The 230,686-nt window shown below is 72.6% G+C and carries 199 protein-coding genes, 3 tRNA genes and 4 pseudogenes (1 of these 206 running past the window's edge); 143 read left to right on the forward strand and 63 right to left on the reverse strand.

What is annotated here, in order from left to right:
* Nucleotides 1-15 precede the first annotated feature (15 nt).
* Entirely contained in the window at nucleotides 16-942 is a 927-nt protein-coding gene (locus tag MILUP08_RS07695) for a 2-hydroxyacid dehydrogenase (protein WP_007456328.1), read from the forward strand.
* A 116-nt stretch (nucleotides 943-1,058) separates the two neighbouring features.
* Here the strand turns inward: MILUP08_RS07695 and MILUP08_RS07700 are convergent, their stop codons facing one another.
* Complete coding sequence (locus MILUP08_RS07700) at nucleotides 1,059-1,451, reverse strand: PH domain-containing protein (RefSeq protein ID WP_007456331.1); 393 nt, start codon at nucleotides 1,449-1,451, stop codon at nucleotides 1,059-1,061.
* 216 nt (nucleotides 1,452-1,667) lie between these two features.
* On the opposite strand from MILUP08_RS07700, the gene MILUP08_RS34410 reads away from it, so the two are divergent.
* Complete coding sequence (locus tag MILUP08_RS34410; protein WP_007456333.1) at nucleotides 1,668-4,121, forward strand: EAL domain-containing protein; 2,454 nt, start codon at nucleotides 1,668-1,670, stop codon at nucleotides 4,119-4,121.
* A gap of 15 nt (nucleotides 4,122-4,136) precedes the next feature.
* Here the strand turns inward: MILUP08_RS34410 and MILUP08_RS07710 are convergent, their stop codons facing one another.
* The gene (locus MILUP08_RS07710) at nucleotides 4,137-5,156 is read right to left on the reverse strand and encodes a LacI family DNA-binding transcriptional regulator (RefSeq protein WP_007456334.1); all 1,020 of its coding nucleotides are present in this window, start codon (nucleotides 5,154-5,156) and stop codon (nucleotides 4,137-4,139) included.
* 113 nt (nucleotides 5,157-5,269) lie between these two features.
* Between MILUP08_RS07710 and MILUP08_RS07715 the strand changes: the two genes are divergently transcribed.
* The 6 genes from MILUP08_RS07715 (at nucleotide 5,270) to MILUP08_RS07740 (ending at nucleotide 15,520) form a co-directional block, all read left to right on the forward strand.
* Complete coding sequence (locus MILUP08_RS07715; protein WP_007456336.1) at nucleotides 5,270-7,720, forward strand: glycoside hydrolase family 2 protein; 2,451 nt, start codon at nucleotides 5,270-5,272, stop codon at nucleotides 7,718-7,720.
* A 128-nt stretch (nucleotides 7,721-7,848) separates the two neighbouring features.
* Nucleotides 7,849-9,267: a tetratricopeptide repeat protein gene (locus tag MILUP08_RS07720; protein ID WP_237747042.1), complete on the forward strand. Its 1,419-nt coding sequence runs from the start codon at nucleotides 7,849-7,851 to the stop codon at nucleotides 9,265-9,267.
* A gap of 169 nt (nucleotides 9,268-9,436) precedes the next feature.
* Complete coding sequence (locus MILUP08_RS07725; protein ID WP_144056879.1) at nucleotides 9,437-10,843, forward strand: tetratricopeptide repeat protein; 1,407 nt, start codon at nucleotides 9,437-9,439, stop codon at nucleotides 10,841-10,843.
* 89 nt (nucleotides 10,844-10,932) lie between these two features.
* Entirely contained in the window at nucleotides 10,933-13,191 is a 2,259-nt protein-coding gene (locus MILUP08_RS07730) for a CHAT domain-containing protein (protein WP_039907447.1), read from the forward strand.
* A 17-nt stretch (nucleotides 13,192-13,208) separates the two neighbouring features.
* Nucleotides 13,209-14,378, forward strand: coding sequence for a tetratricopeptide repeat protein (locus MILUP08_RS07735; RefSeq protein WP_144056880.1), 1,170 nt, complete (start codon nucleotides 13,209-13,211; stop codon nucleotides 14,376-14,378).
* A 323-nt stretch (nucleotides 14,379-14,701) separates the two neighbouring features.
* The gene (locus MILUP08_RS07740) at nucleotides 14,702-15,520 is read left to right on the forward strand and encodes a DUF4352 domain-containing protein (RefSeq protein WP_007456346.1); all 819 of its coding nucleotides are present in this window, start codon (nucleotides 14,702-14,704) and stop codon (nucleotides 15,518-15,520) included.
* 249 nt (nucleotides 15,521-15,769) lie between these two features.
* On the opposite strand, the gene MILUP08_RS07745 is transcribed toward MILUP08_RS07740, so the two are convergent.
* Nucleotides 15,770-15,961 carry a DUF397 domain-containing protein gene (locus MILUP08_RS07745; RefSeq protein WP_007456348.1) on the reverse strand — a complete coding sequence of 64 codons (192 nt, stop codon included), beginning with the start codon at nucleotides 15,959-15,961 and terminating at the stop codon, nucleotides 15,770-15,772.
* A complete protein-coding gene (locus MILUP08_RS07750) occupies nucleotides 15,954-16,835 on the reverse strand; it encodes a helix-turn-helix domain-containing protein (protein WP_007456349.1) in 882 nt (293 codons plus the stop codon). The genes MILUP08_RS07745 and MILUP08_RS07750 overlap by 8 nt, the downstream gene beginning before the upstream one ends.
* A gap of 242 nt (nucleotides 16,836-17,077) precedes the next feature.
* Between MILUP08_RS07750 and MILUP08_RS07755 the strand changes: the two genes are divergently transcribed.
* A complete protein-coding gene (locus tag MILUP08_RS07755) occupies nucleotides 17,078-17,329 on the forward strand; it encodes a hypothetical protein (protein ID WP_007456351.1) in 252 nt (83 codons plus the stop codon).
* On the forward strand, nucleotides 17,320-19,353 hold the full coding sequence (locus MILUP08_RS07760) for a hypothetical protein (RefSeq protein ID WP_007456352.1): 2,034 nt from the start codon (nucleotides 17,320-17,322) through the stop codon (nucleotides 19,351-19,353). The genes MILUP08_RS07755 and MILUP08_RS07760 overlap by 10 nt, the downstream gene beginning before the upstream one ends.
* Nucleotides 19,354-19,383: 30 nt before the next feature.
* On the opposite strand, the gene MILUP08_RS07765 is transcribed toward MILUP08_RS07760, so the two are convergent.
* Together MILUP08_RS07765 and ilvD are read right to left on the reverse strand one after the other, a co-directional pair.
* On the reverse strand, nucleotides 19,384-20,127 hold the full coding sequence (locus tag MILUP08_RS07765) for a hypothetical protein (protein ID WP_007456355.1): 744 nt from the start codon (nucleotides 20,125-20,127) through the stop codon (nucleotides 19,384-19,386).
* 47 nt (nucleotides 20,128-20,174) lie between these two features.
* Nucleotides 20,175-22,022: a dihydroxy-acid dehydratase gene (gene ilvD, locus MILUP08_RS07770; protein WP_083915972.1), complete on the reverse strand. Its 1,848-nt coding sequence runs from the start codon at nucleotides 22,020-22,022 to the stop codon at nucleotides 20,175-20,177.
* A 189-nt stretch (nucleotides 22,023-22,211) separates the two neighbouring features.
* Between ilvD and MILUP08_RS07775 the strand changes: the two genes are divergently transcribed.
* The 5 genes from MILUP08_RS07775 (at nucleotide 22,212) to serA (ending at nucleotide 30,191) form a co-directional block, all read left to right on the forward strand.
* The gene (locus MILUP08_RS07775; RefSeq protein WP_377555678.1) at nucleotides 22,212-24,506 is read left to right on the forward strand and encodes a putative bifunctional diguanylate cyclase/phosphodiesterase; all 2,295 of its coding nucleotides are present in this window, start codon (nucleotides 22,212-22,214) and stop codon (nucleotides 24,504-24,506) included.
* 188 nt (nucleotides 24,507-24,694) lie between these two features.
* Entirely contained in the window at nucleotides 24,695-26,581 is a 1,887-nt protein-coding gene (locus tag MILUP08_RS07780) for an acetolactate synthase large subunit (RefSeq protein WP_039905585.1), read from the forward strand.
* Between the two features lie 58 nt (nucleotides 26,582-26,639).
* The gene (gene ilvN / locus MILUP08_RS07785; RefSeq protein WP_007456364.1) at nucleotides 26,640-27,155 is read left to right on the forward strand and encodes an acetolactate synthase small subunit; all 516 of its coding nucleotides are present in this window, start codon (nucleotides 26,640-26,642) and stop codon (nucleotides 27,153-27,155) included.
* Between the two features lie 56 nt (nucleotides 27,156-27,211).
* Nucleotides 27,212-28,225 (forward strand): ketol-acid reductoisomerase, encoded by a 1,014-nt coding sequence (gene ilvC / locus MILUP08_RS07790; RefSeq protein WP_007456366.1) that lies wholly within the window; start codon nucleotides 27,212-27,214, stop codon nucleotides 28,223-28,225.
* 367 nt (nucleotides 28,226-28,592) lie between these two features.
* Entirely contained in the window at nucleotides 28,593-30,191 is a 1,599-nt protein-coding gene (serA, locus tag MILUP08_RS07795) for a phosphoglycerate dehydrogenase (protein ID WP_007456368.1), read from the forward strand.
* 143 nt (nucleotides 30,192-30,334) lie between these two features.
* Here the strand turns inward: serA and MILUP08_RS07800 are convergent, their stop codons facing one another.
* Both MILUP08_RS07800 and MILUP08_RS07805 read right to left on the reverse strand, forming a co-directional pair.
* On the reverse strand, nucleotides 30,335-30,691 hold the full coding sequence (locus tag MILUP08_RS07800) for a hypothetical protein (protein WP_007456370.1): 357 nt from the start codon (nucleotides 30,689-30,691) through the stop codon (nucleotides 30,335-30,337).
* Nucleotides 30,692-31,073: 382 nt separating this feature from the next.
* Nucleotides 31,074-31,916, reverse strand: a complete 843-nt coding sequence (locus MILUP08_RS07805; protein ID WP_007456372.1) for an FAD:protein FMN transferase — start codon at nucleotides 31,914-31,916, stop codon at nucleotides 31,074-31,076.
* Nucleotides 31,917-32,140: 224 nt separating this feature from the next.
* Here MILUP08_RS07805 and MILUP08_RS07810 point away from each other — a divergent pair, with 224 nt between their 5' ends.
* Together MILUP08_RS07810 and MILUP08_RS07815 are read left to right on the forward strand one after the other, a co-directional pair.
* Entirely contained in the window at nucleotides 32,141-33,172 is a 1,032-nt protein-coding gene (locus tag MILUP08_RS07810) for a 3-isopropylmalate dehydrogenase (protein ID WP_007456374.1), read from the forward strand.
* A gap of 162 nt (nucleotides 33,173-33,334) precedes the next feature.
* A complete protein-coding gene (locus tag MILUP08_RS07815; protein ID WP_007456376.1) occupies nucleotides 33,335-34,432 on the forward strand; it encodes a branched-chain amino acid aminotransferase in 1,098 nt (365 codons plus the stop codon).
* 48 nt (nucleotides 34,433-34,480) lie between these two features.
* Here MILUP08_RS07815 and MILUP08_RS07820 read toward each other — a convergent pair whose 3' ends face one another.
* The 3 genes from MILUP08_RS07820 to ahpD all read right to left on the reverse strand — a co-directional run bounded on the left by MILUP08_RS07820 (nucleotide 34,481) and on the right by ahpD (nucleotide 36,414).
* On the reverse strand, nucleotides 34,481-35,227 hold the full coding sequence (locus MILUP08_RS07820; protein WP_051065902.1) for a tyrosine-protein phosphatase: 747 nt from the start codon (nucleotides 35,225-35,227) through the stop codon (nucleotides 34,481-34,483).
* A 57-nt stretch (nucleotides 35,228-35,284) separates the two neighbouring features.
* Nucleotides 35,285-35,743: a PRC-barrel domain-containing protein gene (locus MILUP08_RS07825; RefSeq protein WP_007456380.1), complete on the reverse strand. Its 459-nt coding sequence runs from the start codon at nucleotides 35,741-35,743 to the stop codon at nucleotides 35,285-35,287.
* A 140-nt stretch (nucleotides 35,744-35,883) separates the two neighbouring features.
* Nucleotides 35,884-36,414, reverse strand: coding sequence for an alkylhydroperoxidase, AhpD family (gene ahpD / locus MILUP08_RS07830; protein WP_007456382.1), 531 nt, complete (start codon nucleotides 36,412-36,414; stop codon nucleotides 35,884-35,886).
* 302 nt (nucleotides 36,415-36,716) lie between these two features.
* Between ahpD and cimA the strand changes: the two genes are divergently transcribed.
* Nucleotides 36,717-38,309, forward strand: coding sequence for a citramalate synthase (gene cimA / locus MILUP08_RS07835; protein ID WP_007456384.1), 1,593 nt, complete (start codon nucleotides 36,717-36,719; stop codon nucleotides 38,307-38,309).
* Nucleotides 38,310-38,384: 75 nt separating this feature from the next.
* On the opposite strand, the gene MILUP08_RS07840 is transcribed toward cimA, so the two are convergent.
* The gene (locus MILUP08_RS07840) at nucleotides 38,385-39,377 is read right to left on the reverse strand and encodes an endonuclease/exonuclease/phosphatase family protein (RefSeq protein WP_007456385.1); all 993 of its coding nucleotides are present in this window, start codon (nucleotides 39,375-39,377) and stop codon (nucleotides 38,385-38,387) included.
* A 338-nt stretch (nucleotides 39,378-39,715) separates the two neighbouring features.
* Here MILUP08_RS07840 and MILUP08_RS07845 point away from each other — a divergent pair, with 338 nt between their 5' ends.
* From MILUP08_RS07845 to MILUP08_RS07885, 9 genes are all read left to right on the forward strand, one after another.
* Nucleotides 39,716-40,225: a hypothetical protein gene (locus MILUP08_RS07845; RefSeq protein ID WP_007456386.1), complete on the forward strand. Its 510-nt coding sequence runs from the start codon at nucleotides 39,716-39,718 to the stop codon at nucleotides 40,223-40,225.
* A 255-nt stretch (nucleotides 40,226-40,480) separates the two neighbouring features.
* Nucleotides 40,481-41,530 carry an AAA family ATPase gene (locus tag MILUP08_RS07850; protein WP_007456387.1) on the forward strand — a complete coding sequence of 350 codons (1,050 nt, stop codon included), beginning with the start codon at nucleotides 40,481-40,483 and terminating at the stop codon, nucleotides 41,528-41,530.
* Nucleotides 41,527-42,564 carry a DUF58 domain-containing protein gene (locus MILUP08_RS07855; protein WP_007456388.1) on the forward strand — a complete coding sequence of 346 codons (1,038 nt, stop codon included), beginning with the start codon at nucleotides 41,527-41,529 and terminating at the stop codon, nucleotides 42,562-42,564. The genes MILUP08_RS07850 and MILUP08_RS07855 overlap by 4 nt, the downstream gene beginning before the upstream one ends.
* Nucleotides 42,561-43,520, forward strand: coding sequence for a VWA domain-containing protein (locus MILUP08_RS07860; RefSeq protein WP_007456389.1), 960 nt, complete (start codon nucleotides 42,561-42,563; stop codon nucleotides 43,518-43,520). Before MILUP08_RS07855 ends, MILUP08_RS07860 begins: the two co-directional genes overlap by 4 nt.
* Before the next feature lie 34 nt (nucleotides 43,521-43,554).
* Nucleotides 43,555-44,415: a S1C family serine protease gene (locus MILUP08_RS07865; protein ID WP_007456390.1), complete on the forward strand. Its 861-nt coding sequence runs from the start codon at nucleotides 43,555-43,557 to the stop codon at nucleotides 44,413-44,415.
* Between the two features lie 99 nt (nucleotides 44,416-44,514).
* Complete coding sequence (locus tag MILUP08_RS07870; protein ID WP_007456392.1) at nucleotides 44,515-44,811, forward strand: hypothetical protein; 297 nt, start codon at nucleotides 44,515-44,517, stop codon at nucleotides 44,809-44,811.
* Nucleotides 44,812-44,845: 34 nt separating this feature from the next.
* The gene (gene arfB / locus MILUP08_RS07875) at nucleotides 44,846-45,271 is read left to right on the forward strand and encodes an alternative ribosome rescue aminoacyl-tRNA hydrolase ArfB (protein ID WP_007456393.1); all 426 of its coding nucleotides are present in this window, start codon (nucleotides 44,846-44,848) and stop codon (nucleotides 45,269-45,271) included.
* 110 nt (nucleotides 45,272-45,381) lie between these two features.
* Nucleotides 45,382-46,380 carry an aldo/keto reductase gene (locus tag MILUP08_RS07880; RefSeq protein ID WP_007456395.1) on the forward strand — a complete coding sequence of 333 codons (999 nt, stop codon included), beginning with the start codon at nucleotides 45,382-45,384 and terminating at the stop codon, nucleotides 46,378-46,380.
* A 73-nt stretch (nucleotides 46,381-46,453) separates the two neighbouring features.
* Nucleotides 46,454-47,050 carry a TetR/AcrR family transcriptional regulator gene (locus tag MILUP08_RS07885; RefSeq protein WP_007456397.1) on the forward strand — a complete coding sequence of 199 codons (597 nt, stop codon included), beginning with the start codon at nucleotides 46,454-46,456 and terminating at the stop codon, nucleotides 47,048-47,050.
* A 37-nt stretch (nucleotides 47,051-47,087) separates the two neighbouring features.
* Here the strand turns inward: MILUP08_RS07885 and MILUP08_RS07890 are convergent, their stop codons facing one another.
* Together MILUP08_RS07890 and MILUP08_RS07895 are read right to left on the reverse strand one after the other, a co-directional pair.
* Nucleotides 47,088-47,954, reverse strand: coding sequence for a hypothetical protein (locus MILUP08_RS07890; protein WP_007456398.1), 867 nt, complete (start codon nucleotides 47,952-47,954; stop codon nucleotides 47,088-47,090).
* Between the two features lie 33 nt (nucleotides 47,955-47,987).
* Nucleotides 47,988-49,442 (reverse strand): hypothetical protein, encoded by a 1,455-nt coding sequence (locus MILUP08_RS07895; protein ID WP_039905596.1) that lies wholly within the window; start codon nucleotides 49,440-49,442, stop codon nucleotides 47,988-47,990.
* Between the two features lie 175 nt (nucleotides 49,443-49,617).
* On the opposite strand from MILUP08_RS07895, the gene MILUP08_RS07900 reads away from it, so the two are divergent.
* The 4 genes from MILUP08_RS07900 (at nucleotide 49,618) to MILUP08_RS07915 (ending at nucleotide 51,042) form a co-directional block, all read left to right on the forward strand.
* A complete protein-coding gene (locus MILUP08_RS07900) occupies nucleotides 49,618-50,421 on the forward strand; it encodes a fumarylacetoacetate hydrolase family protein (RefSeq protein ID WP_007456402.1) in 804 nt (267 codons plus the stop codon).
* 108 nt (nucleotides 50,422-50,529) lie between these two features.
* Nucleotides 50,530-50,601 (forward strand) — tRNA-Gln (locus tag MILUP08_RS07905).
* A gap of 134 nt (nucleotides 50,602-50,735) precedes the next feature.
* Nucleotides 50,736-50,808: transfer RNA gene (locus MILUP08_RS07910), tRNA-Glu, on the forward strand.
* Between the two features lie 161 nt (nucleotides 50,809-50,969).
* Nucleotides 50,970-51,042: transfer RNA gene (locus tag MILUP08_RS07915), tRNA-Glu, on the forward strand.
* A gap of 169 nt (nucleotides 51,043-51,211) precedes the next feature.
* Here the strand turns inward: MILUP08_RS07915 and MILUP08_RS07920 are convergent.
* Nucleotides 51,212-51,898 carry an IclR family transcriptional regulator gene (locus MILUP08_RS07920; protein WP_007456408.1) on the reverse strand — a complete coding sequence of 229 codons (687 nt, stop codon included), beginning with the start codon at nucleotides 51,896-51,898 and terminating at the stop codon, nucleotides 51,212-51,214.
* A gap of 49 nt (nucleotides 51,899-51,947) precedes the next feature.
* Between MILUP08_RS07920 and leuC the strand changes: the two genes are divergently transcribed.
* From leuC to MILUP08_RS07940, 4 genes are all read left to right on the forward strand, one after another.
* Nucleotides 51,948-53,393, forward strand: coding sequence for a 3-isopropylmalate dehydratase large subunit (gene leuC / locus MILUP08_RS07925; protein ID WP_007456409.1), 1,446 nt, complete (start codon nucleotides 51,948-51,950; stop codon nucleotides 53,391-53,393).
* Between the two features lie 15 nt (nucleotides 53,394-53,408).
* Nucleotides 53,409-53,996, forward strand: a complete 588-nt coding sequence (gene leuD / locus MILUP08_RS07930) for a 3-isopropylmalate dehydratase small subunit (RefSeq protein ID WP_007456411.1) — start codon at nucleotides 53,409-53,411, stop codon at nucleotides 53,994-53,996.
* Between the two features lie 172 nt (nucleotides 53,997-54,168).
* Complete coding sequence (locus MILUP08_RS07935) at nucleotides 54,169-54,834, forward strand: HU family DNA-binding protein (RefSeq protein ID WP_007456413.1); 666 nt, start codon at nucleotides 54,169-54,171, stop codon at nucleotides 54,832-54,834.
* A gap of 143 nt (nucleotides 54,835-54,977) precedes the next feature.
* Nucleotides 54,978-57,002, forward strand: a complete 2,025-nt coding sequence (locus tag MILUP08_RS07940) for an endonuclease/exonuclease/phosphatase family protein (protein WP_007456416.1) — start codon at nucleotides 54,978-54,980, stop codon at nucleotides 57,000-57,002.
* A gap of 96 nt (nucleotides 57,003-57,098) precedes the next feature.
* Here MILUP08_RS07940 and MILUP08_RS07945 read toward each other — a convergent pair whose 3' ends face one another.
* From MILUP08_RS07945 to cofC, 5 genes are all read right to left on the reverse strand, one after another.
* Entirely contained in the window at nucleotides 57,099-57,977 is an 879-nt protein-coding gene (locus MILUP08_RS07945; RefSeq protein WP_007456418.1) for an NUDIX hydrolase, read from the reverse strand.
* Nucleotides 57,965-59,485 (reverse strand): CYTH and CHAD domain-containing protein, encoded by a 1,521-nt coding sequence (locus tag MILUP08_RS07950; protein WP_007456421.1) that lies wholly within the window; start codon nucleotides 59,483-59,485, stop codon nucleotides 57,965-57,967. The genes MILUP08_RS07945 and MILUP08_RS07950 overlap by 13 nt, the downstream gene beginning before the upstream one ends.
* A 24-nt stretch (nucleotides 59,486-59,509) precedes the next feature.
* Nucleotides 59,510-61,867, reverse strand: coding sequence for an RNA degradosome polyphosphate kinase (locus MILUP08_RS07955; RefSeq protein ID WP_007456424.1), 2,358 nt, complete (start codon nucleotides 61,865-61,867; stop codon nucleotides 59,510-59,512).
* A 54-nt stretch (nucleotides 61,868-61,921) separates the two neighbouring features.
* Nucleotides 61,922-62,119, reverse strand: a complete 198-nt coding sequence (locus MILUP08_RS07960) for a cold-shock protein (protein ID WP_007456426.1) — start codon at nucleotides 62,117-62,119, stop codon at nucleotides 61,922-61,924.
* Between the two features lie 66 nt (nucleotides 62,120-62,185).
* The gene (gene cofC, locus MILUP08_RS07965) at nucleotides 62,186-62,824 is read right to left on the reverse strand and encodes a 2-phospho-L-lactate guanylyltransferase (RefSeq protein WP_007456429.1); all 639 of its coding nucleotides are present in this window, start codon (nucleotides 62,822-62,824) and stop codon (nucleotides 62,186-62,188) included.
* Between the two features lie 126 nt (nucleotides 62,825-62,950).
* Here cofC and MILUP08_RS07970 point away from each other — a divergent pair, with 126 nt between their 5' ends.
* From MILUP08_RS07970 to MILUP08_RS07990, 5 genes are all read left to right on the forward strand, one after another.
* Entirely contained in the window at nucleotides 62,951-63,685 is a 735-nt protein-coding gene (locus MILUP08_RS07970; RefSeq protein ID WP_007456431.1) for a lysophospholipid acyltransferase family protein, read from the forward strand.
* On the forward strand, nucleotides 63,682-64,689 hold the full coding sequence (locus MILUP08_RS07975; protein ID WP_007456432.1) for an NAD(P)H-dependent glycerol-3-phosphate dehydrogenase: 1,008 nt from the start codon (nucleotides 63,682-63,684) through the stop codon (nucleotides 64,687-64,689). The genes MILUP08_RS07970 and MILUP08_RS07975 overlap by 4 nt, the downstream gene beginning before the upstream one ends.
* A gap of 8 nt (nucleotides 64,690-64,697) precedes the next feature.
* Nucleotides 64,698-65,816, forward strand: coding sequence for a cystathionine gamma-lyase (locus tag MILUP08_RS07980; RefSeq protein WP_007456434.1), 1,119 nt, complete (start codon nucleotides 64,698-64,700; stop codon nucleotides 65,814-65,816).
* Nucleotides 65,817-65,823: 7 nt separating this feature from the next.
* The gene (locus MILUP08_RS07985) at nucleotides 65,824-66,603 is read left to right on the forward strand and encodes a putative protein N(5)-glutamine methyltransferase (protein WP_007456437.1); all 780 of its coding nucleotides are present in this window, start codon (nucleotides 65,824-65,826) and stop codon (nucleotides 66,601-66,603) included.
* A 359-nt stretch (nucleotides 66,604-66,962) separates the two neighbouring features.
* Entirely contained in the window at nucleotides 66,963-68,012 is a 1,050-nt protein-coding gene (locus MILUP08_RS07990; RefSeq protein WP_007456440.1) for an ROK family protein, read from the forward strand.
* Nucleotides 68,013-68,136: 124 nt separating this feature from the next.
* On the opposite strand, the gene MILUP08_RS07995 is transcribed toward MILUP08_RS07990, so the two are convergent.
* Nucleotides 68,137-68,337, reverse strand: coding sequence for a DUF397 domain-containing protein (locus tag MILUP08_RS07995; protein ID WP_007456443.1), 201 nt, complete (start codon nucleotides 68,335-68,337; stop codon nucleotides 68,137-68,139).
* A gap of 6 nt (nucleotides 68,338-68,343) precedes the next feature.
* Complete coding sequence (locus MILUP08_RS08000) at nucleotides 68,344-69,189, reverse strand: helix-turn-helix domain-containing protein (protein WP_007456445.1); 846 nt, start codon at nucleotides 69,187-69,189, stop codon at nucleotides 68,344-68,346.
* 274 nt (nucleotides 69,190-69,463) lie between these two features.
* Between MILUP08_RS08000 and MILUP08_RS08005 the strand changes: the two genes are divergently transcribed.
* Together MILUP08_RS08005 and MILUP08_RS08010 are read left to right on the forward strand one after the other, a co-directional pair.
* Complete coding sequence (locus MILUP08_RS08005) at nucleotides 69,464-69,682, forward strand: hypothetical protein (protein WP_007456449.1); 219 nt, start codon at nucleotides 69,464-69,466, stop codon at nucleotides 69,680-69,682.
* A gap of 171 nt (nucleotides 69,683-69,853) precedes the next feature.
* A complete protein-coding gene (locus MILUP08_RS08010; RefSeq protein ID WP_039905606.1) occupies nucleotides 69,854-70,954 on the forward strand; it encodes a D-alanine--D-alanine ligase family protein in 1,101 nt (366 codons plus the stop codon).
* Between the two features lie 78 nt (nucleotides 70,955-71,032).
* Here MILUP08_RS08010 and MILUP08_RS08015 read toward each other — a convergent pair whose 3' ends face one another.
* Both MILUP08_RS08015 and MILUP08_RS08020 read right to left on the reverse strand, forming a co-directional pair.
* Nucleotides 71,033-71,746: a DUF3515 family protein gene (locus MILUP08_RS08015; RefSeq protein ID WP_007456452.1), complete on the reverse strand. Its 714-nt coding sequence runs from the start codon at nucleotides 71,744-71,746 to the stop codon at nucleotides 71,033-71,035.
* Nucleotides 71,747-71,980 carry an Lrp/AsnC ligand binding domain-containing protein gene (locus tag MILUP08_RS08020; protein ID WP_007456453.1) on the reverse strand — a complete coding sequence of 78 codons (234 nt, stop codon included), beginning with the start codon at nucleotides 71,978-71,980 and terminating at the stop codon, nucleotides 71,747-71,749.
* Between the two features lie 153 nt (nucleotides 71,981-72,133).
* Between MILUP08_RS08020 and MILUP08_RS08025 the strand changes: the two genes are divergently transcribed.
* On the forward strand, nucleotides 72,134-73,066 hold the full coding sequence (locus MILUP08_RS08025; protein ID WP_039907461.1) for a thiamine-phosphate kinase: 933 nt from the start codon (nucleotides 72,134-72,136) through the stop codon (nucleotides 73,064-73,066).
* A gap of 29 nt (nucleotides 73,067-73,095) precedes the next feature.
* Complete coding sequence (locus MILUP08_RS08030; protein ID WP_039905609.1) at nucleotides 73,096-73,557, forward strand: GNAT family N-acetyltransferase; 462 nt, start codon at nucleotides 73,096-73,098, stop codon at nucleotides 73,555-73,557.
* Nucleotides 73,558-73,651: 94 nt separating this feature from the next.
* Here the strand turns inward: MILUP08_RS08030 and rpmB are convergent, their stop codons facing one another.
* The gene (rpmB, locus tag MILUP08_RS08035; RefSeq protein ID WP_007456456.1) at nucleotides 73,652-73,843 is read right to left on the reverse strand and encodes a 50S ribosomal protein L28; all 192 of its coding nucleotides are present in this window, start codon (nucleotides 73,841-73,843) and stop codon (nucleotides 73,652-73,654) included.
* Nucleotides 73,844-74,118: 275 nt separating this feature from the next.
* Between rpmB and MILUP08_RS08040 the strand changes: the two genes are divergently transcribed.
* Both MILUP08_RS08040 and recG read left to right on the forward strand, forming a co-directional pair.
* Entirely contained in the window at nucleotides 74,119-75,732 is a 1,614-nt protein-coding gene (locus MILUP08_RS08040; protein WP_007456457.1) for a DAK2 domain-containing protein, read from the forward strand.
* Nucleotides 75,729-77,927: an ATP-dependent DNA helicase RecG gene (gene recG / locus MILUP08_RS08045; RefSeq protein WP_007456458.1), complete on the forward strand. Its 2,199-nt coding sequence runs from the start codon at nucleotides 75,729-75,731 to the stop codon at nucleotides 77,925-77,927. Before MILUP08_RS08040 ends, recG begins: the two co-directional genes overlap by 4 nt.
* Before the next feature lie 164 nt (nucleotides 77,928-78,091).
* Here recG and MILUP08_RS08050 read toward each other — a convergent pair whose 3' ends face one another.
* Nucleotides 78,092-79,618: a hypothetical protein gene (locus tag MILUP08_RS08050; protein ID WP_007456459.1), complete on the reverse strand. Its 1,527-nt coding sequence runs from the start codon at nucleotides 79,616-79,618 to the stop codon at nucleotides 78,092-78,094.
* Nucleotides 79,619-79,926: 308 nt separating this feature from the next.
* Between MILUP08_RS08050 and rsmD the strand changes: the two genes are divergently transcribed.
* The 10 genes and pseudogenes from rsmD (at nucleotide 79,927) to MILUP08_RS08100 (ending at nucleotide 89,584) form a co-directional block, all read left to right on the forward strand.
* Entirely contained in the window at nucleotides 79,927-80,490 is a 564-nt protein-coding gene (rsmD, locus tag MILUP08_RS08055; RefSeq protein ID WP_007456460.1) for a 16S rRNA (guanine(966)-N(2))-methyltransferase RsmD, read from the forward strand.
* A complete protein-coding gene (gene coaD, locus MILUP08_RS08060; RefSeq protein ID WP_039905612.1) occupies nucleotides 80,487-80,969 on the forward strand; it encodes a pantetheine-phosphate adenylyltransferase in 483 nt (160 codons plus the stop codon). The genes rsmD and coaD overlap by 4 nt, the downstream gene beginning before the upstream one ends.
* 218 nt (nucleotides 80,970-81,187) lie before the next feature.
* Nucleotides 81,188-81,685, forward strand: a complete 498-nt coding sequence (locus MILUP08_RS08065) for an SPFH domain-containing protein (protein WP_007456462.1) — start codon at nucleotides 81,188-81,190, stop codon at nucleotides 81,683-81,685.
* Between the two features lie 110 nt (nucleotides 81,686-81,795).
* The gene (locus tag MILUP08_RS08070) at nucleotides 81,796-82,359 is read left to right on the forward strand and encodes a YceD family protein (protein WP_007456463.1); all 564 of its coding nucleotides are present in this window, start codon (nucleotides 81,796-81,798) and stop codon (nucleotides 82,357-82,359) included.
* A 5-nt stretch (nucleotides 82,360-82,364) separates the two neighbouring features.
* On the forward strand, nucleotides 82,365-82,538 hold the full coding sequence (gene rpmF / locus MILUP08_RS08075) for a 50S ribosomal protein L32 (protein WP_030335284.1): 174 nt from the start codon (nucleotides 82,365-82,367) through the stop codon (nucleotides 82,536-82,538).
* Nucleotides 82,539-82,652: 114 nt separating this feature from the next.
* Complete coding sequence (locus tag MILUP08_RS08080) at nucleotides 82,653-83,639, forward strand: Fatty acid synthesis protein plsX (RefSeq protein WP_007456467.1); 987 nt, start codon at nucleotides 82,653-82,655, stop codon at nucleotides 83,637-83,639.
* A pseudogene (gene rnc / locus MILUP08_RS08085) lies at nucleotides 83,636-84,385 on the forward strand (ribonuclease III); the annotation flags it as partial. The gene MILUP08_RS08080 and the pseudogene rnc, both read left to right, overlap by 4 nt.
* 229 nt (nucleotides 84,386-84,614) lie before the next feature.
* Nucleotides 84,615-85,472, forward strand: a complete 858-nt coding sequence (gene mutM, locus MILUP08_RS08090) for a bifunctional DNA-formamidopyrimidine glycosylase/DNA-(apurinic or apyrimidinic site) lyase (RefSeq protein WP_039907465.1) — start codon at nucleotides 84,615-84,617, stop codon at nucleotides 85,470-85,472.
* 222 nt (nucleotides 85,473-85,694) lie between these two features.
* Nucleotides 85,695-87,914, forward strand: coding sequence for an MMPL family transporter (locus MILUP08_RS08095; protein ID WP_007456472.1), 2,220 nt, complete (start codon nucleotides 85,695-85,697; stop codon nucleotides 87,912-87,914).
* Between the two features lie 176 nt (nucleotides 87,915-88,090).
* A complete protein-coding gene (locus tag MILUP08_RS08100; RefSeq protein WP_007456474.1) occupies nucleotides 88,091-89,584 on the forward strand; it encodes an MFS transporter in 1,494 nt (497 codons plus the stop codon).
* Nucleotides 89,585-89,670: 86 nt separating this feature from the next.
* Here the strand turns inward: MILUP08_RS08100 and MILUP08_RS08105 are convergent, their stop codons facing one another.
* Nucleotides 89,671-90,513, reverse strand: a complete 843-nt coding sequence (locus MILUP08_RS08105; protein WP_007456476.1) for an endo alpha-1,4 polygalactosaminidase — start codon at nucleotides 90,511-90,513, stop codon at nucleotides 89,671-89,673.
* 116 nt (nucleotides 90,514-90,629) lie between these two features.
* Nucleotides 90,630-91,820, reverse strand: coding sequence for a CAP domain-containing protein (locus MILUP08_RS08110; RefSeq protein WP_007456478.1), 1,191 nt, complete (start codon nucleotides 91,818-91,820; stop codon nucleotides 90,630-90,632).
* A gap of 374 nt (nucleotides 91,821-92,194) precedes the next feature.
* Between MILUP08_RS08110 and MILUP08_RS08115 the strand changes: the two genes are divergently transcribed.
* The 3 genes from MILUP08_RS08115 to MILUP08_RS08125 all read left to right on the forward strand — a co-directional run bounded on the left by MILUP08_RS08115 (nucleotide 92,195) and on the right by MILUP08_RS08125 (nucleotide 96,973).
* Nucleotides 92,195-92,389: a hypothetical protein gene (locus tag MILUP08_RS08115; RefSeq protein ID WP_007456482.1), complete on the forward strand. Its 195-nt coding sequence runs from the start codon at nucleotides 92,195-92,197 to the stop codon at nucleotides 92,387-92,389.
* A 349-nt stretch (nucleotides 92,390-92,738) separates the two neighbouring features.
* The gene (gene smc, locus MILUP08_RS08120; protein WP_007456484.1) at nucleotides 92,739-96,353 is read left to right on the forward strand and encodes a chromosome segregation protein SMC; all 3,615 of its coding nucleotides are present in this window, start codon (nucleotides 92,739-92,741) and stop codon (nucleotides 96,351-96,353) included.
* A complete protein-coding gene (locus MILUP08_RS08125) occupies nucleotides 96,353-96,973 on the forward strand; it encodes an HAD family hydrolase (protein WP_007456486.1) in 621 nt (206 codons plus the stop codon). The genes smc and MILUP08_RS08125 overlap by 1 nt, the downstream gene beginning before the upstream one ends.
* A gap of 6 nt (nucleotides 96,974-96,979) precedes the next feature.
* Here the strand turns inward: MILUP08_RS08125 and MILUP08_RS08130 are convergent, their stop codons facing one another.
* From MILUP08_RS08130 to MILUP08_RS08150, 5 genes are all read right to left on the reverse strand, one after another.
* Complete coding sequence (locus MILUP08_RS08130; protein ID WP_007456488.1) at nucleotides 96,980-97,510, reverse strand: DinB family protein; 531 nt, start codon at nucleotides 97,508-97,510, stop codon at nucleotides 96,980-96,982.
* A 42-nt stretch (nucleotides 97,511-97,552) separates the two neighbouring features.
* A complete protein-coding gene (locus MILUP08_RS08135) occupies nucleotides 97,553-98,047 on the reverse strand; it encodes a universal stress protein (protein ID WP_007456491.1) in 495 nt (164 codons plus the stop codon).
* 9 nt (nucleotides 98,048-98,056) lie between these two features.
* Nucleotides 98,057-99,661, reverse strand: coding sequence for an MDR family MFS transporter (locus tag MILUP08_RS08140; protein WP_007456493.1), 1,605 nt, complete (start codon nucleotides 99,659-99,661; stop codon nucleotides 98,057-98,059).
* Between the two features lie 141 nt (nucleotides 99,662-99,802).
* The gene (locus MILUP08_RS08145; RefSeq protein ID WP_007456496.1) at nucleotides 99,803-100,243 is read right to left on the reverse strand and encodes a MarR family winged helix-turn-helix transcriptional regulator; all 441 of its coding nucleotides are present in this window, start codon (nucleotides 100,241-100,243) and stop codon (nucleotides 99,803-99,805) included.
* A 26-nt stretch (nucleotides 100,244-100,269) separates the two neighbouring features.
* Nucleotides 100,270-101,982, reverse strand: coding sequence for an alkaline phosphatase D family protein (locus tag MILUP08_RS08150; protein ID WP_007456498.1), 1,713 nt, complete (start codon nucleotides 101,980-101,982; stop codon nucleotides 100,270-100,272).
* 217 nt (nucleotides 101,983-102,199) lie between these two features.
* Between MILUP08_RS08150 and ftsY the strand changes: the two genes are divergently transcribed.
* The 10 genes and pseudogenes from ftsY (at nucleotide 102,200) to MILUP08_RS08200 (ending at nucleotide 114,039) form a co-directional block, all read left to right on the forward strand.
* Nucleotides 102,200-103,390: a signal recognition particle-docking protein FtsY gene (gene ftsY, locus MILUP08_RS08155; RefSeq protein WP_007456499.1), complete on the forward strand. Its 1,191-nt coding sequence runs from the start codon at nucleotides 102,200-102,202 to the stop codon at nucleotides 103,388-103,390.
* Nucleotides 103,391-103,396: 6 nt separating this feature from the next.
* Nucleotides 103,397-104,260: a phosphotransferase gene (locus MILUP08_RS08160; protein WP_007456502.1), complete on the forward strand. Its 864-nt coding sequence runs from the start codon at nucleotides 103,397-103,399 to the stop codon at nucleotides 104,258-104,260.
* Between the two features lie 275 nt (nucleotides 104,261-104,535).
* Nucleotides 104,536-105,948 (forward strand): ammonium transporter, encoded by a 1,413-nt coding sequence (locus tag MILUP08_RS08165; RefSeq protein ID WP_007456504.1) that lies wholly within the window; start codon nucleotides 104,536-104,538, stop codon nucleotides 105,946-105,948.
* A gap of 25 nt (nucleotides 105,949-105,973) precedes the next feature.
* Nucleotides 105,974-106,312, forward strand: a complete 339-nt coding sequence (locus MILUP08_RS08170) for a P-II family nitrogen regulator (RefSeq protein WP_007456507.1) — start codon at nucleotides 105,974-105,976, stop codon at nucleotides 106,310-106,312.
* A 16-nt stretch (nucleotides 106,313-106,328) separates the two neighbouring features.
* Nucleotides 106,329-108,604, forward strand: a pseudogene (locus MILUP08_RS08175) ([protein-PII] uridylyltransferase).
* A gap of 183 nt (nucleotides 108,605-108,787) precedes the next feature.
* On the forward strand, nucleotides 108,788-109,954 hold the full coding sequence (locus MILUP08_RS08180; protein WP_144056881.1) for a sensor histidine kinase: 1,167 nt from the start codon (nucleotides 108,788-108,790) through the stop codon (nucleotides 109,952-109,954).
* Nucleotides 109,951-110,607 (forward strand): response regulator transcription factor, encoded by a 657-nt coding sequence (locus tag MILUP08_RS08185; RefSeq protein WP_007456515.1) that lies wholly within the window; start codon nucleotides 109,951-109,953, stop codon nucleotides 110,605-110,607. The genes MILUP08_RS08180 and MILUP08_RS08185 overlap by 4 nt, the downstream gene beginning before the upstream one ends.
* A 126-nt stretch (nucleotides 110,608-110,733) precedes the next feature.
* On the forward strand, nucleotides 110,734-112,293 hold the full coding sequence (gene ffh / locus MILUP08_RS08190) for a signal recognition particle protein (RefSeq protein WP_007456516.1): 1,560 nt from the start codon (nucleotides 110,734-110,736) through the stop codon (nucleotides 112,291-112,293).
* A gap of 69 nt (nucleotides 112,294-112,362) precedes the next feature.
* Complete coding sequence (locus MILUP08_RS08195; RefSeq protein ID WP_007456518.1) at nucleotides 112,363-112,941, forward strand: Uma2 family endonuclease; 579 nt, start codon at nucleotides 112,363-112,365, stop codon at nucleotides 112,939-112,941.
* An 18-nt stretch (nucleotides 112,942-112,959) separates the two neighbouring features.
* Nucleotides 112,960-114,039, forward strand: a complete 1,080-nt coding sequence (locus MILUP08_RS08200; RefSeq protein ID WP_007456519.1) for an amidohydrolase family protein — start codon at nucleotides 112,960-112,962, stop codon at nucleotides 114,037-114,039.
* 31 nt (nucleotides 114,040-114,070) lie between these two features.
* Here the strand turns inward: MILUP08_RS08200 and MILUP08_RS08205 are convergent, their stop codons facing one another.
* Nucleotides 114,071-114,673: a TetR/AcrR family transcriptional regulator gene (locus tag MILUP08_RS08205; RefSeq protein WP_007456522.1), complete on the reverse strand. Its 603-nt coding sequence runs from the start codon at nucleotides 114,671-114,673 to the stop codon at nucleotides 114,071-114,073.
* 197 nt (nucleotides 114,674-114,870) lie between these two features.
* Between MILUP08_RS08205 and proS the strand changes: the two genes are divergently transcribed.
* The 18 genes from proS (at nucleotide 114,871) to MILUP08_RS08295 (ending at nucleotide 132,577) form a co-directional block, all read left to right on the forward strand.
* Nucleotides 114,871-116,277: a proline--tRNA ligase gene (gene proS, locus MILUP08_RS08210; RefSeq protein ID WP_007456524.1), complete on the forward strand. Its 1,407-nt coding sequence runs from the start codon at nucleotides 114,871-114,873 to the stop codon at nucleotides 116,275-116,277.
* A gap of 49 nt (nucleotides 116,278-116,326) precedes the next feature.
* Nucleotides 116,327-116,947 (forward strand): ribonuclease FAU-1 family protein, encoded by a 621-nt coding sequence (locus MILUP08_RS08215; protein WP_039907473.1) that lies wholly within the window; start codon nucleotides 116,327-116,329, stop codon nucleotides 116,945-116,947.
* Nucleotides 116,948-117,050: 103 nt separating this feature from the next.
* Nucleotides 117,051-117,629 carry a hypothetical protein gene (locus tag MILUP08_RS08220; protein ID WP_007456528.1) on the forward strand — a complete coding sequence of 193 codons (579 nt, stop codon included), beginning with the start codon at nucleotides 117,051-117,053 and terminating at the stop codon, nucleotides 117,627-117,629.
* 111 nt (nucleotides 117,630-117,740) lie between these two features.
* Nucleotides 117,741-121,505: a PKD domain-containing protein gene (locus MILUP08_RS08225; protein ID WP_007456530.1), complete on the forward strand. Its 3,765-nt coding sequence runs from the start codon at nucleotides 117,741-117,743 to the stop codon at nucleotides 121,503-121,505.
* Nucleotides 121,498-121,734: a hypothetical protein gene (locus MILUP08_RS08230; protein ID WP_237747043.1), complete on the forward strand. Its 237-nt coding sequence runs from the start codon at nucleotides 121,498-121,500 to the stop codon at nucleotides 121,732-121,734. Before MILUP08_RS08225 ends, MILUP08_RS08230 begins: the two co-directional genes overlap by 8 nt.
* 31 nt (nucleotides 121,735-121,765) lie before the next feature.
* Complete coding sequence (locus tag MILUP08_RS08235; RefSeq protein ID WP_007456534.1) at nucleotides 121,766-123,352, forward strand: hypothetical protein; 1,587 nt, start codon at nucleotides 121,766-121,768, stop codon at nucleotides 123,350-123,352.
* 2 nt (nucleotides 123,353-123,354) lie between these two features.
* On the forward strand, nucleotides 123,355-124,338 hold the full coding sequence (locus MILUP08_RS08240) for a polyprenyl synthetase family protein (protein WP_007456536.1): 984 nt from the start codon (nucleotides 123,355-123,357) through the stop codon (nucleotides 124,336-124,338).
* A gap of 1 nt (nucleotide 124,339) precedes the next feature.
* Nucleotides 124,340-126,436 carry a geranylgeranyl reductase family protein gene (locus MILUP08_RS33675; protein ID WP_007456538.1) on the forward strand — a complete coding sequence of 699 codons (2,097 nt, stop codon included), beginning with the start codon at nucleotides 124,340-124,342 and terminating at the stop codon, nucleotides 126,434-126,436.
* A 220-nt stretch (nucleotides 126,437-126,656) separates the two neighbouring features.
* Nucleotides 126,657-127,142, forward strand: a complete 486-nt coding sequence (rpsP, locus tag MILUP08_RS08250; RefSeq protein ID WP_007456541.1) for a 30S ribosomal protein S16 — start codon at nucleotides 126,657-126,659, stop codon at nucleotides 127,140-127,142.
* The gene (locus tag MILUP08_RS08255) at nucleotides 127,117-127,377 is read left to right on the forward strand and encodes an RNA-binding protein (protein WP_186718042.1); all 261 of its coding nucleotides are present in this window, start codon (nucleotides 127,117-127,119) and stop codon (nucleotides 127,375-127,377) included. The genes rpsP and MILUP08_RS08255 overlap by 26 nt, the downstream gene beginning before the upstream one ends.
* Nucleotides 127,377-127,931 carry a ribosome maturation factor RimM gene (gene rimM / locus MILUP08_RS08260; RefSeq protein WP_007456544.1) on the forward strand — a complete coding sequence of 185 codons (555 nt, stop codon included), beginning with the start codon at nucleotides 127,377-127,379 and terminating at the stop codon, nucleotides 127,929-127,931. The genes MILUP08_RS08255 and rimM overlap by 1 nt, the downstream gene beginning before the upstream one ends.
* An 11-nt stretch (nucleotides 127,932-127,942) precedes the next feature.
* Complete coding sequence (trmD, locus tag MILUP08_RS08265) at nucleotides 127,943-128,716, forward strand: tRNA (guanosine(37)-N1)-methyltransferase TrmD (protein WP_007456546.1); 774 nt, start codon at nucleotides 127,943-127,945, stop codon at nucleotides 128,714-128,716.
* A gap of 143 nt (nucleotides 128,717-128,859) precedes the next feature.
* Nucleotides 128,860-129,216 carry a 50S ribosomal protein L19 gene (gene rplS, locus MILUP08_RS08270; protein WP_007456548.1) on the forward strand — a complete coding sequence of 119 codons (357 nt, stop codon included), beginning with the start codon at nucleotides 128,860-128,862 and terminating at the stop codon, nucleotides 129,214-129,216.
* A 181-nt stretch (nucleotides 129,217-129,397) separates the two neighbouring features.
* Nucleotides 129,398-130,267, forward strand: coding sequence for a signal peptidase I (gene lepB, locus MILUP08_RS08275; protein WP_039905631.1), 870 nt, complete (start codon nucleotides 129,398-129,400; stop codon nucleotides 130,265-130,267).
* A gap of 10 nt (nucleotides 130,268-130,277) precedes the next feature.
* Nucleotides 130,278-130,913, forward strand: a complete 636-nt coding sequence (lepB, locus tag MILUP08_RS08280; RefSeq protein ID WP_007456552.1) for a signal peptidase I — start codon at nucleotides 130,278-130,280, stop codon at nucleotides 130,911-130,913.
* A 49-nt stretch (nucleotides 130,914-130,962) separates the two neighbouring features.
* Nucleotides 130,963-131,451 (forward strand): NUDIX hydrolase, encoded by a 489-nt coding sequence (locus MILUP08_RS08285; protein ID WP_083915974.1) that lies wholly within the window; start codon nucleotides 130,963-130,965, stop codon nucleotides 131,449-131,451.
* Nucleotides 131,445-132,257, forward strand: a complete 813-nt coding sequence (locus tag MILUP08_RS08290; RefSeq protein ID WP_007456554.1) for a ribonuclease HII — start codon at nucleotides 131,445-131,447, stop codon at nucleotides 132,255-132,257. Before MILUP08_RS08285 ends, MILUP08_RS08290 begins: the two co-directional genes overlap by 7 nt.
* A complete protein-coding gene (locus MILUP08_RS08295) occupies nucleotides 132,254-132,577 on the forward strand; it encodes a DUF2469 domain-containing protein (RefSeq protein ID WP_007075222.1) in 324 nt (107 codons plus the stop codon). The genes MILUP08_RS08290 and MILUP08_RS08295 overlap by 4 nt, the downstream gene beginning before the upstream one ends.
* Before the next feature lie 54 nt (nucleotides 132,578-132,631).
* On the opposite strand, the gene MILUP08_RS08300 is transcribed toward MILUP08_RS08295, so the two are convergent.
* The gene (locus MILUP08_RS08300) at nucleotides 132,632-133,759 is read right to left on the reverse strand and encodes a sulfite oxidase (protein WP_007456563.1); all 1,128 of its coding nucleotides are present in this window, start codon (nucleotides 133,757-133,759) and stop codon (nucleotides 132,632-132,634) included.
* Nucleotides 133,760-133,985: 226 nt separating this feature from the next.
* Between MILUP08_RS08300 and MILUP08_RS08305 the strand changes: the two genes are divergently transcribed.
* On the forward strand, nucleotides 133,986-134,711 hold the full coding sequence (locus MILUP08_RS08305; RefSeq protein ID WP_007456565.1) for a murein hydrolase activator EnvC family protein: 726 nt from the start codon (nucleotides 133,986-133,988) through the stop codon (nucleotides 134,709-134,711).
* On the opposite strand, the gene MILUP08_RS08310 is transcribed toward MILUP08_RS08305, so the two are convergent.
* From MILUP08_RS08310 to MILUP08_RS08320, 3 genes are all read right to left on the reverse strand, one after another.
* Nucleotides 134,632-135,813, reverse strand: coding sequence for an aminotransferase class V-fold PLP-dependent enzyme (locus tag MILUP08_RS08310; protein WP_007456567.1), 1,182 nt, complete (start codon nucleotides 135,811-135,813; stop codon nucleotides 134,632-134,634). The genes MILUP08_RS08305 and MILUP08_RS08310 overlap by 80 nt on opposite strands.
* Before the next feature lie 44 nt (nucleotides 135,814-135,857).
* On the reverse strand, nucleotides 135,858-136,907 hold the full coding sequence (locus tag MILUP08_RS08315; RefSeq protein ID WP_007456569.1) for a tyrosine recombinase XerC: 1,050 nt from the start codon (nucleotides 136,905-136,907) through the stop codon (nucleotides 135,858-135,860).
* A gap of 229 nt (nucleotides 136,908-137,136) precedes the next feature.
* Nucleotides 137,137-137,343: a helix-turn-helix transcriptional regulator gene (locus MILUP08_RS08320; protein WP_007456571.1), complete on the reverse strand. Its 207-nt coding sequence runs from the start codon at nucleotides 137,341-137,343 to the stop codon at nucleotides 137,137-137,139.
* A 151-nt stretch (nucleotides 137,344-137,494) separates the two neighbouring features.
* Here MILUP08_RS08320 and MILUP08_RS35170 point away from each other — a divergent pair, with 151 nt between their 5' ends.
* Together MILUP08_RS35170 and MILUP08_RS08325 are read left to right on the forward strand one after the other, a co-directional pair.
* Nucleotides 137,495-137,755, forward strand: a complete 261-nt coding sequence (locus MILUP08_RS35170; RefSeq protein ID WP_144056883.1) for a hypothetical protein — start codon at nucleotides 137,495-137,497, stop codon at nucleotides 137,753-137,755.
* The gene (locus tag MILUP08_RS08325) at nucleotides 137,752-138,066 is read left to right on the forward strand and encodes a hypothetical protein (protein ID WP_007456573.1); all 315 of its coding nucleotides are present in this window, start codon (nucleotides 137,752-137,754) and stop codon (nucleotides 138,064-138,066) included. Before MILUP08_RS35170 ends, MILUP08_RS08325 begins: the two co-directional genes overlap by 4 nt.
* Nucleotides 138,067-138,191: 125 nt before the next feature.
* On the opposite strand, the gene dprA is transcribed toward MILUP08_RS08325, so the two are convergent.
* From dprA to MILUP08_RS08340, 3 genes are read right to left on the reverse strand one after another with little or no spacing between them, the layout of a single operon-like run.
* A complete protein-coding gene (gene dprA / locus MILUP08_RS08330; protein ID WP_007456575.1) occupies nucleotides 138,192-139,379 on the reverse strand; it encodes a DNA-processing protein DprA in 1,188 nt (395 codons plus the stop codon).
* Entirely contained in the window at nucleotides 139,376-140,896 is a 1,521-nt protein-coding gene (locus MILUP08_RS08335; RefSeq protein ID WP_007456577.1) for a YifB family Mg chelatase-like AAA ATPase, read from the reverse strand. The genes dprA and MILUP08_RS08335 overlap by 4 nt, the downstream gene beginning before the upstream one ends.
* A 30-nt stretch (nucleotides 140,897-140,926) precedes the next feature.
* Nucleotides 140,927-141,286 (reverse strand): YraN family protein, encoded by a 360-nt coding sequence (locus tag MILUP08_RS08340; RefSeq protein ID WP_007456579.1) that lies wholly within the window; start codon nucleotides 141,284-141,286, stop codon nucleotides 140,927-140,929.
* Nucleotides 141,287-141,628: 342 nt separating this feature from the next.
* Between MILUP08_RS08340 and MILUP08_RS08345 the strand changes: the two genes are divergently transcribed.
* From MILUP08_RS08345 to frr, 5 genes are all read left to right on the forward strand, one after another.
* Complete coding sequence (locus MILUP08_RS08345; protein ID WP_007456580.1) at nucleotides 141,629-142,768, forward strand: hypothetical protein; 1,140 nt, start codon at nucleotides 141,629-141,631, stop codon at nucleotides 142,766-142,768.
* Nucleotides 142,769-143,214: 446 nt separating this feature from the next.
* Nucleotides 143,215-144,132, forward strand: coding sequence for a 30S ribosomal protein S2 (gene rpsB / locus MILUP08_RS08350; RefSeq protein WP_007456581.1), 918 nt, complete (start codon nucleotides 143,215-143,217; stop codon nucleotides 144,130-144,132).
* Nucleotides 144,133-144,266: 134 nt separating this feature from the next.
* On the forward strand, nucleotides 144,267-145,094 hold the full coding sequence (gene tsf / locus MILUP08_RS08355; RefSeq protein WP_007456582.1) for a translation elongation factor Ts: 828 nt from the start codon (nucleotides 144,267-144,269) through the stop codon (nucleotides 145,092-145,094).
* 160 nt (nucleotides 145,095-145,254) lie between these two features.
* Nucleotides 145,255-146,022: a UMP kinase gene (pyrH, locus tag MILUP08_RS08360; protein WP_007456583.1), complete on the forward strand. Its 768-nt coding sequence runs from the start codon at nucleotides 145,255-145,257 to the stop codon at nucleotides 146,020-146,022.
* A 71-nt stretch (nucleotides 146,023-146,093) separates the two neighbouring features.
* Nucleotides 146,094-146,651 (forward strand): ribosome recycling factor, encoded by a 558-nt coding sequence (gene frr, locus MILUP08_RS08365; RefSeq protein WP_007456584.1) that lies wholly within the window; start codon nucleotides 146,094-146,096, stop codon nucleotides 146,649-146,651.
* Nucleotides 146,652-146,733: 82 nt separating this feature from the next.
* Here the strand turns inward: frr and MILUP08_RS35175 are convergent, their stop codons facing one another.
* A complete protein-coding gene (locus MILUP08_RS35175; protein ID WP_144056884.1) occupies nucleotides 146,734-147,177 on the reverse strand; it encodes a hypothetical protein in 444 nt (147 codons plus the stop codon).
* A 445-nt stretch (nucleotides 147,178-147,622) separates the two neighbouring features.
* Here MILUP08_RS35175 and MILUP08_RS36585 point away from each other — a divergent pair, with 445 nt between their 5' ends.
* From MILUP08_RS36585 to MILUP08_RS08385, 3 genes are all read left to right on the forward strand, one after another.
* Nucleotides 147,623-149,218: a phosphatidate cytidylyltransferase gene (locus MILUP08_RS36585; protein WP_007456586.1), complete on the forward strand. Its 1,596-nt coding sequence runs from the start codon at nucleotides 147,623-147,625 to the stop codon at nucleotides 149,216-149,218.
* A 104-nt stretch (nucleotides 149,219-149,322) separates the two neighbouring features.
* Entirely contained in the window at nucleotides 149,323-150,480 is a 1,158-nt protein-coding gene (rlmN, locus tag MILUP08_RS08380) for a dual-specificity RNA methyltransferase RlmN (protein WP_007456589.1), read from the forward strand.
* A gap of 31 nt (nucleotides 150,481-150,511) precedes the next feature.
* Nucleotides 150,512-151,720: a DivIVA domain-containing protein gene (locus tag MILUP08_RS08385; protein WP_007456590.1), complete on the forward strand. Its 1,209-nt coding sequence runs from the start codon at nucleotides 150,512-150,514 to the stop codon at nucleotides 151,718-151,720.
* Nucleotides 151,721-151,808: 88 nt separating this feature from the next.
* Here the strand turns inward: MILUP08_RS08385 and MILUP08_RS08390 are convergent, their stop codons facing one another.
* A complete protein-coding gene (locus MILUP08_RS08390; RefSeq protein WP_007456591.1) occupies nucleotides 151,809-152,033 on the reverse strand; it encodes a DUF2631 domain-containing protein in 225 nt (74 codons plus the stop codon).
* A gap of 198 nt (nucleotides 152,034-152,231) precedes the next feature.
* Here MILUP08_RS08390 and MILUP08_RS08395 point away from each other — a divergent pair, with 198 nt between their 5' ends.
* From MILUP08_RS08395 to MILUP08_RS08405, 3 genes are all read left to right on the forward strand, one after another.
* Nucleotides 152,232-153,812: a Rieske 2Fe-2S domain-containing protein gene (locus MILUP08_RS08395; protein ID WP_007456593.1), complete on the forward strand. Its 1,581-nt coding sequence runs from the start codon at nucleotides 152,232-152,234 to the stop codon at nucleotides 153,810-153,812.
* Nucleotides 153,813-153,926: 114 nt separating this feature from the next.
* Nucleotides 153,927-154,616, forward strand: coding sequence for a TMEM175 family protein (locus MILUP08_RS08400; RefSeq protein ID WP_007456594.1), 690 nt, complete (start codon nucleotides 153,927-153,929; stop codon nucleotides 154,614-154,616).
* Nucleotides 154,617-154,848: 232 nt separating this feature from the next.
* Nucleotides 154,849-155,241: a hypothetical protein gene (locus MILUP08_RS08405; protein ID WP_007456596.1), complete on the forward strand. Its 393-nt coding sequence runs from the start codon at nucleotides 154,849-154,851 to the stop codon at nucleotides 155,239-155,241.
* 89 nt (nucleotides 155,242-155,330) lie between these two features.
* Here MILUP08_RS08405 and MILUP08_RS08410 read toward each other — a convergent pair whose 3' ends face one another.
* Together MILUP08_RS08410 and MILUP08_RS08415 are read right to left on the reverse strand one after the other, a co-directional pair.
* Nucleotides 155,331-156,926 carry a phytoene desaturase family protein gene (locus MILUP08_RS08410; RefSeq protein ID WP_007456598.1) on the reverse strand — a complete coding sequence of 532 codons (1,596 nt, stop codon included), beginning with the start codon at nucleotides 156,924-156,926 and terminating at the stop codon, nucleotides 155,331-155,333.
* 11 nt (nucleotides 156,927-156,937) lie between these two features.
* Nucleotides 156,938-157,777: a YhjD/YihY/BrkB family envelope integrity protein gene (locus tag MILUP08_RS08415; RefSeq protein ID WP_007456600.1), complete on the reverse strand. Its 840-nt coding sequence runs from the start codon at nucleotides 157,775-157,777 to the stop codon at nucleotides 156,938-156,940.
* A 51-nt stretch (nucleotides 157,778-157,828) separates the two neighbouring features.
* On the opposite strand from MILUP08_RS08415, the gene MILUP08_RS08420 reads away from it, so the two are divergent.
* From MILUP08_RS08420 to ispG, 5 genes are all read left to right on the forward strand, one after another.
* Nucleotides 157,829-158,380, forward strand: coding sequence for a GNAT family N-acetyltransferase (locus tag MILUP08_RS08420; RefSeq protein WP_007456602.1), 552 nt, complete (start codon nucleotides 157,829-157,831; stop codon nucleotides 158,378-158,380).
* A gap of 293 nt (nucleotides 158,381-158,673) precedes the next feature.
* The gene (locus MILUP08_RS08425) at nucleotides 158,674-162,642 is read left to right on the forward strand and encodes a CARDB domain-containing protein (RefSeq protein ID WP_007456604.1); all 3,969 of its coding nucleotides are present in this window, start codon (nucleotides 158,674-158,676) and stop codon (nucleotides 162,640-162,642) included.
* 315 nt (nucleotides 162,643-162,957) lie between these two features.
* A complete protein-coding gene (gene dxr / locus MILUP08_RS08430) occupies nucleotides 162,958-164,169 on the forward strand; it encodes a 1-deoxy-D-xylulose-5-phosphate reductoisomerase (protein ID WP_007456606.1) in 1,212 nt (403 codons plus the stop codon).
* Entirely contained in the window at nucleotides 164,169-165,419 is a 1,251-nt protein-coding gene (locus MILUP08_RS08435) for a M50 family metallopeptidase (protein WP_007456607.1), read from the forward strand. The genes dxr and MILUP08_RS08435 overlap by 1 nt, the downstream gene beginning before the upstream one ends.
* 9 nt (nucleotides 165,420-165,428) lie before the next feature.
* Nucleotides 165,429-166,601 (forward strand): flavodoxin-dependent (E)-4-hydroxy-3-methylbut-2-enyl-diphosphate synthase, encoded by a 1,173-nt coding sequence (ispG, locus tag MILUP08_RS08440; RefSeq protein ID WP_007456609.1) that lies wholly within the window; start codon nucleotides 165,429-165,431, stop codon nucleotides 166,599-166,601.
* A gap of 70 nt (nucleotides 166,602-166,671) precedes the next feature.
* On the opposite strand, the gene MILUP08_RS08445 is transcribed toward ispG, so the two are convergent.
* Complete coding sequence (locus tag MILUP08_RS08445) at nucleotides 166,672-167,262, reverse strand: PadR family transcriptional regulator (protein ID WP_007456611.1); 591 nt, start codon at nucleotides 167,260-167,262, stop codon at nucleotides 166,672-166,674.
* A 111-nt stretch (nucleotides 167,263-167,373) separates the two neighbouring features.
* On the opposite strand from MILUP08_RS08445, the gene MILUP08_RS08450 reads away from it, so the two are divergent.
* On the forward strand, nucleotides 167,374-168,597 hold the full coding sequence (locus tag MILUP08_RS08450) for an MFS transporter (RefSeq protein WP_007456613.1): 1,224 nt from the start codon (nucleotides 167,374-167,376) through the stop codon (nucleotides 168,595-168,597).
* Between the two features lie 57 nt (nucleotides 168,598-168,654).
* Nucleotides 168,655-169,494 (forward strand): GNAT family N-acetyltransferase, encoded by an 840-nt coding sequence (locus MILUP08_RS08455; RefSeq protein WP_007456615.1) that lies wholly within the window; start codon nucleotides 168,655-168,657, stop codon nucleotides 169,492-169,494.
* Nucleotides 169,495-169,680: 186 nt separating this feature from the next.
* Here MILUP08_RS08455 and MILUP08_RS08460 read toward each other — a convergent pair whose 3' ends face one another.
* Nucleotides 169,681-170,241: a hypothetical protein gene (locus MILUP08_RS08460; protein WP_007456619.1), complete on the reverse strand. Its 561-nt coding sequence runs from the start codon at nucleotides 170,239-170,241 to the stop codon at nucleotides 169,681-169,683.
* A gap of 754 nt (nucleotides 170,242-170,995) precedes the next feature.
* Between MILUP08_RS08460 and MILUP08_RS08465 the strand changes: the two genes are divergently transcribed.
* Nucleotides 170,996-174,640, forward strand: coding sequence for an ATP-binding cassette domain-containing protein (locus MILUP08_RS08465; RefSeq protein ID WP_007456622.1), 3,645 nt, complete (start codon nucleotides 170,996-170,998; stop codon nucleotides 174,638-174,640).
* 45 nt (nucleotides 174,641-174,685) lie between these two features.
* Here the strand turns inward: MILUP08_RS08465 and MILUP08_RS08470 are convergent, their stop codons facing one another.
* The 4 genes from MILUP08_RS08470 to MILUP08_RS08485 form a co-directional block, all read right to left on the reverse strand.
* On the reverse strand, nucleotides 174,686-175,753 hold the full coding sequence (locus MILUP08_RS08470; RefSeq protein WP_007456624.1) for an NADH:flavin oxidoreductase/NADH oxidase: 1,068 nt from the start codon (nucleotides 175,751-175,753) through the stop codon (nucleotides 174,686-174,688).
* A gap of 67 nt (nucleotides 175,754-175,820) precedes the next feature.
* On the reverse strand, nucleotides 175,821-177,113 hold the full coding sequence (locus tag MILUP08_RS08475) for a dicarboxylate/amino acid:cation symporter (RefSeq protein ID WP_039907479.1): 1,293 nt from the start codon (nucleotides 177,111-177,113) through the stop codon (nucleotides 175,821-175,823).
* A gap of 197 nt (nucleotides 177,114-177,310) precedes the next feature.
* Complete coding sequence (locus MILUP08_RS08480; protein ID WP_007456627.1) at nucleotides 177,311-177,979, reverse strand: DUF998 domain-containing protein; 669 nt, start codon at nucleotides 177,977-177,979, stop codon at nucleotides 177,311-177,313.
* A complete protein-coding gene (locus MILUP08_RS08485) occupies nucleotides 177,972-178,937 on the reverse strand; it encodes a glutathione S-transferase family protein (protein WP_007456629.1) in 966 nt (321 codons plus the stop codon). Before MILUP08_RS08485 ends, MILUP08_RS08480 begins: the two co-directional genes overlap by 8 nt.
* 108 nt (nucleotides 178,938-179,045) lie before the next feature.
* Between MILUP08_RS08485 and pcaF the strand changes: the two genes are divergently transcribed.
* The 11 genes from pcaF to MILUP08_RS08540 all read left to right on the forward strand — a co-directional run bounded on the left by pcaF (nucleotide 179,046) and on the right by MILUP08_RS08540 (nucleotide 194,728).
* On the forward strand, nucleotides 179,046-180,251 hold the full coding sequence (gene pcaF, locus MILUP08_RS08490) for a 3-oxoadipyl-CoA thiolase (RefSeq protein WP_007456631.1): 1,206 nt from the start codon (nucleotides 179,046-179,048) through the stop codon (nucleotides 180,249-180,251).
* 154 nt (nucleotides 180,252-180,405) lie between these two features.
* Nucleotides 180,406-181,218 (forward strand): SAM-dependent methyltransferase, encoded by an 813-nt coding sequence (locus MILUP08_RS08495; protein WP_007456633.1) that lies wholly within the window; start codon nucleotides 180,406-180,408, stop codon nucleotides 181,216-181,218.
* A gap of 5 nt (nucleotides 181,219-181,223) precedes the next feature.
* On the forward strand, nucleotides 181,224-183,386 hold the full coding sequence (locus MILUP08_RS08500) for a putative bifunctional diguanylate cyclase/phosphodiesterase (RefSeq protein ID WP_007456635.1): 2,163 nt from the start codon (nucleotides 181,224-181,226) through the stop codon (nucleotides 183,384-183,386).
* 97 nt (nucleotides 183,387-183,483) lie between these two features.
* A complete protein-coding gene (locus tag MILUP08_RS08505) occupies nucleotides 183,484-183,984 on the forward strand; it encodes a DUF456 domain-containing protein (RefSeq protein WP_007456637.1) in 501 nt (166 codons plus the stop codon).
* A 331-nt stretch (nucleotides 183,985-184,315) separates the two neighbouring features.
* Entirely contained in the window at nucleotides 184,316-185,902 is a 1,587-nt protein-coding gene (locus MILUP08_RS08510) for an amino acid permease (protein ID WP_007456639.1), read from the forward strand.
* A gap of 115 nt (nucleotides 185,903-186,017) precedes the next feature.
* Entirely contained in the window at nucleotides 186,018-187,382 is a 1,365-nt protein-coding gene (locus tag MILUP08_RS08515; protein WP_007456641.1) for a glutamine synthetase family protein, read from the forward strand.
* 18 nt (nucleotides 187,383-187,400) lie between these two features.
* Nucleotides 187,401-188,756 carry an aldehyde dehydrogenase family protein gene (locus MILUP08_RS08520; RefSeq protein WP_007456643.1) on the forward strand — a complete coding sequence of 452 codons (1,356 nt, stop codon included), beginning with the start codon at nucleotides 187,401-187,403 and terminating at the stop codon, nucleotides 188,754-188,756.
* A 5-nt stretch (nucleotides 188,757-188,761) separates the two neighbouring features.
* On the forward strand, nucleotides 188,762-189,529 hold the full coding sequence (locus MILUP08_RS08525) for a 3-oxoacyl-ACP reductase (RefSeq protein ID WP_007456645.1): 768 nt from the start codon (nucleotides 188,762-188,764) through the stop codon (nucleotides 189,527-189,529).
* Nucleotides 189,526-190,275, forward strand: a complete 750-nt coding sequence (locus MILUP08_RS08530; RefSeq protein ID WP_007456647.1) for a gamma-glutamyl-gamma-aminobutyrate hydrolase family protein — start codon at nucleotides 189,526-189,528, stop codon at nucleotides 190,273-190,275. Before MILUP08_RS08525 ends, MILUP08_RS08530 begins: the two co-directional genes overlap by 4 nt.
* 47 nt (nucleotides 190,276-190,322) lie before the next feature.
* The gene (locus tag MILUP08_RS08535; RefSeq protein WP_007456649.1) at nucleotides 190,323-190,874 is read left to right on the forward strand and encodes a pyridoxamine 5'-phosphate oxidase family protein; all 552 of its coding nucleotides are present in this window, start codon (nucleotides 190,323-190,325) and stop codon (nucleotides 190,872-190,874) included.
* A 194-nt stretch (nucleotides 190,875-191,068) separates the two neighbouring features.
* A complete protein-coding gene (locus tag MILUP08_RS08540; protein WP_007456651.1) occupies nucleotides 191,069-194,728 on the forward strand; it encodes a SpoIIE family protein phosphatase in 3,660 nt (1,219 codons plus the stop codon).
* Between the two features lie 59 nt (nucleotides 194,729-194,787).
* On the opposite strand, the gene MILUP08_RS08545 is transcribed toward MILUP08_RS08540, so the two are convergent.
* On the reverse strand, nucleotides 194,788-195,102 hold the full coding sequence (locus tag MILUP08_RS08545) for an STAS domain-containing protein (protein WP_007456656.1): 315 nt from the start codon (nucleotides 195,100-195,102) through the stop codon (nucleotides 194,788-194,790).
* Between the two features lie 94 nt (nucleotides 195,103-195,196).
* On the opposite strand from MILUP08_RS08545, the gene map reads away from it, so the two are divergent.
* Together map and MILUP08_RS08555 are read left to right on the forward strand one after the other, a co-directional pair.
* Nucleotides 195,197-196,054, forward strand: coding sequence for a type I methionyl aminopeptidase (map, locus tag MILUP08_RS08550; protein ID WP_007456658.1), 858 nt, complete (start codon nucleotides 195,197-195,199; stop codon nucleotides 196,052-196,054).
* Nucleotides 196,051-196,764 (forward strand): VIT1/CCC1 transporter family protein, encoded by a 714-nt coding sequence (locus tag MILUP08_RS08555; RefSeq protein ID WP_007456660.1) that lies wholly within the window; start codon nucleotides 196,051-196,053, stop codon nucleotides 196,762-196,764. Before map ends, MILUP08_RS08555 begins: the two co-directional genes overlap by 4 nt.
* 6 nt (nucleotides 196,765-196,770) lie before the next feature.
* Here the strand turns inward: MILUP08_RS08555 and MILUP08_RS08560 are convergent, their stop codons facing one another.
* The 7 genes from MILUP08_RS08560 to MILUP08_RS08590 form a co-directional block, all read right to left on the reverse strand.
* Nucleotides 196,771-197,508: a hypothetical protein gene (locus MILUP08_RS08560; RefSeq protein WP_007456662.1), complete on the reverse strand. Its 738-nt coding sequence runs from the start codon at nucleotides 197,506-197,508 to the stop codon at nucleotides 196,771-196,773.
* Between the two features lie 152 nt (nucleotides 197,509-197,660).
* On the reverse strand, nucleotides 197,661-198,161 hold the full coding sequence (locus MILUP08_RS08565; RefSeq protein ID WP_007456664.1) for a nitroreductase/quinone reductase family protein: 501 nt from the start codon (nucleotides 198,159-198,161) through the stop codon (nucleotides 197,661-197,663).
* 94 nt (nucleotides 198,162-198,255) lie between these two features.
* Complete coding sequence (locus MILUP08_RS08570; protein ID WP_039905653.1) at nucleotides 198,256-200,982, reverse strand: FtsX-like permease family protein; 2,727 nt, start codon at nucleotides 200,980-200,982, stop codon at nucleotides 198,256-198,258.
* Nucleotides 200,983-201,038: 56 nt separating this feature from the next.
* A complete protein-coding gene (locus MILUP08_RS08575) occupies nucleotides 201,039-201,773 on the reverse strand; it encodes an ABC transporter ATP-binding protein (protein WP_007456668.1) in 735 nt (244 codons plus the stop codon).
* Nucleotides 201,770-202,372: a PadR family transcriptional regulator gene (locus tag MILUP08_RS08580; RefSeq protein ID WP_007456670.1), complete on the reverse strand. Its 603-nt coding sequence runs from the start codon at nucleotides 202,370-202,372 to the stop codon at nucleotides 201,770-201,772. Before MILUP08_RS08580 ends, MILUP08_RS08575 begins: the two co-directional genes overlap by 4 nt.
* A gap of 52 nt (nucleotides 202,373-202,424) precedes the next feature.
* Nucleotides 202,425-202,862 carry a ferritin-like domain-containing protein gene (locus MILUP08_RS08585; protein WP_007456672.1) on the reverse strand — a complete coding sequence of 146 codons (438 nt, stop codon included), beginning with the start codon at nucleotides 202,860-202,862 and terminating at the stop codon, nucleotides 202,425-202,427.
* Nucleotides 202,859-203,386 (reverse strand): hypothetical protein, encoded by a 528-nt coding sequence (locus MILUP08_RS08590; RefSeq protein WP_007456674.1) that lies wholly within the window; start codon nucleotides 203,384-203,386, stop codon nucleotides 202,859-202,861. Before MILUP08_RS08590 ends, MILUP08_RS08585 begins: the two co-directional genes overlap by 4 nt.
* Nucleotides 203,387-203,540: 154 nt before the next feature.
* On the opposite strand from MILUP08_RS08590, the gene rimP reads away from it, so the two are divergent.
* The 10 genes and pseudogenes from rimP (at nucleotide 203,541) to MILUP08_RS08640 (ending at nucleotide 213,350) form a co-directional block, all read left to right on the forward strand.
* Entirely contained in the window at nucleotides 203,541-204,257 is a 717-nt protein-coding gene (gene rimP, locus MILUP08_RS08595) for a ribosome maturation factor RimP (protein ID WP_007456676.1), read from the forward strand.
* Nucleotides 204,254-205,297, forward strand: a complete 1,044-nt coding sequence (nusA, locus tag MILUP08_RS08600) for a transcription termination factor NusA (protein ID WP_007456678.1) — start codon at nucleotides 204,254-204,256, stop codon at nucleotides 205,295-205,297. The genes rimP and nusA overlap by 4 nt, the downstream gene beginning before the upstream one ends.
* Before the next feature lie 16 nt (nucleotides 205,298-205,313).
* The gene (locus MILUP08_RS34415; RefSeq protein ID WP_083915813.1) at nucleotides 205,314-205,646 is read left to right on the forward strand and encodes a YlxR family protein; all 333 of its coding nucleotides are present in this window, start codon (nucleotides 205,314-205,316) and stop codon (nucleotides 205,644-205,646) included.
* A gap of 93 nt (nucleotides 205,647-205,739) precedes the next feature.
* Nucleotides 205,740-208,756: pseudogene (infB, locus tag MILUP08_RS34420) on the forward strand (translation initiation factor IF-2).
* A gap of 90 nt (nucleotides 208,757-208,846) precedes the next feature.
* Nucleotides 208,847-209,143 (forward strand): DUF503 domain-containing protein, encoded by a 297-nt coding sequence (locus tag MILUP08_RS08615; protein WP_039905658.1) that lies wholly within the window; start codon nucleotides 208,847-208,849, stop codon nucleotides 209,141-209,143.
* Nucleotides 209,144-209,270: 127 nt separating this feature from the next.
* The gene (gene rbfA, locus MILUP08_RS08620) at nucleotides 209,271-209,771 is read left to right on the forward strand and encodes a 30S ribosome-binding factor RbfA (RefSeq protein WP_007456683.1); all 501 of its coding nucleotides are present in this window, start codon (nucleotides 209,271-209,273) and stop codon (nucleotides 209,769-209,771) included.
* Nucleotides 209,768-210,826 carry a DHH family phosphoesterase gene (locus tag MILUP08_RS08625; protein WP_007456684.1) on the forward strand — a complete coding sequence of 353 codons (1,059 nt, stop codon included), beginning with the start codon at nucleotides 209,768-209,770 and terminating at the stop codon, nucleotides 210,824-210,826. Before rbfA ends, MILUP08_RS08625 begins: the two co-directional genes overlap by 4 nt.
* Nucleotides 210,827-210,949: 123 nt before the next feature.
* Nucleotides 210,950-211,357 carry a hypothetical protein gene (locus tag MILUP08_RS08630; protein ID WP_007456685.1) on the forward strand — a complete coding sequence of 136 codons (408 nt, stop codon included), beginning with the start codon at nucleotides 210,950-210,952 and terminating at the stop codon, nucleotides 211,355-211,357.
* A complete protein-coding gene (locus MILUP08_RS08635; protein WP_193376611.1) occupies nucleotides 211,357-211,566 on the forward strand; it encodes a DUF6186 family protein in 210 nt (69 codons plus the stop codon). The genes MILUP08_RS08630 and MILUP08_RS08635 overlap by 1 nt, the downstream gene beginning before the upstream one ends.
* A gap of 459 nt (nucleotides 211,567-212,025) precedes the next feature.
* Nucleotides 212,026-213,350 (forward strand): annotated as a pseudogene (locus tag MILUP08_RS08640) (MATE family efflux transporter).
* Between the two features lie 14 nt (nucleotides 213,351-213,364).
* Here the strand turns inward: MILUP08_RS08640 and MILUP08_RS36590 are convergent.
* Complete coding sequence (locus tag MILUP08_RS36590; protein WP_007456693.1) at nucleotides 213,365-214,381, reverse strand: hypothetical protein; 1,017 nt, start codon at nucleotides 214,379-214,381, stop codon at nucleotides 213,365-213,367.
* Between the two features lie 193 nt (nucleotides 214,382-214,574).
* Here MILUP08_RS36590 and truB point away from each other — a divergent pair, with 193 nt between their 5' ends.
* The 6 genes from truB (at nucleotide 214,575) to dapB (ending at nucleotide 221,871) form a co-directional block, all read left to right on the forward strand.
* Nucleotides 214,575-215,459 (forward strand): tRNA pseudouridine(55) synthase TruB, encoded by an 885-nt coding sequence (truB, locus tag MILUP08_RS08650; RefSeq protein WP_007456695.1) that lies wholly within the window; start codon nucleotides 214,575-214,577, stop codon nucleotides 215,457-215,459.
* 78 nt (nucleotides 215,460-215,537) lie between these two features.
* Nucleotides 215,538-216,467: a bifunctional riboflavin kinase/FAD synthetase gene (locus tag MILUP08_RS08655; RefSeq protein ID WP_007456697.1), complete on the forward strand. Its 930-nt coding sequence runs from the start codon at nucleotides 215,538-215,540 to the stop codon at nucleotides 216,465-216,467.
* A 190-nt stretch (nucleotides 216,468-216,657) separates the two neighbouring features.
* A complete protein-coding gene (gene rpsO / locus MILUP08_RS08660) occupies nucleotides 216,658-216,927 on the forward strand; it encodes a 30S ribosomal protein S15 (protein ID WP_007456699.1) in 270 nt (89 codons plus the stop codon).
* 225 nt (nucleotides 216,928-217,152) lie between these two features.
* Nucleotides 217,153-219,549: a polyribonucleotide nucleotidyltransferase gene (locus tag MILUP08_RS08665; protein ID WP_007456701.1), complete on the forward strand. Its 2,397-nt coding sequence runs from the start codon at nucleotides 217,153-217,155 to the stop codon at nucleotides 219,547-219,549.
* Nucleotides 219,550-219,596: 47 nt separating this feature from the next.
* Nucleotides 219,597-221,021 carry a M16 family metallopeptidase gene (locus MILUP08_RS08670; RefSeq protein ID WP_007456703.1) on the forward strand — a complete coding sequence of 475 codons (1,425 nt, stop codon included), beginning with the start codon at nucleotides 219,597-219,599 and terminating at the stop codon, nucleotides 221,019-221,021.
* Between the two features lie 97 nt (nucleotides 221,022-221,118).
* The gene (gene dapB / locus MILUP08_RS08675) at nucleotides 221,119-221,871 is read left to right on the forward strand and encodes a 4-hydroxy-tetrahydrodipicolinate reductase (protein WP_007456705.1); all 753 of its coding nucleotides are present in this window, start codon (nucleotides 221,119-221,121) and stop codon (nucleotides 221,869-221,871) included.
* A gap of 76 nt (nucleotides 221,872-221,947) precedes the next feature.
* On the opposite strand, the gene MILUP08_RS08680 is transcribed toward dapB, so the two are convergent.
* Nucleotides 221,948-224,041 carry an amylo-alpha-1,6-glucosidase gene (locus MILUP08_RS08680; RefSeq protein WP_007456707.1) on the reverse strand — a complete coding sequence of 698 codons (2,094 nt, stop codon included), beginning with the start codon at nucleotides 224,039-224,041 and terminating at the stop codon, nucleotides 221,948-221,950.
* 144 nt (nucleotides 224,042-224,185) lie between these two features.
* Between MILUP08_RS08680 and MILUP08_RS08685 the strand changes: the two genes are divergently transcribed.
* From MILUP08_RS08685 to MILUP08_RS08700, 4 genes are all read left to right on the forward strand, one after another.
* A complete protein-coding gene (locus MILUP08_RS08685; RefSeq protein ID WP_007456708.1) occupies nucleotides 224,186-225,175 on the forward strand; it encodes a LacI family DNA-binding transcriptional regulator in 990 nt (329 codons plus the stop codon).
* A gap of 23 nt (nucleotides 225,176-225,198) precedes the next feature.
* On the forward strand, nucleotides 225,199-226,449 hold the full coding sequence (locus MILUP08_RS08690; RefSeq protein ID WP_007456710.1) for a sugar ABC transporter substrate-binding protein: 1,251 nt from the start codon (nucleotides 225,199-225,201) through the stop codon (nucleotides 226,447-226,449).
* A 73-nt stretch (nucleotides 226,450-226,522) separates the two neighbouring features.
* On the forward strand, nucleotides 226,523-227,644 hold the full coding sequence (locus tag MILUP08_RS08695; RefSeq protein ID WP_007456713.1) for a carbohydrate ABC transporter permease: 1,122 nt from the start codon (nucleotides 226,523-226,525) through the stop codon (nucleotides 227,642-227,644).
* 1 nt (nucleotide 227,645) lies between these two features.
* Complete coding sequence (locus MILUP08_RS08700; RefSeq protein ID WP_007456715.1) at nucleotides 227,646-228,533, forward strand: carbohydrate ABC transporter permease; 888 nt, start codon at nucleotides 227,646-227,648, stop codon at nucleotides 228,531-228,533.
* A 43-nt stretch (nucleotides 228,534-228,576) separates the two neighbouring features.
* On the opposite strand, the gene MILUP08_RS08705 is transcribed toward MILUP08_RS08700, so the two are convergent.
* Nucleotides 228,577-229,158 carry a GNAT family N-acetyltransferase gene (locus MILUP08_RS08705; RefSeq protein ID WP_007456717.1) on the reverse strand — a complete coding sequence of 194 codons (582 nt, stop codon included), beginning with the start codon at nucleotides 229,156-229,158 and terminating at the stop codon, nucleotides 228,577-228,579.
* A gap of 35 nt (nucleotides 229,159-229,193) precedes the next feature.
* Here MILUP08_RS08705 and MILUP08_RS08710 point away from each other — a divergent pair, with 35 nt between their 5' ends.
* Nucleotides 229,194-230,468 (forward strand): glycosyltransferase 87 family protein, encoded by a 1,275-nt coding sequence (locus tag MILUP08_RS08710; RefSeq protein ID WP_007456719.1) that lies wholly within the window; start codon nucleotides 229,194-229,196, stop codon nucleotides 230,466-230,468.
* Here MILUP08_RS08710 and MILUP08_RS08715 read toward each other — a convergent pair.
* Nucleotides 230,367-230,686, reverse strand: the 3' portion of a protein-coding gene (locus MILUP08_RS08715) for a GNAT family N-acetyltransferase (protein WP_007456721.1). The gene runs 232 nt beyond the window's last position; only the last 320 of its 552 coding nucleotides appear in the window; its start codon lies beyond the right edge, outside the window; the stop codon is at nucleotides 230,367-230,369. The genes MILUP08_RS08710 and MILUP08_RS08715 overlap by 102 nt on opposite strands.

Consider the following 230,686-nt stretch of genomic DNA (forward strand, 5'->3'; position numbering starts at 1 on the left):
CTATCGTCGGCGGACGTGAAGGTATGGATTCCGCATCAGGCCGGCCTGAACCTCGTCGGCGAGCTGCCCCCGGGCGTGACGGTGGAGGTCGCCGAGCACGCCGATCGGTTGCCGTCCTCCCCGGCCGATGTCCGCTTCTGGGTACCGCCGTTCCTGAGCGGGTCGGACGCGACCGCGCTGCTGGGCGAGCTGCCCGATCTGGAGGCGGTGCAGTTGCTCTCCGCCGGGGCGGACGCCTGGGTCGGCCGGATGCCGGACGGGGTCACGCTCTGCGACGCCCGGGGCGTGCACGACCCGTCCACCGCCGAGTGGGTTGTCACCGCGATCCTGGCCCAGCTACGGGCCTTCCCCGCCTTCGCCCGCGCGCAGGCTGAGCGGCGGTGGGCGTACGACGGCCACGCGCCGACCGACGAGCTGACCGGCAAGCGGGTGCTGATCGTCGGGGCCGGCTCGATCGGTACTGCGGTACGGGACCGGCTCGCGCCGTTCGAGGTGAGCTTCACCCTGGTCGCCCGGACGGCCCGGCCCAAGCAGGGGGTGCACGCCGTCGCGGAGCTGCCCCGACTGCTGCCCGACGCCGACGTGGTGGTGGTGCTGGTGCCGCTCACCGACCAGACCCGCGGCCTGATCGACGAGGACTTCCTGGCCGCGATGCCCGACGGGGCGCTGCTCGTCAACGCCGCCCGCGGTCCGGTGGCCCGCACCGAGGCGCTCGTCGCCGAACTGGCCACCGGCCGGATCTCGGCGGCGCTGGACGTCACCGACCCGGAGCCGCTTCCCGCCGACTCCCCGCTGTGGACGATGCCGAACGTGCTGCTCACCCCGCACGTGGCCGGGTCGGTGCGCGGGCTGCTGCCGCGGGCGTACCGGCTGGTCGGCGACCAGGTGCGGCGGTTCGCCGCCGGTGAGCCGCTGATCAACACGGTGGTCGACGGCTACTGACCGGGCTTCGCCGGTCCCGGGCCGGGTGTCGCCGGTCCCGCGCCGAGCCGCGCGGTCTAAGGCCGGAGCCGCGCGGTCCCCGGGCTGCGCGGTCCCCGGGCTGCGCGACTCCGGGCTTACGGGCCGGGGGTTTCGGCGGCCTCGTCCGGCAGCGTCTGGCCGGTGGCCGAGACCAGACGGGGCAGGTCGATGCCGCGTACCGCCGGAAGACCCACCTGCTGGCCGTCGTCGAGGCGGGCGACCGCCCGCCCGCGCGCGTCGGTGGTCAGCTCGACGACCCGGTCCCAGCCGATCCGACGTTGCCCGAACAGCGCCCGCAGGCGCAGCTCCCGGGGGTCGGCGTCGGTGCCGGCCCGCCAGGCCCACAGCCCGACGGCGAGGGGGACGAGCAGCACCGGCAGCAGGTACGCCCGGGCGTTGGCCAGCGGCAGGGCGCCGATGAAGGCGATGACGGCGGCGGCCAGGATGGCCTGGTTGTACCGGAAACGGACGGTGTCGGGCGTACTCACCCTGCGATGATCCCACCCCTGGTCGGAGAGGGTCGCGGCGGGCGGCGCGACGGGGCCCGGACGCCGTACAGTGATACGGGTCACTGCTTCGTGCAGGTGGCCGACGCGTAACCAATCTGGTCGCCGGTCGTTTCCCACTGTTGGGCAGTGGACCAGCAAACGTCTGCCGTCCCGCACCGCCGCACCGCCCCGTGCCCCCTCACGAAGGCGACCGCCGTGCTCCTCGCGTACCCGTTCCGTGTTCTCGTCCCCCGCCGGGCGGCCCCGGAGGTCGCCGTGTCCACGGCCGTGGCGCTGCTCGTCGTCGCCGGGGCCGCCGATCTGGTCCCGACCCCGGTGGTGATCGCGTTGTCCGGCGGCGCGGGCGCCACCCTCGCCGGCGTACGACTCTCCCGGCTGGCCAGCCGCCGCCCCAGCGATCCGGCGTCCACCGAGCCGTCGTGGCGGACGGCCGCCCTGCTGCTCGATGCGGCGGTGGTGGTGGCCGGCTGTGTCGCCGCCGCGCTGCCGCTCGTCGACGCCGGGCACCGCGCTGCCGCGCTGCTCGGTTCGCTGACCGTGGCGGTCCTGTCCGTTGTCGGGCTGCGCCGGCGTCCGGTCCGGCCGCCCCGGCCGGCGCGGTTGCGGGGGCTGGTCGAGGCGACCGGCCCGACCGTCGGTCTGACCCTCGCCGGCTGGTTGCTGCTTCCTTCCGACACCCTGCCCGCGCCGGCCCGGCTGGTCGCGGCGCTGGCACTCGGAGGGCTGGGCATGGCCGCGCTCAGCGTGTTCACCGGGGCCGTGCGGCGCTCGGGCGACGCGATCTGCCGGGGTGGCGTCCTGCTCACCCTGATCGGGCTGGCGCTGCTGACGATCCTGCCGCCCGCGCCGACGGGCCGGGTGGCGCTGCTGGCGGTGCCGCCGCTGGTGCTCGGGATGCTGCTGACCGCGCTCGGCGCGCTGTCGGCGGTGGCGACGGCCGGCGCACAGCCGGCGACCGGCACGCCCGCCGCGACCCCGCCCGCCGCGACCTGGCCACGGGTGGTGCTCCCGGCGTCGGTGCTGCTGCTCGCGGCGGGCCTGCACGTGGGATCCGGCCGCACTCCGGACCGGACGAGTGTGCTGCTCGCCCTGGCGGCGGTGCCGCCACTGGTCCTGCGGGAGCTGCTGCGCGGCGGCGACGCGGGCGTACCGGAGCGGCACGCCGCGCACCGCCGACGCGCCGATCGCGCGGTCCGGCGCCGGCGCGCGGCGCGACCACCGCGGTCCGACGCGACCTCCGTGTCGCCCCCATCGGGTCAGAGCCCGGACGCCGCGGCGTGGCCGCCCGGCGTCGGCGGGACCACCGCCCCCGGCGGTGACGGTCTCTGGTCTTCGGGTGTCGGCGCCCCGACCGGCGTCGACGCGGCGTGGCCCGATGCGGGCGTCGCCTGGTCGACGTTCGACCACCGGTCCGGTTCGGTCGGAGACCGGGCGGCGCTGCTGGACGCCCTCGCCGCCATCGGCGACGTGCCGGTGCCGGCCGGTGCGCTGCTGCTGGTGGAGCTGCACGGCGCGGACGGGCTCGGCCCGGTGGCGCGGGAGGACGTGCTGGCCGAGGCGGTCCTGCGGTCCCGCGCGATCGTCGGGTCCGACGACCTGGTGACCGGCTGCACCGGCACCGGCTTCGCGGTGGTCACCGGCGTCGGGCCGGTGCTGGCGTACGCGCTGGGCATCCGGCTGCTGACCGCGCTCACCTCGCCGTACGAGTTGGCCGGTTCGGTGCTGCGCGTTCAGGCGAGCATCGGGCTCGCCGAGGTCAGTGGCGCCGGGCCGGCCGACGTGCTCCGTCAGGCCGAGCTGGCCCGGCGACGGGCGGTGCAGCTGGGCCGGGACCGGGTCGAGTGGTACGACGCGTTCCTGGAGGAGCAGTTGGTGCGCCGGCTCGACCTGGAACGTGAGCTGCCCGGCGCGGTGGCGCGGGGCGAGCTGGACCTGGTCTACCAGCCGGTGCTCGACCTGACCGACCGGCAGCCGGTGGGCGCCGAGGCGCTGTTGCGCTGGCGCAGCCCGGTGCTCGGCACGGTGCTTCCGAGCGAGTTGCTGCCGGTCGCCGAGGATCTGGATCTGGTCGGCGAGTTCGAGTGGTGGGTGCTCGACCGGGCCTGCCGGCAGTTGGCCGCCTGGTCGGCGGGCCCGCGTGAGCTGTGGATGGCCGTCAACGTGACCGTCCGGGAGCTGACCACCCCCGACTTCGTGCAGCGCACCGCGGCGGTGCTGGCCGCGTACGGGGTGGCGCCGGAGCGGCTGGTGGTGGAGGTGGCCGAGCCGAGGATCGGCCCCGACCTGTCGACAGTCGTGGCTCGGCTGGCGGGGCTCCGGTCGCTGGGTGTCCGCACCGCGCTTGACGACTTCCGGGCCGAGCACGCGTCGCTGGCCCAGCTCCGCCGCCTGCCGATCGACCTGCTGAAGGTGGGCCCCGAGCTGGTGGGGGCGCAGCCGGCGGGGCAGCCGCCGCTTATCGACGTGGTGGTCAACGTGGGCGAGCGGTTGGGTGTGGAGATCGTCGCCGAGGAGCTGGAGTCACCGACCCAGGTCGAGGGTGCGCGTCGGGCCGGCTGCCGCTACGGGCAGGGCTTCGCGCTGGCCCGTCCGGCCACCGCCGAGCGGGTCGAGGCGTACTTCGAGGAGTTCCCCTCGGCGTCCCGCTGAGCGAACTGAACCGGTTCACTTGCCGCGCGGCGGTGCCGTGCTGCCGCGCGGGGTCAGTTGCGGGCTCTCGTCCTGCACGCGCGTCGCCGGCTGGCCCGCGATGACGGCGAGCAGGTGGCGGGCGGCGTGCGCGCCGTACGCGGGGATGTCGCGGCCCAGCGCCGTCAGGGGCGGGTGCACCAGCCGACACAGCGGCGAGTCGTCCCAGGCCACGATGGACAGGTCGTCCGGCACGGTGAGGCCCATCTCCTGGGCGACCGAGAGCCCGGCGACGGCCATCACGTCGTTGTCGTAGATGACAGCGGTGGGCCGCGTGGCGGAGCTGAGCAGTCGGCGGGTGGCCCGCCCACCCTCCTCGCCCGTGTAGTCGGAGAAGACGGTGACCGCGTCGGTCAGGCCGAGTCGCCGGCACACCGCCGCGAAGGCGTCGGTACGGATGGTGGTGTGGAGCAGGTCGGGCAGGCCGCCGACCCGGGCGATGCGACGGTGGCCCAGCGCCACCAGGTACTCCACCGCCTCGGTGAGCGCCGCCGTGTCGTCGGCCCAGAGGCTGGCCAGCTCGCCGGTGCCACCCGGCCCGCCGATCACCACGGCCGGCAGTTGGAGCTGTTGCAGGGCGGGGATGCGGCTGTCGTCGGTGCGCAGGTCGCAGACGAGCACCCCGTCGACCCGGCGCTCGCCCCACCAGCGCCGGTACACCGCGATCTCGGCGTCGTGGTCGGCCACCACCTGGAGGGTCAGCGCGTACGAGCGGGCCGAGAGTTCGGCCTCCACGCCACTGATCAGCGCCATGAAGAACGGCTCGACGCCAAGTGTCCGGGCGGGCCGGCACAGCGCCAGGCCGACCGCGCCGGCAGTGGCGGCGGAGAGCGCCCGCGCGGCGCTGCTCGGGCTGAACCCGATCTCGGTGGCGATGGCGAGGATGCGCTCCCGGGTGGCCGCGGAGACGCCGGGCTGCCCGTTCAGCGCGTACGACACGGCGCCCTTGGACACGCCCGCGCGACGGGCGACGTCCGCGATTGTCGGCCGCTTCACCGGCGTGCTCCTTGGTCTCTGGTGCCGTTGACAGCCCGGAATTCCGGACCGTACGGTGGCTCAGCTTATCCGGTTCAGTAGGCATCTTTCGATGCAGAAGGTGCGGTGACATCGTGAGCCGACAGGCACTCTACGACGGCTGGACCCTGCGGGCGACGCCCGGAGCGCAGGTGCCGGCGGAGGTCGCCGATCGGTCCGTGCCGGCGACCGTGCCCGGTTGCGTGCACACCGACCTGCTCGACGCCGGGCTGATCCCCGATCCCCACCTCGACGACAACGAGCTGTCCCTGGCCTGGATCGGGCGCACCGACTGGCACTACCGGACGACCTTCTCCGCCCCGGCCTGCGACCACGACCGGGTCGACCTGGTCTGCGCCGGCCTGGACACCGTCGCCACCATCACCGTCAACGGGGCCGAGGTCGGCCGTACCGAGAACATGCACCGCTCCTACCGCTTCGACGTCGGGGCGCTGCTGCGCGACGGCGACAACGACCTGGCCGTCGCGTTCGACTCCGCCTACCGCTACGCCGAGGCACAGCAGGCGCGGCTGGGCGACCGGCCGAACGCCTACCCGGAGCCGTTCCACTTCATCCGCAAGATGGCCTGCAACTTCGGCTGGGACTGGGGGCCCACGCTCGTCACCGCCGGCATCTGGCAGGACATCGGCCTGCACGCCTGGTCCACCGCCCGGCTGGCAGGCGTCCGCCCGCTGGTCACCATGGACGGTCGCGACGGCCGGGTCGAGGTGCACGTCGAGGTCGAGCGGGCCGCGGACGTCCCGCTCACCGTCCGCGCCACGGTCGCCGACGCCCACGCCGAGGTCGTCGTACCGGCCGGGCAGCGCACGGCCGTGCTGACCCTCACCGTCCGCGAGCCCGCGCTGTGGTGGCCCCGGGGGTACGGCGAACAGGCCCGCCACCTGCTGGACGTGACGCTGCACGCGCCGGACGGCGACACCCTGGACGGCTGGTCGCGGCGGATCGGCTTCCGCTCGGTACGACTGGACACCACACCCGACGCGCACGGCACCCCGTTCGTGCTGTCCGTCAACGACGTTCCGGTCTTCGTGCGGGGCGTCAACTGGATCCCCGACGACGTGTTCCCCACCCGGATCACCCGGGACCGCCTCGCCGGCCGGTTCGACCAGGCGATCGGGGCCAACGTCAACCTGCTCCGCGTCTGGGGCGGCGGCCGGTACGAGTCGGAGGACTTCTACGACCTCGCCGACGAACGCGGGCTGCTCGTCCAGCAGGACTTCCTCTTCGCCTGCGCCGCGTACCCGGAGGAGGAGCCGTTCGCCGGTGAGGTCGCCGCCGAGGCCGCCGAGCAGGTGACCCGGCTGACGCCCCACCCCTCGCTGGTGCTCTGGACCGGCAACAACGAGAACATCTGGGGCTGGCACGACTGGGACTGGCAGGAACCCCTCGCGGGCCGCACCTGGGGGCGCGGCTACTACCTCGACGTCCTGCCCCGCATCGTCGGCGAGCTGGACCCGACCCGCCCGTACTGGCCGGGCAGCCCCTGGTCGGGCACGGAGACGATCCACCCCAACGACCCGGCGCACGGCACCACCCACATCTGGGACGTGTGGAACACCGACGACTACACGAAGTACCGGGAGTACGTGCCGCGCTTCGTCGCCGAGTTCGGCTACCAGGCCCCACCGGCGTACGCCACCCTGCGCCGGTCGATCTCGGATGAGCCGCTGGCGCACGACTCACCCGGGATGGCGCACCACCAGAAGGCCGCCGGCGGAGACGCGAAGTTGCAGCGCGGCCTGGACGCGCACCTGCCCGCCCCGGTGGACTTCGACGACTGGCACTACCTCACCCAACTCAACCAGGCGCGGGCCATCCAACTGGGAGTCGAGCACTTCCGGTCGCACCGGGACGTCTGCGCCGGCACCATCGTGTGGCAGCTCAACGACTGCTGGCCGGTCACCTCCTGGTCGGCCGTCGACGGCGACGGCCGCCGCAAACCCCTGTGGTACGCGCTGCGCCACGCGTACGCCGATCGGCTGTTGACCGTGCAGCCCCGCGACGGCGGCCTGGCCCTCGTCGCGGTGAACGAGACCGGCGAGCCGTGGCAGGCGTCGGCCTCGGTGACCCGGCTGACCCTCGCCGGGGAGCCCCGGGCGAAGAACTCCCTCGACCTCGACGTCCCGGCGTACTCCTCCGTGACGCTGGCCCTGCCGGCGGACCTGGTGCGGCCGGACGACGCCCGGCGGGAGCTGCTGATCGCCGAGGCGGGGGAGACCGCCGAGCGGGTGCTGTGGTTCTTCGCCGAGGACCGGGACGTCGTCTGGCCGGCGGCGGCCTGGGACGCGACCGTCGAACCGGTCGACGGCGGTCAGCGGGTCCGGGTCACCGCCCGCACGGTGCTGCGCGACCTGACCCTCTTCCCGGACCGACTGGACGTTTCCGCCACAGTGGACGCGGCCCTGGTCACCCTGCTGCCCGACGAGTCGACCACGTTCACGGTGCGCGCGGCCGGGCCGCTGGACGAGGTGGCGCTCGTCGCCCGCCCGGTGCTGCGCTGCGTCAACGACGTCGACGCTTCTTGATCCACACGAGTTCGCCGATATCGCGGTGTCCGAGTCGAGCGGATACCGCGATATCACTGATCTCGTGTGGATCACCCCGGCGCGACACCTCGTGCGCTGGTGCGGGGGATGCGCAGGTTCGTTAGTTTGTGCTCGGCGGGGACGGTGCGGCCGAGGCAGGCAGGGGAGGTGCCGCTTTGACGATCGGCCCAGGCTTCGCGGCCGACAGCCGGCCGGCCGACGAGCCGAATCCCGTGGTTCGCCACAGGTCGTCGGCAAAGGTCGCCCAGTGGGTCGAGGTGCACCGGCTGGCGGTGGCGGGCCGGGAGACGGCGATCGCCCGTCATGTCGGTCGGCTGGTGGCGAGGGTGTGGCTCCCCAGGTCCCGGTACGCGGACGTCGCGGCTCTCGCGAATGCCACCCTGACGCTCGGCCCGGATGCCGGCGCCTTCTACGACCTGGGCTGGGTGCAAACGACCACCGGGCAGCCCTGGCAGGCCCTGGCCAGCTACGAGCAGGCTCTGGCCCTGTACCGCGAGGCCGGCAACCTGGGCAGCGAAGCAGCAACCCTGACCAACATCGGCGCGGTCTACGACAACCTCGGGGATCGCGAGCGGGCCCTGGCCCACTACCAGCAGGCCCTACCCGTCACCAGGGGAGTCGGCAACCGTTCCGGCGAAGCGACCACCCTCGTCAACATCGGCCTCGTCCACGACAACCGCGGGGATCGGGAGCGAGCCCTGGCCTATTACGAGCAGGCTCTGGCCATCACACGGGAAGTCGACGACCGTGCCGGCGAAGCGATCGCCCTCAACAACATGGGCGCTACGTACAACAGGCTCGGGGAGCGGGAGCGGGCCCTGGCCTATTACGAGCAGGCTCTGGCCATCACGCGGGAAGTCGGCGACCGTGCCGGCGAAGCGACAGTCCTCAACAACATCGGCCTCGTGTACGACAACGTCGGGGATCGGGAGCGGGCCCTGGCCTACTACGGGCAGGCTCTGCCCATCCGACGGGAAGTCGGTGACCGCGCTGGCGAGGCGGCAACCCTGACCAACCTCGGCGCGGCGTACGACAGGCTTGGTTATCGGAAGCGGGCGCTGGCCTACTACGAGCAGGCGTTACCCATCCAGCGGGAGGTCGGCGACCGTGCCAGCGAAGCGATCACCCTCAACAACATGGGCGCGGCGCATTTCGGGCTCGGGGATCCGGAACGGGCACGCGCCTACTTCGAGCAGGCGCTACCGGTCATCCGGGAGGTCGGCGACCGTTCCGGTGAAGCGACCACCCGGCACAACATCGGTGAGATCCGGCGTCAGCAGGGCGATTTCGCTGGTGCGAAGGACACCCTTGACGAGGTTCTGAAGGTCTTCCGGGCCATCGGTGACCGGGGATCAGAAGCAACTGCCTGCTCCACCATGGCGCTTGTGCTCGTCGACCTGGCGCGAGTCGACGAAGCCGTGAAGTTGCAACGCCGTGCGGTCGTCCTGGCGGAGCAGACGAACCATCCGAGGCTGGAACGGATGCGGGCGATTCTCGGCCAGCTCCAGCAGATGCGAAAGCGATAGTCGGCGTACTCAAGATCGCGCTTCATTCATGACGTGGTGCTCTCCCTGTACGGGGAGGCCACTACTTCCATGTTCGAAGTCGGATTCCAGACTTCAACAATCACCTGCCGCGTATCGCTGCGGTAGAGGTGTTGCAGGTCGACGGCGAGTGTGACGATCAATGGGTCGGATGGACAGCGAACCGAGGAAGAGGGGTGCCCCTCAGGTGACGGATGGTCCAGGCTCGACACCCGACAGCGGGTGGGCCGCGGAGCCGGTACCCACGGTTCGCGGCGGGTTGGCGGCGACGGTTGCCCAGTGGGTGGAGGTGCACCGATTGGCGGTGCTGGGCCGGGAGCCGACGATCGCCCGGGATGCCGGGGTCCGGGTGACGAGGATGTGGCTGCGGAGGTCCCGTTTCGCGGACGTCGCCGCCCTCTCGAACGCGACCCTGACCCTCGGCTTGGACGCTGACGCTCTCTATCACCTGGGTTGGGCTCAACTCTCCACAGGGCAACCGCGACAGGCTCTGGCCAACTACGAGCGGGCACTGAATCTGTACCGCGAGGCCGGCTACCGCTACAACGAAGCGGCAACCCTCAACAACATCGGTGGTGTGTACGACAACGTCGGGGACCGACAGCGGGCCCTGGCCTATTACATGGAGGCTCTGCCCGTCCTACGGGAGATCGGCGACCGCAAAGGTGAAGCGACCGCCCTCACCAACATCGGCACGGTGTACGGACAGCGGGGGGAGCGAAAGCAGGCCTTGGCCTGTTACGTGGAGGCCCTGACCATCCGGCAGGGGATCGACGACCGTGCCGGCGAGGCGACCACCGTCGCCAACATCGGCGCGCTGCACGAAGGGATCGGGGACCACGAGCGGGCCCTGGCCTCCTACGAGCAGGCTCTACCCATCTTCCGGGAGGTTGGTAACCGTGCTGGCGAGGCGACCGCCCTCAACAACATCGGTCTCGTGTACGACAGGCTCGGGGATCACGAGCGGGCCTTGGCCTACTACGCGGAGGCCCTACCCATTACCCGGGAGGTCGGCGACCGTGCTGTCGAGGCGGCCACCCTCACCAACATCGGCGCCCTCTACGGCACGCTCGGGGACCACAGGCGGGCCCTGGCCTCGTACGAGCAGGCTCTACCGATTACCCGGGAGGCCGGTAACCGTGCTGGCGAGGCGACCGCCCTCAACAACATCGGTCTCGTGTACGACAGGCTCGGAAATCATGAGCGGGCTCTGGCTCACCTCGCGGAGGCTCTAGCCATCGTCCGAGAGGTCGGCAACCGTGCTGGCGAAGCGACCACCCGGTACAACATCGGCGAGATCCAGCGTCGGCAGGGTGATTTCGCCGGTGCGAAGGACAGCCTTGATGGCGTTCTTAAAATCCTGCGCGCGATCGGTGACCCACGCATGGAAGTGAAGGTCAGCTCCACGATGGCGTTCGTGCTCCTCAGCATGTTGCGGGTGGACGAGGCCATCGAGTTCCAGCGCCGAGCGGTCGTCCTGGCCGAGCGGACAAGCCATCCTTCGCTGAACCAGATGCGGGCGATCCTTGACCAGCTACAGCGGATGAGAAGGAGATAGGCGGTGAGCACTGCCGTGCTCGAGGGAGATCTCTTCCCCGCAGGCCGAATCGCAGCAATGCCGAGGAAGGGCTTCCTGTGGTCAGCGAGATGAACACGTACGAGCTGGAGATCTTCGAGCAGACCTCCGACTACTCCGAGCTGCGTTTGTCCAGCGGAGAAGGCCGCCCGAAGACCCGTGGCGTGGACAAGGCTGCCATCGATCGCCTGATCGGTGTGGTGGAACGCCAGTACAGCCAGCACTCGGTCACTCAGCAGGTGTTCGGCTCACCGCAGCTACTCGGTCTCGGCACGGAACTGGCGGCCTTCCTCGACGGCGACGAACGGTGGCTGACTCCGATCCTGCACCACCCTCCCGGCACCACACTGCGCATCACTGTGGCGGGGCAGCTACGGCACCTGCCCTGGGAACTGCTCGCCTCCGACGGCGCGTACCTGACCGTCTCCGGTCATGCGCCGCTGCTGCCAGTGCGGGCCGTCGGCACGAACGCGGCCCTCAAGACCCCGGTCACACCAGGGAACCGGCCCCTGCGGGTGCTGTTCATGGCCACGTCGCCCGAGGGCGTCGAGCCCGTGCTCAGGTACGAGGCGGAGGAGGCGGCCATCCTGGATGCCACCGTGCGCACCGGCACCGAGCTGGTCGTCGAGGAGAGCGGCACCCTGGAAGGGCTCCGTTTCCTCAGTCGCGACCACGGCGCGGGATACTTCGACGTCCTGCACCTCAGCGGCCACGCCACCATCAGTGAGACCGGCCAACCCGTCTTCGTGGTGGAGGACGAGTTCGGCGGGCGGGTCGACGCCACGGCCGACCAGATCGCCCACGCACTGGCCGGGCACTGGCCCCGCTTGGTCTTCGTCTCCGGCTGCCTCACCGGGAGCGCCCCCGGCGGCGGCACCGTCCCCTCGATGAGCGAAAGCCTCGTCAGCGCCGGAGCCCCCGCGGTGCTGGGGTGGGCGCTGCCGGTCGGGGACCTTTCGGCGACCGATTTCGCCGCGGAGCTCTACCGGTCGCTGGCTGACGGGGTGCCCCTGGACCGGGCCGTCACCGAGGCCCGCCAGCACCTGTTCACGCAGAAGCGCGGCAACTGGCATCTGCTGCGCGTCTACGCAGACAGGTCTCCCCTGGCGCCCATGGTCACGCCGCTGCACACAAAGGGGCGCGCACGAATCCAGATCCGGCCCGCCGACCAGGAATTCCTGGACCCGCAGACCCAGCTCTCCCGGGTCGCCGCGCGTGCCGCCTTCGTCGGACGACGGCGCGTCATCCAGCGCTGCCTGCGTACCCTCAAAAAGCCTCAGGGCACGGACGGCGCGGCCGAGGCCCTGGTCCTGCAGGGCATGGGCGGTCTCGGCAAGAGCAGCCTCGCCTCCCGGCTGCTGGAACGCGTGCCCACGCACCAGCGTGCCGTCTGGTACGGCCGCGTCGACCTGACGAGCTTCCGGGAACTCGCCAGCAAGCTCTCGTTTCCCACCGTCGAGCAGCAGATCGAGGCGGACAAGCTGCTCGCGGACGACCGGGCGTCCCTCCTGGTCCGCCTACGCCACCTGCTCCGCGTCGACGGACCTCTCGGGCAGACGCCCTGCCTGTTCGTGTTCGACGACTTCGAGGTCGGCAACCTCGACGAACGCGGCGGCGGTCACGTGCTCTCCGCGGAGATGGCCGACATCCTTCCGGCACTGCTCAAGGCCATCCGCGAAACCGGGAGCCCCAGCCGGGTCGTCATCACCAGCCGCTACCGCTTCCCCGCCCCCGCCGGAACCACAGTCGTCGTCGAGTCACTCGAAACGCTCACCGACACCGAGCAGACCAAGAAACTCGCGAACCTGCCGAACCTGCGCCGCGGCTCCTCCATCGATCCCGACATCCGCACGCGCGCCATCCACGCCTCGGCCGGCAACCCGCGACTGCTCGACTGGCTCGACCTGATCGTCGCCCAACCCAGCCTCGACATCGACGGCCTCATCAGCGCCATCGAAGGGGAAGCCGACCGTTTCCGCCGGGAAACCGTCCTCGCGAAGAACCTCCTCGGCTCGCAGGCCCCCGAGCTGCAAAAGATGCTCGCGAAGGTCAACGTCATCGAACTGCCCGTCCCCGCCGAAACCGTCACGGCCGTCCACGACCACCCCGACGCCACCAGCCACATCGAGCGCGCCGTCCAGCTCGGCCTCATGGAAGAGGGTACGGACCCCGAAACGCGCCGGCCCCGCTACTACGTCTCCAACATCCTTCGTCCCCTGATTCGTCCTCTGCTCACCGACGACGAATACACCGAAGCCTGTGCCGCCGCCGCACGGAGCCTCTACAAACTCTGGGTCACCGACCCTGCGCCGCCCTTGCCCGCGTCATGACCACCCTGGCTCGTTGGGTGGAGGTGCACCGGCTGGCGGTGGCGGGCCGGGAGGCGGCGATCGCCCGAGACGTTGGTGATCGGGTGGCACGGGTGTGGCTACGCAGGTCGCGATTTGCGGATGTCGTGGCACTGTCGACTGCGACCCTGACTCTCGGCCCGGACGCTGGCGCCCTCTACGACCTTGGCCGGGCGCAATCCAACACCGGGCAGAACCAGCAGGCCCTGGCCAGCTATGAGCGGGCCCTGCACCTGTACCGGGAGTCCGGGCACCGGGGCAACGAGGCGGCCACCCTCAACAACATCGGCTTGGCGCAGAACAGGCTCGGGAATCTGGGGCAGGCCCTGGGTTACTACGAGCAAGCTTTGTCCATCGCAAGAGAGGTCGGCGATCGTGCTGGCGAAGCCATCACCCTCCACAACATCGGAGGCGTATACGACAGGCGTGGGGATCGGCGGCGAGCCCGGGACTACTACGGACAGGCGCTACTGATCCATCGGGAGGTCGGCGACCGTTTTGGGGAGGCGACGACCCTCATCAGCATCGGCTCCGTCGACGACAACCTCGGAGACCGCCAGCGGGCCCTGGACTACTACGGGCAGGCTCTACTCATCCAACGGGAGGTCGGCAACCGTGCCGGCGAAGCGGCGGCACTCACCAACATCGGCCTCGCACACAAGAGGCGTGGGGATCCGGAGCAGGCCCTGGACTACTACGGGCAGGCGCTACCCATCCAGCGAGAGGTCGGCGACCGTGCGGGCGAGGCGACGACCCTCAACAACATCGGCGCCGTGTACGGCGACCTCGGGGATCGGGAGCGGGCCTTGACCCACTACGAGCAGGCCCTACGCATCCGCCGAGACGTCGGCGACCGTGCGGGTGAGGCGGCCTCCCTCAACAACATCGGCCTCGCATACCACGGGCTTGGGGACCGGGGGCGGGCCCTGACCTACTACGAGCAGGCTCTCCCCCTTATCCGGGAGGTTGGCGACCGCGCCGGCGAAGCAGTCGCCCGGTACAACATGGGGATGCTCCGCTGGATGGAGGGAGATCTCGACCAAGCAATCGGCGAGCTCGAACTCGTCGTCGAACTCGGCCGTCAAGTCGGCGATCCAAACCTGGCAGCGGACACAGGCATGCTCGAACATCTACGCAATGAACGAGCGAAGGCGCGGAAAGCGACCTGATCGCCACCCCGCCCGATCACGCCGCGCGCTCAGCCGTGGCAAAAATGCCCCGCCGTTGTGGTGGCCGGTCCCGGGCCAGGCGAGAAGCTGGTTGACGGATATCTGACAACGAACGCATTGCAGGTCTCTGTGACTTTTGCCGACTGGGCTCAAAATCGTCTAAACGTGCGACTAGCGGCTCGTCGAATCGGGTGCTTGCTGGGCTGACTCGTCGTCCGACCCAGGCCGGGTGGAGGGCTATTTGTCACGGGCGCCTATGGCATCGTGCGAGACGCTTCCTTGTTTCGCTGCAACGCCGATCAAGATCCGGGAGACATCACTCGATGACGGCCCCTAACGAGCCCACCCAGTATCAGCCGATCGTCAGTCAGCCACTGATGCCACCAGGTGGTCACTTCTCGCAGCCGGATGCCGGGCAACTCCCACCCCCCAACACCGGCCAGCTTCCTCCGCCGATGCCCGGCGAGGTCTCATCATCGCTCGCCCCCAAGAAGCGTGCCTCATGGCTGCTGCCCACCCTCATCGGAGTCGGCGCGTTCGTAATGCTTTGCTGTGGCGGTGGGTTGGTGGTCGGCCTTACCGCCGATGACAAGAAGGCTGATGCCACCGCCGTCAGCAGCAGCGCTTCCGCCCAGCCGACTAGCGCCACCTCTGCGAGTGCATCAGCTCCGGCGGAGAAGGTGGCGGCTTCCAGCCCGGCCAAGACGACTACGGCTCCCGAGCCTACGAAGCCGAAGGTTCCCGGAATTGGCGACAAGGTGCGCGGCGGCGACTTCGAGTTCACCGTCAAAAGTGTGAAGTGTGGGATCTCCCAGGTGGGCAGTGAATTCCTCAACACCAAGGCGCAGGGCACGTTCTGTAGGGTCAGCGTTACTGTCAAGAACGTTACTAAAAAAGCGCATACCTTCCACGCCGATGGCAGCATTTCCGCTCAAGACGGTGCTGGTCGGGAGTACGAGGTCGACGGAGAGGCCGGGATCTACGGCAATAGTGATGGGCAGGGGTTCCTCGACGAAATCAATCCGGGCAACTCCGTGACCGCACACGTCTTCTTCGACGTGCCAAAGGGCACCAAGCTCAAGACGGTCACCCTTGATGCCGGGCTGTTCACCTTCGCCGAGGACGCCGTCGTCGCCCTGTGATCGTCGCCAAGCCTCCCGACACGTCGATGTAAAACAAGTGTCATGGTGCGCCCTCAGAGTTCACGCGTCCGCCGAAGTGCCGTCGCCTTCCTACCTTTAGTGACCAGCGAGGCCCCGGCGTATGCCGCGGGCCTCGCTGTGATGGCGGTCTTGGAGAAACGCACAACCTCGCGGAAGTCACGATCGGTCGGAGGAGTGACCCCGCTGAAGGCTTGCCAAGAGCATCCGGGTGCTCCGGGTGTGCATCGGTTAGCGGCGGTGCATCTTGCCCACGAAGGTGGCCCAGGCCGCTGGCATGAAGGTGAGGGTCGGTCCGTGCGGGTCCTTGCTGTCGCGGACGGCGACGATGCCGGGCAGATTGTCGGCGACCTCGACACACTCGCCGCCGTTGCTGCCGCTTCGGGTGCTCTTGCGCCAACGGGCGCCGCTCAGATCAACCATGATGGACCTCCCCGACGATCTTATTGATCAAGTGCCTTGATTGTCCTTCATCGAGAGCGAGCTGATCCAGGCTTGCCCACACCTTCTCGTAGGCTGCGAACTCCTCGGGCCGGTCGAGGTACAGAGCGCCCGTCCATGACTCGCTGTAGACCACCGGAGGCTCGGGGGTCGCGCGGTTGCCGAGCGGGAAGTTGAGCATCACGAAGGACCCCGCCTCAACACCACGATGAAGGCCCGCGGTGAGCGGCAGGATTCGGATGGAGTTGGTCGCTGTGGTTGCCAGTGCCAGCAAGTGATGAAGCTGATGCGCCATCGTTTCGGAGCTGCCGACTGTGCGCAACAAGGCGGCCTCGGAGAGAATGACGTCCAGCTTCGGGGGTGGTGGCAGACGACGGCGTAGCAGAGTTTGGCGTTGCAGTCGAACCTGCACAAGACGCTCGCGTTCCTCGTCGCTCACCTCCGTGCGGTGCTGATAGATCCCATGCGTGTAGCTCTGATGCTGTAGCAGACCGGGCACCATCGCTTCGTTGTAGAACCGGAGTCTCGACGCGGCGGATTCGAGGCCGACGTACAGCTCGAACCATTCGGGGACTGCGTCGCCGTACGCGTGCCACCAGCCCTTGGCCCTGGTCTCGCCGGCCAGGGAGGTCAGCGCCCGGGTCAGCTCGCCCGTCGCCCCGTACAGCTCGCACATCGCTCGGACGTCGACCCCGCGCACCGAGCCGAGCCCGCTCTCGATCCGCCACACCTTCTGCCGGCTGCACTCCAGCGCCTCGGCGACCGCGTCCAGGGTCGCCCCCGCCTCGGTGCGCAGGTCGCGTAGCGCCCGGCCGAGTTGCCGTCGGGGCACCGTCGAGCCCATGTCGTCGGCCACGCGGCTCTCCTTCCTGTTGGATTTTGCAACATCCCGACGGCCGTTCTGCAACAGGGGAATGTTGCCCACAAATAATGGAACAGGGTGAGTCGACAATCATTGCGATAGCGCCTCTGACCTTACAAGATAGGTCCGACAAAGGCGATGACGCGCAATTCCCGTCGGCCGCCGATTGTTCAACCAATCCGCCAGTGAGGAGAAGGCATGCGCGCGTTTCTTCGAGCCGAGCCGACGGTCGTCCGATGAGCCCTCGCTGGGTGGCGCACCTGCCGTTCACCGCCGCCGACCTGCCGGCCGCCCAGCACTTCGCCGGCACTCTGGCTCGCTCTCTGACCTTCCTGTCCGAGGTGGACGCGGGTGAGACCACCGTGTCCGCCGAGGACGCTCAGGGCGTACGCCATCGGGTCTTCTGCGACCTGCCGCTCGACGGCGGCCGGCGGTGCGTGCGGCGCGTCGAGCACGACGGCGACTGCACTGCCCGGCGGTGTCGGTGACCGCCGCGCCCGTCGTCACCTGCCCCGACTGCGACGGGATGACCTTCACGCTGGACCCGTGCCGGTGCACCACCTACGGCGACCGGTTCCTCGCCGACGCCGACGTCCCCGCGCCGCGTCGGGAGGCGTACCGGGAGTGCGAGCAGTGTCGGGGCGCGGGCCGCGTGGCGTACCCCTGTCATCGCTGCGCGCGGCGCGGCCGGCGGCGGGCGCAGCTCGTGGTCACCGTCGCCAACCTGGACACCGGCGCGGTCGCGTCCCACCAGGTCGTGCCCGGCGGCCTCGACCCCCACCGCGACCCGGCGGGTCGCTGGGTGGTCGACCTTGCTCCCCGGGTACGCGAACTCGCCGCCACCGTCGGCACGGTCATGGACGACACCGACGTGCCGTTGCTGTGGCTGGACCGGCAGTGGCGACCCGACCTGCCCGCAGCGTTGCGGCACGAGCTGGAGGCCCATGCGATCCTGCGCGCCGATCACGCTCCCTGGCGGCTGGTGCCGGGACGGTCGAGCGCCGCGCCCGCCGTCGACCCGGCCGCCCGGCTGGCCCGGCTCTGTGCGCTGGCCGACCTGCTGCTGCTCGACCTGGTCGTCGAGGCGCGCCGGCAGGGCGCGGGGTTCGGGTGGGCCGTCCGGTACGAGGTGCCGGGCTCGCCGGTGCCGCCCGGCTCGCCCGGCGGCTGGCAGGACCTGCCGGAAGCGCTGACCTGGACAGACGTTGGCGACGCGCTCACCGGTCTCGCCGAGCGTGGCCTGGCCGTTCCCGCCCGGCTGCTGCGCCCCGGCTCGCCGCGCCCGCCCGTCGCGCCGACTGTGGACGTCGACCAGCTCGAACGCCGCATCCTCGCCGACTCCGTCGACGCGACCCATGGCGACGAGCTTCCCGGCGCGCAAGCCCTCTGGCGCGACGGCCGCTGGTGGCACACCACGCTGCGCCCCGGCGTGCCGGTCGAGATCCTTGCCGAGCAGCCCACCGGGCAGGTGGTCCGCCGCGTACGGGTGCCACTGACCCGTGGCTACGAACCACCCGACCCGTGCTGGCTGGGCGCACCCGTCGACTGGCGGCCCTGCCCGGACTGCCGACCGCACGACCGACTACGGACCTGTGACTGCCGGCTCGGCGATCGGCCTGCCGAACCCGACTGCCCGCACTGCTGCGGCGCGGGCCTGCGCCCCTCGGCCCTGCGCTGCTTCACCTGCGGCGGCACCCACCGCCTGCACCAGACCCTGCTGGTCACCGTCACCGACCTGCGGCACCGAGTGCTGCACCTGACCTGGCGGGCCGGCACGCCCGAGGTCGCGCCACTGGTCGCCACCCAGCCCAACGGCCGGCCCGTCGTGCAGCTACCCGATCGCTACCGGCTCGGCTCCTGGTCCGCGGTCCTCGGCGCGCGACCCGAGGACCTCCGCGACGCCGACGGCGGGCTCGACGTCGACCGGGACCTGCGCGACGGGTACGTCACAGTGCCCTGGGCCGGCGCCGACCCGGTCGGAGAGCATGTGCGCAGCGCCGGACGGGGCACCGCCGCCGGCCGTCTGATCGTGGTGGCGGCGCCTCCCGACGCGCCGCCGCTGGCCGAGCTGCTGCGGCTCGCCCTCGGCCTCGACCTGGCCCTCGTGGTGGCCGTGCGCGACCTGCGGCACCACAGCTGTGACCCGTTGCTGGCCGACGGCCTGCGCTGGTCGGTCGAGGTGCAGCCGCGTGACGCTCCCGTGCGCCCCGACGATCTGCCCTACCGGCCGAGTCTGGCCGCCGCTCTGGCCTGGTGCCGGGAATGCCTGACCGACGCCGTCGCCGGGGCTGCCCCGACCGACCCGGCGGTCCCGATCCCGGTGCCCTGGTCCGGGCCGCGCGACCTTGTCGCCGACCCCCAGCCGGACCTGCTGCGGCTCGCCGCCCGGCACGCCGGACAGGCGGTCACCGTGCGCTTCACCCGCGCCGGCTGCGCCGTGCACCGACACGACGACGACGGCGTACGCCTCCTCGCCCACGCCACCGACCTGCGTCAGCTTCGGGTGCTGTGAGGCCTGAGGTGCGGCGGGGGTCGGCCGGTGTCAGCGCGGGCCGTGGCCGAACTGGCTGCTCAACGCCGTGCCGGCCGTGCAGGGCAGTTCCCCGGGGGCGAGCTGGATGTGCGACGGCCGCCAGGTCTGGGCGCCGGACGCGTCGACCCGGGCCAGGAGACAGTCGTACTGGGAGGCGCGCAGGGCCACCCCGACCGTGTCGCCCTCGGTGGAGAACTCCCGGCGTACCGCGGGATCCAGTCCGACCGCGTCGACGGCCTTGCGGATCCGGGCCTCGTCCGGGCCGGCGGCCCCCAGGGTCTCCTTCAGGCGTCCGTCCAGACCGTCCAGTGTGGGGTCCTTCTGGATCGGCAGTGGGTCGCCGGCCGGACAGTCGACGCCGTCGTCGCGGCTGTCCCGCTTGGGGCCGAGCTTGAATCGGAAGCAGACCACTTCGTCGCCCTTGTCCGCGTGGCCGTTGCCCCGGAAGCCCTGCCCGTGCCCGGTGACCCGGAGCACCAGGGTCACCCCGGTCTGCCAGTGCGTTTCGCCGGTGACGCTCAGCACGGCCACGTCGGGCTCCTGCGCCGCGGTCCGCGCGTAGTCGGCCGCCCGGTACAGATGGTCGCGCTCGAACCGCGCCTCGATCCGGTCGGCGGTCTCGGTCGCGTCGGCGACCGCGTCGTCGTGCCAGATGGCCTCGGGTGGACGCAGCGCCCACCAGAGCACGCCGGCCACCAGGAACGGGGCGAGCGCGACCGGGGCGACGACGGCGAGCAGGGTGCGGGGGCGCATCTCGGGGAGTATGCCGGGCGGCGGCGCGTGCCGCCGCCCGGTGACCGCTACTCCGGGACGCGGCGGTAGGCGCCGTCGCTGGCCGAGGTGGCCATCGAGGCGTACGCGCGAAGCGCCGCCGACACCGGCCGCTGCCTGTCGGTCGGGGTGTACGGCTTGTCGCGCTTCTCCTCGGCGACGCGTCGCGCCTCCAGCTCGTCCTCCGCCACGTTGAGGGAGATCGACCGGCCCGGGATGTCGATGACGACCTCGTCGCCCTCGCGGACCAGGGCGATCAGACCGCCGGAGGCGGCCTCGGGCGAGACGTGCCCGATGGACAGGCCGGACGTGCCGCCGGAGAAGCGGCCGTCGGTGAGCAGCGCGCAGGAGCGGCCCAGCCCTCGACCCTTGAGGAACGAGGTGGGGTAGAGCATCTCCTGCATGCCGGGGCCGCCCTTCGGGCCCTCGTAGCGGATCACCACGACGTCGCCGGCGACGACCTGCTTGGCGAGGATCGCGGTGACCGCGTCGTCCTGCGACTCGTACACCTTCGCCGGGCCGCGGAAGGTCAGGCAGTCGTCCGGCACGCCCGCGGTCTTCACGACGCAGCCGTCCGGCGCCAGGTTGCCGTGCAGGATGGCCAGACCGCCGTCGGCGGAGTACGCGTGCTCGCGGTCACGGATGCAGCCCTCGGCCGCGTCGGTGTCCAGGGACGACCAGCGGTTGGTGGTGGAGAACGGTTCGACGGTGCGCACCCCGCCGGGTGCGGCGTGGAACAGCTCGACAGCCGTCGGGGTCGGTGAGCCGCCGCGCACGTCCCAGTCGGTGAGCCACTGGGCCAGCGAGGGGGAGTGCACGGCGTGCACGTCGCGGTTGAGCTGCCCGGCCCGGTCCAGTTCGCCGAGGATCGCCGGGATTCCACCGGCCCGGTGCACGTCCTCCATGTGGTACTTCGGGGAGTTCGGGGCGACCTTGGCGAGGCACGGCACCCGCCGGGAGATGGCGTCGATCTCGGCGACGCCGAAGTCCAGCTCGGCCTCGCGGGCGGCGGCGAGCAGGTGCAGCACCGTGTTGGTGGAGCCGCCCATCGCCACATCCAGGGCGACAGCGTTCTCGAAGGCGGCCTTGGAGGCGACCGTACGGGGAAGCACGGAGTCGTCGTCGCCGTCGTACCACCGCTTGGAGATCTCCACGACGGTGCGGCCGGCCTCGACGAAGAGCGACCGGCGCGCGGCGTGGGTGGCGAGCGTCGAACCGTTGCCGGGCAGCGCGAGCCCGATCGCCTCGGTGAGGCAGTTCATCGAGTTGGCGGTGAACATCCCGGAGCAGGAGCCGCAGGTGGGGCAGGCGGAGCGTTCGATCTCGCCGAGCTGCTCGTCGGTGACCGCCTCGTTCGAGGAGGCGATCATCGCGTCGATCAGGTCGATCTTGCTGTGCACGACGCCCTCGATCGCCGTCGTCTTGCCGGCCTCCATCGGGCCGCCGGAGACGAAGACGGTCGGGATGTTGAGGCGCAGCGCGGCCAGCAGCATGCCCGGGGTGATCTTGTCGCAGTTCGAGATGCAGACCAGGGCGTCCGCGCAGTGCGCGTTGACCATGTACTCCACCGCGTCGGCGATCAACTCGCGGCTGGGCAGGGAGTAGAGCATGCCGCCGTGGCCCATCGCGATGCCGTCGTCGACCGCGATCGTGTTGAACTCCCGGCCGACACCGCCGGCCTCGGCCACCGCGTCGGCGACCAGACCGCCCATGTCCTTCAGGTGGACGTGACCCGGCACGAACTGGGTGAAACTGTTGGCGATGGCGACGATCGGCTTTCCGAAATCGTCGTCGGTCATCCCGGTGGCCCGCCAGAGGGCCCGGGCGCCGGCCATCGTCCGACCGTGTGTGGAAGTCCTCGATCGCAGCTCAGGCATGCGTACCAGCATGACACCGCCGGCGCGTCGGGCATCCGGAGTATCCGCCGTGTCCCAACAGATGCACATCCGGTCTCCCACGGCGTGCGCTCATCCGGCACTCTTGATGGCGTGCATCTCCCCCCGGGCCTGGTCGCCGTCGCGGCGCTGAGCGGCGTGGTCGCCGCCGCGGCGACCGTGCTGCTGACCATGGTCGCCCGGCGGCGCACCGGACCACGGCGGCCGGCGCACCTGCTGCTCGCGGGCGCCGCCGGGACGTCCCTGGCCAGTCTGCTGGTCGGGTTGGTGGCCGTGCTCGCGACGAGCGACCACTGGGTCCACGAGCAGGGTCAGCGCACCGGCTGGGCCACCGTGGCGGCGATCGGCACGGCGGTGAGCGGGCTGGCGTTCGCGGCCGGGCTGCTCCGGCTGCCGGGGGTCGCCGCCACCGCCGCGGGGACCGCCCGGCTCGCCCTGGACGGTCTGACCATGGCGGCGGCGCTGTGGTTCGTCGGCTGGGTGCTCTTCTCCGAGCCGACCCGGCTGCTCGGCGCCGCCACCCCGATGGCCTGCCCGGCGATCCTGGTGGCCACGGTGAGCGCGGCGCTCGGCGCCGGTCTCGCCGTGATCGTCGTCTTCCGGGCCGCCGCCCCGCGTCAGCGGCTGGCCGTGCTCGCGGCCGGGATCAGCGCGGTGAGCTGCGGCGGGCTGGGCCTCAGCGCGGGGCTCTGCCAGGCGGGGCCGACCATGGCGCTCGCCGGCGCCGCGGTGCTGGCCGCCGGCCTGCTGACCGTCGCGCTCGCCGTATACCAGGCCGACCGGCCCGGGCACGTCGAGCTTGACCTGATCGGTCGCGACGGCGAGTACGCCGTCGCCCCGATGCTGGCCATGGCGGCCTCGGCGATGTACCACCTCCTGCAGGACGGCCGGTTCACGGCGCCGGGCATCGTCGCCGGCAGCGTGGAGGGCTTCGCCCTGGTGGCCCGGCAGTACCTCACCCTCAAGGACGTCCGGGACTACGCCGGCCGGCTGGCCGAGCGGGAGGCGCACTTCCGCGAGCTGGCGCACACCGACCCGCTGACGTCGCTTGCCAACCGGCGGGGGCTGCTGCGGGCGCTGCACGACGGCGCCGCCGCCGGCACGCCGTGCGTCCTGCTCGGTCTGGACCTGGACGGCTTCAAGAACGTCAACGACATGCGGGGCCACGACGTGGGCGACGCCGTGCTGGCCGAGGTGGGCCGCCGGCTGCGCGGCAACCTGCGCCCGGGTGACGTGGCGGCCCGACTCGGCGGCGACGAGTTCGCGGTGCTCATGCCGGCCCGGCCGGCCGAGGCGGACCGGGTGGCCGAGCGGCTGCTCGGCGTGCTCAACCGGCCGTACGACCAGCCGGAGGGCCCGGTCTTCCTGTCCGTGAGCATCGGCGTGGCCGGGTGGGCCGGCGAACCGGACGTGGAGCTGCTGCTGCGCCACGCCGACCTGGCGCTGCGCTACGCCAAGCAGCGCGGCAAGAACCGGATCGAGCGCTACGACGCCGCGTACGACCAGTTGCTGCGCCGCCGCACCACGCTGGAGCACGAGCTGCGGGGCGCGATCGAGCGCGACGAGCTGCGGCTGGCCTTCCAGCCGGTGGCGTCGCTGCCGTCGGTGCGGCCGGTCGGCGCCGAGGCGCTGCTGCGCTGGCGCCACCCCGAGCTGGGCAACATCCGCCCCGACGAGTTCATCCCGCTCGCCGAGGAGTGCGGGATGATCGCCACCCTCGGCGCCTGGGTGCTGCACCAGGCCTGCTACCAGCTCTCCCGTTGGCTCGCCGACGGGCACGACGTCTGGGTCTCGGTGAACGTCTCGCCGCGCGAGCTGCACGCCCCGGAGTACGTGGTCCAGGTCGCCGAGGCCCTGCGCGCGCACCACGTGCCGCCGCAGCGACTGGTGCTGGAGGTCACCGAGCACGCGGTCGCCACCGACCTGGACGAGCTGATCCGGCGGCTGACCGCGCTGCGGCTGACCGGCGTACGGATCGCGCTCGACGACTTCGGCGCCGGCTACTCGTCCCTGGGGCAGCTGCGCCGGCTGCCGATCGACATCCTGAAGATCGACCACAGCCTGGTCGCCGAGCACGAGCCGGTGCGCCCGGTGGGCCAGGACGGCCCGGCGTTCGCGCCCATGGTCGACATCGTGATGCGGCTGGGCCACCAGTTGGGCCTGGAGGTCATCGCCGAGGGGGTGACCACACCTACCGAGTTGGCCGCGGTGGTCGCTGCGGGCTGCCGGTTCGGGCAGGGCGCGCTGTTCGGCTGGGGAGTGCCGGCCGAGCACCTGGAGGCGATGCTGGAGGCGGCCACCTCGCCGGGCGCGCGACCCGCCCCACTGCCCGCTCCGCGCCGGGTTTCCGGCGGGTCCGGGCAGGTCATGCCGTCCGGTGGCGGCGCGGCGTCGGCCGACTCGCCGCCCTCCGTCAACCAACATGTGGGATCAGTTGACTCATCGCGTGAGATGCGTCAGGCTTAGCCGCATGTCGTCGTACCGGTCGCTGCGAGTACTTACCTGAGCGCACTCTCCCTCATCGAGAGTGCGCTGGCCCCGTGCATCTGCACGAGGGCCGTTTTTATTGCCGTCGGAACCTGTCGCGACGGGCCCACGCCCGCCTCGCATCGCTGAACAAGCCCCAGCCACTCCAGCCGAAGGCCAGAACCGCCATGACGAGACCCACGCCCGAGACCCTCGCCCACACCGCCCGGCGGGCCCGCGCGACCGCCGACCCGGCCGGCACCGTCGACCCCGCCGCCGCCACGCGCGCCGCGGCCACCCCGGCTGCCCCGGCCGTACGGACAGCCGCTCCGGCCCAGGTCTCCGGCGCCGGTTCGCTGGTGCGGTCCCTGGAGGCGCTCGGCGTCGACGTCGTCTTCGGCATCCCGGGCGGCGCGATCCTGCCGGCGTACGACCCGCTCTACGACTCCACCGTCCGGCACATCCTGGTCCGCCACGAGCAGGGCGCCGGACACGCGGCGACCGGTTACGCGCAGGCCACCGGCAAGGTCGGCGTCTGCATCGCGACCTCCGGCCCGGGTGCGACGAACCTGGTCACGCCGATCGCCGACGCGTACATGGACTCGGTGGCGATGGTGGCGATCACCGGTCAGGTGGCCCGCCCGTCGATCGGCACCGACGCCTTCCAGGAGGCGGACATCCAGGGCATCACGCTGCCGATCACCAAGCACAACTTCCTCGTGCAGACCCCCGAGGAGATCCCGCAGGTGCTGGCCGAGGCGTTCCACCTGGCCAGCACCGGCCGGCCCGGCCCGGTGCTCGTCGACATCCCCAAGGACGTGCTCCAGGCGCCGACCACCTTCGCCTGGCCGCCCACGCTGGAGCTGCCGGGCTACCGGCCCACCCTGCACCCGCACGGCAAGCAGATCCGCGAGGCGGCCCGGCTGATGGCCGGCGCCCGCCGTCCGGTGCTCTACGTGGGTGGCGGGGTGCTCAAGGCCGGCGCCACCGACTCGCTGCGCCGGCTCGCCGAGCTGACCGGCATCCCGGTGGTCACCACGCTGATGGCGCTCGGGGCGTTCCCCGACTCGCACCGGCAGCACCTGGGGATGCCCGGCATGCACGGCACCGTCGCGGCCAACTACGCCCTGCAGAAGTCCGATCTGATCGTGGCGTTGGGCGCGCGGTTCGACGACCGGGTCACCGGCAAGCTCGACTCCTTCGCCCCGGACGCGGCGGTCGTCCACGCCGACATCGACCCCGCCGAGATCGGCAAGAACCGGCACGCGGACGTCCCGATCGTCGGTGACGCCCGGCACGTCATCGACGAGCTGATCGCCGCGGTGGGCGTCGAGCGGTCGACGGGGCGCGGCACCGACCTGGGCGACTGGTGGACCCAGCTCGACGACCTGCGTACCCGTTACCCGCTGGGCTACGAGGAGCCGTCCGACGGCACCCTCTCCCCGCACTACGTGATCAAGCGGCTGGGTGAGATCGTCGGCTCGGACGCGATCTACGTGGCCGGGGTGGGGCAGCACCAGATGTGGGCGTCGCAGTTCATCTCCTACGAGAAGCCGTACACCTGGTTGAACTCCGGCGGTCTCGGCACGATGGGCTACGCCGTGCCGGCGGCGATGGGCGCGAAGGTCGGCAAGCCGGACGCGGTGGTGTGGGCGATCGACGGCGACGGCTGCTTCCAGATGACCAACCAGGAGTTGGCGACCTGCGCGCTGGAGGGCATCCCGGTCAAGATCGCCGTGATCAACAACGGCAACCTCGGCATGGTCCGGCAGTGGCAGACGCTGTTCTACAACGAGCGCTACTCCAACACCGAGCTGGGCACCCACAAGCACCGCATCCCGGACTTCGTCAAGCTCGCCGAGGCGCTGGGATGCGTCGGGCTGCGCTGCGAGACCGCCGACGACGTGGACAAGACCATCGCCGCCGCCATGGAGATCAACGACGCCCCCGTGGTGATCGACTTCGTGGTCGGCAAGGACGCCATGGTCTGGCCGATGGTCCCCGCCGGCACCAGCAACGACGAGATCATGTTCGCCCGTGGCGTCCGCCCGGTCTTCGACGAGGACGACATCTAGTCATGACCGAACTTTCCGAGCGCAGCGAGCGTCATGAGGGCATGACAAAGGAGACGCAGTGACCATGCACACGCTGTCCGTGCTCGTGGAGAACAAGCCCGGCGTGCTCGCCCGCGTCTCCGGCCTGTTCTCCCGGCGCGGGTTCAACATCGACAGCCTCGCCGTGGGTGAGACCGAGAATCCGGACGTCTCCCGCATCACCATCGTGGTCAACGCGGAGTCCTCCCCGCTGGAGCAGGTCACCAAGCAGCTCAACAAGCTGGTCAACGTGCTCAAGATCGTTGAGCTGGACCCGCAGGTCTCGGTCGCCCGGGAGTTGCTGCTGGTGAAGGTCCGCGCCGACCGGGCCGCCCGGTCCCAGGTGCTGGAGACCGTCAACCTGTTCCGCGCCCGGGTGGTCGACGTCGCGCCGGACACGCTGACCATCGAGGCCACCGGCACACCGGACAAGCTCGACGCGCTGCTGCGCGACCTCGAGCCCTTCGGCATCAAGGAAATGGTCCAGTCCGGGTTGGTGGCGATCGGGCGCGGCTCGCGTTCGATCACCGCCGGTCCCGCGCTGCGGGCCGCCTGACCCATCCGCACAGACCACGACGGGCCACTCAGGCCGTCGTACGAAAGGGAAGTCTCATGAGCGTTGAGGTGTACTACGACGACGATGCCGACCTCGGCCTGATCCAGGCCAAGAAGGTGGCGGTGATCGGCTACGGCAGCCAGGGCCACGCCCACGCGCTGTCGCTGCGCGACTCCGGCGTCGACGTGGTGATCGGCCTGCCGGAGGGCTCGAAGAGCCGTCCCAAGGCCGAGGAGCAGGGCCTGCGGGTTCTCACGCCGGCGCAGGCCGCGGCCGAGGCTGACGTGATCATGGTGCTCGCGCCGGACACCGCCCAGCGCAGCCTGTACACCGAGTCGATCGCCCCGAACCTCGCCCCGGGCAAGGCGATCTTCTTCGGCCACGGCTTCAACATCCGGTACGGGCTCATCAAGCCCCCGGCCGAGGTGGACGTGGCGATGGTCGCGCCGAAGGGCCCGGGCCACCTGGTCCGCCGCCAGTACTCCGACGGCAAGGGCGTGCCCTGCCTGGTCGCCGTCGAGCAGGACGCCAGCGGCAACGCGCTCGCGCTGGCCCTCGCGTACGCCAAGGGAATCGGCGGCACCCGGGCCGGCGCGATCCGGACCACCTTCACCGAGGAGACCGAGACCGACCTCTTCGGCGAGCAGGCGGTGCTCTGCGGCGGCGCGGCGGCCCTGGTGCAGACCGGCTTCGAGGTGCTCACCGAGGCGGGTTACGCCCCCGAGGTGGCCTACTTCGAGTGCCTGCACGAGCTGAAGCTCATCGTCGACCTCATGTACGAGGGTGGCATCGCGAAGATGCGGTACAGCATCTCCGACACCGCCGAGTACGGCGACCTGTCCCGTGGCCCGCGCATCATCGACTCCCGGGTCAAGGACGAGATGCGCAAGATCCTGGGCGAGATCCAGTCCGGCGAGTTCGCCCGCGAGTGGGTCGCCGAGGACGAGGCGGGCCGGCCGAACTTCAAGAAGTGGCAGGCCGAGGGTGCGGCGCACCCGATCGAGGAGACCGGCAAGAAGCTGCGCGGCATGATGAGCTGGGTCGACCGCCCGATCACCGAGACCGCCTGACCGTCCCACCCGAGACGGTCCACCGACGGCCCCGAGCCGGCGCTCACCCCAGCGCCGCGCCCGGGGCCGTCCGGCGTCTGTGACATCGATGCGCCCGGCCCACGTACTGGGAGCGAGTGACGAACGCCTCGGGGGAGTTCGCGGGGCCGAGACCGTTTCGGCGCGGTGAACGGCTGATGTCCGTCGCTCGACCGGGCGTGTGAGGGCCCTCACCCCGGAGACCGGAACACGCCGGCCAGCGCGGCCCCTACGATCGCCTGTAGGTGCGCTGAGCCGGCACCTGACGGCCACGGCACGGATCAGCGCGGGGCGCAGTGCGGCGCCCCGCCGCCCGGGCCGATCGCAAACACGACCTCTACGAGGACCGATGAATCCTGTCGTACTGATCGCCGAAGAACTCGCCCCCGCCGCCATCGAGGTACTCGCTCACGACTTCGACGTCCGGCACGTCGACGGCACCGACCGTCCGGCCCTGCTCTCGGCGCTCTCCGAGGCCGACGCCGTCATCGTCCGCAGCGCGACCCAGATCGACGCCGAGGCGATCGCCGCCGCGCCGCGACTCAAGGTGGTCGCCCGCGCGGGCGTCGGACTCGACAACGTCGAGGTGCCGGCGGCCACCGCGCGGGGCGTGATGGTCGTCAACGCACCCACGTCGAACATCGTGTCCGCCGCCGAGCAGGCCGTCGCACTGCTGCTCGCCGTGGCCCGCAACACCGCGAGCGCCAGCGCCGCCCTCAAGGCGGGGGAGTGGAAGCGGTCCAAGTACACGGGCGTCGAGGTGCAGGGCAAGACCGTCGGCGTGGTCGGGCTCGGCCGCATCGGTGTGCTCTTCGCGCAACGCATCGCCGCGTTCGGCACCCGGCTCATCGCGTACGACCCGTACATCCAGCCGGCGCGTGCCGCGCAGCTCGGCGTACGCCTGGTGGGGCTGGAGGAGCTGCTGCGCGAGAGCGACTTCATCTCCATCCACCTGCCCAAGACCCCGGAGACGGTGGGCCTGATCGGTGAGAAGGAGCTGGCGATCGTCAAGCCCGGCGTCCGCATCGTGAACGCCGCCCGCGGTGGCCTGGTGGACGAGCAGGCGCTCGCGAACGCCATCGCCGAGGGCCGGGTCGCCGGCGCAGGCGTCGACGTCTACTCCAAGGAGCCCTGCACCTCCTCGCCGCTGTTCGCCTTCGACAACGTGGTGGCCACCCCGCACCTGGGCGCCTCCACCCACGAGGCGCAGGACAAGGCCGGCCTGGCCGTCGCCAAGAGCGTGAAGCTGGCGCTCCAGGGCGAGTTCGTCCCGGACGCGGTGAACGTGCAGGCCGGCGGCGTGGTCGCCGAGGACGTCCGGCCGCTGCTTCCGCTGGCCGAGAAGCTGGGCCGGGCGTTCACCGCCGTCGCCGGTGGGGTCGCCGCCAGCGTCGCCGTCGAGGTGCGTGGCGAAATCGTGGGCCACGACGTGTCGGTGCTCAAGCTCGCCGCGACGAAGGGCCTGTTCAGCTCGGTCGTCGAGGAGCAGGTCACCTACGTCAACGCCCCGCATCTGGCCGCCGAGCGCGGCGTCGAGGTCACGCTGGACAGCCAGGCCGAGACGGCCGACCAGCCCACCCTGGTCACGGTGCGCGGCGCTCTGCCGGACGGCCGGACGGTGAGCGTCTCCGGGACGGTCACCCACTCGGGCGCCCGCGACGTGCCCCGCCTGACCGAGGTGGACGGTTTCGACGTGGAGATCGCCGCGGAGGGCATCCTGCTCTTCCTGCGCTACGCCGACCGGCCGGGCGTCGTCGGCACCGTCGGCACGCTGCTCGGCGAGTCGGGCATCAACATCGCCGCGATGCAGGTGGCCCGGCGTGAGGCCGGCGGCGAGACCCTGATGACGCTCACCGTCGACCAGGCGCTCGGCGCCGATCTGCTCACCTCGGCGGCCGACTCGATCGGCGCGACGGCCGCCAGCGCGGCGGACCTGCGCGACGAGTAGGCAGCCGCGACGCCGCCGGCCGTAGCGGCGCGGAAGGCAACACCACGGGGGGCCCGGCGACACGCCGGGCCCCTCTGTCGTACCACTCCAGGCGGGATGCCCGGCGCCCGGGTTGCGGGGATGCCGGCCCACCCCGCCTCGGGTCAGTGGGGCAGTCGGGCCGGGGGCGGGTAGACCGAGCCGTCCTGCGGGTCGAAGAGCATCAGCCCGTGCTCCCCGGCCAGTCGCTCGATGTCCAGCAGCACCTGGTCCGCGCAGGTCGGGTGCAGGTTCAGCTCGACGTGGTCGTGGGCGGCGTGCAGCGGCGCCACGGCCCACGGGCTGTCCGGGCCGGGGCGTCGGTCCGGATAGGACGCGGTGATCGCCCGGTAGAAGCTGACAACGCGCGGGTCCGGGTAACGGTCCACGTGCCGCCCCTGCCGGCAACCGTCGACCGCTGCCCGCACGTCCTCGGGCGTCGCCCCGTCCTCCAGGGCCCACACACTCAGATCGAAACTCACGGCGGACAGCGTGCCATCCGTCGTTCACCGTGTCGAAACTGCCTCGCCGCAGGCCAATCGCCGGCCCGACGCTCTCCCCGGCAAAGAGTCCGCTGTGGAGACTCTTGCGTCGAGTTGCGTCGATTCGCTAGCGTACGACTGCGGTTACTGGCCGCAGGTCGCGGCGCCGGCCCGTCTTCGGGTGGCGCGGCCGACGTCCGGCCCGACCGGTCCGCACCCCTCGATTGTGCGAGCCACGCGCACTCGTCGCTGATCGGCCCCCACGGCCGTTGCCGAGGCCGTGGGGGCCGATCGCAGCGGTCCGACCGGCCGACCGGCCGGGCGGCCGAGGTGCGAATCGGACCGAAGAGTCCCGTGCGGAGCCGGGGCTCGCGCGACGGGTTCAGCGCCGGTGGGCGAAGAGCGCGCGATAGTCGGAGCCGCCACGGAACCAGGCCAGGCCGGTGGGCCCTGCGGCGTAGAGCGCGGTGGCGTACGCGTCGGCGACAGTCAGGTCCGGGCCGACGACTGTCGCAGCGACGAGCTGGTTGGCGGGCTCGCCGGTGTGCGGGTCGACCACGTGCCCCTGACGCCCGGTCACCCCCGAGGTGCCGACGGCCCCGGCGGTCATCTCCAGCACCAGCGGCGCGCGCTCGGGTGCCGTCGGGTGGTGCACCGCCACCCGCCACGGCCCGCCGTGCGGCGCCCGGCCGCGGACCACCAGGTCGGCGCCGGCGAGTACGGCGTAGTCGTGGATGCCCGCGGCGCGCAGCCGGGCGGCGGCACGTTCCACGGCCCAGCCGTTCAGCAGGCCGCCCGGGTCGAAGCCGCCGGGCACCGCCCAGGCGTCGAACCAGCCGTCGGTGGCGGCGCGCATGGCCGTGCAGCGGTCCACCAGGTCGGCCAGCGGAGGGTACGACTCCGGGCTGATCTCTCCCCGTCGCAGCATGGAGACCAGGCTCTCCGGGCGGTTCGGGCCGTAGGTCAGGTCGACGGCGCGCAGCTCCGCGACGCTGTCCCGCAGGGCCTCGCCGACGCCCCGACGGCCGAGCCACTCCGGGGCGTTGAGCAGCAGGGTGTACTCGGCGGTCGCGGTGCGTACGGTGTGCTGCACGGCGATCCGGCCGTCGGTGGCGGCGGTCGGGTCGATCCGATGCCGTCGGCTGCCGAGTCGCAGGTCGGGCCGACGGTTCCGGAACGCCGAAGGGTCGGGCCAGCGGGTCCGCGGCTGCTCGTCGATGCGCATGGCACCTGCCCCCTCGCAGTTGACGTCGCGTCCTCACGACCACCGTTCGCGGGCCCCCTGACCCGCTGCCCCCACCGTAGGCAGCGCAGATGATCGCCCCATGAATCCCAGCTGAGAGGGTGCTGTGGATTCGCCTGTCCCAAATACTGGAAGCATCGTACCGGGTTGCGGGACACCGACGTACCGTGGGCGGGACGGGGCAGTCGAGCGTGGGGAGTGCGAGCGTGGCGCGGATCGCGGTGGTGGCCGGGGACGGCATCGGGCCCGAGGTGGTCGCGCAGGCTCGCAAGGTCCTCGACGCGGTGCTGCCCGGTGTGCAGGCCACCGAGTACGACCTCGGCGCCGCCCGCTGGCATCGTACCGGCGAGGTGCTGCCCGACTCGGTGCTGACCGAGCTGGCCGGGCACGACGCGATCCTGCTCGGCGCGGTGGGCGACCCCACGGTGCCGCCGGGTGTCCTGGAGCGCGGCCTGCTGCTCAAGCTCCGGTTCGCCTTCGACCAGTACGTCAACCTGCGCCCGTCGCGGCTCTGGCCCGGCGTCGCCGGTCCGCTGGGCAACGTGAAGCCCGGCGAGGTCGACCTGGTGGTGGTGCGCGAGGGCACCGAGGGTCTCTACGCCGGCGCCGGCGGCTCCCTGCACCGGGACACCCCCGCCGAGGTCGCCACCGAGGAGAGCCTCAACACCCGCCACGGCGTGGAGCGGGTCATCCGCGACGCGTTCGCCCGCGCCGACCGCCGGGAGCGGCGCAAGGTCACCCTGGTACACAAGACAAACGTGCTGACCCACGCCGGGTCGCTGTGGGCGCGCGCCTTCGCGGCGGTCGCCGCCGAGCACCCGGACGTCACGACGGAATACCAGCACGTCGACGCGGCCGCGATGTTCCTGGTGACGCAGCCGCAGCGCTACGACGTGGTGGTCACCGACAACCTGTTCGGCGACATCCTCACCGACATCGCCGCCGCGGTCACCGGCGGGATCGGGCTGGCCGCCAGCGGGTGCATCAACCCCGAGGGCGCGTACCCCTCGATGTTCGAGCCGGTGCACGGCTCGGCGCCGGACATCGCCGGGCAGGGCGTCGCCGACCCGGTGGCCGCGGTGCTCTCCGTCGCGCTGCTGCTGGAGCAGCTCGGGCACGCCGACGCGGCGGCCCGGGTCAACGCGGCTGTCGCCGCCGAGCTGGCCGGCCGTACCCCCGGCGCGACGCTGCGGACCGCCGAGGTCGGCGACCGGCTCGCCGCCCACTCCGTAGCCTGACCGCTCCGACCCTCCAGGGGCCGGAGCGGCATCCGCCTGTCCGGGCAGTCCACCCGGTCCCGAGCGGCGCTACCTTCTGAACGACCGTTCGGGGTAAGTTTCTGGCACAACCACGTCGGTGTGCGATCCCGCACGCCGTTGTCCCCCAGGGAGGTCAGCGCGATGAGCGGTGGTGACAAGCTCGACTTCGAGATCCGTCCGAATCCCGCGCCGGTATCCGCCGCCGACCGGGCCGCCCTGCTGGCCAACCCGGGTTTCGGTCGCGTCTTCACCGACCACATGGTCACCGTCCGGTACGCCGACGGCAAGGGCTGGTACGACGCCCGGGTGGAGGCGCGTGCGCCCATCCCGATGGACCCGGCCAGCGCGGTGCTGCACTACGCGCAGGAGATCTTCGAGGGGTTGAAGGCGTACCGGACCGCCGACGGCGGTGTGACGATGTTCCGGCCGGACGCCAACGCGGCCCGGTTCGTCGACTCGGCGCGGCGGATGGCGATGCCGGCGCTGCCCCCCGAGGTGTTCGTCGACTCGCTGCACAAGCTGATCGAGATCGACCGGGAGTGGATCCCGGAGGGCGAGGACGGCAGCCTCTACCTGCGGCCGTTCATGTTCGCCAGCGAGGTCTTCCTCGGCGTCCGCCCGGCCAGCGAATACCTCTACATGGTGATCGCCTCGCCGGTCGGGGCGTACTTCAGCGGCGGGGTCAAGCCGGTCACGGTCTGGGTCTCTCCGGACTACACCCGGGCGGCGCCCGGTGGCACCGGCGCGGCCAAGTGCGGCGGCAACTACGCGACGTCGCTTGCGGCCCAGGCGGAGGCCATCGACGCCGGCTGCGACCAGGTGGTCTTCCTCGACGCGGTGGAGCGCCGTTTCGTCGACGAGCTGGGCGGCATGAACGTCTTCTTCGTCTACGACGACGACTCGGTGGTCACCCCGCCGCTGACCGGCACGATCCTGCCGGGCATCACCCGGGACGCGATCATCACGCTGGCCGGCAAGGCCGGGCAGCGGGTCGAGGAGCGGCCGGTCTCGTTCGCCGACTGGCAGGCCGACGCGGCCAGCGGCCGGTTGCGCGAGGTCTTCGCCTGCGGCACCGCCGCGGTGATCACCCCGATCGGTGGGGTGCGCTTCCCCGACGGCGAGTTCCTGATCGGTGGCGGCGAGCCCGGCCGGGTCACCATGTCGCTGCGCCAGCAACTTGTCGACATCCAGCGCGGCAAGGCCGCCGACCCGCACGGTTGGGTGCGCCAGGTCCTCTGACGTCCGGCGCTGACCGGCCCGTCCCGACGGGCCGGTCAGCGCGGCACGCTAGACCTCGTCGAGCAGGTGGTCGCGCAGGGCCGCGAGCTGCTCGTCGGTCACCCCGGCGTTGCGCAGGTACGCCTCGATCGAGCCGTGCCCCGCGCGCAGCTCGTCGAGGAAGATCTGCATGGCCTCGACGGGTGACGCCAGGAACGGCGCGGGCACCTCCGCCGCGTCCGGCATGGTGGTGGCCAGCCAGGCGCTGAACTTGGCCGACGCCTCGGTGCTCAACGCGTAGTCGGCGGTGATGTCGGCGTCGTCGACGCCCAGGACGGCGAGGGTGAGGGCGCAGACGATGCCGGTGCGGTCCTTGCCGGCCACGCAGTGCACCACGACCGGGGCGTTCGCGGAGTCCGCGATCAGCCCGATCGCCTCGGCCAGCCCGGCGGTGCCGGTCTGGGCCAGGTCGGCGTACCGGTCGGCGAGGTAGCGGGCCAGGTCGCTGCCCTTCTCGTGCGGCGTACCCGCCCAGTCCTCGTGCTCCGGGTGGATGTGCCGGTAGGTCAGCCCCTGGTACGCCGGCACCCGTCCGTCGCGCTCGACCTCGCTGGGCCGGCGCAGGTCGATGACGGTGCGGATGCCGATCGCGGCGAACGCGTCCCGGTCCTGCTCGTCGAGGCGGTGCAGGGAGTCGGAGCGGAAGAGTCGGCCGCGGCGCACGGTGCGGCCGTCGTGGCCGAGATAGCCACCGACGTCGCGGAAGTTGAAGGTCGCGGGCAGCGGGATGTGTCGGTTCTCGTCGATGGCGTCCACGTTGACACCGTAACGGCCGGTGAGGCGTCGCCCCACCGGCCGTCGGTGTGCGATCGGTTACCGCGCCGTCCCGGGCGGGAGCGCGCCGTACGTCTCGTCGTAGTAGCCGCCCAGCTGGTCCCGGTACGCCGGGTCGCTGTGGCTGGTCTCGTCGTACTCCGGGGCGGCCTTGATCTGGTCCCGGGTGCGGTCCACGGAGACGGTGCGCTGGTCGTGGTCGACCTGGTTGACGGTGCCGGCGGGCAGCATCACCTTCTTGCCGAAGATCCACGGCCCGGTGTCGACGACCAGGTAGCTGCCGCCGACCTCGTGGCTGGCGTCGTCGATCTTGCCGACTCCGCCGTCGGTGGCCTCGACCTTGTAGCCGACCAGGTCGGCGTCGGCGACTCCGGCCGCGTCCCGGTAGCGCCACGGGTCGAAGGTGCCGGTCGGTGCGCCGCCCGCGACGACGCCCTGGTCACCGCCGTGCAGCGGGTCGGGCCCGGCGTGGGCGGCGTGCGGGTCGATCCTGTCCATGCCGTTCACTCCTGACTGTCGCCGATCGTCTCGGCGTCGCTCGGTGCGTCCCCGCAGGAGCTACCCGGAGGTCGGGGGCCGGAAACGGCGACGGGCCCGACGCCGTGGCACGGCGTCGGGCCCGTCGGGGCGTACCTGGCTCAGGCCAGCGCCGCCTCGGCGTCCAGGGTGACCGCCGCGGCGTGCACCACGGCGGAGATGCGCAGGGCCTCGTGCACCTGCTCCCGGGTGAAGCCCCTGCCGCGCAACGCCTTCTCGTGCGTCTCCAGGCAGATCCCGCAGCCGGTGACCGCGGAGACGGCGAGGCACCACAGCTTGAAGTCGCCCTTGTCGACACCCGGCCGGGCGATGAACTGCATCCGCAGCCGGGCCGGCATCGAGGCGTACTGCTCGTCGCCGATCAGGTGCTTGGCCCGGTAGTAGATGTTGTTCATCGCCATGACGGCCGCGGCGCCCTTGGCCGCCTCGACGCCCTCGGGCCCGAGGTGCCCGACCGCCTCGGCGGCGATCTCGCGCAGCACCAGCGGGTTGCGGGCGGCGACCGCGCAGGCCAGCGCCGTGCCCCACGCCTGGGTCGGGGTCAGCGTCGACGTGCCGAGGGTGGAGTCCAGGTTGAGCGTGATGTCCCTGGCGTACCCGGGCAGGGCCGCCTTGATCGTGTCCAGACCCACGGTGTCCTCCTTCAGAGCGGCACGAGGGCCAGATGCTCCCGTACGCGCGTTTGCGCCGGTCAGTGGCCGGACGCCCGGTGAAGTCGATCACGAACGGCACGGCCGGCGGCGACGGCCACGTTCCGTCACCATCCCGGGATGTGGGTAGTTCCTCCCAAAACCAGGGGAGCGGTGGCAGAGTAAACGCCGTGACCAGCACCACCCTGATTATTGCGACCTAGCGCGCCGGCTCTCCCTCCGCCGAGCGCGCAGACCTCCCGCATCCGCGGGAGGTCTTTTTGTTGCTCCGAGAAAGGATCCTGATGACGTTCCAGGTCTTCGACACGACACTGCGCGACGGCGCCCAGCGCGAGGGGCTCACCTACTCGGTGGTCGACAAGCTGGCGGTGGCCCGGCTGCTCGACGAGTTCGGTGTCGGCTTCATCGAGGGCGGTTGGCCGGGCGCGGTGCCCAAGGACACCGAGTTCTTCCGCCGGGCGCGCACCGAACTGACCCTGCGGCACGCGGTGCTCGTCGCGTTCGGCGCCACCCGCAAGGCCGGCGTCGCGGTCACCGACGACCCCCAGGTGCGCGCCCTGCTGGACGCGCAGACCCCTGCCGTCGCGCTTGTCGCCAAGGCCGACATCCGCCACGTCGAGCGCGCGTTGCGCACCACCGGCGCGGAGAACCTGGCGATGATCCACGACACCGTCAGCCACCTGGTCTCCGAGGGACGCCGGGTGTTCGTCGACGGCGAGCACTTCTTCGACGGCTACCGCCACGACCCGGCGTACGGCGCGGCAGTGGTGCAGACCGCGCTCGCCGCGGGCGCCGAGCGGATGGTCCTCTGCGACACCAACGGCGGCATGCTGCCGTCGCAGGTGACCGCCGCGATCGTCGACCTGACCAACCGGCTCGGCGTCGACCCCGCGCTGTTCGGCATCCACGCCCAGAACGACACCGCGTGCGCGGTGGCCAACACGATCGCCGCCGTCGAGGCGGGCGTCCGCCACGTGCAGGGCACCGCCAACGGGTACGGCGAACGCCCCGGCAACGCGGACATCTTCGCGGTCGTCGCCAACCTCCAGCTCAAGCTCGGCATGCCCGTCCTACCGGAGGGCTGCCTGGCGCAGATGGTGCGGGTCTCGCACGCCATCGCCGAGATCGCCAACATCGCCCCCGACACCCACCAGGCGTACGCCGGGGCCGCCGCCTTCGCCCACAAGGCCGGGCTGCACGCGAGCGCGATCAAGGTCGACCCGTTGCTCTACAACCACGTGGACCCGTCGGTGGTGGGCAACGACATGCGGATCCTGATCACCGAGATGGCCGGCCGGGCCAGCGTCGAGCTCAAGAGCCGTGAACTCGGCCTGGACCTGGCCGACCGTCCGGAGGCGCTGACCCGGGTCACCAATCGGGTCAAGGAGCTGGAGGCCGACGGCTGGTCCTTCGAGGCCGCGGACGCCTCCTTCGAGCTGCTGGTCCGCTCCGAACTGCCCGAGGGTGGCCCGGCCCGACCCTTCACCCTGGAGTCGTACCGGGTGCAGGTCGAGCACCGGGAGGACGGCTCGGTCGTCTCCGAGGCCACTGTGAAGATCCGGGTACGCGGCGAGCGGGTGATCGCCACCGCGGAGGGCAACGGGCCGGTCAACGCGCTCGACGAGGCGCTGCGGGTGGGGCTGGCGCGGCACTATCCGCGGCTGCGCGAGTTCGAGCTGGCCGACTACAAGGTGCGCATCCTGGAGGGCAGCCACGGCACCGGCGCGGTCACCCGGGTCCTGCTGGAGACCTCCGACGACACCGGCCGCGACTGGACGACCGTGGGCGTGCACCCCAACGTCGTCGAGGCCAGCTGGCACGCCCTGGTCGACGCCCTCACCTACGGCCTGGCCCCCGCCACCGCCGCGACCCCCTGACCTGGGCGATCTGCGGCTGGTGCGCCGGATGCCGGGACAGCACGTGCGGGATCACGAGGTGGTCGGGCGGCGGGGTCAGGCCGCGGGGAGGCGGAGGGTGGCCAGGACGGGGCGGTGGTCGCTGCCGGCCAGGTCGAACACCGTCACCCCGTCGGCCGCGATGCGTCGGTCGACGAGCACGTGGTCGATCGTGACCGGGGGGATGAGGTCGCCGTCGTACGGGCCCCACGTGCCGGTCAGCCCCGTGCCGGTGGCATCGGCGGCGTCGACGTAGCCGGTGCGCAGCAGCGCCCGCAGCGGCCCGTGGTCCAGGGTGGAGTTGAAGTCCCCGGCGAGGATCCGCAGGCCACCGCCGGGGGTGGCCGGTGGCTGGGCGACCAGGTCGGCACGCCAGGCGCCGACCTGGTCCAGCGCGGACGGCGCCGCGGGGTGGGCCGACTCGACCCGGACCGGGGGCCCGCCGGGCACGGCGAGCGTGCCGTACGCCTGGGTGAACCCCCAGCCACCGCGGTTGTTGCGGATGCCGGCATCGCTGATCGGCCACCGTGAGTAGAGCGCGGAACCGGGGGTGCCCACGTGCGCGTTGAGCTGCCGGTAGGGCAGCAGCCGGTCGAGGCCGAGTCGGTCCAGGCTGGCCTGCGCGTCCGGCGTGAACTCCTGCACGGTGAGCACGTCGACCCGGTGCTGCCGGACCAGCTCGACGAGCGCCCCCGTGTCGGCGGCCCCGGCGAGCAGGTTGGCCGTGAGCAGCCGGATCGTCGGGCCGGTAGCCGGCGGCTGTGGCGAGGCCAGCGCCCGGGGCGCCACCACGGCGAGTAGCGCCACCGCGACCAGCGCCGCGACCGCCGCCGGCCACCAGCGCCGCAGGGCGAGCGTGAGGGCGAGGGCCAGCACGCTCCATCCGGCGACGTACGGCGTGAAGGCGAGCGCCTGCACCAGCGGCCCCCGGTCCAGACCGGCCAGCCGCACGGTGGCCCAGGCGGCGGTCGGCCCGACGGCAACCCAGCAGAGCGCCGTGCCGATCGGCACCCTGCGGCGGGTCGGTGCGGGCGGGGCGTCGACGATCATGGCGTCAGCCTAGCCGGAACCGGCGTCGCCTTTTTTCATGAATGGTGAGGCGCTCATCTTTCACAATTATCTGACGGCTGGACGACAGGCCGATAATGCGAGATCAACTATTGACCTGCGGCTTTTTGCGGTGCTACGTTCCACGTGTTAAAACGACGCAACACTGAGTAGTAACAGCAGCTCAGGCCGGATGCAGATCAACGAGAAATCGACTTTCCCGACAGTGGGGGAGCGAGCTTCAACCGGTTCTCGTGTCGTCGTCGATCCCATTATTGGCAGTCATCCGTCCCGCCCCGCGGGTCGGCCGAATTCGCACGGTCACACAAGGGGGACCTGTCATGAGTACATCCTTCCGACGTAAGGCGACAGCGGTCACGTTCGCTGTCCTGGCGCTCACCCTGGCCGGTGGGGGGATCGCCATCGCCCAGCCGTCGGCGAAGGCGCCGCAGGCGGCCAACCAGCCGACGGCGCGCGGCACGGACACCCAGCCGCCGGTCACGGCCGAGTCGGCCCGCATGGCGAAGGCCGCGCTGAAGTCGGGCGCCGCCACCACGCTGGTGGCCACGACCGCCTTCACCGTCGTCAACTCCAACGGCACCAAGGCCCGCGGCACGGGCACGGTGCTCAAGTACGGCCCCGGAGAGTACGAGGTGCAGTTCGGCTACACCGTCTCCGCCGGCGCCTTCCTGGCCACCATCTCCCGGTCCGACTCCTGCTGCATCCCACCTGCCGGCGAGATCTCGGTCGCCCCGCGGCTGAGCACGCCCAACGCGGTCTTCATCCAGACCCGCAACTCGGCCGGAACGCCGGTCGACCGAGGGTTCACCCTGCTCACCCACACCCCCTGACCGAACCGACCGGCACGGCCCCCGCGCCTCGTGCGCGGGGGCCGCGTCGTCTTCGAATCGCCCGAGCCCAGACCTGCTGAGCTGCCAGCGAGCGGTCGGTGCCACTCGTACCGTCTCGGGTCGGACGTGCTCGCCTGGCCGGCCTCGTCACGCTCGTTCCCCGTCCGGGCGGCTCATCCCGATTCGGCCACAACGGGCCCGTCCGGCGCTCACAATCCGACGTTTGCCGGGGGCCCGCCCCGGGAAGCAAGCACCGTGACGGACATCTCGGACACCCTGGCCAGCCTGCCCACCTCGGTCGATCCCGAGCCGAGCGGCGTCGAGCTGGAACAGACCCTCTTCGAGGTCAAACGCGTGATCGTCGGGCAGGATCGGCTCGTCGAACGTCTGCTCACCGCACTCATCGCCAACGGGCACTGCCTGTTGGAGGGCGTGCCCGGCGTGGCCAAGACCCTGGCGGCGCAGACCCTCGCCACAGTGGTCGGCGGCACCTTCTCCCGGATCCAGTTCACCCCGGACCTGGTCCCCTCCGACATCGTCGGCACCCGGATCTACCGGGCCTCCAAGGAGACCTTCGACATCGAGCTGGGCCCGATCATGGCCAACCTGGTGCTCGCCGACGAGATCAACCGGGCGCCGGCCAAGGTCCAGTCGGCGCTGCTGGAGGCGATGGCCGAACGGCAGGTCTCCATTGGCGGACGCAGCTGGCCGGTGCCGACGCCCTTCCTGGTGCTTGCCACCCAGAACCCGATCGAGTCCGAGGGGGTCTACCAGCTCCCCGAGGCGCAGCGCGACCGGTTCCTCATGAAGGTGGTCGTCGACTATCCCAGCGACGCCGACGAACTGGCCATCCTCTACCGGATGAGCACCGACCGGCCCAGCGCGCGCCAGGTGCTCGACCCGCAACGGCTGCGCCACCTGCAGGTGCACGCCGAGCGGATCTTCGTCCACCACGCCCTGGCCGAGTACGTGGTCCGGCTCATCCTCGCCACCCGCGACCCGGCCCGGTTCGGGCTGGCCGAGATCGCGCCTCTGCTGGCGTACGGCGCCAGCCCGCGGGCGACCCTCGGCCTGGTCGCGGCCGCCCGCGCGCAGGCGCTGCTGCGGGGACGGGAGTACGTGCTGCCCGAGGACGTCCGGGAGTTGGCGGTGGATGTCCTCTCCCACCGGCTGGTGCTCTCCTTCGACGCCGTGGCCGACGGGGTCTCGGCCGAGAGCCTGGTCCGGCGGCTCGTGGAGGCGGTACCGCCGCCCCGGGTGGCCACCGGGTACCCCCAGCACGCCCCCGACCTGGCGGCGGCGTGAGACGCGCCGGCCACACGTCGGTGACCACGTCGCCCGACCCGGGCCTGGCCGAGCTGACCCCCGACCAGCGACTGCGCCGACTCGAACTGACCGTCACCCGCAGACTCAACGGTCTGCTGCACGGCCAGTACCGTGGCCTGCTGCCCGGGCCGGGCAGCGAGCCCGCCGGCAGCCGCGAGTACCGGCCGGGGGAGGACGAGGTCCGCCGGATGGACTGGGCGGTGACCGCCCGGACCGCCGTGCCGCACGTCCGACAGGTCGACGCCGACCGGGAACTGACCACCTGGTTGCTCGTCGACGCCAGCGCCAGCATGGAGTTCGGCACCGCCGAGCTGGACAAGCGGGAGTTGGCGGTGGCCGCGGTGGCGGCGGTGGGCTTCCTGACCGCAGGCATCGGCAACCGGTTGGGCGCCCAGGTTCTGCGCGCCGACGGAGTACGGCGCTTTCCCGCCCGCAGCGGGCGTACCCATCTGCTCGGTCTGCTCCGCGCGCTGCTGACCGCCCCGCGCGCGACCGAGCCCGACGACAGGTCCCGGTCGCGGCCGGCGACCCCGCGGCCGGTCGCGGCGGCGGAGTTGGCCGACGGGCTCGACGCGGTGCACCGGGTCGCCAACCAGCGCGGGCTGGTCGTGGTGGTCTCCGACTTCCTCGACGGCCTGCCCGACGACCCCGACGAGCAGGCGCCCTGGGAGCGGACCCTGCGCCGGCTGTCCGCCCGCCACCAGGTGCTGGCGATCGAGGTGACCGACCCGCGTGAGCTGGAACTGCCCGACGTCGGCCTGATCACGCTCGTCGACCCGGAGACCGGTCGCCGCCGTGAGGTGTGCACATCGGACCGACGCCTGCGGGAGCGCTACGCCGCGGCCGCCGCCGCCCAGCGTGAGCAGGTCCGTCAGGCGTTGCGCCGGAGCGCGGCGACGCACCTGGCGCTGCGCACCGACCGGGACTTCAGCGCCGACATCGTCCGACACGTGCACGCCCAGCGAAGGATGGCCGCCGCGCCGGCCGGAGCCGCCCGGGGAGGTGCCGCGTGACCTGGGAGTCCCCGTTGCGGCTCTGGCTGCTGATCGGCGTGCTCGCGCTTGTCGGCGCGTACCTGGTGGCGCAGCGCAGACGCAGCCGCTACGCCGTCCGCTTCACCAACCTGCGGCTGCTGGACCGGGTGGCGCCCGTTCGTCCGGCCTGGCGTCGGCACGTACCGGCCGGGCTGTTCCTGGCCATGCTGGCGCTGCTCGTGGTCGGATTCGCCCGGCCGACCGCCGAGGTCCGGGTCCCCCGGGAACGCGCGACGGTGATGGTGGCCGTCGACGTGTCGACCTCCATGCTCGCCACCGATGTGGACCCCGACCGGCTGGCGGCGGCCAAGCAGGCGGCCCGACGGTTCGTCGAGGGCCTACCGGACGAGTTCAATGTGGGGCTCGTCGCGTTCGCCGGCAGCGCCGCCGTCCTGGTGCCGCCCGGCACCGACCGGGACGCCCTGGACGAGGGCATCGGTCGCCTCGCCGAAGGCGTGACCGGGGTGCAGGGCACCGCGATCGGTGAGGCCATCAACACCTCGCTCGGCGCGGTCAAGAGCCTGGACAGCGAGGCCGCCAAGGAGCCACCACCGGCCCGGATCATCCTGCTCTCCGACGGGGCCAACACGTCGGGGATGGACCCGATGGAGGCGGCGGCGGAGGCGGTCGCGGCGAAGGTGCCGGTGCACGCGATCTCGTTCGGCACGCCGTCGGGATTCGTGGACCGGGGCGGACGGCCGATCCAGGTGCCGGTCGACGGGCAGACCCTCAGGGCCGTCGCGGACGAGACCGGCGGAATGTTCCACGAGGCCAGCACCACCGACGAGTTACGCGCCGTCTACGACGACATCGGAAGCTCGGTCGGCTACCGCACCGAACGCCAGGACGTGTCGGCCCGGTTCATCGGCCTCGGACTGGTGTTCGCGATGGGCGCCGCCGCCGGCTCGATGCGCTGGTTCTCCCGACTGCCCTGATCCACCGCGCCGACGTCGACTGTGAGGAGTACGCATGGCAGTGCAGACCGGACTGGGCGAACCGCGCGGTCCCTGGTTCATCTCGCCGGAACTCGACCCGGACGGGCGCGGGTGGTGGGACGCGCCCGGCTCGGGGCGGGACCCCGGCGGGCGCCGCCCCGGCCGGCTGCTCGCCGCGTTGGCTGTCGTCGCGGTCTCGGCCGTCTCGGGCGCCCTGGCCGGCGGCCTGGTGGCCAGCCGGGACGGCACGGCCGGGCCGTCCGCGGCGTCCGCCGCGCCGGTGCCGGCGGAGCTGGTCACCGCCGCCGAGCGGACCGTGCCCGGTGTGGTGTCGGTGCTCGCCGGCGGCGCGAACGGCGCGTCCGCGACCGGCTCCGGGTTCGCCATCGACGACCAGCAGCACCTGGTCACCAACGACCACATCCTGGCCAAGGGCGGCGGTGGGCCGGTCACGGTGGAGCTGCCCGACGGCCGCCGGTACGAGGCCGAGGTGGTCGGCAGGGAGCCGCGCAACGACCTGGCGGTGCTGAAGGTGCCACCGTCGGCCGGCCTCGCCCCGTTGCCGCTGGCCAAACCGGGCGCCACCCGGGTCGGTGAACCGGTGCTGGCGGTGGGCTCACCGCTGGGGCTGTCCGGAACGGTCACCGCGGGCATCGTCAGCGCGCTGGACCGCCAGGTGCGGCTGGGCAACAACCGGCACCGCGCGGTGCAGACCGACGCGTCGATCAATCCCGGCAACTCGGGCGGGCCGCTCGTCAACGCCCGAGGTGAGGTGGTCGGGGTGAACACCGCGATCGCCACCATCGACGGCAACGGGTCGATCGGCATCGGCTTCGCCATTCCCATCGACCAGGTGCAGCAGACCGCCGACACCATCATCGGGAAGGGCGGCTGAGCTGCCCGGACGGCCCCTCGGGCCGCTCGCACTGTCGGATATCCGGCCAGACGCCATCGGACCATGGAAATATTACGCTCGGTATGAATACTGGCGGAGGTGGAGCGTCCTCTTCTCACGGTCCTCCTGCTGGTGGGCCTGGTCATCGGATGTGCGGTGGGGTCGGCGTACGCCCGGGCGCGACGCGGGTGGACCGACTACCAGACCGCGAAGAGCTCGGTGCCCGGCGCTCGCCGCGGCGCGTGGTTGCTGATCCGCGGCGTGGCGGTGAAGGCCGCGGTGATCGGGTTGCTGCTGTTCGGCGCCGTGGCGTACGCCGCGGTGGGGTCGGACGACGAGACCGCCGGGCCGACGCCCACCCCGTCGGTGACCGAGAGTGAGCCTCCGCGCCGGTGACCCGGGACGGGCCGCCGCGGGCTAGCCTCGGGGCGTGGACGACGGACTGCGGGTGACCGATCGGTGGGTCGTCCCCGCCGGGGAGCTGCGGGAGCGCTTCTCCCGCTCGTCCGGCCCCGGTGGGCAGGGCGTGAACACCGCCGACTCCCGGGTCGAGCTGAGCTACGACCTCGCCAACTCCCCGGCCGTGCCCGAGTGGCTGCGGGCGCGGGCGCTGGCACGCCTCGCCAACCGCCTGGTGGACGGTGTGCTGACCATCGCGGCCAGCGAGCACCGGGCGCAGCTCGCCAACCGGGAGGCGGCCCGGGAGCGGATGGTCGCGCTGTTGCGTGAGGCGGCCGCGCCGCCTCCGCCCCCACGGCGGGCGACCAGGCCGTCCCGGGGCGCCAAGGAGCGCCGGCTGGCCGAGAAGAAGCGCCAGTCGCAGCGCAAACGCGACCGCCGCGTCGACGGCGAGTAGTCCTCTTCCCGAGCCGTGTCAGTGACCTCTGCGACTGTCGAGTGACAGAATCTGGAATCTGTCATCCGAAGTGTGTATGGTCGGCATGTCACCCAGGAGAGGAAGACCCCATGGAAACCCGCACCCTCGGCACCTTCGGCCCCACCGTCTCCGCCCTCGGGCTCGGCCTGATGGGCATGTCCGACCTCTACGGCCCGGCCGACGAGGCCGAGAGCATCGCCACCATCCACGCCGCGCTGGACGCCGGCATCACCCTGCTCGACACGGGCGACTTCTACGGCATGGGCCACAACGAGATGCTGCTGCGCGACGCGCTGCGCGGCCGCAACCGGGACAAAGCCGTGATCAGCGTGAAGTTCGGCGCGCTGCGCGACGTCGACGGCGGTTGGAACGGCAACGACGTCCGACCCGTCGCGATCAAGAACTTCCTGGCGTACACGCTGCGCCGGCTCGGCACCGACCACGTCGACGTCTACCGCCCCGCCCGACTCGCGCCGGACGTGCCGGTGGAGGAGGTCGTGGGCACCCTGGCCGAGCTGGTCAAGGCGGGCCACGTCCGGCACATCGGCCTCTCCGAGGTGAGCGCCGAGACGCTGCGCCGGGCGCACGCCGTGCACCCCATCAGCGACCTCCAGATCGAGTACTCGCTGATCTCCCGCGCCCCCGAGGCCGAGATCCTGCCGACGGCCCGTGAGCTGGGCGTCGGGATCACCGCGTACGGGGTGCTGTCCCGAGGGCTGATCAGCGGCCACTGGACGGCCGGGCGGGAGACCACCGGCACCGACTTCCGCAGCCACCTGCCGCGTTTCGCCGGCGCGAACCTGGACCGCAACCTCGCCCTGGTCGACGCGCTGCGCGCCATCGCCGAGGCGCGGGGCGTCACCGTGGCGCAGATCGCCATCGCCTGGGTGCTCGCCCGGGGCGAGACCGTCGTACCCCTGATCGGCGCCCGGCGCCGGGACCGGCTCACCGAGGCCCTCGGCGCCGCCGACGTCACGCTCACCGCGACGGACCTGGCCGCCATCGAGGCCGCGGTCCCGGCCGACGCGGCGGCCGGCAGCCGGTACGACGAGGCGCAGATGGCGTTCCTGGACAGCGAGCGGTCATGACGAACCGGTCGTGGCGCGACAGTCGACCGGGGGTCGCGCCACGACCGGCGGCGCGGTCAGGAAGGCTGGGACGATGAGCGACGCCACCGCCCTGACCGCCGACCGCATCCTCGACTCCGCCGAGGAGGTGCTGCGTCGGTACGGCCCGGCGAAGGCCACCGTGCTGGACGTCGCCCGCGCGTTGGGCGTCAGCCACGGCAGCGTCTACCGGCACTTCGCCAGCAAGGCCGCGCTGCGCGAGGCGGTCGCCGAACGCTGGCTGGCCCGGGTCTCCACCCCGCTCATCGACGTCGCCACCGGCCCCGACCCGGCCCCGCAGCGGTTGCGCCGGTGGCTTGCCGAGTTGAGCGGCACCAAGCGGCGGATGGCCCGGGAGGACCCGGAGCTGTTCGACAACTTCCACCAGCTCGCCACGCTCTCCGAGGGGGCGGTCGCCAACCACCTGGAGGTCCTCGCCGGTCAGCTCAGCCTGATCGTCGCGGACGGGGTGGCCGCCGGTGAGTTCACAGTGCCCGACCCGGCGGTGGCCGGCCGTGCGTTGTTGCAGGCCACCGCGCGGTTCCACCACCCGTCGCACCGGACGGAGTGGAGCGAGCCCGGCCTCGACGACGACCTGGCGGCGGTGGTCGCGCTGCTCCTCGACGGCCTGCGTGCCCGCCCCACCGGCTGAAACCGGGTCGCTTCGGGTCGCTCCGGGTCGCTTGCGGTCAGGCCGGGACGGCGGCCAGCAGCCGGTCGCGGAGCACGTCCGCGCGGTCGGCGAAACCCCGTTGCGCCACGGCGTACTCCGCCCGACCCTCCGCGGTCTCCACACGCACCGGCGGGTGACCGAGCGCCGCCAGGTCGTACGGGCTGGCCCGCATGTCCAGCGTGCGGATGTCCCGGGCCAGCTCGAAACAGTCCGCGACCAGCTCGGACGGCACCAGCGGCGACACCTTGTACGCCCACTTGTAGAGATCCATGTTGGCGTGCAGGCAGCCCGGCTGCTCGTTCGCGTGCTGCGTCTCCCGCGTCGGCGTGAGCAGGTTCAGCGGACGGGCCGGCGGCGTGAAGAACCGGAACGCGTCGAAGTGGCTGCACCGCACACCGCGCTCCTCGACGACGGCGGCGGTCCGCTCCGGGTCCAGCCGCAGCGGCCAGGCGTTGTGCCGCAACTCCTCGCGGGTCTGCCGGTACACCATCGCCCACTCGTGCATCCCGAAGCAGCCGAAGTGCGCCGGCCGCCCCGCCGTGGCCGCCAACAGCGAGCGGATCCACGCGATCGACTCCGCGCGTCGCTCGCGTACCGCCTCGGTGTCGAGGGTGACCCCGGCGGTCGTGGCGCGGTAGTCCCGGCCGAACTCGGCCGGATCCGCGTCGCGCAGCTCGACCCCCGCGCCCGGGTGCCAGCGGCGTAGCTGCGCCGGCCGGTGCGAGTAGTAGGTGAACAGGAAGTCGGCCACCGGGTGCCGCTCGCCCCGGCGTCGTCGGGCCAGGTGCGGCGTCAGCCAGACGTCCACCCGCTCCTCGTGGGCCCGGCGGCGCTCCCGCCAGGCGGCCACGTCGAGCACGGCGGAGGCGAGGGCGGCGGTCACGGACCCAGGGTACGACCGCCGCCCCGTCGCCGGTCAGGGCATCTGCACCCGGACGCCTGCGGAGAACACCCCGCTGCGCAGTTCCAGCTGCCGGGGCGGGTCCCGCCCGTCGACGCTGAACACCAGCGGGAGCACCACCCGACTGCCCGCGGCCACCGGGTTGGCGAAGACGTCCCGACCCAGGTTGGCCGCCCGGGTGGCGGGCTCGTCCGTGCTCACCCACCGGCCACCCGGCAGGTAGGCGCGTTGGAGCTGGCCGTGCCAGGGCTGCTGGGCGCCGGTGACGTTGCGCACACCCACGGTGGCCTGGCAGCGCCGACCGCCGGCCGGTGCCGCGTCAGGCCCATCCGCCGTGCACGACATCCGGTAGACGGTGAACTCGAACGCGGACTCCCGCAGCGGCACGCCCACCGGCCCGGAGACCCCGGTGCCCATCCACGCGCCGCTGGTCGGCTGCTTCTGGGTGTCGATCGACGACACCTGCCGGGTGGCCGTCCAGCCGGCCGTGCCGATCACGCCCGCCAGCACCACCGCCGCCGCGCCGACCAGCAGCCAGACCGGCGGCGTACGCCGCCGTCGGCTCGGGCTCGGACTCGCCGCACGCGGGTAGATCGTTCCGCGTCCACCGTCCGGCGTTCCGTTGGCGTCCGGCGTTCCGTTGGTGGCCAGGGCGGCGGCGTTCACCCGTCGTCCGCGCTGTCGCCGCCACACCCAGGCCACGAGTGCGCCGAGCAGCACCAGGACGCCCAACCCGGCCAGCAGCACCGGAAACCGCCGCCAGGGCGGCGCCTCGGTGACCTCGGCCGCCGGGGCTCCGGCCGCCTGCCAGGTGGCGCTGGCGCAGTCGTACGGCCGGGTGCCGTCACTTGTGAACGCGCAGGCCGGCGCCGTCAGCGGCTGGCCCGGCGCGACAGCGGTCAGCGCCGTGCCCAGCGTGGTGGTGCTGTGCGCGGGCAACCGCAACCGCCAGGTCACCTCGGCCGTGGACCCGCCGGAGCTGCTGGACCGCCCGCCCCCGCTGATCGCGGTGGGCGACGACCCGGACGGCAGCTCCTGGCGCACCGTGGTGTCGAGGGGCGAGTTGCCCACGTTGCGCACGTGGATCTGGTACCGCGGCGCGGGACTGCGCTCCGTCGCGACCGCCACCGTGACCGGAGGCGGGGGCGCCGACGCCGGTACCCGCGACGGTGGTGCCACCGCCGGCGGCGCCGACGGCGGTGTGGGCTCCGCGCTCGCCCGCGCGGCCACCGCCACCGCCGGTGGCGCGGGACTCACGGTCGCCGACGGCGTGACCGCCGCCGGCCCCGGCGCCGGTGTCGTCGTTGTGGCTGGTGGAACGGGTGTGGCTGGTTGTGGCGTGGCGGCCGCTGGTCGTGGCGCGGCCGCCGCCTCCGGGGCCGCCGCGGGCAGGGCCGGCACGGCGGCGAGGATGCCGAGGCAGTGTACGAACACCGCGAGGGCTCTGTGGTGTCGTGTCGATGCAGGCATACGAACGAACCTCCGGAGCCGACGCTAGGGGCGTCCGACCTCCGTGCGGGTACGAAGTCGGGAAGCCCGCCCCCGCCGCCCCGGCCTGCGCTAGGGTGCCACGACGGTGACGGGTTGCGCACACCCGGCGGCCGGTTGTGGCCGGTGGCGGTGCCGGCGGGGCTAGATTGGCCGGGTGCGTATCGCTCGTTTCGCTCATGCCAAGGGAATGTCGTTCGGAGCCGTCGAGGGCGAAGCGGGGGCCGGGTCGCAGGGCCTGACCATCGCCGAGATCGAGGGTCATCCGTTCGGCCAGCTCTCCTTCAGTGGGGCCCGCTGGGCCCTCTCCGACGTCCGACTGCTCTCGCCGATCCTGCCCAGCAAGGTGGTCTGCGTGGGCCGCAACTACGCCGACCACGCCGCCGAGCTCGGCAACGAGGTGCCCAAGGAGCCGTTGCTCTTCCTCAAGCCGTCCACCTCGGTGATCGGTCCCCGCGACGCCATCCGGTTGCCGATCTTCTCGAAGCAGGTCGAGCACGAGGCGGAGCTGGCGGTGGTGATCGGCGCGCCGGGCGCCCGCCGGGCCGACCGGGCCGCCGCCGAACGCGCCATCTTCGGCTACACCTGCGCCAACGACGTGACCGCCCGGGACCTGCAGCGCTCGGACGGGCAGTGGACCCGCGCCAAGGGCTTCGACTCGTTCTGCCCGATCGGCCCGTGGATCACCACTGGGCTGGACGTCTCCGACCTGGAGATCCGCTGTGAGGTGGGTCGCAACCCGGACGAGATGGAGGTACGCCAGCTCGGCCGGACGAAGGACATGGTCTTCGACGTGGCCGGCCTGGTGTCGTACATCTCGCACGTGATGACCCTGCTGCCCGGCGACGTGGTGCTCACCGGCACTCCGGCGGGGGTTAGCCCTCTCGTCGAGGGGGATACCGTCACCGTGCGGATCGAGGGCATCGGCGAGCTCAGCAACCCGGTGGTCCCCGTCGCCTGATCCGTCCGATGCCCCTGTTTCCGCAGCTCACGGGTGGTTCGGGGGGATCGGATTTGGCCTGCCGGCACCGGGAGGGTAATGTTCACTCCCGGCGCCGCAAGGGGCCAATGGGGTATGGGGTAATTGGCAGCCCGACTGATTCTGGTTCAGTTAGTCTAGGTTCGAGTCCTGGTACCCCAGCGCTGCTGGAATTCGCGAGAGTTCCGGACGCTGGATTCTGACGGAGTTCGACTCCGCCCCTCCGGGGGCGGAGAGTGGTCTCTGGTAGAGTGCAGCTCCTCCGCCCGCGAGGGTGGGGGAGCGAAAGTGGTTCTGGCCCCGTCGTCTAGCGGCCCAGGACGCCGCCCTCTCAAGGCGGTAGCGCCGGTTCGAATCCGGTCGGGGCTACATCTGTGCACAACCCGTCTCACCTCGGTGAGGCGGGTTGTTTCGTTGGTGCGACGCCCGTTTCCGGTGCCCGACGGTGCCCAGACCCCACGCTCGCCCCTGCCGACGGTGCCGCTAGACTACAGCGGCACCGCCTGCGAGGGCGGTGAACAGGAAGTTCTGGCCCCGTCGTCTAGCGGCCCAGGACGCCGCCCTCTCAAGGCGGTAGCGCCGGTTCGAATCCGGTCGGGGCTACAACCGAAAGGCTCATCTCGCTCCGCGAGGTGAGCCTTTCCCTTTACCCGGCCCTGCTCCCCGGCCTTCTCTCGGTTGATCATGAGGTTGGCGGGGGCGACACGCCGATTCGGGTGCCGCCAACCTCATGATCAACGCGGGGTGGGCAGGGGTGGGGGTGGGGTGGGGGTTAGAGGCCGGAGAGGCGTTGGCCGGCTCTCACCACTGCCATGGCGTGGCGTTCGCCGGGGCGGCGGCCGAGGCGCTCGATCGGGCCGGAGATGCTCACCGAGGCGATCACCCGGCCGGTGCGGTCGCGGATCGGCGCGGAGACGCTCGCCACACCGGCCTCCCGCTCGGCCACGCTCTGCGCCCAGCCGCGGCGGCGGACCTCGGCCAGGGTGCGACCGGTGAACTTGCTGCGCGGCAGCAGCGGCATCACCGCCTCCGGAGGCTCCCAGGCGAGGAGGATCTGGGCCGCCGAGCCGGCGGTCATCGGCAGCACCGAGCCCACCGGAACGGTGTCCCGCAGGCCGCTCGCGCGCTCCGCCGCCGCCACGCAGATCCGCTCGTCGGCGCGGCGCAGGTAGAGCTGCGCGCTCTCGCCGGTGGCGTCGCGCAGCGCGGCCAGCAGTGGCTCGGCGGCGGTCAGCAGGACGTCCGGGGCCGCGTTGGCCAGCTCGCCCAGCCGGGGGCCGGGACGCCAACGCCCCTGGGTGTCCCGGACGAGCATCCGATGGATCTCCAGTGCCTGTGCCAGCCGGTGCGCGGTGGCCCGGGGCAGCTTCGTGCGTTCAACGAGTTCGGCCAGGCTGGCGCCGTCGACACAGGCGGCCAGGATGACCACCGCCTTGTCGAGAACGCCGACACCGCTCATACTGTGTCCCACAAGCCGAAACTTACCTCCCAGAATTTAGGATGTCCAGATGGTGGGAGTCACTCCTGAGCCGAGGACCCTGGCCGAGAAGGTCTGGGACGCGCACGTCGTACGGTCCGCCGCTGGTGAGCCGGATCTGCTCTTCATCGACCTGCACCTGCTGCACGAGGTGACCAGCCCGCAGGCGTTCGACGGGCTGCGGCTCGCCGGGCGCCGGGTGCGCCGTACCGACCTGACCCTCGCGACCGAGGACCACAACACCCCGACCGGGTACGCCGATCCGGCGTTCCGGCTCCGCCGCGGCGACCTGCTCACCATCGCGGACCCGACCTCGCGTACGCAGATCGAGACGCTGCGCCGCAACTGCGCCGAGTTCGGCGTGCGGCTGCACCCGCTCGGCGACGAGAACCAGGGCATCGTGCACGTCATCGGCCCGCAGCTCGGGGTCACCCAGCCCGGCATGACGATCGTCTGTGGCGACTCGCACACCGCCACCCACGGCGCGTTCGGCGCGCTCGCCTTCGGCATCGGCACCAGCGAGGTGGAGCACGTGCTGGCCACCCAGACGCTGCCGCAGAGCCGGCCGAAGACCATGGCCGTCAACGTCACCGGCCAGCTCGCCCCCGGCGTCACCGCCAAGGACCTGGTGCTCGCGCTGATCGCCCAGGTCGGCACCGGTGGGGGGCGCGGGCACATCGTCGAGTACCGCGGCGAGGCCATCGAGTCCCTCTCCATGGAGGGGCGGATGACGATCGCCAACATGTCCATCGAGTGGGGCGCCAAGGCCGGCATGATCGCGCCGGACGAGACGACCTTCGCGTACCTCAAGGGTCGGCCCAACGCGCCGCAGGGCCCGGACTGGGACGCGGCGGTGGCCTGGTGGCGGACGCTGCCCACCGACGAGGGCGCGAGCTTCGACGCCGAGGTGACCCTGGACGCCAGCCGGATCACGCCGTTCGTCACCTGGGGCACCAACCCCGGGCAGGGCGCGCCGCTGAGCGCGCCGGTGCCCGACCCGGAGGAGTTCGTCACCGACTCGGAGCGCGCCGCCGCCCGCCGCGCGCTGGAGTACATGGACCTGCGCCCCGGCACCCCGCTGCGGGAGCTGCCCATCGACGTGGTCTTCGTAGGCTCCTGCACGAACGGTCGCCTGGAGGATCTGCGGGCCGCCGCCGACGTGCTGCGCGGGCACCGGGTCGCCGACTCCGTCCGGATGCTCGTGGTGCCCGGCTCCGCCGCCGTCCGGGAGGCCGCCGAGGCCGAGGGACTGGACAAGGTCTTCGTCGACGCCGGCGCCGAGTGGCGGTTCGCCGGCTGCTCCATGTGCCTGGGCATGAACCCCGACACGCTCAAGCCCGGCGAGCGCTCGGCGTCCACCTCCAACCGCAACTTCGAGGGCCGGCAGGGCCGGGGCGGTCGTACCCACCTGGTCTCCCCGCCGGTCGCCGCCGCCACCGCCGTGGCCGGGCGACTGGCCGCCCCCGCCGACCTGTAGAAGGGACTTCAGGAGATGGACAAGTTCACCACCCACACCGGCACCGCCGTGCCGCTGCGCCGGTCCAACGTGGACACGGACCAGATCATCCCGGCCGTGTACCTCAAGAGGGTGACCCGCACCGGCTTCGCCGACGGGCTGTTCAACGCCTGGCGGGAAGACCCGACATTCGTGCTCAACGATGAATCCTATTCCGGTGCGTCGATCCTCATCGCCGGTCCGGAGTTCGGCACCGGCTCCTCCCGGGAGCACGCCGTCTGGGCACTGCGCGACTGGGGCTTCCGCGCCGTGGTCGCCCCGCGCTTCGGTGACATCTTCCGCGGCAACGCACTCAAGGAGGGTCTGCTGCCGGTCGAGTTGGAATTGAAAGCCGTCGAGGAGTTGTGGGATCTCGTCGAGGCCGAGCCGACCACTCCGGTGACCGTCGACCTGACCGCCCGACAGCTCCGTGCCGGGGACGCGACCTGGTCGTTCCCGCTTGACGACTTCAGCCGGTGGCGGCTGTTGGAGGGCCTGGACGACATTGGACTCACCCTCCGGCACGCCGATGACATCACCTCCTACGAGGCGTCGCGACCCCCGTTCCTGCCCTCGGTGGCATAGCCGTACGCGCGCCCGCACATCGGATTCCGCCCTCACCGGTCCCACCGGTGGGGGCGAATCCGTTACGACACAAGGGCTTTTTTCTACCGAATGTTTGTGTCCAGGCAGCACAGGGCATACGGTGCGCGCAGAATGGCTCGCGTCGAGTCAGTTGCACAATCGGGAGGAAGTCGTGAACAAGGCCGAGCTCATCGAGGCGCTCGCCGTTCGCCTGGGGGACCGGAAGACGGCGACGGCCGCGCTCGACGCGGTCCTCACTGAGGTCCAGGCGGCGGTCACCAAGGGCGAGAAGGTGGCGATCACCGGATTCGGAGCATTCGAAAAGCGTGTGCGTGGCGCACGAACAGCGCGCAACCCGCGTACCGGCGAGGCGGTGAAGGTCAAGAAGACGTCCGTTCCGACCTTCCGCCCCGGCGCCGGGTTCAAGGAGATGGTGGCCAGCGGCAAGGTGCCGAAGGCCACGGTGGCGGCGAAGAAGACCGCCACCACCACGGCCAAGACCGCTGGCACCAAGGCGGCGGGCACCAAGGCCACCGCCACCAAGGCGGCCAGTAAGAAGACCGCCCCGGCCAAGGCGAGCAAGACCACCACCACCGCCGCCACCAAGGCGGCAAGCAAGAAGACCGCCCCGGCCAAGGCGAGCAAGACCACCACGGCGACCAAGACGGCCGCCAGCAAGAAGACCGCCACGGCGAAGAAGACCACCGCGGCGACCAAGTCCGCCACGGCGAAGAAGACCACCGCGGCGGCCAGCAAGAGCACGGCCAGCAAGAGCACGGCGGCCAAGAAGGCGCCGGCGAAGAAGGCTCCGGCCAAGAAGACGGCCAGCAAGCGCTGACCGCCTGTCCGCCCAGAGGGCGTCCACCGTCTCGGTGGGCGCCCTCTGCGCGTCCCGGACCGTTGACCCGGCCCGGCCGTACGCGCAGAATCGCCGTGCCGGCCCCCCTCTGAGCCGGTCCGCCGACGGGAAATGGGGCGCCGGTGCGCTACCGCCAGCTCACCACCGGATCGCTCGCGCTGGGCGTCGTTCTGCTCATCGACGTGCTGCGCGTCTGGCTGCCCGGCATCATCACCATCTTCGGGCAGGCCGCGTCCACCCCGGCCGAGTTGATGGGCGCGTTCGCGCTCGGCTGGTTCGTCCTGGCGATGGCCGCGCCGGCACTGGTCCGGCGGGTGGGCTCTCGTCGGGTCGCCGGCACCGCAGCCGTGCTGCTGGCCGTGGCCCGGCTCGCGCTCACCAGCGCCCCCGGCGGCCGTCCGCAGCTCTGGTTGGCCACCGCCGGTCTGCTCGCCGGCCTGGTCTGGTTGGTGGGTGTCGCAGGTGGCACCGACCGTCCGGTCCCGGGACTGGCCCTGGGGCTGGCGGTCAACGCCGCCGTCCACGCCCTGTTGGACACCTACGATCTCGTCTGGCGGGGAGGCTGGGCGGCCTGGCTGCTCAGCGCCGTCGCGGTGGTGCTGTTCCTGCTCGGCACGGCGCTGCCCACCGCGCTGCCCGCCGCGCTGCCCACCGCGCCGCCGGGCCCGGGTGGCGCCCGTTCCTGGCTGCTGGCCGGGCCGGTGCTGCTACTCACCGGCATGGTGGCCCTCGCGCCGGCCCTGGCCGAGACCGGGATGTCGTACCTCGTCGCGGGTGGCGACGTCGCCCGCTCACCGCTGTTCGGCCTGGCGCCGGTGCCGGTGGCGGTCGCCGGGTTCCTGCTGGCCGCGCTGGCGGGTCCGACCCGGCGGTGGGGCCGGCCACTCGGACCGGCGGCCCTCCTGGTGGGCGTGGTGCTCTTCGCCCTCGACCGTGGCGACCTGCTCGTCGCGGCCATCCTGCTCACCGCCGTCGGACTCGGCGCCTGCCTCGCCCTCACCGACGCTCCGGGCCGCGCCGACGCCGTCGCCGCTGAGACCGCCGAGACCGGCGCCGCCGACGCCGTCGAGACCGGCGCCGCCGGCGTCGGGACCGGCGCCGGCGCCGGGAGCGAGGCCGGCGATGGGGGCGCGGCAGGCGTGGACGGCACCCGCCGAACGGCGGCCCGTCGGGGGTACGCCGTCGCCGCCGGCATGCTGCTCTTCGTGCTGGGGGCGGTGGGCTACTACTCCGCCTACGATCTGGGCTACCCGAACGCGGCGGTGCCGGTCGTGGTGGCCGGGGTGGTCGCCGCCGTGGCCCTGGCCGCCCGCCCCTCCGGGAAGCGGCGTCCCGGCCCGCTTCCGCCGCTGCGGACCGCCGGCGCGGTCGCCGCGCTGGCCCTGCTCGCGCCACTGTTCGCCGACGAGGTGGCGGTGGCGAGCAACCGGGAGGGTCCGCCGGAGCGGTTGCGGGTGGTGGCGTACAACATCCGGATGGGCTTCGGGCTGGACGGCCGGTTCGACCTGGCCGGGCTGAGCGCCGCGATCGACCGGCAGCGCCCCGATGTGGTGCTGCTCAGCGAGGTGGACCGGGGCTGGCTGCTCAACGGCGGCCACGACACGCTGGACCTGCTGTCCGACCGGCTCGGCATGCCGTACGTGTTCGGGCCGGCCGCCGACCCGGTCTGGGGTGACGCGGTGCTCAGCCGGTGGCCGGTCACCGACCTGCGGTCCCGGTCGCTGCCGTCCCTCGGAGCGCCCACGGGAGCGCAGGCTCTCGCCGTCACCCTGGACCTCGGCGACGGGGTGCGCTGCGCCGTGGTCAGCACCCACCTGCAACCGCCACCCGACGCGGGCCCGGTGGCGCAGGCCCGCGCGGTCGCCGACTTCGCCACCGGGTACGCGGCGGGCCGGCCGCTCGTGGTGGCCGGCGACCTCAACACCGAGCCGGGCGACGAGGCGTTCGCACAGTTCACTTCGGCAGGTCTCGTCGACGCGTTGGCGGTCGCCCGTCCGCTGGCGACGAGCCCCGCCGACGATCCGCGCCAGCAGATCGACCACGTCTTCGTCTCGCCCGGCCTCACCGCGAGCGACCCGGTCGCGCCGCGCGGCGAGGCCAGCGACCATCTGCCGGTGGCGGTGACCCTCACCCTGCCGCCCCGCTGACCGCCGCCGTAGGGCGTGCGAGCCGGCCGCTGAGGGGCCGCTACGGGCGATTGGCGGCGAGCTACCGGCCACCCGGGCCGGCCCGCTACCAGGCCGCTACAGGCGGTCGGTGGCGAGCAGGCGGTCGCCGCTGAAGGCGAGCAGCCAGCCGCCGCCCTTCGGGGTGGTGAAGTCCTCGTCGGCGCGGCCGGTCAGCTGCTCCAACGCGCCCGGCAGCACCTTGCCCTGGCTGCACACCGCCACCTGCCCGCCGGCGCGGGCCAGCTCCAGCAGTTGGGCGGCGGTGGCCAGCGCCCGCTCGTCGCGTTGCTGACCCGGCTGCGGCTCGTCCAGGTCGCCGCACACCTCGATCGGCAGGTCGAGCAGCGCCGCCGCCGGGTCCAGGGTCTGCACGCAGCGGCGCGGCGACGCCGACAGCAGCCGGGCCGGCCGGACCACGGCGATCAGCGGCGCGAGGGCGTACGCCTGGGCCCATCCCTCGGCGTCGAGCGGGCGGGCCGTGTCCGGGCCGGTCCAGGTGGCCCGTTTGCCGGCGTGCCCGTGCCGGACCAGCGCGACAGTCGCGGTCACCGCCGGCAGCGCGGCGTACGCGGCCAGCACCTCGGCGTCGTGCGGGTAGCTGACCAGCCGGACCGCGTCGTCCACCGGGAGCCAGCGGATGTCGTCGACCTCGGTGCCCGGCTGGAAACCACCGTCGGCGACCGCGAGCATCGACCAGTAGTCGACAAGCTTGGACTGCCCCTCGCTGCGGTAGCGCACCGACGGCAGCCGCACCTGCGGCACGCCCCGCACGTCGGCCTCCTCGGCCACCTCCCGGACCGCCGCGACCAGCGGATGTTCGCCCGGTTCGAGCTTGCCCTTGGGCAGCGTCCAGTCCCCGTAGCGCGGGCGGTGCACGACGCAGACCCGGACGCCGTCGGCTGTCGGTCGCCAGCAGACTCCGCCGGCAGCCCGGATGCCCGTCACGGCAACCATCTGGTCCGCCGTCGCCGGGTCGCCCGGTGCCACGCGGCGGGGAAGCGGGCCCGCATCGCGCGGACCGTGTCGCGTTCCCGTTCGGCCAGCCGCCCGGCGGTCACCGCCAGCTCGTGGTCTTCCGGCCGGTCGGCGGCGAGGGCGAGCCAGGTCTCGGCGGCCACCGCGGCGTCCTGGTGCTCGCCGAGCACGTCCTGGACGCGTGCCAACGCGCGGGCCAGCCGACGCGCGTCCCCGCCGACGGCCGGGAGCACTGCGGTGACCGCGTAGCGGGCCTGCTTGCCCTCCTTGCGGACTGCGTGCCAGCGCTCGTCGGGGGCCGACGGGTCGAGGCCGTCCACGCCCTCCGGGCCGGTGAGCTGCCGCCACGGGCGGGCCACCAGCCTGGGTAGCGTCCGCGCCGCCGGGGTGGCCGCCCGTCGGGTGAGCCGGGGCGCGCGGGCGGCCAGCACCAGGGCGTCCACAAGTGCCAGGTAACGCGGGGAGCGCAGCGCCTCGTCGATGCCGGCGAGCGCCTGCCGCTGCCGCCGCGCGAGCGCCTCGTCCAGCCGGTCCACCGCGCCCGTGTCGAGCGGGCTGAGCGGGTCGGCGATCGCCGTGCGCCGCAGCCGGTCGCGCAGCACCTCGGCGTCGCGGGCCGCGCCGAGCACCCCGGCCAACCAGCGCAACTCGTCGCGCAGGGGCCGGGCCCAGCTCCGGCGCACCAGCGGCCGGAAGGTGCGTAGGTCGCTGCGCAGCCGTCGACAGGCCACCCGCATCTGGTGTACGGCGCTGTCGCCGCCGTCGGTCGAGGTGCGCAGCCGCACCAGCGGGTCGTGCGCCAACAGCCGGCCCACCTCCTTGCGGACCGCCTCGGTGACCACCTCCCCGGCGCTCGGGTCGGCCGTCAGCCCGCCCGGCCCGACCAGGTCGGGTTCGGCCCGCGCCACCGCGCCCAGCGCCCGTACGTGCTTCGGGGTGAACGAGCCGGCCCGTGCTCCGGCCTCGCGCAGCACGCCGCCGATTCGCTCCAGCAGCTTGCGGTCGCCGGCCTTGCGCTCCACCTCCACCTCGCGGAACGCGCCCGTGGTGGCCCCGGTGTCGTCGAGGACCGTCACCCGGTCGTCCACCACCTCGGCGAGCACCGTGCCGGCCCGGTCGCGCACCTCGTGGGCGTGCCGGACGGTGCGGACGACAGTCACCGGCGCCAGCGGCGCGCCCCGGTGCAGGGCGGTGACCAGCTCGACCAGCTCCGGCGGCGGCTGCCCGACCGGCCCGGGGCGGGAGATCTCGTGCCGGACGCCAGGTGTGCCGGTGGGCAGCTTCACCGTCCACGGCAGCTCGTCACCCGCACGGTGGCGCAGCGACGCACCGGCGCGGGCCAACCGCAGGTCGACCGTGTCGAGGTAGCGGGCGACGAGCGTCACCGGCGGCAACTCCCGGACCCGGCCGCCGGCCGGGGACGTGGCGGACAGGTCCGGCAGCACGAAGGTGTCGTCCACCTCGTACTTCTGCTCCTCCTCGACCATCAGCTCAGCCTATGCCGCGATCGGTCAGCCGGCCGTGCCACCGACGCGGCGCAGCAGCAGTTCCTGCAGATGCACCCGGGCCTCCTCGCCGCCGGTACGTCGCGTCCAGGTCCCGTCGCCGGCCAGCTCGAACGCGTCCACGTCCGGGCTCATCGCGGCGGTCAGCACGTGGTCCAGCTCGGCTCGGGCGACCGGATCGGTCACCTGCACCAACGCCTCCACCCGCCGGTCCAGGTTGCGGTGCATCAGGTCCGCCGAGCCCATCCAGAACTCGGCCTCGCCGTTGTTGCCGAACCGGAAGACCCGGGAGTGCTCCAGGAACCGGCCGAGGATCGAGCGGACCCGGATGTTCTCCGACAGTCCCGGCACCCCCGGACGCAGCGTGCACATGCCCCGGATGAGCAGGTCGACGTGGACGCCGGCCTGGGACGCCCGGTACAGCGCGTCGGTCACACCCTCGTCGACCAGCGAGTTGACCTTGAACTGGACCAGGCCGGGCATGCCCAGCCGGACGTGCGCGATCTCCCGCTCGATCCGCTCGATGAGGCCGCTGCGGATGCCCTGCGGGGCGACCAGCAACCGCCGGTACGCGGTCTGCCGGCTGTAGCCGGTCAGCACGTTGAACAGGTCGGTCAGGTCCGCCCCGATCTCCGGGTCGGCGGTGAGCATGCCGAAGTCCTCGTACAGGCGGGCGGTCTTCGGGTGGTAGTTGCCGGTGCCGATGTGGCAGTACCGGCGGATCTGGTTGCCCTCCTGCCGGACCACCAGGGCGGTCTTGCAGTGTGTCTTGAGCCCCACCAGGCCGTACACCACGTGGCAGCCGGCGCGCTCCAGGGTGCGGGCCCAGCCGATGTTGGCGACCTCGTCGAAGCGGGCCTTCACCTCCACCAGCACCACCACCTGCTTGCCGGCGGCGGCCGCGTCGACGAGCGCGTCGACGATCGGCGAGTCACCGCTGGTGCGGTAGAGGGTCTGCTTGATGGCCAGCACGTTGGGGTCGGCGGCGGCCTGCTCGATGAAGCGCTGCACGCTCGTGGCGAACGAGTGGTACGGGTGGTGCACCAGGATGTCCCCGTCGCGCAGGGTGGAGAAGACGCTGCGCGGCACCTCGCCCTCGGCGAGCCGGGGGTGCGTGGCCGGCACGAACGGCGGGTCCTTGAGATCGGGGCGGTCGGCTTCGCCGTACACCTGCCACAGCGCGGACAGGTCCAGCAGGCCGGGCACCCGCAGCACGTCCTGGTCGTCCATGTCCAGCTCGCGGACGAGCAGCTCCAGCACGTGGTCGGAGATCGACGCGGCGACCTCCAGGCGGACCGGCGGGCCGAACCGCCGGCGGGCCAGCTCCCGTTCCAGGGCCTGGAGCAGGTCCTCGTCGCGGTCCTCGTCGACCTCCACCTCGGCGTTACGGGTGACCCGGAACAGGTGGCACTCGACGACCTGCATGCCGCTGAACAGCTGACCCAGGTGCACGGAGATCAGGTCCTCCACCGGCAGCATCCGCACACCCGGCTGGTCCCGGTCGACCCGCACGAAGCGCGGGACGTTGTTGGGCACCTTCACCCGCGCGAACAGCTCGGAACCGCCGTCCGGGTCCCGGACCGCCACCGCCAGGTTCAACGACCGCCCGGAGATGTACGGGAACGGGTGCGCCGGGTCCACCGCGAGCGGGGTGAGCACCGGGAAGATGTGCTCCCGGAAGTAGGTGCGCAGCCGCTCCCGCTCGGGGTCGCCCAGTTCGCCCCAGCGCAGGATGCGGATGCTCTCGTCGGCCAGCCGGGGCAGGACGTCGTCGACGAAGCAGGCGGCGTGCCGGGCGACCAGCTCGGCGGTCCGTTCGGCGATCAGCTCCAGCTGCGTACGCAGGGGCAGCCGGTCGCCGCCGCGCACCGGCAGGCCGGCCGAGAGCCGCCGCTTCAGGCCGGCGATCCGCACCATGTAGAACTCGTCGAGGTTGCTGGCGAAGATCGCCAGGAACTTGGCCCGCTCCAGCAGGGGGGTGCGCTGGTCCTCGGCGAGGGTCAGCACCCGCGCGTTGAAGTCGAGCCAGGACAGCTCCCGGTTGAGGAAGCGGTCCTCCGGCAGCGGGGGAGCAGCCGGTGGGTCGTCGTCCGAGTCACCGCCCGTGGAGAGGCTTCCGGAGGGGCCGGGCAGGGCCGCCCCGGCGGCCGGGCCGTCCGTCTCCGTGGCAGGCACGCCGGGTTCGATGACCTCGTCGAGCCCGGAGGAGGCGGCGCCCGGGTCGTCGGCGAGGGTGTCGGCGCGGGCGGCGCCGGCCCGTTCGGCCCGGGACGGGCGGAAACGGCCGTCGGTGCCGCGGACGCGGGCGCCGTTGCGGGGGTCGGTGGCGGGAGAGGTGACCGGATGCTCGCGAGGGGTGCTCACCCGCTCATAATCACCCGATTCGAGTTAACGCAAAATGAACTTGGCCTCGCCAGCTCAGTTCATCGTCGGCAATGTCACCCGGACGACCTCGCCGTCGGGATCGGTGTCGATGCGCACCCGCTGGCCGAGCCGGAGCAGCCGCAGGCCGGATGCGTCGAACGCCCGGGCGGGAAAGCGCAGCTCGGTGCCGTCGTCGAGCAGCAGGACACCGCTGCGCGTCGCCGCGTCGTAACTGGCCACCGTGCCCTGCATGCTGGCACCGTACACCGGCGGGTCGGCTCGTTTCAGCGCGCCGGGCAGCCGGCGGCTCAGCTCGTCTCAGCGCGCCGGGCAGCCGGCGGCGAGCAGCGCGGCGGTGCGCGGCCCCAGCCCCAGCCGGGCGGCGGCGGCCAGGTCCTCGGCGGTGTCCACGTCCCGCCGCAGGCTGGGCCAGTCGCCGGTCAGCGGCAGCGCCCCACTCGCCGCGTGCGCCGCCGCCGAGCCGACCCCGAACCGTGGGTCGAGGTCCACGCCCGGCGGCGCGGCGAGCAGCACCGTCCCACCGCCGGGGGCGTCCGCCACGAACCGGCGTACCCCCTCGTGCCCGTGCTGCGCCGCGAGCAGCGCGTCGGCCAGCTCGGCGGGGCGTAGCGCCGGCAGGTCGGCGGTGAGCCCGGCCACCCACCGCCCGGGGGTCTGTGCCGCGCCGTGCCGGAACGCGGCGTTCAGGCCGGCGTCCGGCACGTCGGGCAGCGTCCGCGCCCCGGCGGCCCGCGCCGCGGCCGCCACCCGGGTGTCGTCGGTCACCACCAGGGCCTCGGCGACCGCCGGGCAGGCCAGCACCGCGCGCAGCGTGTCGGCCGCCAGCGCCAGCGCCAGCTCCTCATGCGGTACGCCGGGCAGCGCGCCCCGCAGCCGGCTCTTGGCCGCGGCCAGACGCTTCACCGGCACCACCACGGCCCACCTCGGCTGACTCACGTCCGCAATCCTGCCAGCCGGACGACGGGACCCTCGCTGGCCGTACCGGGGGCGAGCAGGCATGATTTCCGCTGCGGGCGTCGCGGGTGGGGCGCGCGGCGGGTCGGGGCGCGACGAGGAGGCACAGTGGCACGGCGGAGGCTGGGGTTCTGGCAACGGTTCGCCGTGGGGCTGGTGAAGCCGGTGATGACCGTCTGGACCCAGCGGACCTGGCGCGGCCAGGAGCACCTCGCCCAGGACGGCGGGATGATCATCGTTGCCAACCACATCTCGCACGCCGACCCGTTGGTCTCCGCGCACTTCATCTACGACTCCGGGCGGTGGCCGCAGTACCTGGGCAAGGCCAGCGTGTTCCGGGTGCCGCTGGTCGGTTGGATCCTGCACCGCTGTCGGCAGATCCCGGTCGAGCGCGGCAGCGTGGACGCGGTCCGCTCGCTGGACAGGTCGGTCGCCGCGCTCGACGAGGGCGGCGCGGTGGTGATCTACCCGGAGGGCACCACCACCCGACAGCCGGAGCTGTGGCCGATGAAGGCCAAGACCGGCGCCGCCCGGCTCGCCCTGGCCACCGGCGCACCAGTGGTGCCGCTGGTGATGTGGGGACCGGAGCGGATCTTCGACCCGCGGACCAGCCGACTGAACCCACGCCCCCGGATCCCGGTGACAGTGGTGGCCGGCGAACCTGTCGACCTGAGCCGCTGGGCGGGCGCCCCGCCGACCCGGGACACCCTCGAGGAGATGACGGACGCCATCATGCTGCGGCTGCGGGACATGCTCGCCGAGATCCGCGGCGGCACCCCGCCGCCGCTGTGGGAACGACCGGCCCGACCGTCCGTCGAGCGCCACCACGGTGAAGCGGCATGAGCGGCCACGTCGCGGTGCTGGGCGCCGGCTCCTGGGGCACCGCCTTCGCCAAGATCCTGGCCGACGCGGGGCGGGACGTGACTGTGTGGGCCCGCCGCGCCCCGGTGGCCGAGAGCATCCGCGCCGAGCGGCGCAACCCGGAGTACCTGCCGGACCTGCTGCTGCCCGCCCGGGTCACCGCCACCACCGACGCCGTCGAGGCGATCAGCGGCGCCGAGGTGGTGGTGCTGGCCGTGCCCTCGCAGACCCTGCGCGGCAACCTCGCCGAGTGGGCCGGGCACCTGCACCCGGACGCCACACTGGTGTCGCTGATGAAGGGCATCGAACTCGGCACCACGAAGCGGATGAGCGAGGTCATCGTCGAGACCGCCCGGGTGGCCGCGGACCGGGTGGTGGTGGTCTCCGGTCCGAACCTGGCCCCCGAGATCGCCGCCGAGCAGCCGGCCGCCACCGTGGTCGCCGGTACCGACGGCGACCGCACCGCCCTCGTGCAGTCGTCGATCCGGACGCCGTACCTGCGGCCGTACACCAACGACGACGTGATCGGCTGCGAGCTGGGCGGCGCGGTCAAGAACGTGATCGCCCTGTCGTACGGCATCGCCACCGCGATGGGCTTCGGCGACAACACCCGGGCCATGCTGATGACCCGGGGGCTGGCCGAGACGGCCCGCCTCGGTGTGGCGCTCGGCGCGGACCCGATCACCTTCGCCGGGCTGGCCGGCATGGGCGACCTCGTCGCCTCCTGCTCGTCCCCGCTGGCCCGCAACCGCACCTTCGGCGAGCACCTGGGCCGGGGCGAGACGCTGGAGCAGGCCCAGGCCGCGACGCGACAGACCGCCGAGGGTGTCAAGAGCTGCCTCGCGATCCGGGACCTGGCCCGCGCCCACGGGGTGGAGATGCCGATCACCGAGCACGTCGAACGGATCTGCCACGAGGGGATGGACCCGCGCCTCGCCGTGGAGACGCTGATGAGCCGAACCGCCAAGCCCGAGTCGTACGAGTGAGGGAACCGATGAGCGAACTGGGAGACGGCACCCGCTGCGTACGCGCCGGCCTGCCCGAGCCGGTGCCGGGCGACCCGTTCCTGCCCGGTCCGGTCTTCGCCGCGCCGTACCACCTCGACCCGTGGCAGGGCCAGGGCACCTCGCCGAACGGCTACGGCCGCCCCGACAACCCGACCCGACGGCTGCTGGAGGCCGCCGTCGGCGAGTTGGAGGGCGGTGAGTGCCGGGTCTTCGCCAGCGGTCAGGCCGCCATCACCGGGACGCTGCTCACCCTGCTGCGCCCGGGGGACACCGTGGTGTTGCCCTCCGACGGCTACTTCCCCGTCCGGGCGTTCGCCACCGCCGTGCTGGAGACGATCGGCGTACGGGTGCTCTTCGTGCCGACCGTGGGCCCGTACCCCTCCTTCGAGGGGGTCCGGCTGGTGCTTGTGGAGACCCCGGCCAACCCGGGTCTCGACGTGGTCGACGTGGCCGCCCTGGCGGAGCGGGCGCACGCCGCCGGCGCCCTGCTCGCGGTCGACAACACCACTGCCACCCCGCTCGGGCAGCGTCCGCTGGACCTCGGCGCCGACCTGGTGGTGGCCTCCGGCACCAAGGCGCTCACCGGGCACTCGGATCTGCTGCTGGGCTACCTGGCGAGCCGGTCCGCCGAGGTGATCGAGGCGGTGACGCTCTGGCGTACCGGCACCGGCTCGGTTCCGGGCGCGTTCGACGCCTGGTTGGCGCACCGGTCGCTGGCGACGCTGGACCTGCGGCTGGCCCGGCAGAGCGCGAACGCCGCCGCCGTCGCCGACCTGCTGGCGGCCCGGCCGGACGTGACAGGTCTGCGCTGGCCAGGGCTGCCGGACGACCGGGCGTACGCGGTGGCCTCGGCGCAGATGCGCCGGATGCCCGGGGTGCTCTCGTTCGACCTGGGCGACGCCGCCCGGGTGGCCCGTTTCGTCGAGGCCGCGCGGCTGGTGGCGGCGGCCACCTCGTTCGGCGGTCTGCACACCACTGCCGACCGGCGGGCGCAGTGGGGGGACGACACCGCCCCCGGCTTCGTCCGGCTCTCCTGCGGCGTGGAGGACACACCCGACCTGGTGGCCGACATCGCCGCCGCCCTGGACGCCGCCGGGCCGGCCTGAGGATCCTGTGACGTTGAGCGACCGAACCACCCTCGTGGGCCGGCTGCGCGCCGCCGGCTGCGTCTACGCCGAGGACGAGGCCGAGCTGCTGCTGGCCGCCGCGGACTCCCCGGCGACGTTGGCCGACCTGACCGCCCGACGCGTGGCCGGCGAGCCATTGGAGTACCTGCTCGGCTGGGCGGAGTTCTGCGGTCTGCGGATCGCCGTCGACGCGGGCGTCTTCGTGCCGCGCGGCCGGACGGCCCTGCTTGTCGACGCGGCCGTCGAGCTGACCGGCCCGGCGCCGGCCGTGGTCGACCTCTGCTGCGGCTCCGGGGCCACCACTGTCGCGCTGGCACGCCGGCTCGCGCCGCGCTGGCTCGCCGCCGCCGACATCGACCCGGCGGCCGTTGCCTGCGCCCGGCGCAACCTCGCCGGCCTGCCCGCCGAGGTGTACGAGGGTGACCTCTTCGCCCCGCTGCCGGCCCACTGGCGGGGGCGGCTCGACCTGGTGGTGGCCAACGCCCCGTACGTGCCGACCGACGCGGTGGCGCTGATGCCGCCGGAGGCGCGGCTGCACGAGGCCACGGTGGCGCTCGACGGCGGACCGGACGGGCTCACCGTCCTGCGGCGGGTGGGCGTCGACGCGGCGCACTGGCTGGCACCCGGCGGACACCTGGTCGTCGAGGCCGGCACGACGCAGACCGACGCGCTCTGCGACGCGTTCCGCGCGGCCGGGCTGGTCCCGAGCGTGCGGCACGACGAGGACCGGGACGCCACGGCGGTAATCGCCCACCGCCCCGGCTGACCACGCCCATCGGCGCTGTGCCGGAGAGGCCGGGCTGGCCGCGCCCCTACGTGTTCGTGTCCCTTGCTCTGCTTCAACGGGCGGGCGCGACAGCGGGGGCGCTGGGTTGGCCGCGCCCCCACGTGTTCGCGTCCTTTGCTCTGCTTCAACCGGCGCAACACCTGCGGCCGGTTTCTGGTGCGTGGAGTGAAGCAGTGCAAAGGACGCGCGACAGCAATCCGGGGCACCGGGGACAGCACCTCCGGGTGTCGCCGGGGCTCGGCTGGTGCCCCCGACCCGGTTTCGGTGGGCGGGCGTGGCGGGGGAGCGGGGTTGGCACTAGCCTCGGCTCACACTCATGAGGGCGGGAGGCGGTTTCGGTGGGCAGCGCAGGTGTGCCGGTGGTCGTCGGCCTGGACAACGGGGGCACCAGCAACAACGCCACGGTCCTGACGGTGGACGGCCGGTTCCTGGTGGACGGGCTGCTGGAGATCCCCAGCGAGGTGCGCTCCGGGCCGGACGCGGCGATCGAAGCGCTCGCCCGGGCGCTGGACGGGGCTCTGGCGCAGACCGGCGTCCCCCGCGAGCTGGTCCGGGCGGTCGGGCTGGACACGCCCGGCCCGGCCAGCGCCACAGGCGTCATCTCGTCGCGCGGCTCGACCAACTTCTCCCAGCCGGCCTGGCGTGGCTTCGACGTGCGGGGGGCTCTCCAGCGGCGACTGGGCCTGCCGGTGATCTACCACAACGACGGCAACGCGGCCGCGCTCTACGCCCACCACGTGTACTTCGGCGACGAGGCGATGGCCCGGTCGTCGGTCGCGGCGATCGTCGGCACGGGTCTCGGCGGCGGCGTGGTCGAGAGCGGCAAGGTGATCGCCGGCGCCGCCGGCATGGCCGGCGAGCTGGGTCACGTGCACATCCCGCTGAACGGGCTGCTCGGCCCGGGACAGCCGGAGCCCACCTGCGCCTGCGGCTTCACGGGCGACGTGGAGAGCGTCGCCTCGTTGACCGGCATCGAGCGCAACCTGTTGCCGTACTGGCTGACCCGCCACCCCGACCACCCGCTGGCCGCCGAGCCGCTGGCGCGGGCGGCGAAGCTCGTGCGGGGCTACGGCGAGCGGGGTGACGCGCTGGCCCGGGACCTCTTCACCCAGCAGGCGATGGCGCTGGGCCGCCTGTTCACCGTGGCGGCCAACTTCACCGATCCGCACGCGTACTTCGTGGGGGGTGGGGTGGTGGAGGCGGCGCCGGAGTTCCGCGACTGGTTCCTGGCGACGGTCCGCGAGCACACAGTCCTGCGCGAGGAGCAGGCCGCGGTGGCCACCTTCGCGCTGGTGCCCGACCGTGACATGGCCGGCGCGCGAGGTGTGGCGATCGCCGCCCTGGAGGCGCTGCGCGCCGTGCCGGAGCCCCGCCCGCTGGTCGCCTGAGTTCCCGATCGTCGGCCGGCTCCGCTCGCCTGCGCGTCCCCTTCTCCGCCCGCGCCCCGCTGATCGGCCGGTGACGGCCCGGTCAGCGGGGCGCGGGGGCGGGGTGGTCGCTGTCGCGGTCAGGTCAGCGGCGCGGCGGGGCCTGGGCGAAGGCGGCCCAGGCCGCCGGGGGGAACAGCAGGGCCGGGCCGGCCGGGTCCTTGGAGTCGCGGACGGCCACCCGTTGGGGGATCGTGGCCACCTCCACGCAGGCGCCCTCGTCGCCGCTACGGCTGCTCTTGCGCCACGCCGCCGCGGCCAACGCCGCTGTGATCGTCGGTGTCATTCGGTCCTACCGTCCCTTCAGGACTGACAGGAGCATGGCCCGGCTGTCCGCCGGACTGAGCGCCACGCTGCGCAGATGCTCCATGATCTTGGTGCAGGTACGCGTCTCGCCCGCGCGGTCGAGGATCATCTGACCGGCGACGGTCTCCACCGAGGCGATGATCGGGTCCTCCGGGTCGGCGAACTCAAGGATGTGCAGCGAGCCTCGGGTGCCCCGGTGGTAGCCGGCGGAGAGCGGGATCACCTGGACGGTGATGTTCGGCAGTTCGGCCATCTTGACGAGGTGCCGTAGCTGGCCGTCCATCACCGACTGGTCGCCGACCGGGCGCAGCAGCGCGCCCTCGTCGATGATCGCGTCGAGGATGGGTGGGGTGTCGGCGGTGAGCCGCGCCTGGCGGTCGAGCCGGACTTTGACCCGCTGCTCCACCAACTCGTCGCCGAGGGTGTGCGGCCCGCCGCGCATCACGCCGCGGATGTAGTCCGCGGTCTGCAGCAGGCCGGGCACCACCGACGGCTCGAAGTTGGCGATGGCGGTGGCCTCCGCCTCCAGGGCGATGAAGTCGATGGTGCGCGGGTCGAGCAGGTACGAGTACGACACCCACCAGCCCGGTTTGCGGGCGTCCTTGGCGAGCTGCACCGCGGCGGCCACCTCCTCGGAACCCACCCCGTACGAGGTGAGCAGGGCGCGCACGGTTGCCGGGCTGATCAGCGTCTGGGCGTTCTCGTAGCGGGAGAGGGTGCTGCGGGTGCTGTTGATCTCGTCCGCGGCGGTCTCCAACGTCAGCCCGGCGGCTTCCCGGTGGTGGCGCAGGGCGATGCCGAGCCGGCGGGCGCGGGCGGTCTTCGGGGCCATGCATCGATGGTCGCACACATTCATGGGAACGGGTACATGAGAGATGGCCGATGAGAGTTGCATTCATGGCTGTAGACGTGTCAATCTGTCATCGCGTCCTCACCGCCGGTTGTCGTGGCGACGGTGGTGGTGAGCGACCGGAGGGGATAGGGCGCGCGGCGATCGGGTTTCTCCCCCGTACCCGATCGCCGCGTGCCGTCCGTTCCCGCCCGCCGGAAGGAGACGACGTGCGTACCGATCCGAAGTCTCTCGCCCCGCACCGCGAGGGCCGGCGATGACCCGCTTCCTGGTCGTGCTCACCGACGTGCGTCCCGTCGAGGGCGTCGACCGCAACGAGCGCGTCACCCCCGAGCGCCGCCGCCAGGTGGTCGGCGCCAGCAGCAGGGAGGCCGCCGACCGGATCGCCGGTGCCTTCATGGCGCTGGGCATGGTGCGGGCCGGACGGCAGCGGGTGAAGGTGATAGCGGTCGGCCGCAGGCACACCGGGGACTGATCAGTCCCGGTCATTCCGTCACGCACCGTATATGCTCTGTTGACCGATTGCGTGTCGGTTCGCGGCTCGCCGGGTATCGCCGCGCCTGATCGCCACGCACAGTAAGGTCAACCGCGTGAGCGCCACCGGCGAGCACGACCAGCCGCAGTCGCGTACGAAGAGGTGACCGGAGTGACCACCCCAGGCAAGACCCGCGTGGCGATCGTCTTCGGCGGCCGCAGCCCGGAACACGGCATCTCCTGCGTCAGCGCCGGCAGCGTGTTCGCCGCGCTGGACCCGGACGAGTACGAGGTGGTGCCGGTGGGCATCACCCGCGCCGGCCAGTGGGTGCTGACCAGCGGTGACCCCGCCCAGTTCGCCATCAACGCCCGCCAGCTTCCGGAGATCACCGCCGAGTCCGGCGCGGATGTCGTGCTGCGCGCCGACCCGACCGGCAACGGGCTGATGGTGCTCGACCCGACCGAGGGTCCCCGGGCGCTGGCCGACGTGGACGTGGTCTTCCCGGTCCTGCACGGCACCTACGGCGAGGACGGCACCATCCAGGGCATGCTGGAGATGGCCGGCATCCCGTACGTGGGGGCGAACGTGTTCGCCTCCGCGGCCGCGATGGACAAGGAGTTCACCAAGAAGCTCTGCGCGGTCGAGGGCATCCCGGTCGGCGCGTACGCGGTGCTGCGCAACGGGATGACGCTGAGCGAGCAGGACAAGGAGCGGCTCGGCCTGCCGGTCTTCGTCAAGCCGTCCCGCGCCGGCTCGTCGTTCGGCATCACCCGCGTCACCGACTGGGCCGACCTGGACGCGGCGGTCGCTACCGCCCGGCAGTTCGACCCGAAGGTCATCATCGAGGCCGCGATCGTCGGCCGCGAGATCGAGTGCGGCGTGCTGGAGGGCGAGGCCGGCGGTGCCCCCGAGGCGTCGGTGCTGGCCGAGGTGCGTGTCGTCGCCGACCACGACTTCTACGACTTCGAGGCCAAGTACCTCGACGACTCCTGCGAGTACGACATCCCGGCCGGGCTGCCGGACCGGGTGACCCGCCAGGTGCAGGAGTACGCCGTCCGCGCGTTCACCGCGCTGGACTGCGCCGGCCTGGCCCGGGCCGACTTCTTCGTCACCCCCGAGCTGGACGTCTACCTCAACGAGATCAACACGATGCCCGGGTTCACGCCGACGTCGATGTTCCCCCGGATGTGGACGGCCTCCGGCCTGGAGTACCCCAAGCTGGTCAACCGGCTGATCCGTACCGCCCAGCGGCGCGGCGTCGGCCTGCACTGAGCCACCGGTCCGGACGCGCGGCCCGCCGCACGGGCCGCGCGTCAGCGGATCAGCACGGGCGGGCCGGGCGTCAGCGGATCAGCCCCGGCAGCCGGCGGGGACGGCGCCGCCCGAGGGCACCGACGCCACGATCGCGCTGGAGATCGGCGAGACCCACTGCAACGGCTGCTCGTACGAGCGCGGAATGCGGACGGTGACCGGCGTCTCCCGGTCGACGGTGGTGAGCACCGTCACGTCGGTCTCCTCGACCGGGTGCCAGCAGACCTTGTTGACCGTCCAGACCTCGTCGGTGGCCGGGACTGTCGGCTGGGCGCCCCCGCAGGCCACGGTGAGCGCGGGGTCGCCGTACGCGGCGTTCTGCTCCGGACCGGCGGTGACCGGGCGCTGGGCCAGGTCACGGATGGTCTGCGGCAGCTGGGAGAGCAGCGCGCGGCAGACCGTGGCCGGGCGCTCGGCCAGCGCCGGGGCGGCCATCTCGACCGGAGCGGTGGACTGCGCCCGTGCGGTGCTCGCCGAAGGGCTCGGCGCGGGGGCCGGCGTGTCCGGGGCGAGCTTGGCGAAGGCCAGCACGGCCACCAACAGCGTGATCGGCAGCGCGATCACCGTGGCCAGCAGGGCGGCGCCCCGGATGGTCCGGTCCCGGCCGGCCGGCGCGTCGGCGCCCGGGTCGGCGTCCTCGCGGATACCGTCAGCCGGCTCGGGCGTCCCGTCAGCCGGCTCGCGCTTTCCGTCAGCCGGCTCGCGCTTTCCGTCGTCGTCCAGTGCAGCCGAGGAGGTCGTCATCTCGTCCACTTACAGCCGCACCACCGAACACGTGAGGGTGCGGGTGATGCCGGGCACCATCTGCACCTTGCTGACGATGAGTTTCCCGAGCTCGTCGACGGTGTTCGCCTCGGTGAGGACGACCACGTCGTACGGTCCGGTGACGGCGTCGACGCGTACCACGCCGGCGATGTCCGCGATGAGACCCGCCACGTCACGTGCGCGGCCGACCTCGGTCTGGATGAGGATGTACGCCTGTACCACGACTCGACCTCCGTCCGTCGCCGCCCGGGAGCGGCCCGAAGGGTGAAACTACCTTACGGACCAGGTCTGATCCCTATCGGTGGTCAAGGAGCAGCGGTGAGCGAGCGCGGCGGTGCCGGGCAGTACGGGCCGAACGCGGGCGGTGACGCCAGCGTGGCCGGGATCGGCGAGTTCGGGCTGATCGGGCGGGTCACCGCCCGGTTGGCGATGGGCCCGACGACGCTGCTCGGGCCGGGTGACGACGCGGCGGTGGTGGCCGCGCCGGACGCCCGGGTGGTCGCCTGCACGGACGTGCTTGTCGACGGGCGGCACTTCCGGCGGGACTGGTGCTCGGCGCGCGACGTCGGTCACCGGGCCGCGGCGGCCAACCTGGCCGACATCGCGGCGATGGGCGCCACCCCGACAGCCCTGCTGGTCGCCCTGTGTATGCCCGCCGACCTGGAGACGAGCTGGGCGGAGGGCCTGGCCGACGGGTTGGCCGCGGAGGCCGCCACGGTCGGCGCGAGCGTGGTCGGCGGGGACATGTCGGCGAGTCCCACCCTGACCATCGCGGTCACCGCGCTCGGCGACCTCGGCGGCCGGCCGCCAGTGGTGCGCTCCGGCGCTCGCCCCGGGGACGTGCTGGCCCTGGCCGGCCGCATCGGGTACGCGGCGGCCGGTCTGACCGTGCTCACCCGGGGCTTCCGCACCCCCCGACTGCTGGTCGAGGCGTACCGGCGGCCGCAGGTCGCCTACCCGGCCGGGCCGCAGGCCGCCCTGCTCGGCGCGACCTCGATGATCGACGTCTCGGACGGGCTCCTCGCCGATCTCGGGCACGTGGCGCAGGCCAGCGGTGTGGGGATCGACGTGCGCCGCGACGCGTTCGAGGTGCCTCGGCAGATGGCCGACGCCGCGCGGGCGCTCGGCGTCGACCCGTACACCTGGATTCTGGCCGGTGGCGAGGACCACGCGCTGGCCGCGACCTTCCCCCCGACGGTGGCGTTGCCGCCGGAGTGGCGGCCCATCGGCCTGGTGACGGAGGGTGCTCAGGTGACGGTCGACGGCGGCGCGTACGACGGGCCCCGGGGCTGGGACCACTTCCGGTGACGCCGCCTGCCCGCCGTATCCTGGGCACTGTGAGTGAGATCGAGATCCGGGTGGTGCGGTTCGACGCGCCGGTGGCACAGCAGTTGATCCGGGCCGCGCTGGCCGACCTCGCCACCCGCTACGGGGGCACCGGCGACGACACCCCGGTCGCCGCGAGCGAGTTCGAGCCGCCGCACGGCGCGTTCCTCGTCGCCTACCTGGCCGGTGAGCCGGTCGGCTGCGGTGGCTGGCGCAGCCACGGCACGGACACCGCCGAGCTGAAGCGGATGTACACCGCCCCGGCGGCCCGTGGCCGCGGTGTGGCGCGGACGGTCCTCGCGGCGGTGGAGCGCTCGGCCCGTGAGCAGGGCCGCAAGCGGATGGTCCTGGAGTGCGGGGACAAACAGCCCGAGGCGATCGCCATGTACGCGTCCGCCGGGTATGACCGGATCCCGAACTTCGGCTTCTACAAGGACGCGGAGGGCTGCGTCTCCTTCGGCCGCACGCTCTGAGCGGCCGGTGCCCACAGGGGCGCGGACACGACAGAGCCGGCGGACCGCAGGGGGCCGCCGGCTGAGCCGAACGAGAAGAGTTGGTGCTGCCGCGTCAGGCGCGGGTGACCTTGCCGGCCTTGATGCACGAGGTGCAGACCTGCAACTTCTTGGTGTTGCCGCCACCGGCCGGGGTACGCACCGACTGGATGTTCGGGTTCCAGCGGCGGTTGGTCCGCCGGTGCGAGTGGGACACGTTGTGGCCGAAGCCCGGTCCCTTGCCACAGACGTCGCACACGCTAGCCACGGGATACTCCTGGGATTGAAACGTTCATGAGGTCGCCGGCAGGTGCTGCCCGGGCAACCTGGTCAGGTTACCCGATGACTCGCCGACCCGGCCAACCGGCCCGGTCGGCCGGTCGTGCACGGCCCGGGTCGGGCCTGCTGGTGAGCCGGTGGGCCGGCCCGGCGGCAACCGTACCGGAGCCGTCGACCCGGGTCGGGAGCACCGTCGGACCGGGCACGCGGGGACACGCCGGACGACTCCGACGCGTGTCGGTGCGCAACAGTAGGCTTCTGGCCGTGCTGGACACCCTCGACGCCGCAGCGGTCCGCCGCTGGTGTGCGAGCGGGCTGGCCGCGCTCAAGCGCCACCAGGGCGAGATCGACGAGCTCAACGTCTACCCGGTGCCCGACGGTGACACCGGCACCAACCTGGTGCTCACCCTCACCTCGGCCCAGCAGGCCCTGTCGATGGACCTGGACACGCTCCCCGACAGCGGCTCCACCGCCCACGGGCACGCGCTGCGGCTGATGGCCCAGGGCGCGCTGCTCGGTGCCCGGGGCAACTCCGGGGTCATCCTCTCGCAGATCCTGCGCGGTTTCGCCGATGCCGTCGTCGCCGTGCCGGCGGTGCGCGGGCGGGCCCTGGCCGTCGCGCTGCGGGCCGCGACCGTCGCCGCGTACACGGCTGTCGGCCGTCCCGTCGAGGGCACCCTGCTCACCGTCGTCGCCGCGGCCGCCACCGGGGCCGAGCAGGCGGGCAGCGACGACCTGCCGGCGGTGGCCCGCGGCGCGGCGCGGGCGGCGGCCGAGGCCCTGGCGCGCACGCCCGAGCAACTGCCGGCCCTGGCCCGCGCGGGGGTCGTCGACGCGGGCGGCCGAGGGCTCTGCGTCCTGCTCGACGCCCTGGTCGAGGTGCTCACCGGGGAGAGCGCCACCCAAATCGCGCCGCCGCCGCGCACCGCCCGCCCGGCGGCCACCGTCGCGCGGGAGACCGGTTCCGAGGAGTACGCCTACGAGGTGCAGTTCCTGCTCGACGCCTCCGCCGACGCCGTGACGGTGCTGCGCCGGACACTGGAGACGCTTGGTGACTCGCTCGTCGTCGTCGGCGACGGACGCGAGCCGGGCGGCACCTGGAACGTGCACGTGCACGTCAACGACGTGGGCGCGGCGGTCGAGGCGGGGGTCGCCGCCGGCCGCCCGCACCGGATCTCGGTGACCCGCTTCGCCGACCAGCCGGCGCCGCCCGCCGGCCCGACCGAGGACGGCCGGGCCGCAGTGGTGGTGGCCACCGGCAGCGGGATCGCCGAGCTGTTCGCCGCGGAGGGCGCGACGGTGCTGCCCGGCAACCCGTCCACGGGTGAGCTGCTGGACGCCGTGCGCGGCACCGGGGCGGCCCGGGTGGTGGTGCTGCCCAACGATCCGAACACCGAGGCGGTCGCCAGCGCGGCGGCCCGCGAGGCGCACCGGCACGGCATCAAGGTGAGCGTGGTGCCGACCCGTTCGCCGGTGCAGGCCCTCGCGGCCCTCGCGGTCCGCGACGGCACCCGCCGCTTCGAGGACGACGTGATCGCGATGGCCGAGGCGGCCGGCGCCTGCCGGTACGCCGAGGTCTGCCACGCCAGCCGGGAGGCCCTGACGGTCGCCGGCCCCTGCCGTCCCGGCGACGTCCTGGCGCTTGTCGAGGGTGAGGTGCACCTCATCGGCACCGACCTCACCGACACGTGCGCCGCAGTGGTCGACCGGATGCTCGGCGGTGGCGGGGAGTTGGTCACCCTGCTGGCCGGGGTGGACGCCCCCGCCGGGCTCACCGATGCCGTCCGCGCGCACGTCGCGCGGCGCTGGCCGTTCGTCGAGGTGCAGGCGTACCCGGGCGGCCAGCCGTTCTATCCGCTCCTGGTGGGGGTCGAATGAGCGAGCCGGCCACGGTCGACACGCCGTTGAAGAAGCTCGTCGGGGACAAGACGGCCAAGGCGCTGGCCGGCCACCTCGACCTGCACACCGCGGGTGACCTGATCTACCACTTCCCGCGCCGCTACGACGAGCGCGGCGAGCACACCGACATCCGGTCGCTGGACGTCGGCGAACAGGTCACCGTGCTGGCCCAGGTGCAGCGCACCGCCGTGCGGCCGATGCGTCAACGCCGGGGCAACCTGCTGGAGGTGACAGTCGGCGACGGCGCCGGCGGCCTGCTGACACTGACGTTCTTCGGCAATCAGGCATGGCGCGAACGGGAGCTGAAGCCGGGCCGGTGGGGGCTGTTCGCCGGCAAGGTCACCGAGTTCCGCGGCAAACGGCAGCTCAACGGCCCGGAGTACGTCCTGCTCGGCGAGGGCGGTGAGGGCGAGGCGGCGGTCAGCGACGAGATCGAGGAGTTCGCCGGTGCGCTGATCCCCGTGTACCCGGCGGCGGCGGCCGTCCCGACCTGGGTGATCGCCCGCTGCGTGCGGGTCGTGCTGGACACGTTCACCCCGCCGGAGGATCCGCTGCCCGCCACCGTGCGGGCCGGCCGGAAACTCGTCGACCTGGGTGCCGCGCTGCGCGAGATCCACCGGCCCTCCACCAAGGAGGAGCTCTACCGGGCCCGACACCGGCTCAAGTGGGACGAGGCGTTCGCCGTCCAGTTGACCCTGGTGCAGCGCAAGCACCGGGCCGCCGACTGGCCGGCCCGCCCCCGCCCGCCGCGCGTCGGCGGGCTCCTGGACGCCTTCGACGCCCGGCTGCCGTACGAGCTGACCGCCGGTCAGCGCGACGTCGGCCGGGAGATCGCCGAGGATCTGGCCGCCGAACACCCGATGCACCGCCTGTTGCAGGGCGAGGTGGGCTCGGGCAAGACAGTGGTGGCGTTGCGGGCCATGCTCCAGGTGGTCGACGCGGGCGGGCAGGCCGCGCTGCTGGCACCCACCGAGGTGCTGGCCGCCCAGCACCACCGGGGCATGCGCGACCTGCTGGGGCCCCTCGGGCGGGCCGGTGAGCTGGACTCCGCCGAGCACGCCACCCGGGTGGAGCTGGTCACCGGTTCGCTGGGCGCGGCGGCCCGCCGGCGGGCGCTCGGCGAGGTGGCAAGCGGCAACGCCGGCATCGTGCTCGGCACCCACGCCCTGCTCTACGAGGGCGTCGACTTCGCCGACCTGGGTCTCGTGGTGGTCGACGAGCAGCACCGCTTCGGGGTGGAGCAGCGCGACGCGTTGCGGGCCAAGGCCGACCAACCGCCGCACACCCTGGTCATGACGGCCACCCCGATCCCGCGCACGGTGGCCATGACCGTGTACGGCGACCTCGAGGTGTCCACCCTCTCCCAACTGCCGCGGGGTCGCTCGCCGATCGCGTCGCACGTGGTGCCGGCCTCCGAGAAGCCCGCCTTCCTGGATCGGGCCTGGCGTCGGCTGCGCGAGGAGGTCGCCGCCGGCCACCAGGCGTACGTGGTGTGCCCGCGGATCGGAGAGGGCCCCGCGTCGGAGGACGAGCCGCCGCCCGAGGACGACAACGGTCGACGGCCGCCCCTCGCGGTGACCGAGGTGGCCCCGCTGCTGGCCGAGGGGCCGCTGCACGGTCTGCGGATCGGGGTCCTGCACGGTCGCCTGCCCGCCGACGAGAAGGACGCGGTGATGCGCTCCTTCGCGGCCGGCGACCTGGACGTGCTGGTGGCGACCACGGTGATCGAGGTCGGCGTGGACGTGCCGAACGCCACCGTGATGATCGTGCTGGACGCCGACCGTTTCGGTGTCTCCCAACTGCACCAGTTGCGCGGCCGCGTCGGCCGGGGTTCCGCCGCCGGGCTCTGCCTGCTGGTCAGCGAGGCCGCCGAGGGCTCGTCGGCGCGGGAACGGCTGGACGCGGTGGCGTCCACAAGCGACGGGTTCAAGCTCGCCGAGCTGGATCTGGAGCAGCGCCGCGAGGGCGACGTGCTGGGCGCCACCCAGTCCGGGCACCGCTCGCACCTGCGCCTGCTGTCCCTGAAACGCGACGCCGACCTGATCCGCGACGCCCGCGCCGAGGCGATCACCATCGTCGAGGAGGACCCGGAGTTGACCCGCAACCCGGCGCTTGCCGCGTCCGTCGCCGCGCTCGTCGACGAGGACCGCGCGGAGTACCTGGAGAAGGGCTGACGCCCGCCGGCCCGACCTGGACCGTTGATCCACTCCAGTTCCAGGAAACCGGGGTGTCCCGGCCAAGGGGACACTCCGGTTTCAGTGATCCCGAGTCGCCGCAAACGACCGAGGGCGCGTCGACCGGGTGGTCGACGCGCCCTCGGGCTTCAGCTCAGGTCAGGTCAGGCGGTGAAGGTCACCCGACGCCGACGGGCGATGACGAAGAGCACCGCGCCCGCGATCAGCAGGGCGACCGCGCCGGCGGCGATGCCGCCCGCCGCCGCACCGGTGACCGGGAGGCCCGGCTCGTCGTCGCCGCCCCCGCCACCGCTACCGCCGCAGTTGCCCTCCGGCGTGTAGATCGCCTCAAGCTCCAGGTCCATGTCCGGCAGGGCCACGACCGCGGTCTTGTCCTTGCCGGCCTTGAAGGTCACCGTCTCCGACGCGCCGGCCGCGACCGTACGGGTCTCGGTCTTGTCGCCGTAGGTGAAGGTGGTCTTCACCGGGAGGCCACCCTCGGGGTTGGTCACGGTGAGGGCGAACTCCTTGCAGTCGGCCTTGGTGGTGACGGCCGGCAGCGGGCAGTCCTCGGGGCGCTGCCACGAGTACGTGCCGTTCTCGATGACCTTGCCGTCGACCAGCACCTCGATCTTGCCGGCGTCGGCGGCGGGCACCACGATGCTGCTGTCGGCCTTACCCGGCGTGACGGAGACCTTCTTGGTGAAGCCGTTCTCGCCCTTGACCTCGAACTCGACGGCGTACTTGCTGATCTTGCCGTCGTTGCTCAGCGAGACCGCGACCGAACCGTCGCACTTGGACGCGAAGGTCGAGGCCGGGGTGACGCAGCTCTTGCTGCCGCCGTTGTACCAGCCCTGCGGGCCCTTGGACCGGTTGCCCGGAGCGCCCGGCGAACCGAGCTTCTTGTTGTCGTAGCGCTTGCCGCCGTCGACGATCTCGTCGATGACCTGGTCCTTGTCGCCCCAGATGAGGTCGACCTGGGTGTGGCAGTCCGGGATCTCGACGTTCAGCGTGATCTCGGTCTGGGCGGCGCTGACGAAGTCGCTGTCCGGCGTGCCGTACACGTACTGCGGGGTGGCGAACTGCGGCCGCGGCGCGAAGTAGGACACCAGCGTGAAGTACTGCTTGCCGTCGCCGCAGAGCGGCAGGTCACCGTCGAGCTTGACGGTGGCGGTGCCCTTCGGGCCGTCGAAGGTGTGGCTGAACTTCGCCTTGTCGACCTCGACGCACTTCGGCGCCGGGGTGCAGGACTTGTCGGCCGCGAGGTTGATGTCGCCGTCGGCGGTGTGGTTCGCCGTGACCTTCCCCTCCTTGATCCACTCGGCGTAGACCTGGAGGTGGGCCTTGGTGGTGTTGCCGGGCACGCGCTGGGTGGCCAGCATGGAGGATGCCTGGGGGATGACCAGCCCCTGCAGCGGCTTCGCCTCCTTCACGCCCGCGACCAGCGAGGTCACCGGGGTGCCCGGGTCGGAGGTCACCTTCTGGAGCGTCGCGTCCTTGTTGGCTTCGCTGTTCTCCACCTTCCACGTGATCACGCGCTCGCCGGTGAGCCGGTCACAGTCGGCGGTGGCGGTGATGGTGGTGTGGTGTGCGCTGGCTGGGGTGGCTACCGCGGCGACCCCGGTGAGGCCGACGAGGGCGGCTCCCAGGATGGCCAGCGGTCGCCGGAGCGACAGCTTGGGACGGATCACGGGTACTCCTGGAGTGCTGAAGCGTCAGGGGTGTGGCACGGGAGAGCGACAGTGGACGGTCACTGCACGTCCGATCGGTGAGGCGCCCTCCCGAGCCGTGGGCCGGTGGGTTGGCCGCCGGCACCCGGCAGACCCTAGCGAGATCGCCGCGCGTGATACAGCGCTCAGGATTTGCTAAGACTGATGTTATGAACTTGAGATCATTGATATACGAGAAGTGATCACATGATCTCCGTGGCGGTACCGACCGTGTCGAATGCCCGGCCCGAGGGGTCGCGTAGCGTCGGGGCCATGAGCAGGAGGAGACGGTGACCCGGATCGTGGCCGGGACGCTCGGGGGACGGCGGATCGCCGCGCCGCCCGGCGCCGGCACCCGACCCACCTCCGACCGGGTCCGGGAGGCGCTCTTCAGTGCCGTCGAGGCCGAGGTCGACCTCGACGGCGCGCGCTTCGCCGACCTGTACGCCGGTTCCGGCGCGGTCGGGCTGGAGGCGCTGTCCCGGGGCGCCCGGCACGTCCTGCTCGTCGAGTCCGATCCGCGCGCGGCGCGCGTGATCCGGGAGAACGTGGCGACCCTGCGGGCCGGTTCCGCCGTCCGCCTGGTCACCGCCCGGGTGGCGACCGTGCTGGCCTCCGGGCCCGACGGTGGGCCGTACGACGTGGTCTTCGCCGACCCGCCCTACGCCGTGCCGGACGCGGAGATCACCGCGCTGCTGACGACGCTCGTCGACGGGGGCTGGTTGGCGCCCGACGCGTTGGTGGTGGTGGAGCGGTCCCGCCGCACCAGGCAGTTCGAGTGGGTGGAGGGGATCACCCCCGAGCGCAGTCGCCGGTACGGCGAGACCACCCTTTGGTACGGTCGCCGATCATGAGACGTGCGGTGTGTCCCGGCTCGTTCGACCCGGTCACCAACGGACACCTCGACATCATCGGGCGCGCCAGCCGGCTGTTCGACGAGGTGATCGTCGGCGTGCTGGTGAACCAGTCGAAGAGCGGCCTGTTCACCGTCGAGGAGCGGATCGAGATGCTCCGCGAGGTGACCGCCTCGTACGGCAACGTACGGGTCGAGTCGTTCCGGGGGCTCCTCGTCGACTTCTGCCGTGCTCAGCAGGCGAGCGTGCTGATCAAGGGCCTGCGGGCGGTCAGCGACTTCGACTACGAGTTGCAGATGGCCCAGATGAACATCGGGCTGGCCGGGGTCGAGACGCTCTTCATGCCGACCAACCCGCTCTACTCGTTCCTCTCCTCAAGCCTCGTCAAGGACGTGGCCAAGTGGGGCGGCGACATCTCCGCCCACGTCCCGGACCCGGTCCGCGAGGCACTCCAGGCCCGCCTGGGCCCCCGCCCCTGACCCCCCTCGATCTGCGCCTACCGCTCCCGGGCGTCCCTTTCCGGCTGGTTTGGCGCGACCGCAAGTGCGCGATCGGCGGGGAGTGACCATGTCGCGACTCGCCGGGTTGGGGTGAGTGGGGCGTGTGTGGGGCGGGCACGACATGATTGGTCGAGCAGGAACCCGGCCGTGGCCCGCATCATGGAGGTCGGCCGACGAACGACAGGAGTGAGGTACCGGTGGACCCGCTCGATCGCATCGACGAACTGATCGCCATGGTGGAGCAGGCACGCTCCGTCCCGATGTCGCGCAACAACTGCATGGTCGACCGGGGTGAGGTGATCGCCGCCCTGGACGAGATGCGCGCCGACCTTCCGGCCGACCTGCGTCGGGCCGCCGCGCTCCTCGACGAGCGGGACAAGATCATGGAGGCCGGTAAGCGCGAGGCGGACCGGATCATCAGCGAGGGTGAGGCAGAACACGCCCGCCTCGTGTCGGTGAACGAGATCACCGTGTCGGCCGAGCACGAGGGCGCCCGGATCATCGCCGAGGCCCGCGCCGAGGCGCAGCGTCTGCGCGAGGAGGTCGACGACTACGTCGACACCGCGTTGGCCAACTTCGAGCAGTTCCTCACCCGGGCCCTCGCCTCGATAGAGCGTGGCCGGGACAAGATGCACGCGCTGCGGGAGATCGGTACCTTCGGTGGGGATGAGGCGGAACGCCCGCTACCCTTCTGAGCGGCACCTCACCAGCCGACATTCTCGCCGCAGGCGTCCCCCCGGTTCGACGGTCCGGCGGTCGCCCAGGTAACCTTTTTTGTCGGCCTCTCACCGGCCGGAGTCTGACTATGCCCAAGCACTCGCCATCGACACTCGACCCCAGGGCGCCGCTGGTCCTCGACACGAGGGACCTGCCGCGTCGCCCTGGCGCGTTGCGTGAGGTCCAGCGGGTCGTGCCGGCACCGGCGGACCTCGGCGTGGAGTTGATCGGCGTGCCGGAGGGCGCGGACCTCGACCTCGATCTGAGGTTGCAGTCGGTGTCCGAGGGTGTGCTCGTCTCCGGGACCATCACCGGTCCCATCCGGGGCGAGTGCGGGCGTTGCCTGCGCGAGATCAACGAATCGATGGCCGTGACGATCCAGGAGCTGTACGCGTACGAGAACAGCACCACGGACGCCACGACCGACGAGGACGAGGTGGGCCGGATGCAGGGCGATCTGATCGACCTGGAGCCGGCGCTGCGGGACGCGTTGGTGCTCACGCTGCCGACCAACCCGCTCTGCCGGGAGGACTGCCCAGGACTGTGCCCCGAATGCGGGGCGCACTGGGACGATCTGCCGGCCGACCACAGTCACCAGCAGATCGACCCGCGTTGGGCGGGCCTGTCGCAACTGACCGTTACAGAGGAGTAAGAACCGTGGCCGTCCCGAAGCGCAAGATGTCGCGCAGCAACACCCGGTCCCGCCGGGCGAACTGGAAGGCGACCGTGGTCGCGACCGTCGCGTGCCCGCAGTGCAAGTCCCCGAAGCTGCCGCACGCCGCCTGCTCCGTCTGCGGCACCTACAACGGCCGCCAGGTTCTCGAGGTCTGACCTGGACGCCGAGTGACGCCCCCGACCCCAGGTCGGGCGGCGCGCGCACCCTGGCATTCGCCCGGTGCCCCGGCTCCTTCCGACACCGGCCGGCCCAACCCGGCCGGTGTTCCGGTGGAGCCGGGCACCGCGCGGATCGCCGTTGACCTCCTCGGCGGGGACGACGCTCCCGCCGTCGTGGTTGACGGCGCTCTGCGGGCCATGCGCGCCGATCCCGATCTGCACCTGCTGCTCGTCGGTCCGACCGAGGTCGCCGACGCGCTGATCGCTGCCCTCGATCCGGCCGAGCGTGCCCGGATCACGGTCCGGCCGGTCCGCTCCGCCGTCGGCATGGCCGACCATCCCAGCGCCGCCCGCTCGGAGAGCACCGTCCGGGCCGCCGTCACCGCCGTCCGCGACGGCACCGCCGACGCCCTCGTCTCGGCCGGCGCGACAGGCGCCACCGTCACCGCCGCCGTGCTCGGGCTCGGGCGCTGGCCGGAGATCCGCCAACCCGCCCTGGTCGCCACCCTGCCCGCGGTCGCCGGGCCGGTGGTGCTGCTCGACGTCGGCGGCTCGCTGGAGCCCCGCCCCGCCACCCTGGCCCGACACGCCGTGCTCGGCGCCGCGTACGCCGCGGTGGCCCACTCGGTCGTCGCACCGCGGGTCGGCCTGCTCTCGGTCGGCACCGAGGCCGGCAAGGGCGACCGGGTACGCCGTGCCACCGACCCCCTGCTCGCCGTCGAACCGCTGCCCTGCGGGGCTCGCTACGTCGGCCTGGTCGAGGGGTACGACGTGGCCCTCGGCGCGCGCGCCGATGTCGTGGTCACCGACGGCTTCACCGGTAACGTGCTGCTCAAGGCGATCGAGGGCGCGTACGCGATGGCCGGCGGCCCGCCCGTCGGCGGTGGCGCGCCCAGGGCCGCCGCCCTGCTCGGCGTCGCCGGGACTGTCGTCGTCTGTCACGGCTCCGCTCGCGCCGACGACGTCGCCTCCGGCATCGCTCTCGCCGCCCACCTGTGGCGACGGCGTGCCACCGAACTGGTCTCCGCGTTGCTCGACGGCGACGCCGCGACGGACCGCACCGACCGTTCCACCGACACCGAGGTACGCACATCATGAGCAACGACAAGCGGCGGCGGGCGTCCGTCGGTCACCTGGAAGCCGCGTTCGGCGTGAGCCTGGAGCCGGACCTGCTGGAACGCGCGTTGACCCACCGCTCGTACGCGTACGAGAACGGCGGCCTGCCGACGAACGAGCGGCTGGAGTTCCTCGGCGACTCGGTCCTCGGCGTCGTGATCACCACGGCGTTGTTCCACAACCACCCGGACCTGCCCGAGGGGCAGCTCGCCAAGCTGCGGGCGAGCGTGGTCAACATGCGGGCGCTCGCCGACGTGGCCCGTGGCCTGGGCCCGGACGGCCTCGGCGCGTACCTGCTGCTCGGCAAGGGCGAGGAGACCACAGGTGGCCGGGACAAGGCGAGCATCCTCGCCGACACCCTGGAGGCGCTGCTCGGCGCGATCTACCTCCAGTACGGGCTGGACACCGCCGGGATCGTGATCCACCGGCTGTTCGACCCGCTGATGGCCGAGTCGGCCGGCCGGGGCGCCGCGCTGGACTGGAAGACCAGCCTCCAGGAGTTGACCGCCGCGCTCGGTCTCGGCGTACCCGAGTACCGGATCGAGGGCACCGGCCCGGACCACCTCAAGACGTTCACCGCCTGGGTCGTGGTGGCCGGCAACCGGTACGGCGGCGCGGAGGGGCGCAGCAAGAAGGAGGCCGAGCAGCGGGCCGCCGAGGCGGCCTGGCGGATGCTCACCGAGCAGCACGAGCAGAACACCCAGCAGGGCGGGTCCGACGAGGGCGGTCCGCTGGAGAGCGCCGAGCAGGCGGCCCGTGCCGAGGAGGCCGACCACCTGGCGCAGGTCATGCCTGCCGACGTGGCGGACCAGCAGACCCCGCCCGAGCGGCAGGCGTCGGCCAACGGTGTCGGCCCGGCCGCCGATCACGACGGCGCGGCCCGGACCAGCGAGGCCGGCAACGACGGGGCCCGCGACGCCGAGTCCGCGACAGGTGGCCGCGAGACGGGCGTACGCCGTGCCTGAGCTGCCCGAGGTGGAGACCGTCCGGCAGGGGTTGGCCCAGTGGGTCACCGGCCGGCGGATCGCCTCGGTCGAGGTGCGTCACCCGCGTGCGGTCCGCCGGCACCTTCCGGGTGACGTGCACTTCGCCGACGTGCTCGCCGGCCGGACGGTGCTGGACGCCCGCCGTCGCGGGAAGTACCTGTGGCTGCCACTGGACAGCGGCGACGCCATCGTCGGGCACCTCGGGATGTCCGGCCAGATGCTGCTCCAGCCGCCCGGCACGCCCGACGAGACCCACCTGCGGGTCCGGTTCCGGTTCGCCGACGAGGGGCCCGAGCTGCGCTTCGTCGACCAGCGCACGTTCGGCGGTCTCGCGGTCAGCGAGGGCGGCGCGGACCTGCCCGCGGAGATCGCGCACATCGCCCGCGACCCGATGGACCCGGAGTTCTCCGACGCGGCGTTCGTCGCCGCGCTGCGCCGCCGTCGGACCGAGGTGAAACGAGCTCTGCTCGATCAGACGCTGATCTCCGGTGTGGGCAACATCTACGCCGACGAGGCGCTCTGGCGCGCGGGCCTGCACGGCGCCCGCCCCACCGACGCGCTTACCGGCCCGGCCGCGCAGCGTCTGCTCGGCCACGTCCGCGACGTGCTCGCCGAGGCGATCAAGGTGGGCGGCACCAGCTTCGACGCCCTATACGTCAACGTCAACGGCGAGAGCGGCTACTTCGACCGGGCACTGAACGCCTACGGCCGCGAGGGCGAGCCGTGCCGGCGGTGCGGAGCCCCGATCCGCCGCGAGTCGTTCATGAACCGCTCCTCGTTCAGCTGCCCGCGCTGCCAGCCCCGGCCTCGGGGTGCCCTTCGGGGATGACCCGGAGTCGGCTCCGGGTCGGCGTCGGCGGGTCGCGGCCGGACCCTCCGGGCCACACCCCGGCGTACGCCCGAATCGCGTGTTGATGCCCGGCGGGCGGACCCGCCGCCCTCCGTGGACCGACTCCGGGGTGGACGGGGGCCGTTCCCCGATGTGACCGCCTCGTCACGCCCCTAACGTCAGCAGCGTCGGCAGGGGGTCGACGTGACAGGGGGACACGAGATGGGCAACAGACCGGTGACGGTGCGGATGGCGCGGTGGAGCGCCGAGCATCCGTGGCGGGCGATCGCGATGTGGGTCGTGTTCGTGGCGGTGTGTTTTGTCGGCGGCAACGCCGCCGGCCTCACCGAGGCCACAAGCGGGGACCAGGCGATCGGCGAGGCCGGGCGGGCCAGCCTCATCGTGGACGACGGGGCCTTCGACGACCCGGCCGTGGAGAACGTCCTGATCACGTCCCGCGGCGGCGCCCTGGACCCGGCGGCGGCGAAGGCGGCCGCCGACGACGCGGCCGCCCGGCTGCGTACGGTCACCGGGGTTGCCGAGATCGGCCCGCCGGTCACCGCGCGGGACGGGTCGGCGCTGCTGCTGCCGATCACCATGTCCGGTGACCCGGAGACCGCGTCGGACCGGGTGCAGCCGCTGCGCGACGCCACCGCCACCGTGCAGGGCGCGCACCCGCAGCTCCGCGTCGAGCAGGTCGGCGGAGCGTCGATCGGCCAGGCGCTCGACGACACCCTGGGCAAGGACTTCAAGCGTGCCGAGCTACTCAGCCTGCCGGTCACCCTGGCCATCCTGATCATCGCGTTCGGCGCGTTGATCGCGGCCAGCGTGCCGGTGCTGCTGGCGCTCTCCTCGGTCGCCGCCGCGATGGGCCTCTCCACCCTCGCCTCGCACCTGGTGCCGGCCACCGACACGACGTCACCGGTGATCCTGCTGATCGGCATGGCGGTGGGCGTCGACTACTCGCTGTTCTACATCCGCCGGGAGCGGGAGGAGCGGGCCAAGGGCCGCTCCGGCCTGGACGCGGTGGAGATCGCCGCGGAGACCTCCGGGCACGCCGTGGTCGTCTCCGGCTTCGCCGTGATCATCGCGATGGCCGGGCTGTTCCTCGCCGGCGACGTGGTCTTCTCGTCCCTGGCCGTCGGCTCGATCCTGGTGGTCGCCGTCGCGGTCACCGGCTCGCTGACCGTGCTGCCGGCCCTGCTGGCCAGGCTGGGCCGCTGGGTCGACCGGCCCCGGGTGCCGCTGCTCTGGCGACTGACCGCGCCGCGCACCGGCCGGCACGGCGAGCCGCGTACGCCCCGGCTCTGGCCCGCGCTGCTCCGGCCCGCGCTGCGCGCCCCGGTGGTGACGCTCGTCATCTCGGTCGGCCTGCTGCTCGCGCTTGCCGCGCCGGCGCTCGGCATGAAGCTGAAGTTCCCCGGCATGGAGGACCTGCCGCGCACCACGCCTGCCATGCAGGCGTACGACCGGCTCACCGCGGCCTTCCCGAGCACCGGCACCAACCACGTGGTGGCCGTCCGGGCGCCGGCCGAGCAGGCCGACCGGGTCAACGCGGCGCTCACCGACCTGGCCGGCCGCGCCGGCGGCGACCCGTTGTTCGCCCCCACCGAGGCGGACGGCCCGAAGATCAAGGTGTCGGCCGACCGGCGGGTGTCGGTGCTCGACGTCGCCACCCCGTACGCCAGCCGGGACGACCGTTCGGTGCAGTCGCTGGAGAAGTTGCGGACCGACCTGGTCCCGGCCGAGCTGCGGGGGATCCCCGGGATCGAGTACGCGGTCGGCGGGAGCGTGGCCGACAGCGAGGACTACGCGGGGCACGTCCGCGACAAGCTGCCGCTGGTGATGGGCTTCGTGCTGGTGCTCACGTTCCTGGTCATGGCCTTCACGTTCCGTTCCGTGGTGGTGGCCGCCAGCTCGATCGCGCTGAACCTGCTCTCCGCCGGCGCCGCGTACGGGCTGCTGGTGCTGGTCTTCCAGGGGGAGTGGGCCGAGGGGTTGCTCGGCTTCACGTCGATGGGCGCGATCGTCTCCTGGCTGCCGCTGTTCCTGTTCGTGGTGCTCTTCGGCCTCTCGATGGACTACCACGTCTTCGTGGTGAGTCGGATCCGCGAGGGGGTCCGGGCCGGCATGTCCAACCGCGACGCGGTGTCGTACGGCATCACCTCGTCGGCCGGGGTGGTGACAAGCGCGGCGATCGTCATGGTCGGGGTTTTCTCGATCTTCGCCACGCTGAGCACCATCGACATGAAGCAGCTCGGCATCGGCCTCGCGGCGGCGATCCTGCTGGACGCCACGATCATCCGGGGAGTGGTCCTGCCGGCCCTGATGACCATGCTCGGCGACGCCAACTGGTGGGCCCCGCGTTTCCTGCGGCGACGCCCGGCGCCCGCCCCCACCGACCCGCCGGCCCCCGCGCCGGAGCTGGTGCCGGTGTCCTGATCCACCCCGCTGAGGCCGGGCCGCGACCGCGGCCCGGCCTCAGCCGGCGCACCGGAACCGCAGGATTAACCAGGCGGGGGGCGGGGCATCTGGCCCGGCATGGACGAACAGCGCACCCCGGCGGCCCTTCCGCGGGCCGACGCGCCGGGGGATCGGAAACCCCGCCGGAGTACGCCATGAGCACCGTGCAGACCGGCACCGTACGCACAAATGTCCCAGCCCGGCTCGACCGCCTCCCGTGGTCCCGCTGGCACTGGATGATCGTCATCGGTCTGGGCACGGTGTGGATCCTCGACGGCCTCGAGGTGACAATCGTCGGCAACCTGTCCGGCAAGCTCGCCGAGCCCGGCAGCGGTCTGGACATCACCCAGAGCCAGGTCACCGGGCTCGCTGCCGCGCTCTATGTGGCCGGCGCCTGCACGGGCGCGCTCTTCTTCGGCTGGCTCACGGACCGGTTCGGTCGCAAGAAGCTGTTCCTGCTGACCCTGGGGCTGTACCTGGTCGCCACCGCGCTGACCGCGCTCTCCTTCGACACCTGGTGGTTCTTCCTGTTCCGGTTCCTGACCGGGATGGGCATCGGGGGCGAGTACGCGGCGATCAACTCGGCGATCGACGAGCTGATCCCGGCCCGGCACCGCGGCCGGATCGACATCATCATCAACGGCACCTTCTGGCTGGGCGCCGCGATGGGTGCCCTGCTGACGGTGCCGCTGCTCAACGGCCTGCCGACCAACCTCGGCTGGCGGGTGGCGTTCGGCCTGGGCGCCATCCTCGGCGTGGTGGTCCTGCTGGTCCGCCGACACGTCCCGGAGAGTCCACGCTGGCTGTTCATCCACGGCCGGGCGGACGAGGCGAACGAGCTGGTCGACTCCGTGGAGGCCGAGGTCCAACGGGAGACCGGCCGGGAGCTCACCGAGGCGGACGACTACCTCACCATCCGGCAGCGTCGCAGCACGAACTTCGTGTCGATCGCGAGGACGCTCTTCGCCCGCTACCCGAAGCGCGCGATCCTGGGCTTCTCGCTGTTCATCGGGCAGGCGTTCCTCTACAACGCGATCACGTTCGGGTTCGCCCAGATCCTGGAGACCTTCTTCGACGTGCAGCCGGGCAACAGCGGCTACTACTTCGCCGTGATCGCGGTGGGCAACCTGGCCGGTCCGCTGCTGCTGGGCCGGCTCTTCGACACGGTGGGCCGGGTGCCGATGATCGCCGGCACGTACGTGCTCTCCGGTCTGCTGCTGCTGGGCACCGCGTGGCTGTTCCACAACGGCTCGCTCAGCGCCACCACCATGACTGCCTGCTGGTGGATCGTGCTCTTCTTCGCCTCCGCAGGCGCGAGCGCGGCGTACCTGACGGTGAGCGAGATCTTCCCGATGGAGACCCGCGCCATGGCCATCGCGTTCTTCTACGCGATCGGCACGGCCGCCGGTGGCATCACCGGGCCGCTGCTCTTCTCGAAGCTGGTCGGCACCGGCAAGGTCGACGACACGGTGCTGGCCTTCGTGATCGGCGCCATCGTGATGATCATCGGTGGGCTCGTCGAGATGGCGCTCGGCGTCCGGGCCGAGGGACAGTCACTGGAGAACCTGGCCACCCCGCTCAGCGCGGAACAGGCCGAGGTGCCGTCCCCGCGCACGCCGACCGAGCGCAGCCCGTCCACCACCGGCTGACCCCGCCGCCGTGCCCCCGTTCGCGACAGTGGACGGGGGCACCGCCGTGTCGCGCCCCCCACCGCGCAGCGATACGCGGCCGGAGGTCAGGGCAGCGCGCAGGGTTCCCGCCAGGCGTCCAACGCCCGCTCCTTGCGGATCGACGCGAAGCCGTAGCCGACAGTGGTGACGCAGAAGTCGTCGGTCGACCCGGTGTACTCGACGTGGAAGACCGGCTTGCCCGCGTCCACGAACGGCAGCAGCTTGGCGCACTGGTCCAGCCGGACGCACTCCTCGTTGACCACGAAGTCGAAGTCCGGCGCCAGCGCCGCGAGCTGCGGCACGTCGTTGACCAGCCCGGGGGAGAGGTCCAGTGCGCGGGCCAACTGGGCCAGCCGGCGGTTGAACAGCAGTTGGTCGTCGAAGCCCAGGGGGAAACCGCTGCGGTGGGCGTACCCGTCGGCGTCGGCAAGCGCCACCGCGCCGAACCCCTTGCCGCGGCACAGCCGGAACCGGTCGGCCAGCACGGGCTCCAGCGCGTCCCACGCCCGCACGTCCAGCCACCGGCTGCCCGGCCGAGGGCCGGGCGCGCCCTGCACGGCGGCGGGCACCCGGCTGGCGTCCGGGTCGGTCGAGCGCACCGAGCCGACGGGCACCTGACAGATCAGCCGCCGGTCACGGGTGCGCAGCTCGGCCGTCTGCGCGGCGGTGGTGGCCACCGGGTCGAGCAGGAAGACGTCGGCGTCCACGGTCGGGTCGAGCGGGCCGTCGAGTTGCCACTGCCACTGCCAGTGGCGGGCCTGCGCGGCCGGCCACGGGGTGGGCGCGCCCGGCGGGGTCAGCTCGCGCCGGCACCCGTACGCCGGCACCACCAGGACGAGCACGACGCCTGCCGACACGATCCGGCGCAGCGGGCGTACGGCGGCAGGTCGCCGCGGCCGGATCCGCATCGGCAGCTCCCGTGTCCCGGGCGGCCGGTCGCCGCCCACACCGGTACGCCGACCCCACGTCCGGCCCGGCGTACCTCACCGGGTCCAACGAGCGCGGGAGCGCGGACGACGCGCCCTCAGCGCGGCGCCGCGAAGACCTGCGTCCAGTACGGCCCGTTGCTGCTGGCGATGCCGACGCCGATCTCGGTGAACGCGCAGTTGAGGATGTTGGCCCGGTGCCCGGAGCTGTTCATCCAGGCGTCCATCACGGCGGCCGGCGTCTTCTGGTTCCACGCCACGTTCTCGCCGTAGGTGCGCCAGGCGTAGCCGACGCGGTCCAACCGGACGCCGGTGTCGCTGCCGTCGCTGCCGGTGTGCGACATGTTCTGGTGGTCGGCCTGGTCCTGGCTGTGCCGCTGGGCTGCGGTCATCAGCTTGTCGTCGATGCTCAGCGCCTTGCAGCCGGCCTTGGCCCGCTCGGCGTTGACCAGGTCCACCACCTGTTGGGCCTGGGTGCCGACGGTGCCGCTGGCGCCCCCGGAGCCACTTGTGGTGCTGGGGGCCTTGCTGCGCTCGGCGGTGCGCCGTGACGTGGCGGTGGTCCGCGACGCGGCCGGGGTCGGCTTGACCACCCTGCTCGGCGACGGGCTCGGCCGTGCCGCGCTGGGCGAGCTGGTCGGGGAGGGTGCGACAAGCGTGTCACCCGCCGGCTGGTCGGTCGGGACCGCGGGCGCGGCGGCGACGGTGTCGTCGACGGCTGTGGGCTCGTCGGCCGGGCCGTCGCCGCGGGGCATCGCGAGCGCGCCGACGCCGACGCTCACCACGAGGGTGGCTGCCGCGGCGGCGCCGCCGATCATCAAGGGGCGACGCCAGCGCCGGGGCGAGCGGTGCCGCCCCTCGCCGGGCCGACCGGCGCCGCTCCGGCCGCCGGTGGCCTGCGCGTCGGCCTCGGTACGCCAGCCGCCGCCGGTCTGCGCGGCCTCGGCACGCCAGCCGCCGCCGGTCTGCGCGTCGGCCTCGGTACGCCAGCCGCCGTCGACCTCGGTCGGCCGGGTGTCGTCGCGCCAGCCGCCGGTCGGGTCGTCACCGCGTTCGTGGCCCGGCCGGCCGGTGCCGGGTGCCTCGACCGGTGCGGTCGGGGGCGCGGGCTGCCAGCGGGCGGTGGGCTCCGCGCGGTGCCACTCCTCGCCGGGCTGGTCGGGGTCGTCCCCGAAGAGGTAGGCCGAGCGGGGCTCCGGGCGGTCGCGCAGCCAGTCCGGCTCGTCGGTCGGCCGCTCGGCGCGCCGGGGGGCGCCGTTCGGGTCCATCGGGTCGGTCCAGCCGTACACGCCTTTGCCTCCACGGGGTCGGTTGCGGGCCGGGGTGACGCTACGACTCGGCCGCGACCTGCGGCAACGTGGCTAAGGAAGAGTTAAGAGCAAGTCGGACGTCAAGGCGCTGACTTCCCCGAATCCGGGCGTACAGTAAAGGTGTCCGGACAGAGCGTGTCCGTGCCTTGCGGCAGCCCCCCGACAAGTGGACAGGTCGACGTAGAGATGATCTACGGCCTGCGAGAACTTGACGAAGGAGGGGTTTGCGGCTCAATATATAGGTGTCGCCAGTCGCGCCCGGTCATGCCCAGATACAGCTGGAATGACAGCCGCGTACAAAATTGGGCGCGCGTTTGGCCGGCCTTTCCGGCAGCGCATATCAAGGAGTCAGCATGGCGAAGGCCCTCTACGGCCACGTAGGTGCAGCGCCCGACCGGCGTCTGCTCGACGAGGTCACCCGACTGCGTGCCAGGGTTCAGGCACTGGAGTTCGAGATCACGCGTCTGCGTGCCGACAATGATCGGCTCGCGGCGGCTGCGGCGGAAGCGGACGACCTGCTCCGTCTCGCCGAGCCGGCGCTGACCTGATCTTCGGGTCGGAAAACTGAATCGCAGCACCACCGCAAAAATGCGCGCCGACACCTCTGTGCCGGCGCGCAACGCTGTCCGGCGCCTTTCGCGTCCGACCATTTCTGATCTTGTGACCGGCCCCGGGATAACCGCACGCACTGTTTCGCCGAAACGCCCCGACCGGCGGGCCGATCATGAACGGAGTTTGTCTTTCTCGTCGCTGCCGTGCGAGCAGCGCGCTCGCCGTCGACACGGCCCCGGGGCGGGTCGCGTGCCGGGTCGCTCCCGCCACCGGGTTAGTCTGCGGGTTCACCCAGGTCCCCGCAGCCGGCGACGGTACGGCGGCCACCGGACGAGGATCGAGTAGGTGTATCTCAAGAGCCTGACGGTGAAGGGCTTCAAATCCTTCGCCTCCGCCACGACGTTGAAGCTGGAGCCCGGGATCACCTGCGTGGTGGGCCCGAACGGCTCCGGCAAGTCCAACGTCGTCGACGCCATCGCCTGGGTGCTCGGCGAGCAGGGCGCGAAGGCGCTGCGCGGCGGCAAGATGGAGGACGTCATCTTCGCCGGCACCGCCGGCCGCGCGCCGCTGGGCCGGGCCGAGGTCACCCTCACCATCGACAACACCGACGGCGCGCTGCCCATCGAGTACACCGAGGTCTCCATCACCCGCCGGATGTTCCGCTCCGGCGAGAGCGAGTACGAGATCAACGGCAACTCCTGCCGCCTGCTCGACATCCAGGAGCTGCTGTCCGACTCCGGCATCGGCCGGGAGATGCACATCATCGTCGGCCAGGGCCGGCTCGACGGCATGCTGCACGCCAAGCCGGAGGACCGTCGGGCGTTCATCGAGGAGGCGGCAGGCGTCCTCAAACACCGCAAGCGCAAGGAAAAGGCGCTGCGCAAGCTCGACGCCATGCAGGTGAACCTCAACCGGCTCACCGACCTCACGGCCGAGCTGCGTCGCCAGCTCAAGCCGCTGGGCCGGCAGGCGGAGGTGGCCCGGCGTGCCGCCGCCATCCAGGCCAACCTGCGCGACGCCCGGCTGCGACTGCTCGCCGACGACCTGGCCACCCTGCGGACCACCCTGGACCGGGAGATCGCCGACGAGACCGCGCTGCGGGAGCGGCGTGAGCAGATCGAGGGCGAGCACGCCGAGGTGCAGGGCCGGCTCGGCGAGTTGGAGGCCGCCCTCGCCGAGGACGCTCCGCTGCTCGCCGCCGCCCAGGACACCTGGTACAAGCTCTCCGCCCTCCAGGAGCGCTTCCGCTCGATCGAGCAGCTCGCCCGGGAGCGACTGCGGCACCTCAGCGCCACCGGCGACGACGAGCGGCCCGGCCGCGACCCCGACCAGCTGGAGGCCGAGGCCGAGCGGGTCCGCGAGCAGGAGGAGGAGCTGCGCGCGGCGCTCACCGACGACCAGATCCGGCTCGCCGAGGCGGTCGAGCACCGCCAGGAGCTGGAACGGCAGCTCGCCGCCGCCGAGCGGGAGCTGGTCGCCGCCGCGAAGGCCATCGCCGACCGGCGTGAGGGCATGGCCCGCCTCACCGGCCAGGTCAACTCGGCCCGCGCCCGCACCACGAGCGCCGGCGAGGAGATCGAACGCCTCGCCGTCGCGCACGCCGACGCGCTCGGCCGCGCCGAGCAGGCGCAGGCCGATCTGGACGCGGTGGCCGCGCAGTCCACCGAGGCGGACCGGGACAACGCCGACCTGGACGCCCGGCACGCCGAGGCGGTCGCCGTCCAGGAGCGGGCACAGGCGACCGTCCGGTCGCTTGCCGACGCCGAGCGGGCCGCCGAGAAGGACGCCGCCACCTGGAAGGCCCGCGAGGAGGCGCTCGCCCTGGGGCTGCGGCGCAAGGACGGCGCGGGAGCGCTGCTCGCCCGCGCCGACGACGTTCCGGGCCTGCTCGGCAGCCTCGCCGGGCTGCTCACCGTCGCGCCGGGGCACGAGGCCGCGCTGGCCGCCGCGCTCGGCGGGCTCGCCGACGCGGTCGCCGTCAGCGGAGTCGACGAGGCCGTCGAGGCGATGCGGCTGCTGAAGATCTCCGACGCCGGCCGGGCCGGTCTGCTGGTCGGCAGCCCGGCCGGGCCGGGCATGACCGGCTCCGCCGACGCGCTGCGTCCGAAGCTCCCCGACGGCGCCCGCTGGGCCCCCGACCTGGTGGAGTGCACGCCCGACATTCGTCCGGCAGTGCACCGGGCGCTGCGCGACGTGGCCCTTGTCGACGATCTCGCCGCCGCCGCCGAGCTGGTCGCCGGCAACCCCGAACTGCGGGCCGTCACCCCGGACGGGGACGTCGTCGGGGCGTACGCGGCGGCCGGCGGGTCGGCCAAGGCCCCCAGCTACATCGAGGTGCAGGCGGCCGTCGAGGAGGCCCGCACCAACCGGCTCGCCGCCGAACGCTCCGGGGCGGAGCTGCGCGACCAGCTCGTCGAGGCGCGTGCCGAGGTGGCCTCCGCCAAGGAGACCGTGCAGCACGCCGCCGCCGAGAAGCGCGAGGCGGAGAGCCACCGCAACGCCGCCGCCCGCCGGCTCGCCGAGCTGGGCGCGGCTGCCCGCTCGGCGAAGGCGGAGACGGACCGGCTGGGCGAGTCCCGGGCCCGGGCGGAGGCGGCCCGGCAGCGGGACCTCGCCACGCTCGACGAGCTGGAGGAGCGGCTGCGGCTGGCCGAGGAGACCCCCGTCGACGCCGAGCCCTCGGCCGAGGAGCGCGACCAGCTCGCCGCGATGGTGCCGCAGGCCCGGCAGAACGAGATGGAGGTCCGGCTCGCCGTGCGTACCGCCGAGGAGCGGGTCTCCTCGATCGCCGGTCGGGCCGACTCGCTGGCCCGGCAGGCCACCGCGGAGCGGGCCGCCCGGGAACGCGCCGCGGCGCGGCGGGCCGCGCGCACCCGGGGCGCGGGCATCGCCCGGGCCGTCGCCGGCGGCGCCCGGGAGGCGCTCACCCGCCTCACCACGTCGATCGCGGCCGCCGAGGAGCACCGCGACGCCGTCGCGCGGGAGCGCGCCGCCCGCGAGGCCGAGCTGCAGGAGGTACGCGGAGCGGCCAAGCGGCTCGGCGCGGAGCTGGAACGGCTGACCAGCCAGGTGCACCGCGACGAGGTGGCCCGCGCGGAGCAGCGCCTGCGCATCGAGCAGTTGGAGGCGAAGGCCGCCGAGGACTTCGGGCTGGACGTGGAGACGCTCGTCGCCGAGTACGGCCCCACCCAGCCCGTCCCGCCGACCCAGGCGGACGTGGCGGCGGCCGAGCGCGACGGGCTGCCGGTGCCCGAGCCGGTCCGCTACGAGCGGCCGGTGCAGGAGAAGCGGGCCGCCAAGGCGGAACGCGAGCTGGCCCTGCTCGGCAAGGTCAACCCGCTGGCGCTTGAGGAGTTCGCCGCGCTGGAGGAGCGCTTCAAGTTCCTCTCCGAGCAGTTGGAGGACCTCAAGGCGACCCGGCGGGACCTGCTCACCGTGGTCAAGGACGTGGACGAGCGGATCCTGGAGGTCTTCGCCAGCGCGTTCGAGGACACGGCCCGGGAGTTCGAGCAGGTGTTCACGGTGCTCTTCCCCGGCGGTGAGGGGCGGCTGATCCTCACCGACCCCGAGGACCTGCTCACCACAGGCGTCGAGGTCGAGGCCCGCCCGCCGGGTAAGAAGATCAAGCGGCTGTCGCTGCTCTCCGGTGGCGAGCGGTCGCTGACCGCGGTGGCCATGCTGGTGGCGATCTTCCGCGCCCGGCCGAGCCCGTTCTACATCATGGACGAGGTGGAGGCGGCCCTGGACGACGTGAACCTGGGCCGGCTGATCACGTTGCTGGCACAGTTGCGGGAGAAGAGTCAGCTGATCGTCATCACGCACCAGAAGCGGACGATGGAGATCGCCGACGCGCTCTACGGGGTGACCATGCGCAGCGGGGTCACCCAGGTGATCAGCCAACGGCTCAACCGGGCCGACGAGGACGACCAGCGGCACCGCCGCGGCGAGGAGAACGGGTAGTGGCTCGGGAACGCGCGACGGCGCTCCTGCTGGATCTGGACGGCGTACTGCGTCGGTTCGACCCGGCGGTGGCCGCCGGGGTGGAGCGGGAGTACGGCCTCGCCGACGGTGTGCTCAGCGAGATCGCCATGCAGTGGGGCCGTCTCCAGCCGGTGCTCACCGGGCAGGTCAGCCACGCCGACTGGATGAGCAGTGTGGCCGACGCCCTGGCCGAGCCGGCCGGCGGCCCGGACCGGGCCCAGGCGGCGGTGCAGCAGTGGCAGCGCTACCGGGGTGAGGTCGACACCGAGGTGCTCGACTTCGTCCGGGAGGTGCGCGCCGCCGGTGTCCGGGTTGGCCTGGCCACCAACGCCACCGACCTGCTCGACGCCGACCTCACCACGCTCGGCCTGGTCGGCGAACTGGACGTGGTGGTCAACTCCTCGACGCTCGGGGTGCACAAGCCGGCCCCGGAGTACTTCCAGGCCGCCTGCCAGGCGCTGGCCACCCCGCCGGCCCGGGTGCTCTTCGTCGACGACGAGGACTGGGCCGTACGGGGCGCCCGGTCCGCCGGGCTGTCGGCGCACCGCTGGGGCGGCCACGCCGACCTGCGCTACCTGCGGGCGGCGCTCACCCACTGAGGCCGCTCACTCGCCGGTGACGCCGTCGATGCGCTCCCGGATCAGGTCGGCGTGTCCGTTGTGCCGGGCGTACTCCTCGATCATGTGCACGTACACCCAGCGCAGGCTGAAGGTGGGGGTGCCGTCCCTGCGGGGCAGCGTGAACGTCTCGTCCAGGGACCGTCCCTCGGTCACCGCGCGGGCCGCGTCGACCTCGGCTCGGAAGGTGGCGAAGGCGGCCTCGGCATCGGCGCCGGCCGCGGCGTGGAAGTCGGCGTCGTTGTCCGTGTCGTAGTCGTAGAGGTCGGGCAGGTCCTGGCCGGCGAAGCGCTGGCGGAACCAGGACCGCTCGACATCGGTCATGTGCAGGACCAACCCGAGCAGGCTGAGGTCGGACGGCTCGACGCTCGCCGAGCGTAACTGCTCGGCCGTCAGGCCGGCACACTTGTGCAGCAGGGTGTCGCGGTGGTAATCGAGCCAGCCCTCCAGCATGGTGCGCTCGTCAGCGACCAAGGGCTCCTGAGTGCGGTCGATCTTCGGTGCTCGCCATGTCGTCATCGGGCCATCCTGCGGCTCGGGTACGACGGTCGCGAGCGGATTTCAGGGCACCACGACGACGGGCCAGTGACCCTTGCGGACCAGCCGGGTGGCGACCGAGCCGACCAGCCGGTGACCTGCCTGCTCGGACGCGCCCACCACCACCATGTCGGCCTGGAACTCGTCGGCCGCCGCGCACAGCTCGGCGTACGCGTCGCCGCGCCGGCACAGGAACGTCACCGGAATGCCCAACTGCTCGGCCCCCCGCCGGCACTCCTGTCGCAGCTCGTCGGCCAACTCGTCGTGGGAGCGCTGGATCGCGCTGGCGTCCATGCCGGGCACCAGGGCGGTGATCCCACTCGCCGAGCTGACGAAGACCACCACCAGGGCGGCGCCCTGCCGGCGGGCCAGCCCGGCGGCGTAGGCGCCGGCCCGCGCGGAGGTACGGGTGCCGTCCACGCCCACCATGACCACGCGTGGGCCGTCCGTGCCCCGCTCGAAGGGCAGCGGGCTGATCCGAGGGCCGTACTCCTCGCGGTCCGGCGCTCCGACGCTCATCGCTCTACCTCACCTCTGCTCGCCGGTCCGGACCACACCGGAGACGAGGTTCGATTCCCCGTCGACCGCACCGGAAACCGGGTTGCCGCTGTGCTGGCGCAACGGCACCTCCTTGATGAAGCTCACCGCGATCAGCGCGATCAACGCGAAGGGGGCGGCGGCCAGGAAGATGTCACCGGCGCCGTGGCCGTACGCGCTCTCCACCACGGCCCGCAGCGGACCGGGCAGGGTGTGCACGTCGGGCAGCGTGCCGCCGCTGCCGGAGCTGGACGCCGGGATGCCGAGCTGGGCCAGCCCGTCCGCGGTGTAGTCCTTGACCTTGTGGGCGAGCACCGCGCCGAGGGCGGAGACGCCGATCGCGCCGCCCAGGCTGCGGAAGAACGCGACCACCGAGCTCGCGGCGCCCAGCTCGTGCGGGCCGACCGTGTTCTGCACGGCGAGGACGAGGTTCTGCATGGTCAGGCCCAGGCCGACACCGATCAGCGCCATGTAGACGCTGAGCAGGGTGAAGCTGGTGTCCGCGCGCAGCGTGCCCATGAGCGCGAAGCCGACGGTGAGCAACGCCGAGCCGAGCACCAGGAACCGCTTCCAGCGGCCGGTCCTCGTGATGATCCGTCCGCCGACCGTCGAGGCGACCAGCAGGCCGAGGATCATCGGCAGGGTCATCAGGCCGGCCATGGTCGGGGACTCGCCCCGGCTGATCTGGAAGTACTGGCCGAGGAAGATCGACGCGCCGAACAGACCCACGCCCACCGCGATGCTGGCCACCACGGCGAGGGTGATCGTGCGGCTGCGGAACAGGTGCGGCGGGATCACCGGCTCGGCGGCCCGGGTCTCGACCCGGATGGCGAGAGCGCCGAGGAGCAGGGCGCCGACGACCATGACGACGGTCTGCCAGGAGGCCCAGGCGAACTGGTCACCGGCGAGCGAGACCCAGATCAGCAGGACCGAGACGGCCGCGGTGATCAGGGTGGCGCCCCACCAGTCGATCTGTGCCTTGCGCTTGATCACCGGCAGGTGCAGGGTCTTCTGGAGCACGACAAGCGCGGCGATGGCGAACGGCACGCCGACGTAGAAGCACCAGCGCCAGCCGAGCCACGAGGTGTCGACGATCACGCCGCCGATCAGCGGTCCGCCGATGGTGCCGACGGCCATCACGGCGCCGAGGTAGCCGCTGTAGCGGCCCCGCTCGCGCGGCGAGATCATCGTCGCCATGATCACCTGGGCCAGGGCCGTGAGGCCACCGGCGCCGACGCCCTGGACCACCCGGCACGCGATCAGCTCGCCGGTGCCCTGGGCGAGGCCGGCCAGCACCGAGCCCAGCACGTAGACCCCGAGGGCGAGCTGGACCAGGGTCTTCTTGCTGGTCAGGTCGGCGAGCTTGCCCCAGATGGGGGTGGTCGCGGTGGTCGCGAGCAGGGCCGAGGTGACCACCCAGGTGTACGCGGACTGGCCGCCGTGCAACTCGGTGATGATGCGCGGCAGCGCGTTCGAGATGACCGTGGACGAGAGGATCGCGACGAACAGGCCCAGCAGCAGGCCGGAGAGGGCCTCCAGGATCTGCCGGTGGGTCATGTCGACGGCGGGCGCCCGAGACGCTGTCGCCTGGCTCATCGTGTACTGCCTCCGAGTGGAGTAGAGGTGGCGGGCCGCACTGCGGATCCCCGCCTGGGAGTTGCCTGGGGCAACCGTACGGTTATGGTTGCCTCAAGCAACAACCAGGCGGGCGAGTGGGACATTCCCCACCCTCGGAGGTCATCTCCAGGAATCGTTGAACCGGCCCAGCAGCCGGGCGAACTCCTCGACGTCCCGCGACGGCCAGTCGTCCAGAGCACGGAGGAACTCGCCCAGGCGGGCGGAACGGGCGACGTCGAACCGGCGCTGGCCCTCCTCGGTCAGGCTGATCTGGGCCGCCCGTCGATCACTCGGATCCGGGTCGCGGTGCACCAGACCGAGGGCCTCCAGCCCGTTGATCTGCCGGCTCAGCGTTCCCTTGCCCACGCCGAGCCGCGCCGCCAGCTCGGTCAGGCGGATCGATCCACTGCGCCGCAACCAGAGCAGCAGCCCGTACGTGTTCGGTTCCAGGTTCGGGTGCACCTCCCGGGCGATCTCCCAGGAAACCGCCCGTCCCCGGCGCAGCAGGGCGGTCAGCTCGTGCTCGACGGCCCGGATCGGCTCCGGCAGGTGCTCGTCCACGGGCTAGAGAGTACGGCGGGGCGCGCTCAGTCGTCGCCGGAGAGGCGGCGGCTCATCACCGGCCGCAGGTGCCCGTCGCTCGTGGTGCCCTCGATTGTCACCTCGGCGTGCCGGCCCCGGTGGGTCAGGGTGGCGACGGCATTGCCGAAGTAGGGGCCGGCCAGTTTGCGCCAGCGCACCCCCGGGCGTCGGACACCCGCCGAACGGGCCAGCGCCCGGGTGGCGCCCGCCGGCCCGGACGACCAGCCCAACCGCATCAACGGACGGATGCCGGCCGGCACCTGGTTGTGGATCGGCGAGCAGGTGAGCTGGTGCACAGGCGTGACCACCGTGGAATCGGCGAACCGGGCCCGTGCCACGTACGAGTGGTGCACGTCCCCGGAGAGCACGCTTATCGACGCCGGTGGGGCGTACGCCGGCCCGGCCCCGACCCGGGCGCCGGACTGTCTCGGAGTGCCGGTGCCGATCCGGGCGAAGGTCTCCCCGAGCGCCTCGAAGGAGCGCCGGAACGCCGCCCAGTGCTCCAGGTCGAGTGCCCGGCGCAGCTTCTCGGCCCCCCGGGCCACCCAGGGCCGGCGCGAGTCGGCCAGCTTCTCGTTCCACGCCTCGATGTGGTGGATGCCCTGGGGCAGCAGCCAGGGCAGCGAGGCGCCGACCACCAGGTGGTCGTAGACGCCGTGCGCCTGGTCGAGGAACCACGACCACTCACCCGGCGGCAGCATGGCGCGGCTGCCCGGCTCCAGCACCCGGCTGCACCTGTTGTCGAGCATGACCAGCCGGGTGCGTCCCAGGTCGAGCGCGTAACTCCACTGGTACTGCACCGCGCGCCAGCGCTCGGTGTCGTGTGCCAGGTCGGACTCCTGGTCGACCCGGTGCCCGAACTCGCGCAGAACGCTCGTGGCGTCCTCCGCGGCGGCGACCTTGGCGAAGACCGGGTCGGCGGCGATCTCCTCCGGGGAGAGGTTGCCCAGGTGCTGGTAGACCCAGTACGAGGCCAGCCCGCTGCCGATCCGCTCGGCCCACCAGGGCTGCTCGCGCATCTCGGCACGCCACGCCGCCGAGGTGTTCCAGTCGTCGATGATCTCGTGATCGTCGAAGATCATCACGCTCGGCACGGTGGAGAGCAGCCAGCGGATCTCCGGATCACGCCACGACTCCAGATAGAGCTTGGTGTACTCGTCGAAGCTCACCACCTGGTCGGCCGGCGCGCCCTTGGGACGCCGCCGACGCCGCCGCAGCAGCCGCCGCACGGTCGGGGACGTGACGTCGGCGTACACCTGATCACCGAGCAGCACCAGCAGGTCGGGCAGCGCGTTCGAGTCGGGGTCGGCCATCAACCGGCGGGCGTACGCGTCCAGGGCGTCCGGCGGCAGCTTGCGGGTGGTGGCGTGCTGGGTGGTCTCCCGGCAGGAGCCGAAGATCAGGTTGACCGGCTGGTCCAGGTCGTCGGCCGCCCGTGTGCGGATCACGCTTGGCGGAAAGCCGCTGCTCTCGACCGGCCAGACCAGCTCGTCGTCGACAAGCACCTCGTAGGTCGTCGCGCTGTCCGGGGTGAGCCCCTCCACGACGACGAGGGCGTAGTGGTGGTCGTACGCCGAGAAGGTGGGTGCGGTGCCGGTGGCGCCGTCGGCGGTGCGGACGGTGACCACGGCGGGCGCGGCGGTCTCCACCCAGATCGTCGCCCGGGTGTCGACCACTCGCCGCAGAAGTGGGCCGATCAAGAGGTGTGCGGCGGGCATGCGGCGAGCCTACCGCCGGTTCCGGAGGCCGGCCGGGCGCGGTGGTGGAGACTCCGGGCACCGTCCGCGGGTGCGGTGGCTGAGACTCCGGGCACCGCCCGCGGGTGCGGTGGCTGAGACTCCGGGCACCGCCAGCGGGTGCGGTGGCTGAGACTCCGGGCACCGCCCGGGGTGCGGTGGCTGGGACGCCGTCGCCGGCATCTGACAGGATTCCGGCATGGCCGAATATCTCGTCCTCGCTCTGGTCCTGCTCGGTGTGCTGATCGCCGGCACAGTCGGGCTGGTCGTGCCGCGCTTGCGGCGGCGGCCCGAGCCCCCGCTTCCGCGCACCGAGGTCGACACCCGCGCCGAGGAGGACCTCGCCGGCCCGCCGGTCGAGGCGCCGGAGTCCGATCTGTCCACCGGTGTCCTGGTCGAGCCGCCGCCGGTCATCGAGGCGCCCGCCCCGACGGTGGAGGTGCCCGAGCCGACCGCCGGCCGCCTGGTGCGGCTCCGCTCGCGGCTGTCGCGTTCGCAGAACGTGTTCGGCAAGGGCCTGCTCGGCCTGCTCGCCCGCGACCACCTCGACGAGGACGTGTGGGAGGAGATCGAGGACAGCCTGATCACCGCCGACGTCGGCGTCGACGCGACCCGCGACATCGTCGACCGGCTGCGCGAGCGGACCCGGGTGCTGGGCACCCGCTCGGCCGGTGAGCTGCGCGCGCTGCTCGCCGCCGAGCTGGTCAACGCCCTCGACCCCGGCATGGACCGTTCGCTGCGGACCGCCCCGAAGGACGGCGTGCCCGCGGTGGTGCTTGTCGTCGGCGTCAACGGCGCCGGCAAGACCACCACCTGCGGCAAGATCGCCCGGGTGCTGGTCGCCGACGGCCGGACCGTGCTGCTCGGCGCCGCCGACACCTTCCGGGCCGCCGCCGCCGACCAGTTGCAGACCTGGGGTGAGCGGGTCGGTGCGGAGACCGTGCGCGGCCCGGAGGCGGCCGACCCGGCCAGCGTCGCGTTCGACGCGGTCAAGCGCGGCATCGACACCGGCGTGGACACCGTGCTCATCGACACCGCCGGCCGCCTGCAGAACAAGGTCGGCCTGATGGACGAGCTGGGCAAGGTCAAGCGCGTGGTGGAGAAGCAGGGGCCCATCGACGAGACGCTGCTCATCCTCGACGCCACGACCGGCCAGAACGGTCTGGAGCAGGCCCGGGTGTTCACCGAGGTCGTCAACGTGACGGGCGTGGTGCTGACCAAGCTCGACGGCACCGCGAAGGGCGGCATCGTGATCGCCGTGCAGCGCAAGCTCGGCATCCCGGTGAAGCTCGTCGGCCTCGGTGAGGGCAAGGACGACCTCGCACCGTTCGACCCGGCGCAGTTCGTCGACGCGCTGCTGGGCAGCGAGCCGGCCGGACGGGACGCGTAGTCTCGGGTGACCACTGACGATCGCGCGTACACGGGCTGGCGCGACCCCGGCCACCCCTCGCAGCGCCTCGGGAGACCGTACGTGACTTCGCAGGAGATCCCGCTGCACGGCGGCAACGTGAGCACCGTGGTCCGGGTCGGTGACACGGTCCGTCGTAACGCCGGGCCGTGGACCCCGTCCGTGCACGCCCTGCTGCGCCACCTGGAGTACGTCGGGTTCACCGGCGCACCCCGGGCGCTCGGCATGGACGAGCGCAACCGGGAGGTGCTGTCGTACCTGGAGGGGGAGTGCGGGGAGTACCCGCTCGCCCCGCACTGGGTGACCGACGAGGCGCTGGTCACCGTCGCCACGATGCTGCGGATGTTCCACGACGCGCAGTACGGCTTCGCCCCGCCGCCGAACGCGGTCTGGCGCTCGTTCGGGCCCCCGCCGCCGGACACCGAGGTGATCTGCCACCACGACGCCGCGCCGCACAACGTGATCTGGCGGCCCGACGGCACGCTCGGGCTGATCGACTTCGACCTCGCCTCGCCCGGCGCCCGGATCTACGACGTGGCGTACGCCGCGTGGACGTGGGTGCCGATCTTCGCCGACCGGGACTCGATCACGCTGGGCTGGAAGCACCCGGACCGGCCGCGCCGGCTGCGGCTCTTCGCCGATGCGTACGGGTTGATCCCGCGGGACCGGCACCGGCTGATCCGCACCATCCGCAAGCGGATCGTGGACCACGTCGAGGGCATCCGCCGGATGGCCGCCGCCGGTGAGCCGGCGTTCGTCCGGATCGTGCACAAGGGGCACCTGCGGCGGCCGATGCGTGATCTGCGGCTGCTCGACTACGAGCGGCACGCGCTGGAGAACGCCCTCCGCTGAGCGCCGTCCGGTCGATGCTCGGTCGGGTCCGTCACGCGCACCGGTCGATGCCGCTGGCCGGTCAGCCATCGACGTTCGACGTCCGGTCGATCCACAGTCGTCCATGCTGATGACTGTGCGGAGTTCGTGACACGTCCGAAACAACTGGTCACGAGACGGAAACCCGCACGGGACCCTTGGTGAAACAGCCGGCCGCGAAGCTTCCGCGCAACCGGCCTACGGGCGACGCTGCCCCGGAAAGCCGCGAAGGAGGACTTCACCTTTAGGAGGCCAGCGTGCCTGAAGCACCGACGATCGACGGCGCCAATACCACGTGGCTGCTGGTTTCGACCGCGCTCGTGCTGCTCATGACCCCGGGACTGGCGCTGTTCTACGGCGGCCTCAACCGGGCCAAGGGCGTACTCAACATGATGATGATGAGCTTCACGGCCATCGGGCTCATCTCTGTTCTGTGGTGGTTCTACGGCTTCAGCGTTGCTTTCGGCACCGATCAGAGCGGCATCATCGGTGACCCGAGCACGTACCTCGGTACCAAGACGTTCCTCGCCGAGACCGACCTGTGGGGTGCCACGACGGAGAACCCCAGCGGCATCGGCATCCCGCTCTACGTGTTCATGGCCTTCCAGATGGTCTTCGCCGTGATCACCGTGGCGCTGATCAGCGGCGCCATCGCCGACCGGGCCAAGATCGCCGGCTGGCTGCTGTTCGCGTTCGGCTGGGCCACCCTGGTCTACTTCCCGGTCGCCCACTGGGTGTGGGGCGGCGGCTTCATCGGCGCCGACCTCCACGCGCTGGACTTCGCCGGCGGCACCGCGGTGCACATCAACGCCGGTGCGGCGGCTCTGGCCGTGGCGCTGGTGCTCGGCAAGCGGCTCGGCTGGCCCCGCGAGGGCATGAAGCCGCACAACATTCCGCTCGTCGCGCTCGGCGCCGGTCTGCTGTGGTTCGGGTGGTTCGGGTTCAACGCCGGTTCGGAGCTGACCGTCGACTCGGTCGCCGGCCTCGCCTTCATCAACACCCAGCTCGCCACCGCGGCCGCGGTGCTCGGCTGGATCGCGGTCGAGTGGGTCAAGGACCGCAAGCCGACGATGGTGGGCGCCTCGTCCGGTGCCATCGCCGGCCTGGTCGCCATCACCCCGGCGTGTGGTTTCATCGCCCCGTGGGCGTCCGTGCTGCTCGGCATCGTCGCCGGGGTCGTGTGCGCGCTCGCGGTCAGCCTCAAGTACCGGTTCGGCTACGACGACTCCCTCGACGTTGTCGGCGTGCACTTCGTCGGCGGCTGGATCGGCTCGCTGTGGCTGGGCCTGTTCGCCACCAATTCGGTGAACGCCGCGATCAGCGACGTGGTGGGCGCCTCCGACGGCCTGTTCTACGGCGGCGGCGCGACCCAGCTCGGTCGGCAGGCCCTCGCCGGCCTGGTCGTCACCGCCTGGTCGTTCGGCATCGCCTGGGTGCTCGCCTTCGTCATCGAGAAGACGATCGGCTTCCGCGTCAAGGGTGAGGCCGAGGTCGAGGGCATCGACATCGCCGAGCACGCCGAGAGCAGCTACGACCTGTCCCCGGCCGGCGGCGGCACGGGCGGCGCGTTCGCGATGGCCGGCATCGGCACCCCCGGTGGCGGCACGCCGAGCGGTGCCACGCCGGAGACCGAGTCCACCGAGCCGGTCAGCGCCAAGGTCGCCGGTTAACGTTCCTGGGATGGAGGGGTTGGACATGAAGCTGGTGACCGCGGTCATCAAGCCGTACCAGCTGGACGCGGTGAAGGAGGCTCTGCACGCCCTGGGCGTCGCCGGGCTGACCGTCAGCGAGGTCCAGGGGTACGGACGGCAGAAGGGGCACACCGAGGTCTACCGGGGTGCCGAGTACACGGTCGAGTTCCTGCCCAAGATCCGGGTCGAGGTGCTCACCGACGAGATCGACGTGGAAAAGATCGTGGACGCCATCGTCGGCGCCGCCCGCACGGGCAAGATCGGCGACGGCAAGGTGTGGGTCACCGGTGTCGAGGAGGTCGTCCGGGTGCGTACCGGCGAGCGCGGCCTCGACGCCCTCTGATCCGGGCCACGACGACATGACCTCGTTGATCAAGAAGGACGCGTCAGGGCACGCCGGTGACGGCGACGCGAACCTCTTGATCAACGAGGTCGTCGGCGTTCCCGGGGGGATCGGGGAGGCCGCCCGACGGGCGCGGGCGGCCGCGTACGACGATTTCCTGCGCGGGTTGCTGCCGGCGCGCGACGGGGTCGCGCTGATGGCCGTCGGGGGGTTGGGCGGCGGCAGTGCGCCCCCTACGGCGACCTCGACCTGGTGCTGCTGCACGCCGGGGTGCCCGGCACCGACGAGTTGGCGGCCTCGGTCTGGTATCCGATCTGGGACGCCGGCCTGCGCCTGGACCACTCGGTGCGGACCGTCTCCGAGGCCCTCTCGGTGGCCCAGGACGACGTCAAGGTCGCCCTCGGGCTGCTCGACGCCCGCCTGGTGGTCGGCGACCAGGCACTCGCCGACGCCCTGATCCGCACCGCCGCCGATCACTGGCGGCGTACCGCCGTCCGCCAGCTGCCGGGCCTGCGGGAGGTCACCGTCGCCCGCTGGCAGGCGCACGGTGAGCTGGCCTTCCTCCTCGAGGGTGACCTGAAGGAGGCCGCCGGCGGGCTGCGCGACGTGGGACTGCTGCGCGCGATCTCCGCAGCCGGGATCACCGACGCGCTGCGCCCCGCCGTCCGCGCGGCCCACCTGCGACTGCTGGACACCCGCGACGCCCTGCACCAGCAGGTCGGTCGCCGGGTCGACCGGCTGGTCGCCCAGGAACGCGCGGGTGTCGCCGCGCTGCTCGGGGCGGAGGACGGCGACGCCCTCCTCCGTCGGGTGGCCGGGGACGCGCGCACGGTCAGCCACGCCCTCGACGACGCCTTCCGCGCCGCCGACCGGCTGCGCTCCGGCCGCTCCCGGGGCGGGAACGGCGCTCCCGTGCGCCGGCCCGTGGCCCGGGACGTGGTCGAGCACGACGGAGAGCTGGTGCTGGCCCGCACGGCGATCGGCGCGCGCCCCGACCCGAGCCTGTCGCTGCGGGTGGCCGCCGCGGCGGCCACGACCCGGTTGCCGATCGCGCGGGCCACCTGCGAGTGGCTGGCGGCGTACTGCCCACCGCTGCCCGCGCCCTGGCCGGCCGAGGCCCGGGCCGCGCTGACCACGCTGCTGGGCGCCGGTCCCGGCCTGGTGCCGGCCTGGGAGACCTGCGACCGGTACGGGCTGGTGGACGGCTGGCTGCCCGAGTGGACCAGGCTGCGCAGTCTGCCCCAGCACAATCCGGTGCACCGCTACACCCTGGACCGGCATCTCGTGCAGGCGGCCCACGAGGCCAGCCGGCACACCCGCGAGGTGGACCGCCCCGACCTGCTGCTGCTCGGCGCTCTGCTGCACGACATCGGCAAGGGCCTGCCCGGTGACCACAGCACCGTCGGGGTGCCGCTCGCCGAGACGGTGGCGACCCGGGTCGGGCTGCCCGCCCCGGAGGTCGAGCTGATCGGCACGCTGGTCCGGCTGCACCTGCTCCTGCCCGACGTGGCCACCCGACGGGACCTCGCCGATCCGGTCACCATCGCGTCGGTCGCCGAGGCGGTGGGGGACACCGGCACCCTCGACCTGCTGCACGCGCTCGTCCGCGCGGACGCCGCGGCCACCGGGCCGGCCGCCTGGTCGGACTGGAAGGGCCGACTGGTCGCCGAGCTGGTCGGCCGCGTCCGCACCGCGCTGGACACCGGCGTGCTGCCCGAGCCACCCGCCCCGGATCCGGCGCTGCTGGCCGGTCCGCTGCCGGTCGTCCACCTGACCGGAGACCGGGTGGCGGTGGCCGCCGCCGACCGGCGTGGACTGCTCGCCACGGTGGCCGGCTGCCTGGCCCTGCACCGACTGGAGGTGCTCTCGGCGGACGCCTCCGTGGTCGACGGCCGAGCCCTGGTCGAGTGCCGGGTGCAACCCCGCTACGGCCTGCCGGCCGATCCGGTCCCGCTGCGCGCCGACCTCCGTCGCGCGGTCGCCGGCGACGTGTCGGTCACCCAGCGGCTGCGCGGTCGTGCGCTCGCCGCCCGGGGCAGCGGTGCCGCCCCCCGGGTCGTCTGGCACCGCGAGGCCGCCACCGACGCGGTGCTGCTCGAACTCCGCGCGGCCGACGCCGCCGGGCTGCTCTACCGGGTCGCCTGCGCGCTCGACGAGGCGGGCGCCCTGGTCCGCGCGGCGCGCATCTCCACCCTCGGCGCCGACGTGGTCGACGCCTTCTACCTGGTGGGCGGCTGGCCGGACGACGCCACCCGGGCCCGCCTGGAAGCCGCCGTCCTCGCCGCCGTCTGACCCAGGTCAGCCCGACCGCTGCCGTGGCCGGTGCTCGCTGGGCGGTGGCTGGTGCGTCCCGGGCCGCTCGCGCCCGCGCACACCGTGCCGGGGCTTTGGGGTGGCGGGTACGTCCCGGGGCGTAGGGGCGGTGCCGCTCGTGGACGCACGTCAGGGGGCGTCGGCGCGGGCAGAATGACGGCCATGCGATGGAACGGGCGGCGGGTGTGGCCGGACGCGGTGGATGACGCCGTGCTCGCCCTGGCGCTGCTCGGGTTCGGGCAGCTCGCCACCGGGCTCGCGGGGGCCAACCAGCCGGGGTCGAGGCCGGTGGACGCCGTCTGCCGGGTGCTGATCGCCGTCGCCGCGCTGGCGCTCGTCGGTCGCCGGCGCGCCCCGGTCGCCGTCCTCGCCGTGGTCACCGTGGCCACCACGACGTACCTGGTGCTCGGCTATCCGTACGGGCCGATCCTGCTCACCTTCCTGGTCGCGGTGTTCACCGTGGCCCTGCGGCTGCCGGTGCGCCCGGCGGCGCTCGCCACCGTCGGCGCGTTCGTGGTGCTGCTGGCGCACGTCTTCTGGTCCCGGGGCCCGGCGCCGGGATGGACCGGAGTGCTCCCCGCGTCGGCCTGGGCTGTCGTACCGTTCGCTGCGGGCGTGGTGGTGCGGGTCAACCGCGAGGCCGCCGCCCGCAGCCGCGCCGAGCAGGCACGTGATCGTGTCGCGCAGGCCCGGCGGCAGGCAGACGAGGAGCGACTGCGCATCGCCCAGGAGGTGCACGACGTGGTGGGGCACGGGCTGGCCGCGATCAGCATGCAGGCGGAGATCGCCCTGCACCTGCTGCCGAAACGGCCGGAGCAGGCGGAGGTCGCGCTGACCGCGATCGGTCGTACCAGCCGGGAGGCCCTCGACGAGCTCCGGGTGACGCTGGGTGCGGTGCGTCGGGGCGCGGAGCGCGAACCGGTGCCGGGGCTGGCTCGGCTCCCGGCGCTGTGCGACCGGTTGGCCGGCGCCGGTCTCGCCGTCGACCTGCGTCGCGACGGCGAGCCGCGGGAGTTGCCGGCGGCGGTGGACCTGGCCGCGTACCGGGTGGTGCAGGAGGCGTTGACAAACGTGCTGCGGCACGCCGGGGTGGCGCGCGCGGAGGTGACCGTCGGCTACCGGCCCGACGAGGTGACAGTCGAGGTCACCGACCGGGGCGTCGGGGTCCCCGCCGGCCCGGTCGACGCCGCTGACGAGGACGGCGGCGGGCACGGCCTGGCCGGTATGCGGGAGCGGGTGGCCGCGCTTGGCGGGCGGCTGGCGATCGGACCGCGTCCGGACGGCGGGTTCCGCGTCCGGGCCCGGCTGCCCGTGGAGCCGTCCACGTGATCCGGGTGCTGATCGCCGACGACCAGGATCTCGTCCGCCTTGGGCTGCGCGCTCTGGTGGAGAGCGAGGACGACCTGGCGCTCGCCGGTGAGGCGGCCGACGGGCTGCGGGCGGTGGAGTTGGCCCGCCAGGTCCGGCCGGACGTGGTGCTGATGGACATCCGGATGCCCGGTATCGACGGGATCGAGGCGACCCGCCGGATCGTCGCCGATCCCGACCTGACCGGTACGCGGGTGGTGGTGCTCACCACCTTCGAGTTGGACGAGTACGTCTTCGACGCGCTGCGGCACGGCGCGAGCGGGTTCCTCACCAAGGACACCCGGCCGCCGGAGCTGCTGCGCGCCATCCGGCTGGTCGCCGAGGGGGAGGCGCTGCTGTCGCCGTCGGTGACCCGGCGGGTGGTGCGGGAGTTCGCCACCCGGCCGTCGCGGGCGCCCCGGCCGCACCCGCGGCTGGACACCCTCACCGAACGGGAGCGTCAGGTCGTCGGCCTGGTCGGTGAGGGCCTGAACAACGAGGAGATCGCCGCCCGGTTGGTGGTCAGCCCGGCGACCGCGCGGACCCACGTCAGCCGGGCGATGGGCAAGCTGGGAGCCCGGGACCGGGCCCAGCTCGTCGTCTTCGCGTACCAGTCGGGTCTGGTGTCGGGGTGAGGCCCGGGAAGCGGGCCGGGCCGGGCGAGAGCGGCCCCGCGACTGGGCGGTTACCCTAGCGGTGGCCGGACTCCGCAGTGCCGGCCACGTTGTGCCCGCCGGAACACTGACAAACGGGATGTTCGCGTGTTTGACACCTTGAGTGACCGCCTGTCCGGGATCTTCACCAAGCTCCGCGGCAAGGGGCGGCTCACCGACGCCGACATCGACGCCACCGCGCGCGAGATCCGCCTCGCGCTGCTGGAGGCGGACGTCGCGCTGCCGGTGGTCAAGGGCTTCATCGCGGCCGTCAAGGAGCGGGCTCGCAGCTCCGAGGTCTCCCAGGCGCTCAACCCCGCCCAGCAGATCATCAAGATCGTCAACGAAGAGCTGATCAACGTGCTCGGCGGTGAGGGGCGGCGGCTCCAGTTCGCCAAGCAGCCGCCGACGGTGATCATGCTGGCCGGTCTCCAGGGTTCCGGTAAGACGACCCTGGCCGGCAAGCTGGCCCGCTGGCTCAAGGGCCAGGGGCACCAGCCGCTGCTTGTCGCCGCCGACCTCCAGCGCCCCAACGCCGTCGGGCAGCTCCAGGTGCTCGGTGGCCGGGCCGGCGTCGAGGTGTACGCCCCGGAGCCCGGCAACGGCACCGGTGACCCGGTGCAGGTGGCCCGCGCCTCGATCGAGCACGCGAAGCGCGCCGCCCGCGACATCGTCATCGTCGACACCGCCGGCCGCCTCGGCATCGACGCCGAGATGATGCAGCAGGCCGCCGACATCCGCGACGCCGTCTCGCCGGACGAGGTCATCTTCGTCATCGACGCGATGGTCGGTCAGGACGCCGTCCGCACCGCCGAGGCGTTCCGCGACGGCGTCGGCATCACCGGCGTGGTGCTCTCCAAGCTCGACGGCGACGCCCGTGGTGGCGCCGCGCTCTCCGTGCGCGAGGTGACCGGGCAGCCGATCCTGTTCGCGTCCACAGGCGAGAAGCTGGAGGACTTCGACGTCTTCCACCCCGATCGCATGGCCAGCCGGATCCTCGGCATGGGCGACGTCCTCACTCTGATCGAGCAGGCCGAGCAGGCCTTCGACTCCGATCAGAAGGAGAAGATGACCGCCAAGCTGATGGGCGGCGAGCAGTTCACGCTCGACGACTTCCTCGACCAGCTCATCGCGGTGCGGCGGATGGGCCCGATCGCCAACGTGCTGGCCATGATGCCGGGCATGGGGCAGATGAAGGACCAGCTCGCCGAGCTGGACGACAGCCACTTCGACCGGGTCACCGCGATCATCCGGTCGATGACCCCGGGCGAGCGCACCAACCCGAAGATCATCAACGGTTCCCGCCGGGCGCGCATCGCCAACGGCTCCGGGGTCACCGTGATGGACGTCAACCAGTTGCTCAACCGCTTCGCCGACGCGCAGAAGATGATGAAGCAGATGGGCGGCATGATGGGCCTGCCCGGCGGTGGCCGGCGCAAGGCGACCAAGAGCCCGAAGAACAAGCGCAAGGGCACCAAGGGCGGCGGTCGTCCGCGTACGGGCGCCGGCGCCGGGCTTCCGGGCGGTTTCCCGGGTGGCATGCCGCAGCTCCCGCCGGGAATGGACCCGAACGACCTCGCCGGTGGCCAGGGCCTGCCGCCCGGCTTCAAGCTCCCGAAGATCGACTTCAACAAGCTCGGCAAGGGCGGCGACAAGGGCCCGCGCTGACGCGTGTCGGTGACGGCGGGCGACGTCACCCTTGCCTACGGTGATGTCGCCCCCCTGGAAGGAGATGTCATGACCGCGGCCCCGATCCTGCCCGAACGGCACGAGTGGACGATCGACGACCTCGGTGAACTACCGAAGGACCTTCCGTACGAACTGATCAACGGAAGGTTGATCGTGCCGTCCCCCACTGCCGTGCACCAAGAGTTCTGCGTCGAGTTGCTGCTCACCCTTCGCGTCAACTGCCCACCGGAATACCTGGTCAGCATCGACCTGTCGATGCGGGTCGACAGGCGCAACGAGCCGCGCCCCGACGTGGTGGTCATCCGCCGCAAGCACGCCGGCCGGTCGCCCGTACCGGTCGAGGACGCCCTGCTCGCCGTGGAGGTCGTCTCGCCGACCTCCAGCTTCCGCGACATGTACGACAAGGCCAAGGTCTACGCGCACGCCGGCGTCCGGTCCTACTGGGTCGTGGACCCGTTGCAGGAGCGCGTGACGCTCACCGAGTACACCCTCGGCGCCAACCGGGAGTACGAGCAGATCGCCCACACCGAGGACCTGTTCGTCACCGAGCGGCCGTGGAAGGTCTCCGTGGACCTGCCGGCCCTGACCTCTCGGAAGATCGACCTGCTCGCCCCCGGCGAGGAGTGATCGGGTAGGACTGTGCGCATGGTTCTTCATGTGCGCGGTGTGCTGCTCCCCGACGACGAGGTCCGGGATCTCTGGCTGGTCGACGACCGGGTGACGTTCACCCCGGTGCCCGGTGCGGAGACGGTCGTCGACGGCGGTTTCGTGCTGCCGGGGCTCGTCGACGCGCACTGCCACATCGGCATCGCCCGCGGCGGCGCCCCGATCACCTCCCTCGACCAGGCCCGCGAGCTGGCCCACGTCGACCGGGACGCCGGTGTGCTGGCGATCCGCGACGCCGGCTCGCCCTACCCGTACCCCGAACTGGATGACGAACCGGAGCTGCCGCGGCTGGCCCGCGCGGGCCGGCACGTCGCGCCCCCGAAGCGCTACCTGCGCGACATCGGGGTCGAGGTCGGCGCGGCCGAGGTCGCCGCGACGGTGGCCGCGCAGGCGCGCGCCGGCAACGGCTGGGTCAAGCTGGTCGGCGACTGGATCGACCGGGGCGTGGGCGATCTCGCGCCGGCCTGGGACGCGGACACCCTCACCGCCGCCGTGCGGGCCGCGCACGACGCCGGGGTACGCGCGGCTGTGCACACCTTCTCCGAGTCGGCCGTCGAGATCATGGTGCGTGCCGGGGTGGACTCGGTGGAGCACGGCACCGGCCTCAGCCTCGACCTGATCGACGAGATGGCCCGCCAGGGCACCGCGCTGGTCCCCACAATGATCAACATCGCCACCTTCGGTGGCATCGCCGAGCAGGCGCGCGCCAAGTTCCCCGGGTACGCCGAGCACATGCTCGCGCTGCGCGACCGCTTCCCCGAGGTGGTACGCGCCGCCCATGAGGCGGGCGTACCGATCTACGTGGGCACCGACGCCGGCGGTGGCATCGACCACGGGCTGGCCGCCGAGGAGATGCTGCTCCTGCACGAGCGTGCCGGCATGGCACCCATCGACGTGCTCGCCGCCGCCTCCTGGGGCGCCCGCGAGTGGCTCGGCTTCCCCGGCCTGGTCGAGGGCGGCCACGCCGACCTGACCGTCTACCCCGAGGATCCCCGCCACGATCTGCGCGTCGTCCGCGCCCCGTCCCGCACGATCCTGCGTGGTCGCGTCATCCGCTGACCCTGCGCGCCGCGTCCGCGCGGGGCGGCGGTCAGGGGGTTGGGCGGACGGCGGCGCTGAACAGGTGGACCGCCAGGTTGGCCAGTGCCGTGGCGGTCTGCTCGATCGGCTCGCGGGGGAGCACGATGTGGCTCACCACCAGGCGGACGATCGTGTCGGCGGCGAAGGTCAGCGCGGCCTGATCCGCTCCCGGCAGTTGGTCGCCGGCCCAGTCGAGCAGCGCTCCCGACGCCTCGGTCAGGACCACCTCGGCGCGGGTGGTGAGGTACGGCAGCAGCTCGTCCGACCCGCCCCGCGCGCTTGTCAGGATCGCTTTGACCAGCGGGTTGTCCGCTGCGGTGGCGAGGGTGTGCGCGATTGCCGCGTACGCGCCGGCCCGCACGTCGGCGCCGTGCGCGAGGAGTGCGGCCCGGACGTCGCCCACGAACCGGTCCACCTCGCGCCGGGCGAGCGCCTCGGCCAGCCCACCCTTGCTGCCGAACTCGTTGTAGACGGTCTGCCGACTCACCCCGGCCGCGGTGGCCACCCCGCCCATCCGTACCGCGTCCCAGCCGGCGGCGATGGTCCGCGCGCGGGCCGCGTCCACGATCGTGTCCCGCAGCCGTTGGCGGGGTGAGTCCGTCATCGCAGTCATGATGGTCAAATTCTACGGACGCGCCGCCGTCCCCGCCGAGCGCGCGTCGCCGACCCCTCGGCGCCCGTCGCTGCCCCGGTCCGGGGCGCGGCGGTGGCCTCTCCGGCGCGGGTGAGACCGCCGCGCGGGAGGGCGTCGCGCGGCGCGGCGACTCCCGGGCGCGGTGGCGCCCCGCACGGCGCATAGGATGTGCGGTCATGGCACGCGTGCTCACTCCCCGTGCGGAGGACTTCCCCCGCTGGTACCAGGACCTGATCGCCAAGGCGAAGCTGGCCGACAACGGCCCGGTCCGCGGCACCATGGTCATCCGTCCGGCCGGCTACGCCATCTGGGAGCGCATGCAGCTCGAGATGGACGCCCGGATCAAGGCGGCCGGGGCGGAGAACGCGTACTTCCCGCTGTTCATCCCGGAGAGCTACCTCAAGCGTGAGGCCCAGCACGTCGAGGGCTTCTCGCCGGAGCTGGCGGTGGTCACCCACGGTGGCGGTAAGCAGCTCGCCGAGCCGGTGGTGGTGCGCCCCACCAGCGAGACGGTGATCGGCGAGTTCATGGCCAAGTGGATCGACTCGTACCGGGACCTGCCGCTGCTGCTGAACCAGTGGGCAAACGTGGTCCGGTGGGAGCTGCGTCCGCGGATCTTCCTGCGGACCAGCGAGTTCCTCTGGCAGGAGGGGCACACGGCGCACGCCACCCGCGAGGACGCCCGCGCCTACGCGCGGCGGATCCTGCACGAGGCGTACGAGGATCTGATGGTCAACGTGCTCGGCATTCCGGTGGTGGTGGGCCTGAAGACGACCCGTGAGCGCTTCGCCGGGGCGACTGCCACGTACACCTGCGAAGGCATGATGGGCGACGGCAAGGCGCTGCAGTTGGGCACCAGCCACGAGTTGGGTCAGAACTTCGCCAAGGCGTTCGACATCAGCTACTCCGCCAAGGAGGGCGGCCGCGAACACGCGTGGACGACCTCCTGGGGCACGTCGACCCGGATGCTCGGCGGCCTGATCATGGCGCACGGCGACGACAACGGCCTGCGGGTGCCGCCGAGGCTGGCCCCCATTCAGGCGTACATCATGATCGTCAAGGATGGCGAGGGCGTCGCGGAGGCGGCGGCCAAGCTGCGCGACGGCCTGCGCGACGCCGGTGTCCGGGTCGCGCTCGACGACCGGACCGACACCGCGTTCGGCCGCCGGGCCGTCGACGCCGAGCTGCGCGGCTATCCGGTACGCGTCGAGGTCGGCCCCCGTGACCTGGCCGTCGGCAACGCGACAGTGGTCCGCCGTACCGACGGGTCGAAGTCCCCGACGCCGGTGGCCGACGTGGTCGGCGCGGTGCTGGCGGCGTTGGAGGCCGACCAGCAGGTGCTGCACGACCAGGCGCTCGCCCACCGGTTGTCGCGCACGGTCGAGGTGGCCACCCTGGCCGAGGCGATCGAGGCGGCCGCGACCGGTTGGGCGCGGGTGCCGTGGTCGGCTGTCGGCGTGGCCGGCGAGGCCGAGGCGAACGGCCAGGGCGTGACGGTGCGCTGCCTGCTGCGCGCCGACGGCTCGGTGCCGGACTCGGAGGACGAGCCCGACCTGGTCGCCATCCTCGCCCGCGCCTACTGAGGTGCGGCCGGGCAACCCTGTCGACCGGTTCGCGCCGGGCCGGCTGATCATGCACCGGAACGTGCGGCGCGGCCGGATCGGGTGGGTCCGGCCGGGCCGCGTGGTAAGCGACGACGAGCGAGGGTTGCTGGTCTGGATCGCCCGGGACTCGCCGGTGGCCCACGAGGTGACCGAGGCCGGGCTGGGGATGCGGGCGATGCCGTTCGCCGAGTGGATCTCGTCGACGTACCGGCTGGCGCACGGGCGCTGGAACGGCCCGCCCCTGCTGAAGTTCCTGCCCACCGGTGCGGCCCACTCGGTCTGGTGGTTCCGGGACGCGCAGGGGCGCTTCCTGAACTGGTACGTCAACCTGGAGGAGCCGGGCGTCCGGTGGGACGACGGGCCGGTGGCCGGGGTGGACGTGGTGGACCAGGACCTGGACGTGGTCGTCCACCCGGACCTCAGTTGGCAGTGGAAGGACGAGGACGAGTTCGTCGAGCGTCTGGCCTTTCCGAAGGACTACTGGGTGACCGACGAGAAGGCGGTCCGCGCCGAGGGGGAGCGGGTGATCGCGCTCGCCGAGGCGGGTGAGTTCCCGTTCGACGGAACCTGGTGTGACTATGCCCCGCCACCGAACTGGGGCGTGCCGGAAGGGCTGCCCGCCGGTTGGGATCGTCCGCCAGTGCGTTGAACTGCCTCGATTACCCTGTGTCATCCTGCGGACATAGGGGGTGGTGGAAGCGGCGTGGCGGCCTAGGGTTCAGGCAACGTCACCACCAGTAATGGGAGGCCTGATGGCCGACCAGATCGACACCTTCTCCGACCTGCAGGCCCGCGCCGGCGCGATCCTCGCCCGGCTGAGCGCCGCTCCCACCCTCGCGATCGCGGCAGCCACGAATCCGCTGCTGGCCGTCGAGCACCTCGGCTACCAGTTCAACCCCGACACCCGGGCCGGCATCGGTGACCGCATTCGGCTCGGACCGACCGCCGCCAAGAAGCTCGCCGATCTGCGTACGACGATCGCCCGGCTGGTCGACCGCCAGGTCGACCCCGACGACGGCCCTGCCGTCCGCCGGCTCCTCACCGACCTGGGCGTGCTCCCGGGCTCCGGCGGCGACGAACCGGACACCGACCCGCCGCGCTGGCAGCCCGGCGGTGCCGGCGCCGACCCGCTGGAACCGTTCCGGGACCGGCACCCGGTGCTGGTTCCGCTGCTGGAGTACCGGCGGATCTCCGCCCGCCGGCCGAGGTTCGCGCCCCCGCGGGCCTTCGCCGCGATCCTCGGCGGCACGGTGACCACACCGTTGACGGGCGTGAGTGGCCGGCTTCAGTCGCCAGCGCCGGACCCGGAAGCCGAGACCCACCCCCGCTGACCGACGGGCGGCCCGTCGCGCGGCGACGGCCCCCAGCATTTCCTGACGTCCGGACCGGCATCGGCGTCCACACCCTCCGGCCTCCACCACACCGGCCCCGAAGGGGGACCAATGGCCGACACCCATGGCTTCGAGGTCGTCGTCGAGGCGACTTCGCCCGTTCTCCGCAAGGCACTGCAGGGCGCCTGGAAGTCCGCCGAGTGCGGCGACACCAGCACCGACGAGGGACGCATTCCGCAATACCTGCCGGTTCCGGCCGGCCTCGGGATCGGTGGGTTCATCACGGCCGGCGGCCAGGTGGAGATCCCCCGAGACCAGCTCGACGCCACTCCACGACCCGACATCGACGGTTGCGAACTCACCTTCGGCCTGGTCATCCAGGTGACCGTCGCCGATCCGCCGGTGCCCTCCGCGCAACTGCTTGACCTCACCGCCACCGCGCACGCCGCCGTGCCGATCGGGGTGCTGCCGGACTCGAAGAACGTGGGACTGCGCTTCGACGGCCTGCCCCGCAGCGCGGTCACCGCGACCCTGACCAGCGGCGACCCTCTCGCCCCGAAGCTCCTCCAGATCCTCGGCGAGTACGTCCACTTCGCCTACGAGAACGGCGGCCCCGGGGGCGTGCTGCATCCCGGTATCCCGGCGATCCCGCACGAGCAGGACGACACCGGGCTGGTGCTGGGTCTCGGCGTCGGCAGCTACACCCTCGACACCCACCTGGAGATCTACGACGACCAGGCCGACCCCGCCCACCGGATCGACGTCAGTCAGCCCGATCCGGCGCACGTCCTCATCAGCATGCCGGTCTACCTGCGGATGTTCCACATCGTGGGTGGTGGTGCGGCGCCCGCGCTGGCCGACCCGATGGCTGTGGAAACCCGGCTCGCCATCACGGTGCCGCTGGAGACCCCACCGGGGGCGTACACGTTGCGCTTCGACACCGCGACAGTGGTGGCGGGACCGATAAACCCGGCGTCCGGCATCGAGGGCGCCCACTTCACCACGAACAACGCCACCCTGTTCGGGTTCCTCGACAACGCGCTGCAAGCCCAGCTCAACCAGCAGGGGGCGGCGTTGGTGCACGGCTTCGGATCGCAGAGCGTCGTGGTGCCCACCGTGGCGCAGATCGAGACGGCCATCGGTGACCTGCTCTTCGACGACCTGGTCGGGCGGGGCTTCCTGGCCCTGTGGACGCCGGAGGTGGGTGGCGAGGTTTTCGAGGCCGACAACGTCGCCACCCGGGTCTTCGCCGACCTGCTGGTGATCGCGATCAACGCCGGCGAGGGCGCCGACATCGGGGCGATGACAAACGTCGTACCGGCCGGACGGGACTTCGCCATCCTGCTCGACGGGACGATAGTGCAGGAGAACATCGACTCCGCCCGAGTCGCCAACGGTTGGGCGGACAGCGACCTGCCGCGCCGCGTCGACCAGGGCGACGACAAGGCGGACGTCCGGGAGTTGGACGTCGAACTGCGCGACGGGTCGATCCGGATGACCGGAGAGTTGACAGTCATCGACGCGATCCTCGGCAGCATCGACGTCGACGCCAGCTTCCGGGCCGACGTGGGACTGCACTGGACCCCGAGCGGTGACCTCAACTCCGACGGCGTCCAGCGGATGGACAACCACCTGATCGGCGAACCGGACGTCGACCCCGAGGAGTCGGTCCTGTTCTGGGTCATCGCCATCATCCTGGCGATCATCAGCTTCGGCGCCGGGAGCATCCTGATCGGAGTCATCATCATCGTGGTCGCCGCGGTGATCACGGCCGTGGTCAACAACATCGGCGGGTCGCGCCTCGTCGACCCGATCACCGGGGCGGTCAGCGGCATCACCGGCTGGCCGCCCGAGCTGGCCCGGATCGGACGGGTCAGGGCCGTCTTCTTCGACCCGATCGTGATCAACGCCGACGGGCTCGTCCTCGCCGGTGACCTGGAGGTGCTCAGCTCCTGTGAGAGCACCGAGGTGCTCGCCGCCCGCAGCAGCGGACCGTACACCGGGACGGCCCAGTCGGCACTGCTGCTGGCCGCCGGGCACACCAGCGCCGCGGCCGGCTACACCTGGCTGACGGGCGACGGAACGGCACCGGCCGCCACCGCGGACGTCAACCACGTCTACGCCGCCAGCGGCACCTACCTGGCCGCGCACTCCTTGACGATCAACCAGCCCGGCGGCGCCACCAGCCGCCACTTCGCGTTGGTGTACGTCGCCAACGTGCCGCCCACTGTCGATGCCGGCCCGGACCTCACCGTGGACGAGGGGGAGGTGGTCACACTCGTCGGCCGGTTCAGCGACGTCGAGTACACCGACACCCACGAGACCACCTGGAACTTCGGCGACGCCCAGCCCACCGAGCCGGGCACGGTCGTGCAGACCAACACCCCGCCGCGGGCCGAGGGCACCAGCACGGTCCAGCACGCCTGGTGCGACAACGGGGTGTACGAGGTGACCCTGCGGGTCCGGGACCAGAACGGCGGGATGGCGACCGACACCCGGATCGTGACGGTGCGCAACGTCCCGCCCGTGGTCGATGCCGGTCCCGATCTGTTCACCTACCCCTGCACGGTCCTCACCCTCACCGCCGCGTTCACCGATCCCGGTTGGTGCGACACGCACACCGCCGTCTGGGATTTCGGCGACTGCACCCCGCCGCTGCCGGCCGTGGTCACCGAGACGCACGAGCCGCCGGCCGGCCGGGGGACCGCGGTGCTGTCCCACCGCTACCCGGACTGCGGCACGTTCCTGACCCGGTGCACGGTGCTCGACGACGACGGTGGAGTGGGAGTCGACGAGCTGGTGGTTCGGGCCGTCGACGTGGTCAACCGGCACTTCGAGGACGGGTTCGCCCAGCGCACCACCGGGCAGGTCGCCAACGGGTGGGAGCCGTACGTGCTGGCCGGCCCTGCGGCCGGGGGCACCGGCCACCATGTCGCGAGCAACTTCGTGGTGCACGGTGGTCGCCGGGCACAGGGGCTCGTTCCTGGTCCGCAGCAGCGGGTCGGCGTCCGGCAACAGATCGGGGCCAACCCGGGCTGGGCCTACCAGCTCACCGCCTGGTACGACCTCGACCAGGCCGAACCCGCGACGGCTCGGCTCGGCGTCGACCCCACCGGCGGCACCGACCCGACCTCCGCCGCCGTCGTCTGGAGCGACGCCACGAGCGCCCAGCGGTGGAGCCCGCTGACGGTACGCGTCGCCGCCCGGGCGGCCGCGGTGACCGTCTTCCTGGAGGCCGCGGCCGACGGGGGCGAACCCCGAAGGGGCGGCGGACGGGTGTGGTTCGACGACGTGGACCTGCTGGCCGCGCAGCCGTACTGCCCGACGGAGCCGCCGCCGCCACCAAGGCCGCGTGACTGCCTCGACTTCGCCGACCGTCAGCCCGGCACGCAGTACCCGGCCGAGTGGACGGACCACGGGTTCCTCATCAGTTCCCTGGACGGCGGCGGCCGGGTGGTCGTCGCTGTCGGGTCGCCCACCGCCGGTGCGGCCCTCCAACTCGGCGCCGGCGTCCGGGTCGAGCTGCCACACCCGGCGGACCGGGTCGTCGTCACGCTTGTCAACCAGGGCGGCAAACCGGTCGAGCTGACCGCGTTCGACGACGACGGTACGCAGCTCGACCGCGTCGACGTGCCGGCGAACTCGCCGCCGGGCCCGGCGACGGTGACTCTGGCCGGTCCCGGCATCGTCGCCGTCCGGATCGTCGGACGGTCGGCGGAGGGGCTGCTGGTCCGGCTCTGCGCCGAGTACGCCGACGACACCGGGCCGGACGACGAACACGGCGATCCCACGTCGCACCCGGTTCCGGTCGATTCCGGTGGCACCGGCCCGACCCGCCGGCCCGACCCGCCGATCCGTGGTGGCTGCTGTGGCTGAACCTGGCTCGCTCGACAACGTCCGTGCCGTGCTGGCCGCGCACCGGACCGACCTCACCCGTCGGTACGCCGCGGTCGGCACCGGCATCGGCCGGCCCGACCCGGCCGGCCCGTACGTCATCACCGTCTACGTCACCGAACCCGCACTGGTGGCCCGCACCGACGAGAGCGTCGACGGTGTCGCGCTGCGCTTCGTGCTCACCGGGCCGTTCCAGGCCCGCCGAACCTGATCCATCACCCCGTTGCACGGCAGGAGGCGGCATGTCCAATCCGAACGACGACAGTTACGTCAAGGCCCGAGCGTTGGCTCGGGCGGCTCGTCGAGGCCCACTGGCCGGGTTGCTCGGCGACCCGAACGTCAGTGGTCTCGCGTACGGCCGACGGGAGGTCAGCGGCCGCCGCACGGACGAGCCGGCCCTGGTGGTGTACGTGGTGCGCAAGGTGCCGAGGCAGTTCCTACCCACCACCCGGCTGCTGCCGCGGCGGGTCTACTTCGGGCCCGACTTCGTCGAGGTCGACGTGGTGGAGACCGGCCCGTTCTTCGCCCAGGAGTTCACCGCCCGGGAGCGTCCGGCGCCCAACGGGGTGAGCATCGCGCACATCGACGTCACGGCCGGCACGCTCGGCGCGCTGGTCACCGACAACACCGACGGTTCGCTCTGCATCCTGAGCAACAACCACGTGTTGGCGAACGCCAACGCCGGGGTGATCGGCGACGCGATCGTGCAGCCCGGCCCGTACGACGGCGGCACCGCGCCGGCCGACACCATCGCCACCCTCAAGCGATTCGTGATGATCAACCCCGCCGGCAACCGGGTGGACTGCGCGATCGGCCAGGTCTCCCAGCCCAACGACGTGATCGACCGGGTCAAGGACGACATCTTCCCGGTGGCCAACAGCGACCATCCGGCGATCGGTCTGCTCTTCGCCGGCTCCTGCAACCGGACCCTGATCAACCCGATCGACGAGGTGCTGCGTCAACTCGACGTGGCCTTCCCCGCGGGGGCCAGCGCCATCGCCGGCGTCGACATCGGCAGCAACGTGGAGAAGGTCGGCCGGACCACTGAGTACACCACCTCCACGGTGACCGAGCTGGATGTCAGCGCGAGCATCGACTACGGCCCCGGGGTCGGCGTGGCCACCTTCGAGGGCCAGATCGCCACCGCCCACCTGTCCGAGGGCGGCGACTCCGGGTCGGTGGTCTACCTGGGCGGCGCGGGTGGCAACGAGAGCGCCTGCGGCTGCGCCTCCAGCAGCACCGCGCGCCGGGTCCTGGACCGTGACGTCGACCTCGACGTGGCGGTCGAGAAGGAGTTCCGGCAGCGCTACCTGCAGCAGACCAGGGTCGGCCGGTTCGCCGTCGACACCTACTTCGCCAACGAGGACCGGCTGGTGGCTCGGGCTCGGGCGGCGAAGCTCTCCGACGCCGACCGGCGGCACCTCCAGAAGCTCTACGACACGTACGCCGAGACGGCCCGTGCGGCACTGCTCCAGCCGCAGCGCTCCGAGGCGACGCTCACGACCGAGCACCTCGACGAGGCCCGCAAGACGCTGCGCCGGTTCGCGGACCGGTTGACCGCCGAGGAGCTCTCCGCCGCCGAGGAGGTGCTGGCGCTGGCGAACGACGCGGTGGGCCGTACTCCGGTGGAGATCCTGCGGATGCTCGACGATGAGCAACTGCTGCACAAGGCGCAGGAGTTGGTCGAGCGGGTGCCCACCCTGTGTGCTCCGGGCAGTGGGCGGCGCGGCGACGGTGGCTGTGGGTGCGGTGGCGGTGGGAGCGGCGGCGACGCCCGGCAGGCGGCGGCCGAGAAGCCCACCAAGCCGAAGCCGAAGCGGAAGCGGTGACGATGGGTGATCCCATCGGTCCGGACTGGCTGGCCAGCGTCCCTGCCCGGGAGGCGCTGGCCGGCCTGGACGGGCGGATGCGGGAGGCCGTCGCCGCGTCGGACCCGGCGCTCTGGGCGATGGCGACGGCGCTGCAACGCCGTGGCGGCAAGCGGATCCGTCCCGCGCTGCTGCTGGTCGCGGCCGAATTCGGTACCGCCCGTCCGGCGCACCTGCTCGACGCCGCCGCGGCGTTGGAGTTGCTGCACCTCGCCTCGCTCTACCACGACGATGTGATGGACCGTGCCGTCACCCGGAGGCACGGCCCCAGCGTCAACGCCGAATGGGGCGAGCCGGCGGCAGTGGTCGCCGGGACCTTCCTGGTCGCCCGGGCGATCGCCCTGCTCGCCGCCTTCGACGACAGGTACGGCCGGGAGGCGGCATCCGCCCTGGTCGCGCTCTGCACGGGCCAGCTCCGCGAGACGGAGAACGCGTTCTACACCGGACTCACCGAGGCCGAGCACCTGGAGATCATCGCTGGCAAGACGGCGACCCTGTTCGAGTTGCCCTGCCGGATGGGCGCGCTGCTCGCCGGTGCGTCGCCGGCGACCGTCGAGGCGTTGGCCGGGTACGGCCACGACCTCGGAGTCGCCTTCCAGCTCACCGATGACGCGCTCGACGTGCGCGGCAGCTACGCGGCGCTCGGCAAGCGGCCGCTGACGGACGTACGGGAAGGGGTCTACACCATGTCGGTGCTGCGGCTGCTTGCCCGCGACACAGCGGTGGCCGGGCGGGTGCGTGACCTCCTGGAGGTACGCGAGCCCACCGCGGCGGAGTTGACCGAGGTGGCTGAGCTGGTCGTCGCCTCGGGCGCGGTGGACGAGGTCCTCGCCGAGGCCCGGAGCAGGGCGGCGCAGGCCGCCCGAAGGCTGGATCCGCTGCCGTCCGGCCCGGCCCGGGACTCGCTGGTCCGGCTCGCCGACTACGCCGTCACCCGGGCGGGTTGACGTGGACACGCCGGACCTGCCGACCCCGATGATGGTTCCGGACCGGCTCGACGGCTTCGACGCGGTGGTGGTGGGCGCGGGGCCGGGCGGTGCGGCCGCGGCGTACCGGTTGGCGGTGCTGGGCCGCCGGGTTCTGCTTGTCGACCGGCGCGAGTTTCCCCGCGACAAGTGCTGCGGCGACGGCCTGACCCGCAGCGCGGTGCGTCTGCTCGCCGACATGGGAGTGCTCGACGAGCTGACGGGTGCCCAACGGGTCGGCGGGGTGCGGATCCGGATGCGCGGGCGGGGCGCTCGCGACTTCCACTACGAGGACCCCGACGGCACCGGGTACGGCATGGTGGTGCCCCGGCTCGAGCTGGACGCGGTGCTGTGCCGGCGGGCCGTGCGCGCCGGCGCGGTGCTCTGGACCGGAGCGCGCGCCACCGGGCTGCTCGGCGGCGCCGGCGGGGTCCACGGCGTGCGGATCGAGTACGAGGGACGCCGGTTCGCGCTGCGCGCCCCGGCTGTGGTCGCCGCCGACGGGGCCTCGTCGCGGCTGGCACACCAGGCCGGCTTGCGTAGTCCGGACCGGGAGTGGACCGGGTTCGCCGCCCGGGGCTACTTCACCGAGGTGGCGGACCTCGACGAGTTGCTGGAGATCCACCTCCCGCTGGCGGACGTCACGGACCGGCGGGTACTGCCCTCCTACGGCTGGGTGTTCCCGGTCGGCGACGGGACCGCAAACGTCGGCGTGGGCCTCTTCGACCCGACGCACCGGGAGAACGTCCGTCTGCTGTACGAGCGTTTCGTCGCCGACCTCGTGGCGACCGACAGGCGGTTCCGGGCGGCCCGCCCGGCCGGACCGATGACCGGTGCGCCGCTGCGGCTGGACTTCGACCCGTCCCGGTGCGGTGTGCCGGGGCTTCTGCTGGTCGGCGACGCGGCGGGGCTGGTCAGCCCGTTCACCGGCGAGGGCATCAGCTTCGCCCTGGAGTCGGGTCTGCTCGCCGCCGACCGGATCGACGCCGCCCTTCGTCACGCCGAGGCGGGACCCGTGGATCCCGCTCCGTACGCCCGGCAGTTGGCCGTCCGGCAGTCCGGCTATTTCGAGACCGGCCGGTACTCGGTGCGCCGGTACCTGCTGGCCTGGCGGGTGCTCGACGCCACCTTCGACGACGACCGGCCACTCTTCGCTCTCTGCCGGCGGCTGGCGCTCTTCCCGGACGGCGCGCGAGCCGGTGTGCTGCTGGACCCGCTGCCCGCGCCGGCTCCGGAACTCGCCCGCGATCTGCGGCGCGATCTCCTGGCCGTGGGCGAACTGCTGGCGGGGTGTGTCCGGGAGGACTGGCCGATGTTCGTCCGGCTCGGCGGGGTGGACGAGGACCTGTCGACCCTGTCGCTACGTCCCTCGGTGCTGCTGCTGGTCGCCGCGGCGGTCGGTGGCCGGGAGCATCCGCTGCGGCACGCCCTCGCCGCGGCGGTGGACCTGGGGCTTCTCGCCGGGTTGGCGGTGGACAGCGCCCGGGAGGAGGCCCGGCCGGCCGGGCCTCGACCGACGCCATGGGGCAACCGGTTCGCGGTGCTGGTCGCGGACTACCTGTTGGCCCGCGCGTACGAGTTCGCCGCGCAGGGCGGTGGCCCGGTCGTCGCCGAGTTCGCCGAGGCGTTGACGGTGGCCTGTGAGGGTCGGGCTCTGGAACTGCGTGACGGCCCGCCGTCCGGCGGGGGTGCCGGTGGTGCCCTGCTTGCGGGGCGGGCCGCCATCGCGTTCGAGTTGCCGTGTCGGCTCGGCGGTCGGCTCGGGGGCGCCCGGACGCCCGTGGTGAACGCCTTGGCCGCGTACGGTCGGGAGATCGGCGCGGCCCACACCCTCGGCGAGCAGCTTCGGGAGCTGACCGGGGCGTCCCGGTGGGGTGGGTCGGCGCAGCCGGGGGCGGTTGCGCACGACGACCCTCGGGTGGCCGGGCTGCTCGGACTGGTCGCCGAGCATGCCCAACGGGCGCGTGCGGCGCTGCGGACGGTGCCCGCCGGCCCGGCCCGCGAGCTGCTGGCGCGGCTGGCCACCCCCGAGCTGTCGGGCCCCGTGGGGCCCGGCGGAAGGGTGATGTCGCTCACGTAGTGGCATCGGGCCGGCCCGCTCGGGGCTCCGGTGCAAGCGATCGGCGCTCCATCTGGCAGAATGGGTCGCTGGTATCCGGCGCGCGTCCGGCGCCCTCTAACCCGGGCACGTCGCTAGTCCACCGAGTAGTCTCCGGCCCAACCCCACGGGTCCGGTCGGCGCTCACCCACGCACACCGCCCACAGCGGGCTGGTGAGATCGCAACAGGAGCGAAACAACTGTGGCCGTAAAGATCCGGCTCCTGCGGATGGGCAAGATCCGCAACCCGCAGTACCGCATCGTCATCGCCGACTCGCGCACCAAGCGCGACGGCCGGGCGATCGAGTTCGTCGGGGTTTACCAGCCCAAGGAAGACCCCTCGATCATCGAGGTCAAGTCGGAGCGGGTCCAGTACTGGCTGTCCGTCGGCGCTCAGCCGAGCGAGGCGGTGCAGCGGCTGCTGGAGCTGACCGGTGACTGGCAGAAGTACAAGGGCCTGCCGGCCCCACCGCCGCTCCTGGTCGCCCCCGAGCGGGCCGACCGCAAGGCGGCGTACGAGGCTGAGGCGAAGGCCGCCGCCGGGCTCGCCCCGGAGACCCCGGCCAAGCCGGCCAAGAAGGCCGCCAAGGCTGCCGAGGCTCCGGCCGAGGCTCCGAAGGCCGAGGCCGCTCCGGCGACCGAGGCTCCGGCCGAGACCCCCGCTGCCGACGCCGGTGAGCAGGCCTGACATGCCTCTGCGTCCGGCGTTGGAGCACCTGGTCAAGGGCATCGTCGACCACCCGGATGACGTCCGGGTCCGGCTGGTCGATTCCCGTCGGGGCAAGCGGCTCGAAGTCCGCGTGCACCCCGAGGACCTCGGCACGGTGATCGGGCGGTCCGGCCGGACCGCCAAGGCGCTGCGTCAGGTGATCGGCTCCATCGGCGGGCGCGGGGTACGCGTCGACATCGTCGACTCGTACTGATGCAGCTCGTCGTCGGAAGGATCGGCAAGCCGCACGGTGTCCGCGGTGAGGTCACCGTGGAAGTGCGGACCGACGAACCCGAGGCACGGTTCGCCCCCGGTGCGGTGCTCCGCACCGAGCCGGGGGCGACACCCCCTCCCACAAGCGATGAGCCCGGGGTGCCGTTCCAGGTTCCCGCGAAGCTGACCATCGAGGAAGCCCGCTTCCACCAGGGTCGGGTGCTCATCGCGTTCGAGGGCATCCTGGACCGCAACACCGCAGAGGCGCTGCGCGGGACGCTGCTCGTGGTGGACAGCGCCGACGTGGCGCCTCCGGACGACCCGGAGGAGTTCCACGACCACCAGTTGGTGGGCCTGGCCGTGGTCACCCCGGCCGGCGAGCAGTTGGGCGAGGTCGCCCGCATCGACCACGCGCCGTCGTCCGACCTGCTGGTGCTGCGGCGTCCCGAGGGGCGCACCGCGCTGATCCCGTTCGTCCGGGCGATCGTCCCGGAGGTCGACCTGGCCGGTGGACGCGTGATCGTCGACCCGCCGGCCGGACTGCTCGATCTTTAGGACCACCCCGCATGCGCGTCGACGTCGTGTCGATCTTTCCGGAGTACTTCGCCCCGCTGGACCTGTCGCTGATCGGCCGTGCCCGGGCCAACGACGTACTCCAGCTCGCCGTGCACGACCTGCGGTCCTGGACCCACGACGTGCACCGCACGGTCGACGACACCCCCTACGGCGGCGGCCCGGGCATGGTGATGCGCCCCGAGCCGTGGGGTGCGGCGCTGGACGCCCTCGCCCCGGCCGACGTCCCGCCGCCCCGGCTGCTCGTGCCGTCCCCGGCGGGTGTCCGGTTCACCCAGGCCATGGCGCACGAGCTGGCCGCCGAGCCGCACCTGCTCTTCGCCTGCGGCCGGTACGAGGGGATCGACCAGCGGGTGTTGGCGCACGCCGCCACCCGGATGCCGGTCACCGAGGTGTCGCTCGGCGACTACGTCCTCTTCGGCGGTGAGGTCGCCGTGCTGGTGATCCTGGAGGCGGTCACGCGCCTGCTGCCCGGGGTGCTGGGCAACGCCGGCTCGCTGGACGAGGAGTCGCACGCGCACGGGCTGCTGGAGGCCCCGATCTACACGAAGCCGCCGAGCTGGCGCGGGCACGACGTCCCGGAGGTGCTCCGCTCCGGCGACCACGGCAGGATCGCGCGCTGGCGGCGCGAGGAGGGGCTGGTGCGGACCGCGGCCCAGCGCCCGGACCTGCTGGCCGCGCTGCCGCCCGAGCGGCTCGACAAACGGGACATCGCGGCGCTGGAGCGGGCCGGATTTCAGCCGCCGCCGGGGGATGTGGCAAAGTAGGGGGGTTGCCGCATCCGTCCGCGCCCGCGGGCGGCTGCGAGGATCCCCGACCGGGGCCGGCCCGCCGACCACCACCCGGGAATCAGAATCACCCACCCGCGCACCGAGTGACGGTGCGCCGTGAGCCTTACGAGGACGCAGCGATGAACATCCTGGACGCCCTTGACGCCCAGTCGAAGCGGACCGACCTTCCCGACTTCCGTGCCGGTGACACCGTCAAGGTGCACGCGCGGGTCGTCGAGGGCAACCGGTCCCGTGTCCAGATCTTCCAGGGCGTCGTGATCCGCCGCCAGGGTGACGGTCTGCGCGAGACCTTCTCGGTCCGCAAGGTCAGCTTCGGTGTCGGCGTCGAGCGGACCTACCCGCTCAACGGCCCGGGCATCGACCGGATCGAGATCGTGACCCGCGGTGACGTGCGTCGCGCCAAGCTCTACTACCTGCGCGAGCTGCGCGGCAAGAAGGCCAAGATCAAGGAGAAGCGGGAGAAGCAGCCCAGCTGACTTCCCGCTCGCCACGCCGCCTGAGCTGCGCGTATGCCGTACCGATCAGACCGCACTACCCTGGTCGTACGGGCGCAGCCAAGCGGCGACCCCGCCAACGTGGCGGGCAGCTGTGCACAACCGCCCGTGGAGCCTCGACGAGGCTCCCGGGCGGTGGTGTTTCTGCGGACCGGGGAGTGGCGTGGTGCAGACGCTTGACGAGGACGGCACCGTCGATCCGTGGCGCCGGCGGGTGCGCCGTGGCCGGCGGCAGATGCCCCTCTGGCAGGAGCTACCACTGCTGCTGGTGGTGGCGTTCTGCCTCGCGGTGCTGATCCGCACGTTCCTGCTCCAGGCGTTCTTCATCCCGTCCGGTTCGATGGAGGACACCCTCCTCATCGGCGACCGGGTGCTTGTCAACAAGGTCGTCTACGACGTCCGTGACCCGGTGCGCGGCGAGGTGGTGGTGTTCCGGGGCACCGACCGTTGGGCGCCGCAGGTCGACGAGCAGCCGGAGCCCGGGTTCGCCGGCAAGGTCGCCCGCACCGTGGGGGATCTGGTCGGGGTGAGCCGCCCCGGCGAGAAGGACTTCATCAAGCGGGTGATCGGCCTGCCCGGTGACCGGGTGAAGTGCTGCGACTCCCAGGGTCGGGTCACCGTGAACGGGACCCCGCTCGACGAGCCGTACGTGCTGCGCGACTCCCCACTGGATCTGCCGCCGAATCCGCAGGAGTGCCGGTCCCGGCGGTTCGACGAGGTGGTCGTACCCCCGGGTCAGATCTTCGTGATGGGCGATCACCGCGAGGTTTCCCAGGACGCGCGCTGCCAGGGGCCGGTGCCGATCGACAACGTGGTCGGGCGGGCGTTCATGGTGGTCTGGCCTTCGTCGCGCTGGGCCGCGCTGTCGGTGCCGTCGACCTTCGACGACGTGGCCGCGCCGGCTACGGCCTCCTCCGGCGCGCCCCCGGTCCGGCCGTCCCCGCAGGGCGGTGTGCTCCTGATTCTCCCGTTGGCGGCCGCGCTGAGGGGTTCCCGCGCGTTCCGGACGGTGCCGTCCGGTCCGGCAACGTAGGCTCCTTGGCGTGATTGACGAGCAGACCGACAAGCCGCGCAGCTCCTTCTGGAAGGAACTGCCGATCCTGCTGGGTGTGGCGATCCTGGTCGCGGTGCTGGTCCGCGCCTTCGTGCTGCAGACCTTCTTCATCCCCTCCCCGTCCATGGAGAACACTCTCAAGATCGATGACCGGGTGTTGGTCAACAAGCTGGTCTACGACTTCCGGTCACCGCACCGCGGCGAGGTGATCGTGTTCAAGGCGCCCACCGAGTGGAGCGGCAACCCCGACGGTGAGGACTTCATCAAGCGGGTGATCGGCATCCCCGGCGACCACGTGGTCTGCTGCGACGCGCAGGAACGGCTGATGATCAACGGCAAGTCGCTCGACGAGCCGTACATCTTCTCGATCGACGGGGTGCGCGACAAGCCTGCCGACCAGGAGTTCGACATCACCGTGCCGAAGGGTCGGCTGTGGGTGATGGGCGACCACAGGTCGGCCTCGGGTGACTCGCTGGAGCACTGGCAGCAGTCCGGGCAGAACATCACCGAGGCCACGATCCCCGAGGGTGAGGTCGTCGGGCGGGCGTTCACCGTCTTCTGGCCCGTCAACCGGGCCACCTGGCTGACGGTGCCCGACCAGTTCGACGGTATTCCCAAGCCGTAGAACCGGCGGGGGCATGGGCGATCGGCCGCACGTCTGGCAGGCTGGTGCGGTGACCGTCTACACCCCTCGACGCGCGGCCCGGGTGCTGCTCGTCGACGCGGCCGGCCGGGTCCTGCTGTTCCGGGGCTTCGACCCGGCCCGCCCCGAGCACCGCTACTGGTTCACACCGGGCGGCGGACTCGACGAGGCGGAGTCCCCGGCGTCCGGCGCGGCACGGGAGCTGGCCGAGGAGACGGGGCTGCGGGTCGATCCCGCCGACCTGGGGGAGCCGGTCTTCTCCGACACCACCGAGTTTCCGTTCGACGGCGGCTGGTACCGCCAGGAGCAGGACTTCTTCCTGCTCCGGGTGCCGTCGTGGCATGTCGACACCGTCGGCTTCACCGACATCGAGCAGCGCAGCATCGCCGGTCACCGCTGGTGGCTGCCGGCCGAGCTGGCCGCCAGCGGCGACAGGTACTACCCGCCCGAGCTGCCCGACCTGCTGGCCCGGCACCTGCCGCCGGCTGCCGAGGCCCGCTCCGAAGAGGCACCGTGCTGACCCCGCCGCGCACCGTCGTGCGCCGGGAGGCCGGCCTGTACGCGCTGGAACGGGCGCTGCAACGGCGCGGCTTCCGGCACGTGGCGGGCGCCGACGAGGCCGGCCGGGGCGCGTGCGCCGGCCCACTTGTCGCCGCAGCGGCGGTGCTGCCGGAGGGACGACGCGGCGAGATCGACGGGCTGGCCGACTCCAAGCTGCTCACCCCGGCCAGCCGGGAGCGGGTGTACGCCGAGGTCGTGGACCGCGCCCTGGCGTACGCCGTGGTGGTCATTCCGGCCGACGAGGTCGACGCCCGAGGGCTGCACGTGTGCAACCTCGCCGCGATGCGCCGGGCGCTCGCCTCGCTCACCACCCGACCGGAGTACGTGCTTACCGACGGCTTCGGCGTGGACGGTCTCGGCGTGCCGGGCCTGGCGGTGTGGAAGGGCGACCGGGTGGCCGCGTGTGTGGCGGCGGCAAGCGTGCTCGCCAAGGTCACCCGGGACCGGATCATGGTGGAGCTGGACGGGGTGTTCCCGTCGTACGGCTTCGCCGAGCACAAGGGCTACATCACGCCCGAGCACAGCGCGGCGCTGCGCGAGCACGGGCCGTGCCGGGAGCACCGCTTCTCGTACGTCAATGTCGCCGCGGTCTCCGGCCGCGACGGCCGGCCGCCGCGCGCCCGACGGCCCGTCGGCCCGGCGTCGGACGAGCCGATGGAGCGCTCCTGGGCGTCAGGGGGTACCGTCGGCGTGGCGTTGGGCGAGCAGCCTCGACCTCCGGCGCCGGTGGGGGAAGATGTGGTCATGGAAGGCGGAGTGCGATGAGCGCGGAAGATCTCGAGAAGTACGAGACCGAGATGGAGCTGCAGCTCTACCGGGAGTACCGCGACATTGTCCGCCAATTCTCCTACGTGGTGGAGACGGAGCGCCGGTTCTACCTGGCCAACCAGGTCGACCTGCACGTGCGCAACTCCGACGGCGAGGTCTACTTCGAGGTCGAGATGCACGACGCCTGGGTGTGGGACATGTATCGTCCTGCCCGCTTCGTGAAGAACGTCCGAGTGATGACCTTCAAGGACGTCAACGTCGAGGAGTTGGAGAAGCCCGACATCTCGCTGCCCGCCGACTCCGGCTTCGGCGGCTGACGACCCTCGGCCACGCCACGGTCCCCCCAGCCGTGACGCGGCCCGCCGCGCCGATCACTCGGCCGGCACCACGACCTCGACGCGCTGCACCAGGTTGTTGGCGAAGCCGCCACGGTTCCACGGCTGCTCGACCGGCTGGGTCCGCCCGGACGCGTCGGTCGCCCGCGCGCTGAGCACGTACCGGCCCGGCGTCGCCGTCCACTCGTGCCGCCACCGTCGCCAGGCGAACTCCCCGCCCGTCGCCGGGTCCAGCTCGGCCGGCGCCCAGCTCGCCCCGCCGTCCACGCTCACCTCCACAGCGACCACCGGTGCGTGCCCCGACCAGGCCCGACCGTCCAGAGTGCACGGTCCCGGCGGCAGCACCCGACGGCGCGTCATGAAGTCGGGAAAACCCGGCGGGCGGACCAGCGCGCGCGGCTCGATCCGGGTGACCGGCACGCCCGGGTCGTCGGCGTCGCGACGCAGCCGGTACGCCACCGCGTTCTGGTACCCCTCGAACGGCTCCGTCCGGACCTCGACCGAGTGCAGCCACTTGACGTGCGCCATGCCGTACCAACCGGGCACGATCAGCCGCAGCGGGGCGCCGTGCTGCGGCAGCAGGGGAGCGCCGTTCATCTCGTACGCCAGCAGCACCTCCTCGCGCAGCGCGTCGGCCACCGGCAGCGCCCGCTGGTAGTCCTGCTCGACACCGCGCTCGACGCCGTGGTCGGCGCCGGTGAAGACGACGTCTACCGCGTCCGCGGCCAGGCCCGCCTCGCGCAGCAGCGGCGCCAGGGGCGTACCGGTCCACTCGGCGTTGCCGACCGCCTCGACCAGCCAGGGTTGGCTCACCGGCCGGGGGTGCAGAAGAGCCCGGCCGTTGCCGGCGCACTCCAGGGTGACCCGGTGGGTGACCCGGGGTCGCTCGCGCAGGTCGGCCAGGGTGACGGTCATCGGCCGGTCGACCGCGCCGCCGACTGTCAACGCGTGCGACGCCGGATCCAGCTCCGGAATGTCGTAGTGGATCAGCAGATAGTGCAGCCCGGCCGGGGTGACGTCGTACCGCAGCGCCTCCAGCGGAAGGCCGTGGTTGCGCGCGGCGAGCTGCAACTCGTCGGCACTTATCGCCTCGTCGGGCTCGGCGAGCCGCGACGGGCCGCTCACGTCGGCCACGCGCGGCCCCCGGTCGTCGACAGTGGTCATGCGCGGCCTCCCCGGTGCAGACGGCGGCACCCGCCGTACCCGGCCCAGCCTAGGCCCTGTGTGGCGGCCCGGTGGTGGTGACCTGGTCCGGTGGGCGGCGGGCCGGAGACGCGTCCACATAACAGATCACCGGCGCCGTTGGGTGGTCGTCCACAGCGCCTCCGGTTGTCCACAGCTCCGGCGTTCGGGCTGGCGGACGACCCGGCCTCGGCCGGAGGCTGCCGTCATGCGACCAGGACCCGTCCGTTCGATCCGCCGCACGCTGCTGCTCAGCGCCGCGCTCCCGCTCGCACTGACCATCCAGCTCTGCGTGCTGGCGGTGCTGGTCGCCGCGGTGCCCGGTCAACCACCGACGCCCACGGTGCCGGTCGCCGCGCGGACCGTCCCGCTCGCCGACCCGGCGCCCGCCGACCCCGCCGGCCGGTTCCGCTGGCCGGTCGACGGGCCACCCCGCCCGGTGCGCCGGTTCGACCCGCCGCCCCGACCGTGGCTGCCGGGCCACCGTGGCGTCGACCTGGCCGCTCCGGCCGGAGCGGTCGTCCGCAGCGCCGGGCCGGGCACCGTGCTCTTCGCCGGGCTGGTGGCCGGTCGACCGGTCGTCACCGTGGGGCACGCCAACGGGCTGCGGACCACCCACGAGCCGGTCCAACCCGCCGTACGCCCCGGCCAGCCGGTCACCGCCGGCACGCCGCTTGGCGAACTGCTTCCCGGGCATCCGGGTTGCCCGGCCGAGGCGTGCCTGCACTGGGGCCTTCGCCGGGGCGAGGAGTATCTCGACCCGCTGGCCCTGCTCGGCCTCGGCCCGGTGCGCCTGCTCCCGGTCGGTCCGGTCCCGGTGTCCGCTCCCCGCTGGTCCGCTCCCGGCCGGCCGGTCAGCGCTGGGCGAGCAGCGCCGGCAGCCGCACGGCCAGCCGTTCGTACTCGTCGGCGGCGTTGTACACCTGGCCGGTGAGCCGCAACCACCCTCGGCCGTTCCAGCTCATCACCGCCACCTCGGCGGCGAGCCGCTCACCGATCCGCGCCTGCAACGCCCGCGCCGCGTCGATCGTGGTGCCCATGCCGGCCGGCAGCGGGATGAGACGCAGCGCCACCCCCGGTCCGCCGGGGTCGGGCAGATCGGCGGGGGCCACCCCCAGGGCGTCCCCCACCACCCGCTGGCCGTACGCGGCGAGCGCGGCGTTGTGCTCCCGCACCCGGTCGACGCCGAGGCTGCGCAGCGTGAACAGTCCCGCCGGGGCGGCAAGCCAGGAGGTGTAGTCGAGGGTGGCCTGCCATTCGACCCGGGCCGGGAAGCCGGCTTCCTGCTCCCACGAGACCACCAACGGCTCGATCCGCTCGCGCCACTGTGGGGCCACCGCCAGCAGGGCGGTGCCCCGCGGGGCGTATCCCCACTTGTGCAGGTTGCCCGCCCAGAAGTCGGCGCCGATGCTGCTCACCGGAGTGGCCAGCATGCCCGGGGCGTGTGCGGCGTCCACCAGGACGGGCACGCCGTTCTCGTGGGCCACCCCGACGATGGCGGCGGTCGGGAAGAGCCGGGCGGTGGCCGAGGTGAGCTGGTCGACGACGAGCAGCCGCGTCCGCCCCGGGCGCAGGCCGGCCCGGATGATCTGCACGATCTGCTCGTCGGTGGCGGCCAGCGGAATCGGCAGGACGCGGCTGACCGCCCCGGTGCGGCGGCACTCCCGCTGGATGGCCAGGCTCACCGCCCCGTACCCGTGGTCGGTGGTGAGCACCTCGTCACCTGGTTGCAGGCCCACCGACTGGAGCACCACGGCGACGCCGGTGGTGGTGTTGCCGATCAGCGCGCTGCCGTCCGGGTCGGCGCCCAGGAACCCGGCGAGGTGCCGGCGGGTGTGCGCGATCCGGTCGACGAGCCCCTGGGTGAAGAAGCGCAGCGGATTGGCCTCCATCTCGTCGCGCAGCCGCTGCTGGGCTCGCTGCACGCCGATCGGCACCGCGCCGAACGAGCCGTGGTTGAGATGGCTGACCGCCGGGTCCAGGCTGAAGAGCAGGCGGGCGCCCGGGATCGGCTCGGGGGGCTGCGGGACGCTCACCTGATGATCGTAACCGTCGGGCGGCCCGGCCTCTCGGCCCTTGATCAGGCGCGGGGGTGAGCCTGCCGGTAGGCGGCCCGCAACCGTTCCACCGAGACGTGGGTGTAGATCTGCGTGCTGGCCAGCGACGAGTGGCCGAGCAGCTCCTGCACGGCGCGCAGGTCGGCGCCGCCCTCCAGCAGATGGGTGGCCGCGGAGTGGCGCAGCGCGTGCGGGCTGGTGCGGGGAAGGCCGGCCGTCTCGGCGTACCCGCCGACGAGCTGACGCGCGGTCGTCGGGTTGAGCCGGCCACCCCGGGCGCCGAGCAGCAGCGCGTCGCCGGAGCGGGCGCCCGCCAACAGCGGTCGGCCCCGGCGCAGCCAGTCGTCCAGGGCCCGCTGGGCGGGCACCCCGTAGGGCACCGCACGCTCCCGCCCGCCCTTGCCGAACACCCGGATCACCCGGCGGCCGTGGTCGACGTCCCCGACGTCCAGCCCACACGCTTCGCTGACCCGCACGCCCGTCGCGTAGAGCAGCTCCAGCAGAACCCGGTCGCGCAACAGCACCGCCTCGGCGGCTGCCGCATCCGACGCGTCGACGGTGGCTCCCGTCGTCGCTGCCCCGTCCGGCAGCGCAGCCGTCGTGGTCGTGCCCTGTGCGGTCTTCGGCTTCCGGGCCGGTGCCTCGACCAAGGCGGCGGCCTGGTCGGCACGGAGGACGCTTGGCAACTCCCGGTGGGCACGCGGGCTGGCCAGCGCGGCGCCCATGTCGGCGGGGAGCAGCCCGGCGCGGTGCGCCCACGCGCTGAACGCCCGTGCCGAGGCGGCCCGGCGGGCCAGTGACGTACGGGCTGCGCCGGTGGTCCGTTGCCGGGCCAGCCAGCTCCGCAGCACCGACAGGTCCAGCTCGGCCAGCTCGACGCAGCCCATCCGCACGGCGTGGTCGAGCAAGGAGACCACATCGGTGACGTACGCGCGGACGGTGTGCGCCGACCGGTTGCGGACCCGGGCGAGGTGCTCGGCGAAGTCGTCGACAGCGTCCCGCAGCGCCGGCGGCAGCTCCTGGTGGATGACCCGGGTGCCCCGGCCGGACCTGCTCACGGCCACCGCGCCCATGACCGCGTAGCGGTGGCTGCGCCTGCACTGACAGTTGGCACGGCACCAGCCTACGGCCGAGGATCGGGCACCGCTGGTCACGCTGGTGCCGGTGTCGTCACCATGACCGTGCATCGTGGTGGTTCGTCTGGCCATGCGTTGCGCGGGCCCCGGAAGGCGACAGTCCCGACTGCGGCTACTGCCCTGGGCCGCTGCGTGTTTCGGGAGGACCTCAGGACGGGCGGAAGGGCTACTCCTCGTCCCCGTCGGTTGGGCGGGGCGGGCGGTTGTGCTGGGCCCACTCGTCAACCTCGTCGGCGTCCCAAACGTTCATGCCGATCAGGCGGGCGAGGGGTTTGGGAAAGCCGGGTCTGCGGGTGATCTGTAGGACCCGCTGCCGCGACACGTTGAACAGGGCGGCCAGCTCGCCAGGCCCGTACAAGCGCGGTCGCTTCACAAGCCGAAGGTATGCACGACTCGCCGTTTACGATCGTCACTTACAGATTGACAACCCAGTAGAACTGGGGTCTCCTGGGGCGAGGCCCCCGCCCAGTGGCGAGTTTCGCGGCGGGCGGGGTGCCGCTCCGACCCCACCCCGGGAGGTTGACGTGGCACCAGACGAAGAACTGAACCGACTAGATGAGCGGGTCATCGAGCTGGAAACCTCGCTCCGGCTCGCGCGGCGGCAGCTATTCGATGCACGCAGTCGCCTGGCCGCCATCGCACAAATCACGGCAGACCTCGACCGAGCCCAGCGGGCACCCGGAGTGGTCTTCGGCTCGGTGAACTCGGTCCTGAACAACGCGCATCCACCCCTGCGCCGGTTGAGCCGCTGGTCGCCGATTCGGTACCGGGGGATCCAGCGGTGAGCGACCTTCAGCGGCACGCCCCCGTCCGGCCGTTCTGGTTCTGCGCGGCCGATGCCCAGCCCTGGCCGTGTGGTCGAGCCCGCGCAGATCTGGCCGCCGAATACATCGACGAGTCCCGGTTCCTGGCGATGGACATGGCTGACTGCCTGGGGGAGGCGACCCGGGACCTGTGCGGGCTCTACCCGGAGCCCCCGAACCCAGTCGAGATGTACGCGCGCTTCCTCGGCTGGGTCCGACACCTCGCGATCAACCGGTTCCGCAACGCCGAACGGTTCCGCAGTAGGCCGGACGCTTCCGCTGAAGAGCAGTAACGCCGAGCCCTCGTCCCTCCGGTCTCGGACTCCCCCGTATCCCTCAGACGGCGGAACGGTCTCCGTACGGCCGAGTGTCACGCACCGCCGGCCGCGCCAGCGTCGGTGTCGCCACCCGTGACCGCTCACGCGCCGCCTTTCGGTTTGGTGGTCGGGGCGAGGGCATAGCCGTCGTCGCGGCGCACCACCATGGACAGCTCCTCCAGCAACGACAGCTTGCGCAGCGCGGTACGCACGTTCAGGCCGGCGCGGGCGGCGAGCGCGTCCACACCCCGTACGCCCCGGCGGGGCAACGCCTCCAGCAGGGATCGGGCGTCGTCGTCCAACGTGTCGGCCGGCCGTTGGGGGCCACGGGCCAGCGGGGCCAGGTCCGCGCCGATCCGACCCACCTCCTCGAGCACGTGTGCCACCCCGGTGACCAGCCGCGCCTTGGAGCACTCGCGTAGCAGCTCGTGCGCGCCGACGGACATCGCCGAGGTCACCGGCCCGGGCACGACCATCGCGACCCGCCCGGTGTGGATGGCCCGTCGGGCGGTCTGCGTCGCGCCGCTGCGCGCCGACGCCTCCACCACGACGGTGCCGAGGGTGCCCCCGGCGATGACCCGGTTGCGGATCAGGAACCGGGGGCGGAGCGGCTCGGCGCCGGGCGGCCACTCGCTGACCAGCAGCCCGGTGTCGGCGATCCGGTCGAAGAGCGCGGTGTTGCCCATGGGGTACGGCCGGTCCACCCCACAGGCCAGCACCGCGACCGTCAACCCGTCGGCGTTGAGGGCGCCCCGGTGGGCGGCGGCGTCGATGCCGAACGCGCCGCCGGAGACCACTGTCCAGTCCCGCTCGGCCAGCCCGTACCCCAGGTCCGTGGCGACGTGCTGGCCGTAGCCGGTGGCCGCCCGCGCACCGACCACCGCCACCGACCGCTCCAGCGCCTCGCCCAGCGGCCAGGCTCCGCGTACCCAGAAGCAGAGCGGAGGTGCGGTCTCGACATCCACCCGGCGGGTGGCGTCCGGCAACCGGAGCGTCTTCAGACCGGCCACCCGGGCCGGCCACTCCTCGTCATCGGGGGTGACCAGGCGAGCGCCGAGGCGGTCGGCCCTCGCCAACGCCTCGGCGGCGACCGCTCGTGCGTCACCGGCGGCCGACCGGGCGGCCACCGTGCTGTGCAGCCAGCCATCGGGGCTGCCGCCGTCGAGCAACAGATCAAGTGTCGCCACCGGGCCCAGACGGTCGACCAACTGGTGCACCGCCCGGGTGCCCGGCTCGGCCAACCAGGTCAACGCCACCCGGGCCAGCCTGCTCTCCTCGTCGGCGCTCATGCCGCCTCCCCCGTCCGTAGTTGAATCGCCTCTCGTACGTCCTCGCGGTCCGGCCGGTCCCGGCCGTCCAGGTCCGCGATGGTCCAGGCCATCCGGATCACCCGGTCGAAGCCCCGCGCCGAGAGCGAGCCGGAGTCGAGTCGGCCGCGCAGCTCGGCGGTGACCAGCGCCGGTAGCCGCCACGGCGGGCGGCGCAGGAGCGGGCCGTCGACCTCGGCGTTGAGTCGCCGCCCGAGGCCGGCCCAGCGCGTGGCCGCAGCGCGGCGGGCCGCCGCTACCCGGGCGGCGACAGTGGCCGAGGACTCGGCGTCGCCAACGGACGCCATCAGCTCCGCCGCCCGCACGGGCATCAGCCGCACCTGCACGTCGATCCGGTCGAGCAGCGGCCCGGAGAGCCGGCCCAGGTAGCGGCGGCGGGCCAGCGGCGAGCACTCGCAGTACGCGTCGCCGGACGGCTTCGCGCACGGGCATGGGTTGGCGGCCAGCACCAGTTGGGTCCGGGCCGGGTACTCGGTGCCGCCCCCGCTGCGGCTCAGATGGATGCGACCGTTCTCCAGTGGCTGGCGCAGCGCCTCAAGCGCGCCCTTGCTGAACTCCGGGGCCTCGTCCAGGAAGAGCACCCCACGGTGGGCCAGCGACACCGCGCCGGGGCGGGCCAGCCCGGAACCGCCGCCGACGAGGGACGGGACCGTCGCCGTGTGGTGCGGCGCCTGGAACGGCGGGCGGCGCAGCAGTCGACCACCCGGCGGCAGCAGCCCGGCGACCGAGTGCAGCGCCGTCACCTCCAGCGCCGCGTCGTCGTCCAGCTCGGGCAGGAGCGACGGCAGCCGTTCGGCCAACATCGTCTTGCCGGCACCGGGAGGGCCGAGCAGCGCGATGTGGTGCCCACCCGCCGCGGCGACCTCCAGCGCGCGCCGGCCCAGCTCCTGCCCGGCGACCTCGGCGAGGTCGGGGCCGACGGGATCCGGTGCCGGGGCGTCCGGCGGTGGTTCGATCAGCGGGCTGCCGTCGCGCACGAAGGAGACCAGCCGGTGCAGCGTGTCCACCGCCCGCACCCGTACGCCGGGGATGACCGCGGCCTCGGCGGCGTTGCCGGTCGGCACGATGACCCGTTCGACGCCCGCTCTGGCCGCGGCGGCGACCATGGGCAGCACCCCGCGCACCGGCCGGACCGTCCCGTCCAGGCCCAGCTCACCGAGGACCACGACCCCCTCCAGCGGAAGCAGCGGCAGCTCACCCGAGCCGCCCAGCAGCGCGGCGGCGATGGCCAAATCGAACGCCGAGCCGAACTTCGGCAGCGTCGCGGGCAGCAGGTTCAGCGTGATCCGCCGGTTCGGCCAGCGTTGGCCGGAGTTGACGACTGCGGCGCGGACCCGGTCGCGGGCCTCGTGCAGGGCGGTGTCCGGCAGGCCGGAGATCACCACGGCCGGCAGGCCGGCGGCCAGGTCCGCCTCGACCTCGACGAGGTGGCCGGTGACGCCGACCAGTCCCACGCAGAGCACCTTCGCGTAGCTCATGGGGCGTCACCGATGCGTCGGCCGCGCATCTCAGAACGCGCCCTTCAGGTGGTCGACCTGCGCGGGACCGGTGTCGGGCAGTCGTACCGACAGCACGTCGAACCGCACCTCGTCGGCGCTCGTGCCGGTCTCGGCGAGCCAGCGCGCGGCGAGCCCGCGCAGGCGACGGGCCTTGGCCGGTACGACGGCCTCGGCCGGTGTGCCGAACATGTCGCCCCGGCGCGTCTTCACCTCGCAGAACGCGAGGACCGGCCCGTCCCAGGCGATGATGTCGATCTCGCCCTGCGGGCAGCGCCAGTTCCGGACGATCGGGCGCAGCCCCGCCTCGCTCAGGTGCTGGGCGGCACACCGCTCGCCGTACGCTCCGACCGCCTGGTTCCGCTTCGTCATGACCGCGACGGTGCCCGTCCGGGTGTGCGCATTGCGACCCCGCGACGGCCCGGCTGTGGACGACGGGCCTCCTGTGGACAACCGGACGATCAAGCCCGCCCTGTGCTAGGTGGGCGTGAGCCTCCGACCGAGGCCGGCAGCACGGGCTGGCCGCGCTCCCGATGGGCCCGCCTTGATCAGGTGATGAGAAATAGGCGTCAGGACCGCTGCCGACCTACTTTTCATCACCTGATCAAGGTGCCGCAGCACCGCAGCGCTATCCGAGCGCGGCGGTCGGCGGTCGGCGGTCGGCCGGGCGGGCTGAAATGGCGCGGGCGTGGCCTGTCGCATACGGTGCCTGACGTGGACGGACGACGGAGCTTTCCGGAAGATCAGGAGTCGCGCTGGTACCCCGACGAGCGGGCCCGCGGTTACGGCGATTCCGAGTGGCGCGGCGCGGGTGAGCCGCGGTACCGGGACGGCGAGATCCCCGAGCAGCGCGGCGTCGAGGACAGCCGATCCGTCGAGGACACCGGCGTCGGCCGACGCCGGGAGCCGGACTCGGGGCGCTTCGGCGGTACGCCGGAGCCGGGCTCTGGCCGCTTCGGCGCGGTGGACGTGGGCCGCTTCGGTGGTACGCCCGAGTCGGATTCGGGTCGTCTGAGCGCGCTGGACGTGGGCCGGCCCGAGTCGGACTCCGGGCGCTTCGGCGCCATCGACACCGCACCGGGGAGGTTCGGCGGCAGCGAGCCCGACTCGGGACGTTTCGGCGTGGTCGACCCGTTGGGTGACGCGCGTACGGAGGGGGACGGTTACCGGGCGACCCGCTCCCGCAGGGCGGATCGGGACCCCTCGGAGATCTCCGGTGAGCTGCCCGGCCGCCGAGCCGCCCGGGAGCCGGTGAGTACGTCCACGCCGGAAGCCGCCCGAGACGCCGGGCCGGCGGCCCTCCGAGACACCGGGTCAGCGGCCCTCCGTGACACCGCGCCGGCGGCCACCCCAGACGCCGGGCCGGCGGCCGGGGTTCTCGCCGACCCGACCCGGCCCGCCCCGCTCGCCGGATATCCGATCATCGAGCCGACCCGGGGCGGCGGGGACCAGCCGCACCCGCTGGAGATGCCGACCGGCCCGATGCCGGGGATCGGCCCTCGTCCCGACCTGCCCGTCGGCGAGCCGCTGGCGTACCCCCAGCCGGCCGACGGTGTCTACCGGACCCGCCGCCCGGCGCTGGCCGCGCTCTTCGCCCTGCTGGCGTTGATCTTCGAGGTCCCGGCGCTGCGGGTGTTGCTGGCGGGCGTCACCGGCGACCCCCTGGACGCCGGCAACGTCGTGGTGGGCATCTGCCTGGTCGCCGGGCTGCCGATCTTCGCATCGGGGCTGTACGGGCTCAGAACCGGCGGACTGGCGCTCTCCGACAGCGGACGGGGCTGGCTGCGCCCTCCGACGGCGTACCTGACCGTCGGCCTGGTGCTCTTCGTCGCCGCCGCCCTCGCCGCCGGCTGACCCCGACGCAGCCGACCTGCCGGCTGACCCCGACGCAGCCGACCTGCCGGCTGACCCCGACAAAGCCGGGCCGCCGGCTGACCCCGACAAAGCCGGGCCGCCGGCTGACCCTCCGGCTGACGCCGCGCCGCCGACCCGCCGGCTGATCACCGCGCAGAGCAACCCCGGCCGCTGATCCAGCTCCGCCAACCCCGGCGGCTGATCTCCGCGCCGCCGCTCCGCCCGCGCGCACCCGGAGGTCGGGGGGCGGGGAAGGGGCGTACACTGGCCAACTGGCGACCGCCTCGTGCGGTCGACCTCGCGCGCCCTCTTCACGAATCGTCGTGAAGCGACGGCCTCCCTGGTCCCGATCTTGATCGGGCCCACCATGGGCCGGCGACCAGGCGCCAGGACGCCCGGCCACCGGCCGGGCGTGACAACCAGGGATCTTGAGGAGTAACCCAACCATGGCCGTCGTGACCATGCGCCAGCTGCTGGAGAGCGGTGTCCACTTCGGGCACCAGACCCGGCGCTGGAACCCGAAGATGAAGCGCTTCATCATGACCGAGCGCAACGGCATCTACATCATCGACCTGCGCCAGACTCTCGACTACATCGAGAAGGCGTACGAGTTCGTGCGTGGAACCGTCGCGGAGGGTGGCAGCATCCTCTTCGTCGGCACCAAGAAGCAGGCCCAGGAGGCCATCGCCGAGCAGGCGACCCGGGTCGGTCAGCCGTACGTCAACCACCGCTGGCTCGGTGGCATGCTGACCAACTTCCAGACGGTGTACAAGCGGCTCCAGCGGATGAAGGAGCTGGAGGGCCTGGGTGACCTCAGCGGCACCGCCGCCGGTTACACCAAGAAGGAGACCCTGCAGCTCTCCCGCGAGAAGATCAAGCTGACCCGCACGCTGGGTGGTCTGCGGGACATGCAGAAGCTGCCGGCCGCGGTCTGGATCGTCGACACCAAGAAGGAGCACATCGCCGTCGACGAGGCCCGCAAGCTGGGCATCCCGGTGATCGCCGTCCTCGACACCAACTGTGACCCGGACGAGGTCGACTTCCCGATCCCGGGCAACGACGACGCGATCCGCTCGGCCGAGCTGCTGACCAAGGTCGTCGCGGCCGCCGTCGCGGACGGTCTGATCGCGCGTTCCGGCCGTCGCCGGGGCAACGACGAGAAGCCCGAGGGTGTCGCGACCGACGAGCCGCTGACCGAGTGGGAGCGCGAGCTGCTGGAGCCGAAGAAGGCCGACGAGTCGGCCGCCCCGGCCGAGCAGCCGGCCGCTGCCGCCGCCGAGCAGCCCGCCGCCGAGCAGCCCGCCACCCCGGAGCAGCCGGCGCAGGCCGCCACCGAGCAGCCGGCGGCCGCCACCGCGGAGTGACCCGCACCGTCGCTGCCCGCCGTCCGTTTTCGCGAACGGCGGGCAGTGGCGGTACGCCGGGCACGATCCGCCCGGATCCGGGTAACCGGCACCTCTGACCATCCACACGCCGTCTCAACACCGAAGAGAGAGCCATGTCCCAAATCACCGCCGCGGACGTCAAGAAGCTCCGCGACCTCACCGGCGCCGGCATGATGGACAGCAAGAAGGCGCTGACCGAGGCCGAGGGCGACTTCGACAAGGCCATCGAGATCCTGCGCGTCAAGGGCGCCAAGGACGTCGGCAAGCGGGCCGGCCGTACGGCCGCCAACGGCCTGGTCGCCCACTCCGGCAAGGCGCTGCTCGAGCTCAACTGCGAGACCGACTTCGTCGCCAAGACCGAGTCGTTCATCGCGCTGGCCCAGCAGCTGGTGGAGCACGGCGAGCGTTCCGGCGTGACCAGCGCCGAGGAGCTGCTCGCCTCCGAGCTCGACGGCAAGGTCGTCGCCGACCTGGTCCAGGAGCAGTCCGCCAAGATCGGCGAGAAGCTGGTGCTCAACCGGTTCGCCAAGGTCGAGGGCACCACCGCGGTCTACCTGCACCGCAAGGCCCAGGACCTGCCGCCGGCCGTCGGCGTGCTGGTGTCGTACACCGGCAAGTCCGACGAGGCGGGCGACGCCGACGCCCGTGGCGTCGCCATGCAGATCGCCGCCATGCGGCCGAAGTACCTCACCCGGGACGAGGTTCCGGCCGAGGTCGTCGAGTCCGAGCGGCGCATCGCCGAGCAGACCGCCCGCGAGGAGAACAAGCCCGAGGCGGCCCTGCCGAAGATCGTCGACGGTCGGGTGAACTCCTTCTTCAAGGACTACGTCCTCGTCGAGCAGTCGTCCGTGGCCGACAACAAGAAGACGGTGAAGCAGGTGCTGGCCGAGGCCGGCATCGAGGTCACCCGCTTCGTGCGGTTCGAGGTCGGCCAGGCCTGAGCCGCCACCGGGCGCCGCGCGCCCGTGGGCAGTAGACGTTGACGAGGAGGCCGCCGGTGTACGTGACAGGCACCGCGGCCTCCTCGTCACATAGGGTCGGCAGCGGCAGGTTCGCGGTAACGCGTCGCGCGGGGCGTGCGCGTGGGGGAAGGCGGGGCGGATGACGCAGGTTGTGAGTGACCGGACGCTGGCGGTGGACGATCCGACGGCGCCGCCGCCGGGGCGGGCCCGCCGGGTGGTGCTGAAGCTCTCGGGTGAGGTGTTCGGTGGTGGCGCGATCGGCGTCGACCCGGACGTCGTGCAGGCCATCGCCCGGCAGATCGCCACAGTGGTCCGCCGCGGCGTGCAGGTCTCCGTGGTGGTCGGCGGGGGCAACTTCTTCCGCGGCGCGGAGCTGCAGAAGCGCGGGATGGACCGCGCCCGCGCCGACTACATGGGCATGCTCGGCACCGTGATGAACTGCCTCGCGCTGCAGGACTTCCTGGAGAAGGAGGGCATCGAGACCCGGGTGCAGAGCGCCATCACGATGGCCCAGGTCGCCGAACCGTACATCCCCCTGCGGGCGATCCGGCACCTGGAGAAGGGCCGTGTGGTCTTCTTCGGCGCCGGCGCGGGCATGCCGTACTTCTCCACCGACACCGTGGCCGCCCAGCGGGCGCTGGAGATCCGGGCCGACGTGGTGCTGATGAGCAAGAACGGCGTGGACGGCGTCTACACCGCCGATCCGCGGATCGACCCCACCGCCAGCAAGCTCGACTCGATCACCTTCTCCGAGGTGCTGCGCCGCAACCTGCGGGTGGCCGACGCCGCCGCGTTCAGCCTCTGCATGGAGAACGGCCTGCCGATGTTGGTCTTCGGCGCGCAGGGTGACGACACCATCATCCGCGCGGTGGGTGGCGACAAGATCGGCACCCTGATCACCGCCTGAGCGTGACCGGCAGCGGCCCGGACGACTTTCAGCAGAGCCCACGACGAGCACAGAAGGAGGCGAGGAGACCGGTGATCGACGACACCCTCCTCGAGGCCGAGGAAAAGATGGAGCGTGCGGTTGAGCACGCCAAGGAGGAGTTCGGCGCCATCCGTACCGGTCGCGCCAACGCCGCCATGTTCTCCAAGGTCATCATCGACTACTACGGCACGCCCACGCCGCTGACCCAGATGGCGTCGATCGCGGTCCCCGAGCCGCGGATGGCCATCATCAAGCCGTACGACAACTCGCAGATCAATGCGATGGAGAAGGCGATCCGCGACTCGGACCTCGGGGTGAACCCGAACAACGAGGGCAACCAGCTGCGCATCCTGCTCCCGCAGATGACCGAGGAGCGCCGCCGCGACATGATCAAGGTGGCCAAGAACAAGGGCGAGGAGGCCAAGGTGGCCATCCGCAACGTCCGCCGCCGTGGCAAGGAAGAGCTGGACCGGATCGTCAAGGACGGCGAGGCCGGCGAGGACGACGGCCGCCGCGCCGAGAAGGAGCTGGACGACCTGACGCAGCGCTACGTCGCCAACATCGACGACCTGGTCAAGCACAAGGAGACCGAGCTGCTGGAGGTCTGAGGCCGCACCCGGCGTCCGGCGGTTGAGCAGCAGACGTGAGGCCCGCCCCCGATCCGGGGACGGGCCTCGTGCCGTTCGAGCGTCAGCGGGGGATCCGGACGGTACGGGTCTTCTCGGTCAGGGTCGTTCCGACGTACGCGTCGTGCAGCTCGAAGCGCACGGTGGCCCGACCCGGGTGCAGCACCGGGCCACCCCGGTAGAAGCCCATCGAGATGCTGGCGGTGCCGCCGTCGCAGACGATCTCGCCGGCGCCGAGTCCGCCGGTGGCCCAGTAGGTCGGCAGGCCGTCCTGGATCAGCGACGCCGACAGGAAGTACACGCCGGTCGGGCAGTTGCGCACCTCCCCCCGGGCGGTGGCGGCCGGGAACGCCGGGCCGGTCCCGTCGGGGCTCCCGTCGTACAGGTAGATCTCGCTGGTGCGGTGGTCGATCCTGATGCTCGCGTTCCGCGTCGCCGCGGTGGCCGGTGTGGCCGCCGTCAGGACGAGGGCGACAATCGTCAACACCGCCAGGCTGATTCTGCGCACGAACGCTCCTTCCCCGTTGTGGTGCTGGAAACCGCCGGCGGACGCCGGCACACCGACAGCCGACCATCGATGGGCGGCGCGGGTCATCCCCTGTTCGCCCGGATGCACGGTCGGATACGCGTCGCTGCGCCGCCGACGCTCGTGCGGGCGGCGGGTGCGATTCGCGTGCCGCCGTCGGCCCACACCCGCCCCCGGCAGGGCGGCGACTCGCCGGATCCCGCTCACCGCGGCCCCCGGACGGGCCCCGACGGTCAGGGGCGCCATCGTCCGCCTCGCCCCGGCGGCGGGTGCAGTAGGCTCGGCAGGATTCCCGGCCACCGGGCGGTGCGTACCGGGAATCGACCGACCGTCGGGGCGGTCGAGCCGGAGGAACACAGTCGCGCGTGTAGGGGATGCTTGTGGTCTTGCGTCATGTGGTGGTACTCGTGCCGCGTCGCGGTGCGTGATGTCCCACCCCGACCCCTACACCGACGAACCGCGCGGCTGGGACCGGCCGGAGCGCCCGGTCGCCCTGCCCTGGCCCGAGCAGGAGCTTGAGGCGGGCCAGCGGAGCCGCCGTCCGGCCGTCGGGCCCGAGTTGTACGCCGAGCCGCGCACCCGCCCGTACGCGGAGCCGTATCCGGCAGACCCGTACGACGAGCGCGGCCGGGCCGTCCGCCCGGAGGACCGGGACCGTTTCGACGACCGGGACCGGCGCGACCGTTTCGCGGACCGGGACCGCTACGACGACGATCGGAACCAGCCCGACCGGTACGACGACCGGGGTGGTCCCGGCCGCTACGGCGATCGGCCGCCAGCGGCTGACGGCCCTCCGCGTTACGCCGACCCCGGCGCTGCCCAGCGTTACGACGACCGTGACGCGCCATCGCGCTTCGACGACCGTGGCGCTGCGCCGCGTTACGACGACCGTGACGCGCCATCGCGCTTCGACGACCGTGGCGCTGCGCCGCGTTACGACGACCGCGACGCGCCATCGCGCTTCGAGGACCGCGACGTCGCGCCGCGTTACGACAACGGTGACGCGCCATCGCGCTTCGACGACCGCGACGCGTCGCCGCACTTCGATGACGATGCCGGGTACCCGACCGCTCAGCTCGCGCCCATCGGCGCCGAGATCCTGGCCGACGATGACCCGGTGACCGAGCCGGAGCCGCCGACCGGACGGCGGCCGAAGGGCCGGCGACGGGCCAGCCTCGATCGGCCGGCGACCCAGCAGGTGGGCACCGGGCGGGCCGGCCGGAACCTGCCGGCGGCGATCGGGGTCGGGCTCGGCCTCGGCGCGCTGATCGTGGTTCCGCTTGTCTTCTACCCGCTGGCGTTCCTGCCGGTGATCGCCGCCGCCATCGCGGTCGGCATCTGGGAGATGGCACGGGCGGTCCGCCGCAGCGGCGCCCACCCGCCGCTGGTGCCGCTGCTCGCCGGTGGCGTGCTGACCATCGGGCTGGCGTGGTTCGCCGGCCCGGACGCCCTCAGTCTGGGCCTGCTGGTCACGGTGCTGGGCACGATGATCTGGCGGTTGGGCGACGGCCCGGCCGGCTTCCAGCGGGATCTCACCGCGGCCACCCTGATCGCGGTCTACGTGCCGTTCCTCGGCGGTTTCGCGGCGTTGCTGGCGGCGGCCCCCGACGACGGCCGGCTGCGCATCCTGGCCACGCTGATCGCTGTGGTCCTCTCCGACACCGGCGGGTACGCGGCAGGCGTCTCCTTCGGCCGCCACCCGATGGCACCGTCGATCAGCCCGAAGAAGTCCTGGGAGGGTTTCGCCGGCTCGGTCACCGCGGCGGCGCTGGGCAGCGCCCTGCTGCTGTGGCTGATGTTCGAGGTGGCCCCCTGGTGGGGTGCCGTGTTCGGGGTGGCCGTCTCCTGCGCGGCGGTCCTCGGTGATCTCGCCGAATCGATGATCAAGCGGGACCTCGGGGTCAAGGACATGAGCAACCTGCTGCCCGGGCACGGTGGCCTGATGGACCGGCTGGACTCGATCCTGTTCGCGGTGCCGACCGCGTACCTGCTGTTGGCGATCTTCGTGCCGGTGGTGGGGTGAGGCATGGATCACCGTGGCCCGAGCGTTCCCGACCGGCGGCCGGGGCCGGTTCCACGCCTCCGGAGGGGTGCCCGGCGCCGGAGGCGTGACACACTGGACCAGCCATGACGAGCCTGCCGTTGATCCCCGCCCTCTCGGACGCCCCCGCCGCACGCCGGGCCTCCATGCCGCCGCAGCACCTCGCCGACCTGGACCTGGCCGGCCGCCAGGCGCTGGTCGCCGGGTTGGGTGAGCCCGCGTTCCGTGCCAAGCAGATCTCCAACCACTACTTCGGGCGGCTGGTCCGCGACCCGCAGGCGATGACCGACCTCCCCGCGGCGACGCGTGAGCGGCTGGCCGACCAGCTGCTGCCCACGCTGCTCAACCCGGTGCGCGAGCTGGCCTGCGACGACGGCGCGACCCGCAAGGCGCTCTGGAAGCTGCACGACGGCGCGCTTGTCGAGAGCGTGCTGATGGGCTACCCGGACCGGGTCACTGTCTGCATCTCCAGCCAGGCGGGCTGCGGCATGGCCTGCCCGTTCTGCGCCACCGGCCAGGCTGGGCTGACCCGCAACCTGTCCACGGCGGAGATCGTCGACCAGGCGGTCTACCTGGCCGGGGTGGCGGCCTCCGGCGCGGTCGCCGGCTCACCGCCGCGGCTGTCGCACGTCGTGTTCATGGGCATGGGCGAGCCGCTGGCCAACTACAACCGGGTCATCGCGGCGATCCGTCGGCTGGTCAGCCCCGCTCCGGAGGGCCTGGGCCTGTCCCAGCGGCACATCACCGTTTCCACGGTCGGCCTGGTTCCGGCCATCCGCCGACTGGCCAGCGAAGACCTCTCTGTGACCCTTGCGCTGTCGTTGCACGCGCCCGATGATGATCTGCGCGACGAACTCGTGCCGGTGAACCAGCGCTGGAAGGTAGCCGAGGTGCTGGACGCAGCGTGGGACTACGCCGCCCGGACGGGCCGTCGCGTGTCCATCGAATACGCAATGATCAAGGACGTGAACGACCAGCCGTGGCGAGCTGACCTGCTCGGGCGGCTGTTGGCCGGCAAGTTGGCGCACGTGAACCTCATCCCGCTCAATCCGACGCCGGGCAGCCGCTGGGACGCGAGCCCGAAGCCGGTCGAGCGGGAGTTCGTGCGGCGCTTGCGTGACGCGGGAGTGTCCACCACCGTACGGGACACCCGGGGCCGCGAGATCGACGGCGCGTGTGGCCAGCTCGCCGCCGCCGAGGACACCGACACCTTCACCGACCGCGCCGGAGAGGCACCGGCGTGACCGGGCGTGGCGAACGAGACCAGGAGACATAGTGGCGAGTCAGGGTCAGCGTTTCCGGCGCAAGGCGCTCCGCCGGGGATACAAGGTCGACGAGGTGGATGCCTTCCTCGACCGGGTCGAGGCGACGCTCGACGGCCGGCAGGTGGGTGCGCCGGTGGCCTCCCAGGAGGTCCATGACGTCGTCTTCCGGGTCCGGTTCAACGGCTACGACGAGTGGCAGGTCGACCTGCACCTGGACCGGGTCGAGCGACAGCTGGCCGAGCTGGAGGAGCGCACGAGCGCCGGGCGTGGTGGCGACCCTCGGATGGGTGACCGGTTGGGTCCTCCGGACCGGATGGGCCCGCCGCTGCGTGACGACCGTGGGGGCATGGTTCCGCAGCCGATGCCACCCCGGCCGATGCCCGCGCAGGCAGGTCCGCCCGACCGCTACGGCCGGTACGACGAGCCCACCGGCGCCTTCGCCGGCGGGTACGACGCTCCCCGCGGCGGTTACGACGCACAGCGCGGCCCCGGCCCCGGCGGCCCCCCTCCGATGGGACCCGGTGGTCCGATGGGTGGCCACGGCGTCCCGCCGCGCGGCCTGCCCGCCGGTCCGGGGGGTTACGGTCCGCCCGACGACCAGCGTGGGCCCGGCGGGTACGGTCCGCCTGACGACCAGCGTGGGCCCGGCGGCTACGGTCCGCCCGACGATCAGCGCATGCCCGGCGGCTACGGTCCGCCCGACGACCAGCGTGGGCCCGGCGGCGGCTACCCGCCGGAGGAGCCCCGCTTCGACGGCTTCGAGGCCGGTCGGCACGGCCGCGCGGACATGACCGCCGAGATTCGGATGCCCGAACGGGACCTGCGCGACCTGCGTCGTGGCCCGGCCGGCCCGCCCCCGATGCCGCAGCAGGGCATGGGTGGCCCGCCGATGGCCGGCCCGCCCGCCGTGGCCGGCCCGCCGATGGGCGGTCCTCCGATGGTCGGCCCGCCGATGGCCGGCCCGCCCGGCAGCGACCTGTACCGGGTCGACCAGATCCGCCGCAGCTTCCAGGTGCGCCGGTTCGGCAGCGGGTACGACCCGGACCAGGTGGACCGGTTCTTCGAGACCCTGCTCGGCGGCATGCAGCGCCGCAACCCCATGCCTGTCGACCCGAAGGATCTGGACACGCTCCGGTTCGGCCTGGTGCCCGGCGGCTACTTCGAGGCCGAGGTCGACGCCGCACTCAAGGACGTGCAGGACATCCTCTTCGGGCGCTGACCCCGACGCGTACGCGAACGAGGGCCCGTCCCCCGGGTGGGGGCGGGCCCTCGGCGTCCGTCGGCCGGTCGTCCGGCGGCCGGTCGGGTCAGGAGCGCAGGCCGTTGCGCCGCAGCACGGCGTCGCCGATCACGATGACCAGCAGCAGCGCGGCCAGGCCGACCAGCCAGATGTCCTCGACCCTGCCCTCGTGGTTGCCGCAGAACGCCATGACGACCAGCGCCAGCGCGGACAGCACGGCGCCGATGCGCCCCGACTTGCGGTGCCCGGGCTTGTGCTGGTCCGGCGACGTTACCGGCTCGCTTCCTGCCACTGTCGGTCCTTCCCTCGCGATCGGATCTTTGGTTAGTCTGGCACGCCTCCCGCCCGGGGCGGTGCGGTGGGGGTTTCCCCGCCTTCTGGCCCTGCCCGCCCAGGCCGGACGGCACTACGGGCGTCGCGGGGTGGCGGTCAGACTCCCTCCGGTAGCGTTTGGCGTACACCTGATTGTCTGTTTGAGGGGGACTGTGCGGTGCGAGTGACCGGAACCGGGCACGCCAGCATGCGGATCGACACGGCCGCGGGCAGCATCCTGTGCGACCCGTGGGTCAACCCGGCCTACTTCGCCTCCTGGTTTCCCTTCCCGGACAACTCCCTGCTCGACTGGGAGACTCTGGGCCAGGTCGACTACCTGTACGTCTCCCACCTGCACCGGGACCACTTCGACGCGAAGCATCTGCGGGACTTCGTCTCCAAGGACGCCACCGTCCTGCTCCCCGAGTTCCCCACCTCGGAGATGGAGGACGAGTTCCGGGCGCTGGGCTTCACGAAGTTCCTGAAGGCCCCCAACGAGCAGGTCGTGGAGCTGGACGGCGGCCTGAAGATCATGATCCAGGCGCTGACCAGCCCCACCGACGGGCCGATCGGCGACTCGTCGCTCTGGGTCGAGTACGACGGTGTGCGGCTGCTCAACCAGAACGACGCCCGCCCCACCGACCTGAGCGTCTTCGCCGAGCTGGGGCACGTGCACGCGCACCTGCTCCAGTTCTCCGGCGCCATCTGGTACCCGATGGTCTACGAGCTGCCGCAGGCGGCGAAGACCGCGTTCGGCAAGCAGAAGCGCGACCGGCAGTTCGACCGGACGTGGCGCTACATCGACGACCTGAAGGCCGACCACGTCTTCCCGATCGCCGGCCCGCCGTGCTTCCTCGACGACGCGCTGTGGCAGTTCAACGACATCCACGGCGACGAGGGCAACATCTTCCCGGACCAGTCGGTCTTCCTGAGCGAGTACGCCAAGGTCGGCGGCACCAACGGCATCGTGCTGCTGCCGGGCAGCGTCGCCGAGGTCACCACCGAGGGCGCGAGCACCACCCACCCGGTGCCGGTGGAGGAGTTCTTCGCGAACAAGGTCGCCCACCTGGAGGAGATGCGGGAGCGCAAGCGCCCGGTCATCGAGGCGGAGAAGGCGTCCTGGCGGCACCCCGAGGTGGACGTGCTCGGCGAGATGAAGCGCCGGATCGAGCCGCTGCTCGACGAGTCGATCTACCTGGCCAAGGGTGTCGGGGGCCCGGTCCGTTTCGACCTGGTCGGCTACGACGGCGAGAGCGTCGAGTCGATCGTGGTGGACTTCCCGGGCAAGGAGGTCCGGCCGTACGCGGACGAGAAGGTCCGCTACCGCTTCCGGACCGAGCGGTCGCTCATCGAGCACCTGCTCTTCATCGACGAGGTGGACTGGGTCAACTCGCTCTTCCTGTCCTGCCGGTTCTCGGCGGCCCGGATCGGCCAGTACAACGAGTTCGTCTACGCGTTCTTCAAGTGCCTCTCCGAGGAGCGCCTCCAGTACGCCGAGGGCTGGTACGACGAGCACGAGCGCAGCACCGACGCGGAGGACATCACGCTCGGCGACTGGGTGGTGCAGCGGCGGTGCCCGCACCTGAAGGCGGACCTGACCCGGTTCGGCATCGTCGAGGGTGACCAGCTCACCTGCCAGCTGCACGGCTGGCGCTTCGACCTGCCCAGCGGCCGCTGCCTGACCAGCGTCGGCCACAAGGTCCGCGCCCACCGCGTCGACGCGGAAACCCCCGCCCCAGCAGGCGAAGCCCTGAGCTGACCCCGCCCCTGACCGCGATCGTGCACTTCCTGTTGGCCCGAAGCGGGGCAACCGCCCCAAAGCAGCGACAGAAAGCGCACGATCGCGGGGGAGGGGCGGCGGGAGGGGGCGGGCGTGGGCGCGCGGGAGGGCGAGTACCGGTACGAGCGCGGCCGGGAGAAGGCCCGGGACGCCGCCCGGGTGGAAACGTTCAGCGACGGCGTCTTCGCGGTCGTGCTGACGGTGATGGCCGTCGAACTGCTGCAGACCGGCCCCGCCCGGGAGAGCGGACGAGAGCTTCCGGACGCCCTGGCCCACGCCTGGCCGTCCTACCTGGCGTACGTGATCACGTTCGCGCTCGCCGGGCAGGTCTGGCTCGCCCACCACAACCTGTGGCGGTACGTGGTGCGGGTCGACCAGATGCTGCTGGTCCTCAACCTCCTCGTCCTGCTCTTCATCGCGACCATCCCGTTCACCGCCGACCTGCTGTCGGACAACCTGCGCGGCAGCGCGACCGAGCAGCGGCTGACCGCTGCCCTGTACCTCGGCACCGTGCTCGGTGAGGCGATCTTCGTCAACCTGAGCTGGTGGTGGGCCCGCCGGCGCGGGCTGCTGCATCCCGACCTGGATCCCCGGCTGGCCCGGGCGGTGGCACGTCGGATACTGCTGAAGCCCCTGCTCTACCTGGTCGCCTTCGCCGTCGTCTTCATCGACCCCATCCTCAGTCTCTGCGCGTACCTCCTGCTGGTCGGCTACTACCTGGTCGGCGGCCCGGGTGATCTCCGGCCGTCCGCCGGCCCGACGCACGACGGGTCGGCGGCCTAGCTGGCCGGTTCTGTCGAGCACAAAAGCCGGGCTCGGTCGGGTCCGGAAGCACCGTCGGTCCGCCTGCCGACCACGACCGAGCAGGCCCGAACAGGCCCGAACAGGCCCGTACACCCCTCGTGACCAGCCCGGACACGGCGCGGCTGTTCGGCACACGTGCGATCTCTTGTGCTGCGGTCCGGGCGCTCGCCAGCCTGATGGGGCAACGTTCGCCAACTGCGAGGGAGCCATCGTGTCAGCACGAACGATCGTCAGGGTCGCCGCCGCATCCGCCATGGGAGCGGCGCTCGTCCTCGGGGCCACACCCGTGACCGCACAGGCCGCAGAGTCCTCGGTCACCAGCGCAGCCGCCTGCCACTCGGAGGCGTGGGGGCCGTACGACGGGGGCTACGCCTTCACGGTCAGCGGCAAGAAGTCGCCGCTGCGGCCGGCGGGCCCGTATTCCGAATGCGGCATTTACTACGTGCCGGCCAACACCGAGTTCTCCATCGACTGCCGCCTGTACAACGACGTCGGAAACCTCTGGTACCACGGTGACGTCTACGTCAACGGCGCGTACCACACCGGCTGGATGTTCGCCGGCAACCTCAGCCTGCCGTACGAGTCGAACTACGCCTGGTGCTGACACCCGTCTGACGACGCGGCACCCGCCGGCTGACGCAGCCGGCGGGTGCCCCGCGCGTTCGTGGGTGTCCCAGGCCCGAGCCGGACCGGTCAGCGCCCCAGGTCGGCGAGGATGCGGCGGGCGGCGTTGTGGCCGGCGGCGCCGATGACGCTGCCGGCCGGGTGGCAGCCGGCGCTGCCCGCGTACACGCCGTCGATGCCTGTGGCGTACGGCATGCGGTCGGTGAACGAGACGGTGTTGTCCACGTGGTGGATGTGTCCGCCGGTGATGCCGAAGTGCGCCTCGATGCCGGGCGGGGGGAGCGGCACCGCGTCGGCGATCAGGTCGGCGGTGCCGGGGGCGTACCGCTCGACGATCCCGACGAGCCGGTCGACGTAGCCGGGCAGCTCCGCGTCCCAGGTGGTGCCGGCCAGCTCGTAGGGGACCGACTGGACGAACAGCGCCGACGAGTGGTGCCCGGCGGCGTCGGAGAGCGACGGGTCGACTGTGGTGTGCAGGTACCACTCGATGGTCGGCTCGGCCGGCAGCCGCCCGGCCTGTACGTCGGCCCACATGGCGCGCAGCGCGGTCATCGGCGAGGCGGTGTCCCCGCCGACCAGCGACGCGGAGCCGGGCAGCAGGTGGATGGTCGAGCCGAACGGGCTCGGCGTGCCGGGCGGCAGGCAGGAGAACCGCGGCAGCCCGGTGAGCGCCAGGTTGAGCTTCAGGGTGGTGCCGGGCCGGCGGACCGCCGCCATCCGTTCGCCGAGTCGCGCCGGGAGCGCGCCGTCGGGCACCAGGTCCATCAGCCGGTACGGGTCACACGCGCCGAGCACCACCCTCGCGGCGACCTCCCGACCGTCGGCAAGCACCACTCCGCTGGCCGCGCCGCCGTCGAGGGTCACCGCGCTGACTGGCGTACCCGTCAGGATCTTCGCACCGGCGGCGCGCGCGGCCTCGGCGAACGTCCGTGCGACGGTGCCCATCCCGCCCTTGGCGATCATCCAGGTGCCGCCGGAGCCGGGCAGCCGGCACATGTTGTGCACGAGGAAGTTGTGGCCGGTGCCGGGGTCGTCCGGGCCGGCGTTGAGGCCGGAGAGCCCGTCGGTGACCGCGTACATGCTGACCAACAGCTCGGAGCGGAACTCGAACCGGGCCAGGTAGTCCGCGACCGAGCCCCGGACGAGGTCGACGAAGACCTGTCGCAGTGCCGGGCGGAGGTGCCGCTCGGCGGTCTCCTCGGCGGTCAGCGGCTCGGCCAGCCAGGCCGGTGCGAGGTCCTCGCGCAGCGCGGCCAACTCGGCCTGCATGGCGTCGTCGGCGGCCACGTCGGCGGGGGAGAAGAACTCGGCGAGCTGCGCCCGGGTGGCGGCGGTGTCGCTGCCGAAGAGTAGGTACGGCGAGCCGAGACCGCCGGGCGTGGGCAGGAAGTAGTGCGGGTCGCGGCGCAGCACCGGTATCCGCACGTCGAGCGTGGCGAGCAACTCCGGTGGCATGAGCCCGAGCAGGTACGACCCGGTGGAGTGGCGCAGCCCCGGCACCTTCGGGAACGGGTTCTCGGTGCGGGTCGCGCCGCCGATCACGTCGGCCGCCTCCAGCACGAGAACGTCCAGGCCGGCACGGGCCAGCAGAATCGCGGAGACCAGACCGTTGTGCCCGGCGCCGACGATCACCACATCGGCGCGGCCGGGAAGTTCGCTGCTCATGCCGCCGCAGCCTAGTCCGTGCCGCCCGCCCGTTGGGCGCGCCAGCGGGAGAGGGCGAGGGTCGCCGAGTAGCCGGCCAGGACGATCACGTGGAACAGGTACAGCCACAGGAGCACCGCCACGCCGGCGCCGATCTCGTCGAAGCCGCCGAACGGCACGCCCAGGTCCAGAGGCAGGGACGCGAAGAGCACGAAGCCGTGCAGGAACCCGGAGAGGTTCGCCGCGGTGAACGACCCGATACCGAGGGTGGAGAGCCAGTCCGGTGAGGCCGGCCCCACCACCCGGAACACCCACACCAGCACCGGGGTGAGCACCAGCCACACGGCCAGGAACGACAGCACCACACCCAGCACGCCGACCCAGCCGCCCTGGGTGACCAGGTGGGTGGTGACCGGGAGCGCCAGCAGGATCGACAACAGCAGCGCGGGCGCCGGCGCCAGCAGCGGCAGCAGCAGCACCCGACCCCGCCACCCGACCAGGTGCTCGTCGCTGCGCGGGGCCGCCACCGACACGAACGCGCGGCGCAGCCCCTCGCCGTACAGCGACGCGGGCAGCAGCGAGGCGAGGGCCAGCACCGGGGTCAACTCCACCCCGGCGTCGACGAGCGCGGCCACCGCCCGGGGCGCACCGATCGCCGTCGGCAGGGCATCCACGGCGTACGAGGTGAGCCGGCGTACCCGATCGGCTCCGGCGATCAGCGAGGTGAGCCAGAGGGCCAGCAGCGCCACCGGGACCACGGCGATCGCCCCGTAGAAGGTGATCGCGGCGGCGTGCAGCGACAGGTCCCGCCCGCGTACCGGACGGAACGCGGCACTGGTGATCCGTTTCGCGCGTTGCCAGCCGCTGCCCATCGTGACCTCCTTCCCCGTCGTCGGGGTCGGCACTCCTTAAGATCGCCGCCCATGACTGTTCTCACCACCGAACGCCTCATCCTGCGCGACTGGACCGACGATCCGGCCGATCTTGCCCGGATCTACGACATCTACCGCCGTCCGGAGATCACCCGTTGGCTGGGCGCGGCGCCGGGCCTGCCGCTGACCGACCCGGCCCAGGCCGTCGAGCGGCTGCGGATCTGGCAGGAGCGGCACGCCGGCGACGGTGGCCGGTACGGCACCTGGGCGGTCGAGGTACGCGAGACCGGTCGGGTGGCCGGCACGGCGCTGCTCAAGCCGCTGCCGGGGCGGGACGAGGCGGTGCGTACCGGGGACATCGAGACGGGTTGGCACCTGCACCCGGATTCGTGGGGTCACGGCTACGCGACCGAGGCCGCTCGTGCGCTCATGGCCCGGGAGTTCGCCACCGGTACCCGGGAGATCTACGCGGTCGTGTCGCCGGGCAACGAGCCGTCGATGGCTGTCGCTCGGAGGTTGGGCATGGCCCACGTGGGCCAGCGCACCGACTGGTACGGCGGCGAGCTGTTGGAGACGTTCGTTCTGGCGGCGCCGAGCGGCTGAGCGTTCTCGCGGAGGCGACGGCCCCGGTTCGCTCCGGCGGACCGGGGTCGTACGTACCAGGGGCCGTCAATAGTCACGACTGTCGAAGTGTTGACGCTCCCGTAGCACGTCAGTAACCTTTGGCCAAAGTCATGCAAGATTTGGACAACGGCGTGTCTGCTTTCTTGCATCTGCTCGGAAAACCCCGTGAACCGCTTTCGTGGTGCCCCCGCACCCACAACCTGCTCCACCCCGTGCTGCTCCACCCCGTGGTCCCGCCACCCGCGGCGCCGTCCCCCAACGACAGGACAGTCATGAGACGAACGAATCTGTTCCGGATGGTGGCGACGTCAGTCGCGGCCACGATGATCGCGGCGGCAGGCGCGACGGCCGTGGCGACCCCGGCCTCCGCCCGTCCCGCCGAGACGACCGCCGCGTCGGGCAGCGCCTTCGCGGCGGCCGCCACCAACCTCGCCCAGGGTCGTCCCACCCAGGAGAGCGGCCACGCCGACGTGTACGACTCGTCGAAGGTCGTCGACGGCAACGCCGGCAGCTACTGGGAGAGCCTCAACAACTCGTTCCCCCAGTGGGTGCAGGTCGATCTCGGCTCGTCGCAGTCGGTCAACCAGGTCGTGCTGAAGCTGCCGGCCTCCGGTTGGGGGACCCGGACGCAGACGTTGAGCGTGCGGGGCAGCGCCAACGGGTCGTCGTTCACCGACCTGGTCGGGTCGCAGACGTACACCTTCAACCCGGCCAGCGGCAACAGCGTCACGATCAACTTCAGCGCGGCCTCCACCCGCTACGTACGGATCACCATCACCGCCAACAGCGGCTGGCCGGCCGGGCAGCTCTCCGAGCTGGAGGTGTACGGCAGCGGCGGCTCCACCCCCGACACCACCGCGCCGAGCGTTCCGGGCAACCTGTCGTACACCCAGTCGGGCACCACCATCAGCCTGAACTGGGTCGCGTCGACCGACAACGCGGGCGGCAGCGGCATCGCCGGCTACGACGTCTACCGCAACGGCGCGTTCCTCCAGTCCGTGGGGAACGTGACCACCTTCAACGACACCCAGCCGGCCACGGCGACGGTGTCCTACCACGTCCGGGCGCGCGACGCCGCCGGCAACCTCTCCGGCGACAGCAACACGGTCACCCGTACGGGCAGCGGTGACACCACCGCGCCGAGCGTGCCGGGGACGCTGTCGCAGAGCACGGCGGGCAGCACCATCACGCTCACCTGGGGGGCCTCCACCGACTCCGGCGGCAGCGGGCTCGCGGGCTACAACGTCTACCGGGGCGGCAGCCTGATCGCGACGCTGGGCACCGTCCTCACCTATCAGGACACCCAGCCGGCCACGGCGACCGTGTCGTACCACGTCCGCGCCCGCGACGGCGCCGGCAACCTGTCCGGCACCAGCAACACCGTCACCCGGACCGGCAGCAACCCGCCCGCCTGCACGAACGTGGCGCAGGGCAAGAGCATGACGGCGAGCGGCTCCACCTTCAGCTTCACCCCGGACAAGGCGAACGACGGGCAGCTCGGCACCTACTGGGAGGGCGCGGCGAGCTACCCGCAGAACCTGACCGTGGCGCTGGGAGCCAACCACTCCATCTCCGGCGTCACCGTCAGGCTCAACCCGGACTCGTCGTGGGGCACCCGTACCCAGACCATCCAGGTCCTCGGCCGCGACCAGGCGTCGTCCGCGTACACCATCCTGGTCTCCGCGGCGGCCTACCAGTTCGTGCAGGGCACCAACGCGGTGACCATCCCGGTCAGCGCGACCACCGCGGACGTGCAGTTGCGCTTCACCGGCAACACCGGCGCCCCGTCCGGCCAGGTGGCCGAGCTGGAGGTGTGCGGCACGCCGGCGCCCAACCCGGACCTGGTCGTCAGCTCGGTGACCTGGTCACCCACGTCGCCCAGCGAGGCAAGCGCGGTCACGCTCTCCGCAGTCGTGCAGAACATCGGTTCGGCATCCGCAGGCGCGACAACTGTCAACTTCAGCCTGGCCGGCGCGGTCGTCGGCAGCGCCACGGTGGGCGCGCTCGCCGCGGGCGGCTCGACCACCGTGTCGTTCAACGCCGGTACGCGGCCGATGGGCAGCTACGCCGTCTCGGCGGTGGTCGACCCGACGAACACGATCGTCGAGCAGAACAACGGCAACAACAGCCTCACTGCCGCGTCGCCGCTTGTGGTGACGCAGGCCCCCGGGCCGGACCTCCAGGTGCTCAGCATCGCCTCGAACCCGCCGAACCCGGCCGTCGGGGCGTCCGTCACCTTCACCGTGGCGGTCCGCAACCGGGGCACCACAGCGACCGGCACGAGCACTGTCACCCGCCTGGTGGTGGGCGGCACCACGCTCAACACCACCACCGCCTCCATCGCCGCCGGCGCGACGGCTACCGTGGCCGTCAGCGGCAGCTGGACCGCCACCAGCGGCGGGGCCACCATCACCGCCACTGCCGACGCGACGAACGTGGTCGCCGAGACCAACGAGAGCAACAACGCGTTCAGCCAGGCGATAGTGGTCGGGCGCGGGGCCGCCGTCCCGTACGTCTCCTACGAGGCGGAGGCCGGCCGCTACCAGGGCACGCTGCTGGAGGCCGACGCGCTGCGCACCTTCGGGCACACCAACTTCGCCAGCGAGTCCTCCGGTCGCAAGTCGGTACGGCTCACCAGCACCGGCCAGTTCGTCGAGTTCACCTCGGCCAACCAGGCCAACTCCATAGTGGTGCGCAACTCCATCCCGGACGCGCCCGGTGGTGGCGGCATCGAGGCGACCATCAGCCTCTACGTCAACGACGTCTTCTCCCGGAAGCTGACGCTGTCGTCGAAGCACAGCTGGCTCTACGGCAACACCGACGGGCCGGAGGCGCTCACCAACACCCCGCAGGCCGACGCCCGACGGCTCTTCGACGAGTCGAACGCGCTGCTGGCGCAGTCGTACCCGGCGGGCACCCGGTTCAAGTTGCAGCGCGACTCGGGTGACACCGCCTCCTTCTACGTCATCGACATGATCGACCTGGAGCAGGTCGCCCCGGCCGCGAGCCAGCCGGCCGGCTGCACCTCGATCACCGCGTACGGCGCGGTCCCGAACGACGGGCTCGACGACACCGCCGCCATCCAGCGGGCCGTGACCGACGACCAGAACGGTGTCATCGGCTGCGTCTGGATCCCCGCCGGGCAGTGGCGGCAGGAGCAGAAGATCCTGACCGACGACCCGCTGAACCGGGGCACGTACAACCAGGTCGGCATCAGCAACGTCACCATCCGGGGCGCCGGCATGTGGCACTCGCAGCTCTACACGCTCACCGAGCCGCAGAACGTGGTGGGAGGCATCAACCACCCGCACGAGGGCAACTTCGGCTTCGACATCGACAAGAACACCCAGATCTCCGACATCGCCATCTTCGGCTCCGGCCGGATCCGCGGCGGTGACGGCAACGCCGAGGGCGGCGTCGGTCTGAACGGTCGCTTCGGCACCGGCACCAAAATCAGCAACGTGTGGATCGAGCACGCCAACGTGGGCGTCTGGGTGGGCCGCGACTACGACAACATCCCCGACCTGTGGGGCCCGGCCGACGGGCTGGAGTTCAGCGGCATGCGGATCCGCGACACGTACGCCGACGGCATCAACTTCAGCAACGGCACGCGCAACTCGCGGGTGTTCAACTCGTCGTTCCGCACCACAGGCGACGACGCCCTCGCCGTCTGGGCCAACCCGTACGTCAAGGACCGCAGCGTCGACATCGCCCACGACAACCACTTCGTCAACAACACCGTCCAGCTGCCCTGGCGGGCCAACGGCATCGCCATCTACGGCGGCTACGACAACTCGATCGAGAACAACCTGATCTACGACACCGCCAACTACCCGGGCATCATGCTGGCGACCGACCACGACCCGCTGCCGTTCTCCGGCACGACGCTCATCGCCAACAACGGCCTCTACCGCACCGGCGGCGCGTTCTGGAACGAGGACCAGGAGTTCGGCGCCATCACGCTCTTCCCCTCCACCAGGGACATCACCGGAGTCACGATCCGCAACACCGACATCATCGACTCCACGTACGACGGCATCCAGTTCAAGAACGGCGGCGGCAACATGCCGAACGTCGCCATCACCAACGTACGTATCGACAAGTCGAACAATGGTGCCGGCATCCTCGCGATGAGCGGCGCGCGCGGCAGCGCCAACCTGACGAACGTGACAATCACCAACTCGGCCGACGGCAACATCGTCATCCAGCCGGGCTCGCAGTTCGTCATCAACGGCGGCTGATCCCACGGTCGCTGCTTGATCAACACGGTTTCGGTGAAGTCGGGGTGTCCGGAGGCTCGGACACCCCGATTCGGCGATCTGGAGTTGATCAGCCGAGGCGAATCGATCCGGGCGACCTGCTGGGCGAGGAAGCAGGCCCGGAAGAGCCCGGCACCGCTTGATCGACACGCGTTCAAGGAAGTCGGGCTGTCCGGGTGTGGGGGAGGCCGCGACTTCCTTGAAGCCGAGTCGATCATCGGCGCGCGGCGCGGGCGGTGAGCGGGGAGGGCTGAGGCTCCCAGCGGGCGTCCAGCGGCGGTGGGGGAGAATGGCCGCGTGACTTCCCCCCGCGATCTCGTCCTGCTCGGGTCCACCGGCTCGATCGGCACGCAGGCCATCGACATCGTCCGGCGCAACCCGGACCGGTTCCGGGTCGTCGCGGTGGGTGCGGGCGGCGGCAACGTCGAGCTGCTCGCCGCGCAGGCCCTCGAACTGGGCGTCGAGGCGGTCGGGGTGGCCAAGGCGTCCGCCGCGCAGGACCTGCAACTCGCGTTCTACGCGGAGGCGAGCAGGCGCGGCTGGGCCACCGGCGACTTCAAACTTCCCAAGATCGTGGCCGGGCCGGACGCCATGACCGAGTTGGCGCAGTGGCCGTGCGACATCGTGCTCAACGGGGTGGTCGGCTCGCTGGGCCTCGCTCCTACGCTGGCCGCGCTGCGCGGTGGTCGTACTCTCGCGTTGGCCAACAAGGAGTCGCTGGTGGCCGGCGGCCCGCTGGTCAGGGCGGCGGTGACGCGGCCGGGGCAGATCGTTCCGGTCGACTCGGAGCATTCGGCGTTGGCGCAGTGCCTGCGGTCCGGGTCGCGCGGTGAGGTGCGGCGGCTGGTCGTCACGGCCAGCGGCGGCCCGTTCCGGGGTCGGCGCCGCGACGAGTTGACGCAGGTCACACCGGAGCAGGCGCTGGCGCACCCGACGTGGAACATGGGGCCGGTCGTCACGATCAACTCGGCGACCATGGTCAACAAGGCGCTGGAGGTGATCGAGGCGCACGAGCTGTTCGACGTGCCGTACGCCGACATCACCGTGATGGTGCACCCGCAGTCGGTGATCCACTCGATGGTCGAGTTCGTCGACGGGTCGACGATCGCCCAGGCCAGCCCTCCGGACATGCGGCTGCCGATCGCGCTCGGCATCGGCTGGCCTGATCGGGTGCCCGAGGCCGCCAGCGCCGTCGACTGGACCGCCGCGCACACCTGGGAGTTCGCGCCGCTCGACGACGTGGCGTTCCCGGCCGTGGCCCTGGCCAAGGCCGCCGGGGAGGCCGGGCGCTGCCGCCCGGCGATCTACAACGCGGCGAACGAGGAGTGCGTGGCGGCGTTCGTGGCGGGCCGGCTGCCGTTCCTCGGCATCGTCGATACCCTCGAACGCGTGTTGGAGGACGCTCCGGACTTCACCGAACCAGGTACCGTCGAGGACGTGCTCGCGGCCGAGTCGTGGGCGCGCGCACACGCGCAGAAGATCATCGCGGGTTCGGTGGAAGGAGCTTGATGTCGTACCTGCTCGGGGTGGTCCTCTTCGCCCTGGCCATCCTCATCTCGGTGAGTCTGCACGAGGCGGGGCACCTGCTCACCGCCAAGATGTTCGGGATGAAGGTCACCAAGTACTTCGTCGGCTTCGGCCCCACCGTCTGGTCGTTCCAGCGGGGCGAGACCGAGTACGGCCTCAAGGGCATCCCGCTCGGCGGTTTCTGCAAGATCGTCGGGATGACGCCGCAGGATGACGACGTCGAGCCGGGCGACGAGTCGCGGGTGATGTGGCGCTATCCGGTGTGGAAGCGCACGATCGTGATGGCTGCGGGGTCGATCACGCACTTCGCGCTCGCCCTGATCACCATCTGGATCCTCGCCGTCTCCGCCGGCCTGCCCAACCCGGACTTCCCGACCACCGACGCGCAGGCCCGCAAGGAGCCGGCGGTCATCCAGCTCAGCCCGTGCGTGGTGCCGGAGAACACGCTGCGCGAGTGCACCCCCGCCGACGCCGCCAGCCCGGCCGCCCAGGCCCAGCTTCGCGACGGCGACCGGATCACCTCGATCAACGGCACCCCGATCGGCAACTACGGCGACCTGTTGACCACGCTGCGCAGCCTCAAGCCTGGCGACACCACGCGGATCGAGTACGTCCGCGACGGGCAGGCGGGCAGCGCCAGCACTGTGCTCGCGCAGACCCAGCGTCCACCCCTGGACGACCCGAAGGGGGCCGCCGCGCCGGTGGCCGCGCTCGGCGTCGGCCTCGTCCCCAGCACCCCCACCCGCGTGACGTACGGGCCGGTCGGCGCCTTCGGGGCCACCGCCGACTTCACCGGCCAACTGGCCGTCGGCACCGCGCAGGCGTTGCAGCGCATCCCGCAGAAGGTCCCCGCCCTGTGGACCGCCCTCACCGGCGGCGAGCGTGACGTGGACACCCCGATCAGCGTGGTCGGCGCCAGCCGGCTCGGCGGCGAGGCCGTCCAGAACAACGCCTGGCTGGTCTTCTTCATGCTGTTCGTGTCGCTGAACTTCTTCATCGGCGTGTTCAACCTGCTGCCGCTGCTCCCGGTGGACGGTGGCCACATCGCGATCGCCTGGTTCGAACGGGCCCGCTCCTGGGTCTACGCGCGGATCGGCCGGGCCGACCCGGGCCGGGTCGACTACCTCAAACTGATGCCCTTCACGTACGCGGTGATCCTGATCGGTGGCGCGTTCACGCTGCTGACCATCGCCGCGGACGTCGTCAACCCGATCACGCTCTTCTCAAGGTGAGTGCCTGAAGTGACCGCTATCAGTCTCGGTATGCCCGCCGTGCCGCCCCCGCCGCTCGCTCCCCGCCGGGCCAGCCGCCAGATCATGGTCGGTTCGGTGCCCGTCGGCGGCGGTGCGCCGGTGTCCGTGCAGTCGATGACCACGACCCTCACCTCCGACGTCAACGCGACCCTCCAGCAGATCGCCGAGCTGACCGCGTCCGGCTGCCAGATCGTCCGGGTGGCCGTGCCGTCCCAGGACGACGTCGAGGCGCTGCCCGCGATCGCCAAGAAGTCGCAGATTCCGGTGATCGCCGACATCCACTTCCAGCCCAAGTACGTCTTCGCCGCGATCGACGCGGGCTGCGCGGCCGTCCGGGTCAACCCGGGCAACATCCGGCAGTTCGACGACAAGGTCAAGGAGATCGCCCGGGCTGCGGGAGCGGCCGGGGTGCCGATCCGCATCGGCGTCAACGCGGGCTCGCTGGACAAGCGGCTGCTGACCAAGTACGGCAAGGCCACCGCCGAGGCGCTCGTCGAGTCGGCGCTGTGGGAGTGCTCGCTGTTCGAGGAGCACGGCTTCCGCGACATCAAGATCTCGGTCAAGCACAACGACCCGGTCGTGATGATCCGCGCGTACCGGCAGCTCGCCGAGCAGTGCGACTACCCGCTGCACCTGGGCGTCACCGAGGCCGGCCCGGCCTTCCAGGGCACCATCAAGTCGGCGGTCGCCTTCGGTGCCCTGCTCGCCGAGGGCATCGGCGACACCATCCGGGTGTCGCTGTCCGCCCCGCCGGTCGAGGAGATCAAGGTCGGCAACCAGATCCTGGAGTCGCTCGGCCTGCGCGAGCGCGGCCTGGAGATCGTCTCCTGCCCGTCCTGCGGGCGGGCCCAGGTGGACGTCTATAAGCTCGCCGAGGAGGTCACCGCCGGCCTGGAAGGGCTGCCGGTGCCGCTGCGGGTCGCCGTCATGGGCTGCGTCGTCAACGGTCCGGGCGAGGCCCGCGAGGCCGACCTCGGCGTCGCCTCCGGCAACGGCAAGGGTCAGATCTTCGTCAAGGGCCAGGTCGTCAAGACGGTGCCCGAGGCGCAGATCGTGGAGACGCTCATCGAGGAGGCGCTGCGCATCGCCGACGAGATGGGCGCCGAGCTTCCCGAGGAGCTGCGCGGGCTGGTCACCGGCCCGACCGTCACCGTGCACTGATTCACGAACTGGAAAAGCGGCCGTTCCCCGTACGGGGAACGGCCGCTTTCGTCTGCGCCGGCTTGGCGCGTCACTCGGATTCGGCGAGGATCGCGTACAGCTTGCGCCGGGTCTCGTCGAGCACCTGGGCGGCCCGCTCACGCTGGTCGTCGGTGCCGTTCATCATGACCTGACGCAGTGCGTTCATCGCCTGCGCGCCGGAGTCGCGGATGTCGTGCCAGCTGCTCACCGTGCCCTGGGCGACGTCCGCCCACGGCGGGGTCTCCGCGGCCGCGGTGGCCTCCGCCTGACCGGCCTCGGTGACCGTGAACCGCTTGCGTCCACCGCCGGCCTCCTCGGTGCTGGCCACGATCACACCCTCGTCCTCCAGGAGTTGGAGGGTGGGGTAGATCGAACCCGGACTCGGCCGCCAGGCGCCCCCGGTGCGGGAGTCGATCTCCTGGATCATCTCGTAGCCGTGCATCGGCCGCTCGGTGAGCAGGGCCAGCACCGCGCCCCGGACGTTGGGGCGGCGGCCCCTGCCTCGTCCGCGGCCGCGTCCGCCCCAGGGGCCGCCGTGTTCGTGACCGTGCGGGCCGTGGGGGCCGGGCGGGACCGGCGGGAAGCCGAACCCACGCATCCGGGCCTCGTGCATCGGGTGGTGCTGTCGTTGGAACCTCATGGGGTTCTTCCTCTCTGCGTACTGTCGCTGATGCATCAACGATATATCGCCAATGCATCGTCGACAAGGTCCTACTTACAAACCGTACGTACGTCTTGCTAGGGTCTCGGCATGCGCCTGCTCCCACCGCCCGGCCCGGCCCGGGTCCTCACCGTCGGCACCCTGGTCAAGACCGTCGGGCGGGGCCTCTGGCTGGTCGCCAGCGCGCTCTTCCTCACCCGCTCGGTCGGCCTCTCGGCCGCCCAGGTCGGTGTCGGGCTGACCATCTCGGCGCTCGTCGGAGTGCTCGCGAGCGCGCCGAGCGGCTACCTGGCCGACCGCGTCGGGCCGCGCGGCGCACAGGTCGGCGGGCTGATCGCGGCCGGCATCCTGACCGTCGGGCTGATCACCGTCCGATCATTCCCCGCCTTCCTGCTGGTCGGCGCGGCCACGGCGCTCGCCGACGCGGTCGAGCGCGGCGCCCGCGGAGCGCTGATCGCCGGCGCGATCCCTGCCGACCAGCGGGTGCACACCCGCGCCTACCTGCGGGCCACCACAAACGTCGGGATCTCCGTCGGCGCCGTCCTCGGCGGCTTCGCCATCGCCGCCGACACCCGTGCCGGCTACCTCACGCTGATCCTGACCACGGCGGCGGCGTCGCTGGCCGCAGCGGCGATCTCCGTCCGGCTGCCCACCGTCGCACCCGTCGCCGCCCCGACGCGAGGACCCCGTCTGGTCGCCCTACGGGACCGCCCGTTCCTCGCCTTCACCCTGCTCGACGGGCTGATGTCCATGCACTTCAGCCTGCTCACCCTCGCTCTGCCGTTGTGGATCGCCGGGCACACCACCGCGCCGGCCTGGATGATCTCGGTGTTGACGCTTGTCAACACCGCGCTCGTGGTGCTCCTGCAGGTACGCGCGGCACGCAGCGCCGTCACCCTGCCGGGGGCCGCCCGGGCATCCCGCCGGGCCGGGGTCGTCATCGCCCTGGCCTGCGTACTGTTCGCCGCCAGCGGCGCGCTGCCCACACCGGGCGCCATCGGCCTGCTCTGCTGCGGGTCGCTCGCGCACGTGATCGGGGAGCTGTGGCACTCCGCCGCCGGATGGGGGATCTCCTTCGGGCTGGCGCCCGCCGACGCGCAGGGCCAGTACCAGGGGACGTACGGCATGGGTTACGAGCTGGGCAAGATGCTCGCGCCCGTCGTGGTGACCAGCCTCGCCCTCGGTTGGGGCGTACCGGGATGGCTCGCGCTGGGCGGGCTGTTTCTCCTGCTCGGTGCCCTGGTGCCCCCGGTCGTCCGGTGGGCCGGCCGGACCCGTCCGGCCAGCCCGGTCACCGAGCCGCTGACCGTCTGACGGCGGGCTCGCCACTCGGCCGGCGAGGCGGGGGGTCGATCTGGCAGGCTGATAGACGTGCTGACGGTGCCGGTACGGCAACTGGGGGAATCGGAGCGCCGCGCGGTCGAGCGCCTGCTCGACCGTGACCCGTTCGCGGGCGCGCAGGTCGCCGAGCGCATCGCCGCGCGCGGGCTGTCGTGGTGGCGGGCCGAAGGGCGGATCCTGGGGTACGGCGCCCGGCGCAACCTCGAATCGCTGTGCTGGCTCGGCGGCAACCTGACCCCGGTGCTCGCCACCGACGCCGCCGTGTCCGCCTTCGCCGACCTGCTCGCGGGGGAGGAGCGACTCTGCTCCTCGATCGTCGGTCGCGCCGACGCCGTCCTCGGCCTCTGGGACCGGCTCTCCGGCACGTGGGGGCCCGCCCGCGACGTCCGCCCCAACCAGCCGCTGCTGGCCACCGACACGATGCCTGCCGTACCGGCCGACCCAGAGGTACGCCGCGTCCGCTCCGGCGAGGTCGACAGGCTCTTTCCGGCGGCCGTCGCCATGTACACCGAGGAGGTCGGCGTCTCCCCACTCGCCGAGGACGCCGGCCGCAGCTACCGCCGCAGGGTCAACGACCTGGTCCGCGCCGGCCGCGCGTACGCCCGGTTCGTCGACGGCAAGGTCGTGTTCAAGGCCGAACTGGCCGTGGTGACCAAACGGACCGCCCAGGTCCAGGGGGTCTGGGTCGCGCCGGAGTGGCGAGGCCGCGGCATCGCCGCCGCCGCCATGGCCGCCGTCGTACGCGACGCGCTGCTCCGGGTCGCCCCGACGGTCAGCCTGTACGTCAACGACTTCAACCTGCCGGCCCGCCGGGTGTACGAGCGCTGCGGCTTCCAACCGGTCGGCACGCTCGCCACGGTCCTCTTCTGACTCCTCCGGCGCTGGGCTCACGGCTTCGTTGCGTGGCCCCGGTAGGCAGCGCGTCGAGCGCCGGGCCGGCGTCGTGGTTGTCGCCGAGGATGGCGGCCAGGTCAGTAGTCGCCGGTGGCCGGGCATGCCGCTGGCCGGCACCCCCGGGTGCGGGATGCCGGCCAGTCGGTCGGGTCATGCGGTGGGTCAGCTGTTCCAGTGCTGGCCGACCAGGTCGGTGGCCTGCTGCTCCCACTGGGCGTACGCGTCGGGGTACGCCGACACCTGGACGGTCTGCGCGGCCTCGGTCAGGGGCATGTCCTGCCACCCGTCGACCTGCTTGAGGCCCTTGAGGAACGCGGTGGTGGAGTACTCGGGGTTGGTGATCTGCTCCGGCGTGCCCCAACCCGAGGTGGGGCGCTGCTGGAACAGGCCCAGCGAGTCGTGGTCGTTGGCGTCGCCGAGGTGGCCCAGGTTCTCCAGCTTCGACTCCTGCAGGCTGGTGGCGATGGAGATGACGGCGGCGCGTTCGGGCAGGCCGGCCTTCTTCGTGGCGGCGATGATCGCCTTGACGTTGGCGGTCTGCTCGTCGTTGAGGGTGATGTGCGACTGGTCGCCCTGCGGCTTCGGCGCCGCGCTCTGCACGGCCACCGCGACGGGCTTGGCGTCGACGGGGTTGGCGTGGGCGGCGATCGGGCCGGCGAAGACACCACCGGCGAACGCGAGACCAGCAACCGACAGCATGCTCTTACGGAAGATCGTGTTCATCAGGGGTAGCTCCTTCGGGGGTAGGAACACCCACGCACCAGGGGGAAGCGGTGGCGCGGGTGTGAGCACCTCGTCCGGCGCTGCACAAAAGGGGGGAAAGTCTTCGGGTCGGCGGCCTGCGAGCGGGGGGCTCGCGGCGCCCGGGGTGGCGGCCTGCGAGCGGGGGGCTCGTGGCGCCGGGACCGTGTGTAACGACCGTCGGGCCGGGGTGATTCCCGGGGCCCGGCCCCTGACCGGAGGGCACCGGATCGGGCCGGGCGGTCGTTCGGGGGTGTCTGCAACGACCTGCCCGGGCCGGCCATTCCCACCCCCGACGGCGGGGGCGGGTGGCCGTGGTCCTGCGATCGTCAGGGTGTGTAACGACCCCGGGCCCGCCACGATTCCGGCCCACGGATGCACCCCGTCACACCCGGGCGGCCCCCGGAATCGGACATCTCACCCAGGCCGTGTGATCGGTGACGGTCGGACCGGACGCTCGGGTGGTGATCGACACGAGTTCGCCGATACCGGGGTATCCGTCACACCGGGAAGCCCCCATATCAGCGAACTCGTGTCGATCGAGCTGGCGTAGGTCTGGCCCTCGTGGATCGGCCTTCGCCAGGTCCTCCAACCGCCCGCACGGCTGCTCGGCATCGTGCGTCGGGTCGCCCAGACCTGACCGCACGCCCTGCTCAGAGCGGGTAAATCGGTTGAGTCGACGGGGCTGCTACCGGCACGCTTGGTGTTCCGCCACCCACGTCCGGAGGAACTTCCGATGCGACTGCTCCGTGATCTGTGGGGCACCTCGCCGCGCCGTCTGACGTTCGTGGCCGTCCTGATCGTGCTGGGCGCCGCCGGTCAGGCGGGCGCGTCGGCGCTCGCCGGCGCGGTGCTGGTGCACAGGTCGACAAGCTCCTTCACGGTCCTGGCCGCAGCACTGGCCGCCGTGGTGCTCAGCGACCTCGTGGTGAGCCTGTTGATGGCCGGGCTGACCGCCGACTGGTCCGCGGACGTGCGTCGGCGGCTCTGCCGGGTCGCGCTCGGGCAGGATCTGCCGAGCCTGGAGACCACCCCGGTGGGCGAGCTGCTCGACCGCATCGACGGAGACGTCTACCAGGTGGCGTCGGCGGTTCGTAACCAGGGCTCGCGCCTCGCTCAGGGGCTCTGCGTCGGCCTGCTGTCGATGGTCGTGGCGCTGGCCGTGTGGTGGCCGGCCGGGATAGCGATGCTCCTGCTCACGGTGCTGCTCGGGGTGGGCCTGCGCCGGCCCACGGCGCTGATCGGCCCCGCCCGGATGGTCGAGGAGGAGGCCTGGTCGGACCTGGCCGCCGTGATGGAGGAGGCGGTGCACGGTCAGGACGACGTGCGGACCAGCCTGGCCCAGCCGTACGTGCTGCGGCTGTACGCACGGAGGGCCGCCGCCGTGCTGTCCCGCGGCCACCGGGTCTGGGTGCTGTCCGCCCGGGTGGCTACGGTCGCCACCGCGACGATCCGGGCCGGCGTCGGCGTGGTGGTGCTCGGCGGGGCCTGGGCGTTGGCCACCGACCGGGTCGACGCCGCCCGGCTCACCGCGACCTGGCTGCTCGCCCTGGCTTTCGGGGCGACCGCCGAACACGTCAGCCGGATGGTGCCCGAGCTGCAGGAGGCCCTCGGCGCGTGGGCCCGGGTGCAGTTGCTCCAGAAGGCTCGGCAGGAGCCGGTCGGCGGGGCCAGTCCGGCCGAGGGTGACCTGCGCATCCGGGACCTGACGTTCGAGTACGAGGTGAGCGGCCCGGAGAGCGGGCGGGGTGCGGCCCTGCGCGGCCTCAGCCTGACCTTCGCGCGCGGCCGGTCGTACGCCCTGATCGGGCGGACCGGGTCGGGCAAGTCGACAGTGGCGAAGGTGCTCACGAGGGCCGTGGACGTACCGCCGGGCACCGTGTTCCTCGGCGGCACCGACCTGTGTGACCTCGACGTCGAAGAGCTGCGCCGCTGGGTGGCGCTGGTGCCGCAGCGCACCGAGATCGTGGCCGGCACGCTCGCCGAGAACGTCGCGCTCTACGACCCTGAGCTGCTCGACGCCGCCGCCCGGGCGCTTGACGAACTGGGCCTGGCCGGTTGGATCGCCGAGCTGCCCGACGGGTTGGCGACCCGGCTGGGGGAGGGCGGGCACGTGCTCTCCGCCGGCCAGGAGCAGTTGGTGGCGTTCGCCCGGATCCTGGTGCGCGACCCGCACGTGGTGATCCTGGACGAGGCCACCGCCCGACTGGACCCGGTGACCGAGGCGCGGGTGCAGCGGGCCACCGAACGGCTGCTGCGCGACCGGATCGGCATCGTCATCGCCCACCGGCTCTCCTCGGTGCGCCGCTGCGACGAGGTGGTGGTGCTGGCCGACGGCGCGGTGGTCGAGGCCGGCCCGCTGGAGACGTCGACACGTTTCGCCGAGCTGCTGGCGACCAGTCACGCCGCCGTGTACGCCGGTGGGACGCCGTCGTTCCGGTCGGGCGGCGGCACCGACCTGCTGACCGGCCCGGACAGCGCCGGCACCGACCTGCTGACCGGCCCGGACAGCGCCGGCACCGACCTGCTGACCGGCCCGGACAGCGCCGGCACCGACCTGCTGACCGACAGCGCCGGCCCGGACGCCGTCGGGACCGGCCCGGGCGCCGTCGGCGCCTGGCCGAGCGTCGGCCCGGTCGTGCCGTCGGTGACGAGTGCGGCCGGCCCGGCGGTACGGGCCGAGCCGCCACCGTTGCCGCCGACCCCGCCGGCCCGGACGTTCCGGGAGATCATCCGGCTCTGCACCAACGACCCCCGGTACGGAGCGGCGGCGATCACGCTGTTCCTCGGGCTCAGCCTGCTCGGGCTGGACGGCCCGCTGCTGCCGTGGCTCTGGGCCGGCCTGGTCGACGGGACCGGCAGCCCGTACCTGCCGGCGCTGGGCATCGTGGCGGGGCTGCTGGTCACCCTGCCGCTGCCGTACTACACCCACGTCTGGTTCCCGCACTGGTGGGTGCGGCAGATGCTGCGGATCGGCCTGCGTCTGGTGCACGGCCAGACCGGCCCGCGCCGGGTCAGCTCACACACCCCGGCGGAGGTCGTGGCGCAGGGTGGTGACACCGAGCGCGTGGTGCAGCTCGCCGACAACGTGCTCGACCAGTTCGTCGCGCTGGTCCTGGTGGTCGCCATGACGGCGGTCACCGGCAGCGTCGTACCGGGGCTGTTCTTCCTCGGCACGATGGTCGTCTCCGGACTGGCCGCGACGCTGTTCGGCCCGAAGCTGGAGCGTGCGGCACGGGCGACAGTGACGGCGCGGGCGGCGTTCGCCACCGCCCTGGTCTCCGCGCTCTCCGCGGCGCGCACGGTGAAGCTCGCCGGTGCGACGGCGGCGGTGCTGCGTCACCTGGCCGACCTGGACGCGCTGCGCAGCGACAGGCAGCGTCGGGAGATCTCGGTGCAGGTGTGGTCACGGTCGACGCCGTCGGTGGCCAGCGGCCTGCTGCCGATCGGCGCGTGGGCGCTCTACCTGGGCGGCGAGTTGTCGGCAGGTGCGGTGCTGGTGGCCGTCTCCACGCTGGGCGCGGCCCGGTGGTTCGCCTGGACCACCGCGTCGTTGATCTCGCAGCTCCCGTCGGCGCGGGTGTGGACCCGGCGGACGGTGGCGATGACGGGCGTGGGCGCGTACACGGCGGCGGTGCCGGCGGTCGATCTGGCCGGCGGTACGGCGCCCGCGCCGACGTCGCCGCCCCGGCGCCCGCTGCGCCGGTTGGAGCTGCGCGGCTTCTCGGTGGTGCACTCCGACGGCACGGTCGCCGTCCGGGACGTGGACCTGACGGTGCAGCGCGGGCAGTTGGTGCTTGTCGTCGGGCCGGTCGGGTCGGGCAAGTCCTCGCTGCTGCGGGCGCTGGCCGGCATCGTGCACCACACCGGCGAGCTGTCGTGGAACGGCGACCCGGTCACCGAGCCGGAGCTGTTCCTGCGCCCCAACCAGGTCGGTTACGTCGGCCAGCTGCCCCGGGTGCTGTCCGGCACGGTGGCCGACAACATCGCGCTCGGCCACCAGGTGGACGCGGCCGGCGCGGTCAGCACCGCCCAGCTCGACCACGACCTGGCCGCCGCCGGGGGTGGGCTGGGTCTGCTCATCGGGCACAAGGGCACCCGGCTCTCCGGCGGCCAGCTACAGCGGCTGGCGCTGGCCCGGGCGCTGGCGCCGCGTACCGAACTGCTTGTCGCCGACGACGTGTCGTCGGCGCTTGACGTCACCACCGAGCTGGCGCTGTGGCGGGCGCTGCGGGCGCACGGGGTGACGGTGGTCGGGTCGACCGCGAAGCGGGCCGCGCTGGTCCGCGCCGACCACGTGGTGGTGTTGCACGCCGGGACGGTGGCGGCGCAGGGCACGTGGCGCGAGCTGGAGGGCGACTGGTCGCACCTGGCCGGCTGACGGTCGGGCGGCTGCCGGCGACGGCAGCCGCCCGACCGGCGCGAATCACCAGGCGCGGGCGTACTGGGCGGGCCCGGTGTACGCGACGCCGAGCTTCGCGGCGGCGCGGCGCGGCCAGTACGGGTCGCGCAGCAGTTCCCGGCCGAGCAGCACCAGGTCGGCGTCGCCGCCGGCGACGATCTGCTCGGCGTGCTCCGGCTCGACGATCAGGCCGACCGCTCCGGTCGGTACGCCCGCCTCGCGGCGGATCCGGGCGGCCAGCGGCACCTGGTAGCCGGGGCCGAGCGGGATGCGCTGGTCGGTGCTGACACCGCCGGAGGAGGCGTCGACCAGGTCGACGCCGACGCCGGCCAGCTCACCGGCGAGCACCACGCTGTCCTCGACCGTCCAGCCGCCCTCGACCCAGTCGGTGGCGGAGATCCGCGTGAGCACCGGCACGCTCTCGCCGACCGCGGCGCGCACCGCGCGGGCGACCTCCAGGGTGAGCCGCATCCGGGCGGCCCGGTCGCCGCCGTAGGCGTCGGTGCGGTGGTTGGTGAGCGGCGACAGGAACTCGTTGAGCAGGTACCCGTGCGCGGCGTGGATCTCGACGGCGGCGAAACCGGCGGCGAGGGCCCGCTCGGCGCCGGCGGCGAACGCGTCGACGACGCCGGCGATGCCCGCCGCGTCGAGGGAGGTCGGCGTCCGGTAGCCGGGAGTGAACGGCTCCGACCCGGGGGCGACCGGCGTCCAGCCGCCCTCGGCGTCCGGCACTCCACCGCGCTCCGGCGCCCAGGGCCGGTAGGTGGAGGCCTTGAAGCCGGCGTGCGCGAGCTGGACGGCCGGCACCGCGCCGTGGGCGGCGACGAACGCGGTCACCGGTCGCCAGGCGTCCACGTGCGCGCCGGACCACAGCCCGGTGTCCTGCGGAGAGATCCGACCCTCGGGGAGTACGGCGGTCGCCTCGGTAAGCACCAGCCCGGCACCGCCGACCGCGCGGGTGCCGAGGTGGGTGAGGTGCCAGTCGGTGGGCAGGCCGTCGGGGCCGGCCGAGTACTGGCACATCGGCGCCATCGCGATCCGGTTGGGCACTGTGACCCCGCGCAGGGCCAGGGGAGTGAACAGGGAACTCATGGGGTCATCCTCTCCGAAACGGCGACGGACCCCGGGGAGAGGGGTCCGCCGCCGTGCAGTGATCTGGTCAGGCAGGAACGGGGCTGAGCTCGGGCCGGGTGTCGGCGACCGGCTCCGGGTCGACGAGGTCCCGGCGGCCCGCGGACTCGTACGCGGCCCGGTCGAGCGTGCCCTCACGGGCGGCGACCACCGTCGGCACGAGGGCCTGCCCGGCCACGTTGGTGGCGGTGCGGATCATGTCCAGGATCGGGTCGATGGCGAGCAGCAGGCCGGCGCCGGCAAGCGGCAGACCCAGCGTGCTGAGGGTCAGCGTGAGCATCACGATCGCGCCGGTCAGACCGGCGGTGGCCGCCGAGCCGACCACCGAGACGAACGCGATCAGCAGGTAGTCGCCGACGCCGAGGTGCACGCCGAACACCTGCGCCACGAAGATCGCGGCGAGGGCCGGGTAGATCGCGGCGCAACCGTCCATCTTCGTGGTGGCGCCGAAGGGCACCGCGAACGAGGCGTACTCGCGGGGGACGCCGAGCCGCTCGACGGAGCGCTGGGTCACCGGCATGGTGCCCACCGAGGAGCGGGACACGAAGCCCAGCTCGATGGCCGGCCAGGCACCGGCGAAGAAGCGCAGCGGGTTGAGCCGGCCGGCGAGGATCAGCACCAGCGGGTAGACCACGAACAGCACGATGGCGCAGCCGACGTAGACGGCGGTGGTGAACTTCGCGAGAGGGGCCAGCAGGTCCCAGCCGTACGAGGCGACGGCGTTGCCGATGAGGCCGAGGGTGCCGATCGGGGCGAGCCGGATGACCCACCACAGGGCCTTCTGCACGATTTCCAGCAGCGAGCGGTTGAGCGCCACGAACGGTTCGGCCGCCTCGCCGACCAGCAGGGCCGCGGCGCCGATGACGACGGCGAGGAAGACGATCTGCAGGACGTTGCCCTCGACGAACGCGCCGACCGGGTTGGTGGGCACGATGCCGGTGAGGAAGTCGGTCCAGGAGCCGGTCTTCTTCGGCGCCGCGGCGCCACCCAGGTCGAGGGTCACGCCCTTGCCCGGGTCGACGAGCAGGCCGAGGCCGATGCCGATGCTCACGGCGATCAGCGCGGTGATGCCGAACCACATCAGGGTCTTCAGCGCGAGCCGGGCGGCGTTGGCCACGCCGCGCAGGCTGACCACGCTGACCACGATCGCGGTGAAGACAAGCGGCGGCACGGCCAGCTTGAGCAGCTGGACGAAGAGGGAGCCGACGGTGTGCAGGGTGCTGGTCAGCCAGCTCAGGTCGTTGCTGCGGGCAATGAAGCCGAGCGCGACGCCCAGCACGAGGCCGAGGAGGATCTGTACGGAGAACGGAATTTTGCGCAGGCCGAAGGGCATGACGTGTCCAATTGTCTGGTCTGGTGGGGGTAGGCGTGGGGAGGACGGCTACGCCGGACAGATGCCGCTGGCCTGCAGTCGGAGATCGACATACAGGCGGACGGTGAGGCCCCAGACATTGGTCATCGCTAGCCGACGATACGCCTCTCGACCTGATCTGCAAGGCACGGTGGTCGTGACGCTCCTTACAAGCCTCGCTCGTGGCGGGTCAGGGCCAGTGCCGTGCCGGTGGCCACGCCCCACAGCACCGCGAGCCCGAGGACCAACCGCTCCACCACGCCGACCAGGGCGCCCCGGCCGACCACCAGCATGGCCACCCCGACCGTCGCGCACAGCGGCAGGGCGAGCACGGCCGTGCCGGCCGCCAGCCGTCGGACCATCGCCCCGGCCGGCCCGGACACGGCCAGCGCGACCATGGCGAGGACCACCGCCGCCGTCGCCGCGATGCTCGCGCCCCCGTGCACCAGGTCGGCCACCGTGGTCCGCTCGAACGGCGGCAGCGGGCAGCCGGCGGAGCAGGTCACCGCACCGGACACCGCGGTAAGCACCGCGCCGACGGCGAGCAGCGCCGGCGCCACCCGCACCCCCGGGGGCAGCGCCGCGGCGATCAGCAGCAACGCGCCGGCCAGGGCGAGAACCCCGATGCGGTACGCCACGGCGTGCGCGCTGCCGACGATGCCCGCCTCGCTCACGTACCCGGTGAGACCCGGACCGGGACCGGCGACGACCGCGACCGTCACCGCGACCGCGCCGGCCACCGCGCAGCCGGCGGCGGCGGACCCGGCGACCCGGCGGGCGACGTCCCCGCGGGCGGCGGGTGCCGTCGCGGTGCCGGCCCGCCCCGGCTCAGCCACGCCCGTGCGGCGTCGTCCAACCGGACTCGTCGGGCCCCAGCGGCACGATGCCGGTCGGGTTGATCTCCCGGTGGGTGCCGTAGTAGTGCCGCTTGATGTGGTCGAAGTCCGCCGTCTCGCCGAAGCCCGGGGTCTGGAACAGGTCCCGGGCGTACGCCCAGAGCACCGGCATCTCGGTCAGCTTGCTGCGGTTGCACTTGAAGTGCCCGTGGTACGCGGCGTCGAAGCGCACGAGCGTGGTGAACAGCCGCACGTCGGCCTCGGTGATCGCGTCGCCCAGCAGGTAGCGCTGCCCGGCCAGGCGTTCGGACAGCGCGTCCAGTCGGGCGAAGAGCGCCCGGAACGCCTCGTCGTACGCCTCCTGGGAGGTGGCGAACCCGCACCGGTAGACGCCGTTGTTGACGTCGCGGTGGATCTCGGCCATCAGCGCGTCCATCTCCGGGCGCAGCGCGACCGGGTACAGGTCCGGTGCGCCGGGCGCGTGCAGGGACCGCCACTGCGTGGAGAGGTCGAGGGTGAGCTGCGGGTAGTCGTTGGTGACCACCCGGCCGGTGAGCGTGTCGACGAGGGCCGGCACGGTCACCCGGCCGGTGTAGTCCGGGTCGGTGGCCAGGTACGCCTCGGAGAGGAAGCTGACACCGAGGACCGGGTCGAAGCCGTCCGGGTCGAGGGCGAACGCCCAGCCCCGCTCGTCCCGGATCGGGTCGACGGTGCCCAGCGAGATCGCGTCGTCCAGCCCGAGCAGGCCGCGCACGATCATCGCCCGGTGCGCCCACGGGCAGGCGCGGCACCAGATCAGCCGGTACCGACCGGCCTCCAGCGGCCAGCGGTCCTGCTCGTCCGGACCGCCGCCGGGTGGGGAGGTCGAGTCGGCGGTGACCCGACCGGCGAACCGGTTGGGCTGGCGGACGAACGCGCCGCCGCCACTGGTCTCTGCGCTGAACTGGGCCCGGGCCATGCCGCCAACCTATCCGCTGCGAGCGTGGATATCCTGACGGCTGGGGAGTCCCCTGCGACCCGGGTGGACGCCCTCGCCCCCGCCCTTCCCACCCCCGAAGGACTCGCGATGACCGTGGCATACCTGGTGGCCGGTGTCCGTACCCCCATCGGTCGGTACGCCGGCGCGCTGGCCGGCGTCCGCCCCGACGACCTGGCCGCGCACGTGATCCGCGAGCTGGTCGCCCGGCACCCGTCGGTGGACTGGGCCCGCGTCGACGACGTCGTGCTCGGCTGCGCCAACCAGGCCGGCGAGGACAACCGCAACGTGGCCCGGATGGCGGCGCTGCTCGCCGGCCTGCCCGAGGAGGTGCCCGGCAGCACGGTCAACCGGCTCTGCGGTTCCGGCCTGGACGCTCTCGCCACCGCCGCCCGGTCCATCGTGGCCGGCGAGGCGGACCTGGTGGTCGCCGGTGGGGTGGAGAGCATGAGCCGGGCGCCGTTCGTCGTGCCGAAGGCGACCTCGGCGTACTCCCGCGCGGCCGAGATGTACGACACGACCCTCGGCTGGCGACTGGTCAACCCGCTCATGCGCGACGGGTGGGGCGTCGACTCGATGCCGGAGACGGCGGAGAACGTGGCCGCCGAGTACGGCGTCGACCGGGCCGAGCAGGACGCCTTCGCGTACCGCTCGCAGCAGCGCGCCGCCAAGGCGCAGGCCGACGGCCGGTTCGCCGAGGAGATCGTGGCGGTGTCCGTGCCGGCCGGTCGCCGGGAGACCCGACTGGTCGACGTCGACGAGCACCCCCGGGAGACGACGCTTGCGAAACTGGCGGCGCTGCCCACCCCGTTCCGGGACGGCGGCACGGTGACCGCCGGCAACTCCTCGGGCGTCAACGACGGCGCGGTCGCGCTGCTGGTGGCCAGCGAGGCGGCGGTGCAGCGGTACGGCCTCACCCCGCTGGCCCGCGTCAGCGGCGCGGCGACGGCCGGCGTTCCGCCGCGGATCATGGGAATCGGCCCGGTGCCTGCCACCCGCAAGCTGCTCGACCGGGTCGGCGTCGAGCTGGGCGCGGTGGACGTGATCGAGCTGAACGAGGCGTTCGCCGCGCAGTCCGTGGCGGTGCTGCGCGAGCTGGGGTTGCCCGTCGACGCGGAGCACGTGAACCCGAACGGTGGTGCGATCGCGCTCGGGCACCCGCTGGGCGCCAGCGGCGCGCGGCTGGCGTTGACCGCCGCCCTGGAGCTGCGCCGTCGCGGCGGCCGGCGGGCGCTCACCACCATGTGCATCGGTGTCGGGCAGGGCATCTCGCTGCTGCTGGAGTCGGCCGCCTGAGCGCGGAAAGTTACGTGAAGGGATCTCCCGTGCGCGGGAGTCGGCGGCCTAGAGTGGTCCACACCACACGACCCGCGGGGTCGGCCGGCGGTCGCGCGCGCCCGTCGACGCCGGTGCCGCCCCGCGCGACGGCGACGAACTGGGGAGCACACCGATGCCGGACGCACTGCCGACCGAGATTGACCTGACCAGGCCGAGCGCGGCCCGGGTGTACGACTACTTCCTGGGTGGGGCGCACAACTTCGAGGTCGACAGGCAGTTGGCCGAGCAGATCGCCAGCATGACCCCGAATCTCGCGGCCACCATGCGTTCCGGTCGGGAGTTCCTGCGCCGGGCCGTCCGGGTGCTGCTCGACGCCGGCATCGACCAGTTCCTCGACATCGGCTCCGGCATCCCGACCGTGGGCAACGTGCACGAGGTGGCCCAGGCGGCGAACCCGAAGGCCCGGGTGGTCTACGTCGACATCGACCCGGTGGCCGTCGCGCACAGCCGCGAGCTGCTCGCCGGCAACGACCTGACCGGGGTGATCCACGCCGACCTGCGCGAGCCGGAGCGGATCCTCACCGAGACCCGGCGGCTCGGGCTGATCGACTTCAGCCGACCGATGGGCATCCTGCTGGCCGGGGTGGTGCACTTCGTCCCGGACCCCGACGGTCCCGAGGAGATCCTGTCCACCCTGCGGGCCGCCGCCGCGCCGGGCAGCTTCCTCGTCATCTCGCACTCGACCTTCGAGGACCAGCCGCAGGAGATGCTGGACGCCCAGCGCCTCTCCGCCCGGACGGCCACCGAGATCACCCTGCGCTCCCGCGCGCAGGTCACCGGCTTCTTCGGCGACTGGACGGTTCTCGAACCGGGCGTGGTGCACATGCCACTGTGGCGTCCCGACTCGCCTGCCGACGTGGACGAGCACCCCGAGCGGTTCGGCGCCTTCGGGGGCGTGGCCCGGTACGACCAGCCCGCCGGCTGATCGCGGTGGCCGCCGTCCCGGACCCCACCGGGGTCGACGTCGGCCGGGGTGGCGCCCAGGGCTACGCCGCCGACTGGGCCCGGGCCGTACGCCGCATCGGTTTCGTGCCGCTGAGCGCGGCCGAGACCGAGCGGCTGTTGCTGCTGCACACCGTCCGGCTGGCGCAGGTGGTGCGGGCCGATCCGTTCAGCGCCCGTCCCGCCGAGGAGGTCGGGCGGGCGCTTGTGGAGGCGCACCTGACCGAGCCCCGGGCGTTGGAGTGGTCGCTGCGCGCGCTCGGTGACGAGTTCCCCGCTCGGGTCCTGCCGCCCGGCGACCGGCCGGCCGACCTGGGCGAGCGGATCGCGGCGGTGCAGGGCGGGCTGGCCGCCGGGTTCGCCCGCGCGCTGCGCGACCGCACCTTCAGCCAGCAGGAGCGCATCGCCCGCTCGGCCTGGCAGGCCCGCGACGAGGTCGAACAGGCGCTGCGCGACAGCGAGGCGCGGTTCCGGGCGGTCTTCACCGGCGCGGCCATCGGGATCGGCATCGCCGGAGTGGACGGCCGGATCATCGACGTCAACGCGGCGTTCGCCGACATGCTCGGCTACTCGATCGAGGAGCTGTGCGAGATGAACGTGGCGGAGCTGTTCCACGCCGACGACGCCGCCGGCATGTGGGAGCTGTACCAGGAGCTGATCGAGGGCAAGCAGGACTCGGTCCGGGTGGAGAAGCGCTACCACCGCAAGGACGGCAGCATCGTCTGGACCGACCTGGCCGTCTCGTTGATCCGGTACGACGACGGGCGACCCCGGTTCACCGTCGCCATGATCGAGGACATCACCGAGCGGTACGAGCTCCAGCAGCGGCTGCGCTTCCAGGCGCTGCACGACCCGCTGACCGGGCTGCCCAACCGGACGTTGTTCTTCGAGACGCTGGGCCGGGTCTTCGACACCGCCGGGCCCGGTCAGCGGGTCGGGGTGTGCTTCCTGGACCTGGACGGCTTCAAGGCGATCAACGACAGCCTCGGGCACGACCTCGGCGACCGGCTGTTGGTGGCGATCGGCCGGCGGCTCGCCGAGTGCGTGGCCGACCACGGCCACCTGGTCGCCCGGATGGGCGGCGACGAGTTCGTCATCCTCGTCGACGGCGGCGACGACGTCGACGACGCGGTGGCCGTGGCGGAGGCCGCGCTGGCCGCCGTCGCCGCCCCGGTGCACCTCGGCGACCAGCAGTTGGCGGTCTCCGCAAGCGTGGGCATCGTGGACTGCCCGGCGGCCGAGACCACCGCCTCCGAGCTGATGAAGGCCGCCGACACGACGCTCTACTGGGCCAAGGCTGCCGGTCGTGGCCGGTGGGCGGTGTACGACCCGGAGCGCAGCGCCCGCGACCTCGCCCGGTCGGCGCTGGTCGCCGGGCTGCCGGCCGCGCTGGACCGGGGCGAGTTCGTGCTGCACTACCAGCCGATCGTGTCGCTGCTGGAGGGCACGATGCTCGCGGTGGAGGCGCTGGTCCGCTGGGAGCACCCGGAGCTGGGCCTGATCGGCCCGGACCGGTTCATCGGCCTCGCCGAGGAGACCGGACTCATCGTCCGGCTCGGCGAGTGGGTGCTGCGGCAGTCCTGCCACGACGCCGAACGCTGGCGGCGGGAGTTCCCCGACGCCCGGCTGGTGGTAAGCGTCAACCTGGCCGCCCGGCAGGCCGACGAGCCGACGATCGTCGCGACGGTGGCGGACGCGCTGGCCACCAGCGGTCTGCCGGCGGAACTGCTGCAACTGGAGCTGACCGAGAGCGCCGTGATGGGCAGCGCCGGCGAGCCGCTGCGCAGCCTGCACCGACTCGCTGCGCTTGGCGTCCGGCTGGCGGTCGACGACTTCGGCACCGGGTACTCCAACCTCGCGTACCTGCGGCGACTGCCGATCCACTGCCTGAAGCTGGCCGGCCCGTTCGTCGAGGGCATCCGCGCCGACGGGACGGACGCGGTGGCGGACCACCGCGACGAGCGGATCGTCGACGCGTTGGTCCGGTTGGCGCACGCGCTGGAGCTGTGGGTCACCGCCGAGGCGGTGGAGACCTCCGTGCAGGCCGAGCGGCTGCGGGCGTTGCGCTGCGACACCGGGCAGGGGCGGTACTTCGGCGCACCCGCGCCGGCCGAGGAGATCACCGCCCGGCTACGGCGGACGACGGCGTGACGCGCGGGCGGGCGGGTCGCCGCCCGACTGCGCGGCGGGGTGGCGGCGTGAGCGGTGGATCGAACCGATCCGAGTGGTGCCGACGGAGGGTGGCGCGGTGAGCCTGAACGACTCGCAGACGGTGGTGACCGTGGTGGCCGCGCTGGCCATCCTGGCCGGGCTGGCCGGCGTGGTGGTGCCCGGCCTGCCGGCGCTGCCGCTGTGCTGGGGTGGCGTGCTGGTCTGGGCGATCTTCGGCGGCGCCGGTCCGGGTGGCTGGGCGGTGTTCGCCGCCGCCACACTTGTCGCGGTCGGAGGCATCGTCGTGAAGTACCTCTGGCCGGGGAGGAACCTCAAACGCACAGGCGTGCCGACGTCGTCGCTGCTGGCCGGGGGCGCGCTCGGACTGGTCGGGTTCTTCGTGATCCCCGTGATCGGTCTGCTGCTGGGCTTCGTCGCGGGGGTGTGGGCGGCGGAGCGGCTGCGGCTGGGCAGCAACCGGCTCGCCTGGCCGTCCACCGTGCAGGCGCTCAAGGCGGCCGGCCTGTCCATGCTCGTGGAGTTCCTGGCCGGCCTGACCATCGGCGCCCTCTGGGTCGGCGGCCTCCTGCTGACCTGACCCCCACCTCGCTCTTGATCACCGGGAGCGGACGGGAGCGCCGGGGCAGAGGGGAGAGGGCGGCGCGGGGCATTGTCGGGTACGGCGGTTGCCGTACGTGAGAGAGAGGCGTGCCCCGCGCCGCCGCGGTGCCGGGCGGTCCGAGCGCCCGGTGGTGGCCCGTCGCGATCGGGCCTGGTCACGAGGTCAAGCATGCGGGCGGGCCGAACGGGCGGCAACGCAATTAGCCGGGACGGCGGTGAGATTCCCACCGGCATCGTATTGACCTGTCTTGATCGGCGGGACGACACTTTGCCCACTCGCCAGCGGAACCACCTCAGGGAGGTGTGCAGTGGCCACGACGCCCGTGCCGACCGCAGAGCAACCGATCGACGACGACGCCCGACGACTCGCCGAACTCGGCTACAAGCAGGAGCTGCGCCGCAAGTGGAGCGGCTTCTCCAACTTCGCCATCTCGTTCTCCATCATCTCGATCCTGGCCGGCTGCTTCACCACCTTCGGCCAGGCGTGGAACAACGGCGGGCCGGTCGCCATCTCCTGGGGTTGGCCGCTGATCTCACTGTTCATTCTGATCATCGGTTTCTGCCTGGCCGAGCTGGTGTCGGCCTACCCCACGGCGGGCGGGATCTACTGGTGGGCGGCGACCATGGGCCGCCCGGTGCACGGCTGGTTCACCGGCTGGTTGAACCTCATCGGCCTGGTCGCGGTCACCGCCTCGGTCGACTACGGCTGCGCGACCTTCCTCAACCTCACCCTGTCGGCGCTCTTCGACGGTTGGGCCGGGACGCTGCGGCAGGCGTTCGTCCTCTTCGTGATCATCTTGGCGCTGCACGGGCTCATCAACATCTTCGGGCACCGGATCATCGACGTACTCCAGAACGTCTCGGTCTGGTGGCACGTGGCCGGCGCGGCCGTCGTGGTGGCCATCCTGGTGTTCGTTCCGGACGACCACCAGAGCTTCCAGTTCGTGTTCACCGAGCGGTTCAACAACTCGGGCTTCGGCGACGGGGACACCGGCGGGCTGACGTTCTGGTTCTACGTGCTGCCGTTGGGCTTCCTGCTCACCCAGTACACGATCACCGGCTTCGACGCCTGCGCGCACGTCTCCGAGGAGACCCGGGGTGCCTCGCAGGCCGCCGCGCGTGGGCTCTGGCAGTCGATCTTCTACTCGGCGATCGGCGGTTGGATCCTGCTGCTGGCGTTCCTGTTCGCGGCCACCGACGTCGAGGCGGTAAACGCCGCCGGCGGCTTCTCCGGTGCCATCTTTGAGTCCGCCCTGACTCCGGTCTTCTTCAAGGTCGTCATCATCATCTCCACGATCGGGCAGTTCTTCTGCGGGATGAGCTGCATCACCTCGATGAGCCGGATGGCGTACGCCTTCAGCCGGGACCGCGCGGTGCCGGGCTGGCGGCTCTGGTCGACGGTGAACCGCAACGGCACCCCGGTCAACGCGATCATCGGCACCACGATCGCCGGCCTGGTGCTGACCCTGCCGGCGCTCTACGAGAGCTCGGCCGGCATCCCGGTCGCCTTCTACGCGGTGGTATCCGTCGCGGTGATCGGCCTCTACCTGTCCTTCCTCATCCCGATCGCGTTGCGGCTGCGACTCGGCGACCGGTTCGTTCCCGGCCCGTGGACGCTGGGGCGGAAGTACAGGCTGCTCGGCTGGATCGCGGTCATCGAGATCGCGGTCATCGCGGTGTACTTCGTGCTGCCGATCGTGCCGGCCGGGGTGCCCGGCAACGACGACTTCACCTGGTCGGCGGTGAACTACGCGCCGCTCGCCGTGGGCGGGGTGCTGCTGGTGGTCGCCGTCTGGTGGTACGCGTCGGCCCGGAAGTGGTTCGCCGGCCCCGTCCGTACCGTCGAGGATCCCTCGTCGGCGGCCGACCCGACGCCTGTCGACGGCCCGGCCTGACACCCACCCGGCGGGGCGGGCGCCGCGCCCGTCCCGCCGGGTTTGCCACCGTCTCCAACGGGGGCATTGACGGTGATCCGGTTTGCCAGTAGACCTTGGTGATGGAGGCCCGCGAATGACGAAAGCTCCGCTCACGCTGGAACAACTGCGGGTCGCCATCAACGACGGCGAGATCGACACCGTCGTGCTGGCCCTCGTCGACATGCAGGGTCGCCTGCAGGGCAAACGGTTCCACGCGCCGTTCTTCCTCGACCAGGTGGTGGCCAACGGCAGCGAGGGCTGCAACTACCTGCTCGCGGTGGACGTCGACATGAACACCGTCGACGGGTACGCGATGTCGAGCTGGGAGCGCGGCTACGGCGACTTCGCGATGGTCCCGGACTTCGCCACCCTGCGCCGGGTGCCCTGGCAGCCCGGCTCGGCCCTGCTGTTGGCCGACCTGGCCTGGCTGGACGGCTCCGGTGACGTGGTCGCCTCGCCCCGGCAGATCCTGCGCCGGCAACTCGATCGGCTGGCCGAGCACGGGCTGACCGCGTACGCGGGCACCGAGCTGGAGTTCGTGCTGTTCCGCGACTCGTACGAGGACGCCTGGCGGCGCGGCTACCGCGACCTGACCCCCGCGAACCAGTACAACGTGGACTATTCGCTGCTTGGCACCGCCCGGGTGGAGCCGCTGCTGCGTCGGATCCGCACCGAGATGGCCGGGGCGGGGCTCACCCCGGAGAGCGCCAAGGGTGAGTGCAACCTCGGCCAGCACGAGATCGCCTTCCGCTACGACGAGGCGGTGGCCTGCGCCGACCACCACGTGATCTACAAGAACGGGGCCAAGGAGATCGCCGCCCAGGAGGGCATGGCGATCACCTTCATGGCCAAGCCGAACGAGCGGGAGGGCAACTCCTGCCACATCCACTTCTCGCTGCGCGACCGCACGGGCGCCTCGGCGATGCTCGGCGACGGGCCGGCGCACCTGTCGGAGACCGGGCAGCGGGTGCTCGCCGGGCTGCTGGCCACCATGCGCGAGTTCAGCCTGCTCTTCGCCCCGAACATCAACTCCTACAAGCGCTACCAGCCGGGGTCGTTCGCCCCGACGGCGCTGCGCTGGGGTGTCGACAACCGCACCTGCGCCCTGCGGGTGGTGGGCCACGGGCAGGGCATGCGCGTGGAGAACCGGGTGCCCGGCGCCGACGTCAACCCGTACCTGGCGATCGCCGGGCTGGTCGCCGGCGCGCTGCACGGCATCGAGCGGGAGTTGGAGCTGGGCGCGGAGTGCAGCGGCAACGCGTACGACGACCCGGAGGCCGAGCGCGTCCCCGGCACCCTGCGGGACGCCCTGACCCTCTGGGAGGGCTCGGCGGTGGCCCGGGAGGCGTTCGGCGACGAGGTGGTGGCCCACTACGCCAACCAGGCGAGGGTGGAGTTGGCGGCGTTCGACGCCGCGGTGACGGACTGGGAGCTGACCCGTGGCTTCGAACGCCTCTGACGGGCTGGGGTGGCGCGCGTGACTCTCGTGGTGGACCCGGCGTCCGGGGAGGCGTTCCGGGAGGTCCCCGGGGCCTCGGTGGCGGAGGTGGACGCGGCGATCTCCCGGGCCGCCTCGGCGTTCGAGACGTGGCGGGCCTTCGCGCCGGGGGACCGGGCCCGGCTGCTGCGGCGGTTCGCCGCCGTCGTCGACGCGCACCTCGACGAGTTGGCCCTGTTGGAGGTGCGCAACTCCGGGCACACCATCGGCAACGCCCGCTGGGAGGCCGGCAACGTCCGCGACGTGCTGGACTACTACGCCGGTGCGCCGGAGCGGTTGACCGGCCGGCAGATCCCCGTGCCCGGCGGCCTGGACGTCACCTTCCACGAGCCGCTCGGCGTGGTCGGTGTGATCGTGCCGTGGAACTTCCCGATGCCGATCGCCGCCTGGGGGTTCGCCCCGGCCCTCGCCGCCGGCAACACGGTGGTGCTCAAGCCCGCCGAGCTGACCCCGCTCACCGCGCTGCGCCTGGCCGAACTGGCCCGCGACGCCGGTCTGCCCGACGGTGTGTTCACAGTGCTCCCGGGCGAGGGAGCGGTGGTGGGGGAGCGGTTCGTCAGCCACCCGGCGGTCCGCAAGATCTGCTTCACCGGCTCCACCGAGGTCGGCACGCGCATCGCGGCCGGGTGCGCCGCCCAGGTGAAGCGCCTCACCCTGGAGCTGGGCGGCAAGAGCGCCAACATCGTGTTCGCCGACGCCGACCTGGAACGCGCCGCCGCTACCGCGCCCGGCGCGGTCTTCGACAACGCCGGCCAGGACTGCTGCGCACGGTCGCGGATCCTGGTCCAACGCCAGGTGTACGACAGGTTCCTGGAACTGCTCGAACCGGCGGTCCGCGCGGTGCGGGTCGAGGACCCGTCCCGGGACACCGCAGAGATGGGTCCGCTGATCTCGGCGGCCCAGCGGGACCGGGTCGCCGGCTACCTGACCGGGGCGAGCATCGCGTTCACCGGCTCGTGCCCCGACGGTCCCGGCTTCTGGCACGCCCCGACCGTGCTGCTGGCCGACTCGCCGGCGGACCGGCACTGGCGGGAGGAGATCTTCGGCCCGGTGGTGTCGGTGCTGCCGTTCGACGACGAGGCCGACGCGGTCCGGCTCGCCAACGACACCGAGTACGGCCTCTCCGGCTCGATCTGGACCCGCGACGTCGGCCGCGCGCTGCGGATGGCCCGCGCCGTTGACGCGGGCAACCTCAGCGTCAACTCGCACTCCTCGGTGCGCTACTGGACCCCGTTCGGGGGGATGAAGCGTTCCGGACTCGGCCGCGAGCTGGGCCCGGACGCGCTGCACTCCTTCACCGACGTCAAGAACGTGTTCATCGCGACAGAGGAGTGACGCCAGTGCAGGGTCGGTTGCAGGACCGGGTGGCAGTGGTCACCGGAGCGGGCAGCGGGATCGGGTTGGCCACCGTCCGGCGGTTCGCCGCCGAGGGGGCCCGGGTGGTCTGCGTGGACATCGACGCGCAGGCCGGCACGAAGGCCGCGCAGGAGTGCGGCGGCGAGTTCGTGGCCACCGACGTGGCCGACGAGTCGGCCGTCCGCGACCTGTTCGACGGGGTCGCCGAGCGGCACGGCCGGGTGGACGTCGCCTTCAACAACGCCGGCATCTCCCCACCGGACGACGACTCCATCCTGGACACCGGCCTGGACGCCTGGGAGCGGGTGCTGCGGGTCAACACCACGAGCGTCTACCTGTGCTGCAAGTACGCGATCCCGCACATGCGCCGGCAGGGCAAGGGGTCGATCATCAACACCGCCTCGTTCGTGGCGCTGATGGGCGCGGCGACGTCGCAGATCGCGTACACCGCGAGCAAGGGCGGTGTGCTGGCGATGACCCGGGAGCTGGGCGTGCAGTTCGCCCGCGAGGGCATCCGGGTCAACGCGCTCTGCCCCGGCCCGGTGGCCACCCCGCTGCTGCTGGAGCTGTTCGCCGCCGACCCGGAGCGGGCCGCCCGGCGGCTGGTGCACGTGCCGATGGGCCGCTTCGGGCAGCCGGAGGAGATCGCCGCCGCGGTGGCGTTCCTGGCCAGCGACGACGCCTCCTTCATGACCGCCGCGCAGTTCGTGGTCGACGGGGGCATCACCGGCGCGTACGTCACGCCTCTATGACACGGCCGTTGATCGGGATCAGCGCGTACGTCGAGCCCGCCGACTGGGCCGTCTGGCGTGGCGTGCGGGCGGTGCTGGTGCCCGAGGCGTACGTGCGGGCGGTGACCGCCGCCGGTGGCCGGGCGGTGGTGCTGCCCCCGGACGACTCCGACGGTGACGTGCTGGCGGTCCTCGACGGGCTCCTGCTGGCCGGGGGCGCCGACGTCGGTCCGGGGCGCTACGGCCAGCAGCCGCACCCGCGGACCGAGGACCGGCCGGACCGGGACGCCGGTGAGCTGACCCTGTTGACGGCCGCGCTCGCCGTCGACCTGCCCGTGCTGGGTGTCTGCCGGGGAATGCAGCTGCTCGCGGTGGCGTACGGGGGCACCCTGCACCAGCACCTGCCCGACGTCGTCGGAACGGAGGCGCACCGTCCGGCCCCGGGGGTCTACGGCACCCATCCGGTGCGGTTCGCGCCGGGGAGCCTGGCGGCGAGGACGCTGGCCGGCGTGGCCCACGTCAACTCGTACCACCATCAGGCGGTCGCCACCCCGGGGCGGCTCGCGGTGAGCGGCTGGGCGGCGGATGGCGTGATCGAGGCGGTCGAGGACCCGGGTCGTCCGTTCGTGCTCGGGGTGCAGTGGCATCCGGAGAACGAGCCGGACCCGCGCCCGATTCCGGCGCTGGTCCGGGCCGCCCGCCGGCGAGCGTCCGGCCCGCCGGTGGGTGCCGAGGGCGTACGCGCGGCGGGGCCGCCGGCGGTGTGACGCAGCTCGCCCCCGTCGGACGGCGGGTGCGGTGGGAGGATCACCACATGGGCAAGGTCTATCCGGAGATCGACGGTCGTCTGCGGGAGTTCATCGCGGCCCAGCCGGTCTTCTTCGTGGCCACCGCGCCGTCCGGTTCCGAGGGGCACGTCAACGTGTCGCCGAAGGGCATGACGGGCACCTTCGTGATCCTCGGCCCGCACCGGGTGGCCTACCTGGATTACCACGGCAGCGGCGCGGAGACCATCGCCCACCTGCGCGACAACGGTCGCATCACGCTGATGTTCTGCGCGTTCGACGGGCCGCCGAAGATCGTGCGCCTGCACGGCAGGGGCAGCAGCGTCGCGGTGACCGAGGCGGGCTACGCGGATCGGCTCGCCGAGTTTCCCGCGCCGCCGGACGTGCACGCCGTCCGGGCCGTGATCACGGTCGAGGTCGAACGGGTCAGCGACTCCTGCGGTTATGCGGTGCCGCTGATGGACTACCGCGCGGAGCGTGACCTATTGCTTACCTCACACTCCCGCCGTACGGCCGATGACCTGGTGACCTATCGCGCCACCAAGAACGCCGCGAGCATCGACGGACTGCCGGTCTTCTGACAGGTCAGGGCGCTCCCCGGCGGCTGCCCGGGCCTGCGTCCATCCCCGCCTTGTCGGGTCCGCGACCGGTGCGGCACAGGTAACCAGCGTCCACGGGGCGTCATGCGTTACGTTGCTGGTCCGCCGGGGTACAAGTCGGAGCACGGCGCGTGAAGATCAACGGCTGCGGGGTACGGCCGAAGCGGGGAGGCTGCATGAGCTCGGCCCAGGGGGGCGCGGACGCGGGGCATCCCAACGCGTACGTCCACGAGGTCCCCCCACACCTGGCCGCCGCCTTCGCGGGCGGCGGTGAGCTGGGCGAGCGGCTCCGCGCCTTCGACTGGTCCACCGCGCCGCTGGGCGGGCCGTCCGGCTGGCCGGCGGCGCTCTCCAGCGCGATAAGCATGATGCTCTCCTCCAGCTCGCAGATCGTCATGTTCTGGGGCGACGACCAGCTCGCCTTCTACAACGACGCCTACCGGCCGACCATCGGCAGCAAGCACCCGCAGGTGCTGGGCCAACCGGCCCGGCGCCACTGGGCCGAGACCTGGGACGTCCTCGGCCCGCTGCTCGACGGGGTACGGCGCACCGGGCTCTCCTACCGGGGCGAGGACCACCCCTTCCTGCTGGACCGCTCCGGTTTCGTCGAGCAGACCTACTTCGACGTCTCGTACGACCCGATCCGGGGCGCCGACGGCTCGGTCAGCGGCGTCTACTGCATCGTCAACGAGACCACCGGGCGGGTGGTCGGCGAGCGCCGGCTGCGGGCGTTGGCGGAGCTGGGCGCCGAGCTGGCCGACGTGAGCAGCCCCGGCGAGCTGGGCCGGACCGCCGCCGACGTGCTCGCCCGGCACTCCGCCGACGTGCCGTTCGCGCTTGTCTACCTGGCCGACGCAACCGGCCGGTTCACCCTGACCGCCGCCAGCGGCGTCGACCCGGCCGCCGTCGGTGTTCCGCCCGACGCGGTCGCCGAGCTGGTCGCGGAGGGCTCGCCCGCCACCATCGAGGTGAGCCGCCTGCTCGCCCAGCCACCGGCAGACGCCGCCGACGTGGCGCTCGTGCTGCCCGTCACGGCGGCCAACGAGACGGTCGGCGCGCTCGTCGTCGGCGTGGCCCGTCTGCTGCCGCTCGGCGACGAGTACCGGGATTTCCTGGACCTGGTGGCCGCGCAGATCTCCCGCGCGGTGGGCACCCAGCGGGCGTACGAGCAGGAGCGCGCCCGGGCCGCCGAGCTGGCCGCACTGGACCGGGCGAAGACCAACTTCTTCGCCAACGTCAGCCACGAGTTCCGTACGCCGTTGACCCTGGTGCTCGGCCCACTGGAGGACATGCTGGCCGACCCGGAGCTGCCCGCCGCCTACACCGACCGGCTCGTCGTGATGCATCGCAACGCGTTGCGCCTGCTCAAGCTGGTCAACACCGTGCTCGACTTCTCCCGGCTGGAGTCCGGTCGGCTGGCCGCCCGCTACCAGCCCACCGACCTGGCCGGCTACACCGCCCGGCTGGCCAGCACCTTCCGCTCGGCCACCGAGCGTGCCGGGCTGCGACTGGTGGTGGACTGTCCGCCGCTGGCGGCGCCGGTCTTCGTCGACCGGGACATGTGGGAGAAGATCGTCCTCAACCTGGTGTCGAACGCGGTGAAGTTCACCTTCGACGGTGAGATCCGGGTGCGGATCCGGGCCGGCGACGGCGTCGCCCGGCTTGAGGTCGTCGACACCGGCGTGGGCATCGTGCCGACGGAGTTGCCGCACGTCTTCGAACGTTTCCACCGGGTGCCCGGCGTGCGCGCCCGTACGCACGAGGGCACCGGGATCGGGCTCGCGCTGGTCCGGGAACTGGTCGAGATGCACGGCGGCGACGTCGGTGTGACAAGCCAGATCGACGAGGGCAGCACCTTCACGGTTACCGTCCCGTTCGGATCGGCGCACCTGCCCGCCGACCGGGTGGCCGCGTTCGCCCCCCTGCCCACGGGCGAGCCCGAGCAGGCCCGGCTGTTCGTCGCCGAGACCGCCCTGTGGGCCGACGAGGACACGCCCGGCCAGGCCGACCGCCAGCCGACCGACGGCACCCCGGCCGGCCGGATCCTGGTCGTCGACGACAACGTCGACCTGCGCGAGCACGTCACCCGGTTGCTCTCCCCGACCTGGGAGGTGGTCACCGCGAGCGACGGCCTGGCGGCCCTGACGCTGGCCCGCGAGGGCGAGTTCGACCTGGTGCTCACCGACGTGATGATGCCCCGGCTGGACGGGTTCGGCCTGGTCGGCGCGCTCCGCACGGACCCCCGCACCCGCGACGTGCCGATCGTGCTGCTCTCCGCCCGCGCCGGTTCCGCGGAGGCCGTCGCCGGCCTCTCCGTCGGCGCGGACGACTACCTCACCAAGCCGTTCTCCGGGCAGGAGCTGATCGCCCGGGTCCGGGCCAACGTCGAGCTGGGCCAGCTGCGCGGGCAGATCATCCGTCGGCTTCGGGCGCTGGCCGACGCGGCCGTGGCGGTCAACACCGCCCGTTCCACAGCCGACGTGCTGCAGGTCGCCGCCCGGCACGCGCTCAGCCTCGCCGAGGCCGTCCGGGTCGTGGTCACCGCGGCCGGCGCCCGCTCCGAGGCCGACGGCGGCGGCGTCGCCGCCACCGACCCGTCCTTCGTGGCCGCGCTGACCGGCACCACCCGCGAGCAGCTCGGCGAGCTGCAGGTCTGGCGGGCCGCAGGCGACGACGCGCAGGCCGACGAGGCCGCGCTCACCCAGCTCGCCCGCCTGGTCGGGGTCCGGCTGGAGAACGCCCAGCTCTACGAGGCCGAACACCGCATCGCCACCACGTTGCAGCACAGCCTGCTGCCGAGGTCGCTGCCCCAGCTGCCGGGCGCGGTCGTGGCGAGCCGCTACCTGCCGGGCAGCGCCGACGTCGAGGTCGGCGGTGACTGGTACGACGCGCTCGCGCTCGAGGACGACGACCTGGTGCTGGTGATCGGCGACGTGGTCGGCAAGGGCGTCCAGGCCGCGGCGGCGATGGGACAGCTGCGAAACGCGTTGCGGGCGTACCTGTTGGAGGGTTTCGACCCGGGTGAGTCGCTGAGCCGCCTCAACCGGCTGGTCGGCTCCACCGAGGGGCGCTCGTTCGCGACTGTGGTCTGCCTGCAGTTCAGCCCCCGCACCGGTCGGCTGCGCTACGCCAGCGCCGGGCACCCGTCCCCCCTGCTGATCCGAGGAGACGACGTGGCGTTCCTGCACGACCGCGCGCTCGGCCCGCCGGTCGGCGCCATCCCCGACGCGACGTACCGGACGGTCGAGGGTGAGCTGACCGCGGGCAGCCGGCTGCTGCTCTACACCGACGGGCTGATCGAGGACCGTCAGCTCGGCATCGACGCCGCGCTGGCGCAGCTGCAGGCCGACGCCGCGACCCCCGGCGAGCACGTGGCCGATCTGATCGACACGGTGGTCGAGCGGGTCACCGGGCGACCGCGCCGCGACGACGTGGCGGTGCTCGCCCTGGAGGCGGCCGAGCTGAACCGGTTCGCGCTGCGCCTGCCGGCGGACCCGACCCGGTTGAGCGTGCTGCGCAAGCGCCTGGAGGACTTCCTCGTGGCGCACGACGTCGGCGAGACAGACCTGTTCGACCTGACCGTGGCGGTCTCGGAGGCCGCCGCGAACGCCATCGAGCACCCCGTCCAACCCGCCGAGGCGGTCATCAGCGTCGAGGTGGCCATCGAGGACCGGACGGTGATCGCCACCGTCCGCGACACCGGGCAGTGGCGGGAGTCGACCGGCTCCGGGTTCCGGGGGCGCGGCCTGTCGCTGATCAAGGCGCTGGGTGACCTGATGGTGCGGCGTACCGCTGAGGGCACCGAGGTGACGCTGCGCCGGCAGTTGCGGGGCTGACCCGCGCCCGGCGGACGGTGGTCGGGGGCCGGCGGCGGGCGTCGGCGGCGGGGGCGGTCTCAGACCGGGTCGAGCCAGCTCTGGTCGCCCAGGCCGGAGATCTCCAACACCCGACGGACCTGCCGGGACGGCAGCACGGTGAGCGTGCCGGAGAACCCCTGGGCGAGCCGGACCAGGGCGTGGATGGCCGCCGAGTCGAAGAAGGTCACCGCCCGCAGGTCGAGGGTGATCCGACGGGCGGGCTCGCGCAGGGCGGTCTGGAGCATCGTGTCGGCGGTCGCCATGTCGACCTCGCCGGTCACCACCACGTGGAGGTGCTCGCCGTCGATCTCCGCGCTGGCGGAGAAGACGGGTGGTGCTCCCCCTTGATCCACGCAGACACCATGGCACAGCCGACCTGGCAGGGCAACAACCGGCCCCGACCGGCCGTGGCACGAGTCACCACCGCCCCGGCGATAGGCTTGCGGCATGACCGTCCGCCCGCCGCTGACCCCAGGCACGCTCTCCCCGATGCGACAGGTGCCCGCCCACATTCCCCGCCCGGAGTACGTGGGTAAGAAGAGCCCGCAGCAGTGGCGCGGCTCGCACGTGCAGACGCCGGAGACCATCGAGAAGATGCGCGTCGCCAGCCGGCTCGCCGCCCAGGCGACCCAGCTCGCCGGTGAGCACTGCAAGCCCGGCGTGACCACCGACGAGATCGACCGACTGGTGCACGAGTTCCTCTGCGACCACGACGCGTACCCGTCGACGCTCGGCTACCGCGGCTACCCCAAGTCCTGCTGCACAAGCGTCAACGAGGTCATCTGTCACGGCATCCCGGACACCACGGTCCTGACCGACGGCGACATCATCAACGTCGACGTGACCGCGTACATCGGTGGGGTGCACGGTGACACCGACGCCACCTTCTGCGTCGGTGAGGTAAGCGAGGAGGCCCGGCTGCTCGTCGAACGGACCCACGAGGCGATGATGCGCGGCATCCGCGCGGTCGCCCCGGGCCGCCAGATCAACGTGGTGGGCCGGGTCATCGAGTCGTACGCCAAGCGGTTCGGCTACGGCGTGGTCCGTGACTTCACCGGCCACGGGATCGGCGAGACCTTCCACAGCGGGCTCTACGTGCCGCACTACGACAGCCCCCGCCCCACCGACATCATGGAGCCGGGGATGACCTTCACCATCGAGCCGATGATCACCCTCGGCACCTACCAGTACGACATGTGGGACGACGGGTGGACAGTGGTCACCAAGGACCGCAGGTGGACCGCCCAGTTCGAGCACACGATCGTCGTCACCGACGACGGCCACGAGATCCTGACCCTGCCGTGACCGACACCCCCGCGGCACTGCGCGAGGCACACCATGCGGACGTCACCGGCGGCTGGCTGCGCCCGGCCGTCTTCGGCGCGATGGACGGGCTGGTCACCAACATCGCCCTCATCGCCGGCGTCGGCGGTGGTGGCGTCTCACCGCACAGCATCGTGCTGACCGGGTCCGCAGGCCTGGTCGCCGGTGCGATCTCGATGGGGCTCGGCGAGTACACGAGCGTGCGCTCGGCCAACGAACAGGTCGCCGCCGAGGTCGCCAAGGAACGACGCGAGCTGGAACGGCACCCCGAGGCGGAGGCCCGCGAGCTGGCCGACGCCTGGGTGGCCCGCGGCCTGCCCCGCGACCTCGCCACCCAGGTCGCCGAGGCGGTACGACGGGACCCGGAGGAGGCGCTGCGGGTGCACGTCCGCGAGGAGTTGGGCGTCGACCCCGACGACCAGCCGAGTCCCTGGTCCGCGGCGATCTCCTCGTTCCTGTTCTTCTCGGTGGGCGCGCTGATCCCGCTGCTGCCGTACCTGCTGGGCGCCACCGCGCTCTGGCCGGCACTCGTCGTCGGCGGGCTCGGCCTGTTCGCCGCCGGCGCCGTGGTGGCCCGGTTCACCAACCGACCCTGGTGGACAAGCGGCCTGCGCCAACTACTGCTGGGCGCCGCCGCTGCCGGCGCCACCTACCTGGTCGGCTCGCTGATCGGAGTGCAGGGCGGGCTGTGACGCCAGTCAACCGGTGAGCAGGTCGTCGATCGTGCCGTCGACCGGGCGGCCACGCGCCGCCAACTCCTCTGCCTGCCGTGCCAGCACCGCGCCGACCTCCGTCATGTCCGCGCCGGCCAACCCCGTCCGCCGCACCGCGTCACCCGGATCACGGAAGTAGGTGCGACCGAGCAGGCCGGTCACGGTCGCCGCGGCCAACCGCGCCTCACCGAGCATCAGCAGAGCCTGGTCGGTCTCGTACCACTCGGCCAACCGGGCGGCCCGGGAGTGCGCCGCGCTGCCCCGGTACCAGGCCTGTCGCGCCGCGGTGCTGAACTCCGCCGGTCGGGCCCGGGCCAGCCGGCCGAGATGCTCGTCGCGCAACGTCCGCAGCCAGCCCGTCGGGTCGTAGAGCGAGCGGGTGGTTACGTAGCGGTCGGCCGTCAGCGGCCACAACGGGGAGAGCACCCGGGCCTGCCCGAGGTAGTCGTCGGCGGCGGCCACGGTCAGGTCGACAAGCACCCCGTCCACCCGCCGGGTCGCCGGCGGCGGCCCGGAGCCCGGCCGGTAGGTGACCACAAGCATCCCCACCTCGCCGTCCCCGCCACCGTCGTCGTCGCCGTGCGCCAGGGGGCCGTGGACCGCGATCGCGAGCACGTCGGCCGGGAACCGCCGCCGGATCACCTCGGCGACCCGCTCCGCGACCGTCCACCGTCGATCGTCGAGACCCCGACCGACACCGGCCGGCTCACTCCTCGCGCTCACGGGTCGACCTTTGTTCGCGGCTGCGGGGCTCGCAGGCCCGGCTCACTCCTCGCGCTCACGGATCGACCTTTGTTCGCGGCTGCGGGGCTCGCAGGCCCGGCTCACTCCTCGCGCTCACGGATCAACCTCCGCCTTGGGCGACTGGCCTCAGCCTAGCCAGCCGACGGGGGGCCGGCCGGCGCGCCGCGCCCGGTCGGCACCAGCCGGAAGATGCGGATCTCCCGGCCCCCGGCCCGCTCGACGTACGTGCGGTACGCCGGCCACTCGGTGACCAGCAGCTGCCACAGGCGGTCCCGTTCGGCGCCGCTGGCCGGGTCGGCCCGCACCGCGAACCGGCGACCCTTCACGTCCACCTCGGCGGCCGGGTCGGCGAGCAGGTTCATCGCCCAACCGGGCTGGTGGGTCTGCCCCCAGTTGGAGCCGATCACCACGTACGCGTCGCCGTCGGTCACGTAGAGCAGCGGATTGCTGCGCGGTTTGCCCGAGCGGCGACCGGTCGTGGTGATCACGAGGGACGGGAGCACACCGAGCGCGACCACCCGGCCCCGGGTGAGTCGGCCGACGATCCGGTCGGCGGGGACCAGCAGGCGGGCGGCGGCCCCGAACCAGCGGTGGTGGCCGAGTCGACGGGTGAGGGTTGCGAGCGCTGACACGCGGATCAGTCTGCCGGTCGCCCCGCCCCGACGGCACCCCCGGTCGGTCCGGTTCCGGCCCCACAGCCGCCCGGGGCCGCAGCCGCGGACCGGTTCAGTCCAGGTGACGTTCGATCGGCAGCCGGGCGCGGGTGAACAGGCCGGCGCCGAGCATCGCCACCACCGGAACCAGCACCAGCACGCCCAGCGCCGGCCACGGCACCAGGTACGGGTACGGCTCCCGCACCGGCCAGGCCGTGGCGTACTCCCGGTTGGCCGAGAACAGCACGATCGCCGCGGTGCCGAGCCCGGCCACGATGCCGAGCACCGAACCGAGACCGGCGATCACTCCGGCCTGACAGATCGCCAGCAGTCGACGTACGGCCGGGGCCGCGCCGACCGCGGCGAGGGTGGACAGTTCGGCGCGGCCCTCCGCCGCGGCGAGCGCCGTGGCGATCCCGGCCGCGCCCACGGTGATCAGTCCGGCCGCCGCCGCGAGCAGCAGCAGCAGTGGTGAGTCGTTGCGCGGGGCGGCGCCCTGCTCCACCTGAACGGAGAACGCCCCGAAGGCCCGTAGGTCGTTGGCGAACCGATCCTGGCGACGCTGGCCGGGCGGTGCCGGAGTGTCGACCACCCAGCCGGCCTGGACCGTGTCCAGGCCGAGTTGTCGGGCGACGGACGCGGAGAGCAGGAGGCGGGGCTGGCCGACAGTCGGCGGCAACGCGTGTCCGGGCAGGTCGTGGCGGGTGGTGGTCGTCTCGTCCTGCCCGGCCCGCACCTCGTTCACCTGCACCGTCACCCGGCCGTCGTGCAGGTAGCGCGGGTCGGTCACCACCACGCCCCCTTCGCGCAGCACCCTGGCCGCGGCGGAGGTCGCCGCGGCGTCGGCGCCGGTGAGCAGTGGCAGCGCGCTGCCGTCGTCGACGATCGTCTCGACGTAGTGGCCGTAGTAGTCCGTGGCACGGTCCCGGCAGCGCGGGTCGGCCCGCGCCTGGCGGCGCTGCGTCGCCGACAGGCTGTCCCCGGGCTGCCACGGGCAGGCGCGGTCCGCCGGAAGCTCCGGCGCCACGGAGCAGTAGCCCGCCGGGCCGTCGGCAGCGGGGCAGCGCGGCGTCAGTACGGGGGCGATGGCGGTGGCGCCCAACTGCGCCCGCGCGGCGGCGTCGACCTGGGCCGCCGTCGGCTCCGGCTGCCGGCCCGGCTCCTCCCGGTAGATCAGGACGTGACCGGTGGGCAGCATCGGCTGGTAGGCGCGGGCGTCGCGGACCCCGTCGCTGGCCAGGTACCCGCCGAGCGCGACGCTGCTGGCCACCGCCGCCATCACGGCGCAGATGGCCGGCGCGGCGGCGGCCCGGTTGCGGCTGGCGTCGCGCAGCGCGATGCGGGGCGCCAGCGGCAGCAGCCGGCCGAGCCGGGCGAGCGCGCCGATCAACGTGGGTGTGCAACAGACCAGGCCCAGCTCACCGAGGATCAGGCCGGTCAGGATCACCGCCGGCGACGTCCGGGTGGCCCCGAACGCCGCGAGCGCCGCCCCGCCGACCACCAGCGCCAACCCGAGGGTCAGCGCGCGGGCCCGCGATCGGGGCGGGGTACGACGCCCGGCGAGCCCGGCCATGACGTCCTGCCGGGCCGCCGTCCACGCCGGCGCCAGCGCGGCCAGCACCCCGGCCAGCACCGCGACCCCACCGAGCACGATCAGGGCCGCCGGCCAGCAGCGGTACCCGCCGAAACGGACGCCGAAGACGTACTGCTCCATGAGCGGACGACCGGCGAACGCCGCGCCGACACCGAGCAGCAACCCGGCCGCGGCGCCCAGCACGCCCAGCACCACCCCGTCGGCGAGCACGACCCGACGCAGTTGGGCCGCGTCCCCGCCGGCCACCGCGACCAGCGCCAGGTCCCGGCGCCGACGACGGACCCCCACGGCGAACGCCGGCCCGACCAGCAGCACGACCTCCAGCAACCCCAGGCCGGCGATCAGCACCCCGGTGCTCAGGTCGGTGGTGTCGGCGTAGCCGAACCAGCCCCGGGACGACGTCGAAGCGGGCAGGTGGCGCGGCGCGACCACCACCCCCCGGTCGTTGAGCCGCGACACCATGGCCGCATCGACGACGCCGGGCACGTCGACCAGCCAGCGGCTCTCCGTCTGCGGATCGGCCCGGCCGACGGCCGTCGGGTGCAGCGCCACCACCGGGCCGAGGTCGTCGGGAAACTCGACCACCCCGACCACCGTGTACGCCCTCGTCCCGTCCGCGGTGGCGACGGCCTCACCCAGGCGTACGTCCAGGCGGCGCAGCGCCGCCGGACTGACCGCGACCTCGCCGGGCTGCTGCGGCGCCCGCCCGGACCGGAAGCGCACCAGACTCCGGGCCAGCGGGTCGGCGAGGTCGAGAACCCGTCCCTGGAGGGTCTCGTCGCCCCTCGGGCCCCGCACTGTCACCGGGTTTCCGGCGCGTATCTCGGTGGCCCGGCTGCCGGGGCCGAGCATCGAGGTCACCTCGGCGGCGGTGGTCGGGCGCCCCGACGTCGACTGGCTGTCGTCCCGGGAATACCAGCCGTCGCCCCACTCGTCCTGGACGACAGGGGTCTCGGCGATCCACCGCAGCTCCGCGTCGGCGACGCCGAGGCGGCGGTCGACACGCTCCTGCGGGGTCAGTTCGGCCATGTCGTAGCTGGCGGCCAGGAAGGCCAGCACCAGCACCGGCAGGGCGATCATCGCGAGCACCAGGGCGGTACGCCGACGCGCCCGGCGCGACTCCCGCCGGGCGATCCGCAGCGCCGCCCGCCACGAGCCGGTCAGTTCGGCGAACCTCCGCCGCCCGAGGGGAGCGGTCGGTGTCACAGGCCCGACCGTCTGGGGGTCGACGCGGCGGCGGGCCAGCGGCGTCCGGCGCAGGGTCAACGGTCGCTGCCGGACAGCAGTTGCTCGACACTGCCCAGGGGGGCCGTCGTGTCGACAAGCACGCCGTCACGCAGGAACACCACCCGATCGGCCCACCCGGCGTAGCGCGCCTCGTGGGTGACGAGGATGCCTGCGGCGCCCGCATCGACCCGGCGGCGCAGCAGGTGCAGCACCGCCTCGCCGGTCTGCGAGTCCAGCGCGCCGGTGGGTTCGTCGGCGAGCACCAGCCGCCGCTCGCCGACCAACGCGCGGGCGATCGCCACCCGCTGCTGCTGACCACCGGAGAGCTGGTCCGGAAAGCGGTCACCCAGCGCCGGAAGGCCCACCTCGGTCAGCGCGGCCAGGGCCGCCGCGCGGGCCCGCCGGCCGCCGACGCCGTCGAGTTCCAGCGGGAGCGCCACGTTCTCCAACGCGCTCAGGCTGGCAAGCAGGTTGAGCTGCTGGAAGATGTAGCCGATGCGGCGGCGGCGCAGCTGGGCCAGCCCGCGGCGATCCAACGCCCCGAGGAGCTGGCCCTCGACCCGGACGTCGCCGCGGGTCGGGCGGTCCAGCCCACCGGCGAGAGCCAGCAGCGTCGACTTGCCCGAGCCGGACGGACCCATCACGGCGACCAGCTCGCCCGGCCGGACGACCAGGCTGACACCGCGCAGCGCGTGGACCGCCGCCGGGCCGGCGCCATGGGTGCGGTGGACGGCGCGCAGCTCCAGCACCGCGTCGTCCGGTCCGCTCACCGTCGCGCCTCCTCGTCGGCCCACCGCGCGCCGTCGGACGTCCCGCCGTCCGGCGGCCGGGGCGGGGGCGACGTCGGCCGGTTGGGCTGATGCCGGACCAGGCTGGTCTCGCAGTGGTCCAGCCACCGCACCTCGGCCTCGGCCTGGAACACCATCGAGTCCAGCACCAGACGCCACGGCAGGTCCTCCGGGCGGTCGCTGCCGTACTTCAACCGGGTCAACTCCTGCAGCGTGCGCATCGTCGCGCTGCGCTGCGCCTGCACCACCGAGCGGACGTCCACTCCGGGCGTGGTGAGCGCCAGGGCCAGTTTGATCGCCAGCTCGTCGCGGGGCCGGTCGTTGCGGCTGATCGGGGTGGCGAACCACAGCGCGAGGTCCGCCCGGCCGGCGTCGGTGATCTCGTACGGGCGCTGCCCGGCCTCGCTCTCCGGCAGCGGGCGCACCAGACCGTCCCGTTCCAACCGGGACAGCGTGGTGTAGACCTGCCCGATGTTCAGCGGCCAGGTCGAGCCCGTCGACTCCTCGAATGCGGCACGCAGCTGGTAGCCGTACATCTGGCCGCGCTCGAGGAGGGCGAGCAGCCCGTGACGGATGGACATGGCAACGGAGTATGCATACCTGGTATGCGCTCCGCAACCGGAGTGGACCGGTTCAGGTCGGGCGGCCGGGAAATGCGACAGTCGGCGGGGTCACCCCGGCGGTCTTCCGCCACCGCGTGGCCCGCACGGCGTACTCGACAAGGGCGGCCAGCGCCTGGTCGCGATCGGGACCGGTGGTGGACGCCAGCGCGGCCCGCCAGTGCGCCGCGGTGCGCTCCTCCACCTCGACGGCCAGCCGCAACGCGCTCGCCCGGTCGGTGACGGGAAACGGCAGCGCGTACCCGGCCCGCCCCGGCGGAACGGTGCCCCCGGTGGTGCTGAGCTGCACCACAAGCGCGTCGCGCCGGCGTCGGTGGGCGGCCTCCGCCTGGTGTGCGGACTCGCGCGCCGCCCCGGTGAGCCGGACGCCGATCCGTCCGTAGGCGTAGATGGCCGCGTACTCGGCGGAGAGGACGGCGGCGAGCGCCTCCCCTGCGGTCGGCTGCCTCACTTCAGTGCCTCCTGGTGGGTGGCCCGCGCGGCGGCGATCGACCCGAGCAGCGCCGCCCGCTCGGCGGGCGCTGCCGCGCAGGCGGCGGTGGCGGACTGCTGTGCGGTCTTCTCCCGCGCGCGCAGGGCGGCCAGCGCGCCGGCCGGCTCGGTCGCCGCGGTGGCGCTGGGGTCGGCGGCGGGCGCGGAGGGGAGAGTGACGCCGACGACCCGGGCCAGCTCGGTGGCGTGCGCGGTGTGTGTCTCGGCGATGGGGCCCAGGCGGTCGGTCAGCTCCGGGTTGGCGGCGGCGGTCGCCCGGTACGCCGCGGCCAGGCCCAGCGCCTCGTCGACCATCGGGCGCAGCGGGTCCGGCGGCGGCGCCGGCTCGTCGTCGCGGTCGAAAAGATCACAGCCGGTCAGCGACGTCGCTGCGCCGCCGAGCGCCAGCAGCGCCCCGGCGTGCAGGAGCTTTCGCCGGGTATGCCCGGATACTTGGTCACGCGGTGTCGTTCTGCCGATCCCCACCGGGCAAGTGAACACCATCCCCGCCGGTCCGGGGGCCATCGCCGTCGGTGCGCCGCCCGGCCCGCCGACGGGCAGGCGCGTTACGCTCTGCGCAGCCACCGGCGCGTCCGCTCCGGTGGCGTGCCGGCATGGCGGGACGAGCGTCCCGGTCGACCAGGGAGAGGGTGCGCAGATGACGCAGCGTGGCCGTGCCACCAGGTCGACGGGTCGACCCCGCGACGGCGCGGGCTCCCGCGCTCCGCGCGACGCCGCCGGTCCGCGCGGCGGCGGTGACCTCGCGGCACGGCGTACCCGGTTGCGGGCCGTGATCGAGCCGGTGGTCAACGGCGTGGGCTACGACCTGGAGGACCTGTCGGTCTCCCGGGCCGGCCGGCGACACGTGGTCCGGGTGATCGTGGACCGCGACGGCGGGATCGACCTGGACGCCGTCGCGGACGTCTCCCGCGCGGTCTCCAGCGCCCTGGACGCCGCGGAGGAGTCCGGCGGCGACATTCTCGCGGGGGAATACCAGCTCGAGGTCAGCTCGCCCGGAGTGGACCGGCCGCTCACCCTGCCCCGGCACTGGCGGCGCAACGTGGGCCGACTGGTCAAGGTCACCGTCCGGGGCGCGGTGGCGCTGCCCGGCCAGCGCGGCGAGCAGCCCTCCGGCGACCGCCAGCTGACCGGCCGGGTGGTCGGGGCCGACGACGAGGGCGTACGGCTGGAGACCGACGACGGCCAGACCCTGTGGGCGTACGCCCAGCTCGGCCCGGGCCGGGTGCAGGTCGAGTTCACCCGCCTCGCCGAGCTGGGTGAGCCGGACGAGTTCGACGACGCGGACGAGACCGACGAGCACGACGATTCAGACGACATCGACGACGAAGATGATGTGGAGGACGAGGAGAGGTGAACATCGACCTCGCGGCGCTGCGCGCACTCGAGCGCGAGCGGGAGATCCCGTTCGACACGATTCTCGCGGCGATCGAGACCGCGTTGCTGACCGCCTACCGGCACACCGACGGCGCCGAGCCGCACGCCCGGGTGGAGATCGACCGCAAGTCCGGCGCGGCCCTGGTGTACGCGCAGGAGATGGACGCCGACGGCTCCCTGGTGCGCGAGTGGGACGACACGCCGCACGACTTCGGCCGGATCGCCGCGATGACCGCCAAGCAGGTGATCCTCCAGCGTCTGCGGGAGGCCACCGACGAGGTGCACTTCGGCGAGTACGTGGGCCGCGAGGGTGACCTGATCACCGGCGTGGTGCAGGCGCACGAGACCCGTACCGAGAAGGGCATCGTCAGCGTCGACCTGGGCAAGCTGGAGGGTGTGCTGCCGCAGTCCGAGCAGGTGCCCGGCGAGCGCTACGCGCACGGCGAGCGGGTCCGGTGCGTGGTGGTGCACGTGGCCAAGGGCATGCGCGGGCCGCAGATCACCCTCTCCCGGTCGCACCCAGCCCTGGTCAAGAAGCTGTTCGCGTTGGAGGTCCCGGAGATCGCCGACGGCACGGTGGAGATCGGCGCGATCGCCCGTGAGGCAGGTCACCGTACGAAGATCGCCGTCCGCTCGATGACCCCCGGCGTGAACGCCAAGGGCGCCTGCATCGGCCCGATGGGTCAGCGGGTGCGTGCCGTGATGAGCGAACTGCACGGCGAGAAGATCGACATTATCGACTGGTCGGACGACCCGGGCACCTTCGTCGGCAACGCGTTGTCGCCGGCCAAGGCGCTGCGGGTCGAGGTGGTGGACCTGGCCAACCGGGCCGCGCGGGTGACCGTCCCGGATTTCCAGCTTTCGCTCGCCATCGGTCGGGAGGGGCAGAATGCCCGCCTGGCTGCCCGCTTGACCGGCTGGCGGATCGACATTCGCTCCGATGCGGAGCAGACCGCCCCGGCCGCGCGGGGGTCTGCTGATCACGTGCGGGAGCCGGGCGGCGCGATCTCGGGCAGCTAGGGGTAGACTTCCTCCAGTGGTACGACGCGCGCAGCCGGAGCGCACCTGTGTGGGTTGCCGGAAACGTGCGCCGGCCAGCGAATTGCTGCGGGTCGTCGCGGTCGGGGACGAGGCTGGTCACAGCCTCCGGCCTGATCCGCGCCGCAGGCTGCCGGGTCGGGGAGCGAACATGCACCCGGATCCGGCCTGCTTCGCGCTGGCGGTGCGGCGCCGCGCCTTCGGGCGAGCGCTGCGCATCACCGAGGTCCTCGACCACGGTGTGCTGGCAGAGCACGTCGATGCGCCAACCACTACGTCCGGTCAGCCCGACCGGGCGAGGGTCGCTAGCAGGGTAGGACGACCGACATGAGCACACGATGAAGTCCCTGAAATGACCAGGCTTCAAGTGCACGAGTGAGGTCGCTGCGGGTGCTGCCCGCACGACCTCGGAGTGAGGAGTGCAGTGGCAGGCAAGGCCCGCGTTCACGAGCTTGCAAAAGAGCTCGGGGTCGAGAGTAAGACCGTTCTCGCCAAGCTGAAGGAAATGGGCGAGTTCGTCAAGTCCGCGTCCAGCACGGTCGAGGCGCCCGTCGCCCGACGGCTGCGTAACGCATTCGTCGCGTCTTCCGGTGCTCCGGCGCCGGCCGCCGCCCCGTCGGCGCCCGCGCCGACGCCGGCTTCGACGCCGACCCCGACGCCGTCTCCGACCCCGGGCGCCCCCCGGGTCTCGGCGAAGCCGATGCCGCCTCGGCGGCCGGCCGCGCCGGCACCCGGTCCGAAGCCCAAGGGTCCGGTGCCCGGTGCGCCGCAGCCCGCGGCCCCGGTCGCCAAGCCGGCGAGTGCCCACGACATCGAGGTGGCGGCCGCGGAGGCGCGTGCCGCCGCGCTGAAGGCTGAGCAGGAGGCCGCGGTCAAGGCCGCGCAGGCCGCCCGCCAGCAGCAGCGGGACAACCCCGTCCGCCGGGAGCCTCCGGCCGACGGCAACCGCCCCGGTCCTCGTCCGGGTCCGGCAGCGATGCCGCCCCGTCCCGGTTCGCCGGCCGCTCGGCCGAACACGCCGGCGCCGGGTCCCGGTGCCCGACCGGGCGGTCGTCCGCCGGCGCGCGGCGCCGGTAACAACCCGTTCGGCATCCAGGGTGGCCAGCAGCAGCGGCCGCCGGCCGCGGGTGCGGGTGGCCCCGGCCCAACAGCCCGGCGGGCATGCCGCCGCGGCCGAGCCCGAACTCCATGCCGCCGCGGCCCAGCCCGGCGTCCATGCCGAGTCAGCGTCCGGCTGCCGGTCGTCCCGGCCCGGGTGGCGCAGGTCGTCCCGGTGGCGGCGCAGGTCGTCCCGGTGGCGGTGGCGGCGGCTTCCGTGGTGGTCCCGGCGGCGGCGCCGGTGGTGGCGGCGGTTACCGCGGCGGCCCCGGTGGCGGCGCGGGTGCCGGCGGTGGCGGTGGCTACCGTGGTGGTCCCGGCGGCGGTGGCGGTGCTCCCGGCGGCGGTTTCCGTCCGGGTGCTCCCTCCGGTGGCGGCGGTCGTCCGGGTGCCGGTGGTCGTGGCCGTGGCGGTGGCGCCGCGGGTGCCTTCGGGCGTCCGGGTGGCCGGCCGACGCGTGGCCGCAAGTCCAAGAAGCAGCGCAGACAGGAGTTCGACAACCTGTCGGCTCCGACCATGAGCTCGGGTGCTCCCCGGGGTCAGGGTCAGGTCGTCCGGCTCTCCCGTGGCGCCTCGCTGTCGGACTTCGCCGACAAGATCAACGCCAACCCGGGTTCGCTGGTCCAGGAGATGTTCAACCTGGGCGAGATGGTCACCGCGACCCAGTCCTGCTCTGACGACACCCTGCAGCTGCTGGGTGAGCACCTCGGCTTCGAGGTGCAGATCGTCAGCCCGGAGGACGAGGACCGCGAGCTGCTCGCGCAGTTCAACATCGACCTCGACGCGGAGGTGGCCGAGGAGCGTCTGGTCAGCCGTGCGCCGGTCGTGACCGTCATGGGTCACGTCGACCACGGTAAGACCAAGCTGCTCGACGCGATCCGTAAGGCGAACGTCGTGGCCGGTGAGGCGGGTGGCATCACCCAGCACATCGGTGCCTACCAGGTGCACGTCCCGCACGAGGGCGAGGACCGCGCGGTCACGTTCATCGACACCCCGGGCCACGAGGCGTTCACCGCCATGCGTGCCCGTGGTGCCCAGGTGACGGACGTCGTGATCCTGGTCGTCGCGGCCGACGACGGCGTGATGCCGCAGACCATCGAGGCGTTGAACCACGCCAAGGCGGCCGACGTGCCGATCGTGGTCGCGGTCAACAAGGTCGACAAGCCGGAGGCCAACCCGGACAAGGTCCGCCAGCAGCTGACCGAGTACGGCCTGGTCGCCGAGGAGTACGGCGGCGACACCATGTTCGTCAACGTGGCCGCGAAGCCGGGCATCGGCATCGAGGAACTGCTCGAGGCCGTCCTGCTGACCGCCGACGCGTCGCTGGAGCTGACCGCTCCGATCGACGGGCCGGCGCAGGGTGTGGCCATCGAGGCGCACCTGGACAAGGGTCGCGGTGCGGTGGCGACGGTGCTCGTGCAGAAGGGCACCCTGCGGGCGGGCGACTCGATCGTCGCCGGTGGGGCGCACGGCCGGGTCCGGGCCATGCTCGACGAGAACGGCAACCAGCTCACCGAGGCCGGTCCGGCGCGTCCGGTCATGGTGCTGGGTCTGACCGCGCCTCCCGGCGCGGGCGACACGTTCCTCGCCGCGGCGGACGACCGTACGGTGCGGCAGATCGCCGAGCAGCGGCAGGCACGGCGGCGGGCGGCGTCCTTCGCCAACTCCCGTGGTCGGGCCACTCTTGAGACGCTCATGGAGCAGCTCAAGGAGGGCGAGAAGACGTCGCTCAACCTCATCCTCAAGGGCGATGTCTCCGGTTCGGTGGAGGCTCTGGAGGACGCGCTGTTCAACCTCGACATCCCCGAGGAGGTCCAGCTCAAGGTCCTCGACCGGGGCGTCGGCGCGATCACCGAGAGCAACGTCATGCTCGCGAGTGCCTCGTCGGAGCCGGTCACGATCATCGGCTTCAACGTGCGGGCCTCGAACAAGGTCCGCGAGATGGCCGACCGCGAGGGCGTGGAGATTCGGTACTACACGATCATCTACCAGGCCATCGAGGAGATCGAGGCAGCGCTCAAGGGCCTGCTCAAGCCGGAGTACGAGGAGGTCGAGCTGGGCACCGCGGAGATCCGCGACGTCTTCCGCTCGTCCAAGATCGGCAACATCTCCGGTTGTATCGTCCGGTCGGGCATCATCCGACGCAACGCGAAGGCTCGGCTGCTGCGGGACGGGGCGGTCGTGGCGGACAACCTCACGATCACCTCGCTCAAGCGGTTCAAGGACGACGCCACCGAGGTCCGCGAGGGCTTCGAGTGTGGTCTGACCCTGGGTGGTTACAACAACGTCCAGGTCGGCGACGTCATCGAGACCTTCGAGATGCGGGAGAAGGCTCGCGCCTGATCCGGCAGTGACACGCTGATCAAGGGGTTTACGCCGCAGGGCGTAAACCCCTTGATCATGCGAGGTGGGTTGGCGGTATGGTCCGGGGCGATGTTTACCGGAACCGCGGTCTTCGACCTGCTGCTGCCGGGTGACTCCCGGTCGCTCAAAGCCAAGAGATCATATGTACGGCCGATCGTGGCGGCGCTGCGCCGCTTCGAGGTCTCGGCCGCCGAGGTGGGTGCGCTCGACCTGCACGGTCGAGCGGAGATAGCGGTGGCCGTGGTCGCCGCCGAGGCGGCGCACGTCCGCGAGGTGCTCGACTCCTGCGAGCACCTGGTGGCCGCGCGTCCGGAGGTCGAGTTGTTGTCGGTTCGACGCCGGCTGTACGGCGTGGACGACGACTGACTCAGGGTGCCGGCGGTGCCGGGCGACCGGTGCCGCCGCGCAGGTAGTGTTCGAGATGTTGGCCGGTCGGCCGGCGGCCCCCGGGTCGCCGGGTCGGCCGGGAGCAGGACGCCGTGGAGGTGGCGAGATGTCTGATCCGGCCAAGGTACGCCGGCACGCGGAACGGGTGCGTGAGCTGGTCGCGTCGGTGGTGCGGAGCCAGATCAAGGACCCGCGGCTCGGCATGATCACCATCACCGACGCCCGGATCACCGCTGACCTGCGTGAGGCGACGGTCTTCTACACGGTGCTCGGCGACTCGGTGGCCCAGGCGGACACCGCGGCGGCTCTGGAGAGCGCCAAGGGGCTGCTGCGCAGCACTGTCGGCAAGGCGCTCGGGCTGCGGCACTCGCCGACGCTCGCCTTCGTCCTGGACGACGTGCAGGACCAGGTCAAGCACATCGACGACCTGCTCGCCGCCGCCCGCAACGCCGACGCAGAGGTGCAGCGGCTCGCCGCCCGGGCGGAGTACGCGGGCGAGGCGCAGCCGTACCGGGTCGACGACGACGAGACCGACGACGACGAGACCGACGAGGCCGACGCGGCCGCGGACGTCACGGAGAACCCCCGGGGTGGGGCAGCGCGGTGACGGCCGCCGCCGGTGCCCAACTCGCCGCGGCGGTCGACGCCGGCCCGGCCGAGGCGGACTGGGCCGCGGCGGAGGCGCTGATCCGCGCCCTCCCGTCGACGAGCCGGGTGCTGTTGATCTGCCACGTCAACCCGGACGGCGACGCGCTGGGAAGCATGCTCGGCTTCGGTCTGGGCCTGCGCCGGCTCGGCGTACACCGGTTGCAGGCGACCTTTCCCGGGCCGCCGGAGGTGCCCGACCCGTTCCGGGGGCTGCCCGGCCTGGAGCTGCTGGTCCCGGCGAGCGCGGCGGACCCCGCTCCGGACCTGGTGATCTGCTTCGACGCGGCAAGCGAGTCGCGCCTCGGTGAGCTGGCCGGCCGGTTGTCGACGGCGCCCGCCGCTCTGGTGCTCGACCACCATGCCTCGAATCCGGGCTTCGGCACCGTCAACCTGGTCGACCCGCGGGCCGCCGCCACGTCGGTGGTGGCCGAACAGTTGTTGGCGCGACTGGGCGTACCGCTGGATCGGGCCATCGCCGAGTGCCTGTACGTGGCGCTGACCACGGACACCGGCTCGTTCCGGTTCGAGGCGACCACTCCGGCGGTGCACCAGTTGGCCGCCCGACTGCTTGCCACCGGCATCTCACCCGGGGACATCTCCCGGCGGGTGTTCGACACCCGGCCCTTCGGCGCGGTCCGCCTCTTCGGGGAGGTGCTCGGCCGTGCCCGGCTGGAGCCGGCCGCCGCCGACGGCCGAGGGCTGGTGTGGACCTTCGCCACCCTCGACGACCTGGCCCGCCACGAGCAGCGGCCGTACGTGCTGGAGGCGCTCATCGACTCGGTGCGCTGCACCGCCGAGGCGGACGTGAGCTGCGTGCTGAAGCAGACCGCCCCGGACGAGTGGGCCGTGTCGATGCGGAGCAAGGGCGCGGTGAACGTCAGCCGCGTGGCGGTGGCGCTGGGCGGGGGTGGCCACACGTTCGCGGCCGGGTTCACCGGCCGGGGGACCGCCGAGCAGGTGATCGAGGCGATCCGCGGCGAGCTGACCGGGGCGCTGCTCGCCGGCGACGCCTGACCGTCCGCGGGCCGTCCGGGCGTACGGGCGGCGGTGACCGTGCCCGCCGGGGCGGGAAGTTCAGGGTCAGCTCCGGGGAGTGTCGGTCTTCCCGCGCTCCGTGAGAACGGGAAGAATTGCGGGATGGAGCAGCCGCACGACCTCTCCGTGGAGGCCCCCCGAGCCTGGGACCGGCCCGCCGTCTCCGTCCCGGTTCTCCTCTGCCTGTCCCTCGTCGGTGGTCGGTTCGCGTCCTTCTCCACCGAGGCGAATCTCTACACGCTCGGCACCGGCGGCGTGTTGATCTGGCTCGGTCTGAGCAACCGCGTGCCCCGGCGGCCGGCACCGCGTCGGCTGGGCGCGGGAGCGGCGTGGTGGGCGCTGCCGGTGGTGGTCTTCGGCGTCTTCGAGGGTGCGACCTTCGTGCTGGCCGTGGGCGACGACTTCCCCACCTTCTCCCGGCTGGCCGATCCCCTGCTGGAGGACCATCTGACCCGGTCGGCGGCCTGGTTCGCCTGGCTGGCCGCGTTCTGGGGGTTGGTGCGGCGATGATGCGGGCACTCGCGATCGGCGGCTTCCTCACCGCGCTCGCCCTGTTCGTCGGGGTCGAGTGGCTGGCCCGGCGGGAGGGTTCCCGCATACCGACCCTGGGCGAGGTCTGCGCGTACGTGATGCGGTACGAGGTCGGTTGGGTGCCGGTGGGCAGGATCGGTCTGTTCGGGTTCTGGTGGTGGCTGGGCTGGCACTTCCTGGCCCGGTGAGGCGGGTGCCCGACCGTCCAAATGGCGGGAACGGGAAGCAGCATGTGGACCTGAACGATAACTTGGGAGGCGGCCGGCGCCACGTGGTGACGCAGGTCGTGGGCGGTGGTGCCACACCTCGCGCTGCCTCCCTCCAGGGTCGGACCGACCCGGGCTCACGCTGCCCAGCCGGCTGCTCCGGTAACCCCGGACCGCCGTGGGGCGCTCAGCACGACCGCCCGTGAGGGCCGCCGCGTGCCGGTGGCTCGCACCCTGGAAGGAGCGCCACCATGCCGAACAAGCCCAAGCCCGAGACCACCAAGACCACCACCGACGACGCTCGCGAGCAGGCCCGCCGCGCGCTGCAGACGTCGATGGACACCCGCCAGTGAGCCGATCCGCCCGGCGGTGACGCCGCCGAAGGAGTAAGTCCCCGGCGGGATTGCGATCCTTACCGTCGCCGTGCCAGGATCGGCGGCGATGAGCCACCCTGCCAGCACCACCGACCGAACCGCCTCGCCACGCCGGATCGCCGGCCTCGCGTTGCCGGCCCTCGTCGTCCTCGCCGCCGAGCCGCTCTACGTGCTCGTCGACACGGCAGTCGTCGGTCACCTCGGCCGGGTGCCCCTCGCGGCGCTCGCCGTCGGCGGCACGGTGATGACGCTCACCGCCTGGCTCGGCACCGTCGTCGCGTACGGCACCACCGGGCGGTCGGCCCGCCGCTTCGGCGCCGGCGACCGGGCGGCGGCCGTGGCCGAGGGAGTCCAGTCGTCGTGGCTCGCGTTCGGCGTCGGGCTGCTGGTCGCGATCGGCATGCAGATCGGCGGGGGCGCGTTGGCGCGTACCCTCGCCGGAGGTGGCGGCGACGTGGCCGACGCCGCCGCTCAATGGCTGCGGATCGCGGCGCTCGGCGCCCCCGGCCTGCTGCTCGCCGCCGCCGGCAACGGCTGGCTGCGCGGCGTGCAGGACACCCGCCGGCCGCTGCTCTTCGTGCTCGGCCCCAACCTGCTCTCCGCGCTGCTCTGCCCGCTGCTTGTCTATTCCGGCGGGCTCGGCCTGACCGGTTCGGCGGTCGCCAACGTGGTCGCCCAGACGATCGCCGGTGGGCTCTTCGCCGCGGCGCTCGTCGCCGAACGGGTGTCCCTGCGGCCCCGGCCCCGGGTGATCCGCCAGCAACTCGTGCTCAGCCGGGACCTGCTGATCCGGGGCGTGGCGTTCCAGGCCAGCTTCCTCTCCGCGACCGCCGTCGCGGCCCGCTTCGGCGCCGCCGCCGTCGGCGCACACCAGATCGCCCTGCAACTCTGGTTCTTCACGGCGCTTGTGCTCGACGCCCTCGCCATCGCCGCGCAGTCCCTGGTCGGCGCCGCGCTCGGGGCCGGCGACGCGGCGGACGCCCGCGCGCTGGCCCGCCGGATCGGCCTGCTCGGCGGCATCTGTGGCATCGCCTTCGCGCTGCTCATCGCCGCCGGCGCGGGCGTCGTGCCGTCCTGGTTCAGCTCCGACGAGCAGGTCCGCGAGCAGGCCATGGTGGCCTGGCCGTGGTTCGTCGCCATGCAGCCCCTGGCCGGAGTGGTGTTCGCGCTCGACGGCGTGCTGATCGGCGCCGGCGACGTGCGCTACCTGCGCAACCTCACCATCGTGGCGGCGCTCGGCGGCTTCCTGCCGGCCATCTGGCTGGCGTACGGACTCGACCTGGGGCTGGGCGGCATCTGGGCCGGGCTCACCCTCTTCGTGGCGATCCGTCTCGTCGCGCTGCTACTGCGGTTGCGCAGTGTGGCTGGGCGGTGGTCGGGGCCGTCCGCTGACGGTCCGCCCCGGTTCAGCAGTTCTCGCCGTCGCCGGGACGCCATCCGGGGCCGTAGACGTCCCCGGTCGGCGCGGTGTTCGGCAGGCCCACCTCGGGCGCGGTCTCCAGGTCGATCCGACCCTTCCGGATCGCCGCGCAGGTCGCGTTGAACACCGTCACGTCGGCGCTGTCCACCCACAGCCCGGCCGAGCCCGCCCGCACGTCGTCGTGGTGCGGCAGGTGCCAGACGACCTGGTCCCGGAGGGTGACGAGTTCGGCGCCCGGGGCGTACGCCTGCGGGCGGGGCAGGCCGAAGGGGTAGACCCAGATGAACCGGGTGGTGATCGCCAGCACCCGGATCCCGTCGCTGTCGGTCGTCGACAGGTACTCCACGGTGCCCCTGGCCCGGATGCCCTCGGCGAGGTCGAGGTTCGGGTCGGTGGCGGAGTCGACCCGGGTGGCGTAGTTCAGGCTCGTCCCCTGCGTGAAGTCCTTGCCCAGGTGGGCGCGGGCGTCCGGGGCCAGCAGGGCGAGGAACTGGTCCGGTTTGCCGAAGAGCATGGACGGATCGAGCCGGCTCTGGATCAACGCGTTCCTGACCTTCGCCAACGCGTCACCGACCTGCTTGGCGGTGAACGGCGCGGCAGCCCTGGCCGCCGGGAGCGTGATGGCCGTCGCACCCACGGCGAACGTCTCCGCCGGCGTGCCGACGTACGGTCCGAGGCTGTTGCCGCTCTCGTCGACCGGCCGGGGCGGTGCCGTCGGGGAGCCCCGATCCAGCAGCGGCTCCCCGTCCTGGAGCCGCTGCACGGTGCTGTACCCACTCCAGGCCAGCACGGCCAGCAGCGTCAGGGCGACCAGCCCACCGACGCCGCCGAGCAGCTTGCCCGCGTGCTGCTCCCAGCCCAGCCGCAGCCGATCCGTGCCGGTCACGGGGGCTTCGGTCGCCGGGCCCCGCATCCAGTCCGGCACCCGGATGTCGTCGGTCTCGCTGGCGACCGCGTACCGGTCGGTGGTGCTCGGCGGGCTGGCGGGGTCTTCGCTGGTCATCGTGTCGTCCTGGTTCGGCGGGAACGGGCGAGTGATCTTCGCATCCGGCCGGCGGCGGTGCTGTCCCGTCCGGCGGGCCCGGAACCAGCGGGCACCAAGGGCGCTGCCGTGGGGGCAGCGGGCCGGGACCGGGCGGCCGGAAACCAGCGGGCGACTCCGGTCGCCGCCGGGCGGTCTGGCAGGCTTGGGCGACGTGAGCACCGATGGTCTGATCGTGGTCGACAAGCCCGGCGGCATGACGTCGCACGACGTCGTGGCGCGGATCCGCCGACTGGCGAAGACCCGACGGGTCGGGCACGGCGGCACCCTCGACCCGATGGCCACCGGTGTCCTGGTGATCGGTGTCGGCCGGGCCACCCGACTGCTGACCTACGTGATCGGCGCCGGCAAGAGCTACACCGGCACCATCCGGCTCGGCCAGGCCACCGTCACCGACGACGCCGAGGGCGACGTGATCGCCAGCACCCCGGCCGGTCAGGTCACCGACGATGCGATCCGGTCGGCGCTGACCGCGTTGAGCGGCGAGGTGGACCAGGTGCCGAGCGCGGTCAGCGCCATCAAGATCGACGGCCAGCGGGCGTACAAGCGGGTACGCGACGGCGAGAGCGTCGAGCTGCCGGCGCGACGGGTCACCATCTCCCGGCTGGAGGTGCTGGCGATCCGCCGCACCGAGCCGGACGTGGTGGACGTGGACGTGGACGTCACCTGCTCCTCGGGGACGTACATCCGGGCCATCGCCCGGGACGCGGGCCTGGCCCTTGGTGTCGGTGGGCACCTCACCGCGCTGCGCCGCACTGCGGTCGGCGGCTTCACCCTCGCCGAGGCGGCCACGCTCGACGAGTTGGAGGAGCGCGCCCCGGCCGTGGTCAACCTGCCGCTGGACGCGGCGGCCGACCGGTTCTTCCCGCGCCGGGAGGCGACACCCGACGAGGCGAAGGTGCTCGGCCACGGCGGACCGCTGGACCCGGCCGGCATCGTCGGGCCGTACGCCGTCTTCGGACCGGCCGGCGGCCTGATCGCTATCGTCAGCGAGCGGGACGGGCGGGCCCGCGCCGAGATCGTGCTCGCCCCCGCCTGACGGCGGGACGCAGGTCCGCCGGCTTCGCCGCCGGCGGTGTCGACCCGCCGACCGGCGGGACAGCAGGAGAGGAACGGCATGCAGCGGTGGCGGGGGTACGACGCGGCGCCCGGTGGTTGGGGGCGCTCGGTCGTCACCATCGGCGTCTTCGACGGCGTGCACAAGGGGCACCAGGCGACCATCGGGCACGCCGTGGCCCGGGCCCGGGAGCTGGGTGTGCAGTCGGTGGTGGTCACGTTCGACCCGCACCCGGCCGAGGTGGTCCGTCCCGGCTCGCATCCGGCCGTGCTCACCGAACCGGCCCGCAAGGCCGAACTGATCGAGGCGCTCGGCGTGGACGTGCTCTGCGTGGTGCCGTTCACCCCGGAGTTCTCCCGGCTGACGCCCGAGCAGTTCGTGCACGACATCCTGGTCGAGCACCTGCACGCGGCGCTCGTGGTGGTCGGCGGCAACTTCCGCTTCGGGCACCGCGCGGCGGGCGACGTGGCGCTGCTGGAGCGGCTGGGCAAGACCTTCGGCTTCGGGGTGGAGGGCGGCCCGCTGGTCGCCGAGGCCGGCACGGTCTTCTCCTCCACGTACATCCGCTCCTGCGTCGACGCGGGCGACGTGGGCGCCGCGGCGGTCGCGCTGGGCCGCCCGCACCGGGTGGAGGGTGTGGTGGTCCGCGGTGACCAGCGCGGCCGTGTGCTGGGGTTCCCCACCGCGAACCTGCTCTGTCACCGGTACGCGGCGGTGCCCGCCGACGGCGTGTACGCCGCCCGCCTGATCCGTCGGGGCCAGTCCGAGCCGCTGATGTCCGCGGTGTCGGTCGGCACCAACCCGACCTTCTCCGGGCGGGAGCGGCGGGTGGAGGCGTACGCGCTTGACTTCGACGGCGACCTCTACGGCGAGCGGCTGGCCCTGGACTTCGTGGCGCACCTGCGGGGTCAGGTCCGCTACGACTCGATCGAGCCGTTGATCGCCCAGATCGAACAGGACGTCGCACGCACCCGGAGCGCTCTGAGCTGATCATCCACCGGGTCACGCAGGCCCTTGGCCGGGTGTTACCCGTGGGTGCTGGTAGTCTTGCGGGGACGTCGGGTGACCGGCGTGGGGCCTCGCGTGCCTGCTCGACGCCGCGGGTGCGAGGTACCGGTCCGTTCCCGGTCCATCGGGACGACGGACACCTACTTGATCAACCCATCGAAACAGGGAGAACATGGCGCTCGACCAGGAAGCCAAGGCCAGCATCCGCGCGGAGTACGCGACCGCCGAGGGCGACACCGGTTCGCCGGAGGTCCAGGTCGCGGTCCTCACCAAGCGGATCGCCGAGCTGACCGAGCACCTGAAGGTGCACAAGCACGACCACCACAGCCGCCGTGGGCTGCTGCTGCTGGTCGGCCGGCGCCGTCGGTTGCTCAACTACGTCCAGAAGAAGGACATTGCCCGCTACCGGACGCTCATCGAGCGGCTCGGTCTGCGCCGGTGACGTGACGGGGGAGCGGCCGTACGGCTGCTCCCCCGATCGGCGTCCCACCTGAAGAACACGGGCCGCGCGACCAACCCGAGAGGGAGCCGGTCAGCGTACCGGTCTCCGGTAGTGGCCCCCGGGAACCCGGCAGCACGCCGGCACCCGGGCGCTTCGATCGAAGACCGGCCGGCTGAGCAGCTCCCCGACGTCGCGGGCCCACGACGCGAAGGAGCACGACAGCACATGACCGAGACCAAACTCGGCACCGAATCCCGCACCGCCGTGATCGACAACGGGTCCTTCGGCACCCGCGAGATCACCTTCTCCACCGGTCGGCTGGCTCGCCAGGCCGCCGGTTCCGTCATCGCCCAGCTGGGTGAGACGGTCGTTCTCTCCGCCACGACCGCCGGTAAGCACCCGAAGGAGCAGTTCGACTTCTTCCCGCTGACCGTCGACGTCGAGGAGCGGATGTACGCCGCGGGCCGCATCCCCGGCTCGTTCTTCCGCCGTGAGGGTCGGCCCAGCGAGGACGCGATCCTCACCTGCCGGTTGATCGACCGGCCGCTGCGCCCGTCCTTCGTCAAGGGCCTGCGCAACGAGGTCCAGGTCGTCGAGACGATCCTGGCGCTCGACCCGCAGCACCCGTACGACGTCGTGGCGATCAACGCCGCCTCGATGTCGACCAAGCTGTCCGGTCTGCCGTTCTCCGGCCCGATCGGCGCGACCCGGGTCGCCCACATCGACGGCCAGTGGGTCGCGTTCCCGACCCTGGAGGAGCTGGCTCGCGCCACCTTCGACATGGTCGTGGCCGGCCGCACCCTCGACGACGGCGACGTCGCGATCATGATGGTCGAGGCCGAGGCCACCCCGAACGCCGTCGCCCTCATCTCGGCCGGCGCCACCGCCCCGACCGAGGAGATCGTCGCCAGCGGCCTGGAGGCCGCCAAGCCGGCGATCCGTGAGCTGTGCCGCGCGCAGGCCGAGCTGGCCGAGGTCGCCGCCAAGCCGGTCACCGAGTTCCCGGTCTTCCTGGACTACCAGGACGACGTCTACGACGCCGTCTCCGAGCTGGCCCGCACCGAGGTGGCCGAGGCGATCACCATCGCCGGCAAGGCCGACCGCGAGGAGGCCCTGGACCGGGTCAAGGCCAAGGTCGCCGAGGAGTTGGGCGCTCGGTTCGAGGGTCGGGAGAAGGAGCTCAGCGCCGCCTTCCGGTCGCTCACCAAGTCCGAGGTGCGCAACCGCGTGCTGCGCGAGCAGGTCCGCATGGACGGGCGTGGCCCGCGTGACATCCGGCCGCTGACCGCCGAGGTCGGCGTGCTGCCCCGGGTGCACGGTTCGGCGCTGTTCGAGCGCGGCGAGACCCAGATCCTGGGCGTCACCACGCTGAACATGCTCCGCATGGAGCAGATGGTGGACACGCTGTCCCCGGAGAACCGCAAGCGCTACATGCACAACTACAACTTCCCGCCGTACTCGACTGGTGAGACCGGCCGGGTCGGCTCGCCGAAGCGGCGCGAGATCGGCCACGGCGCGCTCGCCGAGCGTGCGCTGATCCCGGTGCTGCCGTCGCGCGAGGAGTTCCCGTACGCCATCCGGCAGGTCTCCGAGGCGCTCGGCTCCAACGGCTCCACCTCGATGGGCTCGGTCTGCGCCTCGACGCTGGGCCTGCTCTCCGCGGGTGTGCCGCTGAAGGCGCCGGTCGCCGGCATCGCCATGGGCCTCATCTCCGACGAGGTGGACGGCAAGACCCAGTACGTGACGCTGACCGACATCCTCGGTGCCGAGGACGCGTTCGGTGACATGGACTTCAAGGTCGCCGGCACGCCGGAGTTCGTCACCGCGCTGCAGCTCGACACCAAGCTCAACGGCATCCCGTCGGACGTGCTGGCCGCCGCGCTGCAGCAGGCCAACGAGGCCCGGCAGGTCATCCTCGGGGTCATGAAGGCGGCGATCGAGGCTCCGGCCGAGATGTCCGACTACGCGCCGCGGGTCACCACGGTCAAGATCCCGGTGGACAAGATCGGCATGGTGATCGGCCCGAAGGGTCAGACCATCAACGCGATCCAGGACGAGACCGGCGCCGAGATCTCCATCGAGGACGACGGCACGATCTACGTCGGCGCCACCAACGGCCCGTCGGCCCAGGCGGCCGTCGACCGGATCAACGGGATCGCCAACCCGACGCTGCCCAAGCAGGGCGAGCGGTTCCTCGGCACGGTGGTCAAGACCGCCGCGTTCGGCGCGTTCATCTCGCTGCTGCCGGGCCGCGACGGCCTGCTGCACATCTCCAAGGTGGGCGACGGCAAGCGGGTCGAGCGCGTCGAGGACTTCCTCAACGTCGGTGACCGGGTCGAGGTCGAGATCGCGGACATCGACGCCCGCGGCAAGATCTACCTGGACAAGGTCCGTCCGGAGGGCGCCGAGGCGCCGGCCGCCGGTGAGGCCGCCGGTGGCGACCGTCCGTCCGGCCGGGACCGGGGCGACCGGGGTCCGCGTGACCGGGGCGACCGCGAGCGTGGCGGCGACCGGGGCGGGCGTGGTCCGGAGCGCGGCACCGGTGGCGAGGGTGGCAACGGCGGCGGCGAGGGTGGTGGCGAGGGCGGCGAGCGTCCGCGCCGCCGGACCCGGCACAGCTGACCACCAGCACCTGCAACACCCACCCCTCGTCGAACCGGGAGCAACACGTGAGTCGGGCCTTCAGTGCGCCGTTTCCACCGGATCGACGGGGGGTGGCCCCTGGCTGGCGGGCCAGCCAATCGAGTCGCGCCCGGGACAACGGGGCGGGCCGCTCCGGCGGCGCCGCCCGCGCGGTGACCCGGACGCTCAGCGACGACCCGCTGGGCGGCACGATACGACGTACCGTGCTGCCCAGCGGCCTGCGCGTGCTCACCGAGGCGATCCCGGCGATGCGCAGCGTGTCCTTCGGCGTCTGGGTGGCGGTGGGCTCGCGCGACGAGACCCGTCCGCAGGCCGGCGCCGCGCACTTCCTGGAGCACCTGCTCTTCAAGGGCACCCACAAGCGCACCGCGCTCGAGATCTCCTCGCAGATCGAGGCGGTGGGTGGCGAGACGAACGCCTTCACCACGAAGGAATACACCTGCTACTACGCCCGCGTGCTGGACGAGGACCTGCCGCTGGCGATCGACGTGATGTGCGACCTGGTCGCCGACTCGCTGCTGGAGCCGGCCGACGTGGAGACCGAGCGTGGCGTGATCCTGGAGGAGATCGCCATGCACGACGACGAGCCCGGTGACGAGGTGCACGACCTCTTCGCCCGGGCCGTCTACGGTGACCACCCGTTGGGTCGGCTGATCTCCGGCACCGAGGAGACCGTCACGCCGATGACCCGCAGGCAGATCCAGACCTTCTACCGGAGTCGCTACACGGCGCCGCAGATCGTCATCGCCGCCGCGGGCAACCTCGACCACGCCGCGGTGGTCAGGCTGGTCCGGCAGGCCGTGCGTGGCACGCCACTGGACAGCGACGCGGCCGCGCCGGCCGCGCACCGCGCCGCCACTCCGGCGGTACGCACCAAGCCGGCCACCACCCTTGTCGAACCGAAGGAGACCGAGCAGGCGCACGTCCTGCTGGGCTGCCCCGGCATCGACCGCACCGACGACCGGCGCTTCGCCCTCGGGGTGCTCAACAACGTCCTCGGCGGGGGCATGTCCAGCCGTCTCTTCCAGGAGATCCGCGAGCAGCGCGGCCTGGCGTACTCGGTCTACTCCTACGCCAGCCAGTACGCCGACAGCGGCCTGTTCGCCGTCTACGCCGGCTGCGCGCCGGGCAAGGTGGACGAGGTGCTGGCACTGACCCGCGCCGAGCTGGCCCGGGTGGCCGCCGACGGGTTGACCGAGGCCGAGGTGGCCCGGGGCAAGGGGATGAGCAAGGGTTCGTTCGTGCTCGGTCTGGAGGACACCGGTTCCCGGATGAGCAGGCTGGCCAAGGGTGAGCTGCTCTACGGCGACCTGATGCCTGTGGACGAGCTGCTCCGCCGGGTGGACGAGGTGAGCGTCGCGGACGTGAACACGCTCGCCGCCGAGCTGCTCGGCCGGCCGATGTCGCTGGCCGTCGTCGGCCCGTTCGGCGAGGGCGACTTCTCCGCCTGAATGGCCGTGGTCCGCGCGGTCGGTAACGCGTCCCGGCCGGTGGAGCGGGTCTGATCCGGCGGGGAGGGCACGTCCCGATTGGGATAGGTTGTGCCCCGTGACTGACGAGCAGGAGAAGATCCGGGTCGGCGTGTTCGGTGCCCGCGGCCGGATGGGCATCGAGGTCTGCAAGGCGGTCGACGCCGCCGACGATCTTGAGCTGGTGGCGTCGATCGACCAGGGCGACAGCCGGTCCGCCGTCTCCGACGCCCAGGTGGTCGTCGACTTCACCACGCCGGACGTCGTCATGGACAACCTGCGCTGGGCCATCGAGCAGGGCATCAGCGCGGTCGTCGGCACCACGGGCTTCACCGAGGAGCGCCTGGAGCAGGTGCGCGGCTGGCTGGCCGGCAAGCCCGGGATCGGAGTGGTGATCGCGCCGAACTTCGGCATCGGCGCCGTGCTGATGATGCAGTTCGCCGCGCGGGCCGCCCGGCACTTCGAGTCCGTCGAGATCATCGAGCAGCACCACCCGCGCAAGCTTGACGCACCGAGTGGCACCGCCACGCACACCGCCCGACAGATCGCCCGCGCCCGCGCCGAGGCCGGTCTCGGCCCGGTGCCGGACGCCACGAAGGACGAGGTGCCGGGCGCGCGAGGCGCCGAGATCGACGGGGTACGCGTGCACGCCGTGCGGGCCACCGGGCTCGTCGCCCACCAGGAGGTGCTGTTCGGCACCACCGGGGAGACGCTCACCATCCGCCACGACTCGTACGACCGGGCGTCCTTCATGCCCGGCGTGCTGCTGGCCGTCCGCGCGGTCCGCACCCGCCCCGGCCTGACGGTAGGACTGGACCCCCTCCTCGACTGACGACGCCCCGGGCACCCGCAGATCTTGGACACTTTCCGTCCGCGCCGAACGGAAACTGTCCAAGATCTGCGCTGTTTCAGCGGGGGAGGGACGGGGTTCTGGGGTGGCGTTGGGTCGGGACGGTCGGGGGCAGATTCGTGACGGTGGCCTCGCCCGTGCGGTCGACAGAGATGTCCACCGGGGTGCCGGCCACGCGGAGGCCCTTGACCGTGAGGGCGCCCAACTCGGGGCCGGCCAGCGGGGTCAGCCGGACCGTTCCGCCCGGCACGTCCGGGTAGAGGCCCGTCGCGGCCTGGAGCAGCAGGACCGCACCCGCCGCGGCCCACGCCTGGGGCCGGCACGCCGCCGGGTACGGCACCGGGCGGTCGAGCAGCGCACGGCTGTCGCCGCCGTGCAGCTCCGGCATCCGGTAGTCGAACGCCTCGGCCGCCGCGAGCAGCCCCTCGGCCAGGCCGAGCGCGCCCTCGCGGTGCCCGCTGCGGGCCAGCCCGGCGAGCACGATCGCGGTGTCGTGCGTCCAGATCGAACCGCAGTGGTACGACAGCGGGCTGAAGCCGGCGTCGTCGGTGGACATGGTCCGGAGTCCGAAACCACCGGCGAGCGTGTCGGTGGTGAGCAGGCGGGCGACCTGCGCCTCCTCGTCCACGGTGAGCAGGCCGGTGCCGAGCAGGTGACCGATGTTGCTGGTCAGCGAGTCGACGGGGCGCTTGTCGCGGTCGAGGGCCAGGGCGGGCTGCGGGCCGTACCGGCCGTCCACCCAGAAGCTCTGCCGGAACCGGCGGGCCAGCGTGGCGGCGTGGTCGCGCCAGCGGTCCCCACCGGGGCGGCCGAACGCGTCAAGCAGCGCGGCGCCGTTCACCGCGGCCTCGTGCGCGTACCCCTGCACCTCGGCCAGCACGATCGGCGCGGTGGCCAGGGAGCCGTCGCGGAACCGGACGGCGTCGCCGGAGTCCTTCCAGCCCTGATTGGACAGCCCGTGACCGGTGGTGTCGACGTACTCGACGAGGCCGTCGCCGTCCGGGTCGGCGTGCTCGCCGAGCCAGCGCAGGGCCGCCTCCAGGTGCGGCAGCAGCGGCTCGATCTGCTCGGCCGGCAGGCCCCAGCGCCACGCGTCGTGCAACAGGTTGACCCAGAGCATTGTGGCGTCGACAGTGCCGTAGTAGGCCGGCGGGAGTCGCAGTCCGTTCTCGGGCAGCGCGACCTCGTGCCGCCGCAGCTCGTGCAGGATCTTGCCGGGGGCCTCCCCGGTGGCCGGGTCGACGCGGGTGCCCTGTCGGCGGGCGAGCACGCGCAGGGTGCCGGCCGCCAGGTCGGTGCCGAGCGGCAGCATCATCCGCGCCGCCCAGAGGCTGTCCCGGCCGAAGAGGGTGAGGAACCAGGGCACGCCGGCGCCGAGGAAGACGTCCCCGGGCCGCCCGGTCTCGGCCAGGCGTAGCCCGCGCAGGTCGTCCAGGCTGCGGTCGAGGAGACGGACGATCCGCCGGTCGTCCGCGGTCACCTCGGGTCGGGCCCACTCCGGCTCGCCGGCCGGGCCGACCACCACGGCACGCGGGTCCTCGACTGTCACCTGCCAGCGCAGCACCGTCCCGCCTCCGGGGGGCAGGTCGATCGGCCAGGCCAGTCGGGGCGCGGCGGCCCGTTCGTCGGAGGCGAGGACGTCGGCGTCCGGCGCGGTGACCGTGACGCTGATCCCCCCGGCTGACCAGGTGAGCACGCCCGGCTGACCGGTCCTGGCCTCCAGCGGCGGGGCGGCGCGACCGGACTTGACCACTTCGATGGGCGCCAGGTCGCAGCCGAGGTCGACGCTCACGGTGGCCCGTACGGCGACCGTGGCGGTGGAGACGATCCGCAGCTCCTCGGTGAGGCCGTCGCGGGTGGCCCGACGGAGTCGGTCGACACGGACGGTGGGGTCGGGCGTGGGGTCGCCGAGCCAGCGTGCCAGGCCCACGAAGCGGGCGCCGTGCGGGCCGTCGGCCCCGCGGGTCAGCCCCTCCAGCTCCTGGTCGTCGACCCGCAGCTCGGCCCGGGAGAGCACGCGGGCGTCGGCGTGGAAGACGCCCTGGACGCCGGTCGGGCGGATCTGTCCGGTCGCGTCCCCCAGCGCGCTGGTCGGGGCGAGCACCACCCCCACCAACTCGTGCAGGAGGGGTTGCAGCTGGCGTTCGATCACGGGGCGGCTCCAGACCTCGGGGTGCGGGGCGGATGTCTTGACAACGCGCCCCCGGCGGTGCAAAGTGCGAAACATTCCAGAAACTTGAACGATCTAATCCTGCACTATCCGAATTGGATCGTTCAAGACGGCGAGAGGGATTAAGTGCCCGAGAAGGTAACCATTGCGACGGTGGCCCGGCACGCCCGAGTAAGCCGGCAGACGGTCTCCAACGTGCTCAACGCCCCGCACATCGTGCGGCAGGAGACCCGCCAGCGGGTCGAGGACGCGATCAACGCACTCGGCTACCGGGCCAACCAGGCGGCCCGACAGATGCGTACCGGTCGGTCCCGACTCATCGCCGCCCGGATCGAACCGACCCGCGACGGCATCAACGGGTCGGTGCTGGACCGCTTCCTGCACGGCCTCACCGAGACCGCCGACGCCGCCGGCTACCGGGTGCTGCTCTACACCGCCACCGACGACGAGCGGGAGATCGCCACCTACGACGACCTGCTCGGCACGTACGAGCTGGACGCCTTCGTGCTCGTCGGCACCAAGTACGGCGACCCGCGTACCGCCTGGCTCGCCGACCGGGACGTGCCGTTCGTGACCTTCGGCCGCCCGTGGGACGCCCTCGACGCGCACCCCTGGGTCGACGTGGACGGCGCCGCCGGCACCGGCGCGGCCACCCGGCACCTGCTCGCCGCCGGGCACCGACGGATCGGGTTCATCGGCTGGCCGGCCGGGTCCGGCGTCGGCGACGACCGGCGGGCCGGCTGGCACGACGCGCTGCGCGCCGCCGGAATCGACCCGACCGGGCTGCACCGCGAGACCGAGGACGGCATCACCGAGGGTGAACGGCTGACGCGTGACCTGCTCGCCGCCGTGGCGCCGACCGCAGTGGTCTGTGCCAGTGACTCGCTCGCCCTCGGCGCGCTCCAGGCGATCCGCGGCACCGACCCGCCCGTGTCGGTTATCGGCTTCGACGACACGCCGGTCGCCGCCGCGGTGGGGCTGGCCAGCGTCAGCCAACCGCTGGGCGAGGCCGCGGCCCGCTGCGTGGACCTGCTCACCGGGGTCCTCGACGGCAACCACGAGACCCCCACCCACGTGCTGCTCCAGCCCTCGCTGGCGCTGCGGCACACCGCGTAGTCCCACCCCCACCAGGAGAGAACATGGCACCCAGAACCCTTACCCGGGCCGCGGTGGCCGGCCTCGCCGCCGTCGCCCTTCTCGGGTCCGCGGCCTGCGGCAGCGGCTTCGACGACTCGTCCGGCGACGCCAAGCAGTCCAGCGGACCGGCCAGCCTGCAGATCCTGATCGGATCCTCCGGCGAGGCCGAGACCAAGGCCGTGCAGGACGCGGCGGCGACGTGGGCGAGCAGCTCCGGCAACACCGCCACGGTCACCCCGGCGCAGGACCTCACCCAGCAGCTCGGCCAGGCCCTCGCCGGTGGCACCCCGCCCGACGTCTTCTACGTCGACGCGGCCCGCTTCGCCGACTACGCGAGCGTCGGCGCGCTGGAGCCGTACGGCGACAAGATCTCGAACCCGGACGACTTCTACGAGAGCCTGCGCACCACGTTCTCGTACGACGGCAAGCTCTACTGCGCGCCCAAGGACTTCTCGACGCTGGCCCTGCAGATCAACACGGACCTGTGGGCGAAGGCCGGACTGACCGACGCCGACGTGCCGACCACCTGGGACCAGCTCACCGCGACCGCCCAGAAGATCAAGGCGAAGGGGCAGGTCGCCCTGGCGCTCGGCGACACCCGGGACCGGATCGGCGCCTTCATGGTGCAGAACGGTGGCTGGCTGCTGAGCAAGGACGGCAAGCAGCCGACCGCCGACACCCCGGAGAACCTGGCCGCCCTCCAGTACGTCAAGACCCTGCTCACCTCCGGCCTGGCAAAGTACCCGAAGCAGCTCGACGCGGGCTGGTCCGGTGAGGCGTTCGGCAAGGGCAAGGCCGTGATGACCATCGAGGGCAACTGGATCAAGGGCGCCCTGCAGAACGACTTCCCGAACGTGAAGTACAAGGTGGTGGCGCTGCCGGCCGGCCCGAAGGGCCAGGGCACGCTCTCCTTCACCCAGTGCTGGGGCATCGCCGCGAAGTCGAAGTACAAGGACCAGGCGATCAAGTTCGTCGAGGCGATGACGAGCGGTGCGCAGCAGTTGACGTTCGCGAAGGCGGTCGGTGTCATGCCGTCCCGGCAGTCGGTGCGCGACCAGTACACGGCCGCCTCCCCGACGGACAAGGTGTTCATCGACGGTGCCGCGTACGCCCAGGGCCCGGTGAACGCGCCCAAGATGGACAGCGTCCTCAAGGACCTGGACACCGGACTCCAGAGCCTGACCACCGGCGACCCGAAGACCGTGCTGCAGAACTTCGACAAGAACGCCAAGGCGGCGCTCGGCGGCAGCTGAGGCGACGGCGGGGGCCCGACGACACGCGGGGCCCCCTTCCGCGCCTTCGGCCCGAGTAAGGGAGGGAGGGGAGATGGCAACCGAGACACTGACGGCCGTGGCCACCGCGCCCGGGGCGGGTCCTCGGCGACGCCGTGGTGGCGTGCGCGGCAACGAGAACCTCGCCGGCTGGCTCTTCGTCACGCCGGTGATCGTCATCCTGGGGCTGTTCCTGCTGCTGCCGATCCTGATGGCGCTCTGGGTCAGCCTGACCGACTGGAACGGGCAGGGCAGCCCGTTCACCGGCGACGTCCCGTTCGTCGGCGCGCACAACTACACGCAGTTGTTCACCGAGGACGGGCTGGCCCGCCGCGACTTCATGACGAGCATCCGCAACAACATCTACTACGTGGCGATCGTGGTGCCGGCGCAGACCGTGCTGGCGCTCGGGCTGGCGCTCGTCGTCAACAACCGGATGCTCAAGGGCAAGAGCTTCTTCCGCAGCGCGTTCTACTTCCCCTCGGTCACCAGTTCGGTCGCGATCAGCGTGGTGTTCCTGTTCCTGTTCGCCAACTCCGGCGCGGTGAACGCGCTGCTCGGCCTCCTCGGAATCGACGGACCGGAGTGGTTCGCGGACTCCCGTGGCGTGCTGCACCTGCTTCTCGGCGCGATCGGCGTCGACACGCCCCCGGCGGCGCTTACCGACGGCGGTCCGTTCGGGCTGACCTGGTGGGACTGGCTGGCCGGCCCGAGCGTGGCGATGATCTCGATCATCACGTTGGTCGTCTGGACCACCTCCGGCACCTTCATGCTGATGTTCCTTGCCGGTCTGCAGAACGTGCCGGTGACGCTGGACGAGGCCAGCACCCTCGACGGCGCCTCCCGCTGGCAGCGTTTCCGCCACGTCACCCTGCCGATGATCAGGCCGACCACCTTCCTGGTGCTCACCCTCGGCATGATCGGCTCGTGGCAGGTCTTCGACCAGGTGTACGTCATGAGCCAGGGCGACCCGGCCAAGACCACTCTCACCCCGGCCTACCTGTCGTACCGGACCGCCTTCCGGGACTTCGACTACGGCTCCGGCGCGGCGATCTCGTTCGTGCTGTTCCTCATCATCATCGTGCTCACGCTGATCCAGCGCCGGGCGCTCGCCGAGCGGGACACCGGCCGGCCGCGCCGCGGCCGGCGGCGTCGACGCGTACCGGAGAGGTCCTGACATGGCCGTGCCCACCGACCGCCCGGCCGCCACGCCCACGCGCGGCGACCAGCGCGCGGCCCGCACCCTGGCCACCCGCTTCCTGGGGTACGCCACGCTCGTGTTCTTCGGCCTGGTGTTCCTCTATCCGTTCGTCATCCAGATCGGCACCGCGCTCAAGACCGAGTCCGACGCGGCGGCGAACCCGCTCTCGCCGTTCCCGGACCCGCTCACCCTGGCCGGCTTCGAGCGGATCTTCGCGGGCACCAACTTCCCGCTCTGGCTGGGCAACTCGCTGCTGGTGACCGTGCTGGTGACCCTCGGCCGGGTGTTCTTCGACTCGCTCGCCGGGTACGCCCTCGCCCGGCTGCGGTTCGCCGGGCGAGGCGGGCTGTTCGCGGCCGTCATCGCGGTCATGGCGGTGCCCGGCGTGGTGCTGCTGATCCCGAAGTTCCTGGTGCTCAACCAACTCGGTATCTACAACAGCTACGCCGGCCTGGTGGTGCCACTGCTGGCCGACGCGGCGGGCGTGTTCATCATGAAGCAGTTCTTCGAGTCGATCCCGGTGAGCGTCGAGGAGGCCGCCCGCATCGACGGGGCGAGCATCTTCCGCACCTTCTGGTCGGTGGTGCTGCCGATGGCGAAGCCGGCGCTGATCACCCTCACCATCCTCTCGTTCCAGGGCTCCTGGAACGAGTTCCCGCACAGCCTCGTGTCGGTGCAGGACCCCGACCTGTTCACCCTGCCGCGCGGCCTCGCCGACCTGGTCAGCGGCTCGCTGGGCAGCGGCACCCAGTACCCGCTCAAGCTGGGCGCGGCGCTGCTCGCCACCATCCCGGTGGCGATCATCTTCGTGATGTTCCAGCGCTACTTCGTCCGCGACGCCAACGACGGCTCGGACAAGGGCTGACCGGCGCAGGTGTGGCGGGCCCCGAGTCGGGCCGCCACACCTGTCACTCGGTCGGTACCTTCTCGGTCGGGACGGCCACGTGCAGGCGCACCTGAGGCACCAGCATGTCGTCGACGTCCAGCGCCCGGGCCGCGCCGTCGGGCTCCCAGCCGGTGCTGGTGAGGAACTTCCGGGTCGCCTCGTCACCGTCGAACGCCCACGCCACCGCCCGACTCAAGCCGTCCTCGCGCCACAGGTCGACTGTCGCGGCGAGCAGGCGACTGCCGTGCCCCCGCCGGCCCCAGCGCGGCTCCACCAGCAGGTCGGTCACGGCGGCCACGTCCGGGCCGAGCGCGTCGGCCGGCTCACCCGGGGCGAGCGCCTCGCCGTCGGCCGGGCCGGAGGCGGCGAACCCCACCAGATACGATTGCTCGGCCTGTTCGACGGCGACAAGCACCCGGTGCGCGCCCGAGGGCGGCTCCAGCACCGCGGCGCTCCACCGCCGGGCGAGGAACGCCTCGTCCAGGTTGTCGAGCACATGCCGAGGCAGGATCCGGCGGTACGCGACCCGCCAGGTCGCGAGCTGGATGCGTGCGATCTCGCCGGCGTCCTCGGGACGCGCCGGGCGGACGTACCCGAGAGCCATGGGACGGAAGCCTACGCAGGGCGAGGGAGGCGACGGTGGCGCAGGGTGCCAACAGGACGACCGCGCAGGTCGTCGGGGTGGTGGTGCTCGCCGCGGCGGTCGCCGCGTTCCTCGCCGTCGCGGCCGTCCGGCACGGTTTCTTCGACCTGAAGGTCTACTACGGCGCCTTGACGTGGTGGGTGCACGACGGCGGGGAGATCTACGACTACCTCAAACCGGGCACCCAGTACGGCTTCACGTACCCGCCGTTCGCGGCGCTTGTCATGCTGCCGATGGCGTACCTGCCGTGGTCGGCCGCGATCGCGGTGAGCGTGCTTGCCAGCGTGGCCACCACCACGGTGCTGATCTGGTGGCTGGTCGACCCGATCGCCCGCCGGGCCGGCTGGACCCGCTGGTTCGCGTTCGCCGTCGCGCTCTGCCTGGCCGCCGCCTTCGAGCCGATGCGGGAGACGGTGAACTTCGGCCAGGTCAACACGCTGCTGCTCTTCCTGGTGGCGGTGGACCTGCTGCGGCTGCTGCCGGCCGGCAACCGGTGGGCCGGGGTGGGCATCGGCCTGGCCACCGCGATCAAGCTGACCCCGGGCATCTTCATCGTCTATCTGCTGGTCACCGGGCGGTGGCGGGCTGCGCTCACCGCCAGCGGCGTGGCCGCCGGGGTGTCGCTGCTGGCCGGCGCGCTCTTCCCGGACGCGTCCCGGGAGTTCTGGACCGAGGCGCTGTGGAACACCGGGCGGGTCGGCGAGCTGGCGTTCGTCTCCAACCAGTCGCTGCGCGGGGTCGTCGCCCGGCTCGACCCGCAGCACCCGAGCACCCTGCTCTGGCTGCTGCTCGTGCTCGGCGCCCTGGCGCTCTGGGCCTGGCGGTCGCGGGCCGCCGTCGCGGCCGGCGACGAGGCGACCGGCCTGGCGCTGACCGGCGCGGTGATGTGCCTGGTCAGCCCGGTCACCTGGGTCCACCACCTGGTCTGGCTGCTGCCGGGACTGATCCTGCTTGTCGACAACGCGATGGCCGCGCCGGCCGGTCGCCGCCGCCGCGTCGTGCTGGCCGCCGCGACCATCGGGTACGTGCTGCTGATCAGCCGGACCGTCTGGTTCTGGGAGAAGGACTTCACAGGCGTCGACGGCTTCGTCGGCAGCAACGCGTACGTCTGGATCAGCCTGGCCCTGCTGGCCTTCCTGCCGGTCCGCAGGTGGCTGGCACCCGGCGGCTCAGTAGTCGAGGCGGCCGGCGTACCGCAGCTCGACCAGCCCGACCGGCCCGCGCCCGCCGGCGAGCGGCACCTGGTAGGTCGACCGCTCACCGTCAGGTGACAGCCCCGCCCGTTCGTAGAACCGGCGGGCCCGCCGGTTGTCCGCCAGCACCCACAGCCGGTAGCCGGTCCAGCCCCGCTCGCTGAGCCCGTCGCGGGCGGCGGCGAGCAGAGCGGCTGCCGTCCCGTCGCCCCAGAACGCCGGCTCGACGTAGAGCGCCAGCACCTCGCCGACCGTCGGGTCCAGGTCCTCGCGGTCCTGGTTGCGGCGGTACGGCC

Source organism: Micromonospora lupini str. Lupac 08 (assembly GCF_000297395.2).
In the GTDB taxonomy this organism is placed as follows: Bacteria; Actinomycetota; Actinomycetes; order Mycobacteriales; family Micromonosporaceae; genus Micromonospora; species Micromonospora lupini.

Excerpts from the sequence above, each read along its gene's own strand:
- MILUP08_RS08225 (WP_007456530.1), top strand. The coding sequence starts at position 117,741 with ATGGCCGACACCCATGGCTTCGAGGTCGTCGTCGAGGCGACTTCGCCC.
- MILUP08_RS07885 (WP_007456397.1), top strand. The coding sequence starts at position 46,454 with ATGAGCGACGCCACCGCCCTGACCGCCGACCGCATCCTCGACTCCGCC.
- MILUP08_RS08485 (WP_007456629.1), bottom strand. The coding sequence starts at position 178,937 with ATGGCCCGGGCCCAGTTCAGCGCAGAGACCAGTGGCGGCGGCGCGTTC.
- MILUP08_RS08515 (WP_007456641.1), top strand. The coding sequence starts at position 186,018 with ATGACGAAAGCTCCGCTCACGCTGGAACAACTGCGGGTCGCCATCAAC.
- leuC (WP_007456409.1), top strand. The coding sequence starts at position 51,948 with ATGGTGGGAGTCACTCCTGAGCCGAGGACCCTGGCCGAGAAGGTCTGG.
- MILUP08_RS08315 (WP_007456569.1), bottom strand. The coding sequence starts at position 136,907 with ATGGGCGCGGTGGCCGTGAGCAGGTCCGGCCGGGGCACCCGGGTCATC.
- MILUP08_RS08105 (WP_007456476.1), bottom strand. The coding sequence starts at position 90,513 with ATGCGGATCCGGCCGCGGCGACCTGCCGCCGTACGCCCGCTGCGCCGG.
- pyrH (WP_007456583.1), top strand. The coding sequence starts at position 145,255 with ATGACGCAGGTTGTGAGTGACCGGACGCTGGCGGTGGACGATCCGACG.
- MILUP08_RS08460 (WP_007456619.1), bottom strand. The coding sequence starts at position 170,241 with ATGAACACGATCTTCCGTAAGAGCATGCTGTCGGTTGCTGGTCTCGCG.
- rimM (WP_007456544.1), top strand. The coding sequence starts at position 127,377 with ATGCAGCTCGTCGTCGGAAGGATCGGCAAGCCGCACGGTGTCCGCGGT.
- MILUP08_RS08170 (WP_007456507.1), top strand. The coding sequence starts at position 105,974 with ATGAAGCTGGTGACCGCGGTCATCAAGCCGTACCAGCTGGACGCGGTG.
- ilvD (WP_083915972.1), bottom strand. The coding sequence starts at position 22,022 with ATGCCTGAGCTGCGATCGAGGACTTCCACACACGGTCGGACGATGGCC.
- rpsB (WP_007456581.1), top strand. The coding sequence starts at position 143,215 with ATGGCCGTCGTGACCATGCGCCAGCTGCTGGAGAGCGGTGTCCACTTC.
- MILUP08_RS07980 (WP_007456434.1), top strand. The coding sequence starts at position 64,698 with ATGAGCGAACTGGGAGACGGCACCCGCTGCGTACGCGCCGGCCTGCCC.
- MILUP08_RS08200 (WP_007456519.1), top strand. The coding sequence starts at position 112,960 with ATGGTTCTTCATGTGCGCGGTGTGCTGCTCCCCGACGACGAGGTCCGG.
- MILUP08_RS07880 (WP_007456395.1), top strand. The coding sequence starts at position 45,382 with ATGGAAACCCGCACCCTCGGCACCTTCGGCCCCACCGTCTCCGCCCTC.
- MILUP08_RS07745 (WP_007456348.1), bottom strand. The coding sequence starts at position 15,961 with ATGGTTGATCTGAGCGGCGCCCGTTGGCGCAAGAGCACCCGAAGCGGC.
- MILUP08_RS07815 (WP_007456376.1), top strand. The coding sequence starts at position 33,335 with ATGAGCGGTGGTGACAAGCTCGACTTCGAGATCCGTCCGAATCCCGCG.
- MILUP08_RS08180 (WP_144056881.1), top strand. The coding sequence starts at position 108,788 with ATGCGATGGAACGGGCGGCGGGTGTGGCCGGACGCGGTGGATGACGCC.
- MILUP08_RS08410 (WP_007456598.1), bottom strand. The coding sequence starts at position 156,926 with ATGAGCAGCGAACTTCCCGGCCGCGCCGATGTGGTGATCGTCGGCGCC.
- MILUP08_RS07755 (WP_007456351.1), top strand. The coding sequence starts at position 17,078 with ATGAGCCCTCGCTGGGTGGCGCACCTGCCGTTCACCGCCGCCGACCTG.
- MILUP08_RS08215 (WP_039907473.1), top strand. The coding sequence starts at position 116,327 with ATGCACCGGAACGTGCGGCGCGGCCGGATCGGGTGGGTCCGGCCGGGC.
- MILUP08_RS08535 (WP_007456649.1), top strand. The coding sequence starts at position 190,323 with ATGGGCAAGGTCTATCCGGAGATCGACGGTCGTCTGCGGGAGTTCATC.
- MILUP08_RS07895 (WP_039905596.1), bottom strand. The coding sequence starts at position 49,442 with ATGCCTGCATCGACACGACACCACAGAGCCCTCGCGGTGTTCGTACAC.
- MILUP08_RS08465 (WP_007456622.1), top strand. The coding sequence starts at position 170,996 with ATGCGACTGCTCCGTGATCTGTGGGGCACCTCGCCGCGCCGTCTGACG.
- MILUP08_RS08470 (WP_007456624.1), bottom strand. The coding sequence starts at position 175,753 with ATGAGTTCCCTGTTCACTCCCCTGGCCCTGCGCGGGGTCACAGTGCCC.
- MILUP08_RS08665 (WP_007456701.1), top strand. The coding sequence starts at position 217,153 with ATGACCGAGACCAAACTCGGCACCGAATCCCGCACCGCCGTGATCGAC.
- MILUP08_RS08435 (WP_007456607.1), top strand. The coding sequence starts at position 164,169 with ATGTCGTACCTGCTCGGGGTGGTCCTCTTCGCCCTGGCCATCCTCATC.
- MILUP08_RS07975 (WP_007456432.1), top strand. The coding sequence starts at position 63,682 with ATGAGCGGCCACGTCGCGGTGCTGGGCGCCGGCTCCTGGGGCACCGCC.
- MILUP08_RS08300 (WP_007456563.1), bottom strand. The coding sequence starts at position 133,759 with ATGACCACTGTCGACGACCGGGGGCCGCGCGTGGCCGACGTGAGCGGC.
- map (WP_007456658.1), top strand. The coding sequence starts at position 195,197 with ATGACCGTCCGCCCGCCGCTGACCCCAGGCACGCTCTCCCCGATGCGA.
- MILUP08_RS08240 (WP_007456536.1), top strand. The coding sequence starts at position 123,355 with ATGGGTGATCCCATCGGTCCGGACTGGCTGGCCAGCGTCCCTGCCCGG.
- MILUP08_RS08100 (WP_007456474.1), top strand. The coding sequence starts at position 88,091 with ATGAGCACCGTGCAGACCGGCACCGTACGCACAAATGTCCCAGCCCGG.
- MILUP08_RS08495 (WP_007456633.1), top strand. The coding sequence starts at position 180,406 with ATGCCGGACGCACTGCCGACCGAGATTGACCTGACCAGGCCGAGCGCG.
- MILUP08_RS08580 (WP_007456670.1), bottom strand. The coding sequence starts at position 202,372 with ATGTCCATCCGTCACGGGCTGCTCGCCCTCCTCGAGCGCGGCCAGATG.
- cimA (WP_007456384.1), top strand. The coding sequence starts at position 36,717 with ATGACGTTCCAGGTCTTCGACACGACACTGCGCGACGGCGCCCAGCGC.
- MILUP08_RS08445 (WP_007456611.1), bottom strand. The coding sequence starts at position 167,262 with ATGAGGTTCCAACGACAGCACCACCCGATGCACGAGGCCCGGATGCGT.
- MILUP08_RS08695 (WP_007456713.1), top strand. The coding sequence starts at position 226,523 with ATGGCAACCGAGACACTGACGGCCGTGGCCACCGCGCCCGGGGCGGGT.
- MILUP08_RS07865 (WP_007456390.1), top strand. The coding sequence starts at position 43,555 with ATGGCAGTGCAGACCGGACTGGGCGAACCGCGCGGTCCCTGGTTCATC.
- recG (WP_007456458.1), top strand. The coding sequence starts at position 75,729 with ATGAGCGAGCCGGCCACGGTCGACACGCCGTTGAAGAAGCTCGTCGGG.
- ftsY (WP_007456499.1), top strand. The coding sequence starts at position 102,200 with ATGGCCGAATATCTCGTCCTCGCTCTGGTCCTGCTCGGTGTGCTGATC.
- ilvC (WP_007456366.1), top strand. The coding sequence starts at position 27,212 with ATGAGCGTTGAGGTGTACTACGACGACGATGCCGACCTCGGCCTGATC.
- tsf (WP_007456582.1), top strand. The coding sequence starts at position 144,267 with ATGTCCCAAATCACCGCCGCGGACGTCAAGAAGCTCCGCGACCTCACC.
- MILUP08_RS08450 (WP_007456613.1), top strand. The coding sequence starts at position 167,374 with ATGCGCCTGCTCCCACCGCCCGGCCCGGCCCGGGTCCTCACCGTCGGC.
- MILUP08_RS07740 (WP_007456346.1), top strand. The coding sequence starts at position 14,702 with ATGACGGCCCCTAACGAGCCCACCCAGTATCAGCCGATCGTCAGTCAG.
- MILUP08_RS07805 (WP_007456372.1), bottom strand. The coding sequence starts at position 31,916 with ATGCGCATCGACGAGCAGCCGCGGACCCGCTGGCCCGACCCTTCGGCG.
- dprA (WP_007456575.1), bottom strand. The coding sequence starts at position 139,379 with ATGAGCGCCGACGAGGAGAGCAGGCTGGCCCGGGTGGCGTTGACCTGG.
- MILUP08_RS08305 (WP_007456565.1), top strand. The coding sequence starts at position 133,986 with ATGCGACCAGGACCCGTCCGTTCGATCCGCCGCACGCTGCTGCTCAGC.
- MILUP08_RS08630 (WP_007456685.1), top strand. The coding sequence starts at position 210,950 with ATGGAGCAGCCGCACGACCTCTCCGTGGAGGCCCCCCGAGCCTGGGAC.
- MILUP08_RS08425 (WP_007456604.1), top strand. The coding sequence starts at position 158,674 with ATGAGACGAACGAATCTGTTCCGGATGGTGGCGACGTCAGTCGCGGCC.
- MILUP08_RS07730 (WP_039907447.1), top strand. The coding sequence starts at position 10,933 with ATGAACACGTACGAGCTGGAGATCTTCGAGCAGACCTCCGACTACTCC.
- MILUP08_RS07845 (WP_007456386.1), top strand. The coding sequence starts at position 39,716 with ATGAGTACATCCTTCCGACGTAAGGCGACAGCGGTCACGTTCGCTGTC.
- rpsO (WP_007456699.1), top strand. The coding sequence starts at position 216,658 with ATGGCGCTCGACCAGGAAGCCAAGGCCAGCATCCGCGCGGAGTACGCG.
- MILUP08_RS07775 (WP_377555678.1), top strand. The coding sequence starts at position 22,212 with ATGGTCGCCCGGCGGCGCACCGGACCACGGCGGCCGGCGCACCTGCTG.
- MILUP08_RS07840 (WP_007456385.1), bottom strand. The coding sequence starts at position 39,377 with ATGATCGTCGACGCCCCGCCCGCACCGACCCGCCGCAGGGTGCCGATC.
- MILUP08_RS08340 (WP_007456579.1), bottom strand. The coding sequence starts at position 141,286 with ATGACGAAGCGGAACCAGGCGGTCGGAGCGTACGGCGAGCGGTGTGCC.
- MILUP08_RS08220 (WP_007456528.1), top strand. The coding sequence starts at position 117,051 with ATGGCCGACCAGATCGACACCTTCTCCGACCTGCAGGCCCGCGCCGGC.
- MILUP08_RS08235 (WP_007456534.1), top strand. The coding sequence starts at position 121,766 with ATGTCCAATCCGAACGACGACAGTTACGTCAAGGCCCGAGCGTTGGCT.
- MILUP08_RS08195 (WP_007456518.1), top strand. The coding sequence starts at position 112,363 with ATGACCGCGGCCCCGATCCTGCCCGAACGGCACGAGTGGACGATCGAC.
- MILUP08_RS36585 (WP_007456586.1), top strand. The coding sequence starts at position 147,623 with ATGTCCCACCCCGACCCCTACACCGACGAACCGCGCGGCTGGGACCGG.
- MILUP08_RS07780 (WP_039905585.1), top strand. The coding sequence starts at position 24,695 with ATGACGAGACCCACGCCCGAGACCCTCGCCCACACCGCCCGGCGGGCC.
- MILUP08_RS08130 (WP_007456488.1), bottom strand. The coding sequence starts at position 97,510 with ATGACGACATGGCGAGCACCGAAGATCGACCGCACTCAGGAGCCCTTG.
- MILUP08_RS08095 (WP_007456472.1), top strand. The coding sequence starts at position 85,695 with ATGGGCAACAGACCGGTGACGGTGCGGATGGCGCGGTGGAGCGCCGAG.
- MILUP08_RS08335 (WP_007456577.1), bottom strand. The coding sequence starts at position 140,896 with ATGAGCTACGCGAAGGTGCTCTGCGTGGGACTGGTCGGCGTCACCGGC.
- MILUP08_RS08655 (WP_007456697.1), top strand. The coding sequence starts at position 215,538 with ATGCAGCGGTGGCGGGGGTACGACGCGGCGCCCGGTGGTTGGGGGCGC.
- MILUP08_RS08070 (WP_007456463.1), top strand. The coding sequence starts at position 81,796 with ATGCCCAAGCACTCGCCATCGACACTCGACCCCAGGGCGCCGCTGGTC.
- MILUP08_RS07950 (WP_007456421.1), bottom strand. The coding sequence starts at position 59,485 with ATGGTCGAGGAGGAGCAGAAGTACGAGGTGGACGACACCTTCGTGCTG.
- rimP (WP_007456676.1), top strand. The coding sequence starts at position 203,541 with ATGACGCAGCGTGGCCGTGCCACCAGGTCGACGGGTCGACCCCGCGAC.
- MILUP08_RS07920 (WP_007456408.1), bottom strand. The coding sequence starts at position 51,898 with ATGAGCGGTGTCGGCGTTCTCGACAAGGCGGTGGTCATCCTGGCCGCC.
- MILUP08_RS08135 (WP_007456491.1), bottom strand. The coding sequence starts at position 98,047 with ATGAGCGTCGGAGCGCCGGACCGCGAGGAGTACGGCCCTCGGATCAGC.
- trmD (WP_007456546.1), top strand. The coding sequence starts at position 127,943 with ATGCGCGTCGACGTCGTGTCGATCTTTCCGGAGTACTTCGCCCCGCTG.
- MILUP08_RS08635 (WP_193376611.1), top strand. The coding sequence starts at position 211,357 with ATGCGGGCACTCGCGATCGGCGGCTTCCTCACCGCGCTCGCCCTGTTC.
- pcaF (WP_007456631.1), top strand. The coding sequence starts at position 179,046 with ATGACCGTGGCATACCTGGTGGCCGGTGTCCGTACCCCCATCGGTCGG.
- MILUP08_RS08530 (WP_007456647.1), top strand. The coding sequence starts at position 189,526 with ATGACACGGCCGTTGATCGGGATCAGCGCGTACGTCGAGCCCGCCGAC.
- MILUP08_RS08690 (WP_007456710.1), top strand. The coding sequence starts at position 225,199 with ATGGCACCCAGAACCCTTACCCGGGCCGCGGTGGCCGGCCTCGCCGCC.
- rbfA (WP_007456683.1), top strand. The coding sequence starts at position 209,271 with ATGTCTGATCCGGCCAAGGTACGCCGGCACGCGGAACGGGTGCGTGAG.
- MILUP08_RS07765 (WP_007456355.1), bottom strand. The coding sequence starts at position 20,127 with ATGCGCCCCCGCACCCTGCTCGCCGTCGTCGCCCCGGTCGCGCTCGCC.
- MILUP08_RS36590 (WP_007456693.1), bottom strand. The coding sequence starts at position 214,381 with ATGACCAGCGAAGACCCCGCCAGCCCGCCGAGCACCACCGACCGGTAC.
- MILUP08_RS08615 (WP_039905658.1), top strand. The coding sequence starts at position 208,847 with ATGTTTACCGGAACCGCGGTCTTCGACCTGCTGCTGCCGGGTGACTCC.
- MILUP08_RS08415 (WP_007456600.1), bottom strand. The coding sequence starts at position 157,777 with ATGGGCAGCGGCTGGCAACGCGCGAAACGGATCACCAGTGCCGCGTTC.
- MILUP08_RS08205 (WP_007456522.1), bottom strand. The coding sequence starts at position 114,673 with ATGACTGCGATGACGGACTCACCCCGCCAACGGCTGCGGGACACGATC.
- MILUP08_RS08150 (WP_007456498.1), bottom strand. The coding sequence starts at position 101,982 with ATGCCCGCCGCACACCTCTTGATCGGCCCACTTCTGCGGCGAGTGGTC.
- MILUP08_RS07960 (WP_007456426.1), bottom strand. The coding sequence starts at position 62,119 with ATGCAGGGCACGGTGGCCAGTTACGACGCGGCGACGCGCAGCGGTGTC.
- MILUP08_RS08540 (WP_007456651.1), top strand. The coding sequence starts at position 191,069 with ATGAGCTCGGCCCAGGGGGGCGCGGACGCGGGGCATCCCAACGCGTAC.
- MILUP08_RS08140 (WP_007456493.1), bottom strand. The coding sequence starts at position 99,661 with ATGAGCCAGGCGACAGCGTCTCGGGCGCCCGCCGTCGACATGACCCAC.
- rplS (WP_007456548.1), top strand. The coding sequence starts at position 128,860 with ATGAACATCCTGGACGCCCTTGACGCCCAGTCGAAGCGGACCGACCTT.
- MILUP08_RS07725 (WP_144056879.1), top strand. The coding sequence starts at position 9,437 with ATGGACAGCGAACCGAGGAAGAGGGGTGCCCCTCAGGTGACGGATGGT.
- MILUP08_RS08420 (WP_007456602.1), top strand. The coding sequence starts at position 157,829 with ATGACTGTTCTCACCACCGAACGCCTCATCCTGCGCGACTGGACCGAC.
- MILUP08_RS08005 (WP_007456449.1), top strand. The coding sequence starts at position 69,464 with ATGACCCGCTTCCTGGTCGTGCTCACCGACGTGCGTCCCGTCGAGGGC.
- MILUP08_RS07945 (WP_007456418.1), bottom strand. The coding sequence starts at position 57,977 with ATGGTTGCCGTGACGGGCATCCGGGCTGCCGGCGGAGTCTGCTGGCGA.
- coaD (WP_039905612.1), top strand. The coding sequence starts at position 80,487 with ATGAGACGTGCGGTGTGTCCCGGCTCGTTCGACCCGGTCACCAACGGA.
- leuD (WP_007456411.1), top strand. The coding sequence starts at position 53,409 with ATGGACAAGTTCACCACCCACACCGGCACCGCCGTGCCGCTGCGCCGG.
- MILUP08_RS07825 (WP_007456380.1), bottom strand. The coding sequence starts at position 35,743 with ATGGACAGGATCGACCCGCACGCCGCCCACGCCGGGCCCGACCCGCTG.
- MILUP08_RS08590 (WP_007456674.1), bottom strand. The coding sequence starts at position 203,386 with ATGGTGTTCACTTGCCCGGTGGGGATCGGCAGAACGACACCGCGTGAC.
- serA (WP_007456368.1), top strand. The coding sequence starts at position 28,593 with ATGAATCCTGTCGTACTGATCGCCGAAGAACTCGCCCCCGCCGCCATC.
- MILUP08_RS07995 (WP_007456443.1), bottom strand. The coding sequence starts at position 68,337 with ATGACACCGACGATCACAGCGGCGTTGGCCGCGGCGGCGTGGCGCAAG.
- MILUP08_RS08000 (WP_007456445.1), bottom strand. The coding sequence starts at position 69,189 with ATGGCCCCGAAGACCGCCCGCGCCCGCCGGCTCGGCATCGCCCTGCGC.
- MILUP08_RS08295 (WP_007075222.1), top strand. The coding sequence starts at position 132,254 with ATGAGCGCGGAAGATCTCGAGAAGTACGAGACCGAGATGGAGCTGCAG.
- proS (WP_007456524.1), top strand. The coding sequence starts at position 114,871 with ATGGCACGCGTGCTCACTCCCCGTGCGGAGGACTTCCCCCGCTGGTAC.
- MILUP08_RS08705 (WP_007456717.1), bottom strand. The coding sequence starts at position 229,158 with ATGGCTCTCGGGTACGTCCGCCCGGCGCGTCCCGAGGACGCCGGCGAG.
- MILUP08_RS08700 (WP_007456715.1), top strand. The coding sequence starts at position 227,646 with ATGGCCGTGCCCACCGACCGCCCGGCCGCCACGCCCACGCGCGGCGAC.
- MILUP08_RS08115 (WP_007456482.1), top strand. The coding sequence starts at position 92,195 with ATGGCGAAGGCCCTCTACGGCCACGTAGGTGCAGCGCCCGACCGGCGT.
- rlmN (WP_007456589.1), top strand. The coding sequence starts at position 149,323 with ATGACGAGCCTGCCGTTGATCCCCGCCCTCTCGGACGCCCCCGCCGCA.